The organism is Actinoplanes flavus (assembly GCF_017592555.1).
In the GTDB taxonomy this organism is placed as follows: Bacteria; Actinomycetota; Actinomycetes; order Mycobacteriales; family Micromonosporaceae; genus Actinoplanes; species Actinoplanes flavus.
Genome location: NZ_JAGFNS010000015.1, coordinates 57,672 through 228,357, shown reverse-complemented (window position 1 = coordinate 228,357; position 170,686 = coordinate 57,672). Strand labels below are relative to the sequence as shown.

Here is a 170,686-nt window from a genome sequence, read left to right as displayed (position 1 = left end):
GGGTCAAGCTGCGCACCACCGTGCCGCTGCTGGCCGACGAGTACCGCCGCAACCGGACCACCGGTGGCTTCATCCTGATCGACGAGAGCACCAACCGCACGGTCGGCGCCGGAATGATCATCGAGGCTCGCTGAGCCGGACCGTCGCCCAGACGACCTTGCCCGCCTCGGTCGGCAGGGAGCCCCACTGGGCGGCGGTCACCTGAACCGTCCGCAGCCCGCGACCCCGCTCGTCGAGCGGCAGGTCCGGGCGCGGCGAGGAGGGGCGGAGCAGCCGGGGCAGGCGCGGGTCGCCGTCGGCCACCGACAGATGCACCCCGGCGCCCCGGCGGCTCACCACCACCCGGATGTCGGTGCCGGCGTGCTCCACCGCGTTCGTCACCAGCTCGGACATGACCAGCCGGCTGGGATGCAGCAGCTCCACCAGACCCCAGCCCAGGCAGGCGTCGCTCACCAGGTTGCGGGCCACGCTGGGGGCGTCCGGATCGGGCCGTAGCGTGGCGCTCAGCCGTTCGTCGCCGGGGATCCGGCCGGCCAGAGCCACCCGGGCCTGGCCGATCCTGGCGTAGACCGGCAGGTAGCGCCCGGCGCCCAGACCCTGCATGCGGTCGGCGAGCGGCAGCTCCGGGGGCACACAGAGGGCCAGATGCACCGGCGGTTGCAGGCCGGCCGCCAGCCGGCGGGCCGTCATCCAGGTCGAGGCGCTCTCGCTGTGCGGGTCGAGCAGCCCGGACAGGTCCACGATGAGCCCGTCCGGCTGGTCGGTGAAACACCGGCGGAGCGTCGTCGACGCGGTCCAGCGCAGCTGCGCGTTCCACGGTCCGCGGACGGTCAGGAGGGAGACCGCGGCGTCCTCCGTGGAGTCGACGCTGACGGTGACACCTTGCTCGGTGTCACCGCGAAGATACGGTGGGCTGACCCCCATGCCGGACACGATAGTCCCGTGCCCGATCACCGAGCCCCTGGTCTCGCTCGTGCGGGTGATCAGGCGAAAGGCCGACGTGACCCCCCGATCGGCTCAATCCTCGTCACCGTGGACCGCCTCGTCGAGGGCCCGGGTGATGGGGGCGGTGAGATCGTCGGCCGGCACGGCGATGCGCTCGGCGTCCGGCTCCGGCGTGGACGGCTCCGGCTGCGGGGCGGTCGCCGCCCCGGCGAAGCCGAACTCGTTGGGCTGATCCTGCGGCGGGTTCGGTTCGGTGGTCATGGGAACCGGATACCCGCCGCGGGACGGCCGAAGCGTCAGAGCCGGGCGGCGCCCGGGCCGGCCACCGCGACCCAGCTGGTGGGCGCGGTGAAACCCCGTTTCTGGTACGCGCTGGCGACCGCGGCCGCCGTCGCCTCGGCACGGTCGGCGTCGATCAGGGCCAGGACGCAGCCGCCGAAGCCACCGCCGGTCATCCGGGCGCCGTACGCCCCGGCCTCCAGAGCCGACTGTACGGCGACGTCCACCTGGTCCACGGTGATCTCGAAGTCGTCGCGCATCGAGGCGTGCGAGGCGGTCAGCAGCGGCCCGATCTCGCGGACCCGGCCGGACCGCAGCAGCGAGACGGTGTCCAGCACGCGCTGGTTCTCGGTGACGATGTGCCGGGCCCGGCGGCGCAGCACGTCGTCGTCCAGCCGCCGCAGGGCGCCGTCCAGTTCCGCGGTGGACACGTCGCGCAGGGCGGGCACCCCGAGGGCCGCGGCCGCCGCCTCACAGCTCTTGCGGCGTTCGCCGTACTCGCCGTCGACGTGCTGGTGCGGCGCGTTGCTGTTGATCACCAGGATGGCCAGGCCCTCGGCGGCCAGGTCGAACGGGATCTGCTCGATCCGGTAGCTGCGGCAGTCCAGGAACAGAGCCCGATCCTTCCGGCAGCGGATCGACGCGGACTGGTCGAGGATGCCGGTGGGGGCGCCGACGTACACGTTCTCGGCGCGCTGGGCGAGGGCCGGCCGGCGCTCCAGCGGCACGTCCAGCCCGCCCAGGTCGATCAGGGCGGTCAGCACGGCCGACTCGAGCGCGGCCGACGAGGACAGCCCGGAGCCGAGCGGCACGTCCGAGGCGAGGGCGATCCGGACCGGTGGCACCTCGAAGCCGGCGTCCCGCAGCGCCCAGACCACCCCGGCGACGTACGCGCCCCAGCCGGTGACCTCACCCGGTTCGGTGACCCCGAAGGTCACCGGATCGGGGGCCAGCGTGGAACAGACCGACCAGCGGCCGTCCGGCGCCGGGCCGACCGCCGCCACGGTGCGCTGCGGCAGCGCGAAGGGCAGCACGAAGCCGTCGTTGTAGTCGGTGTGCTCGCCGATCAGGTTGACCCGGCCGGGCGCCGCCCACAGCCCGGCCGGCTCGGTCCCGTACGCCTCGGTGAAGGCCGCCGTGGCGGCCCCGGGGATCGTCGGTCCGCTCATGCCACGTGCTTCCGGTAGAAGGTCCAGGCGTCGCCGATCATGTCGGCCAGGGTGTTCTTGCGCGGCGTCCAGCCCAGTTCGTCGCGGGCCCGGGCCGAGGAGGCGACCAGGGTGGCCGGATCGCCGTCGCGCCGCGGGGCGATCTCGACCGGGATGGCCGCACCGGTGACCTCGCGGGCCGCCTCGACGACCTGCCGGTTGGAGAACCCGTTGCCGTTGCCCAGGTTGTAGATCCGGTGCTCGCCGGCGACCGTCGCGTCCAGCGCCAGCAGGTGGGCCCGGGCCAGGTCCTCGACGTGGATGTAGTCGCGCACGCACGTCCCGTCGGCGGTGGGGTAGTCGTCGCCGAACAGCTGGAGCTTCTCGCGCTTCCCGGCGGCCACCTGAAGGGTGATCGGGATGAGGTGGGTCTCCGGGTCGTGCCGTTCGCCGATCTCGTGGCCGTCGCTGATGTACGCCCCCGCCACGTTGAAGTAGCGCAGCGACACGGCGGCCAGGCCGTGCGCGAACGTCTCCGAGGTCAGCGCCAGGTCGAAGGCCAGTTTGGTGGAGCCGTACGTGCTGGTCGGCGCCTTGATCGCGGACTCGGTGATGGGCAGCTCGACCGGGTTGCCGTAGACCGCCGCGGTGGACGAGAAGATGAACCGCGGCACCCGTGCGGCGCGCACCGCGTCCAGCAGGGCCAGCGACTTCACCATGTTCTCGTGCCAGTACAGCTCCGGCTTGGCCATCGACTCACCGGCCGCGATCAGGCCGGCGAAGTGCAGGACGGCGTCGAAGCCGGCGTCCGGGGTGAGCACCCGGGCGGCGTCGGCGATGTCCGCCTCCACGAAGGTGGCGTCGGGGGCGACCGCCTGCCGGAAACCGGTCCGCAGACTGTCCAGCACGACGACCTCGTGGCCCGCGTCCAGCAGTAGCCTGCTGGTCACACTGCCCACGTATCCGGCGCCTCCGGTGACGAGCAATTTCACGACTCAGGCCCTTTCCGTAGTCAGACGATCATAGAATTCCCCAGAATCGCTCATAGGTCAACAGGTTCGAACATCGGTGCCACCCGGTGAGAGGATTCGCGGTTCGAGGCCCGGTGCTGACACAATGGCGGCCATGTCCGACGTTGCCCGCCGCCCGCGTGTGCTTTCCGGCATTCAGCCGACCGCCGATTCCTTCCATCTCGGCAACTACCTGGGCGCGGTGCGCAACTGGGTGTCGATGCAGGACACGCACGACGCCTTCTACTGTGTCGTCGACCTGCACGCGATCACCATGGGCCACGATCCGGAGACTCTTCGTAACCGTAGCCGGATCTCCGCCGCTCAGCTGCTCGCGGTCGGTCTCGACCCGGAGCGCTGCACCCTCTTCGTGCAGTCCCACGTGCCCGAGCACGCGCAGCTCGGCTGGGTGCTGAGCTGCATCACCGGGTTCGGCGAGGCCGGCCGGATGGTCCAGTTCAAGGACAAGTCGGCCAAGGCCGGGCAGGACAGCACCACCGTCGGGCTGTTCACCTACCCGATCCTCCAGGCCGCCGACATCCTGCTCTACCAGGCCGACCAGGTGCCGGTCGGCGAGGACCAGCGGCAGCACCTGGAGCTGACCCGCGACCTGGCGCAGCGCTTCAACACCCGGTTCGGCAAGACGTTCAACGTGCCCTCGGCGTACATCGTGAAGGACACCGCGAAGATCACCGACCTCCAGGACCCGACGATCAAGATGTCGAAGTCGGCCTCCTCGCCGAACGGTCTCATCGAGCTGCTGGAGGACCCGGCCCGCTCGGCCAAGAAGATCAAGTCGGCGGTCACCGACACCGGGCGGGAGATCCTGTACGACGAGGTGAACAAGCCCGGCATCAGCAACCTGCTGACCATCTACGCGGCCCTCACCAACCGGGCGATCGACGAGCTGCTGGAGGCGTACGAGGGACGCGGCTACGGCGACCTCAAGAAGGACCTCGCCGAGGTGCTGGTCGCGTTCGTCAAGCCGATCCAGGAGCGCACCCGGCTCTACCTCGACGACCCGGCCCAGCTCGACAAGGTCCTGGCGGTCGGGGCGGAGAAGGCACGGGCGGTGTCCGCCGCCACGCTCGCCACGGCGTACCGGAACGTGGGTTTCCTCAGCCCCGTGCGCGGGGCCTGACCCGGTGTCCGACCCGGCCATCACCCGCATCGGTGTCGCCATCGACATCCCCGAACCCTGGGGTTCGGCGCTGACCCGCCGGCGTGCCGAGGCCGGCGACCCGCAGGCCGCCTGGACGCCGGCGCACGTCACCCTCCTCGGGCCCACCGAGGTGGCCGCCGACGCGCTGCCGGCGATCGAGAAGCACCTGGAGGAGATCGCCTCGGCGCAGCCGGCGTTCACCGTCCACCTGCGCGGGACCGGCACGTTCCGGCCGGTCACCGACGTGGTGTTCGTGGCGCTGGCGCAGGGCATCAGCGAGTGCGAGTTGCTGGCCGAGGCGATCACCCGGTCGGAGGACGTGCGACGGGACACCCGGTTCCCGTACCACCCGCACGTCACCGTGGCGCAGGACGTGCCGGCCGATGCGCTGGACGCGGTGTTCGAGGACCTGGCCGGCTTCTCGGCCCGGTTCGAGGTCGCCTCGTTCACGCTCTTCTCGCACGGCGGCGAGGGCCCGTGGCGGCCCCGGCGAGACTTCCCGCTCGGACGTTGACCGGTCGGTTACGGTCTGCCGGTGAATCCGATCGACCGGGCCTACGACGCGACCACGGCCCGGATCACCGCGGTGCGGTACCGATCGCCGTACTTCGATCATCTGTGCCGGGCCATCCTGCGCTATGAGAGCGTCCAGGGTGGCCGGCTGGCCGCGGCGATCGCCTACTACGGGTTCTTCGCGGTCTTCGCCCTGCTGCTGATCGGGTACTCGGTCTTCGGCTTCCTGCTCACCAACAACGGTGAGCTGCTCGACCTGATGCGCGACTTCCTCGCCAACAACCTGCCCTTCCTCGACGTGCAGGCGATCCTGGAGAGCAAGAAGACGGTCGGCATCGTGGGCCTGGTCGGCCTGACCTTCACCGGCATCGGCTGGGTCGAGTCGATCCGGTCCTCGCAGCGGCTCATCTGGCAGTTGCGCGAGCAGCCCGGCTACATCGGCGTACGCCAGGTCGTCGACCTGCTCGTGCTGATCGGCATGCTGCTGTTGCTGGCCCTCTCCCAACTCGCCGTGTACGGGCTGGAGCGGCTGCTGCACTGGCTGGCCGGCGACGGTTTCACCACCCTGCTGTCGATCGTCAGCTGGGCCCTCACCCTGGCGGTCAACATGCTGCTGGCGGCGGCGCTGCTGGCCGCGGTGCCCCGGCTGCGGATGACCGCCCGCCGGATGACGCCGCCGGTGCTCCAGGTCGGCATCGGGATCATGCTGCTCAACACGGTGGGCAAGTCGTTCGTCGCCCTGGTCGAGCGCAATCCGGCGTACGGCCTGGTCGGCTCGGCCGTCGGCGCGCTGGTCTACCTCTATGTCTTCAACCAGCTGCTGCTCTTCGGGGCGGCCTGGGCGGCGACCAGCCCGCACGGCCGGGTGGTCGATCTGTCGGCTGACGACAAGACTGCCCCGGTGGGGCAAAACACCTGGATTCGCCACTCCCGCCCGCGATGATGGGCCGGTGGGGACACTCGTGACGTTGCACCTGCCGCCCGGTTCGCCGATCGTCGATCGCCCGTGGGTCATCACCATCGGTTCGCTCGGCGACCTGGAGGACTGGGAACCGGTGGTCTGCGGGCCGTACGAGCACGCCCACGCCCTGGCCCTGGCCCGTGCCGTGGTGGCCGACGACGATCTGATGGCCGTGGTCGAGCCGCTGCTGCCGCTGGACGGGGTGGACGCGATCCGTGCGGAGATCGAGGCCGCGCGTACCCGTGACGAGGAGGACTTCCCGCCTCAGCTGGCGCGGGAGCAGCCGGGCGACCCGCCGGAGCCGGCCGAGGTGCTGGCCGGATGGCGGCGGATCGCGGCGCGTCTGACCGGTTGAGATACTCGTCCCGTGGTGATCAACAAGCGGTGGGCGGCGTTCCTGGTCGCGGTCGGCGTGTGGACCTGGCTGATCTGGCCGCGTTTCGGGCTGGCCATCTGGAAGGACGAACGGTCGTTCGCCGACGGCGCGCCGACCTCGTTCCTGTGGGTGCACGCGCTGCTGATCGCCGCCTCGCTGGCGATCGGGACAGGGGTGGGCGTGCTCGGTGTCAAGGCCTGGCGGCGGGCCGCAGATTAACTCCCTGTTTCCTGGTAGAGGCGCAATTCCCTCCTGATCCAGCCGAAAGGAACGGCTCACGGGCGCGGTGATTGCGGAGCTATAACGGTGCGCCAACAGTCCGTACCGATGTCCTGACGGGGTGAGGGCCCGGGGATACGCTCCCGACCTGAGATTCACCCGAGATACAGGAACCTCGGTGTGCAGCGGAAGGAGGGCGTCTTGCGCCCAGTACGTGGGAAGCGGATCGTGGCGATTCTCGCGGCAGGTGGGCTGACGCTCGCTGCCGCCGCTTGCGGCGAGGCCCCGGAGGAGAGCGGCTCGACCGGCTCCAGCACGGCCGCGGCAGCCGCCTACAAGGCCTGCATGGTCACCGACCTCGGCGGTATCGACGACAAGTCGTTCAACGCGTCGGCGTGGGCCGGTCTCCAGGCCGCCAAGACCGAGGCCCCCAACGTCGACCCGAAGTACGTGGCGTCCTCCTCCGAGGCCGACTACGAGCCGGGCCTGCGTGGCTTCGTGAGCCAGGGCTGCAACTTCATCCTCGCGGTCGGCGGCCTGATGGGCGACGTGACCACGAAGGTGGCCAAGGACAGCCCGAAGTCGCAGTTCGGCATCGTGGACAGCTCCAGCGGCAACACCAACGTCTACCCGATGCAGTTCGCGACCCACCAGGCGGCGTTCCTCGCCGGCTACCTGGCCGCGGGCTACTCGAAGTCGGGCAAGGTGGCCACCTACGGCGGCATGAAGATCCCGCCGGTGACCATCTTCATGGACGGCTTCGCCGACGGTGTGGCCCAGTACAACAAGGCCAAGGGCAAGGACGTCAAGGTCCTCGGCTGGGACAAGGCCGCCCAGAACGGCAGCTTCGCCGACAGCTTCATCGACCAGAGCAAGGGCAAGAGCATCGCCGACACCCTGGTCGGCCAGGGTGCTGACGTGATCATGCCGGTCGCCGGTGGCACCGGCCTGGGCACCGCGCAGGTCGCCAAGGACTCCAACGGCAAGCTCGCGGTCATCTGGGTCGACCAGGACGGCTGCACCAGCGCCGCGCAGTACTGCGACGTGTTCCTGAGCACCGTGGTCAAGAACATCGAGGACGCGGTGAAGCAGGCCGTCGTCAAGGGTGCCAAGGGCGAGGCCCTCGCGGCGAGCCCGGGCTACCTCGGCACCCTGGAGAACGACGGCGTCTCGCTGGCCGAGTTCCACGACTTCGACAGCAAGGTCGACCCGGCCCTGAAGGCCGAGCTGGACAAGCTGAAGGCCGACATCATCGCCGGAACCGTCAAGGTCGAGTCGGCCAACGCGCCCAAGTGACCTTCGAGTAGTAGCATTCGGCCGCCGCGCGGTCACGGGCACCACCCGTGACCGAGCGGCGGCTCGCATTCCACCATCCACCAGGATCAGTCACCGAAACCCGGGAGATTCCGCTGAAACTGGAACTGCGCGGCATCACCAAGCGCTTCGGCGACCTGGTGGCCAACGACCACATCGACATCACCGTCGAACCCGGCGAGGTACACGCCCTGCTGGGGGAGAACGGCGCGGGCAAGTCGACGCTGATGAACCAGCTGTACGGCCTGCTCCAGCCGGACGAGGGGCAGATCGTCGTCGACGACGAGCCCCGCGTCTTCAAGAGCCCGCGAGACGCCATCGCGGCCGGCATCGGCATGGTGCACCAGCACTTCATGCTCGTACCGGTCTTCACCGTGGCGGAGAACATCGCGCTCGGCGCGGAGGAGGTGCGCGGCGGCCCGCTCGGCTGGCTGGACCGCCGCCGGTCCCGCCGGGACGTCATCGAGACCTCCGAGAGGTACGGCCTGCCGGTCGACCCGGACGCGCTGATCGAGGACCTGCCGGTCGGCGCCCAGCAGCGGGTCGAGATCGTCAAGGCGCTGACCCGCGAGGTCGACCTGCTCATCCTGGACGAGCCGACCGCGGTGCTCACCCCGCAGGAGACCGAGGAACTGCTCACGGTGATGCGCTCGCTCACCGCCATGGGCAAGTCCATCGTCTTCATCACCCACAAGCTCAAAGAGGTCAAGGCGATCGCCGACCGGATCACCGTGATCCGGCGCGGCCAGGTCGTCGGGACCGCCTCCCCGGACACCAGCGAGGAGGAGCTGGCCGCCCTGATGGTCGGCCGCGCCGTGAACCTCGAGGTGGAGAAGTCGCCCGCCGAACCGGGCGACAGCATCCTCAAGATCTCCGGCCTGGTGGTCGACGACGACCGTGGCGTGCGCGCCGTCGACGGGGTCGACCTGGAGGTCCGGGCCGGCGAGGTGCTCGGTATCGCGGGCGTCCAGGGCAACGGTCAGACCGAGCTGGTCGAGGCCGTGATGGGCCTGCGCGACGTGCGGGCCGGCGCGATCCACCTGGAGAACGAGGACCTGGTCGGCCGGAGCACCAAGCGGATCCTGCGCTCCGGTGTCGGCTACGTCCCCGAGGACCGCAGCCACGACGGGGTGGTCAAGGAGTTCTCCGTCGAGGAGAACCTGATCCTCGACATGTACGACCGGGCCCCGTTCGGCAACGCCTTCCGGATCGACGGCGGCGCCGTGGCGAGCAACGCCAGGCACCGCGTCGAGCAGTTCGACATCCGGTGCCAGTCACCGGCGAGCCTGGTCGGCGCCCTGTCCGGTGGCAACCAGCAGAAGGTCGTGGTGGCCCGGGAGATGTCCCGCCCGCTGCGCCTGTTCATCGCGTCGCAGCCCACCCGTGGTGTGGACGTCGGCTCGATCGAGTTCATCCACAGCCGGATCATCCACGAACGCGACCAGGGCACCGCGGTGCTGGTGGTCTCGAGTGAGCTGGACGAGGTGGTCGGCCTCGCGGACCGGATCGCGGTGATGTACCGCGGCCGCATCCTGGCCATCGTCTCGCCGGACACACCACGCGAGGAGATCGGTCTGCTCATGGCCGGCATCACCGGCGACACGCCGGAGGGGGCGAAGTGAAGAGGTTCTGGTCGGCGAACAACTTCACGCTCACGGCCCTGTCGATGATCATGGCCGTGGTCATCGGCGCGGTCCTGATCATCATCTCGGACTCCACCGTCCTGGCGAAGTTCGCCTACTTCACGGCCCGCCCGAGCGACGCCGTCTCGGCGAGCTGGCTGCTGGTCAGCACGGCCTACGCGGACCTGCTCAAGGGCGCGATCGGCGACCCCGCGGTGTTCTCCGCCTGGTTCTCCGGAGAGGCCACCTGGCAGCAGGCGTTCGCCCCGATCTCGGAGACGCTCACCTACGCCGCGCCGCTGGTCTTCACCGGCCTCTCGGTGGCGCTCGCGTTCCGGGGCGGCCTGTTCAACATCGGCGCGCAGGGCCAGGCGGTGCTCGGCTGCATCGCGGCCGGGATCGCCGGCTTCACCTTCGGCCTGCCGATCGTGCTCAACCTGATCGTCGCGGTGGTCGCCGGCGTCCTCGGCGGGGCGCTGTGGGGCTTCATCCCCGGCCTGCTCAAGGCGCGTACCGGGGCGCACGAGGTGATCACCACGATCATGCTCAACTACACGGCCGGCCTCTTCCTGGCCTGGCTGGTCATCCAGCAGGGCATCCAGGCCCCGGGCCGCAGTGACGCGATCAGCAAGGCGGTCGCCGAGTCCGCCCAGCTGCCGTCGCCCGGTGGGGTCCTCCGGGTGCACCTGGGCATCGTCCTGGCCGTGCTGACCACGGCCGGGGTGGCCTGGCTGCTGAACAAGTCGGCCTTCGGCTTCGAGATCCGGGCGGTGGGCGCCAACCCGCACGCCGCGAAGACCGCGGGCATCAGCGTCGCCAAGACGTACGTGCTGCTGATGGCGGTCGCCGGTGGTCTGGCCGGGTTCGGCGGCGCCACCCAGGTCCTGGGCACCGCGCACGCGCTGACCCCGTCGGTGGCCGGCAACATCGGTTTCGACGGCCTGCTGGTCGCCCTGCTCGGCCGCAACCGGCCCTGGGGCACCCTGTTCGCCGCGCTGCTGTTCGGCGCGCTGCGGGCCGGCGGAAACCGGATGCAGTCCTTCTCCGGCATCTCGCTGGAGCTGGTCACCGTGTTGCAGGCGCTCATCGTCCTGTTCATCGCCGCCCCCGCCCTGGTGAAGGCGATCTTCCGACTGCGCGCCTCCCGGGCCACCGGGCTCGGCGCCTCGCTGGCGAAGGGCTGAGGACATGTCGACCACGACTGTGGAGGAGATGGCCGAGGTCGCCGCGCCGGAGCCGTTCTGGACCCGGCAGCGCCACCTGGGCCTGGCCCTGATCCTGATCGGCGGCCTGGCCGCCGTGGTGTTCGGCTCGCTCGCGCCGAGCGAGGACGCCCGCTTCACCCTGAGCGAGGACGCCGCGGGCGCCGCGCTCTCCATCAACGGCCAGTTCGGCGCGGTGCTGTTCGGGCTGCTCACCGTGGCGGCCGGCGGGGTGCTCTTCGCCGGCCTGCTCAAGCGCTGGTCCAACGTGTTCCTGGTGGCCGGCATCCTGTCCTTCCTGCTGTCCTTCCTCTGCTGGCAGGTGGCGGGCGAGTTCATGCCGCTGGTGGACACCACCGACGGCACCCTGGAGCTGGCGCTGCCGCTCATCCTGGGCGCCCTGGCCGGCGTGCTGGGTGAGCGGACCGGTGTGGTCAACGTGGCGATCGAGGGCCAGTTCCTGATGGGCGCCTTCGCCGGCGCCCTGGTCGGCACGATGGCCGGCAGCGTCTGGGCGGGCCTGCTCAGCGCGGCCGTCGGCGGCGTGATCATCGCGGCCATCCTGGCCGTCATGGCGATCCGCTACCTGGTGGACCAGGTGGTCGTCGGCATCGTGCTGAACCTCTTCGCGCTCGGCATCACCGGCTTCCTCTACGAGCGGCTGATGCAGCCCAACGCGCAGACCTACAACCAGCCGCCGCAGATGCCGGAGTGGCGGATCCCGGGCCTGGCCGACATCCCGGTCGTCGGGCCGGTGCTCTTCGAGGCGAACCTGCTGGTCTGGGTCGCGCTCGTGCTGGTCGTGGTGATTCACTTCGGGCTCAACCGGACCCGCTGGGGCCTGCGTACCCGGGCGGTCGGCGAGCACCCGACCGCGGCCGACACGGTGGGCATCCGGGTGCGCGGCCTGCGCTACCTGAACGTGCTGCTCGGCGGCGTGGTGGCGGGCATCGGCGGGGCGTACTTCACGCTCGTGGCGACCGGCAGCTTCACGAAGAACATGACGGCCGGCGCGGGCTTCATCGCCCTGGCCGCGCTGATCTTCGGCCGGTTCACCCCGTTCGGGGCGTTCGGGGCGGCGCTGTTCTTCGGCTTCGCGCAGAAGCTGGCGACCTACCTGAGCGCGATCGACAGCCCGGTGCCCAGCCAGTTCCTCAACATGCTGCCCTACCTGGCGACGCTGATCGCGGTGGCCGGTCTGGTCGGGCGGGTCCGGGCGCCGGCCGCGGACGGACAGCCCTACATCAAGGGTTGAGTTCAACGAGCCATTTCGAACGCGGCAGAATCGGTGACATGGAGATCGACTGGGCGGCCCTGCGCGCCGCCGCCATCGAGACGATGCGGCGGGCGTACACGCCGATATCCGACTTCCCCGTCGGGGTGGCCGGCCTGGTCGACGACGGCCGGGTGATCGTCGGCTGCAACGTGGAGAACGCGTCCATCGGGATGACCCTGTGCGCCGAGTGCGGCCTGGTCAGCTCGCTGCACGCGACCGGCGGCGGCCGCCTGGTGGCGATCTCCTGCGTGGACGCCACCGGCGCCCCGCTGATGCCGTGCGGCCGCTGCCGCCAGCTGCTGTGGGAGCACGGCGGCCCGGAGCTGCTGGTCGAGGCGGTGCCGCGGCCGCTGCGGATGACCGAGCTGCTGCCGTTCGCGTTCGGCTACGAGGACATGGAGCGGGTCACCGGCCCGGTCGGTGGCGCCGAGGTGCCCGCCGAACTGGCCAAGTGGCGTGGACGCGGCACGGTCTTCGTCCACCCCGACCTGTCCGGCGGGGCGACGATCTGGACCGGCTACTGGGAGCGCTCGTCGGGTGAGCCCGGCTCGACCGAGGAGAAGGGCATCCTGGAGGAGGGCCCGAACCTGCCGACCGCGGCGGCCGCCGTGGCGTGGGGCCTCGTCCGTACTCCGCGGGTCGTGGTGGTGGATGCCGAGGGCGGTCTGTCCTGGGCGGGCGAGGGAGAGGCCCCGGAGGGCATCCCGCAGCGTTGGGAAGAACAATCATGAGTGCATTCGCCGCAGTGGACGTCATCCGCGCCAAGCGGGACGGCCACGTGCTCACCGATGCGCAGATCGACTGGGTCGTCGACGCGTACACCCGGGGGGTCGTCGCCGACGAGCAGATGTCGGCGCTGGCCATGGCGATCCTGTTGCGCGGCATGACAGCGGGCGAGATCGCCCGCTGGACCGCCGCGATGATCGCCAGCGGCGAGCGGCTGGACCTGTCGTCGGTGTCCCGGCCGACCGCCGACAAGCACTCCACCGGCGGTGTCGGCGACAAGATCACCCTGCCGCTGACCCCGCTGGTCGCCGCGTGCGGCGTGGCCGTGCCGCAGCTCTCCGGCCGCGGTCTGGGCCACACCGGCGGCACCCTGGACAAGCTGGAGTCGATCGCCGGCTGGCAGGCACGCATCTCCAACGAGCAGTTCAAGAGCCAGCTGCAGGACATCGGCGCGGTCATCTGCGCGGCCGGTGAGGGCCTGGCCCCGGCCGACCGTAAGCTCTACGCCCTGCGCGACGTCACCGGCACGGTCGAGGCCATCCCGCTGATCGCCAGCTCGATCATGAGCAAGAAGATCGCCGAGGGCACCGGGGCGCTGGTCCTGGACGTGAAGGTCGGCACCGGCGCGTTCATGAAGGACCTGGCGGACGCGCAGGAGCTGGCCCGCACCATGGTGCGGCTCGGCAAGGACTCCGGCGTCACCACGGTCGCCCTGCTCACCGACATGAGCACCCCGCTCGGCCTGGCCGTCGGCAACGCCAACGAGGTGGCCGAGTCGGTCGAGGTGCTCTCCGGCGGCGGACCGTCCGATGTGGTGGAACTCACTCTGGCCCTGGCCCGGGAGATGCTGGCCGCCGCCGGGGTGGACGCCGACCCGGAGAAGGTGCTGGCCTCGGGCGCGGCGATGGACACCTGGCGGGCGATGATCCGGGCGCAGGGCGGCGACCCGGACGCGCCCCTGCCGACGGCCGCGCACACCGAGGTCCTGCGGGCCACCGAGGACGGCGTGGTGACCTCGCTGGACGCGTACGGGATCGGGATCGCCGCCTGGCGCCTCGGCGCCGGCCGCGCCCGGAAGGAGGACCCGGTCAGCTTCGGCGCCGGGGTGCAGCTCAAGGTCCGCCCGGGTGACCGGGTCCGGGCCGGTGACGTGCTGCTGGAGCTGCGCGCCGACGACGAGTCGCGGATTCCGGCGGCCCGGGCCGACGCGGCCGCCGCGATCACTGTCGGGACGGAGGCGCCCGCCTCTTCCCCGCTGCTGCTCGACCGCATAGCCTGAGCCGCCATGCAGAAGGCCGCCCCCGACCCCCGCGCGGTCCGCGAGGCCAGTCTCGACGAGCTGGCGCGTCTCGGCCTGCCCCTGCCCCCGCTGGCGTTCCCGCTGGTGTGGGAGATGGGCGACACCGTCGAACTCCGCCCGGTCGCCGAGCTGGAGGCCCGGGCCGCGGTGCTGCACGTCGTCGTGGCCCGCTGCTTCGGCATGCCCACCGAGGCGGCGATGAGCTGGCTGCTCGGCTCCCACCTGGTCGAGCTGGTCACCCCGCCGGAGTGGCAGTTCGTGATCGGCGCGAAGGGCGACCACCGCTCCTTCGTGCTGCACCACGACGCCGTCTTCGCGCTGGCCTGGCTGCTCGGCCTGAGCCGGCACCTGGACCCCACGGTGCCGCCGGACGACCGGCTGATGATCCAGATGCCCGACCTGCCGTCCGGTGAGAGCTTCACCAGCTGGCGGTCCCGGTCGCTGGTCGCGGTCCGGGATCCGGCCGAGGCCGCCGTGCTGCTGGACCTCTACTACTGCCTGGACTGGGCCTATCAGGAGGCGGAGCAGAACGGGCGGTCGCTGCCCGGCGAGGTGGACAGCAACGCGATCGGCCAGCGCCGGTGGGCGCTGGAGTGGGCGGTCGTCTTCCACGGGCCCTACCACGACAAGCCGCCGGAGTGGGAAGAGGTCGACCTCTCCGTCTGAGCGCTAACGCGGCCGGTAGACCGCCACCTCCACCGCGGCGGTCACCGTCACGTCGTGGCCGGGCAGACCCTCCATCGGTACGTGACGCGCGCTCGGTGTCATGCCGACGAGGGTCCGCGTCTCACCCGCCGTCAGCCTCAGCTCCCGCCGGTGGGTGGCGGTCGCGTCGAGCGTGAAGTGCTCACCGAGGCTGCCGCTGACCCGGGCTGCCTTCTCCGGGTCGACCTGGATCAGCCCGTACCCGGTGATCAGCTCGGTGAGATGGTCGGCGGCCGGGGTGACCACCAGCAGCAGCCCGTCCGGCCGCAGGATCCGCCGGTACTCCGGGCCGTTGCGGGGCGCGAAGACGTTCAGGATCACGGCCGCCGCGGCGTCGGCGACCGGCAGCGGCCGCCACAGGTCGGTCAGGACCGCCGCGGCCCGCGGGTGCGCCTTCGCGGCCCGCCGCAGAGCCGGCTTGGAGACGTCCAGCCCGAGCCCCACCGCGTCCGGCGACCCCTCCAGGAAGCGGGCCAGGTAGTCACCCGTGCCGGTGCCGGCGTCCACCACGAGACCCTCGGCCCGGTGCCCGGCCAGCGCCTCCGCGATGAACCGGTAGTGCCCGGCGCTCAGGAAGGCGGCCCGGTCGGCCACCATCTCGGTGGTGTCTCCGGTGTGCGGCAGCCGGCCGGCGCTGAGGTCCGCGTACCCCTGCTTGGCCATGTCGAAGCTGTGCCGGCGCGGGCAGCGCAGCGCCCGCTCCCGGCGGCTGAGCGGTTCCCGGCACACCGGGCACCACAGATACGGGATTGCTCCGTCGATCATCGGGTGCTTCCCTCTAGGCTCTGCTGATGGTTGGCATCGCACACTCCGACATCGTCAAGGCCCCGAAGGTCCTCCTGCACGACCATCTGGACGGCGGGCTGCGGCCGGCCACCATCGTGGAACTCGCCGCGGCGGTGGGCCACGAGCTGCCCACCACCGATCCCGGGCGGCTCGGCGAGTGGTTCGTCGAGGCGGCCGACTCCGGCTCGCTGGAACGGTACCTGGAGACCTTCGCGCACACCGTGGCGGTGATGCAGACCGAGGAGGGTCTGCACCGGGTCGCCAAGGAGTGCGCGCTCGACCTGGCCGCCGACGGCGTGGTCTACGCCGAGGTCCGGTACGCGCCGGAGCAGCACCTGGAGCGCGGGCTCACCCTGGACCGGGTGGTCGAGGCCGTGCACGCCGGGTTCCGCGAGGGCTGCGCCGAGGCGCAGGCGTCCGGCACGCCCATCCGGGTCGGCACCCTGCTCACCGCGATGCGGCACGCCGCCCGTTCGCAGGAGATCGCCGAGCTGGCCGTCCGCTACCGGGACACCGGCGTGGTCGGCTTCGACATCGCCGGCGCGGAGGCGGGTTTCCCGCCCACCCGGCACCTGGACGCCTTCGAGTACCTCCAACGGGAGAACTTCCACTTCACCATCCACGCGGGTGAGGCCTTCGGGCTGCCGTCGATCTGGCAGGCGATCCAGTGGTGCGGCGCCGACCGGCTGGGTCACGGCGTGCGCATCGTCGACGACATCACGGTGACCGCGGCCGGGCCGAGCGCCGTCACCACGACCGGGGGCACCCACGCGGCGCCGCCGGTGCTGGGCCGGCTGGCCGCGTACGTCCGGGACAAGCGGATCCCGCTGGAGCTGTGCCCGTCGTCGAACGTGCAGACCGGCGCCGCCCCGTCGATCGCCGAGCACCCGATCAAGCTGCTGCACGACCTCCGCTTCCGGGTCACGGTCAACACCGACAACCGGTTGATGAGCGGCACCTCGATGTCACGGGAGATGACTCTGCTGACGGAATCGTTCGGCTGGGGCTGGATGGAACTGCAGTGGCTGACGATCAACGCCATGAAGTCGGCCTTCATCCCGTACGACGAGCGGTTGGTGTTGATCAATGAGGTGATCAAGCCGGCGTACGCCAAACTGCTGAGCTGAGATCACGACTTGTCGGACATTCCGGGATCTGAACGAACGTACGTCAAAAGAAATCGACCGTCAGCCTTGCGAACCTCGCCGTTCGGCTAGACTGCCGCCTGCAAAGTCGGCATAATCCGGCATCTCGCCTTGTCGATCGCGGGGAACCGAGTCATCGTGACTGTTATCCCGATCGACTACGATCGGGACCCGGTCGGCCTGCACCCACCCCCCACGCCGTGCCGACCGAGTAAGTGACCTTGAGAGATGCACAGCTCCACAGGCAGTGATAAAGGACCGGCGATGTCCAACTACGAGGTTGCAACATCGCGTCACACAACCGGTCCGTGTCCGGCTGCTCTTTCTCTTTGACACTTGTCGTGATGGAATCTCGGGGGCCCGACGTCGGCGAGTCGGCCGTGTGCGGTGCCCGGCGAGCCGAATGCCGGGCCCGAATCAGGAGGACGGTGACGTGAGCAAGCGCCCCAACAGCGCGAATGGCGTCATGTCGCGTCTCAGTCGACCTGCGGGTCGACTCCGAGACCTACCGATCTGGTCAAAACTAGGCCTGATCATGTTGGTGCCGACGGTGGCGACGATCATCGTTGGTGTCAACGGCCTTGTGGACCACATCGACGAAGCCAGCAACGCGGAGCGCGCACGCACCCTCTCGGTGCTGTCCCAGGCCGCCGGTGGTCTGGTCGACCACCTGCAGGCCGAGCGCACGTACGCCATCATGATCTACAACTCGAAGATCACCAACAACACGCCCGGTTTCCAGACCGCCGTGGAGCTCTACAACAACGAGCACGCCCAGGTGGACGCGGCCAAGGAGCCGTACCTCCAGCAGAAGCAGGTGCTGGAGGACGTCCCCGAGAACGTCGGCAAGCTGATCCTCCGCCTGGACCGTAACCTCGTCGACCTGCCCACTTTCCGGAGCCGGGCGGCCAAGGGCGGCGAGGACCTCGACAACATCACGAAGACCTACGACACGCTGGTCAACGACCTGCTCCAGGTCCGTGACGCGTCGGCGCAGCTCGCCATCGACCCGGAGCTGAGCAACCACCTCCGGATGGTGGCCGCGGTCGCCCAGGCCAAGGACTACATCGCCCAGCAGCGCTTCATCGGCCAGCAGGTCGTGGCGGCCGGCGAGTTCAACCCGAAACTCCGGCAGGAGTTCCTGGAGACCCAGACCGGTTATCTCCTCGCCACCGAGACGATGAAGGCGGTCGGCACCGCCGACGAGCAGGAGCTCTTCAACAACACCGTCGTCGGCAAGCTGAAGCAGCAGGCGGAGAACCTGAGCATCCCGCTCATGGCCCTCCAGGGCGACAACATCCGGAAGATCCAGTTCAACTCGGGGGAGTGGGAAGAGGCCCTCTCCGGGTACAACACCCTCTTCCGTCAGGTGGAGACCTCGCTCGACCAGCAGATCGTGGCCGACGCCACCGACCTGCGGGACGAGACGAACCAGCAGGTCTTCCTGGAGACCAGCATCCTGCTCGGCATGCTCCTGCTGGCCATCCTGTTCGCCTGGTTGGTCGCCCGGTCGATGGCCCGCTCGCTGCGGGAGCTGCGTCAGGGTGCCCTCGCGGTCGCCCAGTTCGGCCTGCCGCACGCGGTGAGCCGGCTGCGTGACCCGGCGCTCTCCGCGTCGCTCACCCCGGCCCAGGTCGCCGACCAGATCGCCGAGCCCCTCCCGGTGCGCAGCCGGGACGAGTTCGGGCAGGTGACCGAGGCGTTCAACGCGGTTCACCTCGAGGCCGTGCGGACCGCGGCCGAGCAGGCCGCACTCCGTGCCTCCGTCGCGACGATGTTCGTCAACCTCGCCCGCCGTTCGCAGATCCTGGTCGACCGGCTCATCGGTCACCTGGACCGGCTGGAGCGCGGCGAGGAGGACCCGGACCGTCTGGCCGAGCTCTTCCAGCTCGACCACCTGGCCACCCGAATGCGTCGTAACGACGAGAACCTCCTGGTTCTCGCGGGCGCCGACTCGACCCGTGTCCAGCGGGAGCCGGCCGCTCTGATCGACGTGCTCCGCGCCGCCCAGTCCGAGGTCGAGCACTACACCCGCATCGAGTTCGGCATGATCGACCGGGAGATCGAGGTCGCGGCGCACGCCGTGAACGACATGGTCCACCTGGTCGCCGAGCTCTTCGACAACGCGACCGCCTTCTCCCCGCCGAACTCCAACGTTCTGGTCGAGGCCCGGCGCGTCGGTGAGAACGCGGTGCTGACCGTCGAGGACCACGGCATCGGCATCAGCCGCGAGCAGCTCCGCGACCTCAACGAGCGGCTCGCCAACCCGCCGACGGTGGACGTCGCCGTCTCCCGGATGATGGGCCTCGTCGTGGTCGCCCGGCTGGCCAACCGCCATGCCGTGCGAGTGGAACTGCGACCGGCCGACCGCGAACGCGGCACCGTCGCCGAGGTGGGCCTGCCCGTCTCGGTGCTGGCCACCGCCGCGACCGCCCAGGTCCAGGGGCGTGGATCGTCGTTCGACGGCGGTCCCGGCTCCGGCCTGCCCGGCGGCTTCGGCGAGCCGCTGGCTCTGGAGAGCAGCGGCAACGGCGGCTACCCCGGTTCCAACGGCTCCAACGGTTCGGTCCCGGCGTGGTCCGATCTGACCGGCGCGGCTCCGGCCGGCTTCGGCGGGTTCAACGCCGGCGGCTACAACGGTGGCGGCGGCTTCAACGGCAACGGCAACGGCCTGGCGAACGGCTTCCACGGCCCGCGCAGCAACGAGGTCATCCCGCCGCTGCCGTCCGGTCCGCAGGGCTTCGCCGGCCTGGACGAGCTGGCCCAGCGCCGCAACGGTGAGTACCAGCGCCCGGAGAGCGACACCAACGGCTTCGGCGCGACGATACCGCGGCAGCTGCCCGCCAACCCGAACTCGTTCATGCCGCCGGTCTCGGCGCCCCCGGTGCCTCCGGTCTCCGCGCCGCCGGTGTCGGCGGCCCCGGTCTCCGCGGCCCCGATCGAGCCGATCTCGGCCTCGCCGATCTCGCCCGCCGACCAGCGCAACCCGTTCGCGGCAGCGCCGCCTGCCTGGCCGCCGGTCGCCGCCGAACGCGAACCGGCCACCCCGCACGTTCCGGAGAACCTGGCCGCCGCGCTCGACATGACGGCCGAGATCCCGCGGTACCGTCCGGAGAACTTCGAGCCCCAGCCGCAGGTGACGCCGCCGGCCAACCCGCAGACCGCACCGATCCCGGTGTCGGCTCCGCCGGTCACCACGCCGGTCGAGGCGCACGCCACGGCCGCGGCCCAGATGGCCTCCGCCCGTGAGGGCGCGGTTCCGTTCGCCGACGAGACGATGGAGCTGCCGATCTTCCGGGAGCTCGAGTCCGCCTGGTTCACCACCACGGCGCCCGGCGCCGACGCCGGCCGGCCCAAGGTCTCCGGCACCGGTGAGGAGTCGGTGGTCTCCCAGCGGATCCCGACCGGTGAGCCGACCCGCAACACGGGCGTTCCGCAGCAGGCGGCATCGCCCGAGGTCCGCAACCTCGACACGGCTGGTGTCGGCGCACCGACCGCGGCGGCGCCCGGTTACGGCAACGGCGCGGCCCCCGCGTCGAACCCGTGGCGGACCGCGGCCGACGACGGCTGGCAGGCGGCCCGTGCGGCCGCCGAGACGCCGATCGACTCGACCACCACGGCGGGCCTGCCGAAACGTACGCCGATGGCGCAACTCGTCCCCGGCGGTGTCGACCGGGGCGGTACCTCCGTCCAGCGCCGTACTCCCGAGGGGGTTCGCGGTCTCCTGTCCGCTTACCACCGCGGCGTGCAGCGCGGTCGCACCAAGGAACAATCGACCAACCTGGAGGACACTCCGGGAGGGCAGCAGCCCTCGCAGGCTGGCAAGGAGCATGAGGCATGACATCTACGCAGGATCTCGGTTGGCTTCTCGCCAACTTCGCCGACCGCGTTCCCGGGGTCGCGCACGCGATCGCGGTCTCCGCCGATGGTCTGCTCCTGGCGGCCTCGCGGGACCTTCCGCGTGACCGTGCCGACCAGTTGGCGGCCATCGCGTCCGGCCTGGTAAGCCTTACCCAGGGCGCCGCGCGATGCTTCGAGGGCGGTGCCGTCCTTCAGACGGTCGTCGAGATGGACAACGGATTCCTGTTCCTCATGTCCATTTCCGACGGTTCCTCCTTCGCGGTGCTCGCGGCGCGCAGCTGCGACGTCGGTCAGGTCGGCTACGAGATGGCCCTCCTGGTCGACCGCGTCGGCGAGGCGTTGACCCCCGCGCCGCGTTCCGCGGCCGGGGTGCTGGGCTGAGGCGACAGTCAGCCGGAGTCGATCAGGGGCTCATCCGGGGTTTTCGGCCGCGGATAGGCTCCAGCCGGCTACTGGTGAAAACTTTGAGAACCAATACACTTCGAGGGGCCGAGGAAGGGGTTGAGGGTGACGATGCCTGAACGCGATGAGCCGACTGGCGCGCTGGTCAGGCCGTACGCCGTGACCCGTGGTCGGACCCGGCCGAAGCTTGAGATAGCGCTGGAAGCGCTGGTCGAGACAACCGTGCGCGGCCGTTCTGGAATAAGCCGCGGCGGGCAGGGTGGAAGCGAGCATCAGTACATCGCGGCGATGTGTGACGGCGGCCGAGTTCAGTCGCTGGCCGAGATCGCCGCACGCATGCAACTGCCGCTCGGTGTGGCGCGTGTGATCGTCGCCGACATGGCCTCTGACGGCCTCGTCGCGGTCTATGAGCCCACCTCGCTGGAAGACGAGACCGACGCGGTAGGCACGGAACTGCTGGAAAGGGTGCTGAGTGGACTTCGCAGGCTCTGACATGTCGCACCGTCCCGCTGCGGGACGCGTGACATCGGCGAAGATTGTCATCGCCGGTGGCTTCGGCGTCGGTAAGACGACGCTGGTGGGGTCGGTCTCGGAGATCACCCCACTGACCACTGAGGCGATCATGACCTCGGCCGGTGTGGGTGTCGACGACAACCGGCAGGTGCCGGGCAAGATGACCACCACTGTGGCCATGGACTTCGGCCGGATCAGCATCGACCGAGACCTGATCCTCTACCTGTTCGGAACACCTGGCCAGACGCGGTTCTGGTTCATGTGGGACGAGCTGGTCCGGGGTGCCATCGGTGCGGTCGTCATGGTGGACACGCGTCGGCTCGCCGACTGCTTCGCCGCCATCGACTTCTTCGAGCATCGCCGCCTGCCGTACCTGGTGGCGATAAACTGCTTCGACGGCATGCAGTACCACAACGCGCAGGACGTACGGGACGCTCTGGCGATCTCGAGCGACGTGCCCGTGGTGAGCTGCGACGCTCGTAACCGCGAGTCGACGAAGAACGTCCTCATCTCGCTCGTCGAGTATGTGTTGACGATGCGTCGCACCCGCGCGACCGCGCCCGCCTGAGCGAAGACCGTCTGACGAGCCGCTCCACAGGGGAGGCTCAGCACCCAGTCAACGGTCGAAAGCCCCGTCCCGCCGGTGGAAACCCCCACTGGCCGGTGCGGGGCTTTCGCGCGCTTTCCGGCCGTTCGTCATCGTATATGAGTAGTCACCCGTTGTCACAAGCCGTTCCCAGTAACCGGATCAACTCGTCCAGCTCGTCGATCCGGTGCTCCGGGAGGTAGGTGTCCGGGTCCACCCGCATCTTGTGAGCGCCCGGGTAGCCGGCGTTCGTGACGAGCACCGGCCGCATGCCGGCCCGGCGGGCGCCGTCGTGTTCCCGGCCGCCGCCGTCGCCCACGAACCAGCACTCCGTGGCCGGGACGCCCAGCCGCTCGGCGGCGAGGGCGTACAGGTGGGGATCAGGTTTGCGGCGCCCCTCCCGCCAGGAGAACACCGGGGCGTCGATGCGCCCCGCGTAGACCGTCTCGCCCCACGCCTCGTACAGCTCGCTGGCGCAGTCGCTGAGAAGCCCCAGACGGAAATCCTGGGCCCGGAGGTGGTCGAGTACCGCGAGGGCACCCCGGCGCGGCGTGCGGACCCGCTCAGCGCCCGCGTGGTGTGTCCGGACAGCGTGCTCGAGGCGCTCGTCGTCCGGTTCGGCGCCGCAGCGGTGGGCCATCGCCCGCAGCGTCTCCCGGGTTCCGCCCAGCGCCCCCACGATCCGCTCCGGGAAACTCGCCACCATCGCCGCCTGGAACGCCTCCGCCGCAACCCCGAGCGCCGCCGCCGTCTCCCCGAACGCCGCCGGCCGCAGCGCCTCCGCCGCCGGATCCGTCAACGTGCCGAAGAAATCGAAAACCACCGCGCGCATCGCGCCATTCTCACCGGTACGGAATGAGCCGCCCGCAACCGCACCACCCCGAACCGCGACACACCGCGACCCGCTGCCGGGTCCGGCCCGTGCGGGGCCGCCGGGTGGTGCTGCCACCACACCCCTTCGACGCGACCTGCTGCCGGGTCCGGCCCGTGCGGCGCCGCTGCCACCACAGCCCTGCAACGCGACCTGGTGCCGGGTCCGGCCCGTGCGGCCCCGCCGGGTGGTGCTGCCACCACACCCCTTCAACGCCGTCCCGCCTAGAGCGGCACGCCCCAAACCCCGACCGCCCCACCAAGCACATCGGAGCCGCGACAGGCAGTCCTTGCCCAGCCGCCCGCCACCCATCCCCAAACTCCAGCCGATCAACTCCCGCTCGCTCTCAGCGCTGTCTCACTTCCGCCGAAGCAGCCCCCGAAGCCAGCCGAGCAAGATCGCCCAGTGCGCGGTCACGTGAAAGCGGACAGGCGCGCTCGAAGGCGTTGATCTTCCCGGCTGGCAGTAGGGGCTGTTTCGGAGAGCGCGAGACAGCGCTGAGGCCCAGCTGGATCTTTGCGGCTGGTCGCCAGCGCTGTCTCAGCCTCCGCCGAGACGGCACTTAGAGAGTCAGCCGGGCAAGATCGACCACCGTGCGCGGTCGCCCGAAAACGGGCGGGTGCGTTCGAAGGGGTTGATCTTCCCGGTTGGCAGTGGGTGCTGTTTTTTGGGGGCGTGAGTCAGCGCTGAGGCCCAGCCGATCAACTTGGCTGGTCGCCAGCGCTGTCTCGGCCACGGTGAGACAGCATGAGGGCCAGCTGGGCGAGATCGGCCCTCGTGCACGGTCGCCCGAGAGCGGACGGGTGGTGCGTTCGAGGGGGTTGATCCGCTGGCAGTGAGGGCTGTTTCGGGGGCGTGAGTCAGCGCCGAGAGCTAGCCGATCAACTTGGCTGGTCGCCAGGGATGTCTCGGCCACGGTGAGACAGCGCGAGGGCCAGCCGGATCTTCGGGGTGACAGAGACAGCGCTGGATCCTTGCGGCTGGCTGCTTCGGCGAGGGTCGGGTGGCGCTGAGAACCGGCCGCGGCAGGAACGGCGGAGGGGGGGGGGCCGCGGGGGGGGGGGCCCCCCCCCCCGGGCGGGGGGGGCGGGGGGGGGGGGCCCCGCCGGTGGGGGGCCCCCCCCCTCCGAGGGTCGGGCGGGGGTCAGCGGCCGCCGTACCCCGCGTTGTTGTTGCGGTATTCGTCGGCGGGCTGGCCGTCACGGGTGAAGTCCCAGCCGCCGGCCGCCTCGCGCCCGGGGCGACCGCCCATCGCGAAGCCGCCGATCTCCTGGCCGCGCCGCCAGCCACGGAAGTAGCCCGTGGTGTGTGCCGCGATCGAGGCGGCGTCGCGGACGATGCGGATCGGGCGTTCCTCGCGCAGCGGGGAGCCGGGGACCAGGTTGGCCTGCGGCACCCGCTTGGGCAGGCCGGCCGAGGTCTCCGCGGCGACGGCCGGGGTGGCGGCCTTCTCCGCGGCACGCCAGCCGCTGTCGTTGGGGTTGGTCCAGTTGACGTCGTCGTTGGCGTCGGTGTGGCCGGTGAACCAGGCCGACCGGGCGGCCGCGAAGATCAGCAGGTCGCCGTCGCTGCTGTCGGACGGGACCGGCGGCGCGGAGCTGCGGTCGAGGGCGGTCAGCCTGCCGCCGTTGTGGCCGCGGTCGTCGCTGTCCGGACGCCGCATCGGCGGGGTGCCGGCGCCGCCGATCTGGTCGAGTCCGGGGAGGCGGGCGCGCTTGCCGTTCTTCGCCTGGTCGACGAGACGCAGCGCCGGCTCCTTGGGGAGTTCCAGGGCGGGCGGTTCCTGCGGCATGTCGTGCCACGGCGGCCGGACGCGGCCGCCGGGCGGCGAGCTGACCGAGGAGGCGACGGGCGCCTCGTCCTTCTCCGTGTTGAGCAGCGGCCAGTTGGCCCGGGAACCCGGCTCCGGCATCTCCTGGGCGGGCCGCTGGGCCGGCATCGGGAGGCTGAAGTCGGTGGGGCCGGCCGGTGTGCCGTTGGCGGCCGGCTGCTGACGGGGCGTGGTCGTCGGGCGCGGCGGGATGACCGTGCGCTGCCGTTCGGCGCGGGCGCGGCTCAGTTCGGCGTTGGCCAGGGTGGGCCGGAACGGCTCGCCGGCTTCGGCGGGCGTGCTCGCGGCGGCGGGCGGCACCGAGGACGGGCGGGCGGGCGGAACCGACGTGGGCCGGGCCGGGTTGCGCGTCGCCGGCGTCGGACGGGATCCCGGGGTGATCGGGGTCATGCCGGGCGGGGGCGGCGGCACCGAGACCGGGCGGTTCAGCGGGCTCGTGGGTCGGCCGGGTAGACCGTTCGCCGCGGCCGGGGCCATCGGGGGCGGCCCGATCGGGTCCGGCGCGACCGGTGGCGTGGTCATCGGGCGGGGAGTGGCCGGGCCGGCGCCGGTGGAGGCCGGCTCGGGGCGGCCACGGCGGCCGAAGCGGCTGCCGGTGCCGTTGTCGCCGGTCGGCACGGGCTCGAGCGCGGGCGTCTCGGTGCCGCGGCGGGTGCCGCGACGGCCCACGTTCGAGCCGGTGTGCGGCGGGGTGGCCCGGGCGGCGAGCGTGCCGACCAGGGCTTCGCAGGCGGCGTCGCAGGCGCGGATGGCGGAGATCGCCTGGCGGACCGCGTCGGCCGCGGCGGGGGCGAGGGACTTGTTGACGCCGCCCCGGCGCGGGGACTCGCTGATCGCGACCTGCAGGGCGGTGACGGCGGAGCCGACCTCGCCGGACGATCCGGCGCCGGCCCGGACCAGTTCGGCGGTGATCTCCCGCAGCACCTGGTCGGTGTCGCCGCCCCGGCCGGTCAGCCGGCCGGGCTCGGGCACCGCGTCGAGCACGGCCATGCAGACGGGGTGGGCGGGATCCGGGTACGCGCGGAGGGCCGCCGGGTAGAGCTCACGGAGGACCTCGCGCAGGGCGGCGGCGGCCGCGTTCCGGCCGCCCAGCATCGCCACGTGGGCGGCGAGGACCGGCTTGTAGCTGACGAGCTCCCGGGGAGCGGGCAGGGTGACCGCGGCGATCGCGCCGGCCTGCAGCGCCCGGGCCAGGCCGACGGCCCGCCGGGCGGCCGCAGGCGCCGCGATCTCCTCGGGAGAGTCGTCGTCAGAGAAGCGCTCGGCGAAGTCGTCGGCCCCGTCGTCGTCGACGACCACGAGTGGCCGGCCCGCCGCGGTGAGGAGTGACGTCACGACGTGGTCGTCGCTGTCGGCGGCGACCGCCGCGTCGCTGAAGCCCGTCGTCCGCTCCACGAGCAGCGTCCCCAGCTGGGCGTAGCCGGCCGGGTCGTCGCTGATCTCGTGGACGCCGAGCAGCCGGCCTGCGTCGTCCACCACGGCGACGGTCAGTGGTGCGGCCGAGGCCGTACGCACCGAATCATCAGCCGACGCGAGACCGCAGTACACGCGCACGAGCGCCACGGCGTCGTCCTCCTCCCCGGGAGTGCTTCTCTGTGGCCAAGGATTGATATTCCCTGGTAATCGGTCAGTCACGCCAGTCCACGGCGGCAGAGATCTTGCCGATCACCGAACGCCAACCCAGACTCGCCTGTTGTGCCCCGATTTTCTTCAATCGGCGGCGACCGAAGAATCCGCCCATTCCGCCCTTCTCCGCGGTTCGGAGGGACTCGTCGAGATCGTCGAGAGGTGAACCGGGCGACAGCGCCAGGATCACCGGCTTGATACGGAGTGCATACCCCAGGTCGCGGGCGATCTCGCCGGCGTTGATGAGCAGCGGCAGATCCCACGTGTCATGGCCGCCGCGCAGGTTCTCCACCACGAGGTCGAGCTCGTAGCGGTCCTCCGGCTGCGGGTCGATGTCGCTCGACTCTACCCGCTCGGCCAGGTCACCCCAGGTGTCCAATTGTGCGAGATCGTGCGGAGCACCCGAACGAAGGAAGGACACGAGCGATTCGGGGGTCTTGAAGGCGAGCAGGCGGCCCTTGTGACTGAGGAACATGGGCACCTCCTCGTCATCCGCCTGGGCCGCGGGCTCGTCCTCGAAGTCGGCCGGGTCCGGCTCCTCGGCGGACTTGCCCTCCTCCGCTTCGCCCTCGGTGAGGAGTGCTTGGTACTCCTCGTCGACGATGACCTCTTCCTCGTCCTCCTCGGCACGCCGCTTGCGGGCCTCGAACGGGTCGTCCTCGTCGACCTGAACCTCGGTGGGCGTGAGCTCGGACGCCTTCCGGTACGCCCGGAGGGTCAGCGCCACCCCGGCCGGCAGCGCGATCTCCACCGGCGAGACGCGGACTTGATCCCAAAGCTCCCGCCCGGAGGTTCCCTCGGACGAGGGCTTCTCGGCCACCGGCGCGGACGCCTCGGGCTCGTCGGACTGGCTGGTCACGGTGACCTCCGGGTGATCTGGGGGTGGCGGGACGGGTGACTCTGGGCACACACCCTAGTCGGCAACGCTGTGTGACAACCGCCCCGTCCCCAGCGCCATCCGAACTGATGGCGTCAGTAGCCCTTCGGGTGCCACACCGTCTTGGTCTCCAACAGGGCGGTCATCGGCCGGAGCCCGGGGTCGGCGGTGAAGTCGACACCGCCGGTGACCGGCCGGATCACCCGCTTCAGGGTGCCCGCCGCGGCGCGTTCCAACTCGGCGGCCACGTCGGGGTGGTCGACGCCGGTGAGATCGATGGCGTTCACGTCGTCGTGCGAGGCGAGCCACGGTGCGGTCTCCGCGTACCGGCCGGTGAGGAGGTTCACCACGCCACCCGGTACGTCGGAGGTGGCCAGCACCTCGGCCAGGGTGATCGCCACCTGCGGGCCGGCGGCCAGGACGACCACCGTGTTGCCAGTCACGATCGCCGGGGCGATCACGCTGACCAGCCCGAGCAGCGAGGCCGGGGCGACCAGGGCGACGACGCCGGTGGGCTCCGGGGCGGAGATGTTGAAGAACGGGCCGGCCACCGGGTTCGCGCCGCCGGCGACCTGGGCGATCTTGTCGGACCAGCCCGCATACCAGACCCAGCGGTCGACGGCCGCCGCCACCTCGGAGGACCGCACGCCCAGCGCGGTGAACTCGGCGCGCCGGGCCTCCATCATCTCGGCGATCCGGTAGAGGACCTGACCCCGGTTGTACGCCGTGGCGCCGGCCCACTTGGGCTGGGCGGCCCGGGCGGCGAGCACCGCGTCCCGGGCGTCCTTGCGGGATGCGAGCGCCACGTTGTCGCCGTCCACCAGGTAGGTCCGTCCTGACTCGCTGCGAGGGAAGGCGCCGCCGATGTAGAGCTTGTAGGTCTTGCGCACGGAAAGCCGCCCCGGCTCGGCGAGGGCTTTCACGGAAGATGACTTAGGCAAGGTACGCCTCCAGGCCGTGCCGGCCGCCCTCCCGGCCGTAGCCGGATTCCTTGTAGCCGCCGAACGGCGACGCCGGGTCGAACTTGTTGAACGTGTTGGCCCACACCACACCGGCCCGCAGCTTGTCGGCCACGGCGAGGATCCGCGAGCCCTTCTCGGTCCAGATGCCGGCGGAGAGCCCGTACGGAGTGTTGTTGGCCTTGGCGACGGCCTCCTCCGGGGTCCGGAAGGTGAGCACCGACAGGACCGGGCCGAAGATCTCCTCGCGGGCGATCCGGTGCGCCTGGGTGACTCCGGTGAAGATCGTCGGCGCGAACCAGAAGCCCCGGTCCGGCAGGGCGCACTCCGGCGACCAGCGCTCGGCGCCCTCGGATGCGCCAATTTCCGACAATTCCGTAATACGGGCGAGCTGTGCGGCCGAATTGATCGCGCCGATGTCGGTGTTCTTGTCCAGCGGGTCGCCCACCCGCAGCGTGGCCATCCGCCGTTTCAGCGAGGCCAGCAGCTCGTCGGCGACGGACTCCTGCACCAGCAGCCGCGATCCCGCACAGCAGACGTGCCCCTGGTTGAAGAAGATGCCGTTGACGATGCCCTCGACGGCCTGATCGATCGGGGCGTCGTCGAAGACGATGTTGGCCGCCTTGCCGCCCAGCTCCAGGGTGAGCCGCTTGCCGGTGCCGGCGACCGCACGGGCGATCTCCCGGCCCACCTCGGTGGAGCCGGTGAAGGCCACCTTGTTCACGTCCGGGTGCTGGACCAGGTAGGCGCCGGTGTCGCCGGCCCCGGTCACGATGTTGACCACACCCGGCGGCAGCTCGGCCTGGCGGCACACGTCGGCGAAGAACAGCGCCGACAGCGGGGTGGTCTCGGCCGGCTTGAGCACCACGGTGTTGCCGGTGGCCAGCGCGGGCGCGATCTTCCAGGCCAGCATGAGCAGCGGGAAGTTCCACGGGATGACCTGGCCGGCCACACCGATCGGGCGCGGGTCCGGGCCGAAGCCCGCGTACGCCAGCTTGTCCGCCCAGCCCGCGTAGTAGAAGAAGTGTGCCGCCACGAGCGGCAGGTCGACGTCGCGCGACTCCTTGATCGGCTTGCCGTTGTCCAGTGACTCGAGCACGGCCAGCTCGCGGGAGCGCTCCTGGATGATCCGGGCGATCCGGAACAGGTACTTGGCGCGCTCGGCGCCGGGCAGGGCCGACCAGGGGCCGAAGGCGCGGCGGGCCGCCGCCACGGCCCGGTCGACGTCCTCCGGGCCGGCCGCGGCGACCTCGGCCAGCACCTCCTCGGTGGCCGGGTTCACCGTCTTGAAGACGTTGCCGTCCTTGCCGCCGTCGAAGGCGCCGTCGATGAACAGCCCGTAGGACCCGGCGACATCTACTACGGAACGGGATTCGGGTGCTGGTGCGTACTCGAACATGCCTCAGTCCAGGGTGAAGTAGTCCGGACCGGCGTAGCGGCCGGTGGTCAGCTTGGTGCGCTGCATGAGCAGGTCGTTGAGCAGCGAGGAGGCGCCGAACCGGAACCGGTCGGGGCTGAGCCAGTCGTCGCCCACCGTCTCGTTGATCAGCACGAGGTACTTGATCGCGTCCTTGGTGGTCTTGATCCCGCCGGCCGGTTTGACGCCGATGATCCGCCCGTGCCGGGCCCGGAAGTCGCGGACCGCCTCCAGCATCACCAGGGTGATCGGGAGGGTGGCGTTGACCGTCACCTTGCCGGTGGAGGTCTTGATGAAGTCGGCGCCGGCCAGCATCGCGAGCCAGGAGGCCCGGCGGATGTTGTCGTACGTCCCCAGTTCGCCGGTCTCCAGGATGACCTTGAGGTGGGCGCCGCCGCACGCCTCCTTGACCGCGGCGATCTCGTCGAAGACCCGCGTGTACTCCCCGGCCAGGAACGCGCCCCGGCTGATCACCATGTCGATCTCGTCGGCGCCGTCGGCGACCGCCTCCCGGGTGTCGGCGAGTTTCACCTCCAGCGGCGCCTGACCGGACGGGAAGGCGGTCGCGACGCTGGCCAGATGCACTCCCGAGCCGGCCAGGGCCGCCGCGGCGACCTTGACCATCGCCGGGTAGACGCAGATCGCCGCGGCCGGCGGGCAGGTGGGGTCGGCCGGGTCGGGCCGCCTCGCCTTGGCGCAGAGCGCCCGCACCTTGCCCGGGGTGTCGGCGCCCTCCAGCGTGGTCAGGTCGACCATCCGGATGGCGAGGTCGATCGCCTTGGCCTTGGAACTCGTCTTGATCGACCGGGTCGCGAGCGCAGCCGCCCGCGCCTCGACGCCCACCTTGTCGACCCCGGGGAGGCCGTGCAGGAACGAGCGGAGATCGGACAGTTCAGCGGCCGCTGTCACAGTCATGAGAACGATTCTACGCAACCCTGTAGCTGTTGATCATGATGGAACGATTAGGTTGTTGCCGTGGATGTCCTTGTCGTAGACCACCCGCTGGCTCAGACCCGGCTCACCGCGATGCGCCGCACCGAGACCGACTCCGGTGTCTTCCGCGCCTCGCTGCACGAACTCACCACGATGGTGGTCTACGAGGCGGCCCGCCTCTTCGCCGTCGAGAAGTACCCCATCGAGACGCCGGTAGCGCCGACCGAGGGCACCCGGCTGGCCAACCCGCCGCTGATCGTCCCGGTGCTCCGGGCCGGTCTGGGCATGGCCGACGCCGCGCTCGCGCTGCTGCCCGAGTCGTCGATGGGCTTCGTCGGCCTGGCCCGGGACGAGGAGACGCACGAGCCGCGCGCCTACATGGAGTCGCTGCCCGTCGACCTGACCGGGCAGCCGGTCCTGGTCCTCGACCCGATGCTGGCCACCGGCGGCTCGCTGCTGCACTGCTGCCGGCTGCTCGCCGACCGGGGCTGCACCGACATCATCATCTGCTGCGTGCTGGCCGCCCCCGAGGGCGTCGAGCGCCTGAAGGACTCCGGCCTGCCGCTGCGCCTGGTCACCGCGTCGATCGACGAGGGGCTCAACGAGAAGGCCTACATCGTGCCCGGCCTGGGCGACGCCGGCGACCGCCAGTTCGGCGGCATGCGCCGCTTCTAAAGAGCCATTCGGGTACGGCGTGCGCCGTCCCGAGGACACTCCGGCTGGCTCTCAGCGCTGTTTCGGGGACGTTGAAACAGCCCTGGGGGCCAGCTGGACCACCGATCTCCGCCCGGCGCGGGCGGCACAGGCGTGAGCGGGCAGCCGGTCGCGGCTCTGTGCGTACGATCACATGGTCTCGGTGTAGGCCCAGGAGAGCGCCCGGCCGGCGGCGAAGGGCATCACGCCGTGGAAGACGGTGGGGTGGTCGGCGAAGACCAGCGGGAGGAAGTGCCGGTCGGACTCCCACATCGGGATCTTTCCGGCCAGCATCTCGGTGACCTCGACCCAGTGCAGGCTGCCCTCGTCGTTGGCGGTGTGCGGGGTGCCGGACCAGGACGTGACCCGGAAGAGGAAGCCGAACCAGTTCTCGCCGCCGCGGCCGAAACCGGGCCAGGAGATCGTTCCGGCCAGGTCGAGGCCGGTGCAGTCGAGCCCGGCCTCCTCGTGGATCTCCCGGCGCATCCCGGCCACCACGTCCTCGCCGGGCTCCAGCTTGCCGCCCAGGCCGTTGAACTTGCCGTAGTGGATGTCGTCCGGCCGGGTGTCCCGCCGGATCATCAGCACCCGCGAGCCGTCCGGGGAGAGCACGTAACCGAGGGTGGCCAGGATCGCTTGCACCCGGTGCACCTTACCGGCGCGGGCCGGAGCCCCGCCCGCGCCGGTGAAGGTGGTCAGCGGTCCAGGAGCGCGAAGAGGCTCTCCCAGCGGTCCACGATGCTGTCCGGGCTGAACCGCTGCACCGACTCGCGGCCCGCCGAACCGAGGCGGACCCGCAGTTCGCGGTCCTCGATCAGGCGGTTCAGGCCGATCGCGAACCCGCTCACGTTGCCGGGCGTGACGACCAGGCCACCGCTGACCTCGTCGTCGATCAGCTCGCGGATGCCGGGCGCGCAGTCGAACGCCACGGTGGGCAGCCCGTACGCCATCGCCTCCATCACCGCGATCGGGAAGCCCTCCTCGCGGGACGGCAGAGCGTACACCGAGGCGGAGCTGAGCGCGCCGTCGATGTCGCTGGTCTTGCCCTGGAACAGCGCCGTGTCGTCGAGGCCCAGCGAGCGGGCCTGGGTGCGGAGGGCCTGCTCGTCCGGGCCGGCGCCGAAGATCTTCAGCCGCCAGTCCGGGTGCTGCGGCCCGACCTGCGCCCACGCCTCGATCAGCATGTCGATGCCCTTGTCGTGGGAGAGGCGGCGGAGCGTGACCACCGTCTTCTCGTCCAGCGTGGGCAGCGTCTTCGGCACGGTCATCAGCGGGTTCGGCATGGCGCCGACGTTGGACATGCCGGCCCGGGCCCACGCGTCCGCGTCGGCGTCGGTGAGCGACAGGTGGATGTCCATGCCACCGTAGAACTTGAGCACCCGGTTGTAGCGGCTGCTGTTCCTGCACGCCTCGAACGACTCGTGGGACATGCCGATGACCTGCATGCCGGTGGTGTCCGCGGCGGCCACCCACTCGCCGGCCCACACCTGGGAGGCGATCACCACGGCGCCCGGGGACTCCGCGGTGCGCAGCAGCTCGTTCAGCCGCCGCACGCCGCCCTCGAAGATCTGCTGCCGCTTGCGCAGCATCAGGCTCCGCCCCGGGTTGAGCAACGCCGCGCCGGTCGCCTTGCGGCGCCGGGGCAGGTGGTCCTCGTGCAGGGTGAACGTCGGGTACGGCAGGTCGGAGCCGAAGTCCCGGTAGTCGGTGGCCGGCTCCACGCCGATCAGCCGCACCCGGTGGCCGCGTGCGGTGAACAGCCGGGAGATGTCGTGCACCCACTGGGTGAGGCCACCCAGCTCATTCACGCTGTTGCAGATGATGAAGATGTCGCGGGTCTCAGCCACGGCGTGCTCCGGAACGGAAGAAGCGGTCGACCACAGCCTTGGCGGCCTGACCGGTGTCGAACTCACCGTACTGGGCCACGAACTCGCGGCGCTTGCCGGCGTACGCCTCGGCGTTGCCGTCCAGGTCCGACAGGGCGGCGATCAGATCCTCCGAGGTACGGGTGAGCGGGCCGGGCGCGATCGAACCGAGGTCGAAATAGGAGCCGCGGCTGCTGCCGACGTAGTCGTCGTAGTCCGGCACGTGGAAGATCATCGGACGGTTGAGCAGGGAATAGTCGAACATCAGCGACGAGTAGTCGGTGATCAGCGCGTCCGAGATCTGCATCAGCGGCGTGACGTCGTGGACGTTGGCCACGTTGCGGACCGAGTGCCCGTACGCCGGCGGCAGCGCGAACGACACCAGGTAGTGCGGGCGGACCAGCAGCACGGCGTCGTCACCGAACCGGTGCACGAACTCGTCGAGGTCGAACGGCAGTTCCAGGCCGGACTTGCGGTTCACCTCCTCGGGGCGGAACGTCGGCGCGTACAGCACCACCTTCCGTCCGTCGGTGAGCCCCAGCGACTTGCGCAGCTTGGCGACCTCGGCCTCGTTGCCGCCGTTGACCAGCGCGTCGTTGCGCGGGTAGCCGACCCGCAGCAGCTCGGCGCCGACCCGCATGCCCTGGGTGAGGGTGCGCACGTCGTGCTCCGAGCGGACCAGGAACACGTCGAACCGGTCGATCGCCCGCTGCAACCGCTGCTGTGACTGCTCGGTCTGCGCCTTGATGGTGGCCTCGTCGAAGCCCATCTTCTTGAACGCCGACCCGTGCCAGGTCTGGATGTACGTGGTCTCCGGCCGCTTGCGCAGGTCGTGCGGGAAGCCCTGGTTGTCGATCCAGAACTCGGCCTGGCCGAGCGCCTGGAGGTACGCCCACGAGTTGCGCTTGACCAGCTTGGCGTCGGACGGGAAACCGGTCGGATGGGTCGCGTACACCCAGATCGGGGTGAACTTGATCCCCTGCCGCTCCATCTCCTCGTAGATGGCGCGCGGGCTGTCCGAGAACTGCTTGCCCATGTGGCTCTCGAAGACGACCGTGCCCTTCTTGACCGGCATCTTCAGGAAGACGTTCTCGTACCAGGACAGCTTGGTGGCCCGCTTGTTGCGGCGCTGGCGCAGCGAGCTCTGCAGCTCGGCGGCCCGCTCCCAGGCGCGGCTGCCGATGCTGGTGTTGCGCACCCCGCTGATCGCGGCGGTGCCCAGCTTCGCGGCGCTGCCGTCGGCGTCCAGCCGCAGCGCCACGTTGCCGCTGTCGGTGCGGTAGCCCTGGAGCAGGTCGGCGGTGAGGCGGGTGAGCTTGGGGCGGGCCGGCAGCCGCAGCGCCTCGGTCACCTCGTCCTCGGCGAACAGCGCCAGGTCGGCGCTGTCGGTGCCGACGGCCAGGTGCAGCCGGACCGAGTAGTTGGGGTCGATCAGACCCACCGGGCGCAGCAGCTTCTCCGGCTCGAAGGTGACCGTCCAGCCGACCCGCTGCTCGTCCACGACGAGCTGCGCCCGGGCCTTGAACACCCGGCGCTTGCTGCGCCGCTCGGCGAAGACCAGCTGAGCCTTCGGCGCCGACTCGACGGTGATCCGGCCGAGCGGGTTGACGAACGAGCCGGCGATGGTGACCGAGTCGCCGTCGCGGTGGACGCTGTCGATCCGGCTGCCCAGGCGCAGCTTGCTGAGCGGGCGGTCCTGCAGGCCCAGCTCGGTGACGTCCAGGACCGCGCGGCCCACCTCGTCGTCCAGGTGCCGGTCGGACCAGTACACCCGGCCGTCGTGGACCACCAGGTCGGCGGTCAGGTGCGGCTGGAAGGGCTTGCCGACCATGTAGTCGTGCACCGTGGCCACACCGTGGTAGTCGCCCTGCCGGGCCAGGTAGGCGGCCATCGCGGGCAGCGGCTTGGCCTGGAGGAACGCCTCCGGCTGGAGGGTTTCCAGGTAGGGCCGGGCGGCGTCGACCAGGGCCCGCTGATTTTCCTCCGGGAGGGTGCCGAGCCGGGCCAGGTGCACCCGCAGGTCGTTCTCGATGAACCGGATGTCCTTCTGCAACCGCAGGTCACCGGCGTCGTGCTTGGTCAGCAGGTCGTCGATCTTGCGGGTGACGATGATCCGGTCGGTGATGTTGCGGATGTCGGCGGCCCGGCGGGTGATCGAGAGGTTCGCCGCCTTGCGCTCGATGTTCCACGTGTAGATGCGCTGCGGGATGATCGCGATCTTCTTGGCCGCGAGGTACGCGTGCGCCGAGAACAGGTTGTCCTCGTACAGCCGGTCCTCCAGGAAGACCAGGTTCTCCCGGGTCAGGAAGTCGTGCCGGTACAGCTTGTTGGTCGACAGCACGTCGTAGAGCAGCTCGGGCTGGTCGTGCAGCGACTCGTAGACCACCTTGCGCTGGACCAGCCAGGGCATCCAGGAGGTCTCCTTGCCGGTCGCCACGTCGTGCCGGACGCACCGGCCGATGACCATGTCGGCGTGGGACTGCTCGGCCATCGACACCATGTTGCGGCAGGCGTGCTGGTCCAGGGTGTCGTCACTGTCCAGGAACATGATGAACCGGCCCCGGGCCGCCGCCACGCCCCGGTTGCGGGGCGCGCCGCAGTGACCCGAGTTGGCCTCCAGCCGGATGTAGCGCACCACGTCCGGGTGCTCGGCGACGAGCCGCTCCACCACGGCCTGCGTGCCATCCGTGCTGTGGTCGTCGCAGACGATCACCTCGTGGCTGCGCAGCGACTGGTTCAGCACCGAGCGGACCGCGGTCTCGATCCGGGCCGCGTCGTTGTACACGATGACCACGACTGTGACGTCTGGGGGCCGGGGCTGGGGCGAGGTCACGGTCGACGTGGTCCTTTCTGAAAGTTCGACGCTCTCGCGTCCGTCGTCGCGGGACGCAGTGGTGGGGGGCGTGGCCCGGAGCGGTCAGCATCATAGGTTACAGCCAGCGTGCTCATCCCCGGCTCGCGATCAAGGTGGCGGTGGATGGCTGCCGCCCGCTGTCGCCGGACGGATGAAGAGGTCAGCTAGCCTCGGTGCGGGATTCGGAGAACGAGAGGACGTTTCGTGAAGGTACTCATCGCCGGTGGCGCGGGCTTCATCGGCAGCACGATCGCGTCCTGTCTGCTCGACAACGGGCACCAGCCCGTCATCCTGGACAATCTGGTCACCGGCCGCCGTGAGTTCTGCGAGGGCCGGCCCTTCTACGAGGGTGACATCGCCGACACCGCGATGCTCGACCGGATCTTCGACGAACACCCCGACATCACCGCTGTGGTGCACTGCGCGGCGCTCATCGTGGTGCCGGAGTCGGTGGAGCGCCCGGTTCATTACTACCGGGAGAACGTGGCGAAGACCCTCGAGTTCGTCGACCACCTGATCGGCAAGGGCGTCACCCGGCTGCTGTTCAGCTCGTCGGCGTCGATCTACCAGCCCGGCGACGACTTCACCGTCGACGAGAACTCGGCCCTCACGGCGCTCAGCCCGTACGCGCGGACCAAGCTGATCGTCGAGCAGATGCTGAGCGACATCACCGCCGCGACCCCGATCAAGGTGCTGTCGCTGCGCTACTTCAACCCGATCGGCTCGGACCCGAAGATGCGGACCGGCCTCCAGCTGCGGTCCCCGAGCCACGCCCTGGGCAAGCTCATCGAGGTCTACCGGGAGGGCAAGCCGTTCCCGGTGACCGGTGTCGACTACCCGACCCGGGACGGCTCCGGCATCCGCGACTACGTGCACGTGTGGGATCTGGCCGGCGCCCACCTGCGGGCCCTCGAGGTCTTCGACACGCTGCCCTTCGAGAACGGGTCGCTCGCCATCAACCTGGGCACCGGCACCGGCACCACGGTGCTGGAGTTCGTCGAGGCGTTCAACCAGGTGGCCGACCGTGCGGTCGAGGTCGCGCACGCCCCGCGCCGCCCCGGCGACTCGGCCGGCGCCTACACCCGCAGCAGCCGTGCCGCCGATCTGCTGGGCTGGCGGGCCGAGCACACCGTGGCGGACGGCATCCGGGACTCACTGGACTGGTTCGCCCAGCGGGAGCGGATCCTGCCCGACCTTTCCGACCGATAGTTCCCTCAGGTGAGCGGGTCGGCGGCTGATGATCTGACCGACCTGGGGATCGGCTCGGATGACTCGGGCCACTATCGTTGCGTCACATGACCCCCATCCCGCTCGCCGAGGAACTCCTCCTCCTCGCGTATGACGACCAGACCGGAAAGGCCACGGGTTCCCGCATCGGGCTCGACCTGGGCATGGCCGCCGCGGTGCTGATCGACCTGGCGCTGGCCAACCGGATCGCGTACGCGGCCGACGGCTACCTGAAGGTCGTGGACGCCACACCGCTCGGCGACCCGGTCGCCGACGCCGTGCTGGGAAAGGTCGCGTCCGACGAGCCGCACACCCCGGCCCAGTGGCTACAGCGCCTGCGGCACCGGCTGCGGACCCGGGTGCTCGAGGACCTGTGCGCCCGGGGTGTCGTGCAGGACGTGGACGAGACCCAGATGGGCGTCATCCACGTGCACCGCTACCCGACCAGCGACCCGGCGTACGAAGCCGAGATCCGGCAGCGGCTGGCGGCCGCGCTGACCGGCGACACCCTGCCCGACGAGCGGACGGCCGCGCTGGCCACCCTGCTCGTCGCGGCCCGGATGGAGCCGGCGCTGAAACTCCCGGCCGGGGAGTCGGAGCGGGCCCACGAGCGGCTGGAGGAGATCGCCAGCAACGCCGGCTTCGTGGGTGACGTCTCCCTGGAGGACTCCATCGTGCGGCCCAGCGTCGCGCTGGTGGTGGCCACCCTGGGCCGGGCCATCCAGGCCGCGCTGGGCGCCCCCAAGCCGATCTGACCGTTCCCCCGGGGCTTCGCGGGAAGCCCCGGGGACGGTTCCTCAGACGCCGAGCGTTGCCGCGATCTCGGCGCGAAGAGCTTTCAGATCCGCCGCCGCGCGGGTGCGGGCCGTCGCCGGGTCACCCTCGACGACCACTTCGAGGTACGCCTTGAGCTTCGGCTCCGTACCGGACGGCCGGATCACCACCCGGGTCGTGGCGGTGCGGAAGGTCAGCACGTCGTTCTCCGGCAGCAGGTCGGTCGTCTCGGTCACCGGCGCCCCGAGAAGCGCCGCCGGCGGGTTGCGCCGGGCCCGGCCCATCGCCGTCCCGATCTCGGCGAGGTCGTCCACCCGGACCGACAGCTGGTCGGTGGCGTGCAGGCCCAGCTCGCTCGCCAGCTCGTCGAGGCGGCCGGCCAGGGTGCGGCCCTCCGCCCGCAGACCGGCGGCCAGCTCGGCGACGGTCAGCGCCGCCGTGATGCCGTCCTTGTCCCGGACCAGGGCCGGGGCCACGCAGTAGCCGAGCGCCTCCTCGTAACCGAACGCCAGGTCGTCGGCGGCTCGGACGATCCACTTGAAGCCGGTCAGGGTCTCGGCGTAGGGCACGCCACGGGCGGCGCACAGACGGCCCAGCATCGACGACGAGACGATCGTGGTGGCGTACAGGCCGGGAGTGCCCCGGCGGATCAGGTGATCGGCGAGCAGCACGCCCAGCTCGTCACCGCGCAGCGGCCGCCAGCCGTCCGGCCCCGGGATCGCCACCGCACAGCGGTCGGCGTCCGGGTCGTTCGCGATCGCCAGGTCGGCGCCGTGCTCCGCGGCCAGCGCCAGCAGCCGGTCCATGGCGCCCGGCTCCTCCGGGTTCGGGAACGCCACGGTCGGGAACTCGGGATCCGGCTCGGCCTGCGCCGCGACGATCGCCGGGGCGGGGAAACCGGCCGCCACGAACGCCTCGGCGAGCGTCGACCCGCCGACCCCGTGCATCGGGGTGTACGCGATCGTCAGGTCACGCGGGCCGGACGGGTCCAGGACGGCGGCCGCGCCGCGCACGTACCCCTGGGCCACCTCGGCGCCCAGAAGGGTGCCCGGACCGCCCAGCGGGACCGACGCGACGCTCGGGACCGCCCGGATGGCGGCCTCGATGCCGGCGTCGGCCGGCGGGACGATCTGCGCCCCGTCGCCGGCCGGACCACCCAGGGCCGCGCCCAGGTAGACCTTGTAGCCGTTGTCCTGGGGCGGATTGTGGCTGGCGGTCACCATCACCCCGGCGACCGCGCCGAGAGCGCGGACCGCGCACGCCCCGCCCGGTGCCGGCCGCGGCCCGCCCCCCACCCCCGCCCCGCGCCCGGCGCCGGCCGCGACCCGGGCGGTCCGCTCGGCGAAGTCCTTCGAGCCGTGCCGGGCGTCGTACCCGATCACCAGCGGGCCCTCGCCGCCGTTCGCCGCCAGCCAGCCGACCAGGCCGGCCGCGGCCCGGGTGACCACCGCGAGGTTCATGCCGTTGGGCCCGGCGCGCAGGCGGCCGCGCAGACCGGCCGTGCCGAAGGTGAGCGGGCCGGCGAAGCGGTCGAGCAGTTCGGCGGCGGTGGCCGGCAGACCGTCGATTACCGCACGCAGTTCGGCCCGGCTCGCCGGATCGGGGTCGTCGGCGAGCCAGGCCTCGGCCCGGGCGATCAGGTCAACATCAACTTGTGGTGCCATCAGGGATTGATAGCACAGGAGCGTCACAGGCTGAGCTGGAAACTCTCCACCATGGCGTCGTAGTACTTCCGGTACTCGGTGAACTTCGCGTCGGTGGTGGTCAGGTAGAACGAGTACATCTTGTTGTTGACCGTGGTCATCCGCCAGATGCCGTGGCGCATGGCCGCACCCTCGCCGCAGGTGTACTCCAGCTCCGCGCCCGGGTTGCCGGAGACGTCGACCTGCTGGGTGCCGACCGTGACGAACGGGTCGGGACAGGTCTTGCCCTTCTTCAGGCCCGTCGGGGCGGTCTGGCTGACGAACTTGGCCGGGTCGACCGAGCCCTTCTCCACCAGGACCCGCACCTTCGTGGTCTTGTCCGAGGGCTCGTAGTACTCCACGTAGACGCCGCCGGCCGCGCGGGTCCAGCCGGCCGGCACGTTCACGCTGACCGCGGCGTTGCCCTTGTACGCCTGCGTCTCCACCGCGGGCGCGGGCGGGGCGCTGGTGGGCCCACCGGCGGACGGGGTGGTCTTCGGGTCGCCGCCGCCGCTCAGGGCGACGACGAGCACCAGGATCAGGACCACGGCGGCGGCCGCGCCACCGGAGATCAGCTGCTTGTTGCGCGGCCAGCCCCGGAACGTGGCGACCGCCTTGCCGGCGCCCTCCTTGACCGTGCCGACCACGTTCTCCATGACGGCCCGGCGCTTGGCGGCCGGGCTGACCACCACGGTGCCGGGGCGGGGCGCGCCACCGGGCGGCGGGACCTGCCACGGGTTCTGCGGCGGGATGACGCTCGTGGTGTCGCCACCGGCGGACCGGCCGCCGTCGGGCAGCTTGTGGGCGGGCATCGCGCCGGTCGGCATGCTCACGGCCGGCCCGGTGGGCGCGACCGGCTCGGGGGCGCGACGGCGGCCGCCGCCGTTCTGCTGCTCCAGCTTGGCCAGGTGGTCGGTGAGCGACTCGCCGGGCGCCAGCATGGCCCGGCCGCCGATCTGACCGGTCGGCTGCGGCGGGATCTGCTGCGTCTCGGCCGGGGCCGGGCTGACCGGCCGCGGCGAGGGCACCACCGAATAGGGGTCGGTCATCATGTGCGGCGGGTTCTTGCTGGCCAGCGGCCCGGCCAGCTGCTGCCGCAGGATGGTCCGGGCGGTCTGCACGTCCATCCGCCGGGCCGGGTCCTTCTCCAGCAGGCCCATCAGCACCGGGGTGAGCGAGCCGGCCCGCACCACCGGGGCGGGCGGGTCCTCGACGACCGAGTGCATGGTCTCGATCGGGTCGCCCTTGTCGAACGGCGGCCGGCCCTCGATCGCGGTGTAGAGCGTGACGCCGAGCGAGAACAGGTCGCTGGGCGGGCCGAAGTCGTGGCCCATGGCCCGCTCCGGGGAGATGAAGTGCGGCGAGCCCAGCACCATGCCCGGCGTGGTCAGCTGCACGTCGGTGGGCATCCGGGCGACACCGAAGTCGGTCAGCACGCAGCGGCCGTCACCGCAGATCAGAACGTTGGCCGGCTTCACGTCGCGGTGCAGCACCCCGTGCGCGTGGGCCACCTCGAGGGCGCCGAGCAGAGCGATACCGATCTTCGCCACCACCCGGGAGGGGACCGGCCCGTCCTCGATGACCATGTCGGCGAGGCTGCGGGCGTCCAGCAACTCCATGACGATCCACGGGCGGCCGTTCTCGTGCACGACGTCGTAGACCTGCACCACGGCGGGGTGCTGGAGCGCGGCCGCGGCACGGGCCTCGCGCATGGTCCGTTCGTACATCGCGTCACGGTCGCTCGGTGCCAGGCCGGGCGGAAGGATGACCTCCTTGATCGCCACGTCGCGGCGCAGCAGCGTGTCCGCCGCCCGCCACACCGTTCCCATGCCGCCGTGACCCACCGCGGCGCGCAGCGTGTACCGCCCGCCGATGAGCGTGCCCGGAGCGGCGCGTCCGTTGGGGGGAGCCGTGTTGCCGCCGCTCCACGTCGGAATCTGAGTCACTGAGGATGCCACCGAGGGGGTATAGGGGCTGTCGACCAACCCCGCTATCTTGCCCGCAGGTTGCCCGAGAACGAAAGTTCCTGAGCCACTGTTAACCACACTTCGACGGTGGGTAGTCGCCGAGTGGCCGAGGGTGGCTTCCGGGCGAACGCAGGGTGGCAAATTCCTCACCGTCGGCGGCCTTAACGAGTCTTAGGATCACCCGTGTGAATGCAGAGTCAGGGTTCCCCATCAAACCGGTGTACGGCCCTGCTGACGTGCCGGTGAGCGCCGGGACCGACGAGCCCGGTCACTATCCCTACACGCGCGGCGTCTATCCGACGATGTACACGAAACGGCCGTGGACCATGCGGCAGTACGCCGGGTTCGGCACCGCGGCCGAGTCGAACGCCCGTTACCACCAGTTACTGGCGGCCGGCACGATGGGCCTTTCGGTGGCCTTCGACCTGCCCACCCAGATGGGCTACGACTCCGACGATCCGATCGCGCACGGCGAGGTCGGCAAGGTGGGCGTCGCCATCGACTCGATCGACGACATGCGGCAGCTCTTCGCCGGCATCCCGCTGGACCAGGTGTCCACCTCCATGACGATCAACGCGCCCGGGTCGGTGCTGCTGCTGCTCTACCAGCTGGTCGCCGAGGAGCAGGGGGTGCCCGGCACGGCGCTCCAGGGCACCATCCAGAACGACATCCTGAAGGAGTACATCGCCCGCGGGACGTACATCTTCCCGCCCAAGCCGTCGCTGCGGCTGGTGGCCGACACGTTCGCCTACTGCAAGGCCGAGATCCCGAAGTGGAACACCATCTCGATCTCCGGCTACCACATGGCCGAGGCCGGCGCCTCGCCCGCGCAGGAGGTCGCGTTCACGCTGGCCAACGGCATCGAGTACGTCCGGGCCGCGATCGCCGCGGGCCTCGCCGTCGACGACTTCGCGCCCCGGCTGTCGTTCTTCTTCGTAGCCCGGACCACGCTGCTGGAGGAGATCGCCAAGTTCCGTGCGGCCCGCCGGATGTGGGCGCGGATCATGCGCGACGAGTTCGGCGCCAAGGACCCGAAGTCGCTGATGCTGCGGTTCCACACCCAGACCGCGGGCGTGCAGCTCACCGCGCAGCAGCCGGAGGTCAACCTGATCCGGGTGGCGATCCAGGCGCTCGGCGCGGTGGCCGGCGGCACCCAGTCGCTGCACACCAACTCGTACGACGAGGCGATCGCCCTGCCCACCGAGAAGTCGGCCCGGCTCGCCCTGCGCACCCAGCAGGTGCTCGCCTACGAGAGCGGCCTGACCGGCACGGTCGACCCGTTCGCCGGCTCGTACGCGGTGGAGGCGCTCACCGACGCCGTCGAGAAGGAGGCGACCGCGCTCATCGACCGGGTCTTCGCGTTCGGCTCGTCGGTCGAGGCCATCGAGGCGGGCTTCCAGAAGAACGAGATCGAGGCGTCGGCGTACCGGATCGCCACCGAGATCGACGCCGGCGAGCGCGTGGTGGTGGGCGTCAACCGGTTCACCGTCGAGGAGGAGGAGAAGTACGAGCCCCTCAAGGTCGACCCGGCGATCGAGGCCGCACAGGTGGCCCGCCTCGCGAAGCTGCGCGCCGAACGGGACGAGCCGGCCGTACAGGCCGCGCTGGCAGATCTCGCGAAGGCCGCCGCCGGAAGTGTGAACGTCCTACCGTTGATGAAAGAGGCGTTGCGGCTCCGTGCGACCGTGGGGGAGGTGTGTCACACCCTCCGCGGGGTATGGGGCGTTCACCGCCCCGTCGAGCGCTTCTGACCGGGGACGACGTACTCGTAGTGTGTCGCGTCACCTCGGCGATCCACTACCCGTTGAGGTTGGCGGGCCGGGACGATCTCCCGTGGGCCCGCCCGGCCTCCGGAACGGTGTGAGCAGCTGTTTACACGACCGTTGCACAGCGTCACCAAAAACCGGACTAAGCTGTCGCGCGTCGTGGAACCCGACAAAACTTCGAGAGTGAATACGGAAGCCTGACGTGACTACTGCTCTGGAGGCGCCCGAGGGCGCCGATACGGCGTGGCCCGGGCAACTCCCCGGGTCCGACCCCCTCCCCGGCCGGCTGGACCGCTGGCTCGCCTCGCGGGGGGCCGAGCTGGTAGCCATTCGCCGGCACCTCCACGCTCACCCGGAGCCGTCACACTCCGAGTTCGAGACCGCCGCGCTCATCGCCCGGGAACTCTCCGTGGCCGGCCTCACCCCGCAGCTGATGCCGCGCGGCAACGGTGTCATCTGCGACATCGGCGAGGGCCCGCGGACCATCGCCTTCCGGGCCGACATCGACTCGCTGCCGTTGCAGGACCTCAAGGACGTGTCCTACCGCAGCACCGTCGACGGGCAGGCCCACGCCTGCGGCCACGACGTGCACACCACCGTCATGCTCGGGCTCGGCATGGCGCTGGCGCAGCTCAACGAGCAGGATCTGCTGCCCGGCCGGGTTCGGCTGCTCTTCCAGCCGGCCGAGGAGGCGATGCCGTCCGGCGCGCCCGAGGTGATCGCCGCGGGCGGCCTCAAGGACGTCGACGCCATCTTCGCGCTGCACTGCTACCCGCAGCTGCCGGCCGGGCTGGTCGGGGTCCGCTCCGGCCCGTTCACCGCGGCCGCCGACGCCGTCGAGGTCAAGCTGACCGGCCCCGGTGGGCACACCGCCCGCCCGCACCTCACCGCCGACCTGGTGCACGCGCTGGGCCGGATCATCGTCGACGTGCCCGCGCTGCTCAGCCGCCGGATCGACCCGCGCGCCGGCATCTCGCTGGTCTGGGGCTCGGTGCACGCCGGGCAGGCGTTCAACGCCATCCCCGGCGCGGGTGAGGTGCGCGGCACCGTCCGGGTCCTCAGCCGGGAGGCCTGGCGGGAGGCGCCCGAGCTGATCACCAGGCTGATCAAGGACGTGGTCGCGGCCACCGGCGCCGAGGTCGACGTCAACTACATCCGCGGCGTTCCGCCGGTCATCAACGACCGGATGGCGTCGGCGGTCATCGCGGGCGCCGCGGGCGCCGCGCTCGGCCCGGACCGGGTGGTCGAGGCCGAGCTCAGCATGGGCGGCGAGGACTTCGCCTTCTACCTGGAACACGTCCCCGGCGCGATGATCCGCCTCGGCACCGGCCGGCCCGGCTCCGACGTCCGGCACGACCTGCACCAGGGCGACTTCGACGTGGACGAGAGCTGCATCGGCTACGGCGTCCGGGTGATGGCCCACACCGCCTTGGCCGCCCTTGCGACCGGTTCTTTTTGACCGGCTCCTTTTAACCGGCTCCGCTTCGCTCCGCGGCAAAACGCCTGGTAACCGGTGAGGAGGCAGGCGATTTCCCGCCGCCGCAAACCCCGCGGCGTCGAGAAATCACGTGCCTCCTCACCGGCGGCGTTTTGCGGGTGTGGCTGTCCCGCTTCCACGCATCAGGGAGCCAGTATGCGTTTGCGTACCGGATCAGGGGTTTGACGCGGGGGCCTCGGCCGGGGGAGTGACCAGCGCCGGGGTGTTACGGCGGCGGTAACGCCGCAGCAGGTGCATGATCGCCCAGGCCGGGACGCCGATCGCGATGATCCACGGGAGCAGCGCGCCCAGGATGGTGAGCAGCACGCCGAGCGACACCATCAGCGCCTTCCAACCGCCGGCGAGACCGGCCAGGAAGCCCGGCGGCTCCTCCTCCGGCTCCACGGCGGCCGCGGCCGGGTCGAGGAGCACCACGGTGATCGTGGAGAGCGAGGTGAGGTCGGACAACCGCCGCTTCTTGCCCTCCAGCGCGGCCAGGTCCGACTCGCGGGTGGCCACCTCGCGTTCCAGCATGACCAGGTCGTCGAGGTTCTTCGCCTCGGCGAGCAGGCGCTTGCCGCTCTCCACCCGGGCCTTCTGCACGGAGATCCGGGCGTCCAGGTCGACCACCTGCTCGGTGACGTCCTCGGTGTTGATGCCCCGCGTCTCCTCGGTGCCCAGCTTGGCGATCTGGTCCACCGCGGAGGTGAACTTGTCGGCCGGGACGCGCAACGTGATGTTCGCGGTCGACGTGCCGTCGCCGCTGTGCCGCTCGTCGCCGCCGACGAACCCGCCGGAGGCCGCGGCGATGCCGGTGACCTGGGCCGCCGCCGAGGTGACGTCCTCCACCCGCAGGGTGATCGACCCGGTGTAGATGATCGAGCGCTGGTCGATCCGCAGGTCGGGCGCCTGCGCCGTGCTGTCCTTGCCCTCGTTCGGCGCGGCGTTCTGCTCCTGCGCCGCCCCGCCGGCCTGGTCGGCCGCGCGGCCGCCTTCGCCGACCGCCGGCTTGGCCGCCGATCCGCTGCTGTCCGATTGTGATTCGTTGCCGGCGCCGCAACCGGCGAGCAGCAGGCCCGCCAGAAGGATTGTCGCCGTGAGTCCCCGTTTATGCATGGCAGCTCCGATCTCATGTCTTCACTGACCGTGGGACGTGAAGCACACACGTCTCGGTTCCGGCAGACTGCGAGATGAGCGGTCACAAATCAGCAGCGGAGGGATCCCGTGCGCGTCACGAAGTTCACGCACTCCTGCCTACGCGTCGAGGGCGCGGGAGTCCTCGTCGTCGATCCGGGCGAATTCTCCGAAGCGTCGGTATTGGACGGCGCGGACGCGGTGCTCATCACCCACGAACATTTCGATCACCTCGATGTGAAGGCGGTGACCGCGGCCGTCGCCCGGCGCCCGGATCTGCGGATCTTCGCGCATCCGGCGGTGCTGAAACTGCTCACCGACGTCGACGAGGCCACCACCGCCGTGTCGCCGGGGGAGGAGTTCGAGGCGGCCGGCTACCGGATCCGGGCCTTCGGCGGGCAGCACGCGATCATCCACCCGTACGTCCCGGTCTTCGCCAACCTGGGCTTCCTGATCGACGACGGCGGGGCCAACCTCTACCACCCGGGTGACTCCTTCGTGGCGCCGGACGTCGCCGTCGAGACGTTGTTCGTGCCGCTGAACGCGCCGTGGGCGACCATCGCCGAATCGCTCGAGTTCGTCCGCGGGATCCGGCCGGAGCGGGCCTTCGCGCTGCACGACGGGCTGATCAACGAGCGCGGTGCGGCGGTCTACGGCAAACACCTGGAAAGCTTCTCGGAGACCCGGTTCGCCCGGGTCGAGCCGGGCAGCGTGCTGGACTGACGTGCTGCACGCCGACGACGTCACCCAGCGGCTGTACGAAGCGCCGCCGGACGGGTTCGTCGCCGCCCGGGCCGAAGCCATCGCGGCGGCCCGGCAGGCCGGCGACCGGGAGGCCGCGAAACGACTGGCCGCGCTGAAGAAGCCGACCGTGGCGGCCTGGGTGGTCAACCTGGTGGCGCTGCGGCGACCGGAACTCATCGAGGAACTGGTCGAGCTCGCCACGGCGTTGCGGGCGGCGCAGCGGGAACTGCGGGGCGACGAGTTGCGGGAGCTGTCGACGCAGCGGCGGCAGTTCGTGTCGTCGCTGGTCGCGGCCGCCCGCAAACTGGCCGTCGGGGCCGGCGCGGGAGCCGCCAAGTTGCCGCTCGGGGAGGTGGAGGCGACGTTCACGGCGGCACTCGCCGAGCCGGAGATCGCCGAACAGGTGCGGACCGGGCGGCTGATCCGGGCGGTCAGCCACTCCGGGTTCGGTGAGGTGCCCCGGCCGCGACTGCGGTTGGTCACCGATTCACCCGACGAGCCGTCCGCCGCGCCGGGCCGTCCCTCCGCCGCGCCGGACCATCCCTCCGCCGCGCCGGACCATTCGGAGGCCGACCAGCGGCGCCGGGAGCAGGCGCAGCGGATCGAGCGCCGCCGCCGGGAACTGGAGCGGGACCTGAACGCCGCCACCGCCGCCGAACGGCGCGCCGACCGGCAACTCGAACGCGCCGAGGACGCCGAGCGGGAAGCCGGCCACCTGGTCGAGGACCTCGACGCCGAACTGGCCGAACTGGAGCGACGGCGGACCGAGGCGGTGGCCGACGTGGCCCGGCGCAAGGCGGCCCGCCGGACCGCGGAACGGGAGGCCGCGGAGGCCCGCCGCCGGGTAGGTGACGTGCAGGCGGCTCTGGACGACCTGCATCGATAGCGGGGAGCGTTTTCTTTAGACGGTCGAGGGGAGCAGAATCGGGCAGGTGACCCCGGAACAGGCCGCCGCCAACGCCCGCGCGGGACTCGCCGTCATCGTCGGCGCCTTCGCCGAATCACCGCGGACACTGCGCCGCGCCCGGCTCCTCGGGCTCTCCGGCTGGGCGTACCACGTCTCGGCCCGGGCCGGCGCGCTCGGTGACGTCCGGCCGGAGACGGTGGCCGCGGCGCTGGCCTTCATCGCGCCGGAGGCCGTCACCGACGGCTGGGAGGCCACGGTGAAGACGCACGCCCCGGCCGAGGTCGCCACCTGGCACCTGGTCGAGCTCTGCGACTGGGGCACGGAGAACCTGGGCGGCTTCCCCCGCCTGACCCGGCTGCTCGACCTGTCCCGCCGGGTGGTGGACCGGATCGACCCGGCCGGGCTCACCCTCTTCGCGGCGTGGCAGGCCATGCCGGTGCCGAACACCGAACCCGGCGCGCAGGCCGCGGTCCTGCTGCACCTGCTGCACGAACACCGGCAGGGCATCCACGTGATCGCGGTCCGGGCGGCCGGCCTCACCCCGCTGGAGGCGATCATCGCTGGGCCGGAGGGCGAGACCGGGGCGGTGGCGTTCGGCTGGCAGCCGCCCTACCCGCCGGCCGGCCCGCTGCTGCGCCGCCTGTTGTGGGCCGACGCGGTGGCGGACGCGATGGCCGGGCAGGCGTACTCGGCCCTGGACCGGGCCGAGCGCCTCGAGTTCGCCGGCCTGCTGGAGTCACTGAGCCACCGCCTCGTCCGCTGAGCCGGGAGCGGCCCGGTGGGTCACCGCCTCGTCCGCTGAGCCAGCCGGGGGAAGACCGGCTTCGGGCGGCCCGGCCGGTTCAGCTGCTCCCGGAGACGCCGGGCGCCGTCCGGCAGAAACGGTTCCAGTTCGGTGGCCACCAGCCGGCAGACACCGGTCAGGGTGGCCAGCGTCGCCTCCCCACCGCCCTTCCACGGCTGTTCCGCCTCGATCAGCCGGTTCGCCTCGTCGACCACCGAGCGGATCGCACCGGTGGCCGCCCGGAAGTCGAAGTCGTACAGGGCCCGGTCGATCCGCGCCGGCAGGTCCGTGCACCAGGCGGGTGGCGGGCTCGCGGCGATCCCGCCCCGGGTCAGCGTCAGCGTACGGCTGACCAGGTTGCCCAGCCCGTTGGCCAGATCGGTGTCGGCGTGGTGAATCAGGCGCTCGGCGGTGAAGTCGGACCCACCGAGCCGGGCCACGTCGCGGAGCAGCCACCAGCGGACCGCGTCCGTGCCGTACCGGTCGATCAGCCCGGCCGGGTCGACCGCGTTGCCGGCGCTCTTGGCGATCTTCGCTCCGTCCACGGTCAGGTAGTCGTGCACCAGCACCGTCGTGGGCAGCGGCAGCCCGGCCGAGAGCAGCAGGGCGGGCCAGTAGACGGCGTGGAACCGCACGATGCCCTTGCCGATCACGTGCGTACGCTCACCCGTCCCGTCCCACCACCGCCGGTAGTCCGGGTCGCCGCCGCCGTAGCCGAGCGCCGTCACGTAGTTGGCCAGCGCGTCCCACCAGACGTAGACCACCTGGCCGGGATCACCGGGCACCGGGATGCCCCAGCCGGCGGCGCGGGCGGCCGGACGGGAGACGCTGAAGTCGGTGAGCCCGGCCCGGACGAACGCCAGCACCTCGTTGCGCCGGGCGGCCGGCTCGATCCGGATCCGGCCGGACTCCAGGATCTCCAGCAGCCGATCGGCGTACCGGGAAAGGCGGAAGAACCAGTTCTCCTCGGCCACCGTCTCGGGTCGCACCCGGTGCTCGGGGCAGAGCCCGTCGGGCAGCTCCGATGCGGCGTAGAACTGTTCGCAGCCGGGACAGTAGAGACCCGCGTAGTGGCGCCGGTAGAGGTCTCCGGCGGCCGCGCACTCCCGCCACAGCCGCTCGACGCCGGCCCGGTGCCTGGGGTCCACGCCGGTACGGATGAAGTCGTCGAAGGACAGCGACAACGGCTCACGCAGGGCCGCGAAACGGGCCGCGTTGCGGTCCACGAACTCGCGGACGTCCACCCCGGCGGCCCGGGCCGCGGTGACGTTCTTGAGCGCGTTGTCGTCGGTGCCGGTCAGGAAGCGTGCCGGGCGGCCCCGCAGCCGGGCGTGCCGGGCCAGTACGTCGGCCTGCACCAGCTCCAGGGCGTGACCCAGATGCGGGGCGGCGTTCACGTACGGAATCGCGGTCGTCACGTAGAGAGAGTTCATGATCGTCTCCTGAGGTGGCCCGGTCCGGGCGGGAGACGGCGAAGCCAGGCCCGGCGGACAGGGCCTGGTCGCGTGGAATGGTCAGCGCACGGCGAGGAGCCCCGGGACGGGGCGCGTCATCGATTCGCGGTGCGGCTGCATGCGGCCATGGTAGGCGGGCGGCGAAGAGACGGAAACTCGTTTGGCGGTGGGGTCGGGAGCGTGGTCGGATGCCGGAATGACGGAACTCCCCAGCGGCTGGACCACCCGCCGGCCCACCCTCGACGACATTCCCGCGATTCTCGAGGTGGTGCACGCCAGCGACATCGCCGCGGTGGGCGAACCCGATTTCACCAGCGACGAGGTCCGTGAGGAGCTCATCGCGCCGAACACGGATCTGGACAGGGATTCCTGGCTGGCCCTCGACCCCTCCGGCAAGATCGTCGCTTGGGCGTACCCGTACAACGGGACCGGCCGGGCCCGGGACATGGCCAACGTCTACTTCTGGCCGGAGATCGGCCTGCCCGCGCTGCGGCCGCTGCTCGCCATGCTGATGGAGCGGATCGCCGAGCGGGCCCGGGAGTTCGGCCACGAGGTCTACGAGGTCCGGTCCGGCGCCATCCCGGGCGAGGACCACCTGATCGCGGCGCTGACCGACGCCGGTTTCACCTTCCTCAAGCAGTTCGCCCGGATGCAGATGTCGCTCGAGGGCTGTTCCCCGGTCGCGCCCGAGCCGCCGGCCGGCGTCACGGTCCGCGCGGTCGACTCCGGCGACGAGGCCGAGATGCGCCGCTTCCACGCGGTCATCGAGGAGGCCTTCCGGGACTCCGATCACCCCGCGATGGGGTACGACGGCTGGCGCGCCCAGTTCGAGTCCGAGTCCTCGCTCTCGTTCGACGAGTGGCTCGTCGCCGAGGTGGACGGCGAGATCGCCGGGGTGCTCCAGTCGGCCGACGGCAGCGGCGACACCGAGGAGGGCTACGTGAAGTACCTGGCCACCCTCCGCGGTTTCCGCAGGCGCGGGGTGGGCGAGGCGCTGCTGCGGCGGGCCTTCGCCGTCTATGCCGCCAAAGGCCGCCCGAAGGCCGGGCTCGGCGTCGATCTGGCGAACCCGACCGACGCCGCGAGCCTCTACTTCAAGGTGGGCATGACCCCGCTCTACCGGGCCAATGTGTACCGGACCGAGATCAAGGCGGCCGGCTAGACGGAGACGGGGGCCGTTTCGGAGTCCCGCCGGGGCGCCGGCGGCAGGGCGCTGCCGCCGGTCTCCCCACCGCGGTCCAGCCACCGCTTCGGGGTGTGCTTGCGCCACCACTTCTCGGCCGGCTCCTCGACGTAGGTGAAGAGCGCCCAGCAGATCACGTTGATGACCACGGCCATCCCGATCAGGGTGAACAGCACCGCGTCGTTGTCCGGCATCCGGCCGTACTCGTAGGTCGCCAGCCGGCTGATCGCGTGGTGGATCAGGTAGAAGCTGTAGGACCAGAGTCCCAGCGAGACGAGCAGCCGGTTGTTCAGGATGCCCTGATGTCCCCGCGCCTCACGCTGGAGGAACGCCAGGATGATCAGGGCCGACAGGACGCCCACCACCGGGCGCATGGCGAACTCCATCTGGTGCTCGACCACGTCGGAGAACGGCCACCGCTCCTGGTAGTAGAGGTAGGTCCAGCCGAACAGGCCGGCCAGCGGGACCACCGGGTGCAGCGGCAGCCGCCAGCCGCGCCGCAGGGCCAGCGCCATGGTCATGCCGAGCAGGAACTCCGGCAGGTACACCAGCGGGTGGCGCATCACCCAGCGGGCCATGGCCGGCTCGAGGTTCGCGTCGGCGATCCAGTTGACCAGGTACATGCTGAACAGGCCGACCGCCGTGGCGACCATCAGCCAGCGGGTCCGCATCCGGGCCGCGAACGGGGCGACCAGCGGGAAGAGCGCGTAGAAGAGCAGCTCGACGCTGAGCGTCCAGGTCACCGGGTTGCCCGGCAGGGTGGGCGTGACGTCCGGGAACCAGGTCTGCACCAGGAACACCGACGAGATCAGGCTGGGCCAGTCGATGTCCACCTTCGCCGCGACGTAGAACGCGTAGATGGCCAGGGGCAGCGCCACCAGGTGCACCGGCCAGATCCGGCCGACCCGTCGCCAGTAGAACACCAGCGGGCTCTCGCGCGGCTTGAAGACCCACATCATGAGGAAGCCGGAGAGCACGAAGAAGAAGGTGACGCCGTGCGCGCCGATACCCGAGAACGGGAAGATGGCCTCGGAACGACCGAAACCGGTCTTGCCGCCCAGTCCGGTGAAGTGGTGGGTGAAGACCGCGAAAGCCGCGAAGAACCGCAGGCTGGTCAGGGAGTCCAGGCGCTTCGGCAGCGGGGCCGTGGGGTCGGCCCTGAGGCCTTTCATGAGCATATTTGTGAGATCAACTTCTGCGAGAAGGCGGAAGAGTGACGGAAGTGCGAACAGTAGTACAACCGTCGATTGGGCGGTAGGCGAGAACGGTCTCGCCCACCGACCCGCCTAGATCTCCGGAGAAGCCGTTCCGGTGGGCCGACCGCGCAGATCGGCGACGTAGTCATCGGGCGCTCCGGCCTTCTCCGCCGCGTTGGCGATCTCCGACAGGTACCAGGCGGTCGGCAGACCACCCTCGTACCCGGCGAAGACGTACACCCAGGCGGAAACCTCACCGTCGAGCGTCGATACACGCAGGGTGACCTTCTGGTACGCCCCGGCGGTCACGCCCTCGATCTCGTCGAGCTGTGACGCGTCCCACGCGTGAACGTCGTAGAGGGAGACGAAGACCCGGTCGCCGGGCGACTCGACTATCGTCGCCACCGCCCCCTCCCAGCCGATTTCTCCCTCACCGGCGAAGGTGAGGCGCCAGCCTTCGATCCACCCCACGCCGACCATCGGCGAGTGCGGACAGTAGGCCCGCATGCGGGCGGGATCCAGGTTCGAGCCATACGCGGCGTAGTGACGCACGGCGACGACGATAGTCCTAGCGGGCGGTGGTGAGAATATGAGGAGTGCGTGTCGGCACAACTGTTCGGCGTTGGATGCCGCTTTTGGAGGTCTTTAGTCGTGAGTCGGATCGTGATCATCGGTGGAGGACCGGGAGGGTACGAGGCGGCTCTGGTCGCGGCGCAGCTCGGCGCTGACGTCACTCTCGTCGAAGCCGAGGGGCCCGGTGGAGCCTGTGTGCTGACCGACTGTGTGCCGTCCAAGACGTTCATCGCCAGCTCGGAGGTGGTGACCGGGCTCCGCTACGAGGAGCGCTTCGGGATCCGGTCGTCCGGCCTGTCCGGGGTCACCGTCGACGCGAAGGCGGTCAACGAGCGGGTCAAGAAGCTCGCCCTCGCCCAATCCGGTGACATCCAGACCAAGCTGATCAAGGCCGGGGTGAACGTCGTCCGCGGCCGCGCCCGCCTCGGAGAGGACCGGCTCGGCCACACCCACCAGGTGCTGATCACCCCGGAGGGCGCGGAGACGTACCCGGTGGAGGCCACCACCGTGCTCCTGGCCACCGGCGCCACCCCGCGGGTGCTGTCGTCGGCCCGCCCGGACGGGGAGCGCATCCTCGACTGGCGGCAGGTGTGGGACCTCGAGGAACTGCCCAGCCACCTGGTCGTGATCGGTTCCGGTGTGACCGGCGCCGAGTTCGCCAGCGCGTACCTGGCGATGGGTGTGAAGGTGACGCTCATCTCCAGCCGCGAGCGGGTCATGCCGCACGAGGACGCGGACGCCGCCATGGCGATCGAGCGGGTGTTCCGGGAACGGGGCATGACGATCCTCAGCCAGTCCCGTGGCGACTCGGTGGTCAACACCGGCGACGGGGTCCTGGTCACCCTCTCCGACGGGCGCACCGTCGAGGCGTCACACGCCCTGATGGCGGTCGGCGCCATCCCCAACACGGCCGCTCTGGGCCTGCGGGAGTACGGCGTCGACATCTCCGACGGCGGCTACGTGACCGTGGACCGGGTCTCCCGGACCAACGTGCCGGGCATCTACGCGGCCGGTGACTGCACCGGCGTGCTGCCGCTGGCCAGCGTCGCCGCCATGCAGGGCCGGATCGCGATCTGGCACGCCATGGGCGAGGCGGTCGCCCCGCTGCGGCTGCGGACCGTGTCGGCGAACGTGTTCACCGACCCCGAGCTGGCCACCGTCGGCGTCTCCCAGAACGAGGTCGACTCCGGCCGTTTCCCGGCCCGCCAGGTGATGCTCCCGCTCACCGGCAACGCCCGGGCCAAGATGGCCGGCCTCCAGGACGGGTTCGTCAAACTGTTCTGCCGCCCGGCCACCGGCCAGATCGTCGGCGGCGTCGTGGTGTCACCCAAGGCCAGCGAACTGATCCTGCCGATCACCATGGCGATCGAGAACAACCTGACCGTCGATCAGCTGGCCCACACCATCACGATCTATCCGTCGCTCTCCGGCTCCATCGCCGAGGCGGCGCGTCAGCTGATGCAGCACGAGATCCAGTAGCCGTCTCTTCGGCGGCCGCCGGGTCGCGGCCGCCGAAGAGGGCCAGGACCCAGCCGGCGGTGCCGAAGATGACCGCGGCGGTCGCGGCGACGGCGAACAGGCGCCACGCGGACTGGGTGATCGCGGTGCCCCCGAGATGGCCCACCAGCCCGCCGTAGCAGGCCCAGCTCAGTGCGGCCGCCACGTCGTACCCGATGAAGTATTTGAACGGGTAGCCGGACCGGCCGGCGTGGTAGCCGGCCGCCATCCGGCCGCCCGGGACGAACCGGCAGAGCAGCACCACGAGCGGGCCCGGCCGCCGCAGGCCACGGGTGAACCGGGCGGCGGCGCGCCGGGTCCTCGACTCGCTCTCCTCGTTGCGCGGCGCGAACCTGTCCCGCAGCGCGCTCAGCCGGGCACCGGTCGACCGGCCCAGCACGAAGGCGGTGAGGTCACCGGTGAACATGCCGACCGCGCCGACCGCGACCACCGCGGCCAGATCGAGATCGCCGTAGACGGTGAGCGCCCCTGATGTGATCATGATGGCCTGGGTGGGTACCACCGGCACCAGCGCGTCGACCGCGAGAAACGCGAACAAGGCCAGGTAGGCCCACGCCGGGATCGCCAACATGGTCAGCATTTCGGTCATAGGTCGGGCCACCTCGCGGCTTTCAGGACTCCCGGCATTGTGCGTGAACCCGCCTGAGAGTGCGCTGTGTTCAGAATGCGCTTCCGCCGGGCACGGTCCGTCGTGATGCCGGACACGCTACGGCGAGAAGCCACCCTTGCGCGCCCGCTTTTCGCGGGTGGCCGATCCCCGGCGTACGGTGGGATCGGCCCCGCCGCACGACGGCGCGCGGCCGCGGGCCGTCGGTAGGTCCCGTATCGACGGCCCGCTCCCGGGAAACCCCGGGCCCCTCCAGAGAACGCCGCAGGCGGCGAACCCGTGACGGCTAGTCGATCGTGCAGATCACCGTGCCGGCGGTCACCGTGGCGCCCGGCTCGACGGACAGGCCCGCCACCGTGCCGGCCTTGTGCGCCTGCAACGGCTGCTCCATCTTCATGGCCTCGATCACCACGATGGTGTCGCCCTCGGCCACCTCGTCACCGTTCTGCACGGCGACCTTCACGATGGTGCCCTGCATCGGCGCGGTCAGGCCGCCGCCGCTGACCCGGGTCTGCGCGCCGCCGCCGCGAGGACGGGACGCACCGCGTTTGGGGGCCGCGGGCCCCGTACCGGAGAAGAGGGTCTTGGGAAGTCGCACCTCGATGCGCCGGCCGCCCACCTCGACCACGACGGTCTCGCGCTCGCCCGCCTCCTCGCCCGGCGCGGCGGGCGCGGCGAACGGCTGCACCTCGTTCACCCACTCGGTCTCGATCCAGCGGGTGTGCACCGTGAACGGCTCGCCGGTGAACGCCTCGTCCCGCACCACCGCGCGATGGAACGGCAGCACCGTGGCGATGCCCTCGATCACCGTCTCGTCCAGCACCCGGCGGGCCCGCTCCAGCGCCTCGGCCCGGCTCGCGCCCGTCACGATGATCTTCGCGAGCATCGAGTCGAAGTTGCCGCCGATCACACCGCCCTGCTCGACCCCCGAATCGACCCGCACACCCGGCCCGGATGGCCAGGTCAGCGCGGTCACCGTGCCCGGCGCCGGCAGGAAGTTGCGACCCGCGTCCTCCCCGTTGATCCGGAACTCGATCGCATGGCCGCGCGGCGCCGGGTCCTCGGTGAACGGCAGCGGCTCGCCCGCCGCGATCCGGAACTGCTCCCGCACCAGGTCGATGCCGGTGGTCTCCTCGCTGACCGGGTGCTCCACCTGCAACCGCGTGTTCACCTCCAGGAACGAGATCGTCCCGTCCTGGCCCACCAGATACTCCACCGTGCCGGCGCCGTGGTAGCCGGCCTCCCGGCAGATCGCCTTCGCGCTGTCGTGGATCTTGCTCCGCTGGTCGTCGCTCAGGAACGGCGCCGGCGCCTCCTCCACCAGCTTCTGGTGGCGGCGCTGCAACGAGCAGTCACGAGTGCCGACCACCACCACGTTGCCGTGCATGTCGGCCAGAACCTGCGCCTCCACATGGCGCGGACGGTCCAGGTAGCGCTCCACGAAACACTCGCCACGACCGAAAGCGGCCACCGCCTCCCGCGTCGCGCTCTCGAACAGCGCCGGAATCTCCGCGATCGTGCGAGCCACCTTCAGCCCCCGGCCACCGCCACCGAAAGCCGCCTTGATCGCCACCGGCAGGCCGTGCTCCTGCGCGAACGCGACGATCTCGGCCGCGTCCGCGACCGGCTCGGGGGTGCCCGGCACCAGCGGCGCGCCCGCACGCTGCGCGATGTGCCGCGCCGTCACCTTGTCACCCAGGTCACGGATCGACTGCGGCGAAGGACCGATCCAGATCAAACCCGCATCCAGTACGGCCTGAGCGAACTCGGCGTTCTCGGACAGGAAGCCGTAGCCCGGGTGAATCGCTTCGGCCCCGCTGCGGGCCGCGATGTCCAGGACCTTGTCGATGCGGAGATAGGTGTCCGCGGCCGTCTCACCGTCCAGCGCGAACGCCTCGTCGGCCGCCCGCGCGTGTGGCGCGTCCCGGTCGCTGTCGGCGTAGATGGCGACGCTAGTGAGGCCGGCGTCCTTGCAGGCCCGGATTACCCGGAGGGCGATCTCGCCGCGATTGGCGATCAATATCTTCCGCACGGGGTAGAGCCTAACGGTTCCTCAGGTGGTTCCGCCGGGATCGATCTTCACTGTTCTGCAACGTTCCCGGGCTGTGGAAATCCGCCGCTAAGTTAGTCCCGATTCGTCTCGCTGGATGGGCGTCGGGCCGCGTCGTCCGGTTCGGCCGCCGGGCGCGGCTCAGCGCCGCCAGAGCGAGGTGATCGGAACACCCATCTCGGCGAGCAGGCGGCGCAGCAGCGGCAACGACAGGCCGATCACGTTGCCCGGGTCACCCTCGATCCGCTCCACGAAAGCCCCGCCCCGGCCGTCCAATGTGAACGCGCCCGCCACGTGCAACGGCTCACCCGACGCGACATAGGCCTCGATCTCGGCGTCACTCACATCGGCGAAATGCACCGTCGTCATGCCGACCGCCTCCGCCTGCAGACCACTCACCAGCCCGGTCAGGTGATGCCCCGTGTGCAGCACCCCCGACCGGCCGCGCATCGCCATCCAGCGTTCGGCCGCCTCCTCGGCGTCGGCCGGCTTGCCGAACACCGCGCCGTCGAAAGCCAGCACCGAATCACACCCGAGCACCAGCGCCCCCGGATCGGCGGGCAGCGTGGCCGCGACCGTCCGCGCCTTCATCCGCGCCAGGGCGAGGCTCGTCCCATAGGCGTCATCGGCCTCGACGACACTCTCGTCCACGCCGCTGACGATCACCTCGGCGTCGATCCCGGCGCCGGTCAGCAGCGCCCGCCGCGCGGGACTGGCCGAGGCGAGAACCAGGCGGTACACGATGTCGGTCTGCACGCTTTGCACGCTCTGCACGGGAGACGAGCCTACAAGCCGCAGGCGTGCAGAAGGGTGCTCGAGCACGGCGTTTCAGCGGTGATCTCCGACAAACCGTGCAGCTCAGCGCCCGTCCCCAGCCGCACCCCGGCGGTCAGGGTGGGCCGTCTCCCGGATCATCGAAGGGCGGAGCGCGGTCCCGCCTACCCGGGGTCGTTCGTGTGCCCCCGCCCATGCGCCCAACCGTGCGCACCGGCGCGCGTGTCCGATTCCGGTGTCCCCACGTTACGGCCGATCCTGTCCGGCTGGCCGTGAGTGCTGTTTCAGGGTGTTCGAGGCAGCGCTGACGGCCAGCCGGTGCTGATCAGCTGGCCGTGAGTGTTGTTTCAGGGTGTTCGAGGCGGCGCTGACCGCCAGTCGGAACTGCTCAGCTGGCCGTGAGTGCTTTCAGGGTTCGATACAGCGCTGACCGCCAGCCGGAACTGCTCAGCTGGCCATGAGTGCTGTTTCAACGGTGCTGAGACAGCACTCACGGCCAGCTGAGCAAGATCGGCAGGCCTGGACAGATCCCTGGCTGCCCTGGAGTTCTCCGGCTATGCGGTCGGCTTCCGTCGCCGGCGGACCAGGAACGCGAGAAGCACCCCGAGGACGGCGATCCCACCAGCGACACTGGCGATGACCGGAAGGTTGGATTCGTCCGCTTCGGTCTCCGGGTCCGTCGCGGCCGAGGAACTCGCCACCGACGGCGCAGCCGCCGAAGGCTGAGCCGACGCGGTCGCGGCCGTGCCACCTTCGAGTGGCGGAACGTCGGCGGTCAACGCCTTGACGACATTGAGGACACCGTAGCCGCACTGGTCATCCCGTCCGGGCGGCCCGTTGTCATCAGCCGTGGCGGTAAGCCGGTGGATGACCTCAGCAGCCGATAGATCGGGAAACTTGGCCCGCACCAGAGCAGCCGCCCCCGAAACAATCGCCGTAGCCTCCGACGTCCCGCTTCCTTTGCCGTACCTGTTGTTCAGGTCGGTCGTAGTGATCTCCACGCCAGGGGCGCAAATGTCAACCTCGGGGCCAGTTACCGAGAATTCCGCCAAATTGCCGTTTCTGTCTGTGGCGGCGACGGCGAGCACATCCGGAATTGCCGCAGGAAAACCAAGTTTTAAGGTCTCAGACTTGTTCCCCGTCGCCGCGACGACGACCGAGTCAGCCGCTATCGCTGCAGCAACTGCCTCATTGATTCCTCTTGATTGTGGGCCGCCAGTCGAGACGTTTATTACATCTGCACCCTCGCCGGCCGCCCATTTTATCCCCGCTTCGAGACCGAGCCCATTGTCGACGACGCCGATACTTTTAACTGGGATAAGCTGGACATCGGGAGCGATGCCAATGACACCGTCGTTATCGTTGTGCCCATGGCCCCCTATTACGCCGGCCATATGTGTGCCGTGGCCGTCCTTGTCCACGTGCCCGGTGCCATCGCCACCAGAGACGGTATCGTGACCCTTCTTTAGGTTCTTTGCTAGGTCTCGGTGAGGAAAAACGCCGCTGTCAATAATCGCAACAGCGACGCCCTTTCCTTTGGTTATCTTATGCGCCTGAGCTAGGTTAAGGTAGGCAACGTGCCACTGGCTATTTCGAATCCCGTCGGCATGAGCGGGTGTGGCGGAGAAATTGCTGAAGATGGCGGCAGTGATAGTGCAGGCAAGTGCCGTTGCCTTCTTGCTGTTTTTCACCTATCGGCCGCCAATTGAGGGTCCGGGGTCGATCCGTTGCTCCTGTGCAGGCAGCAATACGGGGTCGGTGCCCTCTGCTGTCTCCCAGGGATTATCCGGGTCCCAGCGATGAGAAGCTTCCTCATTCTGTCGGGTAGACGAGCGCCGCCCCGGGTGCGCGGCTGAGCCTGTGCCTTGTCCGATCATGCCGCCCACAGGATTTACTTTGGGGGTGCTGCGTGTGGAGCCTCCCATTTGGCCGCCGCGGCCAGATGGAGAGCCGCCAATCACCCCAGAAGACGGCCCGCCGAGTATCCCACTATTGGGCGCAATGGTGCCGCGAGTGCCACCGGGTGGGAATGTCCCAACCGGAGGGCTTGTCGTGACCGGAAGGCGTGGGGGCGTAGTAGAGGTTGAAGGGATACCCGGGGAGATCGTGTATGGGCCAGGTGAATTGGTGGTGGGCGAAACCGTCGTTGGAGTTGTCGGCAATCCCGTCGTAGGTGAAGGAGGCTGCGGCTTCGCTTCGCCGAGGATTGGGCCAGGTGCGGACGGCTTCGGTGTTTGCGGCTGCTTGGTGTTCTCGTTGCTCGGGTTCTCAGGTGCCTTCTTGGCGCCGGATATGGGGGGATTCGATGCTTTTGTCGGAGTAAGCGATCGGGGTGAGAAGGCCGGTGTTATCCCAGTCGGGATGCTTGCCCCGCCGCCCGAGTCAAACGAGTCGAAGTTGTTGTCCCATCCGCTTCTGGGCGAATACGGCTTGGGGGCTATGAAGTTGGACTGGGCGGCGGCCAACTCGGCTGAGAGGGACTGCATCGTGAGCCGGGCCTGGGTGGTCAGGTCGTCCTGGCGGCTGTACGGCACCGGGGGCGTCGTCGGCAGCGGGTCCATGGTGGCGAGGGCCGTCTCGTTCTTGGCCTGTTCGAACTTCTGGAGTTTGTCGCGGTTGTCCGCATACTCCTTCTGGATGCCGGCGACCTTCTCCTTGGCCTGTTCGACCGCCTCGATGGTGGTGGTCAGGACACGCCAGTTGGTGTTGGAGGCGAGCCGTGTCTCCTCCAGGCTGATGATCAGCTGCTCGAGGCGTTCGATGTACGCGTACGCCGCCCGGCTCTTCTCCGGGGGCCAGGCCTCGGCCAACCTGTCGCGGTACGACCGGACCTGGCTCACGTGGTTTTCCAGAAGCTGGGCCGACTTGAACCAGGCGTCGCCCATCTCCCGGTGTGGGGCGCTGTCGTGGTCGCGGATGAGCTCCCACATGGCGTCGACGCTCATGCCGTTCCAGCTGGTGCCGCTGACGCCGCCGCCGGGTTCGATTGCCATCACGCGCCTCCGGTGAACGGTTCCGAGGTCTCCCCGGTGTCTTTGAACTGGGCTTCGACGTCGGCGACCTTGGCCCGGGAGAACGCGTCGGAGCCCCGGTACTGTTCGCTGATGCCGTTCGCGGCGCTGGCGAACTTGTACGTCCCGTCGGTGTAGCCGGCGACGTTCATCTGGGTGGCGATCTGCACCTGGTCGTGCCGGTACAGGAACAGGTGCAGTTCGTAGAAATCCGTGTCGGGCAGCCGTTTGATCATCGTGTTGCTCACCGCGTCCGCGTATGGGACGTAGTTCTGCTCGATGTCCTGTTTCAGCTTCGCCGCGAACTGCTCCATGGCGTTGAGGTCCGCCTCGATGGCGCCGAAGTCGGTGTAGTCGACATTGCCCAACCACCCCGCGGAATCCCTGGCTTCGGACAACGCGCGTCCTCCCGTCGATCGGCAGCTCGTGACTCAGAGAGGTTAGCGAATCACGAGCCGGGCTTCCGCCCCCTGTGGACGACGGTCAGCGGGGCAGTGCCGAGGTGCGCCAGTTCCGGGGCCGTCCGGCGGGGTGTGCTGATCGGATCCAGTCTGAGACGGCTTGGGGGGTAGTACGAGAATTGACCGAAGTAGATCGAGATGTCAGGATGGCGACCAGCGCCGCCACCTCATGATCGTCTAGGCTTCCTCTTACGACGCTGACCAGCGGTTCCTCGTTCATCAGCCGAGCGTACGACGGGTGGCCGGAGATCCGGTGACACGCGTCCCACACTCGGCTGATCAATTCGCGGCCGCTCGACAGAACCAGGTATTTTCTGCGTGATGTCTTCTTCTCCCCCACTCGTTGTCGCTGATCGGTACCGGCTCGTCGCGCCGCTCGGTCAGGGCGGGATGGGACGTGTCTGGCGGGCGGCCGATGTCGTCCTGCACCGAGAAGTGGCGATCAAGGAGCTCGTGCCGCCGCCGGGGCTGACCCCGGCCGAGCGGCAGGAGATGCGCGAGCGCTCCCTTCGCGAGGCGCGCGCCATCGCCCGGCTCAACAACATCAACGTGGTGCGCGTCTTCGACGTGCTCAGCACGGATGCCGATCCCTGGATCGTGATGGAGTACGTTCCGTCCCGATCGCTCCAGGACACCCTGGCCGCCGACGGGCCGTTCAACCCGTTGCGCACCGCGGAGATCGGCCTCGGCGTGCTCAACGCGCTGCGTGCCGCCCACCGCAACGGGGTGGTGCACCGGGACGTCAAACCGGGCAACGTCCTGCTCGGCGCCGACGGCCGCGTGGTGCTCACCGACTTCGGCCTGGCCACCGTGCCGGGCGACCCCAACGTGACCCGGACCGGCCTGGTGCTGGGCTCCCCGGCGTACATCGCTCCGGAGCGCGCCCGGGACGGCACGGCCGGCCCGGCGGCCGACCTGTGGTCGCTCGGCGCCACGCTGTTCGCCGCGGTGGAGGGGCAGTCGCCGTTCGCCCGCCCGTCGGCGATCGCCACCCTGGCCGCCCTGGCCACCGAGAACGTTCCGGTCTCGCGTAACGCCGGTCCGCTGAAGCCGGTGCTCAACGGGCTTCTGCGCAAGGATCCCGCGCACCGCATCAACGCGGAGGAGGCCGAGCGCCTGCTGAACCGCGCGGCCGGCCGCCGGGCGAAGATCTCGTTCCCGATGAGCCCGACCATGCGCCGGCCCGGTGTGGGCCGGGAGCGGCCGTCGCTGCCGAGCGGTCCCGGTGGTCCGCCGGTGCTGCCCGGTTCCGGGTGGGGCACCGCCACCGGTTCGGCGCCGGTGGTGCCCAATCCGCGTCCGCCGGTCGCCCAGCCGCCGGCCGCCGACGGCCGCCAGCCGCATCGTCCGGCGGGCCAGCCGCAGCAGCCGGCCGCGGACGGTCGTCCGGCGCCCTTCGCGCAGGGCAAGGCCCAGGTCGGCGGCCAGGTTCCGCCGGTCGGCCGGGACGGCAAACCCCTGGACCCCACGCGCCTCGACACGCCTCCGGTCCGCGACTCCTCCTCGGGCCCGCGACCGGCGCCCCCGACCGCACCGCGGAGCGGCCCGGCCGGCACCCCGTCGTCGATGGCGAGCGGTTCCGCGCCCACCAACGCGCTGCGCACCGGTTTCACGGCCGCCGACGTGGCCGCCCACCGGCGTAAGCAGGCCGCCCCGGAGCACGAGCGCTCGCTGGCGCAGGCCACGGCCGGCTACCCGGTCGTGACCCCGCGCACCGAGGCGCCCACGACCGGGCCGGAGGAGACACCGGCCGAGGCCGCGACCGTCACCGACGCCGGTTCCGAGCCGGAGACGGCGACGAGCGACGAGACCGCCGAGCCGGTCACCGGCGACGAAACCGGATCGGAGTCGAAGCCCGCGTCCGAGGCGACGGCCGACGAGCCGGCCGAGGCAGAGGTCGCGCCGGTGGAGGCCGGGTCCGACGAGCCGCCCGCCGATGCCGGGACGGAGGCGGAGAAACCGGCCGCGCGGGCCGAGGAACCGGCCGGGCCGGCCGAGGAGCCGGCCGCGGAGGCGGACACGCCCGCCGAGGCCGAGACGGCCACCGCACCGGCGGCCGCGGCCCCACCCGTACCGGAAGAGAAGACGACGCTGCTGGCGCCGGCCGCCGAGGCCGGCCCCGCGGTGGAGGAGATGACCTCGGTGCTGGCCGCGCCGGCCGAGGAGAAGACCACCATGCTGGCGCTGGACGACGACCGCACCTCGGTGGTCAGCGTCCCGCCGCGGCGGCGCCCGGTGACGGACGCCACCCGGGTGGGCGGCATGGAGACGGTGCCGGAGTTCGCCCGGCCGTCGCGCCCGGCGTGGACCCCGATGCAGTTGCGGCCGGCGGCCCGCCGTACCGGTGGGGTGACGATCTTCGGAACCACCCTGACCCGCCGGCAGGCGGCCGTCGGTCTCGGCATCGTGATGACGTTCGTGCTGCTCGTCGGCATCATCCTGGTGCAGGCGTTCGGCTCGGACGGCGACGGCAAGAAGGTCTCGCAGGCCGGGGCCGGTGCGTCGCCGACCGCGCAGCAGCCTGGCGGCGGGAAGTCGCCGGACAAGGCGAGCACCTCCGCGAGCCCGGCGCCGTCGAGTTCGCCGACCCCGGCCGGGCTTCCGGACGGCTGGCGGCTCTACAAGGGCTCCGGTTACGCCCTTCCGGTCCCGGACGATGCCAGCAACGCGGGTGGCGCCGTCGGTGGCGGGCGCACCTTCGAGTGGGGCGACGACCTCCGGCAGATCCGTCTCGACATCGTCGACACCGGCATGGACCCGGTGCAGTACCACGATCAGGACAACACCGGTGGGTACGACGAGTCCGGCCCCACCAGGGTCGAGTTCAAGGGGTACAAGGCGGCCGACAAGGAGTACTTCCGCTCGATCAGCGGCGGCGCTCAGCACGTGGTGCGGCGGGTGATCCGGGCCGGGGACCAGATGTACGTGCTGACCTGGTACACCGAGGATCAGGACTGGGAGAAGGCGAAGTCCGACCTGAAGGCCATCTACGACGGGTTCGAGATTCGTCAGTGACCACCGTCATGCGTGAATCCCGGGTGGTTGGGTAGTTATCCAGGATCACGGATGGAGGTGCGTCATGAACTGCCGACGGCACGGCAGTAAGCCCACGATCGCACTGTGGATGCTCGTCGCGGTGGCTGACGTCGCGATCCTGGCGTCCACCGGGCTGCTGGCGATCCTGCTGGTCCTGGCCGCTCTCGCGGTGGTCACCGCGGTCGGTGTGGCCGCGGCCCGGTCCCTGGGCCGGCCCGAACCGGAGCCGGCGAAGGTCGTGGTGCGCCGCCGCTCGTAGCGGGATCGGCTACAGTCCCCGGCGTGTTGTCGATCGACGGTGTGACTGACCTCTGGGACCAGCTGTTCGGCGCCCAGCCCGACCCGCCCGGGATGCTGGTGCTGCTCACGGCGGTGGCCGGGTTCCTCGCGGTGGCGATTCGCCCGGTGTGGCGGGTGGCCCGCAACGCCGTCACGATCGCCCACGAGGGCGGGCACGCGCTGTTCGCCCTGGTGACCGGGCGCAAGCTGCGCGGCATCCGCCTGGAGTTCGACACGTCCGGGCTCACCCTCTCGGCCGGTCGCCCGACCGGGTTCGGCATGATCCTCACCCTGCTCGGCGGCTACATCGCGCCGTCGCTGGTGGGTCTGCTGGGCGCCTGGCTGCTCGGTGGCAACCGGATCACGCTGCTGCTCTGGCTCGCGGTGGTCCTGCTGCTGCTCATGCTGATCAACATCAGGAACCTGTTCGGCGTGATCTCGCTGCTGGTGACGGGTGCGATCGTGTTCGCGGTCTCCTGGTACGCGGAACCGGACGTGCAGGCCGCGTTCGCGTACGCCGGGGTGTGGTTCCTGCTCTTCGGCGGGATCCGGCCGGTCTTCGAGTTGCAGAGCCTGCGTAGCCGGGGCCGGATGCGTGACTCCGACCCCGACCAGCTGGCCCGTCTCACCCACCTGCCGGCCCTGTTCTGGGTGACCGTCTTCCTGGCGGTGAACGTGGCGGCCCTGCTGGCCGGCGCCTTCCTGCTCGCCGGCCAGTGGATCACCGAGTTCGGCCTGCCGGTGTGACCTACAACGGGATGTTGCCGTGCTTCTTCGGGGGCAGGGACTCCCGCTTGGTGCGGAGCATGCGCAGCGACCGGACGATCTGGGTACGGGTCTGCGACGGCTGGATGACCGCGTCCACGTACCCGCGTTCGGCGGCGATGTAGGGGTTGGCGAGCGTGTCCTCGTACTCCTGGATGAGTTCGGCCCGGCGCTGAGCCGGATCGTCCGCGGCGGCCAGTTCCGCCCGGTAGAGGATGTTGACCGCGCCCTGGGCGCCCATCACCGCGATCTGCGCGGTCGGCCAGGCGAAGTTGACGTCGGCCCCGATGTGCTTGGACCCCATCACGTCGTACGCCCCGCCGTACGCCTTCCGGGTGATCACGGTGACCTTGGGCACGGTGGCCTCGGCGTACGCGTAGATGAGTTTCGCCCCGCGCCGGATGATGCCGTCCCACTCCTGGCCGGTGCCGGGCAGGAACCCGGGGACGTCCACGAAGGTGAGCACCGGGATGTTGAACGCGTCACAGGTGCGCACGAAGCGGGCGGCCTTCTCGGACGCGGCGATGTCGAGCGTCCCGGCGAGGCTCATCGGCTGGTTGGCGACGACGCCGACGGGCCGCCCCTCGACACGCCCGAAGCCGACCACGATGTTCTGCGCGTAGAGCGGCTGGACTTCGAGGAACTCGTCGACCACGGTCTCGATGACGGTCTTGATGTCGTACGGCTGGTTCGGCGAGTCCGGGATGAGGGTGTCCAGTGCCCGGTCCCGCTCGGACAGCTCCAGGTCGGCCGGCTCCTCGTAGACCACCGGCTCGTCCAGGTTGTTGCTGGGCAGGTAGGAGATCAGGGCCCGGACGTACTCGATCGCGTCCTCCTCGTCGCTGGCGAGGTAGTGCGCGTTGCCGCTGCGGGTGTTGTGGGTACGCGCTCCGCCCAGCTCCTCCATGCCGACCTCTTCACCGGTGACCGTCTTGATCACGTCCGGGCCGGTGATGAACATGTGCGACGTCTGGTCGACCATGACGGTGAAGTCGGTGATGGCCGGGGAGTAGACGGCGCCGCCCGCGCAGGGGCCCATGATCAGTGAGATCTGCGGGATGACGCCGCTGGCCCGGACGTTGCGGAAGAAGATGTCGGCGTAGAGGCCGAGCGCGACCACGCCCTCCTGGATCCGGGCGCCGCCGGAGTCGTTGATCCCGATGATCGGGCAGCCGATCTTCATGGCCAGGTCGAGGACCTTGACGATCTTCTCGCCGAAGACCTCGCCGAGGGATCCGCCGAAGACCGTGAAGTCCTGCGAGAAGACGCACACCTGCCGGCCGTCGATGGTGCCGTGGCCGGTGACCACGCCGTCGCCGTACGGCCGGTTGCGGTCCAGGCCGAAGGCGGTGGACCGGTGCCGGGCCAGCTCGTCGAGCTCCACGAAGGAGCCCTTGTCGAGCAGCAGCTCGATGCGCTCCCGCGCGGTCTTCTTGCCGCGGGCGTGCTGCTTCTCGATGGCCCGCGCGGAGCCCGCGTGCACGGCCTCCTCGGTCCGGCGGGTCAGATCGGCGAGCTTACCGGCGGTGGTGTGGATGTCGGGCTCTGTGGTCACGAAGGTCTCCACCCTCTGAGCGCTCGTTAAGGCAACGATCAGCATCGTAACCAGATCCCGTCGCACGCGGAGGGCGTCGCTACGCGTGCGTTTCATACCCATTGCCCCATTCGTTACGAGTGGCGTGACGAACTGGATGACCGCGGCCGGGCTCGCCTTCATCGCAGGCGGCCTCGCCACACTGATCAGCTTCCGCACCGTGCTCTTCGGCGGCGAGGCTCGTCGGGCGAACCGGGCCGGCTCATCCGCTCGCCGCCGGCGCTCGGAATCCACCGTGAGGTCCACACCCGGACCTCGTTCCGCGGTCGACGCCGGTCCGGTTGCGGGCGGGGAGCCCTCGTTCGGGCGCCGTCGCAGGCTGGCGGCCGCCCTCAGCGGACGGCCGGCCGAGCCGGACGCCCTGTCGAGCGGGCTGGCCTGCATCGGGCTGGCCGACGAGGACGACGAGGACGCCCACCGGAGGATCGGCTTCGCGGACTACGACCCCGGCGAGGACGAGGACCACGACGAGCCGGGGCCGCTGTTCGGCGACGAGGAACGGCTCGGCTACGAGGACGGCTATCTCGAGGACGACTTCTGGCCGCCGCGCCGGCGGCGCGATCCCGAACCGGACGGCTTGGCCTGGGCGCGGCGAGACGCCGAGAACCCCACGGGGTACGCGGGACGCTATGCCGAACCGGAGGCCGAGAAGCCGGTGCCCGACTGGGACTGGCCCCGCTGGAACGACGTCGACGTCGACGTCGACGACCGCCCGCCGGCCGGTGACTACTGGACTCCGGTGCCCGACGATCTCTACCCGTCCCAGGGGTTCGACCGGCTGCCTCCGGTGCCCGCCTACGAGCCGGCCACCGGGTTCGACCTGCCGGTGGTGCCCGCCGAGCCGGAATGGCCCCCGCGTGAGCCGGTCCGGCTGCCCCGCTCCTGGACCGAACGCGACGACCAGCGGCCCAGCCCCCGGCCCCGTCCGTACGTCAGTCGCCACTCCGCCGGCCCACCCGCCTAAGCTGCGGGAATGGCATACACCGAGCTCGACCGCCCGCCCCTGTCCGTACGGGCGCTGACCCGCGCCCTGGTGGTGCCCGGCGGACTGTGGTCGCGGCTCGAGATCCCGGAGGAGACCGGCTCGACGAACGCCGACGTGGCCGCCGCCGCCCGTACCGGGGCGCCGGAGGGCCTGGTCGTGGTGGCCGAGAGCCAGGTCTCCGGCCGCGGCCGCCGGGACCGGCAGTGGATGTCGCCGCCCCGGGCCGGGCTCACGCTGAGCGTGCTGCTGCGCCCCGGCCCGTCGGTGCCGGCCGCCTCCTTCGGCTGGCTGCCGCTGATGGCCGGGGTGGCGCTGGCCGAGGCGGTGACCCGGGTGGCCGGTGTGGAAGCCGCCCTGAAATGGCCCAACGACCTGCTGGTCGGCGAGCGCAAGTGCGCCGGGATCCTGGCCGAGGTGTCCGGTGACGCCGTGGTGATCGGGATCGGGCTGAACGTCAGCACCCGGGCCGAGGAGCTGCCGGCCACCACCGGCGCCGAGGCCACCTCGCTGCGGGTCGCCGGCGCCGAGAGCACCGACCGCGATCCTCTGCTGCGGGCGCTGCTGCGCGGCCTGGAGCGGTGGTACACCGGCTGGCGCGAGGCGGGCGGCGACGCCGAGATGTGCGGGCTGATGGGGGAGTACCAGCGCACCTGCGCGACCCTGGGCCGCCAAGTACGGGTGCTGCTGCCCGGCGGTGAGGAGCGGGCCGGCGAGGCGGTGGAGGTGGACGCCGACGGGCAACTGGTGATCCGTACGGTGGACGGTCTTGACTTCTCCGTCTCGGCCGGGGACGTGCTGCACGTACGCTGAACGCGTGGCGTTCCCGGAAGACGTGCTCGCGGACGAGGAGGAGATCGTCCTCCACCTGCGTCCGCATTGGAAGGCGGCGGTCGCCCCGGTCCTGATCCTGGCGCTGACCCTGACCGGCCTGGTCCTGGCCTGGGTGAAGCTGCCGGGGACCGAGGCGGGCCGGATCGGCCTGCTGCTGGTGGCCGCGATCATGCTCTACTACGCGCTCCGCTACGGCCTCCTGCCGCTGCTGGAGTGGCACGCCACCCGCTACGTGCTGACCACCGAGCGGATCCTGCTCCAGCGCGGCCTGCTCACCCGGGAGCGGCGGGACCTGCCGCTGAACCGGATCAACGATCACGCCCTGACCCAGTCGCTGCTGGACCGGCTGCTCGGTAGCGGCACCCTCACCGTCGACTCGGTCGGCGAGCAGACCATGGTGCTGGCCGGTGCGCCGGCCGCCGAACTGGTGCAGAGCACCCTCTACGAGCTGATCGAGCTGGCCCCGGCCGGTGAGCCCGAGGAGGAGGAAGTGGGCTAGCGCAGGTCGAGGCTGGCCACGCTGCCCGGCTCGTCCACCGCGCTCAGCTCGGCGAGGCCGGCGGTCGCGTCCAGGTCGGCGATGGCGCCCTCATGACCGTCGACCGGCGGCTTGAGGAAGACGAACGTCCGGTACGCCCAGAAGCGGAACACCGTCGCGATCCCGATGCCGATCGTGGTGAACGCCAGCAGCGCCATCTTGTCGTCGTGCTCGGAGAAGCCGAACCCGTACTTGCCGAGGTAGGTGAGGCCGGACTGGATCAGCATGCCGATCAGGTTGAACCCGAAGAACAGCGTGTACTCACGGCGCAGCGCGGTCCGGCTGTGGTGGCGGTACGTCCAGTAACGGTTCGCCAGGTACGCCAGGGAGGTCGTGATGACCGTCGCCAGAACGCTCGCCTTCACCGGGCCGATCGGCATCGACACGTAGTAGATCGCGAGGTACAGCAGCGTGTTGCCGGCCCCGATGACACCGAAGGCGAGGGCTTCGGGTGCGAGACGGCGGAGGCGTTCCGTCAGCGTGCTGGCTGAGGGCATTGGGCAACCTTAAGGGAACGGGGGTGATTACGCCGAGTCACTGTGAGTAGGACGACGGCGACGCGGCGGGCACCGGGGCGGCGGCGGCCCGGAAGACGAAACGGCGGTAGGACCAGAATCGGAACAGCGTCCCGAGGGCGGTCCCGATCAGCACGCCGGAGATGTTGTCGGCGAACGGGGTGCGCAGCGCGGGCCAGATCTGGCCGAGGCCGTAGTGGCTGATGCCGAGGCAGGCCAGGGCGATGCCGAGACCGATGGCGTTCAGCACGAAGAAGGTCGTGTACTGGCGGGCCATGTTGGTGTGGTCGCCGTCCCGCCAGGTCCAGAACCGGTTGCCCAGGAAGGCGATGGTCGTGGCGATCACGGTGGAGGCGGCCTTCGCGGTGAGCGTCTCGGCGCCGACCCGCAGCAGCAGGTTGTAGAGCACGAAGTCGACGGTGAACGCGAAACCGCCCACCAGGCCGAACTTGCCCAGCTCAGGGATGAGTGCCTTGATTCGGGTGCGCAGGCCTCTCGCCTGCGGGGAATTCGGGGGCACGGCTCCGAGGGTACCGGCGCGGGTCACTGATCGCTGTCCCCGTTGCCGGGTCTTAACCGGACGTATCGACCCGGTGACGCTGCCGGTACGGAGGGTTACGGAAGCCGTCGACCTCACGGATCTCGGCGAGCCGGTTGCGGCAGTCCGCGCACCACCCGAGATGGGTTCGCATCCGGTGGGCGTCGCGCGGGGCCAGCCGGCCGCGTACCTGGCCGCCCAGCCGCTCGCCCGCCCACCGGCACTCGGGATGATCGGCCGCGGTCACGTGCTGCTGGAGATAGAGGCTGCGCAGACCCTCCCGGGCGCGGTGGGCCAGCACCGCCACCGCGTTCGGGGTCAGGCCCATCCGCGGGGCCAGTTCGGCCGGGGTGCTGCCCTCCACCTCGGTCTGCCACAGCACGTCGCGCCAGCGGGGCGGCAGTTGCCGGAACGCGGCGGCGGCGAAACTGCGCTCCAGGCGGTCCAGCGCCGGGTCGGTGAACGGCTCGCACGCGTCGTACCGGGTCAGGTCGTCGGTGAACTCCAGCCGCCGGTCCACCCGGGCCCGCCGGTAGGAGAGGTGCCGCATGGTGGTGTGCAGATAGGCCCGGAAGGCGACCAGCGGCCCCCGTCCGGCGCGCAGCGTGGCGAACACGTTCGCGAATGTCTCGGCGACCAGGTCGTCGACGTCCGCCGGATCGCTCACCAGACCGAAGGCGAACCTACGGGCTGCCGCGTGGTGCCGCAGATAGAGCGTCCCGTACGCGGCCGTGTCACCGGTTCGCACCGCGCCGAGCAGATCGGTGTCCGAGTCCGCGCCGTCACCCGGCATCGTCATTCCGCCTCCTGTGGCCGGAACTGCGAGGAAAGCCCGATTAGGTGAAAGTCTAAGGTGCTAAGTCCGTTTTGTGAAAGTTGTCGCGAGAACGGTGTGGCTCGGGCGGCCTTGCAAGGTCGTGCTCTTTGCGGCGAAGAATCGATCGTTTGCGCGCACAGCAGCCAAAGAATGTGCGGTTGTCCACAGGTGAAGCCGATGAACTCAACGCACTGTCGGGCTTACGCTGACGTAACTCCCATGAAGACGGCCGGATCCTCCGGCTGTTTCGTCATAGGTCAGTGCCGACCGAAGGAGCTTCACCTTGTCTCAGCCCCCTACCTCGCATCCGCGCCTGCTGGCGTGGATCGACGAGGTCGCCGCCCTGACCACGCCCGACCGGATCGTCTGGTGCGACGGTTCGGAGGCCGAATGGACCCGCCTCACCGACGAGCTCGTCGAGTCGGGCGCCCTGGTCCGCCTCAACCACGAGAAGAAGCCGAACTCGTTCTGGGCGCGTACCGATCCGTCCGATGTGGCGCGCGTCGAGGAACGCACCTTCATCTGCTCGGTCGACGAGGCCGACGCCGGTCCCACCAACAACTGGATGGACCCGGCCGAGATGAAGCAGCTCATGACGGGCCTGTACAAGGGCTGCATGACCGGCCGGACGATGTACGTCGTCCCGTTCTGCATGGGCCCGCTGGACGCGGCCGAGCCGATGTTCGGCGTCGAGCTCACCGACAGCCCGTACGTCGTGGCCAGCATGCGCATCATGACCCGGATGGGCGCCGAGGTCCTCAAGGTGATGGGTGACGACGCCGACTTCGTGCCGGCGCTGCACTCGATCGGCGCGCCGCTGGCGGAGGGCCAGGAGGACGTCGCCTGGCCGTGCAACGAGACCAAGTACATCTCGCACTTCCCGGAGACCCGGGAGATCTGGTCGTTCGGCTCGGGTTACGGGGGCAACTCGCTGCTGGGCAAGAAGTGCTTCGCGCTGCGCATCGCCAGCGTGGCCGCCCGCGACGAGGGCTGGCTCGCCGAGCACATGCTGATCATGAAGCTGACCTCGCCGGAGGGCGTCGTCCGCTACATCGCCGGCGCGTTCCCGTCGGCCTGCGGCAAGACCAACCTCGCGATGCTGGACCCGACTCTCGACGGGTGGAAGGTCGAGACCATCGGCGACGACATCGCCTGGATGCGGTTCGGTGAGGACGGCCGGCTCTGGGCCACCAACCCCGAGTTCGGGCTGTTCGGAGTCGCGCCCGGCACCGACTTCCACACCAACCCGAACGCCATGCGCACCCTGGCCAAGGGCAACTCGGTCTTCACCAACGTGGCGCTCACCGACGACGGCGACATCTGGTGGGAAGGCATGGGCGAGCCGCCCGCGCACCTCATCGACTGGAAGGGCAAGGACTGGACGCCCGAGTCGGAGGCCGTCTCCAGCCACCCGAACAGCCGGTTCTGCACCCCGATCGAGCAGTGCCCGATCCTCGCCGACGAATACCACGACCCGCGCGGCGTCCCGATCGACGCGATCCTCTTCGGCGGTCGCCGCAAGACGACCATCCCGCTGGTCAGCGAGGCCCGCGACTGGGTGCACGGGGTCTACCTGGGCGCCACCCTGTCGTCCGAGACCACCGCGGCCGCGGTCGGTCAGGTCGGCGTGGTCCGGCGTGACCCGATGGCCATGCTGCCGTTCATCGGCTACCACGCCGGCGACTACTTCCAGCACTGGATCGACATGGCCAAGGGCGCGTCCGGCGACGCCGCCAAGCTGCCCAAGGTGTTCTACGTCAACTGGTTCCGGCGCGGCGACGACGGCCGGTTCCTGTGGCCCGGATTCGGGGAGAACAGCCGGGTTCTCAAGTGGGTGGTCGAGCGCCTCGACGGCAAGGCCGACGCCGTCGAGACCCCGATCGGTCACGTGCCCACCCCGGAGGCGCTCGACCTGACCGGCCTGGACCTCGACCCGGCCGACCTGGCGGCGGCTCTGCGGGTCGACCCGGAGGAATGGCAGGCCGAGATCCCCCAGGTCACCGAATGGTTCAACAAATTCGGCGACAAGCTCCCGGCGGTCCTCTGGGCCGAACTGGACGCGCTGAAGGCCCGGCTCGCCGACGCATGAGCAACCGGCTGGTCCCCGCTCGCGGCAACGGCGCCCGGGCGGGGACCGGCCGGTCGGCCGATGCGCCCGATAGCACGATCGGGCGCATCCTCCGGGTAGTTGGTCCCCGGGCGGACCGTCCCCGCTTGAGCCCGCGGCGGGGGTGGCTACGCTTTGGGGTGATGAGTCTGCGTTCTCTGGTCTACACCTTTTACGAACGGCGGCTGGCGGGGAAGCTGGCCGGCAAACCCGTGCCCAAACACATCGGCGTGATGTGCGACGGCAACCGCCGGTGGGCCCGGGAGATGGGCTTCGTCGACCCCAACGACGGCCACCGCGTCGGCGCGACCCGGGTCAAGGACCTGCTGACCTGGTGCGACCAGTCAGGTATCGAGCACGTCACGCTCTACCTGCTGGCCACCGACAACCTGCGCCGCCCGTCCGCCGAGCTGGACCCGCTCGTCAAGATCATCGAGGACCTGGCGACCGAGTTGGCCGAAGAGGGCAACCCCTGGCGGCTGCGCATGGTCGGCGCCCTCGACATCCTGCCCGCCGCCACCGCCGCCACCCTCAAGGCCGCGCAGGAGAAGACCCGCGACCGCGGTGACGGCGTCGAGGTCAACATGGCGGTCGGCTACGGCGGCCGCCGCGAGATCACCGACGCGGTCCGCTCCCTGCTCTACGAGCACGCCGCGACCGGCGGCACCATCGAGGAACTCGCCGAGATCCTCGACGTCGAACACATCGCCGAACACCTCTACACCCGCGGCCAGCCCGACCCCGACCTGGTCATCCGCACCAGCGGCGAACAGCGCCTGTCCGGCTTCCTGCTGTGGCAGTCGGCGCACTCGGAGTTCTACTTCCACGACGCCAACTGGCCCGACTTCCGCCGCATCGACTTCCTCCGGGCGCTGCGCTCCTACGCCACCCGCCAGCGCCGTTATGGGGCCTAACCGTAGCCACGGAACGGTCACCCTGAGCTGGACGGCGGTGCACTCAGCACCCCCGCAAAACGCCGCCGGTGTCGAGGCAAGTGATTTGCCGACGCAGCGGGGTGTGCTGCGGCGGGAAATCACCTGCCTCGACACCGGTTACAAGGCGTTTTGCCGCGGAGCGAAGCGGAGCAATCAGGCTTAAAAGCGGCGTAGACCCTCGGTGAGGAAGGCGGCGACGGCCTGGGGGGACTCCAGGGTCAGGTCGGCGGCGCTGGAGACCTCGGCGCCCGTCTCCGGGTTCGCGACGGCCACCGCCATGCCGAAGAAGGCCGGGTCGACGGCCTCGCGGGCGCGCAGCGCGTCGAAGGCCTTGACGTCCGACATGTCGTCGCCGAAATACCACGCGCAACCGGCGTTACGGACGCCCTCGGTGATGACCATGCCCTTGTCCTGGTCGACCGGGGGCTTCAGCTCGACCACCATGCGGCCGTGCTGGATGCGCAGTCCCAGGCGCTCGGCCTGCTCGTGAGCCCAGCGCTCGACGGGGCGGGCGTGCTCGGGCGCGGTGCGGTAGTGCAGTGCCACGGAGAGCCGCTTGAACTCCACCAGGATCTCGGCGGGCAGCTCGGCGCGGGCGGAGTCGGCCAGGCCGGCCATCGTGGGCACGAAGTCGAGGGCGGCCGGCTCGGTGACCACCTGGCCGTCGTGCCACACCTCGAGGCCGTAGAGGCCGTGCAGGTCGACATTGCCCAGCGTCTCGAACCGGGACCGCAGGAAGCTGACCGGGCGGGCGGAGACGATGGCCACCCGGGCGACCGACTCGGCCAGTCGCTCCAGGACTCCGAGCACCTCGGGCACCGGCTGGGAGGCGTCCGGGTCCTCGGTGACGGGGGATAGGACACCGTCGAAGTCGAAGAAGAAGGTCGTCGCGGAGGCGCGCTCGGCGGTGAACGCCCACGCCTCGTCGGTGGTCAGGGGATGGGTCGGACGTGCAGTCTCTGCCACGCGCCCAGACTACCCGCGGATGGTCCCCTTTTATGCCGTGCAATTTGCTGATGCGGCGGTCGTCACCCTTGCGAGATCGATTTTGCGCACTACCGCGAGGCGTAGTTGACCGCTAGCGTTTGAGTCATGGCGCGGGGTCGTCCCGGGCCAGCCGGTCGGCCCGGACCTGCGACGACTGCGCCACGGGGACCGCAATCCGACCCCGTGCAGAGGGCCGGCGACCGGTAGGTGGCGGACCGCGGGCGGACCGGGTTGCACGCCCGCTGGAGCAGGCCTGTGACATCTCGCCGTACCGATGCCGGGATCGACCAGAACCCGGCCGACAAAGTGCCCAGCAGCCGCGCCACCACCGGGCGCCGTAAGACCCGGGACCGGCACGCCGACGCGGAACCCGCTCCGGCCGGACGGGTCTTCGTTCTGGACACTTCGGTCCTGCTGTCCGACCCGGCGGCGTTCCGCCGGTTCACCGACCACGAGGTGGTCGTCCCGCTCGTGGTCATCTCCGAACTGGAGGGCAAACGTCACCACCCCGAGCTCGGCTGGTTCGCGCGGCAGTCGCTGCGGATGCTGGACGAGCTGCGGATCAAGTTCGGCCGGCTGGACCAGCCGGTGCTCTGCAACGACGAGGGCGGCACGCTGCGGGTGGAGCTGAACCACGCCGACCAGAGCGTGCTCCCGCACGGGTTCCGCAACGACTCGAACGACACCCGGATCCTCTCCGTGGCGCTCGGTCTGGCCGCCGAGGGGCGCGACGTCACCCTGGTGAGCAAGGACATGCCGCTGCGGGTGAAGGCGGCGTCGGTCGGCATCACCGCCGACGAGTACCGGCACGGCCAGGCCAGCGACCCCACCTGGACCGGAATGTCCGATCTGGAGCTGTCCGAGGAGCAGGTGAGCTCGCTGTACTCCGGCGAGGAACTGGAGGCCGAGGAGGCCGAGAACCTGCCCTGCCACACCGGCCTGGTGATCCATTCGCCGCGTGGCTCGGCGCTGGCCCGGGTCAACCCGGACAAGACCATCAAGCTGGTCCGCGGCGACCGGGACGCGTTCGGGCTGCGGGGCCGGTCGGCGGAGCAGCGGGTGGCGCTGGACATCCTGCTCGACGAGCAGATCGGCATCGTGTCGCTGGGCGGCCGGGCCGGCACCGGCAAGTCGGCGCTGGCGCTGTGCGCGGGCCTCGAGGCGACCATGGAGCGCAACCGCCACAAGAAGGTGGTGGTGTTCCGGCCGCTGTACGCGGTCGGCGGCCAGGAGCTCGGTTATCTGCCCGGCAGCGAGTCGGAGAAGATGTCGCCGTGGGCCCAGGCGGTCTTCGACACCCTCGGCTCGGTGGTGCACGCCAACGTGGTCGAGGAGGTGCTGGCCCGCGGCATGCTCGAGGTGCTGCCGCTCACCCACATCCGCGGCCGGAGCCTGCACGACGCGTTCGTGATCGTGGACGAGGCACAGTCGCTGGAACGCAACGTGCTGCTCACCGTCCTGTCCCGGATCGGGCAGAATTCGCGGGTGGTGCTGACCCACGACGTGGCTCAGCGCGACAACCTGCGGGTCGGCCGGCACGACGGCGTGACCGCGGTGATCGAGGCTCTCAAGGGGCACCCGATTTTCGCCCATGTCACTCTCACCCGCTCCGAGCGGTCGCCGATCGCTGAGGTGGTCACCGATCTGCTGGAGGAGATCCCTCTGTGAGCTAGCGCCAGCGCGGGGATTTCGTGGCGAATTCTCCCAGAAAGACGTGTGATTGAAGTCACAACTCCGCGCTGGCATTTCACATCCACTTCACCTTGCGCCATGGTCTTTGGCGAGCGCCATCTGGTGGCCCCGGTCGGGTCGCGGTGCTCCCGGCGCGATTCGCCCCTGAGCGGACGCGCCGTGTCATTGCCCCCGACGAAGGGAATCTTCGTGAAGCGGCTCTGGAGCCGGCTCGGAGTTCGTGCTGCGTCCGTCGGTCTTCTCGTGTCGGGTCTCGCCGGCGGCGTGTACCTCGGGCAGGACCGGGACGTCCAGCAGCAGGGCGCCGAAGCCCAGCTCGTCGCGCAGGCCAACCTCGACGAGATCCGGCTACTGAAACAGCGTCAGGCGGATCACGCCGCGGCCCGGGCCCACCGCGCGCAGGCCGAGCAGGCCGCCGCGGCCAAGGCGGCCAGCGAGGTCAAGGCCGCCGCGTCCAAGGCGCGCACGCTGGAGAAGAAGGTCATCGAGGCCAAGGAGGCCGCCGAGGCCGAGAAGGCCGAGAAGGAGTCCGGTCCGGTCGTCTTCACCGGGGAGATCCCGGCCTCCTGCAACGAGTACAGCGGCAGCCGTGAGATCGGTTGCGCGCTGATGCTCGACGCCGGTTTCGGCCTCGACCAGTTCCCCTGCCTGGACAAGCTGTGGAAGAAGGAGAGCGGCTGGAACTACAAGGCCGAGAACAGCTCCTCCGGGGCGTACGGGATTCCGCAGGCTCTGCCGGGCAGCAAGATGGGCTCGGTCGCCGACGACTGGAAGACCAACCCGGCCACCCAGATCAAGTGGGGTCTCGGCTACATCGAGGGCCGCTACGACACCCCGTGTGGCGCCTGGGGTCACTCGCAGGACGTCGGCTGGTACTGATCCGAGCTCATGGACGGGGTCGCGCGGCAATCCGCGCGGCCCCGTTTTCGCTGTGATCCAATGTCCATATGGTCCCCAAAGCGAGTTTATGTCTGCTCGCGGTCCTGGTTTCGGTCACACCGGGCGGCAGTGAAGCCCGCGCCGAGACCGCGAAACCACCGATCCGTGAGGTGGTCGGCGGCAAGATCGCCGGCAACGGCCGGTTCCCCTGGGCGGTGCGGCTCTCGATGGGCTGCGGAGGCGCCCTCACCGCACCCCGGGTGGTGCTCACCGCCGGGCACTGCGTGGGGCCGACCGGTCCCAACGACCGCATCACCGTGACCGCCGGCTCGACCGACCTGGAGTCCCGGCAGGCGATCACCGTGAAATCCGTCGAGGTCTACCGCTCCCCCGACTTCGTGACCGAGACCTCCGGCGACGACTGGGCGGTGGTGCGCCTGGAACGCGAACTCGCCCTGCCCACCCTCGAACTCGTCGCCGACAACACCGACCACGGCACCTTCACGGTGATGGGGTGGGGACAGACCCGGGAGAGCTCGCCGCAGCAGGAACGCCGCCTGCACTACGCGAACGTGCCGACGATTCCGGACGCCGAGTGCGCGGCCGCCTACCGCAAGGCCGGCGTCACCGTGGTGCAGGAGAAATCGATCTGTGCCGGTCGGCGGGGCGTCGACACCTGCCAGGGCGATTCCGGCGGCCCCATGGTGCGCCGGGACCGGGCCGGGCGCTGGGCGCAGGTCGGGATCGTCAGCTGGGGACTGGGCTGCGCGCGGGACGGATACTTCGGTGTCTACACGCAGATCTCGGTCTACCGGTCGGCGATCCGCGCGGCCGTCCGCAAACTCAGCTGACCGTCTTCTCCGGTGGCCGGGTGTGCGCCGCCCTGCGACCATCGAGACATGGGGTACGAGTGGGCGGCCGGCGCACGCACCGACGATGCGGGGCGTTTCGGCACCGAGGCTTTCTACGCGTCGCTGGGCCGCGCGTTCGTGACGATGTGCGCCGTGGTCCCGGCACTGTTCCTGATCGAGGCGATCGACGTCGCCCTCGGCGCCGGCACGCTCGACATGGCCGGCGGCATCATCCCGCACACCGTGGCGGGGATCGACGGGGTGCTGTTCAGCCCGTTCCTGCACGGCGACTGGGAGCATCTGTACGGCAACGCCGTCCCACTCATCCTCCTCGGCACGTTCGTGCTGGCCGGGGGAGCGCGCCGGTTCCTCTGGTCGACCGCCCTGATCATGCTGGTCGCCGGGCTGGGCGTCTGGTTCGTCGGCGATCCGGGCACGGTCGTGGTCGGCGCCAGCGGCGTGATCTTCGGCTATCTCGGGTTGCTGCTGACCCGCGGCCTGGTCGAGCGAAGCTGGTGGCATCTGGCGGTGGCCGCGTTCATCGGCCTGCTGTACTGGTACCAGTTCTTCAACATCCTGCCCACCGACCAGCGCATCTCCTGGCAGGGGCACGGCCTCGGCCTGCTGGGCGGCATCATCGCCGCCATCATCTTCCGCCGCCGCTGATCGCCAAGGGCGCTTAGCCCACTCACGGAGCCGTCACCTGAGCTGAACGGCGGTGCACTCAGCACCCCCGCAAAACGCCGCCGGTGTCGAGGCAAGCGATTTGCCGACGCAGCGGGGTGTGCTGCGGCGGGAAATCGCCTGCCTCGACACCGGTTACAAGGCGTTTTGCCGCGGAGCGAAGCGGAGCGATCAGGCTCAGCGGCCGTCGAAGTCGACTGCGGAGTAGAGGGCGAGCTTCTCCAGGCGGTGGTAGGAGTCGATGACCCGGATGGTGCCGCTCTTGGACCGCATCACGATCGACTGGGTGTGCGCGCCGCCGGAGCGGTAGCGGACACCCTTGAGCAGGTCGCCGCCGGTCACGCCGGTCGCCACGAAGAAGCAGTTGTCGCCGGTGACCAGGTCGTCGGTGGTGAGGACGCGGTCGAGGTCGTGCCCGCCGGCGATCGCCTTCTCCCGTTCGGCGTCGTCCAGCGGCCACAGCTTGGCCTGGATCATGCCGCCGAGACACTTGAGCGCGCAGGCCGCGGTGATGCCCTCCGGTGTGCCGCCGACGCCCATCAGCACATCCACATCGGACTCCAGCCGGGCCGCGGAGATGGCGCCGGCGATGTCACCGTCCGAAATGAACTTGATGTTGGCGCCGGCCTGCCGGACCTCCTCGACCAGCTTCGTGTGACGCGGACGGTCGAGGATGCACACCGTCACGTCGGAGACGCTGGACCGCTTGGCCTTGGCGATGCGGCGCAGATTCTCCTTCACGCCGGCGTTGATGTCGATCACGTCGGCGCAGTCCGGGCCGACGGCGATCTTGTCCATGTAGAAGACGGCGCTCGGGTCGAACATGGCGCCGCGCTCGGCCACCGCGAGCACCGCGATCGAGCCGGGCATGCCTTTGCTCATCAGCGTCGTGCCGTCGATCGGGTCCACCGCGACGTCCACCTCGGGGCCGGTGCCGTCGCCGACCCGCTCCCCGTTGAAGAGCATGGGTGCCTCATCCTTCTCGCCTTCACCGATGACGACGACGCCGCGCATCTGGATCGAGTTGATGAGTTTGCGCATGGCGTCGACGGCGGCGCCGTCACCGCCGTTCTTGTCACCGCGGCCGACCCAGCGACCGGCGGCCATCGCGGCGGCTTCGGTCACGCGGACGAGGTCGAGGGCGATGTTGCGGTCGAGGTCCTGAGGGACTCGGGCGGGCACGGCGGCCTCCTCGCGACGTTGCGGGGCTGTCAACTCCCCTGATCCTGGCACCTCGGGACGTGCCAAGTCTCGGTTCAGCGACATGGTTAACAATGGCTGGGTGGAAGCAAACCCAGCCGAGCCCCAGCCTTCGCCTCGCCTTTCCGCCCGGGAGGGCCGGTCACCGCGCGACATGATCATGTCGCTGTTGGTGCTGCTGGTGCCGATCGCGCTGTGCCTCACCTTCTACCGGGTGGTGCTCGACGGCGACAAGCCGATCTCCATCGACCCCGCCGAGACGATCCAGCTGGCCGAGCGGGCTTTCCCGGTGGCCCAGCCGCGGGGGCTCGACGAGGACGACTGGCACGTCGCGTCGGCCGTCTTCGGCCGCGTCGACGGCGGGGCCACGCTGCGCCTCGGCTACGTCGGCCCGTCCGGCAAGGCCATGCAGCTGATCCAGAGCACCGTCGCCCCGACCACGCTGATCCCGGCCGAGGTCGGCGACTCGGGCAAGCGGACCGGCGCCTACCGCACCGACGAGCGGGTGTGGATGCAGTACTCCGGCCGGCCCGGCGAGACCGCGCTGATCTTCACCGAGCCGACCCGGACCATCGTGATCATCGGCGACGGCGGCGACACCGAGAACCTGGAGAAGCTGGCCTCGGCACTGCCCTAGTCGTCGGCGCGGGCAGCGCGGGCGGTCTCGATGCGCTCGCGGGCGCCGTCCAGCCAGCGGCGGCACACATCGGCCAGCTTCTCGCCGCGCTCCCACAGGGCCAGCGACTCCTCCAGGGTGCCGCCGCCCTGCTCCAGGCGCTCCACCACGCCGGCCAGCTCGGTGCGGGCCTGCTCGTAGGTCAGGTTCTCGTCGGTCATCAGCTCTCCACCACCGCAGCCTGCAGCTCGCCCTCGGCGAGCCGGATCCGAAGAAGGTCACCCGCGGACACCTCGTCCGCGGAGCGGACCACGTGACCGTCGGGGCGTTGCACGATCGCGTAACCGCGCTCCAGGGTCTTGGCGGGCGACAGGGCCCGCAGCCGGGCCAGGGTGTGCTCCAGCGCGTCGTCGGCGCGGCGCAGCCGGTGCTCCACGTTGCGCCCGGCCCGGTCGCGCAGCGCCGTCACCTCGGCGCCCCGCTGGTCGAGCAGCACCTCGGGCCGGGCCAGCACCGGCCGGGACCGCCACGCCTCGATCCGCTGCCGCTCCCGGTCGATCAGGGTGATCACGGCTCGGTCCAGGCGGGCCCGGGCGTGGGTGATCAGCTTCTGCTCCTCGGCGAGGTCGGGCACGATGCGCTTGGCCGCGTCGGTCGGGGTGGACGCGCGCAGGTCGGCCACGTAGTCGAGCAGCGGCGTGTCGGTCTCGTGGCCGATCGCGCTGACCACCGGGGTGCGCGCCGCGAACACCGCCCGGCACAGCGCCTCGTCGGAGAACGGCAGCAGATCCTCCACGCTGCCGCCGCCCCGGGCGATGACGATCACGTCGACGGTGTCGTCGTGGTCGAGCACCTTGAGCGCGTCGATGATCGGCGGCACCGCGGTGGCGCCCTGCACCGGCACGTTGATCACCCGGAAGTCCACCGACGGCCAGCGGCGGCGCGCGTTCATCAGCACGTCGCGCTCGGCGGCGCTGGCCCGGCCGGTGATCAGGCCGATCCGCCGTGGCAGGAACGGCAGCCGCCGCTTGCGCTCGCGGGCGAACAGGCCCTCCGCGGCGAGCAGGCGCTTCAGCTTCTCCAGCCGGGCCAGCAGCTCGCCGAGGCCGACCTGGCGGATCTCGTCGGCGCGCAGGCTGAGCGTGCCCCGGGCCGGGTAGAACTCCGGCTTGGCGTGCATCGTCACCCGGGCGCCCTCGGACAGCTCGGGGGCGCCGGCGTCGAGCACGTCACGGTGCGCGGTCACGGTGAGGCTCAGATCGGCCGACGGGTCACGCAGGGTCAGGAACACCACGCCGGAGCCGGGGCGGCGGCTGATCTGCGCGACCTGCCCGTCCACCCACACCCAGCCGAGCTTGGCTATCCAGCCGCCGATCTTCTGGCTGACCACGCGGACCGGCCACGGGTCCTCGGGCGTGCTGCGCGCCGTGCTGTCGGGCTCGTTCACCCGGCCAGACTACGTAAGCCCTCCGACATTCTCGCCGGTGCGATCCTCGGCGACGTCCATCGTGCGGGGCTCGGCGTGGCCGCCGTACCGGGTCAGATCGACCGGCGTGCGCCGCTCCGGAAGGAGAGCCTCGACGAGCGCGATCGCGGCCAGCACGAGCAGTCCGGCACAGGTCCAGAAGATCAGGTCGGCGACCAGATACTTGACGTCGACGTGCACGCCGTCGTCGATGCCCAGGAACGGGTACGGAAACCCGTGCCGCTCCGGGTACTCCGCCATGCAGCACCGCGTCGTGGTGGGGACGGTGGTCGCCGCCATCCCGGCCAGGGTGAGAACGACGCCCACCAGGATCCCGGGCCGGCTCGGGATCAGCCGCCGCCGCATCAGCAGCAGCACGCCGCCGGCCACCAGGGCCAGGTGAAAGACCAGGTAGGCGTCGGTGAGGCCGCCGTCGGCCTCGACCGCCAGGTTCAGCAGGCCGACGCCGAGCAGGAACCACCCGGCCATCACGCGGAGGACGGCCGGAATCGAGGGCCACAACTCCGCGTTCACGTACCGATTATCAAGCCGCCAACCGCGTATCCGGGCCAAAACCGGCTTACCGGTTGCGGATGGCTCTCCCGACGAGACCGATCAAAACCGCCAGGACCATGCCCGCGTACGCCCAGACGACCAGGTCGACGAGCAGATCCGACGGGTAGACGCCCCACGACTCGGCCCGGGCCAGCCGGATCGCCTCGTCCTCCGTGTCGGCCACCGCGCCCCGGCCCAGCCAGGTCAGCGGCCAGCCACGGGACTCGGAGAAACTGAACATGCAGCAGACGCCGCCGGCGTACACGGTCAGGCCGGCCAGAGTTCCGGTCACCCCGGCCGCCCCGGCGGCGACCGAGACGGGCCGTCCGGACAGCCCGAGCCGATGCCACAGCAGCAGCACCAGCCCGCCGGCGGCCACCACGGCACCCATGAACGCGTCCGTCAGGTCGCCGCCGTTCGGGCTCATGACCAGCCAGAACCCGCCCACGAGCAGGCTCATCAGGCCGATCCCCGCGCGGGCCGGCCCCACCAGGTCGACCTTCTCGGTCACCGTCATGCGCGCAGTATGGCAAGGCCGCGCCAGCTCCGGTTGTGGCGCTGATCGCACGGAGGCGGGGCGCGGGAACGGGCACGTACCATGGCCGGGTGACTGAACCTCGTAAGCGGGTGTTGCTCGCCAAGCCGCGTGGCTACTGCGCCGGTGTCGACCGCGCCGTGCAGACCGTCGAGGAGGCGCTGAAGCTCTACGGCGCCCCGGTCTACGTGCGCAAGCAGATCGTGCACAACAAGCACGTGGTCAGCACCCTGGAGGCCCGCGGCGCGATCTTCGTCGAGGAGAACTTCGAGGTCCCCGAGGGCTCGACGGTGGTGTTCTCCGCCCACGGTGTGGCGCCCGAGGTGCACGACCAGGCCCGTGAGCGCAACCTCAAGGCGATCGACGCGACCTGCCCGCTGGTGACGAAGGTGCACCACGAGGCCAAGCGGTTCGCCGCCGCCGACTACGACATCCTGCTCATCGGTCACGAGGGCCACGAGGAGGTCATCGGCACCTCCGGCGAGGCTCCCGAGCACATCCAGCTCGTCGACGGCCCCGACGACGTGGACAACGTGGTGGTCCGCGACCCGGCGAAGGTGGTGTGGCTGTCCCAGACCACGCTCAGCGTCGACGAGACCATGGAGACGGTGGCCCGCCTCAAGAAGCGGCTGCCGCTGCTCCAGTCGCCCCCGAGCGACGACATCTGCTACGCCACCTCGAACCGGCAGCACGTGATCAAGGAGATCGCGCCGGACTGCGACGTGGTGATCGTGGTCGGCTCCACCAACTCGTCCAACTCGGTCCGCCTGGTCGAGGTGGCTCTCGGCGCCGGCGCCCGCGCCGGTCACCTGGTCGACTACGCCTCGGAGATCCAGGACGAGTGGCTGGCCGGCGCCACCACGGTCGGTGTCTCGTCCGGCGCCAGCGTGCCCGACGACCTGGTCATGGAGGTGCTGGCGCACCTCGCCGAGCGCGGCTTCGGCGAGGTCACCGAGTTCACCACGGCCGAGGAGCGGCTCACCTTCTCCCTCCCGCAGGAGCTGCGCCGCGACATGAAGGCCGCGGGGAAGATCAGCTGAACTCGGGCGCCTGCGGCTGACGGGGAGCGGTCTCCACCTGTACGGGCGGGAGCAGCTCCTCGTCGGAGACGCCCATCTCGGCCAGCTTGCGGGCGCTGACCAGCACCCGCGACTCCAGTGAGCCGACCGCCCGGTTGTAGGCGCCGACCGCCGCGGACAGCGATGTCCCCAGCTTGTCCACATGGTCGCCGAGGGTGGACAGCCGCCCGTAGAGTTCCCGGGCCAGCCCGTGGACGGCGGCCGCGTTGCGGGTCAGCGCCTCCTGCCGCCACGAGTAGGCGACGGTCCGCAACATGGCGATCAGCGTGGCCGGGGTGGCCAGCACGATGTTGCGGCGGAAGGCGTGCTCCATCAGTGCCGGATCCCGTTGCAGGGCGGCGTCCAGGAACGGGTCGGCCGGCACGAACAGCACCACGAAGTCGGGCGCCGACTCGAACGCCGACCAGTACCGTTTCCCGGACAGCGCGTCCACGTGCAGGCGCAGGTGGCGGGCGTGCTGGTCGAGGTGCCCGTCGCGGGTGTGCTCGTCGCGGGCCTCCATCGCCGACAGGTAGCCCTCCAGCGGGGCCTTCGCGTCGACCACCACGGTCCGCCCGCCGTGCAGCCGGACCACCAGGTCGGGCCGTACCCCCTGATCGTCGGTGGCGGCCGTCACCTGCTCGGCGAAGTCGCAGTGCTCCAGCAGCCCGGCCGCCTCGACGATGCGCCGCAACTGGTGCTCCCCCCAGCGGCCGCGGACCTGCGGGGCCCGTAGCGCGGCCACCAGCTGCCGGGTCTCGGTGCGCAGCTCACCCGAGACCGCACCCATCGACCGCACCTGTTCGCGCAGCTCCGCGTAGGCGTCGACCCGGTCGTGCTCGAGCTGGGCGACGCGCTGCTCGTACCGTTGCAGGGTGTCGTGCAGCGGAGCGACGGCCCGGGCCACCGCCTCCTGCGACTGGACGGTCGCCTCATAGGACAGAGCCCGCAGCGACTGCTCCAGCCGCTGCTCACCCTCCCGGGCGGCCGCGAGCGTCGCCTCCAGGCGGGCGATGTCGGTGGCGGCGCGGGCCCGGGCGGCGAGCCAGCCGATCGCCGCCCCGGCGGCCAGACAGGCGAGGACCACGGCCAGTGTCGAGAACGTCACCACCGCAGATTGCCAGAAAGCCCGGACAGGACAGGCGGGGGTAGCGTGGAAAACATGATGCGCGTGTTGCTGATCCTGGCCATCGTCGCGATGGTGCTGCTGTTCATCGCCGCCGTGCAGCGCACCGGGCAGGCCCGCCGCCAGACGCAACTCGACGACGCCCGAGCCGAGGCCGAGCGGTGGTATGAGCGGCTCGGCGGCCAGGTGATGAACCTCAGCTCCGACGACCCGGCCGCCCGGCAGGCGCTCGCCGACGCGGGCGAGCGCTACAACGCCGCCGGCGGTCAACTGCGCCAGGCCAATTCGGTCCGGCAGTTCGCGCTGGCCCGGGAGTCGGCGCTGGAGGGCCTCACCTATGTGCGGGCCGCCCGCCTGGCGATGGGCCTCGACCCGGGCCCCGACCTGCCGCCGCTGCACGCCGCCCAGGGCGCCGGGCAGATCACCCAGGAGCGCGAGGTGACCGTCGAGGGGCACTCGTACAAGGCGGGGCCGCGGCCGGGCGCCGACACCCCGTACTACTACCCGGGCGGGCGGGTGCAGGGCCGGGCGGTGCCGGCCGGCTGGTATTCGACGCCGGTGTGGAAGACGGCGCTCGGCGCCGGCGCCGGTGTTCTCGGCGGCATGCTGATCTTCGACGCGCTGCTGTCACCCGGATTCGGCGACATGGACTTCGACGGCGATGCCTTCGGTGGGGATGTCGGCGATTTCGGGGACTTCGGGGACTTCGGCGGCGACTTCTAACCCCGCGTGTGGCGGGCGATCTCGCGGCGCAGCTTGCGCGGGCCCGGCCAGATCTGGGTGAGGTCGGCGGTGAACACCGGACCGCGCGGGCTGTCGGCCAGCGCCGGGCCGCCGACGGCGCCGCCCTGCACCGGGTGCACGCGGTCCATGCCGGCCGGCAGCACCTCGAGCACGGTCCGCAGCCCGTCCCGGCGGAACACCACGGCCACGATGTCCCCCCAGTCCAGCATGATCGGGTCGGAATCCTGCGAGGCCAGCTCCAGGCCGGCGGACGACACCCGCACCCAGGTGTTGAGGGCGGCCCGGGCGGACACCGCGTAGGCGCCGGCGAAACCCGCCCCGATCAGCGCCGCCTGGAGCCCGACCACCCACCACGGATCGCCGGTGCCCCCGGCGATCCAGTCGACCAGCGGGGACACCACCAGGTAGGCGGCCATCAGCACGGCGAACACCACGACGAAGGTCCGGGCCCGCGACGACCGGAACACCACCGCGTCACGGGCCGGAGCCCGAACCTCCTCAGGGGTGAGCGACATGCCTCCCATGGTGGCCGCCCCGCTCAGAATGCGCAGGCGATCACCAGCTCCGGGGTGCGGTCCCGGAGCAGATCCAGCTTGCCGATCCGGCCGGCCGCCCGGAAGTCGCCGTCGATCAGCGCGAGCCGGTCCAGCATCTCCGCCGGGCCGAGCGCCTCGGCCAGCGGAATCTCCGTCCGCATCGACAGCTTCCGGTCCGACTTGGCCCGGCGGACCTGCCGCAGCGCCTCGCCGGCCAGATCCAGCAGGCCCGGATCGCTCTCCGGCGCCACCCGGGTCAGTTCGTACCTCGTCGGCCAGGTCGAGCGGTGCACCGAGCCGTAACGCCACCACGACCAGACCTCCTCGGTGACGTACGGCAGGAACGGCGCGAACAGCCGCAACAGCACCGACAGCCCGGCCGCCAGCGCCGCCCGGGCCGAGTCGCCCCCCGGGCCCCGCGCGTACGCCCGATCCTTGACCAGCTCGATGTAGTCGTCACAGAACGTCCAGAAGAACGCCTCGGTGGCCTGCAACGCGTCGGTGTGCTGGTACTCGTCGAACGCCGTCGTCGCCGTGACGATCACCTCGGCCAGCCGGCCCAGCACGGCCCGGTCCAGCGGTTCGGTGACCGGCTGCCGCAGCGCGTCCGCCGCGCCCAGCCCGAGCGCGAACTTCGACGCGTTCAGCAGCTTGGTCGCCAACCGCCGCCCGACCTTCAGCTGCGCCGGCTCGAACGCCAGGTCGGCGCCCGGCCGGCCACACGCCGCCCAGTAGCGGACCGCGTCCGACCCGTACTGTTCGAGCAGCTGGATCGGTGTCTCGACGGCGTTGCCCAGCGACTTGGAGATCTTCTTGTGATCCGGGTCGAGGATCCAGCCGGACAGCACGGCCCGCCGCCACGGCAGGGTGCCGCCGAGCTGCTCGGCCCGCAGGACCGAGGAGAACAACCAGGTCCGGATGATCTCCTGCCCCTGCGGGCGCAGATCCATCGGGTACGTGCGGGCGTGCAGGTCGGCGTCGGTGCTCCAGCCGGTGACGATCTGCGGAGACAGCGACGACGTGGCCCACGTGTCCATGACGTCCGGGTCGGCGGTGAACCCGCCCGGAACGTCCCGCTGATCCTCGGTGAAACCGGGCGGGCAGTCCGACGACGGGTCCACCGGCAGCGCCGCGTCGTCCGGGACGAGCAGCCGGGTGTGGTCGGGCTCGCCGTGGGCGTCCACCGCGTACCAGATCGGGATGGGCACGCCGAAGAACCGCTGCCGGCTGATCAGCCAGTCCCCGGTCAGGCCACCCACCCAGTGCTCGTAGCGGTGCCGCATGCTCTCCGGCGTCCACCGCAGCTCCCGGCCCCGGGCCAGCAGCCGCTCCCGCAGGCCGGCGTCGCGCCCACCGTTGCGGATGAACCACTGCCGGCTCGTGACGATCTCCAACGGCCGGTCGCCGCGCTCGTAGAACTTGACCGGATGCGTGACCGGGCGCGGCTCACCGATCAGATCGCCGGACTCGCGCAACAGCCGGACCGTCTCGGCGCGGGCCGCCGCCACGGTCAGCCCGGCCAGCCCCCGGTAGGCGGCGACCGGGACACCGGGCGGGGCGTCCGGCAGGAACCGGCCGTCGCGGCCCAGGACCACCCGCGTGTCCAGAGCCAGGTCGCGCCACCAGGTGACGTCGGTCAGGTCGCCGAACGTGCAGACCATCGCCATCCCCGTACCCTTGGCCGGGTCGGCGAGCGGGTGGGCACGGACCGGGACCTCGACGTCGAAGAGCGGGGTCCGGACGGTGGTGAGACCCGCGAAGCGGGGATCGTCCGGATGACGCACCAGGGCGACACACGCCGCCAGCAGCTCCGGCCGGGTGGTGTCGATCTCGACGGGCCCGTCCGGGCCGTGGAAACGCAGCCGGTGGTACGCCCCCGGGCGCTCCCGGTCCTCCAGCTCGGCCTGGGCGACCGCGGTGCGGAAACCGACGTCCCACAGGGTCGGGGCCTCCGCCGTGTACGCCTGACCGGCCGCCAGGTTCGCCAGGAACGCCCGCTGCGAGACGGCCCGCGCCGTCGCGCCGATCGTCGTGTAGGTCAGCCCCCAGTCGACCGACAGCCCGAGCCGCCGCCACAGCGCCTCGAAACCCTTCTCGTCCTCGACAGTCAGCCGATCGCACAGCTCGACGAAATTGCGCCGGGAGATCCGCTCCTCACCGCCGCCCGCCGACGGCTCCCAAGCCGGGTCGTAGGGCAGCGACGGGTCACATCGGACACCGAACAGGTTCTGCACCCGGCGCTCGGTCGGCAGGCCGTTGTCGTCGAAACCCATCGGATAGAAGACGGTCTTGCCGCGCATCCGCTGAAAACGGGCGATCGTGTCGGTGTGCGTGTACGAGAAGACGTGCCCGACGTGCAGTGAGCCGGATACGGTCGGCGGAGGTGTGTCGATCGCGTACACGTCGGCCCGCTCCTTGGAACGGTCGAACGCGTACGTGCCCTCCCCCTGCCAGCGCGGCGCCCACCGGTCCTCGAGGCCGTCCAGCGACGGCTTCTCGGGGAGACCGTGACGCCCGGTTCCCGTATCGGTCATGCCGGTCAGCGTAGGACCACCGGGCCGGTCCGGCCAGGCGTTTCCGCCGTCCCTCCGCACTGGACGGCAACCACCCGGACCGGCTCTAAGGCCGCGGCCGGGAGCCGCGCCGGACCCAGCCCTGGCCCTCGACCCACACCCACTGGCCGACCTGATGACCGTTCGCCAGCAGCGTGGACGTCTTCTGCGCCGCCGGCGTCTCGTCCGCGGCCACCCGCGGAGACGGCGTCCTCGAGCCCGGCTTGCGATGCTGGAGGGCGTCGTACCAGTCGCGCATGGTCGGCCGCTGCTTCGCGTCGTCGGAGAAACTCGCGTCCAGCAGGTCCGCGGCGGTGTCGCCGATCCGGGCCTTCAGAACGCCGCGTGCCCGCGCCGGATCCCGGCTCACCGCGCCACCCCGGCCGTTGCTGAGGATCCGCACCGTCATGAGGGCGAACTTGTACACGTCCGTGGCCGTCGTCTGGATCGCCCACCGGCTGCGCAGCCGGTCCAGCATCTCCACCGGCGGGGACGGCGACGACCGCGACGCCCGTTGCAGGGCCGCGCTGGCCAGCAGCGCCTCCGGTGGCTGCCAGTTCGGGGTGTGCGGCTGCATCCCGAAAACCGCCCGGTTGCCCTTGATCCGGGCGCTGTCGACATCCACCACCATGATGCTCGGCCGGGCCGGATCCGGGTCGTAGATGATGTTGCGGCCGGAGATGTCGCCCACCACCACGTTCTGCTTGTGCATCATCCCGTACGCCGCCGCGATCGCCCGGATCAACCGGATCCGCGCCGGCAGATCGACCCACGCCAGCCCCTTCCGCGCCGACGTCACGTCGTCGCCGAACAGCGTCTCCACCTCACGCGGCTTCCGGTTCACCCCGCCGGCCCGCTTGGTGAACTCCTGGAAATACCGCTCCGGGATCAACCGCATGATCACCCCGTCGGCGGCGCCGGAATCGTCCAGCACCACCGACACCGGCCAGATGATCCGTGCGTCCCACGCCTCCCGCTGCTCCTCCGGCAGCCGCTCCCGGAACCGCACGAAATTCGACAGACCGGTGCCCAGCGACGGTCCCGCGCTCTGCTTCGTGGCCTCGTTGTACTTCTTGTAGACGAACCGCTCGTCACCCAGGCCCGGCAGCCGCAACTCCGGGGCGAGATAGACGGTCGCCGTGCCGCCGCGGGCCAGCTCGTCCAGACGGCCGAGCTGTCCCAGCGTCAACTCCAGCGGAGCGGTCATCTCCCGCTCCGGACCGGGCCCGGCCACACCACCACGGCGGTACGGTCGTCGGTGAACGTCTTCCGGTAGAACGCCAGATGCTGCGCGAACGCCAGCAGATCCGGAGGCGTGTGCCACTGCGTGCCGAGGAACCGGCTCACCGCGCCCCGGGCCGCCCCCAGCGGATCACCGAGCCCGTCCGTCATCATGATCAACGGCTGGCCCGGCTCCAGATAGAACGGCTTCGCGTGCACCGGGGTGTCAGCCGGCAGCGCCTTCACCGAACTGGAGAAGATCGCCTCACCCTCGTTCTTGATCATCGTGAGCGGCAGCCAGTGCCCGTCCTGCACCACGAACGCCGCCGAATCACCCGCCACATTCGCCAACATCGCCCGAAACGTGCCGTTCGGCGACGGCTCCGTCGCCACCACGAACGCCAGCGCCGTCCCCGACATGATCAGCCGGGCCTGCGCGAACGGCACCGGCTCCGCCGGATCCACCGGCGGCGGCCCACCCCGCTTCTGCGCCGACTTCCGCAGGTACGGCCGGGCCAGCTCACACACCGCGGCATTCGCCGACCGGACCGCGTCCTTCCACCGGATGCTCCCGATCTCCTCCGGCCAGCGCCCGCTGTCCGCCGACGGCGGCGACGCGATCAGGTGATCCACCAGGGCACGGCTGATCCGCTCACAGATCGCCGCCGCCGCCTCGTGCGAACGCGTCCCCTGCGACACCCCGTCCGAGATGCACCCCACCAGCCAGTCCTGATCACGGGTGAAATGCACGGCGTACGCGTCCTGCCGCGGCTCACCCCGCTCCTGATGACTGATCCCGCGCACCGACGCCGCCCGATACGAGATCGAGCCGATCTCCGCGCCGTCGATCACCGTGTCCGGCGGCGGATTGCGGAACTTGTGCGGCACCCGCGGCCGCACCGCCGGCTGGTTCCCGGCGTCACCGACCACCCAGCGGTCGTTCGGATACCGCTCCCACGGACGGGCCCGATCCTCGTCCCCCTCGAGCCGCCGCGGTGCGGGCGCCGTGTCCCACTCCTCCTCCGGAGCGGTCACCTCGCCGCCGGACGGGGGCTCTTCCTCGTGGCGGCGCGGTTCCTCGTACCCCTGTGGGTCTCGCTCTCGGCCCTGTGCGCCGCGACCTTGGCCTTGTGCGTCTTGCTCCGGGCCCTGTGCGTCGCGCTCTTGGTCGTGTGGGTGCTGCTCCTGGCCCTGTGTGCCGCGCTCCTGGCCCTGTGGGTGCCGCTCTTGGCCCTGTGCGCCGCGCTCCTGGCCCTGTGGATGCCGCTCTTGGTCCTGTGGGTGCCGCTCCTGGCCTCGCGGGTCGCGTTCGAAGTGCCCGCCCCCGTCGTAGCCCTGCCCGCCCCCGTCGTAGTGGTGTGGTGGCGTCTCGAACGGCACCGGCTCGGCCGACTCATAAGGATCCTGCGGCGGACCCGGATCGGCATACCGCGCGTCCTCGTCCAGCTCGTCGTACCGATCCACCTCATGCCGGCGCGACACATACACCTGACCCGGCCCCGGTGGGCGCCGGACCGGTGCCAGCGCCTCCAGCTCGGAAAACGCCCGGCCGGACGGCCCGCTCTCCGGCGGCTCCTCCCAGGTCTCCTCCCACGACTCCGGCCGGTTCGCCGGGACATGCGGCGGGTAGTCCACCTTCGTCGGCTCGGGCTCCTGCGGCTTCCTCCGATTGACCATGCCGATCCGTCGTCCCCGCGCTAGATCCAGTCGTCCAGGTCGTCGTCGTCCGGAGGCACGAACCCGCCCGCCGCACCCGCGTCGTTCACCGACGTCGCCGACGCCACGATGCTGCTGATCAGCACCTCGGCGATCTGCTTGATCGCCGTCGCCGCGTCACCGTCCCCGTTGTAGACGTAACTGCGCATCGCCTTGTTGCTCTCCGCAGGCTTCGGCGACACCCACGGATCCAGCACCGCCTTCGACAGCGACGCCGTCACCCCGAACGGAATGATGTTGGGACGGCCCCGGAAGCCCGGATCGGTCAGATCGTTGAACGCCGCCTGCACATCAGACATGTTGTCGGTCGGCGCGCCGTCGGTGATGAAGAAGACCGCCGGCCGGTAAACCTTGTAGCCGTCGCTCTTCAACTGCGCCAGATCGTGCTCGATGTCCTTACGAAGCTGGCGGAAGGCCGCCGCATACGACGTGCCGCCTCGGGCCGTGAAATTCGGGATGCTCTCCACGTCCCGCAGATCCCCGAGCGGCAGAACGGTCCGCGCGTCATCGGCGAAGTCGAGCGCACCGAACCGCACTATGTCGCCGAGCGTCGGGCTCTCCTCGATCGTGTCGATGACCTCCGGAAGAATCTTGTTCACCGCGTTCAGCGGCGCGCCGTCCATCGAATAGGAGACGTCGACCAGGAGATAGAACGCCAGAGCCAGAACCCTGTCGTCGTTTGCTTGTCGTGAGTCGGCCATATCCGCTCCTGCGCTGCTAGGTCAGGAATTGTGCTGGCAAAGTCGGGGATCCCGCCCCACGATGAAGATCAATAGCTGCGACGTTGTGCGTGAGCCTATCGAGGCCCGCCCACCCGATGCCAGATTCGCCCCTCCAGGTTGGACGCCAACCCGGCGAAATCACCGATTCGGCTGCCGCCTACCGGACGATCATCCACATCCTCGACCGCATCACGTGATCCGCATTCTCCGATCATGGAAACGAGCCGTTCCGGCGTACGTGATCGAGCATCGCCCGGACCCCCAACCGCTGAGACGCGGCCCGCGCCGCCCGGAAACCGTCCCCATAGACCGGTCCCGGATCCTCCGCGATCCGGCGCCGCTCCACCGCGGCCAGCGGATCCGGCTGATCCCGCAACCACGCGTAGGCGAGCAGTTGACAGAGGCCCTCCGCCACCGGCGGCGGCAACACCCCGAAACCCTGCTGCGCCAGATAGGCGTGCATCACCTCGTGCGCCACCGTCGAACCGAACTGAACCAACGGCAGATCCCGCACCACCATCAGATCCAGCACCCGGGTGCCCATCGAAATCGTCATACCCAGCGCGTTCGCACCCTCCGGGTGATGGCCGCGCAACTCGTCGCGCCCCACCAGCCGCACCCGCACCGGCGTCGTCGTCCGGATCGACAGCGCCCGGATCCGTTTCGCGATCGGCGGCAGCACCCGCTTCACCGCGGCCTGATCCCGCACCGCCGTCGCCGCACAACGACCGCACAACGGAATCTCCATGGCCAGTCTCGGATCCGACGGCATGCCACAGCACAGGCACGACCGCTCGCCCACATGCCGGGCGCAATACGTCTCCCCGGTCGCCGCCCGATAGAACGACGACGTCATCGGCCGGCCGCACACCGAACAGACGTGCACCACCCTCGACGCCAGACGACGATAGGCGGCGAGCCACTCCGCGAACCCCATGACACCTCCGCGCGGCGGTCACGTGCAGTGTGCCCGCCCCGCGCCAGCGCCTCAATCGCCCGACTCGTGCTTCAGCAGCCACTCCTTCACCCCCAGACCCCACCGGTAGCCGCCCAGCGAACCGTCCGTCCGCAGCACCCGATGGCATGGCGTGAACAGCGCCACCGGATTGCGGGCACACGCCGCCGCGGCCGCCCGCACCGCCGCCGGACGCCCCGACAACTCGGCGAAAGCCGTATAGGTCACCGGGGCGCCCGGCTTGATGCCCCGCATTACTTGCCACGCCTGCCGCATGAACGCGCCGGCCGTGTGCTGCTCCACCGGCACCGCGTCGATCGCCGTCAGGTCACCATCGAGATATGCCAGGACGGACTCGTCGGCCGCGGTCGCGTCGACCGCCTGCACCGGCTCCAGCAGCATCGGATGCACCAGGCTGAGCAACTCCGGCACATCGGTCGTGAAACCGGCCGCCCGCACCGCCCCGGCCGCGCTGACCACCAGCGTGAACGGGCCGACCGGAGTGTCCACCGTCGAATACTTCAACATCGTCTTCTCCTCACGAGGGGCCACCAGCGTGGCGCGTTTTCCGGGGGCGTGGGCGGAAATCCGGTCCGCCTGTGGACAACCGGGACAGCGGGGCCGCCAATGTGGACAACGCCTCGTCCCGGGGTGGAACGGGGTAGATTCCGATTCAGGCCGCGCGCCAGAGACGGATCAACGCGTAGGAACGCCAGGGACGCCAACGTTCCGCGTGTTCGGCCAATGCTCCGGCCGTGTCCGGCAGACCCAGCGCCGTGGCGCCGCGGCGGGCGGCCAGGTCGGTCGCCAGGAAGACGTCGGGGTCGCCGGTCGCGCGCATGGCGATGTAACCGGCGGTCCACGGGCCGATGCCGGGCAGGCCGGTCAGGCGGGCGGCGGTCTCCGCCCGGTCGGCGCCGGGGTCCAGGTCGAGCTCGCCGTCGGCCACCGCCCGGGCCAGGGCGCGGATGGTGTCGCGGCGGGCGGCCGGCATGCCGAAGGCTTGGTCGGGCAGGTTGGCGACGGTGTCCGCGGCCGGGAAGCCGGCCAGGCGGCCGGGCGTGGTATCGGTTTGGGGGATGGGGGTGGGTTCCCCCGAAGCCGAAGCCGACGCGAAACGCAGTATCCGCCCCAGCGTCGTCCGAGCCCCCGCCACACTCACCTGCTGCCCCACCACCGCCCGGACAGCCATCTCGAACCCGTCCACCGCCCGCGGCACCCGCACCCCCGGCTCCGCCGCCACCACCTCCCGCAATCCCGGATCCGCCCCCAACATCGCATCCACCGCCACCGGATCAGCATCGAGATCGAACAACCGCCGGCACCGAGCCACCGCCGGCGCCAGATCCCGTACGTCCTCGAGCCGCAGCGTCGCGTGCACCCACCGGTCTCCCGGCCGCAGCGCGACTTCCGCGCCGCCGTGCGGCAGGTTCAGCCCTCGCCGGTACGTCTCCCCGTCCACCTCGTCCACGCCAGGCAGGGTCCGGGCCGCGAAGAACGACAGCAGTGCCTCCGCGTGCAGCGGCTGCCGGTACGCGAGCCGCAGGTTGACCACTCCCGCCTCGCCCCGTTCGGCGGGCCGCCGTTCCCGCAGTTGGCTGGGGGCCTGCGCGTACACCTCGAGCATGGTGTCGTTGAACTGCCGCACACTTCCGAACCCGGCGGCGAACGCGATGTCGGCGAGCCCGAGGTCGGTCGTCTCGACGAGGATGCGTGCGGTCTGGGCGCGCTGGGCCCGGGCGAGCGCGAGTGGTCCGGCGCCGAGTTCGGCGGTGAGCATCCGGTGCAGGTGCCGTTCGGTGTAGCCGAGTCGACCGGCGAGTCCGGGTACTCCTTCCCGGTCGACGACGCCGTCGCCGATGAGCCGCATGGCCCGTCCGACGGTGTCGGCGCGGCTGTCCCATTCCGGTGAGCCGGGGGCGGCGTCGGGCCGGCACCGTCGGCAGGCCCGGTAGCCGCCGCGCTGTGCGGCGGCCGCGCTGGGGTAGAACGAGACGTTCTGGCGTTTGGGGGTGACGGCCGGGCAGGACGGCCGGCAGTAGATGCCGGTGGTGCGTACGGCCGTGTAGAAGCATCCGTCGAACCGCTGGTCGCGGCTGTCGACGGCCCGGTAGCAGCGTTCGAAGTCCAGCTCCATGCCGTCGAGTCTGCCCCGCTCCGGCCTGTCTCGGCTGGCGGGATTCGGACACAACCGTGCCGGTCAGTGCCGGCTCCACCACCGGGGCGCGTCGAGGTCGGGCGCGTCGGGCGCCGGGTTCCAGTACGGCACGGCGAGCCGTTCGGCGAGCTGTCGCCCGATGTCGTCACCGTCGCCGCCTCGGCAGGCGTGGAGGCGGTGCCCGGTGTAGCGGGGGTTTTCGGGGCCGGGCCGTTCGACGACCGCGACGATGTCTTCGATCCAGCCGAACGTGTCGCCGTCCCAGACGAGTTCCACGGCATGGACGGGTCCGGCCATGACAGCGCGCGCCGCGAGGTCGTCGATCGTCGGCGCCGGTGGCTCGGGTTCGATCTCGCCGGGCGCGGCGAGCTCGTCGCGGCGCTGGAGAACGATTTCCAGGGCGTCGTTGAGTCCGGGTCGTGTCTCCGGCGGGAAGCTGTCCCGGTAGACCTTGACGGCCTGGATGATCTGGCCTTTCCGGAGGTGCTCGTCCACGTCGAACAGTGTCCTACCAGAGGGCGAGCTGCCCGGGGAGGGGATCGGTGTCGAGTGGGCCGTCGAGTCCCCACAGGTGTACGCCGTCGTCGGTGCTGGTCAGCCATGTGCCGGGCTCTGCCGAGCGGACGATCTGGTACGGCTCACCGGGCCGGGAGTAGTCGAGGACCGAGCGGGGCTGGAGTGTGTCCGCGCAGAGCAGGACGTGCCGCCACCACCAGGCGGAGTGGTCCTCGATGCCGGCGACGACGAGGTTGCCGGAGACGTTGACGGCGTCTCGGGACAGGATGGCGTCCGGTCCGCCGATCTCCTCGTCGCTGCGGGTGGCGGTCACCGCGCCGGTCGTCACGTCGCGCATGGTGAGCCGTCCGGCGGCGGCTGCCAGGTAGCGGGATCCGTCGGAGTGGCTGTCGAGGAAGCGGGATGGGAGTTCGGTCGCTCGTACTCCGGTGCGGTCGGCGGTCAGCAGCCAGTCGCGTAGGCCGGAGCCGTCCGCGTGCCGTAGTTGCACGACGGCGCGGTCGTCCGCGAACGCGGTGATCAACTCGACCACCGCGTTGTCGGGTCCGAGCCGTGTTTCGCCGACCGGCTCGCCTGTCGTGCGGTGCATTGCGGTCGTCAGGTCGCCGGCGATCGTCCACAGCAGGTCGCCGCTGAAGACGCAGGCTCTGACGCCGGGTACGGATCGGCGCCAGATCGTGCGGCCACGGAGGTCGGTGGCGGTGATCTCGTCGTCGCCGATCAGGGCGAGATGCCGGCCGTCGGTGTGCGGGAAGCCGTCGTCAATCGGGTACGTCGCGGTCACGTTGAGCCGCCGGTCGAGAACCCAGAGGTGGTCGGCGTTGTAGTGCGTGGTCATCCATCCGCCGGTGGCGATCGGCCAGAACTCGCCGGGGTGGCCGGTCGTCTCGGCGATCAAGCGAGGGCGCATGTCCGGAGACCCTACTGTCAACCGTGGTTGACGCGGATCGCGGCTGTCAACTACGGTTGACAGCATGAAGGTGATGGCGGCAAGGACGGACATCCGGTGGCGCGCCCTCGGTGGCGGCCCCAAGGTCGTGCTCCTGCACGGCGGCATGCAGACCTCGGCGAACTTCACGAAGCTGGCCCAGGCCCTCGCGCCCGACTTCACCGTCTACGTCCCGGACCGGCGCGGCCGCGGGCTCAGCGGTCCGGCCGCGCCCGGCCACGGCCTGCGCGCCGAGATCGACGACCTGGCGGCGCTGCTCGACGAGACCGGGGCGCGCAACGTGTTCGGCCTCAGCTCGGGCGCGGTGATCGCGCTGCGCGCCGCCATGGAGCTGCCGATCGAGCGGCTCGCGCTCTACGAGCCGCCGCTCAAGCGCGGTGACCACGACCCGGTCGCCTGGCTGCCGAGATTCGAGAAGGAGCTGGCCCGGGGTCGCCGGGCCGCTGCGTTCGTCACCGTCGTCAAAGGGACAGGCGATCTCCGGTACGCGCCTCGCGCGGCCCTGATACCGATGATCGGCCTGGCCTTGCGCGCCGGCGAGGGCCGCCGGATCGGCGACCTGATCCCGACGATGCGCCTGGACGCGGCGGTCATCGAGGACGCGGCCGGCCCGCTGAGCACCTACGCGGGCGTCACGGCGGAGACCCTCCTGCTGGGCGGCGAGCGCTCCCCGGCGTACCTCACCGGGGTCTTGAACGGCCTCGAGCCGGTCCTGCCGCGAGTGCGGCGGGTGACCCTGACCGGCGTGGGTCATGTCGCCGCCGACGACAGCGGCCGACCCGGGCTGGTCGCTGCCGAACTGCGGAAGTTCTTCTGTTAGTCACTGCGTAGACTGGCGTTCCGTGAGCCTCACCATCGGAATCGTCGGCCTGCCCAACGTCGGCAAGAGCACCCTGTTCAACGCCCTGACCAAGAATGACGTGCTCGCCGCGAACTACCCGTTCGCGACGATCGAGCCCAACGTCGGCGTGGTGGGCCTGCCCGACGAGCGGCTCGGGAAGCTGGCCGAGCTGTTCGGCAGCGAGAAGATCCTGCCGGCGCCGGTGAGCTTCGTCGACATCGCCGGCCTGGTCCGCGGCGCGTCGAAGGGTCAGGGCCGGGGCAACGCGTTCCTCGCGAACATCCGTGACGCGTCGGCGATCTGCCAGGTGGTGCGGGCCTTCTCCGACCCGAACGTGCTGCACGTCGACGGCAAGGTGTCGCCCTCCGACGACATCGAGACGATCAACACCGAGCTGATCCTCGCCGACCTGCAGACGGTCGAGAAGGCGCTGCCCCGGCTGCAGAAGGAGGCCAAGCTCAAGAAGGAGAAGGCCGCCGCGGTGGCCGCTGCCGAGGCCGCGTTCAAGCTGCTCAACGACGGGGTCACCCTCTATCAGGGCGCCGGCGCCGCCGGCATCGACCTGGATCTGCTGGGCGAGCTGCACCTGCTCACCACCAAACCTTTCCTGTACGTGTTCAACGTCGACGAAGCCGAACTGGGCAACGAGGCGTTCCTGGACGAGCTGCGTGCCCTGGTCGCCCCGGCCGAGGCGGTCTTCATGGACGCGAAGATCGAGTCCGAGCTGATCGAGCTGGACGAGGACGAGGCCCTGGAACTCCTCCAGTCGACCGGCCAGTCGGAGCCCGGCCTGAACCGGCTGATCCGCGTCGGGTTCGACACCCTGGGCCTGCAGACCTACCTCACGGCCGGCCCGAAGGAGGCCCGCGCCTGGACGATCCCGGTCGGGGCGACCGCCCCCGAGGCCGCCGGTGTCATCCACTCCGACTTCCAGCGCGGCTTCATCAAGGCCGAGATCGTCAGCTTCGACGACCTGATGGCGGCCGGTTCGATGTCGGCCGCCAAGGCCGCCGGCAAGGTCCGCATGGAGGGCAAGGACTACGTCATGAAGGACGGCGACGTCGTCGAGTTCCGCTTCAACGTGTAGTACCGCAGCATCGACACCGGCCAGACCGCCTTCCGGAGGCTGGTCATCGGGCTGTGAGCGGCTTCGAGGGACACCGCCGGGCCGGGTGCGTGCCCGGCCCGGCGGCAACGGTCTCAGAAGAGGTTGGAGCCCGCATCGAAAAGCGCGCGCCCGGTGTCGCCGAGGTCGAAGAACTTGAAGCCGTCGGGGTCGCTGAAAAGCATGAAAAAGGGCCTGAACATTGCTGCCTCCTTGGTTGGCGGGAAACTCGACTCAGTCTCACGTTGAGTGAGCCGACACGGCTCCCGCTTCGGTGCGAGATCACGCTTTAGGGCGAACCGGGCGCATTCGGGCACACGGGCGTTCTGGCGGACAACGGTGCATGCGGTCAGGGGATCGGTGAACCGGTAGGGGTCAGGGAGCGCTCGTAGCAGACCGAGAGTTCGGAGCCGATGTATGCGCCGAACAGCGGGATCTCGTGGTAGCCCTCGCGTTCGTAGAAGCGCATCGCGTCCGGCTGGGCCGGGCCGGTCTCCAGGCGGATGGTGGTCCAGCCGCGGTCCACGGCGGCCTGTTCCAGGGCGCGCAGGATCGCCGTGGAGACGCCGGAGCCGCGGCTGCCGGGCGCCACGTACATCCGCTTGACCTCGGCTGTCGTGGTGGTGAGCCGGCGCAGGGCGCCGCAGCCGACCGGGCGGCCGGTGGCCGGGTCGGTGGCGACCAGGAACAGGTCGATGTCGCCGGCCGAGGGCGGGGTGCCGGGTTCGTGGTCGTCGGAGCCGTAGCGGGCGTCGAGTTCGGCGCGCTGGGCGGCGCGGAGCGCGGTGCCGTCGGCGTCGTCCCAGGGCCGGGCTTCGATGGTCCAGGTCATGGCGTCCTCCATTCGTAACAGGCGTTACGGTAACATCGGTTATGGATCGAGGAGGGTGAGAGTCGTGTCACGGACGGCGGATCGGTCGGCGCAGGGTGAGGCGCTGTCCCGGGCGGTGTGGAGCGTGCTGGCCGAGCAGGGGCTGGAGCGGCTCACGGTGCGCGCCGTGGCGGCCGCCGCAGGGTGCACGACCGGGCTGGTCATGCACCGGTTCCCGAACCGGCGGGCGCTGCTGCTGCACGCCCGGCAGTTGCTGCACCGGGTCACCCGGGAGCGGGTGGAGACGCTGGAGGCGGCGGCCGCCACGCCGCGGGCGGCGTTGCGCGCGGTGCTGCGTCAGGGGATGGCCCTCGACGAGCGGACCCGGCAGGAGGCGGTCGTGTGGATCGGCTTCCTGGCCGGGGCGGTCGCCGACGACGAGCTGATCGCCGAGCACCGGCGCAACAACCGGGCCTGGCGGGAGCGGGTCGAGCGGCTCACCGCGGCCGCCGTTCCGGAGTGGAGTGCGGAGCGGGTGGCGACCGTCGCGCTGGCGCTGATCGCGATGACCGAGGGGATGGCGGCCTACGCGGCGGCGGACCCGGGCGCCTTTCCGGCAGCCGATCAGGAGCGGATGCTGGACGCCGCCCTGACCGCGTACGGGCTCATGTGATCTTCGAGGGTGACCGGGCGCGCACGCCCGGCGCGGGCGCTACGGTCCGGGCCGGCGACGAGGCCGCTCCTTCGCGCAGCGGCTTCTCCGGTAGGCGTACCGGGACAGGTCCTCAGCGCAGCGCCGGGAAGATCGTGCCCGCGATGATCACGCCGGCCAGCGCCCCGGCCACCACCTGAGCGGGCGTGTGCGCGGTGAGCCGGACCCGCGCCCAGCAGCCGAGCAGCACCAGCGGGGTGCCGATGAGGACGAGCGGGCCGTAGACCGCGGTGAGCGCGGTGAGCGTGCCGGCGGCGACGCCGGCGTGGATGGACATCTTCCACCAGTGGGTGACCAGGGCGAACACGGCGAGACCGGCGCCGCCCGCGGTGAGCAGGGCGAGGACCTCGCGCGGGGCGCCGAGGGCGATCATCAGCAGCAGGCCGGCGATGAGCGAGGCGGTGCCGAACAGCAGCGGGATCCGCCGGGCGGCGCGTTCCGGGATGTGGTGGTTGGTGAGCCGTCCCTTGCGGACGCCGTGCAGCACGTAGCCGAGCGGGATCACCGCGGCGAAGAGCGCTCCGGGCAGGCCCCACCAGCGGGAGACGCCGGGGGTGTCGCCGGCGTGCCAGCCGACCGTCAACAGCAGAACGGCCACCAGGACCGCTGGGGCGAGCACCTCGGAGAGGACGGTGGCGAGCCGGTCCAGAGCGTTCCGGCGATCCTCGGCGACAGCGTTGATCACGTCCCCATCATCGCAACCGCGGCGGAGCAAGCCGCTGAACACCGGTTACAGGGCGTTTCGCCCGCGGAAGGAGGGGCTCAGTCCTCCGGTCTCGCCATCGCCTCGAAGGCGGCGGCCAGGGCTTTCAGGTCGAGGTCGCCGAGGTGGTCGAAGATGTGGCGCCGGACGCTGGCCAGATGGGTGGGCCAGGCCTCGCGCAGACGGGCCAGCCCCTTCTCGGTGAGGACGGCGTTGGCGCCGCGGGCGTCCTCCTGGCAGCGGATCCGGCGCAGGTGGCCGAGCGACTCGAGTTTCGCGGCGAGCCGGGTCATCCCGCTCAGTGACATATCACACGCGGTGGCCAGTTCGCTCATCCGCATCAGCTGGCCGGGGGTCTCGGAGAGGTGGCGCAACACCGCGTACTCGCTGGCGGACATGCGCTGCTCGCGCATCAGATCAGCGTCCAGCGCACGCGGCATGACCAGCAGGAACCGGCCGAGCGCCCGCATCACGGCCTCCTCGTCCGGGCTGAGCGGTACAGGGCCGGTCGGGGACATGGATCGATCCTACGACCGGAGCACGAACCATTCTGCGGCTCGCCGGGGCAACGCGTGAGCCCGGTCGCGGGCTGCGCGGGTCCCCGATTCGGGTGACCCGCTGGGAACTTGCCTGCGCGCCGGAGAAGGTAACAATGCTTTGGTGCAAAACCAGACAACTAGTGACTCTTGGCAGCATCTGCTCGAAATGCCACGAAAGTCTTGGTGGGCCCAGCTGCCGTTCGGCGTCCGGATGGCCGCCGGTGCGGGCGCGCTGGTCGTGCTCGTCGGCGGCGGAGCGGCGGGGATCTCCACGATGACCGGCTCGGACGGGACGCCGGCCGCGGCCACCGCCGAGGCGGCCACCGCGCCGGACCCGGGCGCCGCCCGGCTGGAGGAGGACCCGGAGGTGGTCAGCCGTGCCGCGGCCGCCGCCCAGCCGCTGCCCAAACGCCACGGTCACACCCCGCCGCCGCCGGCACCCCCCGGGAAGCCGGCCGGCACCGACCAGCTGAGCCGTGCCCGGGTAGCCGACGAGCGCGCCGACCGGACCGGGCCGCGGCCCGCGCACCCCCGCGGCAAGCGCGCCGGCCGGGACCGGCGGGAACCGGCCGCCGGCCCGGTCGTCACCACCCGCACCGACGAACGGACCCGGGTCATCCCGTTCCGGACGAAGGTGGTCCGCGACCCGGCGCTGCCGCGTGGCACCCGGTTCGTGCGGTCGCCCGGCGTGCCCGGCGAGGAGACCGCGCGGTACCTGGTCACCCTCACCGACGGCAAGCAGACCGCGCGGCGGCTGCTCGGCAGGACCGTCACCCGGAAACCGGAGAACCGGGTCGTCGTCTTCGGCGCCCTCCGCCGGTCGGCCCTGGACCCGGCGTGCGAGCACGCGCTGGACCTCTGCGTGCCGATGGGGCGTGCCGCGGTGTGCCCACCGGAGGCGACCCCCGGCCCGGCGACCACCCCGGCGCCCGGAACTCCGGTGACCCCGGCGCCCGCGACCCTCGTGACCGAGGAGGACCTGCTGGCGGCCGGTGAGGAGTTGCTCGACGGCGTACGCCTGGAACCCGCCTCCCTGTGCTGATCGCCGCGGGGCGATGATCGGGGACATGGGACTGACCGATGCCCGTCTGGCCGGGCTGGCCGAGCGCCTCGTCACCGTGCCCGGCGTGGTCGGGGTGGTGCTCGGCGGCAGCCGGGCCGCTGGCACGCACGCCCCGGAATCCGACACCGACCTCGGCCTCTACTACCGGGGGTCGCTGGACACCGGGCGCCTCGGCGAACTGGCCGAGGAGGTGGCCGGGCCGGGCGCCCGGGTCACGGCGCCCGGCGAATGGGGTCCGTGGGTGGACGGCGGCGGCTGGCTGACCGTCGACGGCGGCGCGGTGGACTGGATCTACCGGGACGTCGACCGGGTCCGGGCCTGCTGGGCCGACGCCGAGCGGGGCCGGTACGCGTTCCACGTCCAGGCCGGCCATCCGCTGGGCGTGACCGACTTCTCGTACCCCGGTGAACTGGCCTCCAGCCGCATCCTGGCCGATCCCTCCGGTGAGCTGGCCGAACTCCGGGCGGGGATGCGGGTCTACCCGAGGCCGCTGGCCGAGGCCCTGGTGGCCGGGTTGTGGGAGGCCGACTTCCTGATCGGGCTGGCCCGCAAGGCGGTGTCCCGCGGCGACAGCGCGTACGTCGCGGGGTGCCTGTTCCGGATGGCCGGTGTGCTGGCGCACGCGCTGCACGGCGCGGCCGGCCACTGGCTGATCAACGAGAAGGGCGCGGTCGCCGCCGCGGCCGTGCTGCCCGGCGCGCCGGCCCGGTTCAAGACCCGGATGGACACCGTGTTCGCCACGGTCGACGGCGATCCGGTACGCCTCACCGCCGCGATCGATCTGGCCGCCGATCTGGTCCTGGAGACCACCGACGCGTGCGCGGCGATGTTGCGCTGACCGCGGTTCCCGGGAGTTCGCCGCCATCCGCGTGCCGGATCGCTAGCCTGAGATCGAATCCGCAACACAGGTGTGAGGAGAACCATGTCCGGCAAGGGCGGCGAAGGCGGCAGCTGACGTTGACGTGGGTCTTCGTCCCGGTCAGTGCAGAACGACCGTGGCGAGACCCACCAGCGCCACCGACAACAGCACCGCCACCGCGAAGACGGTGTGGTGACCGCGCGGCGGCGGGACCGGATCCGGGTCGTGGCCGAAGAGTTCCGCCCGGTATCGGTGGGTCAACGGCATCGGTAGGTGGGTGAGCACCGGTGATCGCCTCCGGGGGTCGAGGATCGAACGGCGTTACCCGATCGATGGCGATGACTTCCCGGTAGCATGCGGCGGGCCGGGATCGGCGAGCAATGGCTACTCGCGGGTAACCGTGGAGGTGGGCCGGTCTGGCATGGCCCTTCCCCTGATCGGTCACCGGACATCGGGTGAACAGGCGTCCCGTGCCGTGATCATTCACTCTATGTGAGGATTTGTCGGTAACGATCACTTCGCCATCATTAGGGCGATGCCGGAGACACCATCGACGTATCGCGCACTGTTCAGGGGCACCCTGAACGCCTCGGTCGTGCTCATCGGTCTGGCATCGGGTGTCGCGCAGCTCGTCGAGATACCCACCCGGATCGGCCAGTGGGCACTCACCGCGATCTCCCTCGCCTGCCTGATCTACTTCGCGGCCCGGCTGTGGCAGCTCGCCTTCGTCGTCCGGATCCGCGACCTGCGAGCCGACCTGCGGGAGACCACCGGCCGGCTCGCCCTCCAGCAGGCCGGCCATCAGCACTACCTGGACGCCATCCAGCGGATCAGCGACCGGGAGAAGCCGCTCTTCACCGAGACCCTCGAGGTGCTCGTCGCGATCGGCGACGACGACGACAGCGACCGCATCGTGGAGCAGCGGGTCACCACCCCGGAGCCGCTGGTCACCCACCGGACCATGCGCCCGATCGTGCCCACCGACACCGACCGGCCGGCCCTCCTCGACGAGATCTCGTTCAAGACGCTGCGGCCGGTCGGCGGCACCATCACCGCGCTGCCCCTGGAACAGGCCCGGCTGCTGCGGGTCTGGCTCATCTTCGACCCGGCGATGACCACGCCGACCGAATGGCAGGTCGAATACCGTCCGCGGGGACTGTGGCGGCCACTGCGCGAACGCGGCTGGGACCAGCTGGTCTGGGAGGACCGCCTGCCCACCGCGAGCGGCACCCCGTCCGCCTTCACCCGCTTCCAGGTGACCTTCAGCTTCCCGGACAGCGATCAGCCGCCGAGCGTCAAGGAACGACAGGGGTACGGCCGGATGACCGAACCCGAACGCGACGCCCGCGGCCGGTGGGAGGTGGTGTGGCGGGACGAGGAACCCGCCGGCCGCCGCTACGTCTGGGATCTCACGCAGGCGGTCGGCGGGCACTGAACCCGGTCAGGAGGCGTGCGACAGGATCAGGTTGTGCACGTGGTGCGCCTTGTCGGAGCCACGGAACTCGATCTCGTACACGTGGGTGCCGACGGTGATGCCGATCGTGCCGGAGGAGAAGAACTGGCCGGCCCAGCTCTTGTTGCTGATCACGCTGACGCTGCTCACCTTGGAGTAGGGGATGCTGGTGATCGCGAAGCGCTTACCGACGAAGGACTTGTCCTGGATGATGATCCGCCGGCTGGTGAGGCCGATGAAGCCGGTGCCGGCGCCGATCGCGTCGTAGACCGCGATGATCTGCTCGCCCTCCAGCAGACCGCTCTGGATCTGCTCGAGCTGGCCCTTGTTGTCGTACGCCACGTCAGTCATGCGGCGCAGCGTAGTCCGCCCGTTCTACGGCCTTCCGACCACGGTGCGGTAGAAATCCTCGATACGGGCCGCCAGGGTGACCTCACCGTCGGTGATGGTCGAACCGTCCTGCGGCCCCAGGCTGATCTGAGTGTGACCGTCGACGCGCCGAATGGTCGGCCTGATGTGAAGAGTGTCCGCCGCGACCTTGATCCGCTCGGTCAACGCGGCGTGCTGACTGTCGTCACATGCCAGGTCCCGGCGGAGCTGCACCCCGTCACGGGTCCAGCCGCTCAGTAGCGCAAGGGCGTCGCTGAGATAATCCGCGCCGGAGTCCCGGCGTCTTCTGGCCCGCACTGCCGCACCCCCCTAGCGTCGTTGCCGGCTTGTGGCCGAACTGTCGCCGTGTCGTCATGGTCGGTGCCCCACAGTTTCGTCCGTCCGGACACTGGTGTCCACGGCCACATATCCGTGATTGCGTGACGATCAGGGCACCAGTGGGCAACCTGAACGATGAACTTCTGTGCGATCTTTGATCGCATGCGGCCCGAACAGTACGTCAAGCGCGCCCCATCACCCAGGGTGATCGTGGCTGCTGTGATCATTACCGCCGGCCGGGTCCTGGCCTGTGAGCGCAGCTCCCCGCCGGAGGCGGCCGGGCGGTGGGAGTTCCCGGGTGGCAAGGTCGAACCGGGGGAGACCGAGCGCCAGGCGCTGGCCCGCGAGTGTGCCGAGGAGCTCGGCGTACGGGTGGAGGTCGGCGACCGGGTCGGCCCCGACGTGCCACTGGCCCACGGCCGGGCCGTACTCCGCGTCTACGCCGTCACCCTGCTCGGTGGCGACGTGCCGGAGGCGCTGGAGCACCGCTCCATGCGCTGGCTGACCGTGGACCAGCTGGACAGCGTCCCGTGGCTGCCCGCCGACGTGCCGATCGTGGCGGAGCTGCCGCCGCTGCTCGTCTAGGAGTACTGCTTACGCAGCTCCCGCTTCAGCACCTTCATGCTCGGGCCCAGCGGCAGCGACTCGGTGAACCGGACCTGCCGCGGGTACTTGTGCTTGCCGAGCCGCTCCTTCGACCACTCGATGAGCTCGGCCTCGGTCAGGGTCTGGTCCGCCGGCACCACGACCGCACAGATCTCCTCACCCAGGGTCTCGTCGGCCACGCCGATCACCGCGACCTGCTGGATCGACGGATGCCGGGCCAGCACCTCCTCGACCTCACGCGGGTAGACGTTGAAGCCGCCGCGGATGATCAGATCCTTGGTGCGGTCGACGATGCTGATGAAGCCGTTCTCGTCCCGTACGCCCAGGTCGCCGGTGCGGAACCAGCCGTCGATCAGCGCCTCGGCGGTCGCCTCCGGGCGGTTCAGGTAGCCGGCGAAGACGTTGTGGCCGCGGATCACGATCTCGCCCAGCTCGCCGTCCGGCAGGAACTCGATCCGCTCCGGCACCTCCGGCCGGGCGATCTCCACCTCGACACCCCAGATCGGGTGCCCGACCGTACCGGGCTTGGCCCCGAACGACGGCTGGTTGGTGGTCGCGGTCGGGGAGGTCTCGCTCAGTCCGTACCCCTCCCAGATCGTCGAGCCGAAGGCTCCGGCGAATTTCTCCAGGACCGCGACCGGCAGCGAGGCGCCACCGGAGACGCACAGCTTGAGCCGCGGCAGGGTCTCCGCCTTCGCCGCCGCCTCCAGCAGGCCGATGTACATGGTCGGCACGCCGTGGAAGATCGTCACCTTCTCCCTCAGCATCAGCTCGATCGCCGCCTCACCGGTGAACCGGGGTAGCAATACCAGCGTCCCGCCGAGCCGGAAGGTCGCGTTCATCCCGACCGTCTGGCCGAACGTGTGGAACAGCGGCAGACAGCCGAGGACCACGTCGTCACCGGTCAGCGGGTGCACGTCGAACACGTTCACGGCCGCGTTCATGACCAGGTTGAGGTGCGTGAGCATGGCGCCCTTGGGCTTGCCCGTCGTCCCGCTGGTGTAGAGGATCACCGCGACGTCCTCGGCCTCGCGGGTCACGTAGGTCCGCAGCGGCTCCACCGTCGCCGAGATCTCCTCCAGCCGCGGCGGGTACTGCGGCAGATCGGCCGGGAGCGGGCCGACGTTGACCAGCGCGGTGCCGGCCGCGGCCGCCGCGGGAGCGCCCGCCGCCAGGAACGCCGAGTGGGTGACCAGCAGCTTCGCGCCGCTGTCGGTCAGCACGTAGCCGACCTCCTCGGCGTTGAGCAGCAGCGAGACCGGCACGATCCGGGCGCCGACGGCCAGCGCGGCGAAGTAGACCCGGGGGAAGTCGCCCACGTTGGGAATCATGATCGCCACCGTGTCGCCCGGCCCGACGCCCAGCTCGCGCAGGCCCGCCGCGTACGCGCGGGTCTGCGCCCACAGCTCGCGATAGGTGATGCGCTCTCCGCCGGCGTCGACGATCGCCACCTTCTCGGGGTACCGGCGCGCGGCTTCGGCCAGAACCGTGGCGAGGGATAGCGTCGTCATGCTGATCTCCCTAAGTGATGTACGTCGCAGCTGTGCTTAAACTAGCGGCGTAAGTTTTTACACGTCCAGTGTTGATTTCGGTTTTCTCGCAGGGAGCTCCCATGGCCAGGCCCCGGCAGGCGCTGCTCACCAAGGAGCGCATCGTCGAGGCGGCGGCCGTCCTGATCGACGCCGAAGGACTGGAGGCCTGCTCGATGCGGCGCCTCGCCACCGAACTGGGAGTGCAGGGCCCGTCGCTGTACAACCACTTCGCCACCAAGGCGGAGATCGTCGACGCGGTCGCCGAGGCGGTGGTCGCGCAGGTCGACATCTCGGTGTTCCACGGCAACGACTGGCGTACGGCCCTGCGGCTGTGGGCGAAGTCGTACCACGCGGTCCTCGCCGCGCACCCGAACATCGTGCCCGTGCTGGCCACCGGTCCCGGCCGCCGCCCGGCCGGCCTGGCCATGGCCGAGGCGGTCTACGGCGCGCTGATCGACGCCGGCTGGTCCCGGGCCCGGGCCACCCACATCGGCGCGCTGATGCGCTACCTGATCACCGGCTCCGCGCTGGGCTCCTTCGCCCTCGGCTTCGACGCCGACCCGGAGCTGTACGACCACTATCCACACCTGCATCGCGCCCACGAACTCGCGGCCCACCGGGCCGCGGTCGACGAGGGCGCCTTCGAACTCGGGCTGGACCTCCTGATCACCAGCCTGTCCGACCGCTACGACCTGGGGGTACGCCGATGACGCCGGTCCACCGTGACGAGCTCTGGATCGGGGGCGCGTGGGTGCCCCCGGAATCCAGCGAACGGATCGGAGTGGAGAACCCGTACACCGAGGAGGTGTTCGGGCACGTGCCGGCCGGCACGGCCGAGGACGTCGATCTCGCCGTCTCGGCGGCCCGCGCCGCCCTGCCCGGCTGGGCGGACCTGCCGGCCGCCGACCGCGGCGCGGCCCTCGGGCGCCTGCACCGGGCGCTCGCCGCCCGCGCCGACGAGATCGCCCGGATCGTCGGCCTGGAACTGGGCACACCGCTCAAGATCGCCAAGGCGGTCCAGGCCGGCCTGCCGCTCACCGTCCTCGCCGGGTACGCCGAACTCGCCGCCCAGCCGTGGGCGCAGGAGACCATCGGCAACTCCCTGGTGGTGCACGAGCCGGTCGGCGTGATCGGCGCCATCACCCCGTGGAACTACCCGCTGCACCAGGTCGTCGCCAAAGTCGGCGCGGCCCTGGCAGCCGGGAACACGGTGGTGCTCAAGCCCAGCGAGATGACCCCGCTCGTGGCGTTCCTGCTCGCCGACGCGGCCGCCGAGGCGGACCTGCCGGCCGGCGTCCTCAACCTGGTCAGCGGCACCGGCCCGGTGGTCGGCGCGGCCATCGCCGGGCACCCGGACATCGACATGGTGTCGTTCACCGGCTCCACCGCCACCGGCCGGGCCATCAGCCACGCCGCCGCCGACCGCGTCGCCCGGGTGTCGCTGGAACTGGGCGGCAAGTCCGCCAACGTCATCCTGGAAGACGCCGACCTGGTCAAAGCGGTCAAGGTCGGCGTCGGCAACGCCTTCCTCAACTCCGGCCAGACGTGTACGGCGTGGACCCGCATGCTGGTCCACCGGTCCCACTACGACGAAGCCGTCGAACTGGCCGCCAAGACGGCCGCCGGCTACACCCTCGGCGACCCGTTCGACCCGGCCACCCGGCTCGGCCCGCTCGCCTCGGCCGGGCAGCGGGACCGGGTCCGCGGGTTCATCGAGCGGGCCTCCGCCCGTCTCGTCGCCGGGGGGCTGGACGCGCCGGTGCCCGCCACCGGCCACTTCGTCGCGCCGACCGTCTTCGCCGACGTCGACCCCGACAGCGAACTGGCCCAGGAGGAGATCTTCGGCCCGGTCCTGTCGATCATCGGCTTCGATTCCGACGACGAGGCCGTCGCGATCGCCAACAATTCGAGGTACGGCCTGGCCGGCGCCGTCTGGGGCAGCGACGAGCGGGCCCTGGCCGTGGCGCGCCGACTGCGTACCGGAGCGGTCGACGTCAACGGCGGGGCGTTCAACCCGTTCGCCCCGTTCGGCGGTTACAAGCAGTCCGGTATCGGTCGTGAGCTGGGCGCGTACGGCCTGGCCGAATTCCAGCAGGTGAAGGCGATCCAGCGATGAGCGGATCATTCGGCTCGGCGGGATGCCGAAGCGGAGCGGAGGCAGCGCGATGAGCCACTACATGCGGGGCCTGGTCGTTCGCAGTGCGGGCGTGCCAGCCGAGCTCGTCGAGCTGCGGCTGCCCGAGATCGGGCCGGGCCAGGTGCGGGTCGAGGTCCGTGCGGCCGGCGTCTGCCACTCCGACCTTTCCATGATCAACGGTACGCTGCGCCCGCCGCACCCGCTCGTGCTCGGTCACGAGGCGGCCGGCGAAGTGGTCGAGGTCGGCGAGCACGTCACGCGTACGAAGGTCGGCGACCACGTGGTCCTCAACTGGCAGCCGGCCTGCCGGACGTGCTGGTTCTGCGAGCACGGCCAGCCGTGGCTGTGCAGCACCTCGTCCGGTGTCGCGGCCCTGGAGAACGGGCTCACCCTGGACGGGGCGCCGGTCCACGTCACCCTCGGGCTGGGCGCCTTCGCGGAACAGGTGGTGGCCCCGGAGAACGCGGTCATTCCCGTACCGAAGGAACTGAATTTCGAACTGGCCGCCCTGCTCGGGTGCTCGGTGCTCACCGGCAGCGGCGCGGTCCGCAACACCGCCCAGGTCCGGGCCGGCGAATCGGTTCTGGTCATCGGCCTCGGCGGAGTCGGCCTGTCGGCGGTCGCCGCGGCCCGCGCGGCCGGCGCCGGCAAGGTCATCGCCGTCGACGTCACCGAGGCCAAGAAGGGACTGGCCGAGGCGGCCGGCGCCACCGACTTCGTGGTCTCCTCGGACAGCCTGTCCAAGGACATCCGCAACCTGACCGGCAGGCTCGGCGCCGATCACGCCATCGAATGCGTCGGCCGGGCGTCGACCATCCGCGCCGCGTGGCGCGCCACCCGGCGCGGCGGCCAGGTCACCGTGGTCGGCATGGGCGCGGCCGACGACATGGTCCAGCTGGGCGCGCTCGACATCTTCTCGTCGGCGCGCACGCTCAAGGCATCGGTGTACGGCCAGGCGGACACCGACATCGAGGTGCCGGCCCTGGCCCGCGACGTCCTCGACGGCAAGCTCGACCTCGACCACCTGATCACCGACCGGATCAGCCTGGCCGAGGTCCCGGCCGCTTTCGACCGCATGTCCCGCGGCGAGGGCGCCCGCTCGGTAGCCCTCCTCTGACCGCTGTCGAACGTCCGGAGCCGGCCATGTCGCGGCCGGCTCCGGACGATCTCAAGCCGCGTCGGACCGGGCGGCCTCGTCGGTCTCGGTGCTGCGCAGAATGTAGAGGTCGTCGCCGAAGACGGCGGCGATCTGGAGATGGCCGCCGAGCGCCTGGACATAACGTGCGATGGCATCGACGGTGGACACGTCGCCGTTCTCGATCTGCGAGACCCGGCCCTTGGTGACACCCATCCGTTCGGCCACCTCGGCCTGGGTGAGCCCGAACGCCTTACGACGTTCGGCGAGGCGGTAGCCGTCGATGTAGGCCTGCTGGCGGCGGCGAGCCTCGGCGATCCGCTCCTCGCCACCCGCCTTCTCGACGAACTCGGCGCGGACGTCCTTCCACAGCGGGAATTCGGTCATCGGTTTCGCTCCTCGTCTTGGCGTTCTTGCAGATACCTCTGGTACAACTCCTCGGCGCGCGGGATGGCCTGCCGGTACCAGCCGGACCAGTTGCCCGACTTGTCTCCGGCGGTCAGCAGGATCGCCGATCGCCAGGGATCGAACACGAACAGGATCCGGATCTCAGTCCGCCCGGCGGAACCGGGGCGTAGTTCCTTCATGTTGTGTATGCGTGACCCTTCGACCCGGTCGACGTAGGGGCGGCCCAGGCCGGGCCCGTCCTCGGCGAGCCGGTCGATGGCCGCTGTTATCTGGTCGTATGAACCCGCGTCCAGGGTTTCGGCCCAGGCCAGGAATTCATGCGTGACTCGGATCTCCCACTCCTCCACGTCGATGGAGGTTAGATAATTCTATACCCGCGAGGCGGACTGACTGTGCGATAGAAAGGTCGGATGCGTCCAGAAGCGGGACAGGTCCTGCACTTCTCGGAGGACTCCGGAATCCGGGCCTTCGTGCCGCACGTGGCGGCGACGGCGCGACAGCCTGAGGCGTACGTCTGGGCCGTCGATCACGAGCAGGCGCCCGCCTACTGGTTCCCACGGCAGTGCCCGCGCGCGATGGCCTGGGTGCGGCCCGGCGTCACCACCGGCGCGGACCGGGACCGGATCATCGGCGCGGGCTGCGGGACACGCGTGCACGCCATCGAGTACGCCTGGCTGGACGCCGTGCGCGCCACCACCCTGTACGCCTACCGCCTGCCCGCCGACCGGTTCCGCCCGTTCGGGGAGCCCTACCCGTACGCGTGGGTGGCGACCGATCCGGTCGAGCCGCTGGGCCCGCCCGAACCGGTCGGCGACCTGATCGCCCGCCACGCCGAGGCCGGGATCCAGCTGCGCATCCTCGACGACCTGTGGCCGTTCTGGGACCAGGTCACCGCCGGCACCGTGGGTTTCAGCGGCATCCGATTGCGCAACGCTCAGCCCCGGTTCGTCAAATGCGGGCTGCCGCGCCCGGGTTGATCAGCGCGCCCACCGTGCGGGCCAGGGCTGACCGGGCCGACTCGACCGACAGCTCCATGCCGTCGCGCCACGAGGCCCACGTCGGCCAGAGGCTGACCGCGGTCAGAGCGTTGAGCAGATCCTCGTCGTTGCCGATCTCGTGACCGAAAGTGCTGGTCAGCTCGTCCCGGACCCGCGCGGTGTGCAACTTGCGATAGCGCTGCAATCCGGCCGAGAACGGCTCCTTGAGCGCGGAGGCCCGCGCGGCGGGCCCGATCTCCTCCAGCAGGCGGGCCCGCTGATGGCTGAACGCCTCGATCCGCTCGGCCAGCGGAAGATCCGCCGGAATCGGCCGGTACGACGCGTCGCGCTGATCCAGAACACGCTGACCACTGGCGGCCATCAGCGCCTCCATGTCGGCGAAGTGGCTCCACAGGGCGCGCAGCGACACCCCGGCCAGCTTGGCCACCCGGTCGGCGGTGGGGCGCATGTCCCCTTCGCTGATCAGCCGGAGGTGCGCGTCGACGATCGCGTTACGGGTCCGCTCGGACCGTGCGGTGCGACCGTCGACGCGGGTGGGGGGTGTGGTCACGAACCGCTCCGGTAACGCTTCAGCTCCCGGTGGGCCAGGGAACGCTTGTGCACCTCGTCCGGGCCGTCGGCCAGGCGCAGCATGCGGGCGCTGGCCCAGAGCCCGGCGAGCGGGGTGTCCTGGCTGAGCCCGGCCGCGCCGTGCGTCTGGATCGCCTTGTCGAGGATCCATTCCACAGCGGACGGCACCACGATCTTGATGGCCTGGATCTCGGTGTGCGCGCCCTTGTTGCCGACCGTGTCCATCAGCCAGGCGGCCTTGAGCACCAGCAGACGGGCCTGCTCGACACGGACCCGCGACTCGGCGATCCAGTCCTGAATGACGCCCTGCTCGGCGAGGGTCTTGCCGAACGTGGTGCGGGCCAGCGCCCGGGTGCACATCAGTTCCAGCGCCCGCTCGGCCATGCCGATCAGCCGCATGCAGTGGTGGATCCGGCCGGGGCCGAGCCGGGCCTGGGAGATGGCGAAGCCGCCACCCTCGACGCCGATCAGGTTGGCGGCGGGCACCCGTACGTTCTCGAAGATCAACTCGGCGTGGCCGCCGTGGTCGCCGTCGGTGTAGCCCATGACCGTCATGCCGCGCTTGACGGTCAGGCCCGGCGTGTCCCGGGGCACCAGGATCTGGCTCTGCTGCACGTGCCGTGCGGCGGCCGGATCGGTCTTGCCCATCACGATGAAGATCTTGCAGTTCGGGTTCATCGCGCCGGTGATGTAGAACTTGCGCCCGTTGATGACGTAGTCGTCGCCGTCCCGCTCGATCCGGGTGCCGATGTTGGTGGCATCCGACGACGCGACCTGCGGCTCGGTCATCGCGAAGGCGGACCGGATCTCCCCGGCCAGCAGCGGCTTGAGCCAGCGTTCCTGCTGCTCCGGAGTGCCGAACTCGGCGAGCACCTCCATGTTTCCGGTGTCCGGGGCGGCACAGTTGAGCGCTGCCGGCGCCACCGCCGGGCTGCGGCCGGTGATCTCGGCGAGCGGCGCGTACTGGAGGTTCGTCAGGCCCGCGCCGTGCTCACCGGGAAGGAAGAGATTCCACAGCCCGGCCTCCTTGGCGGCCTCCTTCAGGCTCGCCAGAATCGCGGGCGGCTCCCAGCCGTCGGTGTGGAACGAGGACTCGGCGGGGTAGACGTACTCGTCCATGAAGGCGAGCAGTCTCTTGCGGTAGTCCTCGGTCTTCGCGTCGTACTCGAAGTCCATCAGTGTCCTTCCAGCGCTCGGTGGCCCTGCTCGACCAGGGTGGGAACCATCGCCCCGACGGTGTCGAAGCCGGGGCCGACCGTCTGACCCTTGGTGTAGCGGTAGTGCACGCCCTCGAGGATGACGGCGAGCTTGAAGGCGGCGAAACCCACGTACCAGTGCAGGTCGCTGACGTCCCGCTTGCTCCGTTCGGCGTACCGGGAGGAGATCTCGTCGAGGGTGGGGTGCCCCGGGATGTCGATCGGAGCCACCGCCACCCCGTCGCGCTCCAGCAGCGGGCGCCCGGCGTAGACCAGCATCAGCGCCAGGTCGCTGAGCGGGTCGCCCAGTGTGGACATCTCCCAGTCCAGCACCGCGTTCACCGTCAGCTTGTCGCTGACCAGCACGTTGTCGAGCCGGAAGTCGCCGTGCACCACGGCTCCGGCGCCGTCCGGGATGTCGGTGGCGAGACGGGCGTGCAGCTCGTCGATGCCGGAGAGCTCCCGGCTGCGGGACGCGTCGAGCTGCTGCTTCCAGCGGCGCACCTGCCGGGCGTTGAAGCCCTCCGGCCTGCCGAAGTCACCGAGCCCGATCGCCTGCGGGTCGAGAGCGTGCAGGTCGGCGAGGGTGTCCACGAGCGTGAACGTCAGCTCCCGGAACTCGGTGGGGGAGAGGCCGGCGGCGTCCCGGTAGATGGTGCCGTCGACGTGCTCCATCAGGTAGAACGGCGCCCCGATCACCTCGGTGTCGGTGCAGAGCAGCACCGGCTTCGGCACCGGGAACCCGGCCTGGGAGAGGGCGTCGAGGACCTTGTGCTCGCGGGCCATGTCATGGGCGGTGGGCAGCACGTGACCCAGCGGCGGGCGGCGCAGCACCCACCGGTTGACGCCGTCGGTGACCGCGTACGTCAGGTTCGACTTGCCACCGGCGAACATCGTCCCGGATAGCGGCGGGCTGTCCAGATAGGCCTGAAGTTTCTCCAGGTCGAGGCCCTTCACGAGGACGCCTGCCGCTCGAAACCGCGCTGAAGTCTGTTCATGCCACCCAGCCAACGGTCCGGATCGCTCGCGCGCAAGCGGTAGTAGCCCTCGACTTCCGCGTGCGGGAGGATCAGGAAACCCTCGCCGCCCAGCGAATCGGCGACCAGGTCGGCGACCGTCTCCGGGGCCAGCGCCCCCTCGGCGAGCAGCGACGCGGACCCGCTGCCGCTCTCGTTGCCGCGGGTCAGCATGTCGGTGCGCACGCCCTGCGGGCAGAGCGCCTGCACGATCAGACCCCGATGGGCGTACGTCGCTCGCAGCCACTCGGCGTAGGCCAGCGCCGCGTGCTTCGTGACCGAGTAGGTGGCGCTGCCCAGCAGGGTCAGCAGGCCGGCCGCGCTCACGGTGATCAACAGGCGCTTCGGCTCCCCGCTGTCCAGCCAGCGTGGCAGCAGTGCCCGGCTCACGTAGACGTGCGACATCACGTTGACCCCGAAGTCGCGCTGCCACTGCGCGTCCGGCGTCGTCTCGTCACCGGACGACAGCACTCCGGCGTTGGAACAGAACAGGTCGATGCCGCCCAGCTCGTTCCAGGCGGTGTCGATCAGGTGCTGGACGTCGGCCTCGCTGGCCGCGTCGCCGGGCACCGCGATGCCGCCGATCTCCCCGGCGACCGAGCGGGCGGCGTCGCCGTTCAGGTCGTTGACCACGACCCGGGCGCCGTCGGCGGCGAACCGGCGGGCCAGCGCCGCCCCGATCCCGCCGCCGGCGCCGGTGACCACGACCCGCTTCACTGGACGGCCCCGGTGAGGGTGAGGCCTCCGTCGATGACGATCGTCTGCCCGGTGATCCAGGCGGCGTCCGGCGAGCAGAGGAACGCCACGGTGCCGGCCACGTCGTCGGTGTTGCCGAGCCGCTTGAGCGGATACGTGGCCGCCACCTCCGCCTCCCGCCCCTCGTAGAGGGCGCTGGCGAACCGGGTCTTCACGACCGCGGGCGCGACCGCGTTGACCCGGATCTTCGGGGCCAGCTCGACCGCGAGTTCTTCGGTGAGGTGGATCAGTGCGGCCTTGGTGGTGCCGTAGAAGGCGATCCCGGGCGCGGGGCGCACGCCGGAGACCGAGGAGATGTTGACCACCGAGCCGCCGGCGTCGGCGAGCCCGCCGCGCAGCGCCTCCTGGATCCAGCCGAGCGTGCCGATCAGGTTCACCTCGGCCATCTTGCGGGCCGCGTTCAGGTCGAGGCCGGCCAGCGGCCCGTACGCCGGGTTGATCCCGATGTTGTTGATCAGTGTGGTGACCGGCCCGAACCGCTTCCGCACCGCGTCGACCACGGCCGCCCGGTGCGCCGGGTCGTCGCCCTTGCCGGCCACGCCGAGGGCCACCTCGGGGCCGCCGAGCTCCTTCACCGCGGCCTCGAGGGCGTCGGCGTCACGGCCGGTGATCGCGACCTTCGCTCCCTGTGCGACGAATCGCTGGGCGATGGCGAACCCGATTCCGCGGCTTGCCCCGGTCACGATCGCTATCTGGTCCGCCATCGCTCAAACCTCCTGAAGTCCTGTTTTTGCAGTCCGAGTGCAGATACTACGCGGCCGGTACGCCACTCTGCGGCGGAGCCACAGGCTGACCCGTGTACGGCGCGACCGGGGCGTCCTTGTCGTCAGTCGTGTACGGCGTACCGAAGTACACCGCCTTACCACCCTGGATCTTGGTGAGCTGCTCTCCGCCGTATCCCGAGTGGTCCTGTGCGGAGAACCGCAGCGGCACCGACCCCGGGCCCTGGAAGCCGTTCTTCTGCACGGCCTCGATGATCTTGTCGCGGGTCAGGTCCTTGCCGGCGGCCTGGAGCGCCTGCACGAACAGGTAGCCGACCGACATGCCGTAGACGACGTTGTTGTCGAATTCGGCGTTGCCGTTGTGCGCCGCGTTCACCTTCTTGAACAGCTGGATCCACGGGTTGGCATCGTCGTTGTTCAGCGGCAGGTAGTTGGCTGCCACCAGACCCTCCATCAGGGGTGCGGCGGCGCCCAGCGTCTTTCCGACGGTGGTCGGGTCGGCGCCGACGTTGCTGACCACGAACTGCGGTTTGAACGCAATCTTCGCAGCCGTGCCGATCGACAGGGCAGTGAAACCGGGCACAGTCGCCAATACCACGACCTCACAGCCGGCCGCCTTCAGCGCGCCCATCTGCGGGCCCACGTTCGGGTTGCTCGTCACATAGCTCTCCTTGGCCGCCACCGGGCCGAGGATCTTCTCGATACCGGCCAGGCTGTCCCGGCCGAAGTCGTCGTCCTGGCCCAGGAAGCAGGTCTTCTTGCCGGCCAGGTTCTCCTTGACGTACGTGCCGAGGATCTTGCCCTCGACCGTGTAGTCCGGGTTGAAGCCGAACGTGCCCGGGTACTTGTCCGGCTGGTTCCAGCTGCGGCTGCCGCTGGCCACGAAGAGGTCCGGCACCCGGTTGGTCTTGAGGAAGTCGAGGACGCCGGTGTGCGTCGGGGTGCCCAGGCCGTTGAGGATCGCGAAGACCTTGTCCTGGAGCACCAGCTCGCGCACCACGGTCTGGGTGTTGGCCGGGTTGTAGCCGTCGTCCTTGATCTTGTAGCTGATCTTCCGGCCGTGCACGCCGCCGTTGGCGTTCACGTAGTCGAAGTACGCCTTGGTGGCCGGCGCGATCTTCGAATAGCCGGCCGCGGCCGGACCGGTCAGCGGCATGTGGGTGCCGACCACGATCTCGCTGTCGGTCACACCCGGCACGCTCCCGCTGCTGGAACCGCTGCCGTCGCTCTCGCCCGTGCAGCCCGCGGTGGCGAGCAGCACGACGGCCAGAGCCGCCGTCGCCGTACGTTTCATCGATTCCTCCTGATAAGACGTGAAATTCGAGATGGGATGGATGCGAGGCCGCCGGGGGCGGCGAGCATGACGACGACGAGCACCACACCGAAGACGACGAGCGCGAGGTTGCCCTCGAGCTGCTGCGATCCGGTCTGCTCACCGACGGACTGGGCCAGCGTGGGAAGCAGCACCAGCAGAACCGCGCCCCACAGGGCGCCGAACAGGCTTCCCAGCCCGCCGATCACGATGGCCATGACCAGGAACAGGGAGAGCGTCAGCGGGAACGCGCCGGGTGAGACGCTCTGCGCGAGGACGGCGAACAGCGCGCCGGCGACACCGGCGCAGACGGCGCTCACCACGAACGCCAGCACCTGGGTCCGTGCGATGTTGATCCCGGCCAGCTTGGCGGCGGTCTCGTCGTCGCGGACGGCGCGCAGGTCCCGCCCGAACCGGCCACGGATCAGCAGCGCCAGCAGCAGCACCACGACCAGCGCCGCACCCCAGCACAACCACGCCTGCCAGCGCTCCATCGGGATCGTCTCCGGCGGCGGGTTCAGGATCACCGACAGGCCCTGGTCGCTGTTGAACGTCTCGTCGAACGTGCTGGTCACCGACGGGACCACGATCGCCACGGCCAGGGTGAGGCCGGCCAGATAGGGGCCGCGCAGCCGGGCCGCGGCCAGGCCGATCACCGCGCCGGCGGCGGTCGTCACCAGAACCGCCACGGCGAAACTGAGCGGCAGGTTCACCCACCTGTTCTGCGTCAGTGCCAGGGTGTAGGCGCCGGTCGCCATCAGCGCGCCGTGCCCCAGCGACAACTGGCCGTTCAGTCCGGTGAGGACGGTCAGGCCCGCGGTGACGCAGAAGTAGGCGCCCATCGTGGCGAGCTGGTAGTTCCGGAACGGCGGCAGCACATAGGTCAGCGCCACCACCAGAATCCCGCCGGCCACGATCACCAGGGCCGGGTGCGGGCGCCGCCGGCGCTTCGGCACGTTCAAACCCGTTTCCGGTACGGTCGACGCGCTCGCCTTCTGCTGCATGTCCGTCATGCCCGTCACGCCACCCTCGCTTTCGAACTGGAGAACAGGCCGCCCGGCTTGCCGAGCAGCACCAGCACGAGCAGGGCGAGGATCGCCATCGGGGCGACCGTGACGTCGATGTATCCGCTGACGTACGACAGCAGCAGACCCACGACCAGGCCGCCGACGACCGCACCGATCGGGCTGTCCAGACCGCCGACCACCGCGGCCGTGAACGCCGAGACGAAGACGACGTCCATGGCGGTCGGGTGGACGCCCAGCTCGGTGGGGACGACCAGCATCCCGGCGAGCGACCCGACCGCCGCCGCCAGCGCCCAGCCGAGCGTCAACATGCCGCCCACCGAGACGCCGAGCAGGCGGGACACGTCCGGTGCGAAGGCCGCCGCCCGCATCCGCAGGCCGACCGCCGTACGAGTGAAGAGCAGCGTGAGAACGACGACCACCGTGCCCACCGCGGCGAAGACGAACAGGTCGTACCGCGACAGCATCGCGATCCCGCCCACCTCGAACGCGTCCCGGCTGAACGGCGTCTCCACCGGCTGGTACTCGTTGCCGTAGACGATGCCGAGCGTGCCCTGCAGAACCAGGACCAGGCCGAGCGCCACCACCACCCCGTTGAGCGGTGAAGAATGGTCGACGAATCGCATCACCACTCGTTCGACCAGGACGCCGAGCAGGAGCCCGGCCAGCAGGGCGACCACGAACCCGAGCCAGTAGGACCCGGTCGCGTTCGTCACCGAGTAGGCGACGTAGACGGCGGCCACCGCCATCGAGCCCTGCGCGAAGTTGACGATCCGCGCGGCGCGCCAGATCAGGACCAGGGCCAGGGCGAACGCGGCGTAGACCAGGCCGCGGCTGAGCCCGTCGAAGGTCAGATAGATGAATCGGTCCATCGCTAGAACCCCAGGTAGGCGTGACGGAGATCGGCGTCGTCGCGCAACACCGACGCCCGGTTGCGGGCCACCACCCGGCCCAGCGCGAGCACCACGCCCTCGTCGGCGATGGAGAGGGCGCTGCGGACGTTCTGTTCGACCAGCAGAACCGCCAGCCCGGTGCGTTCCCGCAGGTCACGAAGCAGCGCCATGATCTGGCCGGTCACCTTCGGCGCGAGACCCAGCGACGGCTCGTCGAGCAGCAGCAGCCTCGGCCGCCCGACCAGTGCCCGGCCCAGGGCCAGCATCTGCCGCTCACCGCCGGACAGTTGATGGCCGGCGAAGCCGCGACGTTGTGCCAGCGACGGGAACAGCTCGTAGACCTCGTCGAGCGCTTTTCGGGCATCCGCCCGATCGCGCCGCCAGAGCCCGCCGAGCCGCAGGTTCTCGTCCACGGTCAGTTCGGTGACCACGCCGCGTCCCTCCGGGACGTGCGCGATGCCCCGCCGCACCAGGTGTTCCACCTTGGTGCCGGCGAGGTCCGCGCCGTCGAAGACGACCCGGCCACGCGAGCTGCGTACCAGGCCCGAGAGGGTGCGCAGGAGAGTGGTCTTGCCCGCGCCGTTCGCCCCGAGCACGGCGACGATCTCTCCCGGTTGGACGGTGAGACCGACGTCGTGCAGGACCGGTGCCGCGCCGTACCCGGCGGTCAGGCCGTCGACCTGCAGTAACGCCCCGGTCATGGCGACGCCTCCGGTGCGCTCCGGCGTTGCCGTGAGCTCCGGACCAGGCCCGATGATGCGCTCGCGAGCTCGCTCATGGGGCGTCTCCGGCCGGTGCCGGGGTACGGGTGATCATCGGCGCTCCTCCTTCGGGGCCGCTCGGTGGGTATGCCGAGGAGAGCCGGGTGATGCCCGGCTTTCCGGATATGCGAAATGAGAGGCCGGCCTGGCCCGTGGTGCGGAAAAGACCGGTACCGCGAGAGATTTCAACGTGGCCGGGTCGTCAGCCCGGTAGGGAAACGGCGCCCCGGGTCAGGCCGGAGCGCCGAGATAGGCCTCGGTCACCCGTGGGTTCTCGCTGATCTCGCCCGGGGTGCCGAGCGCGATCGACTTGCCGAAATCGAGCACCAGGATCTCGTCGCAGACCGACATCACCAGGTCCATGTGGTGCTCGACCAGCAGAACCGTGGTGCCGACCTCCTTGATCAGGGTGCCGAGCCAGCGGATCTCATCGGAGTCCAGCCCGCCGGCCGGCTCGTCGAGCATCAGAATGCGTGGCTTGGCGACCAGCGCCCGCGCCAGCTCGATGCGTTTACGAATCGCGTACGGCAGAGCGCCGGGATGGGCGCCCGCGTACCGGGCGACGCCGCACCGCTCCAGGGCGGTGAGCGCCTCCCGCTCGGCATGCCGGTTGCGTGCGCCGACCATCACGTTCTCCAGGACGGTCATGCCGGCGAACTGGCCGACGCCCTGAAGGGTCCGCGCGATACCGAGACGGTTCAAATGGTGCGGCCGGGGCCGCCAGGGCTGCCCGTCCAGCGTGAGCGACCCGGAGGTCGGGTTCACGAAGCCGCAGATGACATTGAAAAGGGTGGTCTTGCCCGCGCCGTTCGGCCCGATGACGCCCACGATCCGCCCCGGCGCCACGCGCAGGGAGACGTCATCGAGTGCGGTCAAGCCGCCGAAGCGGACCGTGATGTTGTGGAGCGCGAGCTCCTTGAGCGGGGGATCTGTTGACATGGCCGCCTCGCCGGACCGGTGGAGATCCTAGGTGGAGATGGAGGATCAACTATTTACACTTGGAGTGTAACTTTCTCGACGGACTCGTCAACCACTTGCGATGACCCTGTTATCTCAGGCCACGCCGGCGGGGCGGAACTGCACGCTGATCCGCGGCCCGACCGGCTTCGCGGTCTTGGGGACGGCGTGCTCCCAGGTGCGCTGACAGGACCCGCCCATCACGATCAGATCGCCGTGCCCGAGGGGGAGACGCAGCGTCTCGTGCCCGCCCGCGCGTGGTCGCAGCAGCAGGTTCCGTGGGGAGCCGAACGAGACGATGGCGACCATGGTGTCCTGCGTGGCGGAGCGGCCGATGGTGTCGCCGTGCCAGGCCACGCTGTCGCGGCCGTCGCGATACAGGCACATCCCCGCGGTCATGAACTCCTCGCCCAGCTCGTCGGCGTAATGCCTGTTCAGCTCGGTGCGGGCGGCGGTCAGCGCGAGATGTGGCAGCGGCTCCTCCGCCGGGAACCAGCGGAGGAGCCGTGGGACGTCGACGACGTCGTCATACATCCGCCGCCGCTCGGCACGCCAGTCGATGCCGAGCAGCGTCTCGAAGACGGCGTCGGAGCCGTGCAGCCAGCCGGGCAGGACGTCGACCCAGGCGCCGGCGGTCAGGTGGTGGCGGGTGAGGTGGCCGGTCAGCGACTCGACCGCGGCCGAGCCGGACAGCAGATCGAGCATGGAAGGCTGGTAGGCGCTGGTCATGCCGCCATGTTAGTACTGGCGTTCGATTCCGGCGGTCTTCATCTCCGAGCCTGTGGACAACGGATTCACCGATTCGGCTTCTGTGGACAACGAGCCGGGCGCCTCCGGATTCGTGGCAGGCTTCGGGCGCAACACCGCGGCGGCCAGGATCGCCGCGGCGATCCCACCCACCACGCCGATGAGAGAGGTGACCGCGATGGCGTCCACGAAAGCGGTTCGTGCGGCCTCGGCCAGGCCGGTGTTCCCGGTCGCCGTGGCCACCCCGAGCGCGTCGCCGAGCGAGTCACGCGCCGGCCCGGTGACGTCCGCCGGCATCGACGCGCGATATGCCGTGGTCAGCACACTTCCCAGGATCGCCACGCTCAGTGCCGTGCCCACCTGCTGGACGGTGTCGTTGACCGCCGAGCCGACCCCGGCCCGTTCCGGTGGAAGCGCCCCGAGCAGCGTTCCCACCGCGGCCGGCGCCGCCACGCCACTGCCCATGCCGATGGCGACCAGAGCCGCCGCGAGCGTCGGGTATCCATCGCTCGCGTCCAGCGACGAGAGGATCGCGAAGCCCCCGGCGACCAGCAGGAGGCCCGCCGACAGCGCCACCCGGGCACCGAACTTCTTGTCCACCACCACGCCGACCCCGTTGAAGGCCATCGTGGTCACGATCATCGGGATGAAGGCGGCGCCCGCCCGGATCGGTTCGTACCCGAGGACGAACTGGAGGTATTGCGTGATCGCCAGCATCACGCCACCGGCCGAGAAGGACAGCAGCACGAGCGACAGGCTCGCGCCCCGGAAATTGCGGTCCCCGAAGAGCGACAGCGGCAGCATCGGCTCGGCGGTCCGGCGCTCCCAGAGGATGAAGCCGGTGAGTGCGACCAGGGCGAGCAGGAAACCGCCGATGGTGCGCGCCGACTGCCAGCCGTGCTCGGGTGCGGAGATCACGCCCCAGACCAGGGCGGTCATGCCGACGGTGGAGAGCAGGGCGCCGAGCGTGTCGGGCCGGGTGGCCGGGCCGCGGGACTCCGGGATGATCAGCACCGCGGCCGCGATGCCGAGCACCACGATCGGGATGTTGAGCAGGAAGACCGAGCCCCACCAGAAATGCTCCAGCAGAAGGCCGCCCAGAGTCGGGCCGCCGATCGCGCCGAGCATCAGCACGGAGCTCCAGATCGCGATCGCCTTCTTCCGCTCGTCCTCCGCGAAGACCGTGGTGAGGATGGCCAGGGTCCCCGGCATGAGGAAGGCGGCGCCCAGTCCCATCAGGCCGCGGACCGCGATCAGTTGGCCGGGGGTCTGGCAGATGGTGGCCAGTGCGGACGCCCCACCGAAGAGCGCGAGGCCGGTGACGAGGCCGAGGCGGCGACCATGCCGGTCGGAGAGACTGCCCGCGGTGAGCAGTGCGCCGGCGAAGACCAGGATGTAGGCGTCGATGATCCACTGAATGTCCGCGGTGCTCGCGCCGAGGTCGCGGATCAGGGCCGGGATGGCGATGTTGAGCACCATGTTGTCCACGACGGCCACGAGCAGGCTCAGGCAGAGCACGCCCAGGATCAGCCAGCGGCGGGGGTGACGGTCGGGCATTGACGTGCCTCTCTCGTACAGCGTTCGGTTCGACTCGAACACCGTACCAGTGGACTCGAACACTGTGCGAGTCACTTTATGATGACCTCATGCCCGAATTCACCGACTCGGTGTGGACCCGCCCGGCTCGCCCGCGCACCGGTCAGCCGACCCTCAGCCGGGAGCAGATCGTGCGCGCGGCGATCGAACTCCTCGACGCGGAGGGCGCGGCCGGCCTGAGCATGCGCCGGCTCGGGGCCCGCCTCGGATCCGGCGCCACCTCGCTCTACTGGCACGTGGCGAACAAGGACGACCTGCTCGAACTGGCCGTCGACCAGGTGATGGGAGAGATCTACGTGCCGGAGCCGGGCGACACCCCGTGGCGGGTCGGCGTGTCGGTGATGGCCGACGGCATGCGGGCCATGCTGCTACGTCATACCTGGGTGATCGGGCTGCTCGGGGTGCGGCCCACCATCGGGCCCAACGTGATGCGGATGGGCGACCGCAGCGTCGCTCTGCTGTCGGCGGCCGGGTTCACCGGGCCCGTCCTGTCACACGTGCACTCGCTGATCACCGCGCACGTGATCGGCGCGGCCACCACCGAGGCCGCGGTCGCCGCCGCGGTCCACCGGTCCGGGCAGTCGGCAGCCGAGATCCGTGAGCGGTTGGAGCCGTTCCTGGAGGAGACCGCCGGTGACTACCCCGAGTACGCGCGCTGGCGGCAGGAGAGCGGGGTCACCGAGATGGACCCGGAACAGGTCTGGGACCAGAGCTTCGCCTTCGGCCTGGAGCGGATCCTCGACGGCCTCGAACTCTGGCGGGTCAACCACATCGGCGACACCTCAGCCGCTCAGTCCGGCGGCTGAGTCCCTGCTGCTCCGCTGCGCGAAGCGGCCCTAATCGGGAGGAAGTAGGTCTACCTCCGAGTTAGATCAGTCGGTGGCGAGGCGGGCGTGCAGGTGCATGTCGTGCCAGCCGTCGGCATGGCGGGCCTCGCTGCGTTTGGTGCCCTCCAGGAGGTAGCCGCACCGCTGGGCGACCTGGCAGGAGGCCGCGTTGTGGGTGGAGTGGCTCAGCTCCAGGCGGTGCAGGCCGAGTTCGCCGATGCTCCAACGGGTCAGAGCGGTCAGGGCGCGAGGTGCGATCCGCTGGCCGCGGGCTGTCGGGAGCACCCAGTAGGAGACGTGCCCGAGACCCTCGTCGAGACTGATGTGCCGCAGGCCGGTCTGGCCCACGACCTGGTCGTTCTCGACGATCGCCCAGCCCGCGTCCGTCTCCGCCCGCCAGCGGAGCGGCCACTGCGCGATCCACTCGAGTGCCTCGGCCCGGCTCAGGCTTCGGCAGTGCCATCGCTGGATCGCCGGGTCGGCGAAGCCCGCCACGACCGCGTCGGCGTCGGTCTCCCGCCACGGCCGCAACCGCAACCCCTCGCCGTCGATGACCGGTTGCGCCGATGCGGACAGCGAACCCGGCGAAAGCGCCGGCGTGGTGAGAAGAGGCACCCAGCGACTTTAGGGCCTTCGCCCACGACGCGGCCACGCACCGGGCGTGAGGGGGTGGTGAAGCCTGCGGGAGTGGGCGCGCTTCGGCGCCGGCCGGCGGTGGAACTGGGGAGGGTGGACGCGGTTCGGCGCCGGCCGGCGGTGGAACTGCGGAGGGTGGGTGCGCTTCGGCGCCGTGCGGCAGTGGAAATCGCGGAAGGTGGGCGCGGTGGTTCGGCGCCGGGTGGCGGTGGATCTCGCCGAGGGTGGGTGCGCTTCGGTGCTGGGCGGGCAGTGGATCGCGTGGAGGGTGGCGGGACGGAGCGGATGTGGTGGGGCGGTGCTTACGTCGTACCGGGGAAGGGGTGGAGCGAGACGGCGAGGGGGAGCCCGCCGCCTCGCTCGCGCCGGTCAATGGTCGGGGGATTTGTCCGGGTCGGGGTGGTGGTAGGAGATCTGCTCCGGCGGGAGCGGGAACTCGATGTCCTCGCCGAAGGGCGACAGGCCGCCCTGCTGCGGGGCGACGAGTTCGGCGATGTCCATGTGGCCGTCGGGGCCGACCGGCGCCGTCTGCGGGAGGCGGGCGCTGGACATCGGCGGATTGACCGTCGGCGGGTTGGCCGCTGATGGGTTGGCCGTCGGCGGATGGGGCGCCGACGGATGGGCCGACGACGGCTTGGCGGACGCCGACTCCAGCTCGTCGCGGCGGAAGATCTTGCGGCCCAGCCAGACCAGGGGGTCGTAGCGGCGGTCCACCACGCGTTCCTTCATCGGGATGATCGCGTTGTCGGTGATCTTGATGTGTTCGGGGCAGACCTCGGTGCAGCACTTGGTGATGTTGCAGTAGCCGAGACCTTGGCTGGCCTGCGCGTACTCCTTGCGGTCCGCGCGATCGTCGAGCGGGTGCATGTCCAGCTCGGCGGCCCGGATGAAGAAGCGCGGGCCGGAGAAGGCCGGCTTGTTCTCGTCGTGGTCGCGGATCACGTGACAGGTGTTCTGGCAGAGGAAGCACTCGATGCACTTCCGGAACTCCTGGCTGCGCTCCACGTCGACCTGCCGCATCCGGTAGTCGCCGGGGGCGACGCCGGGCGGCGGGGCGAACGCCGGCGTCTCCCGCGCCTTCTCGTAGTTGAAGGAGACGTCGGTGACCAGGTCGCGGATCACCGGGAAGGTCCGGATCGGAGTGACCGTGATGGTCTCGTCCTCGGTGAACGTCGACATCCGGGTCATGCAGCCGAGCCGCGGCATGCCGTTGATCTCCATCGAGCAGGAGCCGCACTTGCCGGCCTTGCAGTTCCACCGGCAGGCCAGATCGGGCGCCTGGGTGGCCTGGAGGCGGTGGATGATGTCGAGGACGACCTCGCCCTCGTTCACCTCGACGTCGAAGTCGCGCAGCTCACCGCCGGAAGCGTCGCCGCGCCAGACACGAAAGTGGCGTTTCACTCTGCCTCCACCTCGGCGAGTTCCTCATCGGTCATGTATTTGGCCAGCTCACTGCGGTCGAACAGGTCGATCAGCTCGGCCCGCATCCGCGGGACCGGCTTGCGTTCCAGGTGCACCTCGCCGGCCTCGTCGAGCGAGCAGACCAGGTTGACCCGCCGCCACTCCGGGCTCATCTTCGGGAAGTCCTCGCGGGTGTGGCCGCCCCGGGACTCCTCCCGCTCCAGCGCCGCCTTGGCGGTGCACTCCGAGACGACCAGCATGTTGCGCAGGTCGAGGGCCAGGTGCCAGCCGGGGTTGTAGAGCCGGCCGCCGTCGGCGCTCACGTTCGCCACCCGGGCTTTCAGCTCCTGGAGGCGCTTGAGCGCGTCGGTCAGCTCGCCCGCACGGCGGATGATGCCGACCAGGTCGCCCATCACCGCCTGGAGGTCCTGCTGCAACGTGTACGGGTTCTCCCCGCCGGCGCGGGCCAGCGGGGCGAGCGCCACCTCGGCCGCGGCGGCCACGTCGATCTTCGCGGGCTTCGGGCGTACGCCGAGCGTGTCCACATAGGCGGCGGCGTGCTCACCGGCCCGCTTGCCGAAGACGAGCAGGTCGGAGAGCGAGTTGCCGCCCAGCCGGTTGGACCCGTGCATGCCGCCGGACACCTCGCCGGCCGCGAACAGCCCCTGAACCGTGCCGAAGGCCGCGCCGGTGTCCGGATCGACCTCGACCCCGCCCATCACGTAGTGGCAGGTCGGCCCGACCTCCATCGGCTCCTTGGTGATGTCGACGTCGGCCAGCTCCTTGAACTGGTGGTGCATCGACGGGAGCCGCTTGATGATCTGCTCGGCCGGCAGCCGGGTGGACACGTCCAGGAACACGCCGCCGGCCGGGCTGCCCCGGCCCGCCTTGACCTCGCTGTTGATGGCCCGGGCCACCTCGTCGCGGGGCAGCAGTTCGGGTGGGCGGCGGTTGTTGTCGGGGTCGTCGTACCAGCGGTCGCCCTCCTCCTCGGTCTCCGCGTACTGCTTGCGGAAGACGTCGGGGACGTAGTCGAACATGAACCGCTTGCCCTCGGAGTTGCGCAGCACCCCGCCGTCGCCCCGGACCGACTCGGTGACCAGGATGCCCTTCACGCTGGGCGGCCAGACCATGCCGGTCGGGTGGAACTGGAGGAACTCCATGTTGATCAGCGTCGCCCCGGAGCGCAGCGCCAGCGCGTGGCCGTCGCCGGTGTACTCCCAGGAATTCGACGTGACCTTGTAGCTGCGGCCCACCCCGCCGGTGGCCAGCACCACGGCCGGCGCCTCGAAGAGCAGGAACTCACCGGACTCGCGGTAGTAGCCGAACGCCCCGGCCACCCGGTCGCCGTCCAGCATCAGCTCGGTGATCGTGGTCTCCTGGAAGACCCGGATCCGGGAGTCGTAGCTGCCGGTCTCGGCGAAGTCCTCCTGCTGGAGCGAGACGATCTTCTGTTGCAGGGTGCGGATCAGCTCCAGGCCGGTGCGGTCGCCGACGTGGGCGAGGCGCGGGTACTCGTGGCCGCCGAAGTTGCGCTGGGAGATCTTTCCGTCTTTCGTACGGTCGAAGAGCGCGCCGTACGTCTCCAGCTCCCAGATCCGCTCCGGCGCCTCCTTGGCGTGCAGCTCGGCCATCCGGAAGTTGTTCAGGAACTTGCCGCCGCGCATGGTGTCGCGGAAGTGGACCATCCAGTTGTCGTTGGAGTTGACGTTGCCCATCGCGGCGGCGGCGCCGCCCTCGGCCATCACCGTGTGGGCCTTGCCGAACAGCGACTTCGAGATGATCGCGGTCCGTTTCCCGGCGAGCCGGGCCTCGATCGCCGCGCGGAGTCCGGCGCCGCCGGCGCCGATCACGACGACGTCGTAACGGTGTCGTTCGATCGCGGTGCTCATCGCCCGTCCCCTCAGTTGATGATGCGCAGGTCGGAATACCACCCGGCGGCGAGACCCATGATGTAGAAGTCGGTCAGCGCCAGCGTGCCGAGCGTGATCCAGGCCAGCTGCATGTGCCGGGTGTTGAGCTTGGAGACGAAGGTCCAGAAGCGGTAGCGCACCGGATGCTTCGAGAAGTGCTTGAGCCGGCCGCCGGCGATGTGGCGGCAGGAGTGGCAGGACAACGTGTACGCCCACAGCATGATCACGTTCACCCAGAGGATCACGTTGCCCAGCCCGAGCCCGGTGCTCTGCGCGAGGGCCGCGTCCCACGTGTTGATCACCGAGATGATCACGGCGGCGTAGAACGCGTACCGGTGCGCGTTCTGGAAGATCAGCGGGAACCGGGTCTCACCGGAGTAGGTCTTGTGCCCGTCCGGCACGGCGCAGGCCGGCGGCGACAACCAGAACGACCGGTAGTACGCCTTCCGGTAGTAGTAGCAGGTCAACCGGAAGAGCAGCAGGAACGGCAGGCTGAACGCCGCCTCCGGGATGAGGAAGAAGTTCGGCAGGGGAGTGCCGAACAGCGCCGCGTCACCGCACCGGTCGGTCAGACACGGTGAATAGAAGGGTGTGAGGTAGTGGAACTGCTCCACCCAGAACCACTTGTGCATGAACACCCGGACGGTCGCGTAGGTGACCCACGCCCCGAGTCCGATAAAGGTCACCAGCGGCGCGAGCCACCACCGGTCGGTGCGCAGGGTGCGCGCGGAGATCGCCGCACGCGCCTTGCCGCCGCCCGGCCGCGTTGCCGTCGTCGTCATTCCATCTCCCTGGACAGTGCCGTGTGCAGGGTCGCGGGCGACGGTGGACGGACACAGTGGTGCCCCACTCCGCCGTCGCTCCGTGACGGTGATGTGGGGCACACGTTACGCCCAAGGTCCGACATCTTGTGCGGGGCGGGTCACAAAAACACCATCCCGGATCGCAGAGATCGGAACCGATAAGTTAATGGATCTATCCGGAGGCGTTCCCCGTCACGTTCCACGCGGCCAGATGCAGGGCCGGCGCGGCGTAACGGGACCGGCCCCACCGCTCCGGCAACAGCACCGTCGACGAGCCGATCCCCAGCACCCGGCCGGGGCCCAGCGCCTGCGGGTAGGACTGGGTGAAACGAAGATTGCTCACCGGCGCGGTGACCTCACCGTCCTCAACGAGCCAGACGCCGTTACGTGTCAGCCCGGTGATCACGAGGGTCTTCGGGTCGAGCACCCGCGTGTACCAAAGATCGGTCACCAGCAGGCCCCGGCGCATCCGGGCGACCAGCGGCCGGGCCGATCCGGCGATCTGCTCGGCGCCGCCGGCCGACGGATCGTGACCGGAAACGGGCGCCGCCTCCAGACGGACGTGCTTGGCGTGCGGCCCCCACGAGCGGGACACCGGCGAGGCGTGCCCGGTCGACTCGGCGCCCGCCCGCGCGGCCGAGGCGCGGTCATGGGTCACCGCCGTGGTCACCCCCTCGCGCACCAGCACCAGCGTGCGCCGGGGCGTGCCCTCGTCGTCGAACGGCAGGTCGGCGGCCGGGTCGTCGCGGCCGCCGAGCGGCTCGTCCACGATGGTCACCGACGGGTCGAACTGTCCCTTGCCCAGCTCGGCGAAGCTCTGCTGCTGGTGGTGTGCCCTGCCGTCGAAGCCGAAGACCGCGAGATTCTCCAGCAGGTCGGAGACCGCGTCCGGTTCGAGGACCACTTCGTACTCGCCCGGGGGCAGCTCGACCGGGTTGCGCGCGGCGCGGGCCTTGGCGGCGGCGCGGGCGCCGAGCACCGCACCGTCCAGGTCGGCGAGCCGGCCGGCGGCCAGCCGGGCCACCCCGTCCGCGCCGTCCGCGCGGGCGATGCCGTCCATCGCGGCCTCCGTCGTCCGGCCTTCGACGGCCTGCCCGGCGGTGTTGGCGAAGGCGGCCGCCACGGACAGCGTGCGGCAGTAGCCGGCCGTCTCCAGGCCGCCCGCCGCGTCGACGAAGTCGCGGACCCGGCCGGCGCGCTCGGCCGGGTCGGCCCGGGCGGTCGCCTCGTCGAAGCCGTAGGGGAACCCGGACCACTCGTCCGAGCCGGGATGGCCGGGCGACAACCGGAGTGCGGCCGGCGGGGCGAGACCCGGCCAGGACCGGTCGGCCGGGCTCACCCGGGCCGCCGCCAGGGTCCGCTCGACCAGGGTGCGCAGGCCGTCGGCGCTGGTCAGGGTGGTGGAGCCGCCGGCCGTCCGCCCGTCGGTGTGCAGGCGCAACCGAACCCCGGTGGAGGCCGAGGCCACGTTCTGATGGATCGCCGAGTTGGCGAACCGGGTCAGCGCCTCGGCCTCGTGCCGCACGTTGACCTCGGCCTCGCAGCCGCGCCCGGCCACGTCCCGGACCAGCTCGATCACCCGGGCGGCGAGCTCCAGCCCGCTCCCGGAGAACGGCTCGCTCATGCGCGCACCCCCACCCGGACGTTGGTGAACCGGGCCGGCGCCGCCGGATGCCCGGTGTGGCCGATCTGGCCGGGTTGTCCCTTGCCGCAGTTGGGTGTGCCCCAGGCGACGGTCTCGTGGGAGAGCATGTCCATCGACTGCCAGAACCGGGGACCGATCCCGGTGTAGGTCGGATTACGCAGCATCCGGCCCAGCCTCCCGTTCTTGATCTCGTAGCCGATCTCGCACCCGAACTGGAAATTCAGTCGGCGGTCGTCGATCGACCAGGAGCGGTTGACGTCCATGAACACGCCGTCGCCGGTGGCCGCGATGATCTCGTCGAGGGTGTGCGGGCCCGGCTCCAGCCCGACATTCGTCATCCGCACCATGGGCAGCCGGGACCAGCCGTCGGAACGGACGCTGCCCGCGTAGTCCAGCCCGGCGACCGCCGCCGAGTCCCGCCCGGCCAGCACACCCACCCAGACGCCGTCGCGAACCGCGTGCCGCTTGGCGGCCGGGGTGCCCTCGTCGTCGAAACCGAAACTGCCCAGGGCCCCGGGGAAGGTGGGATCGATCGTGATGTTCATCAGCTCGGAGCCGTAGCGCAGCGAGCCGAGCCGGCTCAGATCCAGCCAGCTGGTGCCGGCGAAGGCCGCCTCCCAGCCGAGGATCCGGTCGAGCTCGATGGCGTGACCCACCGACTCGTGGATCTGGAGGGCCAGCTGCTCGCCGCCGAGCACCAGGGTGGTCTCGCCGGACGGGCAGAGCGGAGCGGTCAGCAGCGCCCGCGCCTCCTCGGCCATCCGGGGGGCGTTGCCGACCAGGTCGAGCTCCTCCACCAGCTCCCACCCGCGGGTGCCGAACTGGCCGCGGTGCGACGGCCAGGACCGCCGCTGCACCTCGCCGTCACCGATCGCGATCGCCGTGACGCCCGCGCCGCACTCCCGGATGTGCTGGTCGATGCGGTGGCCCTCGCTGGAGGCGAACCACTTGCGGGTGTCCCAGATCGCGTAGTTGGCCTCGGCCACGTCGGCGCCCGCCGCCCGCGCCGCGGCGGTGGCCCGGACCAGCAGGTCACCCTTGTCGGACAGCGGGACGCCGAGCGGGTCGATCACGTAGTCGGCGGCCCAGCTCGCGGTGACCGGCCGAGCCGGCGTCAGCTCGGTGGCCGGCCCACGGACCAGGGCGCTGGCCGCGGCGATCCGGGCGGCCCGCTCGCCGGCCGCGCGGGCGGAGGGCCCGGACAGATCCGGGACGGCGTAGAACCCCCAGCTCGACCCGACCAGAGCACGGACGCCCAGGCCGGCGCTCTCGTCGAAGCTCAGATCCTCCACATCGCCGTCACGTGCCGACATGGCCTCGGTCCGCCGCACCATGACGCGTGCGTCGGCATAACGGGCGCCGGCGTCGAGCGCGGCCTGCACGGCCGCACCCGCCTCATCGAAGTGGCTCATGAACCCGACCCTATGCGCCGGGTGCGACAGTTTCAGTGGTCCAGCAGGAAGGCGCGCTCCTCGTCGAATCCGGCGTCCGGGACCGACCGGAAGCCCGGCAGGTCCGCGCCGACCAGCAGCACGTCCGGGGAGCCGCCGCGCAGGGCGTGCTGCGCCCAGAGCTCGGCCGAGTCGGCCCGGTCGCCCAGGTAGCGTTCGGCCACCGGGACCGGCACGTCGGCCCAGTCGGTGACCGGCTCCCGGGCCACCGCGCGGTGGAACACCTCGGGGCGGCGCAGCACGGCCATCGCGGCCAGCCAGCCGCCCAGCCCGTGCCCGCGCACCGAGACCCGGCTCAGGTCCAGGTCCGGGTGCTTGCCGTGCAGCGCGTGCAGACCGTCGGCCTGATCGGCGAGGATCACTTCGGCGAGCCGGCGGTGCACCGCCTTCTCGAAACTGGGCGCCACCCCCGGCGTACCCCGGGAATCGATGCTGACGACGGCGAAGCCGGAGTCGGCCCAGCGCCGGCGCTCCTGCCAGGCCGCGCGGTCCGCGACCACCTGCTGGTGCCCGGGCCCCTCGCCCAGGGTGACCAGGACCGGAAGCCGGGTCCCGGCGACGAAACCGGCGGGGTACAGCACGGCGGCCGGCAACCGCCGGTCGGTGACCCGCTCCAGAGCCGGATCCGGACGGTACGGCAGGTGCGGCCCCGGCGTGCGCAACGTCGCCACCCGCTGCTCCCCGCGCCACACCTGCGCGCCGACGACCAACACGTCCCCGCCCACGGTGACCCGGTCCGCGCCGCCCAGCACGGCCACCCGGCTCACCTCCGGACCGCCGCTGCCCAGCGACGTGCGTACCCGGAACACCTCCCGGACCGCCGGGTCACCGAGGCTGCCCTCGACGATCAGGTCCGGCGCCCCGGCCGCCCCACCGTCGTGCGGCAGTGTCCCGGCGACCCGCCGCACGTAGAGCCCCGGCGGGGTGAGCAGGCTGCCGTCGGCGAACAGGCAGCGGGCGTCGAAGCCGTCGTGGGCCAGTTCGCCGCCGACCAGCACCCGGCCGTCCGGCAGGTGGCGCGGGGTGCCGGGGATGGGTTCCACCCAGCGGGCGTCGGCCAGCTCCGCGTGCACCTGTGTCTCCCCGGTACGCGGGTCGATCGAGAGGATCAGCCCGTGCTGCTGCGTCCGGCGCAGCACGGTGATCAGCGGGCCGCCGCCGGACCAGCGCACCTGGGCCAGGTACGGGTACGTCTCCCGATCCCAGTGCACGTCCACCCACCCGAAGTCCAGGTCGAGCAGGTGCAGGCTGGCGGCACGGGCGCTGCGCACCGCCAGGATCTGGGTCCCGTCCGGCGACCACCACCAGCCCCGGTCCCGCCCGAACTCGGCCGACGCCGGGCCGGGCACACCCCAGGCGATGGTGCCGCCGTGCTCGCGCCACGCGTTGCCCGGCTCGCCGGCCAGCAGCCGGTCCCCCTCCGGGCCGGTGACGTGCAGCGACGCCGCGCCGGTGAGATCGGTGACGTACCCGATCCGCAGGCCCTGCGGATCGGGCCGGGCGTCGTGGGCGGGCCCGGCGGTCGGCACCGCGGCGACCGTGCCCTCGATCAGGTCGGCGCGGAACATCTCACCGTCACGCAGGATCACGGCGGTACGGGCGTCGCGATCCGCGGCGTACGAGCTGACCGGCCCCTCAGCGACCCGGCGTTCCGTCCCGGAGGCCACGTCCAGCAGCCACAACTCGGCGGATCGGAGGAACACGACTCGGGCGCCGTCGGCACCGACGGTCACGGCGTACGGGTACTCCACGTTCCCAGCATCGCCGATCAAGGGCGACTCGCGCCGGGCAAACCGCGGGCTGGTGAAGCGAGTTCGGCGCTGGTCGCGCGTACAGTATCCGCCGTGACTGACCTTCCAGCCCGCCGCCTGCTGCTGGTGCACGCCCATCCTGACGACGAGGTCATCGGCACCGGCGCGACCATGGCGCACTACGTCTCCGCCGGCGCCCACGTGACCCTGGTCACCTGCACCCTCGGTGAGGAGGGTGAGATCCACGTGCCGGAGCTGGCCCGGCTCGGCGCGGCGCACGCGGACCAGCTGGGCGGCTACCGCCTGGTCGAGTGGGAGCGTGCCTGCACCGCGCTCGGCGTCACCGACCACCGGATGCTCGGCGGTCCGGGACGGTACCGCGACTCCGGGATGATGGGCCTGCCGACGAACCGGCACCCCCGCGCGTTCTGGGGCGCCGACCTGGACGAGGCGGCCGCCCACCTGGTCGAGATCATGCGGGAGATCCGCCCGCAGGTCATGATCACCTACGACGAGAACGGCTTCTACGGCCACCCGGACCACATCCAGGCCCACCGGGTCGCGATGCGCGCCGCCGAGCTGGCCGGAGCGGACGGCCCGGAGAAGATCTACTGGACCGCCATGCCGCTGAGCGTGCTGATCGACGGCATGGAGGCGTTCCGGGGTTCGGAGAGCAACCCGTTCGCCGACGTGGAGAAGCCCGAGGACCTGCCGTTCGGCACGCCGGACGCGGAGATCGCGGCCCGTATCGACGGCACCGACCACTACGCCAAGAAGACCGCGGCGATGCGCGCCCACGCCACCCAGATCCCGGACAACTCCTGGCTGTACGGGATCGCCGGCGACTTCGGCGGCGAGTTCATGGGCGTGGAGTACTACACGCTGGTCAAGGGCGAGCGCGGCCCCGGCTCCGGGCCGTACGGCTGGGAGAACGACCTGTTCGCGGGCCTCGACACATGATCCCTTCCGCGACCCGGGCGGCCGGCGTCACCGTGGCGGTCGTCGCCACGGTGGTCACCGCGTTCCTGGAGATACAGCTCAGCGCGCTTCGGGTGGGTGCGGTCGGCTCGCTGCTGGCCGGCGACTCGCCGTACGAGGGGAGCGGCTTCCCGCTGCCCCTGGCCGTCCCGGTGGCGATCGGGGCCAACCTGGCGCTCGCCTGGTTCGCCCTCACCACGGTCGGCCGCTGGGCGGTGGCCCTGCCGTGGGCGCTGTGGACGCTGGTCATGCTGGCCGCCTCGGGCGTCCGCACGGCCGGCGGCGACTACCTGGTCGGCGGGACGAACTGGGTCTTCCTCGTGACGATGGTGGCCGGCAGCCTGACGTTCGCCATGTTCTCGTACCGGTTGATCCTGAAACCACCGCCCGTGCCGGCGGCGACTGACAGCGGACTCTCAGGCACCCTCTAGGAATCACCGTGTGCCATCCGCGAAGATGTCCGGCGGAACATTCACACGGTCGATTCCCTGGAGGACGAGATGAGGCAGCAGCGCTGGTTCAGGATCACGGCGCTGGCGCTCGGCCTGTTCGCGATCAACGCGGTGGCCCGGCTGGTGATCCGGTTCGCGTTCGACGGCGACGACTCCGCTCAGGGCGCCGCCACGATCGTCATGTTCACGGTGATCGCGCTGGTCCTCGCGGTTCTCACGTTCGCCCGCTCGCAGCGGGAGAGGCCGTCCGGCTGGCTGCCGGACGTGGCCTTCGGCGCGCTCGGCGGCATGCTCCTGACCGTCCTGGTGGGACCGTTCCTCAGCGGCCACGGCCCGTTCGCCGACGGCGCCGGCGACTTCTTCGCCCAGATCTGGATCTACGGCGCCTGCGCCATCGCCGGGACCCTGCTGGGCTACTGGACCGCCGTCATGCTGGGCCGTGACTACCGCTCCCGCGCCCTGAAGGCCTTCACCGAAGCCCGCAAGAGCCGCCCCCGCCGGGTCGTCGGCCGCTGAACCGGCGCTTCCCGGTCAGACCGGGGCCTCCCGGGTCAGATAGGTGTGATGGGTGCTGAACCCGAGCCGCCCGTAGAGCGCCACGGCCGCCGTGTTCCGCTCCTCCACCTGGAGATACGCGCGGGTCGCGCCACGCTGCGCGGCCCACTGCGCGAGCCCGCGCATCACGTGCCGCCCCAGCCCCTGCCGGCGGGCGGCCGGCGCGGTCTGCAGCAGCGACACGCCGAGCCAGCGATCCGGGCCGGTCACCGCACCCCGGGCCACCGCGACCAGGTCACCCTCCGCGTCGCGGATCTGAGCGAAAACCCGTTCCGGTACGCCGTTCAGAATGCGGATCGCGGCCGCCGGCAGAGTGCCCTTGTGCTCGGCGACCATCGCGTACCAGTCGTCGCCGGCCGCGTCGGCCAGCTCCACCGGCGGCAGCCCGGCTGCGGCCGGCGTGGCGAGCAGCGGCGCCAGCGGCGCGGTCTGCACCAGCGTCAGCGGGCGGCTCGTCCAGCCGCGCTCGTCGAGCGCCGAGTTCACCGGCGCGGCGAGCGGCATCGGCGCGTTGATCAGGGGCTGCTGGCCGTGGTCCCGATACCACTTCACCACCGCGTCGATGGCCGCCTCCAGCGGGCGGTCCGGGTCGCCGACCGGGAGCGCCGAGTTGGCCCGGCCGGTCCAGTTGTCCGCGGCCCGCAGGATCCAGCCGCCCAGCCGGGACCGGACCGGAGCGGGCCACGCCTCGTCGGCGGCCGTCTCCAGGGCGATCACCGCGGCCGCGTGCGGGCGGCGCGCCGGTGGCACCCGCTTGGCCCGGTGCACCTCGCGCAGCGGAACCCGGAGCGTGCCCCGGTCCGTCGCCAGTGTGAGATCGGTCTCGGTGAGGTCGACGAGTTCACCGAGCGCATCCGTGAAGAGCGTGCGGTCCCCGGTTACGCCTACAATTCGCCGTACCACCACCCGGTGTCCCACATCCTGCTGTCGGAGCACGCATCACCTCCTTCGGCAGGAATACTAGGCTCTGCAATTTGTCGTCGGCGGTTCCGCGGCGTGGCTGTGAAGGGAAAGACCAGTGACCTACATCATCGCTGAGCCCTGCCTCGATGTTCTCGACAAGGCATGCATCGAGGAGTGCCCGGTCGACTGCATCTACGAGGGCAACCGGATGCTCTACATCCACCCCGATGAGTGCGTCGACTGCGGGGCCTGCGAGCCGGTCTGCCCGGTCGAGGCGATCTTCTACGAAGACGACGTCCCGGAGCAGTGGAAGGACTACACGAACGCGAACTACGAGTTCTTCGAGGACCTCGGTTCGCCCGGTGGCGCCTCCAAGGTCGGCAAGATCGAGAAGGACGCGACGTTCGTGGCCGCCCAGCCGCCGCGCGGGGACGCACACTGAGCGCCCTCTCGTCGGCTCTGCCGGACTTCCCCTGGGACCTGCTGGAGCCGGCCAAGACCCTCGCCGCCGCCCACCCGGACGGCATCGTGGACCTGTCGGTCGGCACCCCCGTCGACCCGGTTCCGGCGGTCGTCCAGGAGGCGCTGTCCGCCACCTCGGACTCGCCCGGCTACCCGCTGACCGCGGGCACGCCGGCGTTGCGCGCCGCCATCGGGGGCTGGCTGGCCCGCGCGTGCGGCACGTCCGGTGAGCCCGGTGTGCTGCCCACGATCGGTTCCAAGGAGCTGGTCGCCTGGCTGCCCACCCTGCTCGGGGTCCGCCCCGGCGACGTGGTGGTCATCCCGAGCGTCTGCTACCCGACGTACGAGGTGGGCGCCCGGCTGGCCGGCGCCGAGGTGATCCGGTCCGACTCGCTCACCGCGGTCGGCCCCGACCGGCGCGTCAAGCTGATCTGGATCAACTCGCCGTCCAACCCGACCGGTCGGGTGCTCCCCACCGAGCACCTGCGCAAGGTGGTCGACTGGGCGCGCGAGCGCGGCGTCACCGTGGTCAGCGACGAGTGCTACCTGTCGCTGGGCTGGGAGACCACCCCGGTCTCGGTGCTCGCCGACGAGGTGACCGGCGGCGACCACACCGGTGTTCTGGCCGTGCACTCGCTCTCCAAGCGCTCCAACCTGGCCGGCTACCGCGCCGGGTTCGTCGGCGGCGACCCGGCGCTGGTCGCCGAGCTGCTCGCGGTGCGCAAGCACGCCGGCATGATCGTCCCGGCGCCGGTGCAGGCGGCCATGATCGCGGCGCTGACCGACGAGACGCACGTCGCCGACCAGCGGGCCCGCTACGCGGCCCGCCGCGACACCCTGCGGGCCGCCCTCACCAAGGCCGGCTTCGAGATCAGCCACTCGGAGGCGGGCCTCTACCTGTGGGCGACCCGCGACGAGGACTGCTGGGCGACCGTGGACCGGCTCGCCCGGCGCGGCATCCTCGCCGCGCCCGGCGCCTTCTACGGTCCGGCGGCCGCACGCCACGTACGGATCGCCATGACCGCGACCGACGAGCGGGTGGCGGCCGCGGCCGACCGCCTCGCGGAGCCGTTCACCGACTGAGAGGGGCGCCCGCCGTGGAGAAGACGATCGTCACCGTCCACGGCGAGGCGCGCCGTGAGGTCCCCCCGGAGCAGGCCGTCTTCACCGTGACGGTCTCCGCGGTGGACCGGGACAAGGCCGCCCTGGTCGCCCGCATCAACCAGCGGGCGACCGAGGTGACGGCCCTCCTGGACCGGTACGCCCAGGCCGTCGAGCGCCGGGAGACCACCGGCCTGCAGATGCATCCGGAGTACAACCGGCGCGGCCGGCGCGCCGAGGCGTACCAGGGATCGATCGCCACGACCGTGACCGTCACCGACTTCGAGCCCCTCGGCGAGCTGCTCTACCTCCTCGCCGGCGAGGAGCTGATCTCCCTTTCCGGCCCCTGGTGGCAGCTGCGGCCCGGCAGCCGGGCCGGCGCCGACGTGCGCCGGGAGGCGGTCACCGACGCCCTGACCCGCGCCCGGGAGTACGCCGCGGCCGTCGGCTCCGAGCTGGACCGGATCGTCGAGATCGCCGACGCCGACGCGGCCGGCGGGCACCCGATGATGCGGGCCGCCGGCTTCGTGGGCGGTGCCGCCGAGGACACCGGCGGCTTCGACCTGTCGCCCGAGCAGCAGACCGTCGAGGCGCGGGTGCTGCTGCGGGTCACCATCACCGAGCCCACCCTGCCGCCGGCCTGATCCCTTCCCTAAGGACGTACCGCCTGCGCGCGCACCGGCACGGTGAAGGTGGCCCCACGGCAGGCCGCCGGAGCGTCCGCCCGCATGACCAGCGCCCCGGTCACCGGGAACGCCCCGATCGTGTTCCGCGGCACCTCCCACGACACCGCGAAACTCTGCCGGGTGACCTCCACCGGGGGATCGACGCAGCCCGCCTCCCGGTGCGCGTAGTCGGCCCGCACCGGGCCCACCCCGGCCGTGATCGAGGTGATGTGCACCGGAACCGCGTACTGATTGGTCACCGTGACGGTCAGATCCCCGGTCTCACCCGGCAGCAGCGGCCGGCTGTTGTCCGAGGACCCGGTCAGCGCGATCTCCACACTCGTCGCGGCCGGCGGCAGCGGCTCGGTGTCCGGCCCCCGGAACCGCCAGTACGCCCACGCCGCCCCGGCGTTGGCGAGCACCGCCGCGACCGCCGCCGCGCTGAGGATGGCGCGGGCCCGCCGGTCGAACCGGCGCCGTGGCCCCGGCTGCCGCACCTCCCAGGTGGGTTCCTCATGATCGGCCGCGTCCAGCTCCAGGTGAACACGCTCGGGAAAGCCGGACAGGACGTCGCGCCGATTCACGAAACAACCTCGGTGGCGGCAGCCGCGTGAGAATCGCTCAGGTCGGACATGCGGCTCGTCCTCCTCGAAGGCCGGTGGGAATGATGCCGGGTTCGGCGCTCATACAACGTTCCCCGATAGAGATGTCCGATGTGATCGGTTTTCCGTCCGCCCTTCTGGCGCATAAATCGGACAGGTCTGCCCATCCGGTTTACCCCAGCGGGGTGAGGAAATCGGCCCGCGCCACTCCCCGGAAACCCCGCCACCGGCCGCCGTCGAACGATCGGTCCAGCCCCGGCGCGCGTCATCCGAGCCCGGGACCCACTACGGCTTCGTACCGCCCTGTCCCGGGTTCGGCGCGTGCGGCTTCGCGCCATCCGATCCGGCCTTTCCCGACGGCGACGGCTCCGCGGACGGCGACGCCGTAGCCTCCGTCGCCGTCCCGGACGGGCTCGCGGTCGGTTCCACGGCGCCGCCGGATTCGGTCCTGCCGGTCCCGGTCTCTTCTACCTGTCCGGTCCCGGTCGACGCGGACGGCGTCGGCGATCCCACCGCGAGACCGGCGGCGCCCGGAACAGCCGGCCGGATGACCAGGTCACTGATCGGGCTGGCCGGCCCGGTCCAGTGGTCCCCGGCGGTCGCGGCCACCGTGTAGGTCACCGCCCGCCCCACCACGGCCTTGTCATCGATGCACGTCAGCTTGGTGGCCGGACCCCGGCACACCGCAAGCCGGTCGTCACCGTCATGCCGGAACACCACATACCCGCCGACCGCCTGCCCCGACCCGAACCCGACCGCCTCCCAGCTCACCCTCGGCACCCCGCCGGCCAGTTTCGCCACCGGCTTCGTCGCCACCGGCAGCGTGTCCCCGGTGGCGATCATCTGTCCGGAGGTGGTGCCGACGGACCAGTCCGCCCATGCGCTGAGCCCGCCGCCCACCGCGATCGCCCCCAGCGCTCCGGACGCGACGATCAGTGCCGCGGTTCGCCGCTTCATCGCTTCACCCTCGTCGCGGTGGCGGTGATCGTCAGGCGGAATGTCACGCTCTGGCACGTGTCGGCTGCCGTGTTCGGCATCATGATCTCGAACTCCCCAGCACTTCGGCGTCCGTGTGCCGGCACGGTCAGCGGTAGCCATCCACGGTGTGGGCCGACCCGCAGGTTGGTCGCCACCGGCTTGCAGCGCCGCGCCGACGCCGAGGCCGGTCGCGCCTCGATCGAGCGCACGCTGATGGGGAACGGGAACGGATTCGCCACGGTCACCCGGGTCCGCGCGACGGCGCCCGGATGAAGGTTCCGCATCGGGGAACCGTCGACGGTGAACGCGTAGGTCCCGACCGGTGTGAACTCGGTTCCGGACCCATACGAACCGGCCGTGGCCCAGACGCAGGCCACGGCCGTTCCGCAGGCCACCCACCGTTTGACCGTCAGGGCGCGATGGAAATCAAACATCATCGTTCACTCCGCTGGCGGTCAGCGGCACGGTGAAGGTGGCGCCCTGGCAAGCGTTGTCGGCGTCATTCGTCATCCGGATGGCCTCCGAGATCACGAATCCGCGGCTGGCCCCGGCCGGTACCCGCCACGAGACGCCGAAGCCCTGCTGGGTCAGCGAGACACCGGAGCGAAGGCAACCGGCGTCGCGATGTTCCTGGTCCACCTGGGTGGGGCCGTTGCCCGGGCGGATCGCGGTGACGCGGATGGGGAAGATGTTGTCATTGCGGACCGTGACGCTGAGGTCGGTGATCACTCCTGGATGGAGCGGAGCCCTCGGGTCGGGCCGCGCGCTGAGTTTCAGATCGACGACGGTTGCCGCGCTGACGGATCCGGTGCCGGATCCGCCGAGACTCCACGCCCATGCCGCCCCACCGGCCGCCACCAGTGCGGTGGTGGCGACCACCGCGAGAACGGATCGGGTTCGCAGGCCCCAAGTGCGCACGTTGCCACTTCCTGTCTGTCGAAGGGAGAACGCGAAACGGGAGGACCTCCCTCCGGAGGCCCTCCCGCGGTGGGCTCAGCTGTTGTTGCCGTTGCCGTTGCCGTTGCCGTTGCCACCCTCATGGCCGACGGTCTGCGCGTCGACCGCGACGGTGAAGGTGAACTTCGCGCCGATGCACTCGTTCGGCGCGTTGTTCTTCAGCTTCAGCGACTTCGCGTAGGTGATGTCCTTCGTGCCATTGGTGTCGCCCGTCTTCGCCGGGACGGTCACGTCCTCGACCGGTGCGGGCAGCTCTCCGGTGAGGATCTGGACGTGGTTGCCCGAGCAACCCTGCGTGGTGGTGGTGACGTTGGTGAAGGTCACGCCGGTCACCTCGACCGGGAAGGCGTTCGGGTTGCTGACCTTGAACTTGACGTCGGCCGTGGTTCCGGGAACGAGCGGGGTGGAGGAGACCTCCGACACGCTGAGGGTGTTGACGGTGCTCGCCGTGGCCGAAGCGGAGCCGGAGCCCTTGAGCGTCCAGGCGTACGCGGCGCCCGCTCCGCCGACGACCACGATGCCGGCGGTGATGATGGCTGCGGAGCGCTTGGTGTACTTGGGCATGGGGAGGTTCCTCCTGGAACGGGGTAGGCGAGTGCCACACCCGAACGGAGTCGTGAGCGACCGTTTCGGGGTGCACGTCGTTAATCGGATGTCACCGGGGCCCACGGGGCCGCTCGGCGCTGCGACAAAGATGACTGACCCGTCCCGACCCGACGATCGTCCGTACCGTCCCCCTGTTGCGTGCGAGACGGCGGCGGACGCGATCCGTCCCGGTTACCCCGCAGGCGTGACGGCGTTCACCGCACCGGCCACTGCGGACCGTCATGGAGATCCACGTGACCCGCATCCACCTGGGGCGATGGTGGTGGGCAGGCGTTCGGGCCGGACGCAATGCCGAGCTCGGTTCGGATCGTCCGGCGGCACCGTACGACCCCGGATCGAAGCTTGAAACGTGAAGTTTCGGGGCCGATTCCACACACTGTCCGGGAAGGAATCTCCCGGCCGGAACCCGAACGGGTCACCCAACGCGCAGTGCCGTTCCCCTGAAAGAGGCTTGCGACCTATGCCTCTGTCGGCCGCTCGGCCCGGACCAGGAACCGGTGCGCACGCACCACGAATTCGCCCCGCGACCGGATGTGCGCGGACAACCGCGCGAGCTCCCGTTCGTACCGATGGGGGGTGAAGTCGCGGATCTGCCAGGGCACCGTGCGCAGATGATGGACCACCGCGACGATGTCCCGGAAGGTGAGGAGCGGATGCTCCTCCCGGACCTCGGTGACCCGCAGCCCGGCCGACTGGAGCGCGGCCACCGCGACCTCGGCGTCCCACCGCCGCGGATGCGGGGGCGGGGCGCCGAGGGCGACGTTGAGATCGGCCAGGTCGGAGCTGCCCACCTGCTGGGTGAGCAGCACGCCGCCGGGCTTGAGCAGCCGGGCGATGTCGGCCGCGGGCAGCCGTCCGTGCCGGCTCAGGACGAGGTCGAACTCGTTCTCCTCGGACGGCAGCTCGGTCTGCACCTCGACCCCGAACGGGGTGAGCCGCTCGCGGGCGGCCGGAGTGTTGCGCGCCCACGTCTCCACCGCGACGGTGTGCGGCGGCAGCGGGGCCAGCTCGGCGAGCAGCTCACCGCCGCCGGTGTCGAGGTCGAGGACGCTCGTCGCGCGGCGCATCAACGGCCGGACCAGTTCGAGGTACGACCAGGACGGCTCCGACGCCACGGCCAGGCCGTCCAGCCAGGCGAACTCCCACCCGGTCATGGAGGCGCCGGTGGTCGCGGCGTTGAGCTCTTCCTCCTGCCGGTTGCTGCGCACGGACAGAAAGTATCCGCAGAGCCTGGTGAACAGCGACTCGATCCCACGGCCTTTCCAGGACCGGTGCCGGACTGTGGCTGAACGGTTACCAGAGTCAGTGGCGGACCGGCATCAGGAGCGAGAAGCGGGATTCACTGGTCAGCCCCCGAAGCGCCAGGGGACGGACCGGGCCGTCCAGCTCCAGCACCAGCTGCCCGGCCTCGCCCGCGTCCAGCGCCTCGAGCAGGAACTCCCGGTTCACCGCGACGTGCGCCTCGGTGTCGGCGGCCCACTCGTCGGCGCCGGCGAACCGCACACCGCCGGACGGGTCGACGGTGAGGACCGAGACCGGGTACGCCCGGCCCTCGTGCTCGCGGTCGATCACCGGAGCGCCGTCGAGCAGGCCGCGCAGCTCGGCCACGTCGACGGTGACCCGGCGGCTCTCCGGGCCGGCCGCGATCAGCCGCCGCCAGTCCGGGAACTCCAGGTCGAGCGGTTTGCCCTCGACGGTCCGGTCACCGGCGCGCGCGGTCACCCGGTCGGCGGTCAGGTCCAGTGTGACCTCACCGCCGCCGAGGCCGCGCAGGTCCCGGGCCAGGTCGAGGGGGAGGAACAGCCGGGCGGCCGAGCCCTCCACGACGGCCCGGGTGGTGGCCACGGCGATCCGGTAGCGGTCGGTGGCGACCAGCGTGAGGTCGCCGTCGCCGGTCTCGGCGAGCACGCCGGCCGGCATCGGGTCGGTGGCGCCCACCGCTGCGAACAGCACGGCGTCGAGTGCCGCGGTCAGGTCGGTGGCGGACAGGGTGATGCGGGTCATCAGGTTCTCCTCCAGATCGAGCAGGGTGTGCAGGCGGAGAAGCTCACGTCTGGCGTCGGCGAGACTGGCCTCCAGGCGGGCCAGGTGATCGTCCAGCCTCACCCGTACCGAAGCGGGGTCGTCGAGGTCTCGCACCGCCTCCGCGATCTCGGCGACGGGCATGCCCACCCGCCGCAGGCCGGCGATGAGCCGGGCGGCCCGGATCTGCTCCGCGGTGTACCGGCGATAGCCGGTGACCGGGTCCACCGCGGCCGGGACCAGCACGCCCGCGCCGTCGTAGAACCGCAGCGCGCTGACGCTCAGCCCGCTCGCCCGCGCCGCCTCGCCGATGCCTCGCATGTCGCTCTCCACGTCCCTGAACCCTGGTGTCTCGACCTGGTGGAGAGTCAAGCTTGCATGATCAGCGTGATGCCGAGGGCGGCCATGACCAGCGCGATCGAGCCGTCGAGCACCCGCCACGAGCCGGGCCGGGCGAGCACCGGGGCCAGCCGGCGCGCGCCCAGGCCGAGGCCGACGAACCAGGCCAGGCTGGCGGCGGACGCGCCCAGCCCGAACAGCCACCGGTGCGGATGCTGCTGCGCCACCGAACCGAGCAGCAGCACGGTGTCCAGGTAGACGTGCGGGTTGAGATAGGTCAGGGCGAGGCAGGTGAGCAGGGTGGCGCGCAGCGTCGCCGGCGCCTTCCCGGCCGGATCGAGGACCTCCGGGCGCATCGCGCGGCGCGCCGCGAGCACCGCGTAGCCGAGCAGGAACGCGGCCCCGGCCCAGCGGATCGCCGCGATCAGCTCGGGGCGCGCGGTCAGGACCGCGCCGAGCCCGGCGATACCCGCGGAGATCAGCGCGAGGTCGGAGAGGGCACAGGTCAACACCACCGGGAGTACGTGTTCCCGGCGCAGCCCTTGGCGCAGGACGAACGCGTTCTGGGCGCCGATCGCGATGATCAGCACAGCGGAAGCGACAAAACCGGCGAAAGCGGAGGCGAGCATGCCTCGACGCTAGTCACCACCTACGGGCGTCTCCAGCTAATCATTTTGAGGATGGATTAGATTTCCTAACGTGGATCAGGTGCAGTTGGCGACCTTCCTGGCGGTCGTCGAGCAGGGCAGTTTCGAGGCGGCGGCGAGAGTGCTGCACGTCACGCCGTCCGCGGTCAGCCAGCGGATCAAGGCGCTGGAGCAGTCCGTCGGCCAGGTGCTGGTGCGCCGCGCCAAACCGTGCACGGCGACCACCTCCGGCGAGGCGCTGGTCCGGTTCGCCGGCCAGGTGGCGCTGCTCGAACGGGAGGCGCTGGACCAGGCCCGCGGCGACACCCGGCTGTCCGTGGTGGTCAACGCCGACTCGCTGGACAGCTGGTTCCTCCCGGTGCTCCAGCAGGTGCCCGGCGTGCTCTTCGAACTACACACCGACGACCAGGACCACACCGCCGACCTGCTGCGCAGCGGCACCGCGATGGCCGCCGTGACCGCCGACCACCAGCCGGTCCAGGGCTGCCGGGTGGAGCGGCTGGGCGTCATGCGGTACCTCGCGGTGGCCGCGCCCGGCCTGGACATCACCGACCTGAACCAGACGCCACTGCTCGCCTTCAACCGCAAGGACCGGATCCAGCACCGCTTCCTGACCGCCCGCTACGACCCGCCGGTCCACTACGTCCCGGCCACCGCGAGCTTCAACCACGCCCTGCTGCTCGGCCTGGGCTGGGGCATGCTCTACGAGCAGGAGGCCCGGCCGCATCTCGACGCCGGCCGCCTCGTCGAGATCCGGCCCGGCCGGCACCTCGACGTCCCGCTCTACTGGCAGTGCTGGCGGCTCTCCTCGAAAGCCCTGGACACACTGACGGCCGCCGTTCGCACGGCGGCCGCCCAAGCGCTGATCAGGGACTAGTCGTTGGCGTGCAGCGCCGAGTTCAGCTCGATGCCGGTGCCCTTGCGCGGACGGGCCTCCAGCGCGCCGGAGACCGAGTTGCGCCAGAACAGGAGATTGTCCACACCGGACAGCTCGAGGGCCTTCACCACCCGGCCGTCGGGCAGCGTGACCTTGGAAGCGGCGGTGATGTAGACACCCGCCTCCACCACGCAGTCGTCGCCCAGCGAGATGCCGACACCCGCGTTCGCGCCCAGCAGGCTGCGCTCGCCGATCCGCACCTTCTCCTTGCCGCCGCCGGAGAGCGTGCCCATGATCGACGAGCCGCCCCCGATGTCCGAGCCGTCGCCGACCACCACGCCCTGCACGATCCGGCCCTCGACCATCGAGGTGCCGAGCGTGCCCGCGTTGAAGTTGACGAATCCCTCCTGCATGATCGTCGTCCCGGAGGCCAGGTGGGCGCCGAGGCGCACCCGGTCGGAGTCGGCGATCCGCACACCCGAGGGCACCACGTAGTCGGTCATCCGGGGGAACTTGTCCACCCCGAAGACGGTCAGCTGACGGCCGGCGGCGCGCTCCAGGAGACGCAGCTCGTCCACCCGCTCCGGCGGGCACGGGCCGGCCGACGTCCAGGCGACGTTGGCCAGCTTGCCGAAGATGCCGTCGAGGTTCAGCTCGTTGGGCCGGACCAGCCGGTGCGACAGCAGGTGCAGTCGCAGGTACGCGTCGGAGGCGTCGGCGATCGGGTCGGCCAGCGACTTGACCACCACCCGCACCTCGACGGTGCTCAGTCCGGGCAGCAGCTTCGGGCCGGTCAGCCCGGCCGGCAGCACCGGCACGTCGGCCGGCTCCTCGCCGAGACCCAGGCGCCCGGCCGGGAACCAGGTGTCCAGAACCTGTCCCTCGGCGGTGACGGTGGCGAGGCCGATGCCCCAGGCGGGCGAAGTCGAGATCGCGGTTTCCACGAGCGAAACCCTACCGGACCCTCGATGAGTCATCGGGAGCGTCGCGTCACCCCGGTATGGTGCGCACATGGCCAACCCGCTCACCCCGGACGTGCTGGTCGACCCGGTCGTGCTGACCCGCGCACTGGTCGACGTCGAGTCCGTGTCCCGCGACGAGAAGGTGATCGCCGACTGCGTGGAGGACGCCCTTCGCAGGGCCGGGCACCTGTCCGTGCGCCGGGTGGGCAACACCGTGATGGCCCGGACCAAACTGGGCCGCGACCAGCGGGTCATCCTCGCCGGGCACCTCGACACCGTGCCGATCGACGGCAACCTGCCGTCCACCGTCGTCGACGACCTGATCTACGGCTGCGGCGCCTCCGACATGAAAGGCGGCGTCGCCCTCGCCCTGCACCTCGCCGTCACCCTGCCCGATCCCCGGTACGACGTCACCTACCTGTTCTACGAGTCCGAGGAGATCGAGTCCGAGCACAACGGGCTCAACCTGGTCGCCGCGGCGCACCCCAAGTGGCTCCAGGCCGACTTCGCGGTGCTGCTCGAACCGACGTACGGGGCGGTGGAGGCCGGATGCCAGGGCACGGTCTCGGCGCAGGTCAGCCTGCGGGGCCGGCGCGCGCACACGGCACGGGCGTGGCGCGGGGTCAACGCCATCCACGCGGCCGGTGAGGTGCTGCGGCGGCTGGAGGCGTACCACCCGCGGACCGTGACCATCGACGGCTGCACCTACCGGGAGGGCCTCAACGCGGTGCGGATCTTCGGGGGTGTGGCCGGCAACGTCGTACCGGACGAGTGCGGCGTCGAGGTCAACCTGCGGTTCGCCCCGGACCGTACCGAGAAGCAGGCCCACGAGCACCTGCGTGAGGTCTTCGACGGGTTCCAGCTGGAGATCACCGACTCGGCGCCCGGCGCCCGGCCCGGACTCGACGCCGCCCCGGCACGCGAATTCCTCGCCGCCGTCGGCATCGAACCGGCCGCCAAACTCGGCTGGACCGACGTGGCCCGGTTCGCGGCCCTCGGCATCCCGGCCCTCAACTACGGTCCCGGCGATCCGGCGCTGGCCCACGCGCCGGACGAGCACGTCGAGATCGGCAAGATCCGTGACGGGGCGGCCACCCTCTACCGGTGGCTCGCCGGTTAGTACTCCACGGTCACCCGGCCCACCGCACGCTGCGGTGGCGGGATCTCCATCGTCGCCTCCGGGTCGACGGCCGGCTCGGCGTCGCGCGCCGCGAAAGCCGCCCGCCGCTCCTCCAGCACCAGGCGGATCCGGCGCTGCATCCTGAGGCGCTCGTGTCGGTTCGTCATGGTGACTGCCCCTTCGCCGGGAGCCCGGTGATGCCAGGTCGGTAACAGTACAGACGCGTCAGAGTCACTGTCGGTTGCTTCAATCTGGCAAAAAGGTCTGCGAGTCGCAATCCTCTTGCCGAAACGCACCCGGTTATTCACCGGGTGCTGACCGTCCGCACTACCTTTGTGGCATGACGGACAGCACCAACGGGCGACCGCGACCGGCCCCCGAACGGCATCGCGGAGCCGTCACACTGCGCCGCGACTCCATTCCGCCGAGCACCGCCGATCAGAAACTCCTCGACTCCCCGCACCGCGGCGAATGGAAGACCAAGGACGCCTGGCGGGCGCTGCGGATCCTCTCCGAATTCGTCGAGGGCTTCGACACCCTGGCCGACCTGCCGCCCGCGGTGAGCGTCTTCGGCTCGGCCCGGAGCACCGCCGACAGCTACGAGTGCGAGCTCGCCGAGAACCTCGGCGCGGCACTGGCCGAAGCGGGGTACGCGGTCATCACCGGCGGCGGGCCGGGCGTCATGGAGGCGGCCAACCGGGGCGCCACCGAAGCCGGCGGCATGTCCGTGGGGCTCGGCATCGAGCTGCCCTTCGAACAGGGCCTCAACGACTGGGTCGACGTCGGCATCGACTTCCGCTACTTCTTCGTCCGCAAGACCATGTTCGTCAAGTACGCGCAGGCCTTCGTGGTCCTGCCCGGCGGCTTCGGCACCCTGGACGAGCTGTTCGAGGCGATCACCCTGGTCCAGACGAAGAAGGTCACCCGGTTCCCGGTGATCCTGATGGGCGCCGACTACTGGGGCGGGCTTCTCGACTGGATGAAGACCCGGATGCTCGGCGAGGGCAAGATATCCACCATGGATCTCGACCTCATCCACCTCACCGACGACGTCGCCGAGGCCGTCCGGATCATCATCGACGCCGAGGCCGTCCTCGCCGAGACGAACGAACCCCGCTGACGTGGCGAACATCTGCGTCTTCTGCGCCTCCTCCAACACCCTCGAACAACGCCGGCTCGACCTCGCCGCCGAGACCGGCCGGACCCTCGCCGAACGCGGGCACACCCTCGTCTCCGGCGGCGGCTCGGTCGGCATGATGGGCGCCGTGGGCGACGGCGCCCGGGCCGCCGGCGGGCACACCCTCGGCATCATCGCGCAGTGCCTCGTCGACCTGGAGGTCGCCGACCACGACTCCGACGAACTCCTCGTCACCGGGGACATGGGCACCCGCAAAACCCTCATGATCGACCGGTCGGACGCGTTCCTCACGCTGCCCGGCGGGCTCGGCACCCTCGACGAGCTGTTCGAGGTCTGGACCACCGCCACCCTCGACGTGCACCGCAAGCCGATCGTGCTGCTCGACCCGGACGGGTTCTACGACGGGCTGACCCGGTGGCTCGGTGGGCTCGTCGACCAGAAGTTCGTCCGGCCGGCCGCCATGGAGCTGCTGCTCGTCGCGCGTACCGTCACGGAGGCCGTCGACCTGATCGAGAACGCGCTGGCCGGGCCGCGGGACGCGCCCTCCGGCACGGCCTCCGGGACGGCCAGCCCCGCCGAAGGCACCTGACCCCGGGATCCCTTCGGGCGTGAATCCGGGCCGTTGCGCTTCCCGCCCCGGAATAACGTCGTACCGGCGTGCTCTCATAGATGCCGTGAGCACGCCGGTATCCCTCCCCCCGGTGCGCCGGCCCACCTACCGTCTGGTCCGGCGTCCCCGCCCGGTCGCGGTCGCGCTGCCCGCCGACCCGGTGCAGCGCGGTGTCATCCAGCACACCGCCGGGCCGCTCCTGGTCGTCGGCGGCCCCGGCACGGGCAAGACGTCGATGCTCGTCGAGTCGGTGGCCGCCCGCATCGCCGAGGGCGCCGACCCGGAGCGCATCCTGGTGCTCACCTTCGGCCGCCGCGCGTCGGCCGCGCTGCGCGACCGCATCGAGGCACGGATCGCCGACCAGCCCGGCCGCATCGTTCACGAGCCGCTCGTGAGGACCTTCCACGCGTACGCGTTCGGCCTGCTCCGCCGGGCCGCCGCCGAACGCGGCGAACCGTCTCCACGCCTGCTCACCGGCCCGGAACAGGACCTGATCATCCGGGAGCTGCTGGCCGCCGTCGCCGACCCCGAGGCCACCGGCGACATCGGCTGGCCCGAAGCCCTCCGCCCGGCGCTGCCCACCCGCGCCTTCGCCCAGCAGCTGCGCGACCTCATGCAGCGCGCCGCCGAGCGCGGCGTCGGCCCCGTCGAGCTGGCCCGCCTCGGCGAGCGCCTCGGCCGCGACGACTGGCCCGCCGCCGCCCGCTTCCTCCGGGAGTATGTGGCGGTCCTCGCCCTGCGCGACGTCACCACCCGGGGCTCGGCGGCGTACGATCCGGCCGAACTGGTCCGCGCCGCCGCCGGCCTCCTCGCCGACGAGCCCGACCTCCTCGAGGCCGAGCGCCGCCGCCTGGCGTTCGTCTACGTCGACGAGCTGGCCGAGACCGACCCGGCCCAGATCGAGCTGCTCAACCTGGTCGCCGGCGGCGGCAAGCCACTGGTCGCCTTCGCCGACCCGGACTCGTCCGTCTACGGCTTCCGGGGCGCCGACCCCAGCGTCGTCGGCACCTTCCCGGCCACCTTCCGCGCCGCCTCCGGCACCCCGGCCGAGACGATCGTCCTGCACACCAACTACCGGGCCGCCGCGCCCCTGCTCAACGCGACCGGCCGGGTCGCCCGCCGCATGCGCGGCCCGATCGGGCACCGGCCCATGCACCCACCCGCCCCGACCGCCCCCACACCCGCCGACTCGCCGTCCGCCGGCTCCCCATCTGCGGGGTCTCCGGCCACGGAGTCTTCGGCCGCCGGTTCTTCGGCCGCGGTGGGTGATTCGTCTTCTCCTGGATCGGCTTCGACGTCGGGCGCGGGGAGCGAAGGGGAGTGGGGGCCGCGGCCGGAGGCGGTGGTGCGGACGTTCCGGTCCACCGCCGCGGAGACGGCGTACATCGCTCACGCCCTGCGGGAAGCCCATCTGCTGCACGGGGTGCCCTGGTCGCGGATGGCGGTACTGATGCGATCGACGATGCTGCAACAGCCGTCGGTGCAGCGGGCGCTGGCCGCGGCCGGGGTGCCGACCGTCATCCACGCCGAGGACCTGCCGTTGCACCTGCAACCGGCGGTGGCGCCGTTCCTGCTGCTCCTGCGCTGTGCGGTGGATCCGGCGGCCCTCGACGAGGAGGCGGCCGTCGCTCTGCTGCACTCGCCGCTCGGCGGGGCCGACCCGCTGGCCGAGCGCCGGTTGCGCCAGGGGCTGCGGGCGCTGGCGGTGGCCGCCGGTGACCGGCGGCCCTCGGGTGAGCTCCTGGTCGACGCGATCCGCGACCCGGCCGGGCTGGATCTGGTCGAGCGGCGCTGGGCCCGCCCGGCGCAGACCATCGCCCGCCTGATCGCGGTGGCCCGGGAGGCGGCCGCGGCCCCCGGTGTCTCCGCCGAGCAGGTGCTCTGGACGGTGTGGCGGGAGAGCGGGCTGCACGACCGGTGGTTCGCGATGAGCACCGGCAACGTCCCCATGCCCGACCAGCGTGACTCCGGCCGCGCCCGGCAGTGGCGCTCCGAGGCAGCCGATCGGGACCTGGACGCCATGGTGGTCCTCTTCGACGCGGCCGCCCGGTTCGTGGACCGGCTGCCCGGCGCCGGGGTCTCGGTCTTCCTCGACCACGTTCTCGGCCAGGAGCTGCCCGCCGACTCGATCGCCCCGAGCGCCGACCGTGGCGAGGCCGTCCGGCTCCTCACCGCGCATGCGGCGAAGGGCCTCGAATGGGACGTCGTGATCCTCGCTGGTGTACAGGAGGGCATCTGGCCCGACCTGCGCCTGCGCGGCAGCCTGCTCGGCTCGGAACGCCTCGTCGACGTGCTCGCCGGCCGTCCCGCCTCCGGCCCGGCCGCGGTGATCGCCGAGACGTCGGCCCTGCTCGACGAGGAGCGGCGGCTCTTCTACGTGGCGGTCACGAGAGCCCGCCGCCGCCTGGTCGTCACCGCCGTCTCGTCGGCGAGTGTGGGCGGTTCCATCGGTGAGGAACAGCCGAGCCGCTTCCTCGCCGAACTCGCCACCCCGATCCGCCGCCTCGGCGGCGGCGATCCACCAGCCGATCCGGACCCCTGGGACATCGGCCCGCCTCAACCCCCGTCGGGTCCGTCCGGCCCGTCCGGCTCGCCGGGTCCGTCCGGCTTGCCGGGTCCGTCCGGCCCTCCTCAACCGGCGTCCAGCGCGTCGAGCTCGTCGGGCTTGCCGGGCCTGCCCGGCCCTCCTCGATCGCCGTCCAGCGCGTCGAGTTCGTCGGGCTTGTCGGGACTGTCCGGCCCTACTCAACTGCCGTCCGCTGCGTCGAGCCTGTCGGGTCCGTCCGGCCCTCCTGAACCCCCTTCCGGCACGTCCAGTCCGGACGATTTGCCCGGTAAGGAGGATTTTTCCGATCCGGATGGTTCCACTGATTCAGATTCTTCCCCCGGTTCCTCCGATTCAGGTGGTCCGTCGAACCCTGGCGACCGCACCAGGCCGATAGGAAGGAATGCCACACGGCCTGCCGCGGGAGACGAGGCCGGCGAGGACACCGAGCCGGCGGCAGATGTTGCCGGTGAGGCCGGCGATGTCGCCCGTGAGGTGGGCGGCGTTGCGCGTGAGCACGCGGCGAGCGGCGGCTCCATCGGTGGAGTGGTAGGGGTGGACGCTGAGCCGGCGGGCGGCGATGAGCGCGGCGATCCCGTCGGTGGAGTGGTGGGGGTGGACGCTGAGCCGGCGGGCGGCGATGAGCGCGGCGATCCCGTCGGTGGAGCGGAAGGGGAGGACGCCGAGGCCGAGATCCCGATGGGCCGCCCACCGCGGGCACTGACCCTGGCCTCGCTGGTGGCCGAGCTTCGTACCGTCGTGGTGGGCAGCGCTGAGACGCCGAGCCGGCGGCGCGCCGCGGCGGCCGAGCTGGCCCGGCTGGCGGCGGCGGGGGTGCCGGGAGCGCATCCGGACGAGTGGTGGGGGCTGCGGCCGCTCTCCGACGACCGGCCGCTCGTCGACGAGGGCGAGGCGGTCAAGGTGACGCCGTCGTCGATGGAGAGCGCGTTGCGGTGCAGCCTGCGCTGGCTGTTGGAGCGGCACGGCGGCGCGGCCCCGGCCGGGCCCGCGCAGGGCATCGGCAACCTGGTGCACGCCGCGGCGATGCTGGCCGAGGACGCGAACGCGGACCGGGAGAAGCTGGTCGAGTACGTGTCGGCCCGGTTCGATTCGATCGAGCTGGCCGCACAGTGGCTGGCCGGTTCGGAGCAGGAGCGGGCCCAGGCGATGGTCGACAAGCTGCTGCGCTGGCTGGCGGTCAACCCGCGGCGGCTGCTGGCGATCGAGCACGAGTTCACGGTCCGGTTGGAGGACGAGCGCCGGCCGATCCAGTTGACCGGCCGGGTGGACCGGCTCGAGGTGGACGAGGAGGGCCGGCTCGTCGTCATCGACTTGAAGACGGGGAAGACCACCGCCGTCTCGTCCGCCGACGTGGCCGAGAATCCGCAGCTCGGCGGCTACCAGGCGGCGATCGCGGCGGGGGCTTTCGCGGATTACGGGTCGGAGAGCGGCGGTGCGGCGCTGGTGCAGCTCGGGCCCGGTAAGGACGCCCGCGAGCAGCTTCAGGTGCCGATCACCGAGGCCGCCGACCCGCAGTGGGCGTACGCGATGGTCCGCCGCACCGCCGAGACGATGGCCGCCGCCACCTTCTCCGCGGTGGCGAACAGCCGCTGCCGGGTGTGCCCGGTCCGCACCAGCTGCCCGATCTCCGGCAAGGGCCGCCAGGTCGTCGAGCCGACCCCGGAAGATTCCTGACCGTGCCACTGGATTCGGAAACTGATCGATGACGCAGCCGACGCTGTTCGCCGAGGGGCCGTCGCCGCGCCGCCGCGCCGCCGACTCGGGACCCCGCTACACGCCGCGCGAGCTGGCCCGGCTGCTGCGCCTGCCGGAGCCGACCACCGAGCAGGAGGCGATCATCGCGGCGCCGGTGGAGCCGCTGCTCGTGGTGGCGGGCGCCGGCTCCGGCAAGACCGAGACGATGGCGTCGCGGGTGGTCTGGCTGGTCGCGAACGGGTACGCGCACCCCGGCGAGATCCTGGGCCTGACCTTCACCCGCAAGGCGGCCGGCGAGCTGTCGCACCGGGTCCGGACCCGGCTCGGCCAGCTGGTCCGCCGGCTGGGCCGGGACGACGCGTTCGCCGGTGAGGCGACCATCTCGACGTACCACGCCTACGCGGCCCGGGTGGTCACCGAGCACGGGCTCCGCGCCGGGTACGAACCGTCCGCGCGCCTGCTCACCGAGGCGGCCCGCTGGCAGATCGTCGACTCGCTGGTGCGCACCTACACCGGTGAGATGACGGGCCTGAACCGCGCGCCGGGCACGGTCACCGACGACGTCCTGGCGCTCTCCGCCGAGCTGTCCGAGCATCTGGTCACGACCGGCGACCTGGCGGCCTGGACCGGCCGGTTCTTCGCCGATGTGCAGGAGTTCCCGGGCCGGATGTACAAGGACGTCTCCGAGGTGCTGCGCCGGCAGCAGGGCCGGCTCACCCTGCTGCCCCTGGTCCGGGCGTACGAGCAGCGCAAACTCGACCTGGAGGCGATGGACTTCGGGGACCAGATGGCCCGTGCCGCGCTGGTCGCCCGCGATCATCCGGAGGTCGGCGAGATCGAGCGCGGCCGGTTCCGGATCGTGCTGCTCGACGAGTACCAGGACACCAGCCACGCGCAGGTGACGATGCTGAACAACCTGTTCGGCGGCGGCCATCCGGTGACCGCGGTGGGCGACCCCTGCCAGTCGATCTACGGGTGGCGGGGCGCGTCCGCGGGGACGCTGGAGCGGTTCCCGGAGGAGTTCCGGGATTCCGGGGACCGGCCGGCCTGGGAGCGCACGCTGACCCGGAGCTGGCGCAACCGGCCGGAGATCCTGCGCGTGGCGAACACGATCTCCGCCCCGTTGCGCGCCCACGTGCACCAGTTGCAGTCGGCCGACCGGGTGGCCGCGGCGGTCGGCGGGCGGACGGTGACATGTGCGCTGCTGCCGACGTACGCCGACGAGGCCGCCTGGATCGCCGATTCGATGTTGACCGCCTGGCGCCTGGTCGCCGGGATGCCGACCGCCCCGGCCGCCGAGATCCCGCTGGAGCGGCGCCCGACCAGCGCCGTCCTGGTGCGGGTGCGCAGCCAGATCCCGGTGCTGGAGGAGGCGCTGCGGTCCCGGGGCCTGCCGGTCGAGGTGGTCGGTCTGGGCGGCCTGCTGGACACCCCGGAGGTCCGGGACGTGGTCTGCACGCTGCGGGTGCTGGCCGACCCGGCCGACGGCGCGTCGCTGTTGCGGCTGCTCACCGGGGCGCGCTGGCGGATCGGCCCGCGTGACCTGGTGGCCCTGCACCGGCGGGCCCGGGCGATCGCGGCGGCCCGGGCGGCCGCCTCCGGCCGGTCCGGCGACGACCCCGAGGAGATCAACACCGACCGTCTGGACGACGCCACCCTGGTGGAGGCGCTGGCCGACCCGGGTGCCCCCCGGCTGTACTCGGACGAGGGCTACCGCCGCCTGCGGGACTACGGCCGTGAGCTGGCCGCGCTGCGCCGCCGCCTGGACCAGCCGCTGCCGGACCTGCTCGCCGACATCGAGCGCACCATCGGCCTGGACGTGGAGGTGGCGGTGCGCGGCTGGGCGGCCGGTGACGCCGGGCTGGCCCGCGGCCACCTGGACGCGCTGGGCGAGGCGGCGACCCGCTACATCACCGAGAACGAGACCGGCACCCCGGCCGGGTTCCTGGCCTTCCTGGCGGCCGCCGAGGAGGAGGAACGCGGTCTGGAGCCGGGCCAGGTGGACGTGGTCGAGGGCGCGGTGCAGATCCTGACCGCGCACGCCGCGAAGGGCCTGGAATGGGACGTGGTCTCGGTCGCCGGCCTGTGCCGGGGTGTCTGGCCGGGTCTGGCCCGCTCCTCCGACCACTACCTGGGCGGCATCGGGGTGCTGCCGTTTCCGCTGCGTGGCGACTCGGCGGGGCTTCCGGCGCTGGATCTGGGCGACGCCGTCGAGCAGAAGGACGTCGCCGCCGCGGTGACCGCTTTCGGCCGTGCCTGGCGGGAGCACGACGAGCGTGAGGAGCGCCGCCTGGCCTACGTCGCGGTGACCCGGCCACGCCGCCTGCTGCTCTGCTCCGGCTACTGGTGGGGTGACGGGGTGAAGCGCCCGCGCGGCCCGTCGGTCTTCCTCGACGAGATCCGCGCGGCCTGCGCCGACGGCGCCGGTGTGGTGGACGTGTGGACGCCGGAGCCGGCGCCCGGCGACACCAATCCGAGCGATCAGGTGGTGGCGACCGCCGAGTGGCCGGCCGATCCGCTCGGCCTGCGCCGCCCGGCGATGGCGGCCGCCGCCGACCTGATCCGCCGCATGATCGAGAATCCGGACGCCTCCGCGGCCGAGGCGTTCGCCGACCTGGCCGCCGCGGATCCGGAGGTCGCGGCCCGGGCCGGCCTCGCGGCCGACCTCGTCGGTCTTGCCGAGGGGGACACCGGCTGGTCGGTCCCCGCGCCCCGCTCACCAGACAAAACACCCAAATCAGAGGTACGCGGGACCGAACGCGATTCCGGCCCCCACCCGCCCGACAGTGCCGCCGCGGCGACCCCGGAATTGGCCGCGACCGAAAGCGATCAGTCACCCGCCGCCCAGGCCGAGTCACCCGGCGCGGGCGACGGTGGTGTGGCGGGTGTGAGCGAGGCCGGCGCGGCCGAGCTGGGCGCGGAAGAGGGTGGGGTGGACGGGACTGACCGGGCGGCGCTGGTGGCCGCCGCGGAGGCGGCCGACCGGGTGGCGGAGGCCGAGGATCCGGACATCGTCCGCTGGCGGCGCGAGGCGCGGCTGCTGCTGGCCGAGCGGGCCGAGCGGACCCGCCACGAGGGCCCGATCGAGGTGGTGGTGCCCCCGCACCTGTCGGTGTCCCAGCTCGTGGTGCTGCGCCGGGATCCGCAGGCCCTGGCCCGCTCGTTGCGCCGCCCGTTGCCGCAGCGGCCCGCCCCGCAGGCCCGCCGGGGCACGGCTTTCCACGCCTGGCTGGAGCGGCGGTTCGGGTCGGTGCGGCTGATCGACATCGACGAGCTGCCGGGCGCGGCTGACGACGACGCGGCCGGTGACGACGAGATGGCCCTGCTCCAGGAGGCGTTCCTGACCGGGGAATGGGCGGAGCGGACGCCGGTCGAGGTGGAGGTGCCGTTCGCCACAACCGTCGCCGGGGTGGTGATCCGGGGGCGGATGGACGCGGTCTTCGCCGATCCGGACGGCCGGTTCGACGTGATCGACTGGAAGACCGGGCGGCGGCCGGGCGGCGCGGAGGCCGAGGCGGCGGCGGTGCAGTTGTCCGCCTACCGGATCGCGTGGGCGTCGCTGGCCGGGGTGCCGGTGCGCAAGGTGCGTGCCGGGTTCCACTACGTGCGGGAGCAGGTCACGGTCCGTCCCGCCGACCTGATGGAGGCCGCCGAACTGGCCGCCCTGATCGAGGAGATCCCGGCCGACTCGCTCTGAGCACTCAAATTTTCGGAGCGCTGGGGCCCCATGGGTCGTGCGTGGCAAAGCTGGTGACGGTGGAGCGCGTTCGCCGGTCTCGGCCCGGTGGGTGCTTGCGTGGCATGGATGGTGAGGGTGGAACGCGTTCGCCGATCTCTTCCCGGCGGGTGCTTGCGTGACCAGAGTGGGTGGTGGGGCTGGAGCGCGTCTGCCGGTCTGGGCCTCGGCGGGTGCTTGTGTGGTGTGGGTGGGTGGTGCGGATTGGAGCGGGACCACCGATCTTCGCCCGGCGGGCGCGTCGCGGGCGTGCCCCGGCAGATGATCGCGGGGTGCCGCGGGGCGGGGTGGATTCGGCGGGTTCGGGGTCGTCCGTACCGGATAGGGGTTTTAGAAGGCCGCTGTCAGGACGTGCAGGAGGGCGGCGGCGTAGGCCTCCTCGGCCCGGGCGGCCGTGAAGGTGTGCTCGTGGCCGAGCAGGGCGATGCGGACCAGGTGGCCGCCGGGCTCCCGGCGCAGTTCGCGGAAGGTGCCGCCGAGCAGGTCCCGGAGCTGGTCCTCGCGTGGCAGCCAGAGCGCCTCGTCGAGGTCGACGTCGTCGAGCGCCCACTCGGTGGTGCCGTTGAAGGCGATGATTCGTCCTTCCGGGCGGTCGTGCACCTGGATCAGCATGTTGCTGAGCACGAACAGCTCGTCGTCCAGATCCCGGTCCGGGACGGTGAAACGGTCACCGAGCTGTGGCTTCCAGGCCAGTCCGGCGGCTTTGAGCTGCCGCGCCACTTGTACGCCGAGCACTTCGCGACCCCTCTTCCCGTGCTACGCTGGCCCACGTTGTCAGTTTGGTTCCCAAGTACTCAGGAGCGCCTGTGGGGAAGTCTGCCCCAGGCGCTCTTTGTCGTAACCCGGGTTTCTCCGGTCGGGCGATCAGTACGGCAGCACGAGACCCACAGAATGCGGGTCTTATTACCTCGTTCCCGTCCATAATGGTCGGGAATGATCGATCGTCGAGGAGACGAGCATGGTTACCGGTGTTGTGAAGTGGTTCAACGCGGACAAGGGCTTCGGGTTCATCACCCCGGACGACGGCGGCGCCGACGTCTTCGCCCACTTCTCCGCGATCCAGATGTCGGGCTACCGCTCCCTGGAGGAGAACCAGCGGGTGGAGTTCGAGGTGACCCAGGGCCAGAAGGGTCCGCAGGCGGCCAACATCCGTTCTGTCTGACTCACGCTGAGCCGCGGCCGCGGATAGCGGCCGGCACCGAGTGAGGTCGGCGCCGTACCCGGTTTCGGGTGCGGCGCCGATGCCGTTCCGGGGCCCTTTCACACGTCGAGGGCCCCCGGCGCGCCGGAAGCCCTCGATGATCGGTTTCGGTCAGATGGAGCCTCAGGCGGCCGTGCCGCTGGGCAGCGGGGCGGTGCCGCCCAGATGGGCCGGCAGCCACCAGCGGTCGTCCGGGCCGGAGGGCTTCGCCGGGTACGCCCGCTGGACCGCGTCGAGCAGCTCGGTGAGCCGCTCCTTCAGGGTCGCGGTGATCGCCTCGGGGGTGGCGTCCGCGGTGACCTCGATCGCCTCGCCGATCTTGATGAGGACCGGCACGTGCCGCTTGGTCAGCTCCTTCTTGCGGCCCTTGGTCCAGAGCCGGTGCGGGCCCCAGACGGCCATCGGGATGAGCGGCACGCCCGCCTCCTGGGCCATCCGGGCGGCGCCCGACTTCAGCGTCTTCACGGTGAAGGACTCGCTGATGGTCGCCTCCGGGAAGACGCCGACGATCTCACCGCCGCGCAGCGACTCGATGGCGTGCTTGAAGGCGGCGGTGCCGGCCTTGCGATCCACCGGGATGTGCCGCATGCCGCGCATCAGCGGGCCACTGATCTTGTGGTCGAAGACCTGCTTCTTCGCCATGAACCGGACCAGCCGCTTGGCGGGCTGGCAGCCCAGGCCGCAGTAGATGAAGTCCAGGTAACTGGAGTGGTTACTGGCCAGCACCGCCCCACCGCTGGTCGGGACGTGCTCGGCGCCCTCGACTTCGATCCGGTTGTCGAGCACGCGGAACATCGTCTTGGCCAAGGCGACGACCGGGGGATACACCAGTTCCATGGCAGCACGGTAGCCGACGTTTCCGGGAACGGCGTAGATCGGCCGGGCAAACCCGGCGGGCCTACCGGCTCGTGGGATGGCGGCGCCCGTGGTGTTCACTGGAGTCATGACCGATGCGCGTCCTGATCCGTCCCCCTGGGCATCGGGGATGGTCACCGCGTACGGCGTACCCCCGCAGTCTCCACCGCAACCGCCCGCCCCGCCGCAGGCGCCTCCGCCGGACGGGCCCCGACGGCGCCGGCGGCAGTTGATGATCTTCGGTGGCGTGGCCGGGGCGATCGTGGCGATCGGCCTCACCGTCCTGCTGATCGTGATCGTCGGCGGCGACGGCGACCCGTTCGGGTCGAAGGCCGGCCCGCCGGCCGACGTGCGGCCGCCGCTGGCGCAGGCCTGCCCGGCGCCCACCACCGCGCCGAGCGGCGCCCCGACGGCCGTGCCGAGCGCACCGCCACCGGCCACCGGGGAGCGCACGGTCGACGAGACCGCCGGCATCTCCTACCAGCGGTACGGCGCCCCCTGGGAGACCTGGACCGACGTCTGGGAGGCGGGGACGCTGCGGGTGCCCTACCGGGTCGGGCAGCATTTCGTGACCGAGGTCTACCGCGGCGGCAGCTATCACGCCTCGATCCTGTCGGCGGCGGTGCCGGCGGCCGACAACGACGCCGTCACGCTGGATCTGGAGTGCGTCGGGCGGCAGGTCGCGGCGGACGTGCGGGCCGAGTACTACCCGCAGCCGAACCGGATGGAGCCGCTGCGCGACGAGGTGACGACGCTGGGCGGGCGGCCCGCCTGGGTGAGCCAGTTCCGGCTGCGCTTCTCCGAGGCCGGGCTGACCGCCACCGAGGAGCTGTCCGCGGTGGCGGTCATCGACGTCGGAAAACCGACGGCCGCGATCCTGTACGTCTCGGTGCCCGGCACCCACAAGCAGTTCGACTACGTCATCGACGAGGTGCTGGAGTCGGTCCGGCCGCTCTAGCCGACGGCCCGGCTAGTTGCCGGTCAGGCCCCAGCGCTTGCGCAGGGCGTTGTCCGCCGTGTTGAACAGGATGTCGATCAGGATGCCGATGATCAGTACGACGATGATGTAGCTGATCACCAGCGAGGCCTCGTGCAGGTCCCGGGCGTTCTGCATGCGGGCGCCGACGGACAGCGCGCCCGGCACGATGACCAGCAGCTCACCGGCCATCAGGCTGCGCCAGGAGAACGCCCAGCCCTGCTTGAGCCCGGAGATGAAGGACGGCAGCGACGCCGGCAGGATCAGGTGCCGGTATTTGGACAGGCCCTTCATGCCCAGCACCTGACCCACCCGCAGCCAGGTCCGCGGCACGTAGTCGATACCGCTGATCAGGCCGTTCGCCACCGAGGGTGCGGCGCCGATGACCACCACGAACATGATGGCGCTCTCGCTGAGCTGGAAGAGCAGGATGGCCAGCGGGAACCACATGATCGACGGCATGGTCTGGAGGCCGGTGATCAGCGAGCCGATCGCGGCCCGCAGCGGGGCGAACCGGGAGACCGCGGCGCCGATCACGGTGCCGATGGCGACCGCGAGCAGGAAGCCGGTGAAGGCCCGGGTAAGGGTCAGCCGTACGCCGTCCCAGAAGTCGGGCGTGGTGGCCAGCTCCTTCAGGTCGGCGAACACGTCGACCGGGCCGGGCAGCACGTAGGTGGGCTTCCACTCGGAGAGCACCACGAGCTGCCAGGCGGCGATCGCGATGGCGACGGCCAGCAGCTTGGGCCAGGCGCTGTTCCAGATCCGCCGGCCGCGGTCGCCCCGGTCCGGCCGTGGCGCGAGTTCCAGCGCGTCGAGGCCGCTGACCTCGTCGGCCGTCTTGTCGTCGGTGATGACCTCAGCTGGCATGACGGGCGACCTCCGCGCGAAGCCGGTCGGTGATCTCGGCGGCCTGGGCGGCCACCTCGGTCGAGTCGATGCGCCGCGGGCGCGGGTGATCGATCTTGAAGTCTTCGAGGACCCGGCCCGGCCGGCTGCTCAGCAGGACGACCCGGTCACCGAGCCGGACCGCCTCCCGGACGTTGTGCGTCACGAAGAGGACGGTGAGCTCCTGCTCCCGCCAGATCCGTTCCAGCTCGTCGTGCAGGATGTCGCGGGTCATCGCGTCCAGGGCGCCGAACGGCTCGTCCATCAGCAGGATGTCGGCGTTCTGCGCCAGGGCCCGGGCCAGCGCCACCCGCTGCCGCATGCCGCCGGAGAGCTCGTGCGGCCGCTTGCCGCCGAAGCCGCCCAGCCGGACGATCTCCAGCAGCTCACCCGCCCGCTTACGGCGGTCGGCCCGGCCCACCCCCTGCAGGCGCAGCGCCAGCTCCACGTTGCCGGACACCGACAGCCAGGGGAAGAGGGCGGCCTCCTGGAACATCAGGGCGACGTGCTTGCCGTTGATCTCCAGGGTCCCGCCGCTGATCCTGTCCAGCCCCGCGACCAGGGACAGCAGCGTGCTCTTGCCGCACCCGGAGGCGCCGAGGAGGCAGACGAACTCGCCCTTGTCGACGGTGAGCGAAACGTGGTCGAGGGCGAGCAGAGCATTGCTGCCCGAACCGTACTTCTTGGTGACGTCGTCGATCCGCACTACCGTGCTCATACTCGCCCTCCCATCATTCGCCGGTCAGTCCGTCAGGCGGCGGCGTCGCTGACCGCGGCCTGGCCCTCTGCCGTGAGCACCTCGTTGAGGATCGTCAGGTCGTAGATGCCCTTCAGATCCACCGGGTCGAGCAGGTCGACCGACTCGGCGTTCTTCGCGCTGGTGTAGAGCGACGAGGCGATCGGGTTGTAGGTGAACTTCAGGTTCTTGAACGCGGCCGCGAGGATCTCCGGCTTGAGCGCCTTGCCGGACAGCTTCTCGATCTGGGCGTTCGCGGCGGTCTGCGCCTCGGCGTTGTTGGTCTCGATGTACTTGACCGACTTGACGTGGCCCTGGATCAGCTTCTTGACCGTGCCCGGGTACTTCTTCAGGAACTCCTGGCTCACGATCAGGTGGGTGGTGACGAACTCGCCGTTCGGCCACAGGGTCTTCTCGTCGACGAGCAGCTTGCCCTTGGACTCCAGGATCAGCCGGCTCAGGTTGGGCTCGGGCACCCAGGCGCCGTCGATCGCGCCCTGGGCGAAGGCCTGCAACGCGGTCGCGTTGTCCTGCGGCAGCACCGAGACGTCGCCGCCGCCCTGCTTGTCGGCGTTCAGGCCGTTCTGCTTCAGCCAGGCGCGCAGCGCGACGTCCTGGGTGTTGCCCAGCTGCGGGGTGGCGATCTTCTTGCCCTTGAGGTCGGCCGGAGTGTTGATGCCGTCCTTGACCACCAGGCCGGCGCCGCCCGAGGTGCTGCCGGCGACGATCTTCAGCGCCTGGCCCTTGGACTCGGACCAGCCGTTGATCGCCGGGTTCGGGCCGATGTAGGTCGCGTCGATCGCGCCGGAGAAGAGCGCCTCGATCGCGGCCGGGCCGGCGTTGAAGGTCTTCTCCTCCAGCTTGGTGCCGCCCAGGGTCTCGGCGAAGAAGCCCTTGTTGACACCGACCAGAGCCGGCGCGTGGGTGATGTTCGGGAAGTAACCCAGACGGATGGTTTCGGCCTCGGCGGCGCCGGAGCCGGCCGCGGTTGGCTTCTCCTCGTCCGAACCGCAGGCGGCGAGAGCGGTCGAGGCCAGAACGGCGGCCGTGGCGAAGGCGAGCGCGCGTATGGTGCGGGAGCTCATACTCACTCCTAGTTTCGTTTCACTGAGGTGTTGGAGAGTTCGGCCAGGGTCTTGTGGTCGACCACACCCTCGATGGCCGCCTCGACGGCGACCCACACGTCATGCAGCGCCGTCGCCGCACCGTGGTAGGTCGCCGTGGACGTGGGCAGGCCGCGAACCGTGGTGAGGGCGCCGCCGACGGCGCGTACGACGTCGCCGACGGTGATCTCCTCGGCCGGCCGGGCCAGCGCGTATCCGCCGTCCACCCCGCGATGGCTGTGCAGCAGCCCGGCGCGGCGCAGATCGAGCAGGATGCCTTGGAGAAAGCTCAGCGGGATCTCCTGGGCGGCCGCCAGTCCGGCGGCCTTGACCAGGTGCGGGTGTTCCGCGGTGACCGCGAGCATCGCGCGTACGGCGTAGTCCGTGCGAGCCGAGACGTACACGACGCGCGCCCCTTTCCCGTGTTCACCTATCTGATGGATGGGAATACTGGGCCATGTGGGGCTTGTGCGTCAAGTCCATCCCAGGGGTGACACCCGCGCCCGATTCGCGGCAGAAGATCGGGAACGGATATTGATGTATTTACCCGGCGTCGCCACTCGACTACGGAGGCGCGTCCGCTAGATTCGTACCGTGGCGCCCAGAATCAAGATCCCCGCGACGAAATACCCGGTCGAGCGGTTCACCCTCGGCAACGGTCTGCGCGTGGTCCTCTCCCCGGATCGCAGCGCCCCCGTCGTCGGTGTGGCAGTCGTCTACGACGTCGGCATCCGCAGCGAGCCGGAGGGCCGCACCGGGTTCGCCCACCTCTTCGAGCACCTGATGTTCCAGGGCTCGGAGAACCTGGAGAAGCTGGCACACTTCCGCCACGTGCAGGGCGCGGGCGGCAGTTTCAACGGCTCCACCCACCTGGACTACACCGACTACTTCGAGGTGCTGCCGTCCGGCGGCCTCGAGCGCGCGCTGTTCCTCGAGGCCGACCGCATGCGCGGCCCCCGGCTCACCGAGGAGAACCTGCGCAACCAGGTCGACGTGGTCAAGGAGGAGATCCGGGTCAACGTGCTGAACCGGCCGTACGGCGGGTTCCCGTGGCTCAAACTGCCGCCGGTGATGTTCGAGACCTTCCCGAACGCGCACGACGGATACGGCTCGTTCGAGGACCTGGAGAGCGCCACGGTCGAGGACGCGCAGGGATTCTTCGACCGCTACTACGCCTGCGGCAACGCGGTGCTGTCGGTGGCCGGCGACTTCGACGTGGCGGAGGCGACCGCCATGATCGAGCGGCACTTCGGTGACGTGCCGGCCCGTCCCGCCCCGCGACTGCCCGACTTCTTCGAGCCCGACCTGACGGCGGAGCGCCGGGAATCGTACGTCGATCGCATCGCCCCGCTGCCCGCCGTGGCCGGCGGCTGGCGCGTGCCGGACCCGATCGCCACCTTCGACGACTACCTGCCGTTCGTGGTGCTCGCCGAGGTGCTCACCGACGGTGACGCCTCCCGGCTCGTGGAGCGCCTGGTCCAGCGCGACCGCACGGCCACCACCCTGGGCGGCTACATCGGCTTCATGGGCGACGAGTACCAGGTGCGCAACCCCACCGCGTTGCTGCTCCAGGCCCACCTGCCGCCCGGCGGCGACGCCGACAAGGTGCTGCGGACCATCGACGAGGAGCTGGACCGGCTCGCCGCCGACGGCCTCAAGCCCGGCGAACTGGACCGCACCCAGGCCCGGATGGCGACCCGCCTGCTGCACGGCACCGACGACGTGCTCGGCCGGGCGCTGCCGATGGCCGTGCTGGAGTTGCAGCGCGGCCGCCCCGAGCTGTTGAACGACCTGCCCAAGCTGATCAGCGAGGTGCGCGCGGAGCAGATCGTCGCCGCCGCGGCCACCCTGCGGCCCGAGCGCCGCGCCTCCGTCGAAGTGATCCCGGGAGCCTCCGCGTGACCAAGACCCTGCCGGACCTGGTGCCGGATGCCGAGCTCAACCTGCCGTTGGAGCGCGAGCGCACCCTCAACAACGGCCTCACCGTGATCGCCATCCGCCGGTCCGCCGTGCCGCTGGTCGAGGTGCGGCTGCGGATCCCGTTCGGGCGGGCGCCGCTGGCCCCGGCCACCCTGCTCTCGCAGGCCCTGCTCACCGGCACCGGCAGCATGTCGAGCATCGACATCGCGGCCGAGTTGCAGGCCGTCGGCGGGAGCCTGGCCGCCGGGCTCGATCCGGACCGCCTGCTGATCAGCGGCAACGCCCTCGCCGACGGCCTCGACCGGACTCTGGAGCTGCTCGCCGGGGTGCTCACCGGCGCCGCCTACCCGGAGACCGAGGTGGCCACCGAGCGGGAGCGCCTGGGCGACCACATCCAGGTCGCCCTCAGCCAGCCCGGTCACCTGGCCCGCGTGGCGCTGCTCAGCCGGATGTACGGCGCCCACCCGTACGCGGTGCAGACCCCCGGCCCGGAGGAGGTCCGCGCCGTCGAGCCCGCCGCCCTGCGCGAGCTGCACGCCGACCGGGTCCGCCCGGACGGCGCGGTGCTGGTGCTCGTCGGTGACATCGACCCGGAGCAGGCCATCGACACCGCCGAGAAGATCCTCGGCGGCTGGACCGGCAGCGCCCCGGACGGGACCATCCCGGCCACCCCCGCGCTGGAGACCGGCCCGCTGCTGCTCGTGGACCGGCCCGGTTCGGTGCAGTCCTCGCTGCGGATCGCCCTGCCCGCGCTCACCCGCACCGACCCCGACTACGCCGCCCTCTACCTGGCCAACCTGGTCTTCGGCGGCTACTTCTCGTCCCGTTGGACGGAGAACATCCGGGAGGACAAGGGCTACACCTACGGGTCGTACTCGTCGATCGAGCACTACGTCGCCGGGTCCGCCCTGATCGCGGCCGCCGAGGTGGCCACCGAGGTGACCGGCCCGTCCCTGCTCGAGACGCAGTACGAACTGGGCCGCATCGCCAGCCTCGCCCCCGGTGAGGAGGAGCTGGAGCAGGCCCGCCGGTACGCCCTGGGAGCCCTCCGCCTCAACATGTCCACCCAGGCCGGCCTGGCCGGGCTGGCCAGCATCTACGCCGGCTTCGGGCTGCGCCTCGACCATCTGCGCGACTACTCGGCGGCGCTGTCCGCCGCCACCCGTGAGGAGGTCGCCGCCGCGGCCGCGAAGTACCTCGCCCCGTCCCGCGCGGTGACCGTCGTCCTGGGTGATGCCGAGCGGATCGAGGCCCAGCTCGCCGCCCTGACCGCCGTGGAGCGCAGCGCAGCGTGACCAGTTCCGAAGAGCCGGGCGGCCCACCGCTCGCACGTACCACCCTCGACCGTGCCGCCCACCGCCGCAAGGACGAGGACTGGCTCGCCGCCGCCTGGGACCGCGGCCGGGTCGTCGTCGTGGACCTGGCCAAGGGCGGCCGGGCGCTGGTCACCGATCGTCCCGACGGCGGTTCCGCGCTGGTTTTGGTGCCGCCGTCGGAGGCGCCGGAGGGTGAGCGCTGGTTCCTCGGCGTCGGCCCGGACGGCACCCCGTTCTGGGCCGTCGAAGCCCCGCTCACGGCGGGCGACGGCACCGCGTCCATGGATCTGCGCTCGGTCGGGCACCTGCTCGACGCCCGTGACACCGGCCTGCTGACCACGGCGGTCGCCCTCGGGAACTGGCACCGCAGTCACCGGTTCTCCCCGCGTACCGGGGAGCCGACCGTCGCGGTGGAGGCGGGCTGGGCGCGAGTCGACCCGGATGGCGGCCTGATGTGGCCGCGGACCGACCCCGCCATGATCATCCTGGTGCACGACGGCGTACCGGGCCCGGGTGGTCGTTGTCTGCTCGGGCACAACGCGGCCTGGCCGCCGCGAGCCGACGGCAGCCGGCGTTTCTCCTGCCTGGCGGGCTTCGTCGAGGCCGGCGAGTCGGCCGAGGCCGCGGTCGCCCGCGAGGTGCACGAGGAGGTCGGCGTCCGGCTCTCCGAGATCCGGTACGAGGGCAGCCAGTCCTGGCCGTACCCCGGCTCGCTGATGCTCGGCTTCCACGGCATCGCCGATCCGGCCCAGCCGCTGGTCCTGGACCCGGAGGAGATCGACGAGGCGCACTGGTTCACCCGGGAGGAGGTGGCGAAGATGATCGCCGGGGAGGGTCCGCTGGGCCTGCCGATGAACTCGTCGATCGCCTTCTACCTGATCGAGAGGTGGCTGCACGAGGATCGGGAAACTTTTTCCGGTTAGGCGGCAACCAATCCGAGTGGCCATCGCGTCTTCCTTTCAAAGACGAGAGGGGAAGCGATGACTCAGGTGGAGGCGCCGGCGTGGACGCCGATGTCCGCGGAGGAGCGGGAGGCGTTCGATCGCGACGGCTACATCGTCGTGCCGTCGGTGCTGAGTGAGAGCGAGATCGAGGCCGGCCGGGCCGCGATCCTGGGGTACTACGAGAAGAGCCGCGCCGAGGGCAAGCTCAGCGCGACCGGTGCGCTGCACCAGCTGTCGCCGATCGCTCACGTGCCCGAGCTGGCCTTCCTGATCGACCACCCCAAGGCTTTCAAGTACATCTGGTCGCTGCTCGGGTGGAACCTGCACATCTACCACTCGCACATCGACGTCCACCCGCAGCTGCACGAGCAGCAGAAGCAGTGGTGGCACTGGCACCAGGACGGCGGCCGCCAGAACCGGGAGATCGAGACCGACCCGCGGCCGATGCTGTCGGTCAAGCTGGCGTACTGGTTCTCCGACGTGAGCGAGACCGGCCGGGGCAACTTCACCGTGCTGCCCGGCAGCCACAAGACCAACTGGCTGCCCGGCCCGAAGAGCCGTGGCCTGCCGTTCCCCCAGCCGGAGGGCGCGACCCAGATCACCGCCAACGCGGGTGACCTGGTCGTCTTCGACCGCCGCATCTGGCACGCCCGGTCGGACAACTACTCCGACATCACCCGTGTCGGCGCGTTCTTCGGCTACACCCCGCGCTGGATCGCCATGCGCGACGAGAACGCCGACCTGCCGAACACCCCGGCCTGGGCGGATCTCAACGACGTGCAGAAGCAGCTGCTCGGCGGCTTCGGCAACGGCGACGGCGACCACCAGTGGGGCCACTACCCGGAGACCACGCCGCTCTACGGCGCCCTCAAGGAGCGCGGCCTGCTCGACTCGAGCGTCCCGGCACTCATCCCGTGACGACTCCGGGAGGGGCCGATGCCGGCCCCTCCCGGGAACGATCAGGCCGCGATGGCGGCGAGGTGCTGCTTGACCTGGACGATCGACGGGTTGGTGAGCGCCGAACCGTCCGCGAACTTCAGCGTCGGCACGGTCTGTAGACTTCCCCGCCCTGGCTGAGCAAGATCAGCCAGGTATCGGGGAGGAACAACATTGAACAAGCCCAGAGCCCTGGGTGTCGTCCGCCTGTCGGTCTCGAACGAGAACCAGACGGGCGAGGAGACGCAGCGTGGGCGCATCAGCAAAAAGGCCCACGGCGACGACATGGAGCTGGTCGGTTGGGCAACCGACATCGACGTGTCCGGCTCAAC

At 70.9% G+C, this 170,686-nt stretch carries 165 protein-coding genes and 3 pseudogenes (1 of these 168 running past the window's edge); 75 read left to right on the top strand and 93 right to left on the bottom strand.

Translation table 11 applies throughout. The features are described 5' to 3' along the window. A partial coding sequence (locus J5X75_RS23640; protein ID WP_443607214.1) for an elongation factor 1-alpha C-terminal domain-related protein occupies positions 1–134 on the top strand: 134 nt, incomplete at its 5' end. Here J5X75_RS23640 and J5X75_RS23635 read toward each other — a convergent pair. The 4 genes from J5X75_RS23635 to galE (J5X75_RS23620) all read right to left on the bottom strand — a co-directional run bounded on the left by J5X75_RS23635 (position 118) and on the right by galE (J5X75_RS23620) (position 3,364). Next, complete coding sequence (locus J5X75_RS23635) at positions 118–924, bottom strand: ATP-binding protein (protein WP_208469676.1); 807 nt, start codon at positions 922–924, stop codon at positions 118–120. The genes J5X75_RS23640 and J5X75_RS23635 overlap by 17 nt on opposite strands. Before the next feature lie 93 nt (positions 925–1,017). Next, positions 1,018–1,206 (bottom strand): hypothetical protein, encoded by a 189-nt coding sequence (locus J5X75_RS23630; protein ID WP_208469675.1) that lies wholly within the window; start codon positions 1,204–1,206, stop codon positions 1,018–1,020. 35 nt (positions 1,207–1,241) lie between these two features. Next, positions 1,242–2,393 (bottom strand): galactokinase, encoded by a 1,152-nt coding sequence (galK, locus tag J5X75_RS23625; RefSeq protein WP_208469674.1) that lies wholly within the window; start codon positions 2,391–2,393, stop codon positions 1,242–1,244. Further along, a complete protein-coding gene (galE, locus tag J5X75_RS23620) occupies positions 2,390–3,364 on the bottom strand; it encodes a UDP-glucose 4-epimerase GalE (protein ID WP_208469673.1) in 975 nt (324 codons plus the stop codon). Before galE (J5X75_RS23620) ends, galK begins: the two co-directional genes overlap by 4 nt. Positions 3,365–3,497: 133 nt before the next feature. Between galE (J5X75_RS23620) and trpS the strand changes: the two genes are divergently transcribed. From trpS to J5X75_RS23560, 12 genes are all read left to right on the top strand, one after another. After that, a complete protein-coding gene (trpS, locus tag J5X75_RS23615; protein WP_208469672.1) occupies positions 3,498–4,523 on the top strand; it encodes a tryptophan--tRNA ligase in 1,026 nt (341 codons plus the stop codon). Between the two features lie 4 nt (positions 4,524–4,527). Beyond that, positions 4,528–5,058: a 2'-5' RNA ligase family protein gene (locus J5X75_RS23610; RefSeq protein ID WP_208469671.1), complete on the top strand. Its 531-nt coding sequence runs from the start codon at positions 4,528–4,530 to the stop codon at positions 5,056–5,058. Between the two features lie 21 nt (positions 5,059–5,079). Next, positions 5,080–6,000: a YihY/virulence factor BrkB family protein gene (locus J5X75_RS23605; protein WP_208469670.1), complete on the top strand. Its 921-nt coding sequence runs from the start codon at positions 5,080–5,082 to the stop codon at positions 5,998–6,000. Positions 6,001–6,007: 7 nt separating this feature from the next. Then, positions 6,008–6,373 (top strand): hypothetical protein, encoded by a 366-nt coding sequence (locus J5X75_RS23600; RefSeq protein ID WP_208469669.1) that lies wholly within the window; start codon positions 6,008–6,010, stop codon positions 6,371–6,373. Between the two features lie 12 nt (positions 6,374–6,385). Beyond that, positions 6,386–6,613 carry an SCO4848 family membrane protein gene (locus J5X75_RS23595; protein ID WP_208469668.1) on the top strand — a complete coding sequence of 76 codons (228 nt, stop codon included), beginning with the start codon at positions 6,386–6,388 and terminating at the stop codon, positions 6,611–6,613. 201 nt (positions 6,614–6,814) lie between these two features. After that, positions 6,815–7,909 (top strand): BMP family lipoprotein, encoded by a 1,095-nt coding sequence (locus tag J5X75_RS23590; RefSeq protein WP_208469667.1) that lies wholly within the window; start codon positions 6,815–6,817, stop codon positions 7,907–7,909. 47 nt (positions 7,910–7,956) lie between these two features. Further along, positions 7,957–9,549, top strand: a complete 1,593-nt coding sequence (locus tag J5X75_RS23585; protein WP_307798221.1) for an ABC transporter ATP-binding protein — start codon at positions 7,957–7,959, stop codon at positions 9,547–9,549. After that, positions 9,546–10,733, top strand: a complete 1,188-nt coding sequence (locus tag J5X75_RS23580) for an ABC transporter permease (RefSeq protein ID WP_208469666.1) — start codon at positions 9,546–9,548, stop codon at positions 10,731–10,733. The genes J5X75_RS23585 and J5X75_RS23580 overlap by 4 nt, the downstream gene beginning before the upstream one ends. Positions 10,734–10,737: 4 nt before the next feature. Continuing rightward, positions 10,738–12,006, top strand: coding sequence for an ABC transporter permease (locus J5X75_RS23575; protein ID WP_208469665.1), 1,269 nt, complete (start codon positions 10,738–10,740; stop codon positions 12,004–12,006). Between the two features lie 38 nt (positions 12,007–12,044). Beyond that, positions 12,045–12,758: a cytidine deaminase gene (locus J5X75_RS23570; protein ID WP_208469664.1), complete on the top strand. Its 714-nt coding sequence runs from the start codon at positions 12,045–12,047 to the stop codon at positions 12,756–12,758. After that, the gene (locus J5X75_RS23565) at positions 12,755–14,032 is read left to right on the top strand and encodes a thymidine phosphorylase (protein ID WP_208469663.1); all 1,278 of its coding nucleotides are present in this window, start codon (positions 12,755–12,757) and stop codon (positions 14,030–14,032) included. Before J5X75_RS23570 ends, J5X75_RS23565 begins: the two co-directional genes overlap by 4 nt. Positions 14,033–14,038: 6 nt before the next feature. Beyond that, positions 14,039–14,719, top strand: coding sequence for a DUF4272 domain-containing protein (locus J5X75_RS23560; RefSeq protein ID WP_208469662.1), 681 nt, complete (start codon positions 14,039–14,041; stop codon positions 14,717–14,719). Positions 14,720–14,722: 3 nt separating this feature from the next. Here J5X75_RS23560 and J5X75_RS23555 read toward each other — a convergent pair whose 3' ends face one another. Then, positions 14,723–15,523, bottom strand: coding sequence for a putative RNA methyltransferase (locus tag J5X75_RS23555; protein ID WP_208469661.1), 801 nt, complete (start codon positions 15,521–15,523; stop codon positions 14,723–14,725). A gap of 26 nt (positions 15,524–15,549) precedes the next feature. Between J5X75_RS23555 and J5X75_RS23550 the strand changes: the two genes are divergently transcribed. The 5 genes from J5X75_RS23550 to J5X75_RS23530 all read left to right on the top strand — a co-directional run bounded on the left by J5X75_RS23550 (position 15,550) and on the right by J5X75_RS23530 (position 22,033). Continuing rightward, the gene (locus J5X75_RS23550) at positions 15,550–16,671 is read left to right on the top strand and encodes an adenosine deaminase (RefSeq protein ID WP_372450936.1); all 1,122 of its coding nucleotides are present in this window, start codon (positions 15,550–15,552) and stop codon (positions 16,669–16,671) included. Positions 16,672–17,122: 451 nt separating this feature from the next. Then, a complete protein-coding gene (locus J5X75_RS23545) occupies positions 17,123–20,530 on the top strand; it encodes a sensor histidine kinase (protein ID WP_208469660.1) in 3,408 nt (1,135 codons plus the stop codon). After that, positions 20,527–20,931, top strand: a complete 405-nt coding sequence (locus J5X75_RS23540; RefSeq protein WP_014447580.1) for a roadblock/LC7 domain-containing protein — start codon at positions 20,527–20,529, stop codon at positions 20,929–20,931. Before J5X75_RS23545 ends, J5X75_RS23540 begins: the two co-directional genes overlap by 4 nt. Before the next feature lie 132 nt (positions 20,932–21,063). After that, positions 21,064–21,444 carry a DUF742 domain-containing protein gene (locus tag J5X75_RS23535; RefSeq protein WP_188126825.1) on the top strand — a complete coding sequence of 127 codons (381 nt, stop codon included), beginning with the start codon at positions 21,064–21,066 and terminating at the stop codon, positions 21,442–21,444. 1 nt (position 21,445) lies between these two features. Then, positions 21,446–22,033 carry a GTP-binding protein gene (locus J5X75_RS23530; protein ID WP_183222624.1) on the top strand — a complete coding sequence of 196 codons (588 nt, stop codon included), beginning with the start codon at positions 21,446–21,448 and terminating at the stop codon, positions 22,031–22,033. 145 nt (positions 22,034–22,178) lie between these two features. Here J5X75_RS23530 and J5X75_RS23525 read toward each other — a convergent pair whose 3' ends face one another. The 6 genes from J5X75_RS23525 to deoC form a co-directional block, all read right to left on the bottom strand. Beyond that, a complete protein-coding gene (locus tag J5X75_RS23525; RefSeq protein WP_208469659.1) occupies positions 22,179–22,883 on the bottom strand; it encodes an HAD family hydrolase in 705 nt (234 codons plus the stop codon). Positions 22,884–24,066: 1,183 nt separating this feature from the next. Beyond that, complete coding sequence (locus J5X75_RS23520) at positions 24,067–26,316, bottom strand: transposase (RefSeq protein ID WP_307798220.1); 2,250 nt, start codon at positions 26,314–26,316, stop codon at positions 24,067–24,069. A 64-nt stretch (positions 26,317–26,380) separates the two neighbouring features. Further along, positions 26,381–27,238, bottom strand: coding sequence for a SatS C-terminal domain-containing protein (locus J5X75_RS23515; RefSeq protein ID WP_208469658.1), 858 nt, complete (start codon positions 27,236–27,238; stop codon positions 26,381–26,383). A gap of 113 nt (positions 27,239–27,351) precedes the next feature. Continuing rightward, positions 27,352–28,179: an aldehyde dehydrogenase family protein gene (locus J5X75_RS23510; RefSeq protein ID WP_208469657.1), complete on the bottom strand. Its 828-nt coding sequence runs from the start codon at positions 28,177–28,179 to the stop codon at positions 27,352–27,354. A 10-nt stretch (positions 28,180–28,189) separates the two neighbouring features. Then, the gene (locus J5X75_RS23505) at positions 28,190–29,614 is read right to left on the bottom strand and encodes an aldehyde dehydrogenase family protein (protein WP_208469656.1); all 1,425 of its coding nucleotides are present in this window, start codon (positions 29,612–29,614) and stop codon (positions 28,190–28,192) included. A gap of 3 nt (positions 29,615–29,617) precedes the next feature. After that, positions 29,618–30,547, bottom strand: coding sequence for a deoxyribose-phosphate aldolase (gene deoC / locus J5X75_RS23500; protein ID WP_208469655.1), 930 nt, complete (start codon positions 30,545–30,547; stop codon positions 29,618–29,620). Positions 30,548–30,607: 60 nt separating this feature from the next. Between deoC and upp the strand changes: the two genes are divergently transcribed. Beyond that, positions 30,608–31,240 (top strand): uracil phosphoribosyltransferase, encoded by a 633-nt coding sequence (gene upp / locus J5X75_RS23495; RefSeq protein WP_208469654.1) that lies wholly within the window; start codon positions 30,608–30,610, stop codon positions 31,238–31,240. A gap of 168 nt (positions 31,241–31,408) precedes the next feature. On the opposite strand, the gene J5X75_RS23490 is transcribed toward upp, so the two are convergent. Genes J5X75_RS23490 through J5X75_RS46055 form a run of 3 tightly spaced genes read right to left on the bottom strand, consistent with a single transcriptional unit; the run spans position 31,409 to position 35,956 of the window. After that, positions 31,409–31,900 carry an NUDIX hydrolase gene (locus tag J5X75_RS23490; RefSeq protein WP_208469653.1) on the bottom strand — a complete coding sequence of 164 codons (492 nt, stop codon included), beginning with the start codon at positions 31,898–31,900 and terminating at the stop codon, positions 31,409–31,411. A gap of 53 nt (positions 31,901–31,953) precedes the next feature. Next, positions 31,954–33,105 carry a glycosyltransferase gene (locus J5X75_RS46060; RefSeq protein WP_208469652.1) on the bottom strand — a complete coding sequence of 384 codons (1,152 nt, stop codon included), beginning with the start codon at positions 33,103–33,105 and terminating at the stop codon, positions 31,954–31,956. Next, on the bottom strand, positions 33,098–35,956 hold the full coding sequence (locus J5X75_RS46055) for a bifunctional glycosyltransferase/CDP-glycerol:glycerophosphate glycerophosphotransferase (protein WP_307798219.1): 2,859 nt from the start codon (positions 35,954–35,956) through the stop codon (positions 33,098–33,100). The genes J5X75_RS46060 and J5X75_RS46055 overlap by 8 nt, the downstream gene beginning before the upstream one ends. Before the next feature lie 225 nt (positions 35,957–36,181). Here J5X75_RS46055 and galE (J5X75_RS23475) point away from each other — a divergent pair, with 225 nt between their 5' ends. Continuing rightward, positions 36,182–37,186 carry a UDP-glucose 4-epimerase GalE gene (gene galE, locus J5X75_RS23475; RefSeq protein WP_208469650.1) on the top strand — a complete coding sequence of 335 codons (1,005 nt, stop codon included), beginning with the start codon at positions 36,182–36,184 and terminating at the stop codon, positions 37,184–37,186. A gap of 86 nt (positions 37,187–37,272) precedes the next feature. Next, on the top strand, positions 37,273–37,959 hold the full coding sequence (locus J5X75_RS23470; RefSeq protein WP_208469649.1) for a GOLPH3/VPS74 family protein: 687 nt from the start codon (positions 37,273–37,275) through the stop codon (positions 37,957–37,959). A gap of 42 nt (positions 37,960–38,001) precedes the next feature. Here the strand turns inward: J5X75_RS23470 and J5X75_RS23465 are convergent, their stop codons facing one another. After that, complete coding sequence (locus tag J5X75_RS23465) at positions 38,002–39,642, bottom strand: phospho-sugar mutase (protein ID WP_208469648.1); 1,641 nt, start codon at positions 39,640–39,642, stop codon at positions 38,002–38,004. A 23-nt stretch (positions 39,643–39,665) separates the two neighbouring features. Then, positions 39,666–41,606, bottom strand: coding sequence for a serine/threonine-protein kinase (locus J5X75_RS23460; protein WP_208469647.1), 1,941 nt, complete (start codon positions 41,604–41,606; stop codon positions 39,666–39,668). Positions 41,607–41,812: 206 nt separating this feature from the next. On the opposite strand from J5X75_RS23460, the gene J5X75_RS23455 reads away from it, so the two are divergent. After that, a complete protein-coding gene (locus tag J5X75_RS23455) occupies positions 41,813–43,378 on the top strand; it encodes an acyl-CoA mutase large subunit family protein (RefSeq protein WP_208469646.1) in 1,566 nt (521 codons plus the stop codon). 217 nt (positions 43,379–43,595) lie between these two features. Beyond that, positions 43,596–44,852, top strand: a complete 1,257-nt coding sequence (locus tag J5X75_RS23450; protein WP_208469645.1) for an amidohydrolase — start codon at positions 43,596–43,598, stop codon at positions 44,850–44,852. 192 nt (positions 44,853–45,044) lie between these two features. On the opposite strand, the gene J5X75_RS23445 is transcribed toward J5X75_RS23450, so the two are convergent. Then, the gene (locus J5X75_RS23445; protein ID WP_208469644.1) at positions 45,045–45,986 is read right to left on the bottom strand and encodes a DUF4349 domain-containing protein; all 942 of its coding nucleotides are present in this window, start codon (positions 45,984–45,986) and stop codon (positions 45,045–45,047) included. A 108-nt stretch (positions 45,987–46,094) separates the two neighbouring features. Between J5X75_RS23445 and J5X75_RS23440 the strand changes: the two genes are divergently transcribed. The 3 genes from J5X75_RS23440 to J5X75_RS23430 are packed head-to-tail and all read left to right on the top strand — an operon-like array spanning position 46,095 to position 48,418. Next, complete coding sequence (locus J5X75_RS23440; RefSeq protein WP_208469643.1) at positions 46,095–46,727, top strand: MBL fold metallo-hydrolase; 633 nt, start codon at positions 46,095–46,097, stop codon at positions 46,725–46,727. Between the two features lies 1 nt (position 46,728). Continuing rightward, a complete protein-coding gene (locus J5X75_RS23435) occupies positions 46,729–47,634 on the top strand; it encodes a hypothetical protein (protein WP_208469642.1) in 906 nt (301 codons plus the stop codon). Positions 47,635–47,680: 46 nt separating this feature from the next. Then, on the top strand, positions 47,681–48,418 hold the full coding sequence (locus J5X75_RS23430) for an SCO6745 family protein (RefSeq protein ID WP_208469641.1): 738 nt from the start codon (positions 47,681–47,683) through the stop codon (positions 48,416–48,418). Positions 48,419–48,438: 20 nt separating this feature from the next. On the opposite strand, the gene metG is transcribed toward J5X75_RS23430, so the two are convergent. Then, positions 48,439–49,872 carry a methionine--tRNA ligase gene (gene metG / locus J5X75_RS23425; RefSeq protein ID WP_208469640.1) on the bottom strand — a complete coding sequence of 478 codons (1,434 nt, stop codon included), beginning with the start codon at positions 49,870–49,872 and terminating at the stop codon, positions 48,439–48,441. Positions 49,873–50,089: 217 nt separating this feature from the next. Here metG and J5X75_RS23420 point away from each other — a divergent pair, with 217 nt between their 5' ends. Then, positions 50,090–51,055 carry a GNAT family N-acetyltransferase gene (locus J5X75_RS23420; RefSeq protein WP_208469639.1) on the top strand — a complete coding sequence of 322 codons (966 nt, stop codon included), beginning with the start codon at positions 50,090–50,092 and terminating at the stop codon, positions 51,053–51,055. Here J5X75_RS23420 and J5X75_RS23415 read toward each other — a convergent pair. Both J5X75_RS23415 and J5X75_RS23410 read right to left on the bottom strand, forming a co-directional pair. Continuing rightward, the gene (locus tag J5X75_RS23415; RefSeq protein ID WP_208469638.1) at positions 51,052–52,248 is read right to left on the bottom strand and encodes an acyltransferase family protein; all 1,197 of its coding nucleotides are present in this window, start codon (positions 52,246–52,248) and stop codon (positions 51,052–51,054) included. The genes J5X75_RS23420 and J5X75_RS23415 overlap by 4 nt on opposite strands. Before the next feature lie 114 nt (positions 52,249–52,362). Continuing rightward, positions 52,363–52,824 carry a gamma-glutamylcyclotransferase gene (locus tag J5X75_RS23410; protein WP_208469637.1) on the bottom strand — a complete coding sequence of 154 codons (462 nt, stop codon included), beginning with the start codon at positions 52,822–52,824 and terminating at the stop codon, positions 52,363–52,365. A 99-nt stretch (positions 52,825–52,923) separates the two neighbouring features. Between J5X75_RS23410 and J5X75_RS23405 the strand changes: the two genes are divergently transcribed. Next, entirely contained in the window at positions 52,924–54,324 is a 1,401-nt protein-coding gene (locus tag J5X75_RS23405) for an NAD(P)H-quinone dehydrogenase (protein WP_208469636.1), read from the top strand. Here J5X75_RS23405 and J5X75_RS23400 read toward each other — a convergent pair. The 7 genes from J5X75_RS23400 to J5X75_RS23370 all read right to left on the bottom strand — a co-directional run bounded on the left by J5X75_RS23400 (position 54,251) and on the right by J5X75_RS23370 (position 61,486). Further along, complete coding sequence (locus J5X75_RS23400) at positions 54,251–54,952, bottom strand: DedA family protein (protein WP_208469635.1); 702 nt, start codon at positions 54,950–54,952, stop codon at positions 54,251–54,253. The genes J5X75_RS23405 and J5X75_RS23400 overlap by 74 nt on opposite strands. 304 nt (positions 54,953–55,256) lie before the next feature. Continuing rightward, positions 55,257–57,002: an acetyl/propionyl/methylcrotonyl-CoA carboxylase subunit alpha gene (locus tag J5X75_RS23395; RefSeq protein ID WP_208469634.1), complete on the bottom strand. Its 1,746-nt coding sequence runs from the start codon at positions 57,000–57,002 to the stop codon at positions 55,257–55,259. Between the two features lie 159 nt (positions 57,003–57,161). Next, a complete protein-coding gene (locus tag J5X75_RS23390) occupies positions 57,162–57,776 on the bottom strand; it encodes a Maf family protein (protein WP_208469683.1) in 615 nt (204 codons plus the stop codon). 572 nt (positions 57,777–58,348) lie between these two features. Next, positions 58,349–59,485, bottom strand: a complete 1,137-nt coding sequence (gene mycP / locus J5X75_RS23385) for a type VII secretion-associated serine protease mycosin (RefSeq protein WP_208469633.1) — start codon at positions 59,483–59,485, stop codon at positions 58,349–58,351. After that, positions 59,486–60,787 carry a hypothetical protein gene (locus tag J5X75_RS23380; RefSeq protein ID WP_208469632.1) on the bottom strand — a complete coding sequence of 434 codons (1,302 nt, stop codon included), beginning with the start codon at positions 60,785–60,787 and terminating at the stop codon, positions 59,486–59,488. Beyond that, positions 60,787–61,173 carry a hypothetical protein gene (locus J5X75_RS23375; protein WP_208469631.1) on the bottom strand — a complete coding sequence of 129 codons (387 nt, stop codon included), beginning with the start codon at positions 61,171–61,173 and terminating at the stop codon, positions 60,787–60,789. Before J5X75_RS23375 ends, J5X75_RS23380 begins: the two co-directional genes overlap by 1 nt. 115 nt (positions 61,174–61,288) lie before the next feature. Next, the gene (locus tag J5X75_RS23370; RefSeq protein ID WP_208469630.1) at positions 61,289–61,486 is read right to left on the bottom strand and encodes an acyl-CoA carboxylase subunit epsilon; all 198 of its coding nucleotides are present in this window, start codon (positions 61,484–61,486) and stop codon (positions 61,289–61,291) included. A 101-nt stretch (positions 61,487–61,587) separates the two neighbouring features. On the opposite strand from J5X75_RS23370, the pseudogene J5X75_RS23365 reads away from it, so the two are divergent. From J5X75_RS23365 to J5X75_RS23355, 3 genes and pseudogenes are all read left to right on the top strand, one after another. Next, positions 61,588–62,464 (top strand): annotated as a pseudogene (locus J5X75_RS23365) (serine/threonine-protein kinase); the annotation flags it as partial. Between the two features lie 1,881 nt (positions 62,465–64,345). After that, on the top strand, positions 64,346–64,561 hold the full coding sequence (locus J5X75_RS23360) for a hypothetical protein (protein ID WP_208469629.1): 216 nt from the start codon (positions 64,346–64,348) through the stop codon (positions 64,559–64,561). Positions 64,562–64,584: 23 nt separating this feature from the next. Then, the gene (locus J5X75_RS23355) at positions 64,585–65,328 is read left to right on the top strand and encodes a M50 family metallopeptidase (protein WP_208469628.1); all 744 of its coding nucleotides are present in this window, start codon (positions 64,585–64,587) and stop codon (positions 65,326–65,328) included. A gap of 1 nt (position 65,329) precedes the next feature. Here the strand turns inward: J5X75_RS23355 and J5X75_RS23350 are convergent, their stop codons facing one another. After that, positions 65,330–66,901, bottom strand: a complete 1,572-nt coding sequence (locus J5X75_RS23350; RefSeq protein ID WP_208469627.1) for an acyl-CoA carboxylase subunit beta — start codon at positions 66,899–66,901, stop codon at positions 65,330–65,332. Positions 66,902–67,025: 124 nt separating this feature from the next. Between J5X75_RS23350 and J5X75_RS23345 the strand changes: the two genes are divergently transcribed. The 3 genes from J5X75_RS23345 to J5X75_RS23335 are packed head-to-tail and all read left to right on the top strand — an operon-like array spanning position 67,026 to position 69,255. Then, positions 67,026–67,904 carry a hypothetical protein gene (locus tag J5X75_RS23345; protein ID WP_208469626.1) on the top strand — a complete coding sequence of 293 codons (879 nt, stop codon included), beginning with the start codon at positions 67,026–67,028 and terminating at the stop codon, positions 67,902–67,904. Between the two features lie 9 nt (positions 67,905–67,913). Next, a complete protein-coding gene (locus J5X75_RS23340; RefSeq protein ID WP_208469625.1) occupies positions 67,914–68,735 on the top strand; it encodes a biotin--[acetyl-CoA-carboxylase] ligase in 822 nt (273 codons plus the stop codon). A gap of 4 nt (positions 68,736–68,739) precedes the next feature. Then, the gene (locus tag J5X75_RS23335) at positions 68,740–69,255 is read left to right on the top strand and encodes a PH domain-containing protein (protein WP_208469624.1); all 516 of its coding nucleotides are present in this window, start codon (positions 68,740–68,742) and stop codon (positions 69,253–69,255) included. Here J5X75_RS23335 and J5X75_RS23330 read toward each other — a convergent pair. The 3 genes from J5X75_RS23330 to J5X75_RS23320 are packed head-to-tail and all read right to left on the bottom strand — an operon-like array spanning position 69,252 to position 71,146. Further along, positions 69,252–69,791 carry a GtrA family protein gene (locus J5X75_RS23330; protein WP_208469623.1) on the bottom strand — a complete coding sequence of 180 codons (540 nt, stop codon included), beginning with the start codon at positions 69,789–69,791 and terminating at the stop codon, positions 69,252–69,254. The two genes, J5X75_RS23335 and J5X75_RS23330, sit on opposite strands and share 4 nt — an antisense overlap. A 37-nt stretch (positions 69,792–69,828) precedes the next feature. Next, complete coding sequence (locus J5X75_RS23325; protein ID WP_307798217.1) at positions 69,829–70,329, bottom strand: GtrA family protein; 501 nt, start codon at positions 70,327–70,329, stop codon at positions 69,829–69,831. Positions 70,330–70,381: 52 nt separating this feature from the next. Next, on the bottom strand, positions 70,382–71,146 hold the full coding sequence (locus J5X75_RS23320) for a sigma-70 family RNA polymerase sigma factor (RefSeq protein ID WP_208469621.1): 765 nt from the start codon (positions 71,144–71,146) through the stop codon (positions 70,382–70,384). 301 nt (positions 71,147–71,447) lie between these two features. Here J5X75_RS23320 and J5X75_RS23315 point away from each other — a divergent pair, with 301 nt between their 5' ends. Both J5X75_RS23315 and J5X75_RS23310 read left to right on the top strand, forming a co-directional pair. Next, positions 71,448–73,253 (top strand): phosphoenolpyruvate carboxykinase (GTP), encoded by a 1,806-nt coding sequence (locus J5X75_RS23315; protein WP_208469620.1) that lies wholly within the window; start codon positions 71,448–71,450, stop codon positions 73,251–73,253. A 161-nt stretch (positions 73,254–73,414) separates the two neighbouring features. Further along, positions 73,415–74,185 (top strand): isoprenyl transferase, encoded by a 771-nt coding sequence (locus J5X75_RS23310; RefSeq protein ID WP_208469619.1) that lies wholly within the window; start codon positions 73,415–73,417, stop codon positions 74,183–74,185. A 180-nt stretch (positions 74,186–74,365) separates the two neighbouring features. On the opposite strand, the gene otsB is transcribed toward J5X75_RS23310, so the two are convergent. Continuing rightward, positions 74,366–75,172, bottom strand: coding sequence for a trehalose-phosphatase (otsB, locus tag J5X75_RS23305; RefSeq protein WP_208469618.1), 807 nt, complete (start codon positions 75,170–75,172; stop codon positions 74,366–74,368). A gap of 276 nt (positions 75,173–75,448) precedes the next feature. On the opposite strand from otsB, the gene phoH2 reads away from it, so the two are divergent. The 4 genes from phoH2 (at position 75,449) to J5X75_RS23285 (ending at position 79,281) form a co-directional block, all read left to right on the top strand. Beyond that, entirely contained in the window at positions 75,449–76,861 is a 1,413-nt protein-coding gene (gene phoH2 / locus J5X75_RS23300; RefSeq protein WP_208469617.1) for an RNA 5'-3' helicase PhoH2, read from the top strand. Positions 76,862–77,074: 213 nt separating this feature from the next. Beyond that, positions 77,075–77,764: an aggregation-promoting factor C-terminal-like domain-containing protein gene (locus tag J5X75_RS23295; protein ID WP_208469616.1), complete on the top strand. Its 690-nt coding sequence runs from the start codon at positions 77,075–77,077 to the stop codon at positions 77,762–77,764. A gap of 68 nt (positions 77,765–77,832) precedes the next feature. After that, positions 77,833–78,615: a serine protease gene (locus tag J5X75_RS23290; protein ID WP_208469615.1), complete on the top strand. Its 783-nt coding sequence runs from the start codon at positions 77,833–77,835 to the stop codon at positions 78,613–78,615. 48 nt (positions 78,616–78,663) lie between these two features. Then, positions 78,664–79,281 carry a rhomboid family intramembrane serine protease gene (locus J5X75_RS23285; RefSeq protein WP_208469614.1) on the top strand — a complete coding sequence of 206 codons (618 nt, stop codon included), beginning with the start codon at positions 78,664–78,666 and terminating at the stop codon, positions 79,279–79,281. Positions 79,282–79,476: 195 nt separating this feature from the next. Here the strand turns inward: J5X75_RS23285 and glpX are convergent, their stop codons facing one another. After that, positions 79,477–80,481 carry a class II fructose-bisphosphatase gene (glpX, locus tag J5X75_RS23280; RefSeq protein ID WP_208469613.1) on the bottom strand — a complete coding sequence of 335 codons (1,005 nt, stop codon included), beginning with the start codon at positions 80,479–80,481 and terminating at the stop codon, positions 79,477–79,479. An 82-nt stretch (positions 80,482–80,563) separates the two neighbouring features. Between glpX and J5X75_RS23275 the strand changes: the two genes are divergently transcribed. Next, positions 80,564–81,136 (top strand): DUF4245 domain-containing protein, encoded by a 573-nt coding sequence (locus J5X75_RS23275; RefSeq protein WP_274383618.1) that lies wholly within the window; start codon positions 80,564–80,566, stop codon positions 81,134–81,136. Here the strand turns inward: J5X75_RS23275 and J5X75_RS23270 are convergent. The 4 genes from J5X75_RS23270 to J5X75_RS23255 are packed head-to-tail and all read right to left on the bottom strand — an operon-like array spanning position 81,133 to position 83,652. Continuing rightward, entirely contained in the window at positions 81,133–81,336 is a 204-nt protein-coding gene (locus J5X75_RS23270; RefSeq protein ID WP_208469612.1) for an exodeoxyribonuclease VII small subunit, read from the bottom strand. The genes J5X75_RS23275 and J5X75_RS23270 overlap by 4 nt on opposite strands. Beyond that, positions 81,336–82,562, bottom strand: a complete 1,227-nt coding sequence (gene xseA / locus J5X75_RS23265; RefSeq protein ID WP_208469611.1) for an exodeoxyribonuclease VII large subunit — start codon at positions 82,560–82,562, stop codon at positions 81,336–81,338. Before xseA ends, J5X75_RS23270 begins: the two co-directional genes overlap by 1 nt. A gap of 9 nt (positions 82,563–82,571) precedes the next feature. Then, positions 82,572–83,114 (bottom strand): hypothetical protein, encoded by a 543-nt coding sequence (locus J5X75_RS23260; RefSeq protein ID WP_208469610.1) that lies wholly within the window; start codon positions 83,112–83,114, stop codon positions 82,572–82,574. 46 nt (positions 83,115–83,160) lie between these two features. Beyond that, a complete protein-coding gene (locus J5X75_RS23255) occupies positions 83,161–83,652 on the bottom strand; it encodes a hypothetical protein (RefSeq protein ID WP_208469609.1) in 492 nt (163 codons plus the stop codon). Positions 83,653–83,741: 89 nt separating this feature from the next. On the opposite strand from J5X75_RS23255, the gene J5X75_RS23250 reads away from it, so the two are divergent. Next, positions 83,742–84,710, top strand: coding sequence for a 4-hydroxy-3-methylbut-2-enyl diphosphate reductase (locus J5X75_RS23250; RefSeq protein WP_208469608.1), 969 nt, complete (start codon positions 83,742–83,744; stop codon positions 84,708–84,710). Here the strand turns inward: J5X75_RS23250 and J5X75_RS23245 are convergent. Further along, positions 84,703–85,836 carry a DNA recombination protein RmuC gene (locus J5X75_RS23245; RefSeq protein WP_208469607.1) on the bottom strand — a complete coding sequence of 378 codons (1,134 nt, stop codon included), beginning with the start codon at positions 85,834–85,836 and terminating at the stop codon, positions 84,703–84,705. The two genes, J5X75_RS23250 and J5X75_RS23245, sit on opposite strands and share 8 nt — an antisense overlap. Positions 85,837–85,890: 54 nt before the next feature. On the opposite strand from J5X75_RS23245, the gene J5X75_RS23240 reads away from it, so the two are divergent. Continuing rightward, complete coding sequence (locus tag J5X75_RS23240) at positions 85,891–86,577, top strand: hypothetical protein (RefSeq protein WP_208469606.1); 687 nt, start codon at positions 85,891–85,893, stop codon at positions 86,575–86,577. Here J5X75_RS23240 and J5X75_RS23235 read toward each other — a convergent pair. The 10 genes from J5X75_RS23235 to J5X75_RS23190 form a co-directional block, all read right to left on the bottom strand. Then, entirely contained in the window at positions 86,574–87,113 is a 540-nt protein-coding gene (locus J5X75_RS23235) for a hypothetical protein (RefSeq protein WP_208469605.1), read from the bottom strand. The two genes, J5X75_RS23240 and J5X75_RS23235, sit on opposite strands and share 4 nt — an antisense overlap. Before the next feature lie 23 nt (positions 87,114–87,136). After that, positions 87,137–89,668 (bottom strand): valine--tRNA ligase, encoded by a 2,532-nt coding sequence (gene valS / locus J5X75_RS23230; protein ID WP_208469604.1) that lies wholly within the window; start codon positions 89,666–89,668, stop codon positions 87,137–87,139. Positions 89,669–89,753: 85 nt separating this feature from the next. Continuing rightward, a complete protein-coding gene (locus tag J5X75_RS23225) occupies positions 89,754–90,893 on the bottom strand; it encodes a protein kinase family protein (RefSeq protein WP_208469603.1) in 1,140 nt (379 codons plus the stop codon). Beyond that, positions 90,890–92,584 carry a protein phosphatase 2C domain-containing protein gene (locus J5X75_RS23220; RefSeq protein ID WP_208469602.1) on the bottom strand — a complete coding sequence of 565 codons (1,695 nt, stop codon included), beginning with the start codon at positions 92,582–92,584 and terminating at the stop codon, positions 90,890–90,892. The genes J5X75_RS23225 and J5X75_RS23220 overlap by 4 nt, the downstream gene beginning before the upstream one ends. Positions 92,585–92,604: 20 nt before the next feature. Continuing rightward, complete coding sequence (locus J5X75_RS23215; protein WP_208469601.1) at positions 92,605–93,324, bottom strand: vWA domain-containing protein; 720 nt, start codon at positions 93,322–93,324, stop codon at positions 92,605–92,607. 232 nt (positions 93,325–93,556) lie between these two features. Continuing rightward, entirely contained in the window at positions 93,557–94,282 is a 726-nt protein-coding gene (locus J5X75_RS23210; protein WP_208469600.1) for a protein DA1, read from the bottom strand. Positions 94,283–94,333: 51 nt separating this feature from the next. Further along, positions 94,334–94,828, bottom strand: a complete 495-nt coding sequence (locus tag J5X75_RS23205; RefSeq protein ID WP_208469599.1) for a methylated-DNA--[protein]-cysteine S-methyltransferase — start codon at positions 94,826–94,828, stop codon at positions 94,334–94,336. A gap of 145 nt (positions 94,829–94,973) precedes the next feature. Continuing rightward, on the bottom strand, positions 94,974–96,437 hold the full coding sequence (locus J5X75_RS23200) for a DNA-3-methyladenine glycosylase 2 family protein (RefSeq protein ID WP_208469598.1): 1,464 nt from the start codon (positions 96,435–96,437) through the stop codon (positions 94,974–94,976). A gap of 63 nt (positions 96,438–96,500) precedes the next feature. Beyond that, positions 96,501–96,953 carry a hypothetical protein gene (locus J5X75_RS23195; protein WP_208469597.1) on the bottom strand — a complete coding sequence of 151 codons (453 nt, stop codon included), beginning with the start codon at positions 96,951–96,953 and terminating at the stop codon, positions 96,501–96,503. 13 nt (positions 96,954–96,966) lie between these two features. Further along, a complete protein-coding gene (locus J5X75_RS23190; protein WP_208469596.1) occupies positions 96,967–97,884 on the bottom strand; it encodes a hypothetical protein in 918 nt (305 codons plus the stop codon). A 73-nt stretch (positions 97,885–97,957) separates the two neighbouring features. Here J5X75_RS23190 and J5X75_RS23185 point away from each other — a divergent pair, with 73 nt between their 5' ends. Together J5X75_RS23185 and ychF are read left to right on the top strand one after the other, a co-directional pair. After that, positions 97,958–98,743, top strand: coding sequence for an alpha/beta fold hydrolase (locus J5X75_RS23185; protein WP_238488918.1), 786 nt, complete (start codon positions 97,958–97,960; stop codon positions 98,741–98,743). A gap of 22 nt (positions 98,744–98,765) precedes the next feature. Next, positions 98,766–99,851, top strand: coding sequence for a redox-regulated ATPase YchF (gene ychF, locus J5X75_RS23180; RefSeq protein ID WP_208469594.1), 1,086 nt, complete (start codon positions 98,766–98,768; stop codon positions 99,849–99,851). Between the two features lie 367 nt (positions 99,852–100,218). Here the strand turns inward: ychF and J5X75_RS23175 are convergent, their stop codons facing one another. After that, positions 100,219–100,701 carry a GNAT family N-acetyltransferase gene (locus J5X75_RS23175; protein WP_208469593.1) on the bottom strand — a complete coding sequence of 161 codons (483 nt, stop codon included), beginning with the start codon at positions 100,699–100,701 and terminating at the stop codon, positions 100,219–100,221. 64 nt (positions 100,702–100,765) lie between these two features. Here J5X75_RS23175 and J5X75_RS23170 point away from each other — a divergent pair, with 64 nt between their 5' ends. Beyond that, on the top strand, positions 100,766–101,353 hold the full coding sequence (locus tag J5X75_RS23170) for a TetR/AcrR family transcriptional regulator (protein ID WP_307798216.1): 588 nt from the start codon (positions 100,766–100,768) through the stop codon (positions 101,351–101,353). A 112-nt stretch (positions 101,354–101,465) separates the two neighbouring features. Here J5X75_RS23170 and J5X75_RS23165 read toward each other — a convergent pair whose 3' ends face one another. Both J5X75_RS23165 and J5X75_RS23160 read right to left on the bottom strand, forming a co-directional pair. Continuing rightward, positions 101,466–102,077: a phosphatase PAP2 family protein gene (locus tag J5X75_RS23165; RefSeq protein ID WP_307798215.1), complete on the bottom strand. Its 612-nt coding sequence runs from the start codon at positions 102,075–102,077 to the stop codon at positions 101,466–101,468. A gap of 77 nt (positions 102,078–102,154) precedes the next feature. After that, positions 102,155–102,613, bottom strand: coding sequence for a MarR family winged helix-turn-helix transcriptional regulator (locus J5X75_RS23160; RefSeq protein WP_208469591.1), 459 nt, complete (start codon positions 102,611–102,613; stop codon positions 102,155–102,157). Positions 102,614–102,800: 187 nt separating this feature from the next. Here J5X75_RS23160 and J5X75_RS23155 point away from each other — a divergent pair, with 187 nt between their 5' ends. Both J5X75_RS23155 and J5X75_RS23150 read left to right on the top strand, forming a co-directional pair. Next, positions 102,801–103,676 carry a G5 domain-containing protein gene (locus J5X75_RS23155; protein WP_208469590.1) on the top strand — a complete coding sequence of 292 codons (876 nt, stop codon included), beginning with the start codon at positions 102,801–102,803 and terminating at the stop codon, positions 103,674–103,676. 25 nt (positions 103,677–103,701) lie between these two features. After that, positions 103,702–104,535 (top strand): nucleotidyltransferase domain-containing protein, encoded by an 834-nt coding sequence (locus tag J5X75_RS23150; RefSeq protein WP_208469589.1) that lies wholly within the window; start codon positions 103,702–103,704, stop codon positions 104,533–104,535. A gap of 141 nt (positions 104,536–104,676) precedes the next feature. Here the strand turns inward: J5X75_RS23150 and J5X75_RS23145 are convergent, their stop codons facing one another. Next, entirely contained in the window at positions 104,677–104,823 is a 147-nt protein-coding gene (locus J5X75_RS23145; RefSeq protein WP_208469588.1) for a hypothetical protein, read from the bottom strand. 268 nt (positions 104,824–105,091) lie between these two features. Here J5X75_RS23145 and J5X75_RS23140 point away from each other — a divergent pair, with 268 nt between their 5' ends. Beyond that, on the top strand, positions 105,092–105,991 hold the full coding sequence (locus J5X75_RS23140) for a hypothetical protein (protein ID WP_208469587.1): 900 nt from the start codon (positions 105,092–105,094) through the stop codon (positions 105,989–105,991). 6 nt (positions 105,992–105,997) lie between these two features. On the opposite strand, the gene J5X75_RS23135 is transcribed toward J5X75_RS23140, so the two are convergent. Together J5X75_RS23135 and J5X75_RS23130 are read right to left on the bottom strand one after the other, a co-directional pair. Continuing rightward, a complete protein-coding gene (locus tag J5X75_RS23135; protein WP_188119792.1) occupies positions 105,998–106,360 on the bottom strand; it encodes a PH domain-containing protein in 363 nt (120 codons plus the stop codon). A 24-nt stretch (positions 106,361–106,384) separates the two neighbouring features. Beyond that, positions 106,385–106,696 carry a 4a-hydroxytetrahydrobiopterin dehydratase gene (locus J5X75_RS23130; RefSeq protein ID WP_208469586.1) on the bottom strand — a complete coding sequence of 104 codons (312 nt, stop codon included), beginning with the start codon at positions 106,694–106,696 and terminating at the stop codon, positions 106,385–106,387. A 183-nt stretch (positions 106,697–106,879) separates the two neighbouring features. Between J5X75_RS23130 and J5X75_RS23125 the strand changes: the two genes are divergently transcribed. Beyond that, positions 106,880–107,302, top strand: coding sequence for a (deoxy)nucleoside triphosphate pyrophosphohydrolase (locus tag J5X75_RS23125; RefSeq protein WP_208469585.1), 423 nt, complete (start codon positions 106,880–106,882; stop codon positions 107,300–107,302). Here the strand turns inward: J5X75_RS23125 and J5X75_RS23120 are convergent. Beyond that, positions 107,299–108,834: a long-chain-fatty-acid--CoA ligase gene (locus J5X75_RS23120; protein ID WP_208469584.1), complete on the bottom strand. Its 1,536-nt coding sequence runs from the start codon at positions 108,832–108,834 to the stop codon at positions 107,299–107,301. The two genes, J5X75_RS23125 and J5X75_RS23120, sit on opposite strands and share 4 nt — an antisense overlap. A gap of 101 nt (positions 108,835–108,935) precedes the next feature. On the opposite strand from J5X75_RS23120, the gene J5X75_RS23115 reads away from it, so the two are divergent. From J5X75_RS23115 to J5X75_RS23105, 3 genes are read left to right on the top strand one after another with little or no spacing between them, the layout of a single operon-like run. After that, positions 108,936–109,565 carry a TetR/AcrR family transcriptional regulator gene (locus tag J5X75_RS23115; protein WP_208469583.1) on the top strand — a complete coding sequence of 210 codons (630 nt, stop codon included), beginning with the start codon at positions 108,936–108,938 and terminating at the stop codon, positions 109,563–109,565. Then, positions 109,562–110,971 (top strand): aldehyde dehydrogenase family protein, encoded by a 1,410-nt coding sequence (locus J5X75_RS23110; protein ID WP_208469582.1) that lies wholly within the window; start codon positions 109,562–109,564, stop codon positions 110,969–110,971. The genes J5X75_RS23115 and J5X75_RS23110 overlap by 4 nt, the downstream gene beginning before the upstream one ends. A 49-nt stretch (positions 110,972–111,020) precedes the next feature. Then, complete coding sequence (locus J5X75_RS23105; RefSeq protein WP_208469581.1) at positions 111,021–112,109, top strand: alcohol dehydrogenase catalytic domain-containing protein; 1,089 nt, start codon at positions 111,021–111,023, stop codon at positions 112,107–112,109. 51 nt (positions 112,110–112,160) lie between these two features. On the opposite strand, the gene J5X75_RS23100 is transcribed toward J5X75_RS23105, so the two are convergent. Continuing rightward, complete coding sequence (locus tag J5X75_RS23100; RefSeq protein WP_208469580.1) at positions 112,161–112,514, bottom strand: helix-turn-helix domain-containing protein; 354 nt, start codon at positions 112,512–112,514, stop codon at positions 112,161–112,163. Next, a complete protein-coding gene (locus J5X75_RS23095) occupies positions 112,511–112,888 on the bottom strand; it encodes a type II toxin-antitoxin system RelE/ParE family toxin (protein WP_208469680.1) in 378 nt (125 codons plus the stop codon). The genes J5X75_RS23100 and J5X75_RS23095 overlap by 4 nt, the downstream gene beginning before the upstream one ends. Before the next feature lie 57 nt (positions 112,889–112,945). Here J5X75_RS23095 and J5X75_RS23090 point away from each other — a divergent pair, with 57 nt between their 5' ends. Then, the gene (locus J5X75_RS23090) at positions 112,946–113,512 is read left to right on the top strand and encodes a DUF6886 family protein (protein ID WP_208469579.1); all 567 of its coding nucleotides are present in this window, start codon (positions 112,946–112,948) and stop codon (positions 113,510–113,512) included. Here J5X75_RS23090 and J5X75_RS23085 read toward each other — a convergent pair. The 12 genes from J5X75_RS23085 to J5X75_RS23030 all read right to left on the bottom strand — a co-directional run bounded on the left by J5X75_RS23085 (position 113,484) and on the right by J5X75_RS23030 (position 125,045). Continuing rightward, entirely contained in the window at positions 113,484–114,083 is a 600-nt protein-coding gene (locus J5X75_RS23085) for a TetR/AcrR family transcriptional regulator (protein ID WP_208469578.1), read from the bottom strand. The two genes, J5X75_RS23090 and J5X75_RS23085, sit on opposite strands and share 29 nt — an antisense overlap. Then, positions 114,080–115,279 carry an acyl-CoA dehydrogenase family protein gene (locus tag J5X75_RS23080; RefSeq protein WP_208469577.1) on the bottom strand — a complete coding sequence of 400 codons (1,200 nt, stop codon included), beginning with the start codon at positions 115,277–115,279 and terminating at the stop codon, positions 114,080–114,082. The genes J5X75_RS23085 and J5X75_RS23080 overlap by 4 nt, the downstream gene beginning before the upstream one ends. After that, positions 115,279–116,256 (bottom strand): phosphotransferase family protein, encoded by a 978-nt coding sequence (locus J5X75_RS23075; protein WP_208469576.1) that lies wholly within the window; start codon positions 116,254–116,256, stop codon positions 115,279–115,281. Before J5X75_RS23075 ends, J5X75_RS23080 begins: the two co-directional genes overlap by 1 nt. Then, on the bottom strand, positions 116,253–117,032 hold the full coding sequence (locus J5X75_RS23070) for an SDR family oxidoreductase (protein ID WP_208469575.1): 780 nt from the start codon (positions 117,030–117,032) through the stop codon (positions 116,253–116,255). Before J5X75_RS23070 ends, J5X75_RS23075 begins: the two co-directional genes overlap by 4 nt. Continuing rightward, the gene (locus tag J5X75_RS23065; RefSeq protein WP_208469574.1) at positions 117,029–117,775 is read right to left on the bottom strand and encodes an SDR family oxidoreductase; all 747 of its coding nucleotides are present in this window, start codon (positions 117,773–117,775) and stop codon (positions 117,029–117,031) included. Before J5X75_RS23065 ends, J5X75_RS23070 begins: the two co-directional genes overlap by 4 nt. A 46-nt stretch (positions 117,776–117,821) precedes the next feature. After that, positions 117,822–119,087, bottom strand: coding sequence for an ABC transporter substrate-binding protein (locus J5X75_RS23060; protein WP_208469573.1), 1,266 nt, complete (start codon positions 119,085–119,087; stop codon positions 117,822–117,824). Beyond that, positions 119,084–120,118, bottom strand: a complete 1,035-nt coding sequence (locus J5X75_RS23055) for a branched-chain amino acid ABC transporter permease (RefSeq protein ID WP_208469572.1) — start codon at positions 120,116–120,118, stop codon at positions 119,084–119,086. Before J5X75_RS23055 ends, J5X75_RS23060 begins: the two co-directional genes overlap by 4 nt. 5 nt (positions 120,119–120,123) lie before the next feature. Beyond that, positions 120,124–121,002: a branched-chain amino acid ABC transporter permease gene (locus J5X75_RS23050; RefSeq protein WP_208469571.1), complete on the bottom strand. Its 879-nt coding sequence runs from the start codon at positions 121,000–121,002 to the stop codon at positions 120,124–120,126. A gap of 2 nt (positions 121,003–121,004) precedes the next feature. Further along, complete coding sequence (locus J5X75_RS23045) at positions 121,005–121,724, bottom strand: ABC transporter ATP-binding protein (protein ID WP_208469570.1); 720 nt, start codon at positions 121,722–121,724, stop codon at positions 121,005–121,007. A gap of 291 nt (positions 121,725–122,015) precedes the next feature. After that, a complete protein-coding gene (locus tag J5X75_RS23040; protein ID WP_208469569.1) occupies positions 122,016–122,723 on the bottom strand; it encodes an ABC transporter ATP-binding protein in 708 nt (235 codons plus the stop codon). 114 nt (positions 122,724–122,837) lie between these two features. Further along, a complete protein-coding gene (locus J5X75_RS23035) occupies positions 122,838–123,470 on the bottom strand; it encodes an alpha-ketoglutarate-dependent dioxygenase AlkB (protein WP_208469568.1) in 633 nt (210 codons plus the stop codon). A gap of 9 nt (positions 123,471–123,479) precedes the next feature. Next, positions 123,480–125,045 carry an MFS transporter gene (locus J5X75_RS23030; RefSeq protein ID WP_208469567.1) on the bottom strand — a complete coding sequence of 522 codons (1,566 nt, stop codon included), beginning with the start codon at positions 125,043–125,045 and terminating at the stop codon, positions 123,480–123,482. Between the two features lie 89 nt (positions 125,046–125,134). Here J5X75_RS23030 and J5X75_RS23025 point away from each other — a divergent pair, with 89 nt between their 5' ends. After that, positions 125,135–125,890, top strand: coding sequence for a TetR/AcrR family transcriptional regulator (locus J5X75_RS23025; protein WP_208469566.1), 756 nt, complete (start codon positions 125,135–125,137; stop codon positions 125,888–125,890). Between the two features lie 66 nt (positions 125,891–125,956). Here the strand turns inward: J5X75_RS23025 and J5X75_RS23020 are convergent, their stop codons facing one another. The 7 genes and pseudogenes from J5X75_RS23020 to J5X75_RS22990 all read right to left on the bottom strand — a co-directional run bounded on the left by J5X75_RS23020 (position 125,957) and on the right by J5X75_RS22990 (position 135,511). Continuing rightward, a complete protein-coding gene (locus J5X75_RS23020) occupies positions 125,957–126,526 on the bottom strand; it encodes a GNAT family N-acetyltransferase (protein WP_208469565.1) in 570 nt (189 codons plus the stop codon). 677 nt (positions 126,527–127,203) lie between these two features. Continuing rightward, a pseudogene (locus tag J5X75_RS23015) lies at positions 127,204–127,948 on the bottom strand (succinate dehydrogenase/fumarate reductase iron-sulfur subunit); the annotation flags it as partial. Further along, positions 127,945–129,840: a fumarate reductase/succinate dehydrogenase flavoprotein subunit gene (locus tag J5X75_RS23010; RefSeq protein ID WP_208469563.1), complete on the bottom strand. Its 1,896-nt coding sequence runs from the start codon at positions 129,838–129,840 to the stop codon at positions 127,945–127,947. The gene J5X75_RS23010 and the pseudogene J5X75_RS23015, both read right to left, overlap by 4 nt. An 11-nt stretch (positions 129,841–129,851) precedes the next feature. After that, the gene (gene sdhC, locus J5X75_RS23005) at positions 129,852–130,643 is read right to left on the bottom strand and encodes a succinate dehydrogenase subunit SdhC (protein WP_208469562.1); all 792 of its coding nucleotides are present in this window, start codon (positions 130,641–130,643) and stop codon (positions 129,852–129,854) included. A gap of 193 nt (positions 130,644–130,836) precedes the next feature. Then, positions 130,837–132,288: a TldD/PmbA family protein gene (locus J5X75_RS23000; protein ID WP_208469561.1), complete on the bottom strand. Its 1,452-nt coding sequence runs from the start codon at positions 132,286–132,288 to the stop codon at positions 130,837–130,839. Then, complete coding sequence (locus J5X75_RS22995; protein ID WP_208469560.1) at positions 132,285–133,721, bottom strand: TldD/PmbA family protein; 1,437 nt, start codon at positions 133,719–133,721, stop codon at positions 132,285–132,287. The genes J5X75_RS23000 and J5X75_RS22995 overlap by 4 nt, the downstream gene beginning before the upstream one ends. 32 nt (positions 133,722–133,753) lie before the next feature. Beyond that, positions 133,754–135,511 carry an alpha/beta hydrolase family protein gene (locus J5X75_RS22990; RefSeq protein WP_307798214.1) on the bottom strand — a complete coding sequence of 586 codons (1,758 nt, stop codon included), beginning with the start codon at positions 135,509–135,511 and terminating at the stop codon, positions 133,754–133,756. 93 nt (positions 135,512–135,604) lie between these two features. Here J5X75_RS22990 and mshB point away from each other — a divergent pair, with 93 nt between their 5' ends. From mshB to J5X75_RS22975, 3 genes are all read left to right on the top strand, one after another. Further along, positions 135,605–136,471: an N-acetyl-1-D-myo-inositol-2-amino-2-deoxy-alpha-D-glucopyranoside deacetylase gene (gene mshB / locus J5X75_RS22985; RefSeq protein ID WP_307798213.1), complete on the top strand. Its 867-nt coding sequence runs from the start codon at positions 135,605–135,607 to the stop codon at positions 136,469–136,471. Beyond that, positions 136,468–136,920 (top strand): hypothetical protein, encoded by a 453-nt coding sequence (locus J5X75_RS22980; RefSeq protein WP_208469558.1) that lies wholly within the window; start codon positions 136,468–136,470, stop codon positions 136,918–136,920. Before mshB ends, J5X75_RS22980 begins: the two co-directional genes overlap by 4 nt. Before the next feature lie 69 nt (positions 136,921–136,989). Continuing rightward, positions 136,990–137,457: a hypothetical protein gene (locus J5X75_RS22975; RefSeq protein WP_208469557.1), complete on the top strand. Its 468-nt coding sequence runs from the start codon at positions 136,990–136,992 to the stop codon at positions 137,455–137,457. Positions 137,458–137,472: 15 nt separating this feature from the next. Here the strand turns inward: J5X75_RS22975 and J5X75_RS22970 are convergent, their stop codons facing one another. After that, positions 137,473–138,432 carry a GNAT family N-acetyltransferase gene (locus J5X75_RS22970; protein ID WP_208469556.1) on the bottom strand — a complete coding sequence of 320 codons (960 nt, stop codon included), beginning with the start codon at positions 138,430–138,432 and terminating at the stop codon, positions 137,473–137,475. An 82-nt stretch (positions 138,433–138,514) separates the two neighbouring features. On the opposite strand from J5X75_RS22970, the gene fdxA reads away from it, so the two are divergent. The 3 genes from fdxA to J5X75_RS22960 are packed head-to-tail and all read left to right on the top strand — an operon-like array spanning position 138,515 to position 140,606. Then, entirely contained in the window at positions 138,515–138,841 is a 327-nt protein-coding gene (gene fdxA, locus J5X75_RS44535) for a ferredoxin (protein ID WP_220142767.1), read from the top strand. After that, positions 138,838–139,944, top strand: coding sequence for a succinyldiaminopimelate transaminase (dapC, locus tag J5X75_RS22965; RefSeq protein WP_238488957.1), 1,107 nt, complete (start codon positions 138,838–138,840; stop codon positions 139,942–139,944). The genes fdxA and dapC overlap by 4 nt, the downstream gene beginning before the upstream one ends. A gap of 14 nt (positions 139,945–139,958) precedes the next feature. Then, on the top strand, positions 139,959–140,606 hold the full coding sequence (locus J5X75_RS22960; RefSeq protein WP_208469554.1) for an SIMPL domain-containing protein: 648 nt from the start codon (positions 139,959–139,961) through the stop codon (positions 140,604–140,606). An 8-nt stretch (positions 140,607–140,614) separates the two neighbouring features. Here J5X75_RS22960 and J5X75_RS22955 read toward each other — a convergent pair whose 3' ends face one another. Both J5X75_RS22955 and J5X75_RS22950 read right to left on the bottom strand, forming a co-directional pair. Further along, entirely contained in the window at positions 140,615–141,211 is a 597-nt protein-coding gene (locus J5X75_RS22955; protein ID WP_307798212.1) for a hypothetical protein, read from the bottom strand. Positions 141,212–141,514: 303 nt separating this feature from the next. Then, the gene (locus tag J5X75_RS22950; protein WP_208469553.1) at positions 141,515–142,186 is read right to left on the bottom strand and encodes a hypothetical protein; all 672 of its coding nucleotides are present in this window, start codon (positions 142,184–142,186) and stop codon (positions 141,515–141,517) included. A gap of 18 nt (positions 142,187–142,204) precedes the next feature. Between J5X75_RS22950 and J5X75_RS22945 the strand changes: the two genes are divergently transcribed. Beyond that, entirely contained in the window at positions 142,205–142,480 is a 276-nt protein-coding gene (locus J5X75_RS22945) for a hypothetical protein (protein WP_208469552.1), read from the top strand. A 153-nt stretch (positions 142,481–142,633) separates the two neighbouring features. Here the strand turns inward: J5X75_RS22945 and J5X75_RS22940 are convergent, their stop codons facing one another. From J5X75_RS22940 to J5X75_RS22920, 5 genes are all read right to left on the bottom strand, one after another. After that, the gene (locus J5X75_RS22940) at positions 142,634–142,936 is read right to left on the bottom strand and encodes a hypothetical protein (protein ID WP_208469551.1); all 303 of its coding nucleotides are present in this window, start codon (positions 142,934–142,936) and stop codon (positions 142,634–142,636) included. 264 nt (positions 142,937–143,200) lie between these two features. Next, positions 143,201–143,728 (bottom strand): hypothetical protein, encoded by a 528-nt coding sequence (locus tag J5X75_RS22935; protein WP_208469550.1) that lies wholly within the window; start codon positions 143,726–143,728, stop codon positions 143,201–143,203. A 500-nt stretch (positions 143,729–144,228) separates the two neighbouring features. Further along, a complete protein-coding gene (locus J5X75_RS22930) occupies positions 144,229–144,978 on the bottom strand; it encodes a class I SAM-dependent methyltransferase (protein ID WP_307798211.1) in 750 nt (249 codons plus the stop codon). Positions 144,979–145,072: 94 nt separating this feature from the next. Further along, positions 145,073–146,113, bottom strand: coding sequence for a DNA polymerase III subunit beta family protein (locus tag J5X75_RS22925; protein ID WP_208469549.1), 1,041 nt, complete (start codon positions 146,111–146,113; stop codon positions 145,073–145,075). A 47-nt stretch (positions 146,114–146,160) separates the two neighbouring features. Continuing rightward, complete coding sequence (locus J5X75_RS22920; RefSeq protein WP_208469548.1) at positions 146,161–146,760, bottom strand: LysE/ArgO family amino acid transporter; 600 nt, start codon at positions 146,758–146,760, stop codon at positions 146,161–146,163. Between the two features lie 70 nt (positions 146,761–146,830). Between J5X75_RS22920 and J5X75_RS22915 the strand changes: the two genes are divergently transcribed. Further along, positions 146,831–147,655 (top strand): LysR family transcriptional regulator ArgP, encoded by an 825-nt coding sequence (locus J5X75_RS22915; protein WP_208469547.1) that lies wholly within the window; start codon positions 146,831–146,833, stop codon positions 147,653–147,655. Here the strand turns inward: J5X75_RS22915 and dapD are convergent. Beyond that, on the bottom strand, positions 147,652–148,632 hold the full coding sequence (dapD, locus tag J5X75_RS22910) for a 2,3,4,5-tetrahydropyridine-2,6-dicarboxylate N-succinyltransferase (RefSeq protein WP_208469546.1): 981 nt from the start codon (positions 148,630–148,632) through the stop codon (positions 147,652–147,654). The genes J5X75_RS22915 and dapD overlap by 4 nt on opposite strands. A 34-nt stretch (positions 148,633–148,666) precedes the next feature. Between dapD and dapE the strand changes: the two genes are divergently transcribed. After that, a complete protein-coding gene (gene dapE, locus J5X75_RS22905) occupies positions 148,667–149,737 on the top strand; it encodes a succinyl-diaminopimelate desuccinylase (protein ID WP_208469545.1) in 1,071 nt (356 codons plus the stop codon). Here dapE and J5X75_RS22900 read toward each other — a convergent pair. Further along, positions 149,734–149,904, bottom strand: a complete 171-nt coding sequence (locus J5X75_RS22900) for a hypothetical protein (RefSeq protein WP_183222737.1) — start codon at positions 149,902–149,904, stop codon at positions 149,734–149,736. The genes dapE and J5X75_RS22900 overlap by 4 nt on opposite strands. A gap of 173 nt (positions 149,905–150,077) precedes the next feature. Between J5X75_RS22900 and J5X75_RS22895 the strand changes: the two genes are divergently transcribed. The 4 genes from J5X75_RS22895 to J5X75_RS22880 all read left to right on the top strand — a co-directional run bounded on the left by J5X75_RS22895 (position 150,078) and on the right by J5X75_RS22880 (position 159,443). Beyond that, the gene (locus J5X75_RS22895) at positions 150,078–150,857 is read left to right on the top strand and encodes an LOG family protein (protein WP_208469544.1); all 780 of its coding nucleotides are present in this window, start codon (positions 150,078–150,080) and stop codon (positions 150,855–150,857) included. Between the two features lies 1 nt (position 150,858). After that, positions 150,859–151,464 carry an LOG family protein gene (locus tag J5X75_RS22890; protein ID WP_208469543.1) on the top strand — a complete coding sequence of 202 codons (606 nt, stop codon included), beginning with the start codon at positions 150,859–150,861 and terminating at the stop codon, positions 151,462–151,464. Positions 151,465–151,597: 133 nt separating this feature from the next. Next, the gene (locus J5X75_RS22885) at positions 151,598–155,725 is read left to right on the top strand and encodes an ATP-dependent helicase (protein WP_238488951.1); all 4,128 of its coding nucleotides are present in this window, start codon (positions 151,598–151,600) and stop codon (positions 155,723–155,725) included. A gap of 28 nt (positions 155,726–155,753) precedes the next feature. Continuing rightward, on the top strand, positions 155,754–159,443 hold the full coding sequence (locus J5X75_RS22880) for an ATP-dependent helicase (RefSeq protein WP_208469541.1): 3,690 nt from the start codon (positions 155,754–155,756) through the stop codon (positions 159,441–159,443). 369 nt (positions 159,444–159,812) lie between these two features. On the opposite strand, the gene J5X75_RS22875 is transcribed toward J5X75_RS22880, so the two are convergent. Next, positions 159,813–160,217 (bottom strand): pilus assembly protein CpaE, encoded by a 405-nt coding sequence (locus tag J5X75_RS22875; protein WP_208469540.1) that lies wholly within the window; start codon positions 160,215–160,217, stop codon positions 159,813–159,815. A 223-nt stretch (positions 160,218–160,440) separates the two neighbouring features. Here J5X75_RS22875 and cspE point away from each other — a divergent pair, with 223 nt between their 5' ends. Beyond that, a complete protein-coding gene (cspE, locus tag J5X75_RS22870) occupies positions 160,441–160,644 on the top strand; it encodes a transcription antiterminator/RNA stability regulator CspE (protein ID WP_014447450.1) in 204 nt (67 codons plus the stop codon). A gap of 162 nt (positions 160,645–160,806) precedes the next feature. Here the strand turns inward: cspE and J5X75_RS22865 are convergent, their stop codons facing one another. Beyond that, positions 160,807–161,520 (bottom strand): lysophospholipid acyltransferase family protein, encoded by a 714-nt coding sequence (locus J5X75_RS22865; protein WP_208469539.1) that lies wholly within the window; start codon positions 161,518–161,520, stop codon positions 160,807–160,809. Between the two features lie 106 nt (positions 161,521–161,626). Here J5X75_RS22865 and J5X75_RS22860 point away from each other — a divergent pair, with 106 nt between their 5' ends. Beyond that, complete coding sequence (locus J5X75_RS22860) at positions 161,627–162,496, top strand: hypothetical protein (RefSeq protein ID WP_208469538.1); 870 nt, start codon at positions 161,627–161,629, stop codon at positions 162,494–162,496. A gap of 12 nt (positions 162,497–162,508) precedes the next feature. On the opposite strand, the gene J5X75_RS22855 is transcribed toward J5X75_RS22860, so the two are convergent. The 4 genes from J5X75_RS22855 to J5X75_RS22840 are packed head-to-tail and all read right to left on the bottom strand — an operon-like array spanning position 162,509 to position 165,642. Beyond that, on the bottom strand, positions 162,509–163,381 hold the full coding sequence (locus J5X75_RS22855; RefSeq protein ID WP_208469537.1) for an ABC transporter permease: 873 nt from the start codon (positions 163,379–163,381) through the stop codon (positions 162,509–162,511). Beyond that, entirely contained in the window at positions 163,371–164,117 is a 747-nt protein-coding gene (locus J5X75_RS22850) for an ABC transporter ATP-binding protein (RefSeq protein WP_208469536.1), read from the bottom strand. Before J5X75_RS22850 ends, J5X75_RS22855 begins: the two co-directional genes overlap by 11 nt. A gap of 32 nt (positions 164,118–164,149) precedes the next feature. Then, positions 164,150–165,220, bottom strand: coding sequence for an ABC transporter substrate-binding protein (locus tag J5X75_RS22845; RefSeq protein ID WP_208469535.1), 1,071 nt, complete (start codon positions 165,218–165,220; stop codon positions 164,150–164,152). A gap of 8 nt (positions 165,221–165,228) precedes the next feature. Beyond that, a complete protein-coding gene (locus J5X75_RS22840) occupies positions 165,229–165,642 on the bottom strand; it encodes an RrF2 family transcriptional regulator (RefSeq protein WP_208469534.1) in 414 nt (137 codons plus the stop codon). A gap of 190 nt (positions 165,643–165,832) precedes the next feature. On the opposite strand from J5X75_RS22840, the gene J5X75_RS22835 reads away from it, so the two are divergent. Genes J5X75_RS22835 through J5X75_RS22820 form a run of 4 tightly spaced genes read left to right on the top strand, consistent with a single transcriptional unit; the run spans position 165,833 to position 170,336 of the window. Beyond that, complete coding sequence (locus J5X75_RS22835; protein ID WP_208469533.1) at positions 165,833–167,140, top strand: M16 family metallopeptidase; 1,308 nt, start codon at positions 165,833–165,835, stop codon at positions 167,138–167,140. Further along, positions 167,137–168,453, top strand: a complete 1,317-nt coding sequence (locus tag J5X75_RS22830; RefSeq protein WP_208469532.1) for a M16 family metallopeptidase — start codon at positions 167,137–167,139, stop codon at positions 168,451–168,453. Before J5X75_RS22835 ends, J5X75_RS22830 begins: the two co-directional genes overlap by 4 nt. Beyond that, complete coding sequence (gene nudC / locus J5X75_RS22825; RefSeq protein WP_208469531.1) at positions 168,450–169,397, top strand: NAD(+) diphosphatase; 948 nt, start codon at positions 168,450–168,452, stop codon at positions 169,395–169,397. Before J5X75_RS22830 ends, nudC begins: the two co-directional genes overlap by 4 nt. A 57-nt stretch (positions 169,398–169,454) precedes the next feature. Continuing rightward, positions 169,455–170,336: a phytanoyl-CoA dioxygenase family protein gene (locus tag J5X75_RS22820; protein ID WP_208469530.1), complete on the top strand. Its 882-nt coding sequence runs from the start codon at positions 169,455–169,457 to the stop codon at positions 170,334–170,336. Positions 170,337–170,377: 41 nt separating this feature from the next. Here J5X75_RS22820 and J5X75_RS22815 read toward each other — a convergent pair. After that, positions 170,378–170,482 (bottom strand): annotated as a pseudogene (locus tag J5X75_RS22815) (thioredoxin domain-containing protein); the annotation flags it as partial. 46 nt (positions 170,483–170,528) lie between these two features. Here J5X75_RS22815 and J5X75_RS22810 point away from each other — a divergent pair. Further along, positions 170,529–170,686: the 5' end (the start) of a recombinase family protein gene (locus J5X75_RS22810; protein WP_208469529.1), read on the top strand. It continues 1,561 nt past the right edge of the window; the window shows 158 of its 1,719 coding nt (coding positions 1–158); it begins with the start codon at positions 170,529–170,531; its stop codon lies beyond the right edge, outside the window.

What these genes read in the sequence shown, in the direction of transcription:
- J5X75_RS23635 (WP_208469676.1), bottom strand. Translation starts at nt 924, where the DNA reads ATGGGGGTCAGCCCACCGTATCTTCGCGGTGACACCGAGCAAGGTGTC.
- J5X75_RS23630 (WP_208469675.1), bottom strand. Translation starts at nt 1,206, where the DNA reads ATGACCACCGAACCGAACCCGCCGCAGGATCAGCCCAACGAGTTCGGC.
- galK (WP_208469674.1), bottom strand. Translation starts at nt 2,393, where the DNA reads ATGAGCGGACCGACGATCCCCGGGGCCGCCACGGCGGCCTTCACCGAG.
- trpS (WP_208469672.1), top strand. Translation starts at nt 3,498, where the DNA reads ATGTCCGACGTTGCCCGCCGCCCGCGTGTGCTTTCCGGCATTCAGCCG.
- J5X75_RS23575 (WP_208469665.1), top strand. Translation starts at nt 10,738, where the DNA reads ATGTCGACCACGACTGTGGAGGAGATGGCCGAGGTCGCCGCGCCGGAG.
- J5X75_RS23570 (WP_208469664.1), top strand. Translation starts at nt 12,045, where the DNA reads ATGGAGATCGACTGGGCGGCCCTGCGCGCCGCCGCCATCGAGACGATG.
- J5X75_RS23565 (WP_208469663.1), top strand. Translation starts at nt 12,755, where the DNA reads ATGAGTGCATTCGCCGCAGTGGACGTCATCCGCGCCAAGCGGGACGGC.
- J5X75_RS23560 (WP_208469662.1), top strand. Translation starts at nt 14,039, where the DNA reads ATGCAGAAGGCCGCCCCCGACCCCCGCGCGGTCCGCGAGGCCAGTCTC.
- J5X75_RS23555 (WP_208469661.1), bottom strand. Translation starts at nt 15,523, where the DNA reads ATGATCGACGGAGCAATCCCGTATCTGTGGTGCCCGGTGTGCCGGGAA.
- J5X75_RS23550 (WP_372450936.1), top strand. Translation starts at nt 15,550, where the DNA reads ATGGTTGGCATCGCACACTCCGACATCGTCAAGGCCCCGAAGGTCCTC.
- J5X75_RS23540 (WP_014447580.1), top strand. Translation starts at nt 20,527, where the DNA reads ATGACATCTACGCAGGATCTCGGTTGGCTTCTCGCCAACTTCGCCGAC.
- J5X75_RS23535 (WP_188126825.1), top strand. Translation starts at nt 21,064, where the DNA reads ATGCCTGAACGCGATGAGCCGACTGGCGCGCTGGTCAGGCCGTACGCC.
- J5X75_RS23530 (WP_183222624.1), top strand. Translation starts at nt 21,446, where the DNA reads ATGTCGCACCGTCCCGCTGCGGGACGCGTGACATCGGCGAAGATTGTC.
- J5X75_RS23525 (WP_208469659.1), bottom strand. Translation starts at nt 22,883, where the DNA reads ATGCGCGCGGTGGTTTTCGATTTCTTCGGCACGTTGACGGATCCGGCG.
- J5X75_RS23505 (WP_208469656.1), bottom strand. Translation starts at nt 29,614, where the DNA reads ATGTTCGAGTACGCACCAGCACCCGAATCCCGTTCCGTAGTAGATGTC.
- deoC (WP_208469655.1), bottom strand. Translation starts at nt 30,547, where the DNA reads ATGACTGTGACAGCGGCCGCTGAACTGTCCGATCTCCGCTCGTTCCTG.
- J5X75_RS23470 (WP_208469649.1), top strand. Translation starts at nt 37,273, where the DNA reads ATGACCCCCATCCCGCTCGCCGAGGAACTCCTCCTCCTCGCGTATGAC.
- J5X75_RS23465 (WP_208469648.1), bottom strand. Translation starts at nt 39,642, where the DNA reads ATGGCACCACAAGTTGATGTTGACCTGATCGCCCGGGCCGAGGCCTGG.
- J5X75_RS23445 (WP_208469644.1), bottom strand. Translation starts at nt 45,986, where the DNA reads ATGCATAAACGGGGACTCACGGCGACAATCCTTCTGGCGGGCCTGCTG.
- metG (WP_208469640.1), bottom strand. Translation starts at nt 49,872, where the DNA reads ATGAACTCTCTCTACGTGACGACCGCGATTCCGTACGTGAACGCCGCC.
- J5X75_RS23420 (WP_208469639.1), top strand. Translation starts at nt 50,090, where the DNA reads ATGACGGAACTCCCCAGCGGCTGGACCACCCGCCGGCCCACCCTCGAC.
- J5X75_RS23415 (WP_208469638.1), bottom strand. Translation starts at nt 52,248, where the DNA reads ATGAAAGGCCTCAGGGCCGACCCCACGGCCCCGCTGCCGAAGCGCCTG.
- J5X75_RS23400 (WP_208469635.1), bottom strand. Translation starts at nt 54,952, where the DNA reads ATGACCGAAATGCTGACCATGTTGGCGATCCCGGCGTGGGCCTACCTG.
- J5X75_RS23380 (WP_208469632.1), bottom strand. Translation starts at nt 60,787, where the DNA reads ATGGCAATCGAACCCGGCGGCGGCGTCAGCGGCACCAGCTGGAACGGC.
- J5X75_RS23370 (WP_208469630.1), bottom strand. Translation starts at nt 61,486, where the DNA reads ATGAACGAGGAACCGCTGGTCAGCGTCGTAAGAGGAAGCCTAGACGAT.
- J5X75_RS23360 (WP_208469629.1), top strand. Translation starts at nt 64,346, where the DNA reads ATGAACTGCCGACGGCACGGCAGTAAGCCCACGATCGCACTGTGGATG.
- J5X75_RS23340 (WP_208469625.1), top strand. Translation starts at nt 67,914, where the DNA reads ATGGCATACACCGAGCTCGACCGCCCGCCCCTGTCCGTACGGGCGCTG.
- J5X75_RS23330 (WP_208469623.1), bottom strand. Translation starts at nt 69,791, where the DNA reads ATGCCCTCAGCCAGCACGCTGACGGAACGCCTCCGCCGTCTCGCACCC.
- J5X75_RS23320 (WP_208469621.1), bottom strand. Translation starts at nt 71,146, where the DNA reads ATGACGATGCCGGGTGACGGCGCGGACTCGGACACCGATCTGCTCGGC.
- J5X75_RS23310 (WP_208469619.1), top strand. Translation starts at nt 73,415, where the DNA reads ATGAGTCTGCGTTCTCTGGTCTACACCTTTTACGAACGGCGGCTGGCG.
- J5X75_RS23290 (WP_208469615.1), top strand. Translation starts at nt 77,833, where the DNA reads ATGGTCCCCAAAGCGAGTTTATGTCTGCTCGCGGTCCTGGTTTCGGTC.
- J5X75_RS23285 (WP_208469614.1), top strand. Translation starts at nt 78,664, where the DNA reads ATGGGGTACGAGTGGGCGGCCGGCGCACGCACCGACGATGCGGGGCGT.
- J5X75_RS23275 (WP_274383618.1), top strand. Translation starts at nt 80,564, where the DNA reads ATGGTTAACAATGGCTGGGTGGAAGCAAACCCAGCCGAGCCCCAGCCT.
- J5X75_RS23270 (WP_208469612.1), bottom strand. Translation starts at nt 81,336, where the DNA reads ATGACCGACGAGAACCTGACCTACGAGCAGGCCCGCACCGAGCTGGCC.
- J5X75_RS23255 (WP_208469609.1), bottom strand. Translation starts at nt 83,652, where the DNA reads ATGACGGTGACCGAGAAGGTCGACCTGGTGGGGCCGGCCCGCGCGGGG.
- J5X75_RS23240 (WP_208469606.1), top strand. Translation starts at nt 85,891, where the DNA reads ATGATGCGCGTGTTGCTGATCCTGGCCATCGTCGCGATGGTGCTGCTG.
- J5X75_RS23235 (WP_208469605.1), bottom strand. Translation starts at nt 87,113, where the DNA reads ATGTCGCTCACCCCTGAGGAGGTTCGGGCTCCGGCCCGTGACGCGGTG.
- valS (WP_208469604.1), bottom strand. Translation starts at nt 89,668, where the DNA reads ATGACCGATACGGGAACCGGGCGTCACGGTCTCCCCGAGAAGCCGTCG.
- J5X75_RS23225 (WP_208469603.1), bottom strand. Translation starts at nt 90,893, where the DNA reads ATGACCGCTCCGCTGGAGTTGACGCTGGGACAGCTCGGCCGTCTGGAC.
- J5X75_RS23220 (WP_208469602.1), bottom strand. Translation starts at nt 92,584, where the DNA reads ATGGTCAATCGGAGGAAGCCGCAGGAGCCCGAGCCGACGAAGGTGGAC.
- J5X75_RS23215 (WP_208469601.1), bottom strand. Translation starts at nt 93,324, where the DNA reads ATGGCCGACTCACGACAAGCAAACGACGACAGGGTTCTGGCTCTGGCG.
- J5X75_RS23210 (WP_208469600.1), bottom strand. Translation starts at nt 94,282, where the DNA reads ATGGGGTTCGCGGAGTGGCTCGCCGCCTATCGTCGTCTGGCGTCGAGG.
- J5X75_RS23205 (WP_208469599.1), bottom strand. Translation starts at nt 94,828, where the DNA reads ATGTTGAAGTATTCGACGGTGGACACTCCGGTCGGCCCGTTCACGCTG.
- J5X75_RS23200 (WP_208469598.1), bottom strand. Translation starts at nt 96,437, where the DNA reads ATGGAGCTGGACTTCGAACGCTGCTACCGGGCCGTCGACAGCCGCGAC.
- J5X75_RS23190 (WP_208469596.1), bottom strand. Translation starts at nt 97,884, where the DNA reads ATGCGCCCTCGCTTGATCGCCGAGACGACCGGCCACCCCGGCGAGTTC.
- J5X75_RS23185 (WP_238488918.1), top strand. Translation starts at nt 97,958, where the DNA reads ATGGCGGCAAGGACGGACATCCGGTGGCGCGCCCTCGGTGGCGGCCCC.
- J5X75_RS23175 (WP_208469593.1), bottom strand. Translation starts at nt 100,701, where the DNA reads ATGACCTGGACCATCGAAGCCCGGCCCTGGGACGACGCCGACGGCACC.
- J5X75_RS23160 (WP_208469591.1), bottom strand. Translation starts at nt 102,613, where the DNA reads ATGTCCCCGACCGGCCCTGTACCGCTCAGCCCGGACGAGGAGGCCGTG.
- J5X75_RS23155 (WP_208469590.1), top strand. Translation starts at nt 102,801, where the DNA reads ATGCCACGAAAGTCTTGGTGGGCCCAGCTGCCGTTCGGCGTCCGGATG.
- J5X75_RS23150 (WP_208469589.1), top strand. Translation starts at nt 103,702, where the DNA reads ATGGGACTGACCGATGCCCGTCTGGCCGGGCTGGCCGAGCGCCTCGTC.
- J5X75_RS23145 (WP_208469588.1), bottom strand. Translation starts at nt 104,823, where the DNA reads ATGCCGTTGACCCACCGATACCGGGCGGAACTCTTCGGCCACGACCCG.
- J5X75_RS23140 (WP_208469587.1), top strand. Translation starts at nt 105,092, where the DNA reads ATGCCGGAGACACCATCGACGTATCGCGCACTGTTCAGGGGCACCCTG.
- J5X75_RS23135 (WP_188119792.1), bottom strand. Translation starts at nt 106,360, where the DNA reads ATGACTGACGTGGCGTACGACAACAAGGGCCAGCTCGAGCAGATCCAG.
- J5X75_RS23125 (WP_208469585.1), top strand. Translation starts at nt 106,880, where the DNA reads ATGCGGCCCGAACAGTACGTCAAGCGCGCCCCATCACCCAGGGTGATC.
- J5X75_RS23120 (WP_208469584.1), bottom strand. Translation starts at nt 108,834, where the DNA reads ATGACGACGCTATCCCTCGCCACGGTTCTGGCCGAAGCCGCGCGCCGG.
- J5X75_RS23115 (WP_208469583.1), top strand. Translation starts at nt 108,936, where the DNA reads ATGGCCAGGCCCCGGCAGGCGCTGCTCACCAAGGAGCGCATCGTCGAG.
- J5X75_RS23110 (WP_208469582.1), top strand. Translation starts at nt 109,562, where the DNA reads ATGACGCCGGTCCACCGTGACGAGCTCTGGATCGGGGGCGCGTGGGTG.
- J5X75_RS23105 (WP_208469581.1), top strand. Translation starts at nt 111,021, where the DNA reads ATGAGCCACTACATGCGGGGCCTGGTCGTTCGCAGTGCGGGCGTGCCA.
- J5X75_RS23100 (WP_208469580.1), bottom strand. Translation starts at nt 112,514, where the DNA reads ATGACCGAATTCCCGCTGTGGAAGGACGTCCGCGCCGAGTTCGTCGAG.
- J5X75_RS23090 (WP_208469579.1), top strand. Translation starts at nt 112,946, where the DNA reads ATGCGTCCAGAAGCGGGACAGGTCCTGCACTTCTCGGAGGACTCCGGA.
- J5X75_RS23080 (WP_208469577.1), bottom strand. Translation starts at nt 115,279, where the DNA reads ATGGACTTCGAGTACGACGCGAAGACCGAGGACTACCGCAAGAGACTG.
- J5X75_RS23065 (WP_208469574.1), bottom strand. Translation starts at nt 117,775, where the DNA reads ATGGCGGACCAGATAGCGATCGTGACCGGGGCAAGCCGCGGAATCGGG.
- J5X75_RS23060 (WP_208469573.1), bottom strand. Translation starts at nt 119,087, where the DNA reads ATGAAACGTACGGCGACGGCGGCTCTGGCCGTCGTGCTGCTCGCCACC.
- J5X75_RS23055 (WP_208469572.1), bottom strand. Translation starts at nt 120,118, where the DNA reads ATGACGGACATGCAGCAGAAGGCGAGCGCGTCGACCGTACCGGAAACG.
- J5X75_RS23050 (WP_208469571.1), bottom strand. Translation starts at nt 121,002, where the DNA reads ATGGACCGATTCATCTATCTGACCTTCGACGGGCTCAGCCGCGGCCTG.
- J5X75_RS23045 (WP_208469570.1), bottom strand. Translation starts at nt 121,724, where the DNA reads ATGACCGGGGCGTTACTGCAGGTCGACGGCCTGACCGCCGGGTACGGC.
- J5X75_RS23040 (WP_208469569.1), bottom strand. Translation starts at nt 122,723, where the DNA reads ATGTCAACAGATCCCCCGCTCAAGGAGCTCGCGCTCCACAACATCACG.
- J5X75_RS23035 (WP_208469568.1), bottom strand. Translation starts at nt 123,470, where the DNA reads ATGACCAGCGCCTACCAGCCTTCCATGCTCGATCTGCTGTCCGGCTCG.
- J5X75_RS23030 (WP_208469567.1), bottom strand. Translation starts at nt 125,045, where the DNA reads ATGCCCGACCGTCACCCCCGCCGCTGGCTGATCCTGGGCGTGCTCTGC.
- J5X75_RS23025 (WP_208469566.1), top strand. Translation starts at nt 125,135, where the DNA reads ATGCCCGAATTCACCGACTCGGTGTGGACCCGCCCGGCTCGCCCGCGC.
- J5X75_RS23010 (WP_208469563.1), bottom strand. Translation starts at nt 129,840, where the DNA reads ATGAGCACCGCGATCGAACGACACCGTTACGACGTCGTCGTGATCGGC.
- sdhC (WP_208469562.1), bottom strand. Translation starts at nt 130,643, where the DNA reads ATGACGACGACGGCAACGCGGCCGGGCGGCGGCAAGGCGCGTGCGGCG.
- J5X75_RS23000 (WP_208469561.1), bottom strand. Translation starts at nt 132,288, where the DNA reads ATGAGCGAGCCGTTCTCCGGGAGCGGGCTGGAGCTCGCCGCCCGGGTG.
- J5X75_RS22995 (WP_208469560.1), bottom strand. Translation starts at nt 133,721, where the DNA reads ATGAGCCACTTCGATGAGGCGGGTGCGGCCGTGCAGGCCGCGCTCGAC.
- J5X75_RS22980 (WP_208469558.1), top strand. Translation starts at nt 136,468, where the DNA reads ATGATCCCTTCCGCGACCCGGGCGGCCGGCGTCACCGTGGCGGTCGTC.
- J5X75_RS22975 (WP_208469557.1), top strand. Translation starts at nt 136,990, where the DNA reads ATGAGGCAGCAGCGCTGGTTCAGGATCACGGCGCTGGCGCTCGGCCTG.
- J5X75_RS22950 (WP_208469553.1), bottom strand. Translation starts at nt 142,186, where the DNA reads ATGAAGCGGCGAACCGCGGCACTGATCGTCGCGTCCGGAGCGCTGGGG.
- J5X75_RS22935 (WP_208469550.1), bottom strand. Translation starts at nt 143,728, where the DNA reads ATGCCCAAGTACACCAAGCGCTCCGCAGCCATCATCACCGCCGGCATC.
- J5X75_RS22925 (WP_208469549.1), bottom strand. Translation starts at nt 146,113, where the DNA reads ATGCGAGGCATCGGCGAGGCGGCGCGGGCGAGCGGGCTGAGCGTCAGC.
- J5X75_RS22920 (WP_208469548.1), bottom strand. Translation starts at nt 146,760, where the DNA reads ATGCTCGCCTCCGCTTTCGCCGGTTTTGTCGCTTCCGCTGTGCTGATC.
- dapD (WP_208469546.1), bottom strand. Translation starts at nt 148,632, where the DNA reads ATGACTCATCGAGGGTCCGGTAGGGTTTCGCTCGTGGAAACCGCGATC.
- dapE (WP_208469545.1), top strand. Translation starts at nt 148,667, where the DNA reads ATGGCCAACCCGCTCACCCCGGACGTGCTGGTCGACCCGGTCGTGCTG.
- J5X75_RS22900 (WP_183222737.1), bottom strand. Translation starts at nt 149,904, where the DNA reads ATGACGAACCGACACGAGCGCCTCAGGATGCAGCGCCGGATCCGCCTG.
- J5X75_RS22895 (WP_208469544.1), top strand. Translation starts at nt 150,078, where the DNA reads ATGACGGACAGCACCAACGGGCGACCGCGACCGGCCCCCGAACGGCAT.
- J5X75_RS22880 (WP_208469541.1), top strand. Translation starts at nt 155,754, where the DNA reads ATGACGCAGCCGACGCTGTTCGCCGAGGGGCCGTCGCCGCGCCGCCGC.
- cspE (WP_014447450.1), top strand. Translation starts at nt 160,441, where the DNA reads ATGGTTACCGGTGTTGTGAAGTGGTTCAACGCGGACAAGGGCTTCGGG.
- J5X75_RS22865 (WP_208469539.1), bottom strand. Translation starts at nt 161,520, where the DNA reads ATGGAACTGGTGTATCCCCCGGTCGTCGCCTTGGCCAAGACGATGTTC.
- J5X75_RS22860 (WP_208469538.1), top strand. Translation starts at nt 161,627, where the DNA reads ATGACCGATGCGCGTCCTGATCCGTCCCCCTGGGCATCGGGGATGGTC.
- J5X75_RS22855 (WP_208469537.1), bottom strand. Translation starts at nt 163,381, where the DNA reads ATGCCAGCTGAGGTCATCACCGACGACAAGACGGCCGACGAGGTCAGC.
- J5X75_RS22850 (WP_208469536.1), bottom strand. Translation starts at nt 164,117, where the DNA reads ATGAGCACGGTAGTGCGGATCGACGACGTCACCAAGAAGTACGGTTCG.
- J5X75_RS22845 (WP_208469535.1), bottom strand. Translation starts at nt 165,220, where the DNA reads ATGAGCTCCCGCACCATACGCGCGCTCGCCTTCGCCACGGCCGCCGTT.
- J5X75_RS22820 (WP_208469530.1), top strand. Translation starts at nt 169,455, where the DNA reads ATGACTCAGGTGGAGGCGCCGGCGTGGACGCCGATGTCCGCGGAGGAG.